207 protein-coding genes, 1 tRNA gene and 1 pseudogene (2 of these 209 cut by a window edge) are annotated in these 224,963 nt (G+C 67.1%); 116 read left to right on the plus strand and 93 right to left on the minus strand.

Annotated features, from left to right (window positions below; translation table 11 throughout):
• Positions 1-821, minus strand: partial view of a tripartite tricarboxylate transporter substrate binding protein gene (locus tag ACAM58_RS09545; RefSeq protein ID WP_012747000.1) — the 5' portion only. The gene continues 163 nt to the left of window position 1, outside the view; the window shows 821 of its 984 coding nt (coding positions 1-821); the start codon lies at positions 819-821; its stop codon lies beyond the left edge, outside the window.
• Between the two features lie 157 nt (positions 822-978).
• Positions 979-1,635, minus strand: coding sequence for a TetR/AcrR family transcriptional regulator (locus ACAM58_RS09550; protein WP_012747001.1), 657 nt, complete (start codon positions 1,633-1,635; stop codon positions 979-981).
• Between the two features lie 93 nt (positions 1,636-1,728).
• Here ACAM58_RS09550 and ACAM58_RS09555 point away from each other — a divergent pair, with 93 nt between their 5' ends.
• Positions 1,729-3,447, plus strand: a complete 1,719-nt coding sequence (locus ACAM58_RS09555; RefSeq protein WP_012747002.1) for a thiamine pyrophosphate-binding protein — start codon at positions 1,729-1,731, stop codon at positions 3,445-3,447.
• 88 nt (positions 3,448-3,535) lie between these two features.
• Here the strand turns inward: ACAM58_RS09555 and ACAM58_RS09560 are convergent, their stop codons facing one another.
• Positions 3,536-3,979 carry an SWIB/MDM2 domain-containing protein gene (locus ACAM58_RS09560; RefSeq protein ID WP_012747003.1) on the minus strand — a complete coding sequence of 148 codons (444 nt, stop codon included), beginning with the start codon at positions 3,977-3,979 and terminating at the stop codon, positions 3,536-3,538.
• Positions 3,980-4,134: 155 nt separating this feature from the next.
• A complete protein-coding gene (locus ACAM58_RS09565) occupies positions 4,135-5,061 on the minus strand; it encodes a DMT family transporter (protein WP_012747004.1) in 927 nt (308 codons plus the stop codon).
• Between the two features lie 36 nt (positions 5,062-5,097).
• Between ACAM58_RS09565 and ACAM58_RS09570 the strand changes: the two genes are divergently transcribed.
• The 11 genes from ACAM58_RS09570 to ACAM58_RS09620 all read left to right on the plus strand — a co-directional run bounded on the left by ACAM58_RS09570 (position 5,098) and on the right by ACAM58_RS09620 (position 15,481).
• The gene (locus tag ACAM58_RS09570; protein ID WP_259347632.1) at positions 5,098-5,529 is read left to right on the plus strand and encodes a gamma-glutamylcyclotransferase; all 432 of its coding nucleotides are present in this window, start codon (positions 5,098-5,100) and stop codon (positions 5,527-5,529) included.
• Positions 5,530-5,776: 247 nt separating this feature from the next.
• Positions 5,777-7,096, plus strand: a complete 1,320-nt coding sequence (gene aceA, locus ACAM58_RS09575; RefSeq protein WP_012747006.1) for an isocitrate lyase — start codon at positions 5,777-5,779, stop codon at positions 7,094-7,096.
• A gap of 295 nt (positions 7,097-7,391) precedes the next feature.
• Entirely contained in the window at positions 7,392-9,299 is a 1,908-nt protein-coding gene (thrS, locus tag ACAM58_RS09580; RefSeq protein ID WP_012747007.1) for a threonine--tRNA ligase, read from the plus strand.
• Positions 9,300-9,403: 104 nt separating this feature from the next.
• Positions 9,404-10,024 (plus strand): translation initiation factor IF-3, encoded by a 621-nt coding sequence (gene infC, locus ACAM58_RS09585; RefSeq protein ID WP_080515731.1) that lies wholly within the window; start codon positions 9,404-9,406, stop codon positions 10,022-10,024.
• A gap of 170 nt (positions 10,025-10,194) precedes the next feature.
• Complete coding sequence (rpmI, locus tag ACAM58_RS09590; protein WP_007832497.1) at positions 10,195-10,398, plus strand: 50S ribosomal protein L35; 204 nt, start codon at positions 10,195-10,197, stop codon at positions 10,396-10,398.
• 24 nt (positions 10,399-10,422) lie between these two features.
• Positions 10,423-10,782 carry a 50S ribosomal protein L20 gene (gene rplT, locus ACAM58_RS09595; protein WP_012747009.1) on the plus strand — a complete coding sequence of 120 codons (360 nt, stop codon included), beginning with the start codon at positions 10,423-10,425 and terminating at the stop codon, positions 10,780-10,782.
• A 113-nt stretch (positions 10,783-10,895) separates the two neighbouring features.
• The gene (gene pheS / locus ACAM58_RS09600; protein WP_062362120.1) at positions 10,896-11,972 is read left to right on the plus strand and encodes a phenylalanine--tRNA ligase subunit alpha; all 1,077 of its coding nucleotides are present in this window, start codon (positions 10,896-10,898) and stop codon (positions 11,970-11,972) included.
• Positions 11,973-12,014: 42 nt separating this feature from the next.
• The gene (gene pheT, locus ACAM58_RS09605; RefSeq protein WP_369664357.1) at positions 12,015-14,456 is read left to right on the plus strand and encodes a phenylalanine--tRNA ligase subunit beta; all 2,442 of its coding nucleotides are present in this window, start codon (positions 12,015-12,017) and stop codon (positions 14,454-14,456) included.
• 5 nt (positions 14,457-14,461) lie between these two features.
• Positions 14,462-14,833 (plus strand): integration host factor subunit alpha, encoded by a 372-nt coding sequence (locus tag ACAM58_RS09610; protein WP_012747012.1) that lies wholly within the window; start codon positions 14,462-14,464, stop codon positions 14,831-14,833.
• Positions 14,834-14,898: 65 nt separating this feature from the next.
• Positions 14,899-15,378 carry a MerR family transcriptional regulator gene (locus ACAM58_RS09615; RefSeq protein WP_018902978.1) on the plus strand — a complete coding sequence of 160 codons (480 nt, stop codon included), beginning with the start codon at positions 14,899-14,901 and terminating at the stop codon, positions 15,376-15,378.
• Positions 15,379-15,404: 26 nt separating this feature from the next.
• Positions 15,405-15,481 (plus strand) — tRNA-Pro (locus ACAM58_RS09620).
• A 304-nt stretch (positions 15,482-15,785) separates the two neighbouring features.
• On the opposite strand, the gene ACAM58_RS09625 is transcribed toward ACAM58_RS09620, so the two are convergent.
• Positions 15,786-16,049, minus strand: coding sequence for a helix-turn-helix domain-containing protein (locus ACAM58_RS09625; protein ID WP_369664358.1), 264 nt, complete (start codon positions 16,047-16,049; stop codon positions 15,786-15,788).
• 243 nt (positions 16,050-16,292) lie between these two features.
• Here ACAM58_RS09625 and ACAM58_RS09630 point away from each other — a divergent pair, with 243 nt between their 5' ends.
• Both ACAM58_RS09630 and ACAM58_RS09635 read left to right on the plus strand, forming a co-directional pair.
• Positions 16,293-16,841: an XRE family transcriptional regulator gene (locus ACAM58_RS09630; RefSeq protein ID WP_012747015.1), complete on the plus strand. Its 549-nt coding sequence runs from the start codon at positions 16,293-16,295 to the stop codon at positions 16,839-16,841.
• 187 nt (positions 16,842-17,028) lie between these two features.
• Positions 17,029-17,430 carry a hypothetical protein gene (locus ACAM58_RS09635; protein ID WP_150106756.1) on the plus strand — a complete coding sequence of 134 codons (402 nt, stop codon included), beginning with the start codon at positions 17,029-17,031 and terminating at the stop codon, positions 17,428-17,430.
• Between the two features lie 29 nt (positions 17,431-17,459).
• Here ACAM58_RS09635 and ACAM58_RS09640 read toward each other — a convergent pair whose 3' ends face one another.
• Positions 17,460-18,428, minus strand: coding sequence for a tripartite tricarboxylate transporter substrate binding protein (locus ACAM58_RS09640; RefSeq protein ID WP_012747017.1), 969 nt, complete (start codon positions 18,426-18,428; stop codon positions 17,460-17,462).
• 186 nt (positions 18,429-18,614) lie between these two features.
• Between ACAM58_RS09640 and ACAM58_RS09645 the strand changes: the two genes are divergently transcribed.
• A complete protein-coding gene (locus ACAM58_RS09645; RefSeq protein WP_369664359.1) occupies positions 18,615-20,834 on the plus strand; it encodes a rhodanese-like domain-containing protein in 2,220 nt (739 codons plus the stop codon).
• Between the two features lie 17 nt (positions 20,835-20,851).
• Here the strand turns inward: ACAM58_RS09645 and ACAM58_RS09650 are convergent, their stop codons facing one another.
• From ACAM58_RS09650 to ACAM58_RS09680, 7 genes are all read right to left on the minus strand, one after another.
• Positions 20,852-21,799 (minus strand): TRAP transporter substrate-binding protein, encoded by a 948-nt coding sequence (locus tag ACAM58_RS09650; RefSeq protein ID WP_018902975.1) that lies wholly within the window; start codon positions 21,797-21,799, stop codon positions 20,852-20,854.
• Positions 21,800-21,922: 123 nt separating this feature from the next.
• On the minus strand, positions 21,923-23,128 hold the full coding sequence (gene metC / locus ACAM58_RS09655) for a cystathionine beta-lyase (protein ID WP_369664360.1): 1,206 nt from the start codon (positions 23,126-23,128) through the stop codon (positions 21,923-21,925).
• Positions 23,125-23,763, minus strand: a complete 639-nt coding sequence (locus ACAM58_RS09660) for a cysteine dioxygenase (RefSeq protein ID WP_369664361.1) — start codon at positions 23,761-23,763, stop codon at positions 23,125-23,127. The genes metC and ACAM58_RS09660 overlap by 4 nt, the downstream gene beginning before the upstream one ends.
• A gap of 21 nt (positions 23,764-23,784) precedes the next feature.
• Positions 23,785-24,645 (minus strand): amino acid ABC transporter ATP-binding protein, encoded by an 861-nt coding sequence (locus ACAM58_RS09665; RefSeq protein WP_012747022.1) that lies wholly within the window; start codon positions 24,643-24,645, stop codon positions 23,785-23,787.
• Positions 24,632-25,453, minus strand: a complete 822-nt coding sequence (locus ACAM58_RS09670) for an amino acid ABC transporter permease (RefSeq protein ID WP_369664362.1) — start codon at positions 25,451-25,453, stop codon at positions 24,632-24,634. The genes ACAM58_RS09665 and ACAM58_RS09670 overlap by 14 nt, the downstream gene beginning before the upstream one ends.
• The gene (locus ACAM58_RS09675; RefSeq protein ID WP_369664363.1) at positions 25,443-26,186 is read right to left on the minus strand and encodes an amino acid ABC transporter permease; all 744 of its coding nucleotides are present in this window, start codon (positions 26,184-26,186) and stop codon (positions 25,443-25,445) included. Before ACAM58_RS09675 ends, ACAM58_RS09670 begins: the two co-directional genes overlap by 11 nt.
• 10 nt (positions 26,187-26,196) lie before the next feature.
• Positions 26,197-27,003 (minus strand): transporter substrate-binding domain-containing protein, encoded by an 807-nt coding sequence (locus ACAM58_RS09680; protein WP_012747024.1) that lies wholly within the window; start codon positions 27,001-27,003, stop codon positions 26,197-26,199.
• 296 nt (positions 27,004-27,299) lie between these two features.
• On the opposite strand from ACAM58_RS09680, the gene ACAM58_RS09685 reads away from it, so the two are divergent.
• The 8 genes from ACAM58_RS09685 to ACAM58_RS09720 all read left to right on the plus strand — a co-directional run bounded on the left by ACAM58_RS09685 (position 27,300) and on the right by ACAM58_RS09720 (position 35,055).
• A complete protein-coding gene (locus tag ACAM58_RS09685; protein WP_369664364.1) occupies positions 27,300-27,785 on the plus strand; it encodes a rhodanese-like domain-containing protein in 486 nt (161 codons plus the stop codon).
• Between the two features lie 40 nt (positions 27,786-27,825).
• On the plus strand, positions 27,826-28,740 hold the full coding sequence (gene epsC, locus ACAM58_RS09690) for a serine O-acetyltransferase EpsC (protein WP_369664365.1): 915 nt from the start codon (positions 27,826-27,828) through the stop codon (positions 28,738-28,740).
• Positions 28,737-29,006: a helix-turn-helix domain-containing protein gene (locus tag ACAM58_RS09695; RefSeq protein ID WP_012747027.1), complete on the plus strand. Its 270-nt coding sequence runs from the start codon at positions 28,737-28,739 to the stop codon at positions 29,004-29,006. Before epsC ends, ACAM58_RS09695 begins: the two co-directional genes overlap by 4 nt.
• 59 nt (positions 29,007-29,065) lie before the next feature.
• Positions 29,066-29,998 (plus strand): family 2A encapsulin nanocompartment shell protein, encoded by a 933-nt coding sequence (locus ACAM58_RS09700; protein ID WP_018902966.1) that lies wholly within the window; start codon positions 29,066-29,068, stop codon positions 29,996-29,998.
• A 6-nt stretch (positions 29,999-30,004) separates the two neighbouring features.
• On the plus strand, positions 30,005-31,969 hold the full coding sequence (locus ACAM58_RS09705) for a family 2A encapsulin nanocompartment cargo protein cysteine desulfurase (RefSeq protein WP_369664366.1): 1,965 nt from the start codon (positions 30,005-30,007) through the stop codon (positions 31,967-31,969).
• A gap of 127 nt (positions 31,970-32,096) precedes the next feature.
• Positions 32,097-33,719 carry an FAD-dependent oxidoreductase gene (locus ACAM58_RS09710; protein WP_369664367.1) on the plus strand — a complete coding sequence of 541 codons (1,623 nt, stop codon included), beginning with the start codon at positions 32,097-32,099 and terminating at the stop codon, positions 33,717-33,719.
• On the plus strand, positions 33,716-34,045 hold the full coding sequence (locus ACAM58_RS09715; protein WP_027729420.1) for a ferredoxin family protein: 330 nt from the start codon (positions 33,716-33,718) through the stop codon (positions 34,043-34,045). Before ACAM58_RS09710 ends, ACAM58_RS09715 begins: the two co-directional genes overlap by 4 nt.
• A gap of 38 nt (positions 34,046-34,083) precedes the next feature.
• Positions 34,084-35,055 (plus strand): ABC transporter substrate-binding protein, encoded by a 972-nt coding sequence (locus ACAM58_RS09720; protein WP_369664368.1) that lies wholly within the window; start codon positions 34,084-34,086, stop codon positions 35,053-35,055.
• A gap of 12 nt (positions 35,056-35,067) precedes the next feature.
• Here the strand turns inward: ACAM58_RS09720 and ACAM58_RS09725 are convergent, their stop codons facing one another.
• The 4 genes from ACAM58_RS09725 to ACAM58_RS09740 are packed head-to-tail and all read right to left on the minus strand — an operon-like array spanning position 35,068 to position 38,641.
• The gene (locus ACAM58_RS09725; RefSeq protein WP_369664369.1) at positions 35,068-35,940 is read right to left on the minus strand and encodes a substrate-binding periplasmic protein; all 873 of its coding nucleotides are present in this window, start codon (positions 35,938-35,940) and stop codon (positions 35,068-35,070) included.
• Entirely contained in the window at positions 35,933-36,760 is an 828-nt protein-coding gene (locus ACAM58_RS09730; RefSeq protein ID WP_369664370.1) for an ABC transporter permease, read from the minus strand. The genes ACAM58_RS09725 and ACAM58_RS09730 overlap by 8 nt, the downstream gene beginning before the upstream one ends.
• The gene (locus ACAM58_RS09735) at positions 36,757-37,566 is read right to left on the minus strand and encodes an ABC transporter ATP-binding protein (protein ID WP_369664371.1); all 810 of its coding nucleotides are present in this window, start codon (positions 37,564-37,566) and stop codon (positions 36,757-36,759) included. Before ACAM58_RS09735 ends, ACAM58_RS09730 begins: the two co-directional genes overlap by 4 nt.
• Positions 37,567-37,579: 13 nt before the next feature.
• On the minus strand, positions 37,580-38,641 hold the full coding sequence (locus ACAM58_RS09740; RefSeq protein WP_049805735.1) for an ABC transporter substrate-binding protein: 1,062 nt from the start codon (positions 38,639-38,641) through the stop codon (positions 37,580-37,582).
• 188 nt (positions 38,642-38,829) lie between these two features.
• Here ACAM58_RS09740 and msuE point away from each other — a divergent pair, with 188 nt between their 5' ends.
• Genes msuE through ACAM58_RS09765 form a run of 5 tightly spaced genes read left to right on the plus strand, consistent with a single transcriptional unit; the run spans position 38,830 to position 44,242 of the window.
• On the plus strand, positions 38,830-39,408 hold the full coding sequence (gene msuE / locus ACAM58_RS09745) for an FMN reductase (protein ID WP_369664372.1): 579 nt from the start codon (positions 38,830-38,832) through the stop codon (positions 39,406-39,408).
• An 11-nt stretch (positions 39,409-39,419) separates the two neighbouring features.
• Positions 39,420-40,673 (plus strand): SfnB family sulfur acquisition oxidoreductase, encoded by a 1,254-nt coding sequence (locus tag ACAM58_RS09750; protein ID WP_369664373.1) that lies wholly within the window; start codon positions 39,420-39,422, stop codon positions 40,671-40,673.
• Positions 40,674-40,676: 3 nt separating this feature from the next.
• The gene (locus ACAM58_RS09755; protein WP_018902956.1) at positions 40,677-41,960 is read left to right on the plus strand and encodes an SfnB family sulfur acquisition oxidoreductase; all 1,284 of its coding nucleotides are present in this window, start codon (positions 40,677-40,679) and stop codon (positions 41,958-41,960) included.
• Between the two features lie 46 nt (positions 41,961-42,006).
• On the plus strand, positions 42,007-42,867 hold the full coding sequence (locus tag ACAM58_RS09760) for a MetQ/NlpA family ABC transporter substrate-binding protein (protein WP_012747039.1): 861 nt from the start codon (positions 42,007-42,009) through the stop codon (positions 42,865-42,867).
• A gap of 1 nt (position 42,868) precedes the next feature.
• On the plus strand, positions 42,869-44,242 hold the full coding sequence (locus ACAM58_RS09765) for an LLM class flavin-dependent oxidoreductase (protein WP_018902955.1): 1,374 nt from the start codon (positions 42,869-42,871) through the stop codon (positions 44,240-44,242).
• On the opposite strand, the gene ACAM58_RS09770 is transcribed toward ACAM58_RS09765, so the two are convergent.
• From ACAM58_RS09770 to ACAM58_RS09810, 9 genes are all read right to left on the minus strand, one after another.
• The gene (locus ACAM58_RS09770; RefSeq protein ID WP_049805738.1) at positions 44,243-45,463 is read right to left on the minus strand and encodes an acyl-CoA dehydrogenase family protein; all 1,221 of its coding nucleotides are present in this window, start codon (positions 45,461-45,463) and stop codon (positions 44,243-44,245) included.
• A gap of 35 nt (positions 45,464-45,498) precedes the next feature.
• Complete coding sequence (locus tag ACAM58_RS09775; RefSeq protein ID WP_369664374.1) at positions 45,499-46,863, minus strand: LLM class flavin-dependent oxidoreductase; 1,365 nt, start codon at positions 46,861-46,863, stop codon at positions 45,499-45,501.
• Between the two features lie 41 nt (positions 46,864-46,904).
• Positions 46,905-47,765 carry an ABC transporter ATP-binding protein gene (locus ACAM58_RS09780; protein WP_278881438.1) on the minus strand — a complete coding sequence of 287 codons (861 nt, stop codon included), beginning with the start codon at positions 47,763-47,765 and terminating at the stop codon, positions 46,905-46,907.
• Positions 47,766-47,794: 29 nt separating this feature from the next.
• Entirely contained in the window at positions 47,795-48,607 is an 813-nt protein-coding gene (locus ACAM58_RS09785; protein ID WP_307594192.1) for an ABC transporter permease, read from the minus strand.
• Positions 48,604-49,470: an ABC transporter permease gene (locus tag ACAM58_RS09790; protein ID WP_369664375.1), complete on the minus strand. Its 867-nt coding sequence runs from the start codon at positions 49,468-49,470 to the stop codon at positions 48,604-48,606. Before ACAM58_RS09790 ends, ACAM58_RS09785 begins: the two co-directional genes overlap by 4 nt.
• Positions 49,471-49,606: 136 nt before the next feature.
• On the minus strand, positions 49,607-50,665 hold the full coding sequence (locus ACAM58_RS09795; RefSeq protein WP_369664480.1) for an ABC transporter substrate-binding protein: 1,059 nt from the start codon (positions 50,663-50,665) through the stop codon (positions 49,607-49,609).
• A 50-nt stretch (positions 50,666-50,715) separates the two neighbouring features.
• Entirely contained in the window at positions 50,716-52,233 is a 1,518-nt protein-coding gene (locus ACAM58_RS09800; RefSeq protein WP_062362031.1) for an amidohydrolase family protein, read from the minus strand.
• 164 nt (positions 52,234-52,397) lie between these two features.
• Positions 52,398-53,951 carry a PAS domain-containing protein gene (locus ACAM58_RS09805; RefSeq protein ID WP_369664376.1) on the minus strand — a complete coding sequence of 518 codons (1,554 nt, stop codon included), beginning with the start codon at positions 53,949-53,951 and terminating at the stop codon, positions 52,398-52,400.
• A gap of 77 nt (positions 53,952-54,028) precedes the next feature.
• Positions 54,029-54,925 (minus strand): LysR family transcriptional regulator, encoded by an 897-nt coding sequence (locus ACAM58_RS09810; protein WP_018902948.1) that lies wholly within the window; start codon positions 54,923-54,925, stop codon positions 54,029-54,031.
• A gap of 127 nt (positions 54,926-55,052) precedes the next feature.
• Here ACAM58_RS09810 and ACAM58_RS09815 point away from each other — a divergent pair, with 127 nt between their 5' ends.
• Positions 55,053-55,706 (plus strand): hydrolase, encoded by a 654-nt coding sequence (locus ACAM58_RS09815; protein WP_369664377.1) that lies wholly within the window; start codon positions 55,053-55,055, stop codon positions 55,704-55,706.
• A gap of 80 nt (positions 55,707-55,786) precedes the next feature.
• On the opposite strand, the gene ACAM58_RS09820 is transcribed toward ACAM58_RS09815, so the two are convergent.
• Positions 55,787-56,383 (minus strand): DUF6088 family protein, encoded by a 597-nt coding sequence (locus tag ACAM58_RS09820; RefSeq protein ID WP_369664378.1) that lies wholly within the window; start codon positions 56,381-56,383, stop codon positions 55,787-55,789.
• A gap of 220 nt (positions 56,384-56,603) precedes the next feature.
• On the opposite strand from ACAM58_RS09820, the gene ACAM58_RS09825 reads away from it, so the two are divergent.
• Together ACAM58_RS09825 and ACAM58_RS09830 are read left to right on the plus strand one after the other, a co-directional pair.
• Positions 56,604-56,882 carry a type II toxin-antitoxin system RelE/ParE family toxin gene (locus ACAM58_RS09825; protein ID WP_018902946.1) on the plus strand — a complete coding sequence of 93 codons (279 nt, stop codon included), beginning with the start codon at positions 56,604-56,606 and terminating at the stop codon, positions 56,880-56,882.
• A gap of 11 nt (positions 56,883-56,893) precedes the next feature.
• The gene (locus ACAM58_RS09830; RefSeq protein ID WP_018902945.1) at positions 56,894-57,235 is read left to right on the plus strand and encodes a HigA family addiction module antitoxin; all 342 of its coding nucleotides are present in this window, start codon (positions 56,894-56,896) and stop codon (positions 57,233-57,235) included.
• A 16-nt stretch (positions 57,236-57,251) separates the two neighbouring features.
• On the opposite strand, the gene ACAM58_RS09835 is transcribed toward ACAM58_RS09830, so the two are convergent.
• The 6 genes from ACAM58_RS09835 to ACAM58_RS09860 form a co-directional block, all read right to left on the minus strand.
• The gene (locus ACAM58_RS09835) at positions 57,252-57,719 is read right to left on the minus strand and encodes a hypothetical protein (protein ID WP_369664379.1); all 468 of its coding nucleotides are present in this window, start codon (positions 57,717-57,719) and stop codon (positions 57,252-57,254) included.
• Between the two features lie 133 nt (positions 57,720-57,852).
• Complete coding sequence (locus tag ACAM58_RS09840; protein WP_062362023.1) at positions 57,853-58,881, minus strand: spore coat U domain-containing protein; 1,029 nt, start codon at positions 58,879-58,881, stop codon at positions 57,853-57,855.
• Positions 58,878-61,205, minus strand: coding sequence for a fimbria/pilus outer membrane usher protein (locus ACAM58_RS09845; protein ID WP_369664380.1), 2,328 nt, complete (start codon positions 61,203-61,205; stop codon positions 58,878-58,880). The genes ACAM58_RS09840 and ACAM58_RS09845 overlap by 4 nt, the downstream gene beginning before the upstream one ends.
• Before the next feature lie 34 nt (positions 61,206-61,239).
• On the minus strand, positions 61,240-61,968 hold the full coding sequence (locus tag ACAM58_RS09850; RefSeq protein ID WP_369664381.1) for a molecular chaperone: 729 nt from the start codon (positions 61,966-61,968) through the stop codon (positions 61,240-61,242).
• Positions 61,969-61,993: 25 nt separating this feature from the next.
• Entirely contained in the window at positions 61,994-62,500 is a 507-nt protein-coding gene (locus ACAM58_RS09855; RefSeq protein WP_369664382.1) for a spore coat U domain-containing protein, read from the minus strand.
• 604 nt (positions 62,501-63,104) lie between these two features.
• Positions 63,105-63,149, minus strand: coding sequence for a hypothetical protein (locus ACAM58_RS09860; protein WP_369664481.1), 45 nt, complete (start codon positions 63,147-63,149; stop codon positions 63,105-63,107).
• Between ACAM58_RS09860 and ACAM58_RS09865 the strand changes: the two genes are divergently transcribed.
• From ACAM58_RS09865 to ACAM58_RS09925, 13 genes are all read left to right on the plus strand, one after another.
• A complete protein-coding gene (locus ACAM58_RS09865; protein WP_259347633.1) occupies positions 63,139-63,267 on the plus strand; it encodes a hypothetical protein in 129 nt (42 codons plus the stop codon). The two genes, ACAM58_RS09860 and ACAM58_RS09865, sit on opposite strands and share 11 nt — an antisense overlap.
• Positions 63,268-63,654: 387 nt before the next feature.
• Positions 63,655-64,773: a polysaccharide biosynthesis/export family protein gene (locus tag ACAM58_RS09870; RefSeq protein WP_369664482.1), complete on the plus strand. Its 1,119-nt coding sequence runs from the start codon at positions 63,655-63,657 to the stop codon at positions 64,771-64,773.
• Positions 64,739-65,740: a polysaccharide pyruvyl transferase family protein gene (locus ACAM58_RS09875; protein ID WP_369664383.1), complete on the plus strand. Its 1,002-nt coding sequence runs from the start codon at positions 64,739-64,741 to the stop codon at positions 65,738-65,740. The genes ACAM58_RS09870 and ACAM58_RS09875 overlap by 35 nt, the downstream gene beginning before the upstream one ends.
• Entirely contained in the window at positions 65,737-66,993 is a 1,257-nt protein-coding gene (locus ACAM58_RS09880) for a lipopolysaccharide biosynthesis protein (RefSeq protein ID WP_369664384.1), read from the plus strand. The genes ACAM58_RS09875 and ACAM58_RS09880 overlap by 4 nt, the downstream gene beginning before the upstream one ends.
• A complete protein-coding gene (locus tag ACAM58_RS09885; protein WP_369664385.1) occupies positions 66,994-67,893 on the plus strand; it encodes a hypothetical protein in 900 nt (299 codons plus the stop codon).
• Between the two features lie 127 nt (positions 67,894-68,020).
• The gene (locus tag ACAM58_RS09890; protein ID WP_369664386.1) at positions 68,021-69,205 is read left to right on the plus strand and encodes a hypothetical protein; all 1,185 of its coding nucleotides are present in this window, start codon (positions 68,021-68,023) and stop codon (positions 69,203-69,205) included.
• Positions 69,202-70,356, plus strand: a complete 1,155-nt coding sequence (locus tag ACAM58_RS09895) for a glycosyltransferase family 4 protein (protein ID WP_369664387.1) — start codon at positions 69,202-69,204, stop codon at positions 70,354-70,356. The genes ACAM58_RS09890 and ACAM58_RS09895 overlap by 4 nt, the downstream gene beginning before the upstream one ends.
• Entirely contained in the window at positions 70,353-71,396 is a 1,044-nt protein-coding gene (gene galE / locus ACAM58_RS09900) for a UDP-glucose 4-epimerase GalE (protein ID WP_369664388.1), read from the plus strand. The genes ACAM58_RS09895 and galE overlap by 4 nt, the downstream gene beginning before the upstream one ends.
• A complete protein-coding gene (locus ACAM58_RS09905; RefSeq protein WP_369664389.1) occupies positions 71,393-72,010 on the plus strand; it encodes a sugar transferase in 618 nt (205 codons plus the stop codon). Before galE ends, ACAM58_RS09905 begins: the two co-directional genes overlap by 4 nt.
• A complete protein-coding gene (locus tag ACAM58_RS09910; RefSeq protein ID WP_369664390.1) occupies positions 72,007-72,669 on the plus strand; it encodes an acetyltransferase in 663 nt (220 codons plus the stop codon). The genes ACAM58_RS09905 and ACAM58_RS09910 overlap by 4 nt, the downstream gene beginning before the upstream one ends.
• A gap of 2 nt (positions 72,670-72,671) precedes the next feature.
• A complete protein-coding gene (locus tag ACAM58_RS09915; protein ID WP_369664391.1) occupies positions 72,672-73,850 on the plus strand; it encodes a DegT/DnrJ/EryC1/StrS family aminotransferase in 1,179 nt (392 codons plus the stop codon).
• Complete coding sequence (locus ACAM58_RS09920) at positions 73,847-74,251, plus strand: VanZ family protein (protein ID WP_244883347.1); 405 nt, start codon at positions 73,847-73,849, stop codon at positions 74,249-74,251. The genes ACAM58_RS09915 and ACAM58_RS09920 overlap by 4 nt, the downstream gene beginning before the upstream one ends.
• Positions 74,248-76,242, plus strand: a complete 1,995-nt coding sequence (locus ACAM58_RS09925; protein ID WP_369664392.1) for a polysaccharide biosynthesis protein — start codon at positions 74,248-74,250, stop codon at positions 76,240-76,242. The genes ACAM58_RS09920 and ACAM58_RS09925 overlap by 4 nt, the downstream gene beginning before the upstream one ends.
• A 56-nt stretch (positions 76,243-76,298) precedes the next feature.
• On the opposite strand, the gene ACAM58_RS09930 is transcribed toward ACAM58_RS09925, so the two are convergent.
• From ACAM58_RS09930 to ACAM58_RS09970, 9 genes are all read right to left on the minus strand, one after another.
• Positions 76,299-78,554: a polysaccharide biosynthesis tyrosine autokinase gene (locus tag ACAM58_RS09930; RefSeq protein ID WP_369664393.1), complete on the minus strand. Its 2,256-nt coding sequence runs from the start codon at positions 78,552-78,554 to the stop codon at positions 76,299-76,301.
• Positions 78,551-78,985 (minus strand): low molecular weight protein-tyrosine-phosphatase, encoded by a 435-nt coding sequence (locus ACAM58_RS09935; RefSeq protein WP_062361985.1) that lies wholly within the window; start codon positions 78,983-78,985, stop codon positions 78,551-78,553. Before ACAM58_RS09935 ends, ACAM58_RS09930 begins: the two co-directional genes overlap by 4 nt.
• Positions 78,986-79,016: 31 nt before the next feature.
• Entirely contained in the window at positions 79,017-81,989 is a 2,973-nt protein-coding gene (locus ACAM58_RS09940) for a YjbH domain-containing protein (RefSeq protein ID WP_369664394.1), read from the minus strand.
• Positions 81,986-82,624: a YjbF family lipoprotein gene (locus tag ACAM58_RS09945; protein WP_369664395.1), complete on the minus strand. Its 639-nt coding sequence runs from the start codon at positions 82,622-82,624 to the stop codon at positions 81,986-81,988. The genes ACAM58_RS09940 and ACAM58_RS09945 overlap by 4 nt, the downstream gene beginning before the upstream one ends.
• Before the next feature lie 708 nt (positions 82,625-83,332).
• Entirely contained in the window at positions 83,333-84,697 is a 1,365-nt protein-coding gene (locus tag ACAM58_RS09950; RefSeq protein ID WP_369664396.1) for a four-carbon acid sugar kinase family protein, read from the minus strand.
• Positions 84,697-85,968: a ribulose-bisphosphate carboxylase large subunit family protein gene (locus ACAM58_RS09955; protein WP_369664397.1), complete on the minus strand. Its 1,272-nt coding sequence runs from the start codon at positions 85,966-85,968 to the stop codon at positions 84,697-84,699. The genes ACAM58_RS09950 and ACAM58_RS09955 overlap by 1 nt, the downstream gene beginning before the upstream one ends.
• Positions 85,965-86,504, minus strand: a complete 540-nt coding sequence (locus ACAM58_RS09960) for a VOC family protein (protein WP_018902920.1) — start codon at positions 86,502-86,504, stop codon at positions 85,965-85,967. Before ACAM58_RS09960 ends, ACAM58_RS09955 begins: the two co-directional genes overlap by 4 nt.
• A 37-nt stretch (positions 86,505-86,541) precedes the next feature.
• Positions 86,542-88,449: a TRAP transporter large permease subunit gene (locus ACAM58_RS09965; RefSeq protein WP_369664398.1), complete on the minus strand. Its 1,908-nt coding sequence runs from the start codon at positions 88,447-88,449 to the stop codon at positions 86,542-86,544.
• 6 nt (positions 88,450-88,455) lie between these two features.
• Positions 88,456-89,484 carry a TRAP transporter substrate-binding protein gene (locus ACAM58_RS09970; protein ID WP_369664399.1) on the minus strand — a complete coding sequence of 343 codons (1,029 nt, stop codon included), beginning with the start codon at positions 89,482-89,484 and terminating at the stop codon, positions 88,456-88,458.
• A gap of 125 nt (positions 89,485-89,609) precedes the next feature.
• Between ACAM58_RS09970 and ACAM58_RS09975 the strand changes: the two genes are divergently transcribed.
• Positions 89,610-90,665, plus strand: a complete 1,056-nt coding sequence (locus ACAM58_RS09975) for a LacI family DNA-binding transcriptional regulator (RefSeq protein ID WP_369664400.1) — start codon at positions 89,610-89,612, stop codon at positions 90,663-90,665.
• Between the two features lie 27 nt (positions 90,666-90,692).
• On the opposite strand, the gene hpaI is transcribed toward ACAM58_RS09975, so the two are convergent.
• The 4 genes from hpaI to ACAM58_RS09995 are packed head-to-tail and all read right to left on the minus strand — an operon-like array spanning position 90,693 to position 95,540.
• A complete protein-coding gene (hpaI, locus tag ACAM58_RS09980) occupies positions 90,693-91,496 on the minus strand; it encodes a 4-hydroxy-2-oxoheptanedioate aldolase (RefSeq protein ID WP_018902917.1) in 804 nt (267 codons plus the stop codon).
• A gap of 33 nt (positions 91,497-91,529) precedes the next feature.
• Positions 91,530-92,999, minus strand: coding sequence for an NAD-dependent succinate-semialdehyde dehydrogenase (locus ACAM58_RS09985; RefSeq protein ID WP_369664401.1), 1,470 nt, complete (start codon positions 92,997-92,999; stop codon positions 91,530-91,532).
• Between the two features lie 22 nt (positions 93,000-93,021).
• Positions 93,022-94,545: a UxaA family hydrolase gene (locus tag ACAM58_RS09990; protein ID WP_369664402.1), complete on the minus strand. Its 1,524-nt coding sequence runs from the start codon at positions 94,543-94,545 to the stop codon at positions 93,022-93,024.
• Positions 94,545-95,540 carry a tripartite tricarboxylate transporter substrate binding protein gene (locus ACAM58_RS09995; protein ID WP_369664403.1) on the minus strand — a complete coding sequence of 332 codons (996 nt, stop codon included), beginning with the start codon at positions 95,538-95,540 and terminating at the stop codon, positions 94,545-94,547. Before ACAM58_RS09995 ends, ACAM58_RS09990 begins: the two co-directional genes overlap by 1 nt.
• A 134-nt stretch (positions 95,541-95,674) precedes the next feature.
• Between ACAM58_RS09995 and ACAM58_RS10000 the strand changes: the two genes are divergently transcribed.
• Entirely contained in the window at positions 95,675-96,616 is a 942-nt protein-coding gene (locus ACAM58_RS10000; RefSeq protein ID WP_307597035.1) for a LysR substrate-binding domain-containing protein, read from the plus strand.
• 79 nt (positions 96,617-96,695) lie between these two features.
• Positions 96,696-97,115, plus strand: coding sequence for a Crp/Fnr family transcriptional regulator (locus ACAM58_RS10005; protein WP_062361951.1), 420 nt, complete (start codon positions 96,696-96,698; stop codon positions 97,113-97,115).
• Positions 97,116-97,141: 26 nt separating this feature from the next.
• On the opposite strand, the gene ACAM58_RS10010 is transcribed toward ACAM58_RS10005, so the two are convergent.
• The 5 genes from ACAM58_RS10010 to arsC form a co-directional block, all read right to left on the minus strand.
• Complete coding sequence (locus ACAM58_RS10010; RefSeq protein WP_307597033.1) at positions 97,142-97,354, minus strand: hypothetical protein; 213 nt, start codon at positions 97,352-97,354, stop codon at positions 97,142-97,144.
• Positions 97,355-97,400: 46 nt separating this feature from the next.
• Positions 97,401-97,661, minus strand: a complete 261-nt coding sequence (locus tag ACAM58_RS10015) for a hypothetical protein (protein ID WP_012747090.1) — start codon at positions 97,659-97,661, stop codon at positions 97,401-97,403.
• Between the two features lie 329 nt (positions 97,662-97,990).
• Positions 97,991-99,271: an NUDIX domain-containing protein gene (locus ACAM58_RS10020; protein ID WP_369664404.1), complete on the minus strand. Its 1,281-nt coding sequence runs from the start codon at positions 99,269-99,271 to the stop codon at positions 97,991-97,993.
• A 92-nt stretch (positions 99,272-99,363) separates the two neighbouring features.
• Positions 99,364-100,101 carry an arsenical resistance protein ArsH gene (gene arsH, locus ACAM58_RS10025; RefSeq protein ID WP_369664405.1) on the minus strand — a complete coding sequence of 246 codons (738 nt, stop codon included), beginning with the start codon at positions 100,099-100,101 and terminating at the stop codon, positions 99,364-99,366.
• Entirely contained in the window at positions 100,067-100,513 is a 447-nt protein-coding gene (gene arsC, locus ACAM58_RS10030) for an arsenate reductase (glutaredoxin) (protein ID WP_369664406.1), read from the minus strand. The genes arsH and arsC overlap by 35 nt, the downstream gene beginning before the upstream one ends.
• Positions 100,514-100,542: 29 nt before the next feature.
• On the opposite strand from arsC, the gene ACAM58_RS10035 reads away from it, so the two are divergent.
• The 4 genes from ACAM58_RS10035 (at position 100,543) to ACAM58_RS10050 (ending at position 103,623) form a co-directional block, all read left to right on the plus strand.
• The gene (locus tag ACAM58_RS10035) at positions 100,543-100,860 is read left to right on the plus strand and encodes an ArsR/SmtB family transcription factor (protein WP_369664407.1); all 318 of its coding nucleotides are present in this window, start codon (positions 100,543-100,545) and stop codon (positions 100,858-100,860) included.
• On the plus strand, positions 100,857-101,939 hold the full coding sequence (gene arsB, locus ACAM58_RS10040; RefSeq protein ID WP_369664483.1) for an ACR3 family arsenite efflux transporter: 1,083 nt from the start codon (positions 100,857-100,859) through the stop codon (positions 101,937-101,939). The genes ACAM58_RS10035 and arsB overlap by 4 nt, the downstream gene beginning before the upstream one ends.
• A gap of 62 nt (positions 101,940-102,001) precedes the next feature.
• Positions 102,002-102,784 (plus strand): exodeoxyribonuclease III, encoded by a 783-nt coding sequence (locus tag ACAM58_RS10045; protein WP_369664408.1) that lies wholly within the window; start codon positions 102,002-102,004, stop codon positions 102,782-102,784.
• 92 nt (positions 102,785-102,876) lie between these two features.
• Complete coding sequence (locus ACAM58_RS10050; RefSeq protein WP_012747097.1) at positions 102,877-103,623, plus strand: EAL domain-containing protein; 747 nt, start codon at positions 102,877-102,879, stop codon at positions 103,621-103,623.
• Between the two features lie 12 nt (positions 103,624-103,635).
• Here the strand turns inward: ACAM58_RS10050 and ACAM58_RS10055 are convergent, their stop codons facing one another.
• The 3 genes from ACAM58_RS10055 to ACAM58_RS10065 form a co-directional block, all read right to left on the minus strand.
• The gene (locus ACAM58_RS10055) at positions 103,636-105,570 is read right to left on the minus strand and encodes a GspE/PulE family protein (protein ID WP_369664409.1); all 1,935 of its coding nucleotides are present in this window, start codon (positions 105,568-105,570) and stop codon (positions 103,636-103,638) included.
• 109 nt (positions 105,571-105,679) lie between these two features.
• Positions 105,680-108,766, minus strand: a complete 3,087-nt coding sequence (locus tag ACAM58_RS10060; protein WP_369664410.1) for a PAS domain-containing protein — start codon at positions 108,764-108,766, stop codon at positions 105,680-105,682.
• Between the two features lie 121 nt (positions 108,767-108,887).
• Positions 108,888-110,552, minus strand: a complete 1,665-nt coding sequence (locus ACAM58_RS10065) for an alpha-amylase family protein (protein WP_012747100.1) — start codon at positions 110,550-110,552, stop codon at positions 108,888-108,890.
• A 60-nt stretch (positions 110,553-110,612) separates the two neighbouring features.
• Between ACAM58_RS10065 and ACAM58_RS10070 the strand changes: the two genes are divergently transcribed.
• Entirely contained in the window at positions 110,613-112,223 is a 1,611-nt protein-coding gene (locus ACAM58_RS10070) for an alpha-amylase family glycosyl hydrolase (protein WP_018902902.1), read from the plus strand.
• A gap of 35 nt (positions 112,224-112,258) precedes the next feature.
• On the opposite strand, the gene ACAM58_RS10075 is transcribed toward ACAM58_RS10070, so the two are convergent.
• The 5 genes from ACAM58_RS10075 to ACAM58_RS10095 form a co-directional block, all read right to left on the minus strand.
• Positions 112,259-113,605 carry an erythromycin esterase family protein gene (locus ACAM58_RS10075; protein WP_369664411.1) on the minus strand — a complete coding sequence of 449 codons (1,347 nt, stop codon included), beginning with the start codon at positions 113,603-113,605 and terminating at the stop codon, positions 112,259-112,261.
• 12 nt (positions 113,606-113,617) lie between these two features.
• Positions 113,618-114,283, minus strand: coding sequence for a phosphoribosyltransferase (locus ACAM58_RS10080; RefSeq protein WP_369664412.1), 666 nt, complete (start codon positions 114,281-114,283; stop codon positions 113,618-113,620).
• Between the two features lie 143 nt (positions 114,284-114,426).
• Positions 114,427-114,801 carry a hypothetical protein gene (locus tag ACAM58_RS10085; RefSeq protein WP_369664413.1) on the minus strand — a complete coding sequence of 125 codons (375 nt, stop codon included), beginning with the start codon at positions 114,799-114,801 and terminating at the stop codon, positions 114,427-114,429.
• 14 nt (positions 114,802-114,815) lie between these two features.
• Positions 114,816-115,235, minus strand: coding sequence for an Hsp20/alpha crystallin family protein (locus tag ACAM58_RS10090; protein ID WP_012747105.1), 420 nt, complete (start codon positions 115,233-115,235; stop codon positions 114,816-114,818).
• A 42-nt stretch (positions 115,236-115,277) separates the two neighbouring features.
• Positions 115,278-115,715 carry an Hsp20/alpha crystallin family protein gene (locus tag ACAM58_RS10095; protein WP_018902897.1) on the minus strand — a complete coding sequence of 146 codons (438 nt, stop codon included), beginning with the start codon at positions 115,713-115,715 and terminating at the stop codon, positions 115,278-115,280.
• Between the two features lie 275 nt (positions 115,716-115,990).
• Here ACAM58_RS10095 and ACAM58_RS10100 point away from each other — a divergent pair, with 275 nt between their 5' ends.
• The 9 genes from ACAM58_RS10100 (at position 115,991) to ACAM58_RS10140 (ending at position 134,127) form a co-directional block, all read left to right on the plus strand.
• The gene (locus ACAM58_RS10100) at positions 115,991-116,350 is read left to right on the plus strand and encodes a hypothetical protein (protein WP_369664414.1); all 360 of its coding nucleotides are present in this window, start codon (positions 115,991-115,993) and stop codon (positions 116,348-116,350) included.
• A gap of 105 nt (positions 116,351-116,455) precedes the next feature.
• Positions 116,456-116,776 carry a hypothetical protein gene (locus tag ACAM58_RS10105; protein ID WP_012747109.1) on the plus strand — a complete coding sequence of 107 codons (321 nt, stop codon included), beginning with the start codon at positions 116,456-116,458 and terminating at the stop codon, positions 116,774-116,776.
• 194 nt (positions 116,777-116,970) lie between these two features.
• Positions 116,971-118,869: a 1,4-alpha-glucan branching protein GlgB gene (gene glgB, locus ACAM58_RS10110; protein WP_369664415.1), complete on the plus strand. Its 1,899-nt coding sequence runs from the start codon at positions 116,971-116,973 to the stop codon at positions 118,867-118,869.
• A complete protein-coding gene (locus tag ACAM58_RS10115) occupies positions 118,866-120,920 on the plus strand; it encodes an alpha-1,4-glucan--maltose-1-phosphate maltosyltransferase (protein ID WP_369664416.1) in 2,055 nt (684 codons plus the stop codon). The genes glgB and ACAM58_RS10115 overlap by 4 nt, the downstream gene beginning before the upstream one ends.
• A gap of 10 nt (positions 120,921-120,930) precedes the next feature.
• Positions 120,931-124,260, plus strand: a complete 3,330-nt coding sequence (treS, locus tag ACAM58_RS10120; RefSeq protein WP_012747112.1) for a maltose alpha-D-glucosyltransferase — start codon at positions 120,931-120,933, stop codon at positions 124,258-124,260.
• A 58-nt stretch (positions 124,261-124,318) separates the two neighbouring features.
• Positions 124,319-125,059, plus strand: a complete 741-nt coding sequence (locus ACAM58_RS10125) for a hypothetical protein (RefSeq protein WP_012747113.1) — start codon at positions 124,319-124,321, stop codon at positions 125,057-125,059.
• A gap of 26 nt (positions 125,060-125,085) precedes the next feature.
• Complete coding sequence (gene glgX / locus ACAM58_RS10130; protein WP_012747114.1) at positions 125,086-127,251, plus strand: glycogen debranching protein GlgX; 2,166 nt, start codon at positions 125,086-125,088, stop codon at positions 127,249-127,251.
• Positions 127,248-129,083, plus strand: coding sequence for a malto-oligosyltrehalose trehalohydrolase (treZ, locus tag ACAM58_RS10135; RefSeq protein ID WP_012747115.1), 1,836 nt, complete (start codon positions 127,248-127,250; stop codon positions 129,081-129,083). The genes glgX and treZ overlap by 4 nt, the downstream gene beginning before the upstream one ends.
• Before the next feature lie 22 nt (positions 129,084-129,105).
• Positions 129,106-134,127, plus strand: a complete 5,022-nt coding sequence (locus ACAM58_RS10140; RefSeq protein WP_062361900.1) for a malto-oligosyltrehalose synthase — start codon at positions 129,106-129,108, stop codon at positions 134,125-134,127.
• 734 nt (positions 134,128-134,861) lie between these two features.
• Here the strand turns inward: ACAM58_RS10140 and ACAM58_RS10145 are convergent.
• Positions 134,862-135,434 carry a helix-turn-helix domain-containing protein gene (locus ACAM58_RS10145; RefSeq protein WP_012747117.1) on the minus strand — a complete coding sequence of 191 codons (573 nt, stop codon included), beginning with the start codon at positions 135,432-135,434 and terminating at the stop codon, positions 134,862-134,864.
• Positions 135,435-135,738: 304 nt separating this feature from the next.
• On the opposite strand from ACAM58_RS10145, the gene ACAM58_RS10150 reads away from it, so the two are divergent.
• Positions 135,739-136,002 carry a helix-turn-helix domain-containing protein gene (locus tag ACAM58_RS10150; RefSeq protein ID WP_307597013.1) on the plus strand — a complete coding sequence of 88 codons (264 nt, stop codon included), beginning with the start codon at positions 135,739-135,741 and terminating at the stop codon, positions 136,000-136,002.
• Positions 136,003-136,459: 457 nt separating this feature from the next.
• Here the strand turns inward: ACAM58_RS10150 and ACAM58_RS10155 are convergent, their stop codons facing one another.
• Positions 136,460-136,780, minus strand: coding sequence for a helix-turn-helix domain-containing protein (locus tag ACAM58_RS10155; RefSeq protein ID WP_018902889.1), 321 nt, complete (start codon positions 136,778-136,780; stop codon positions 136,460-136,462).
• A gap of 225 nt (positions 136,781-137,005) precedes the next feature.
• On the opposite strand from ACAM58_RS10155, the gene ACAM58_RS10160 reads away from it, so the two are divergent.
• Complete coding sequence (locus tag ACAM58_RS10160) at positions 137,006-137,569, plus strand: helix-turn-helix domain-containing protein (protein ID WP_174545069.1); 564 nt, start codon at positions 137,006-137,008, stop codon at positions 137,567-137,569.
• A gap of 401 nt (positions 137,570-137,970) precedes the next feature.
• Here ACAM58_RS10160 and ACAM58_RS10165 read toward each other — a convergent pair whose 3' ends face one another.
• The gene (locus tag ACAM58_RS10165) at positions 137,971-138,102 is read right to left on the minus strand and encodes a hypothetical protein (RefSeq protein WP_018902887.1); all 132 of its coding nucleotides are present in this window, start codon (positions 138,100-138,102) and stop codon (positions 137,971-137,973) included.
• 49 nt (positions 138,103-138,151) lie between these two features.
• On the opposite strand from ACAM58_RS10165, the gene ACAM58_RS10170 reads away from it, so the two are divergent.
• The gene (locus tag ACAM58_RS10170; RefSeq protein WP_020610550.1) at positions 138,152-138,334 is read left to right on the plus strand and encodes a hypothetical protein; all 183 of its coding nucleotides are present in this window, start codon (positions 138,152-138,154) and stop codon (positions 138,332-138,334) included.
• A gap of 64 nt (positions 138,335-138,398) precedes the next feature.
• On the opposite strand, the gene ACAM58_RS10175 is transcribed toward ACAM58_RS10170, so the two are convergent.
• Together ACAM58_RS10175 and ACAM58_RS10180 are read right to left on the minus strand one after the other, a co-directional pair.
• Positions 138,399-138,737, minus strand: coding sequence for a PRC-barrel domain-containing protein (locus ACAM58_RS10175; RefSeq protein ID WP_012747121.1), 339 nt, complete (start codon positions 138,735-138,737; stop codon positions 138,399-138,401).
• A 155-nt stretch (positions 138,738-138,892) separates the two neighbouring features.
• Positions 138,893-139,336 carry a helix-turn-helix domain-containing protein gene (locus ACAM58_RS10180; RefSeq protein ID WP_012747122.1) on the minus strand — a complete coding sequence of 148 codons (444 nt, stop codon included), beginning with the start codon at positions 139,334-139,336 and terminating at the stop codon, positions 138,893-138,895.
• 74 nt (positions 139,337-139,410) lie between these two features.
• Here ACAM58_RS10180 and ACAM58_RS10185 point away from each other — a divergent pair, with 74 nt between their 5' ends.
• On the plus strand, positions 139,411-140,262 hold the full coding sequence (locus tag ACAM58_RS10185; RefSeq protein ID WP_012747123.1) for a class I SAM-dependent methyltransferase: 852 nt from the start codon (positions 139,411-139,413) through the stop codon (positions 140,260-140,262).
• Between the two features lie 6 nt (positions 140,263-140,268).
• Here ACAM58_RS10185 and ACAM58_RS10190 read toward each other — a convergent pair whose 3' ends face one another.
• Genes ACAM58_RS10190 through ACAM58_RS10200 form a run of 3 tightly spaced genes read right to left on the minus strand, consistent with a single transcriptional unit; the run spans position 140,269 to position 144,139 of the window.
• Positions 140,269-142,803, minus strand: a complete 2,535-nt coding sequence (locus ACAM58_RS10190; RefSeq protein WP_012747124.1) for a cytochrome c oxidase subunit I — start codon at positions 142,801-142,803, stop codon at positions 140,269-140,271.
• Positions 142,800-143,744: a c-type cytochrome gene (locus ACAM58_RS10195; protein WP_369664417.1), complete on the minus strand. Its 945-nt coding sequence runs from the start codon at positions 143,742-143,744 to the stop codon at positions 142,800-142,802. Before ACAM58_RS10195 ends, ACAM58_RS10190 begins: the two co-directional genes overlap by 4 nt.
• Positions 143,741-144,139, minus strand: a complete 399-nt coding sequence (locus tag ACAM58_RS10200) for a cytochrome c family protein (protein ID WP_012747126.1) — start codon at positions 144,137-144,139, stop codon at positions 143,741-143,743. The genes ACAM58_RS10195 and ACAM58_RS10200 overlap by 4 nt, the downstream gene beginning before the upstream one ends.
• Before the next feature lie 87 nt (positions 144,140-144,226).
• On the opposite strand from ACAM58_RS10200, the gene ACAM58_RS10205 reads away from it, so the two are divergent.
• Positions 144,227-145,099: a c-type cytochrome gene (locus tag ACAM58_RS10205; RefSeq protein ID WP_244883339.1), complete on the plus strand. Its 873-nt coding sequence runs from the start codon at positions 144,227-144,229 to the stop codon at positions 145,097-145,099.
• Between the two features lie 9 nt (positions 145,100-145,108).
• Here ACAM58_RS10205 and ACAM58_RS10210 read toward each other — a convergent pair whose 3' ends face one another.
• The gene (locus ACAM58_RS10210; RefSeq protein ID WP_012747128.1) at positions 145,109-145,372 is read right to left on the minus strand and encodes a hypothetical protein; all 264 of its coding nucleotides are present in this window, start codon (positions 145,370-145,372) and stop codon (positions 145,109-145,111) included.
• 39 nt (positions 145,373-145,411) lie between these two features.
• Positions 145,412-145,843 carry a hypothetical protein gene (locus ACAM58_RS10215; protein WP_012747129.1) on the minus strand — a complete coding sequence of 144 codons (432 nt, stop codon included), beginning with the start codon at positions 145,841-145,843 and terminating at the stop codon, positions 145,412-145,414.
• A gap of 257 nt (positions 145,844-146,100) precedes the next feature.
• On the opposite strand from ACAM58_RS10215, the gene ACAM58_RS10220 reads away from it, so the two are divergent.
• Positions 146,101-146,535, plus strand: coding sequence for a hypothetical protein (locus ACAM58_RS10220; RefSeq protein WP_012747130.1), 435 nt, complete (start codon positions 146,101-146,103; stop codon positions 146,533-146,535).
• An 18-nt stretch (positions 146,536-146,553) separates the two neighbouring features.
• Here ACAM58_RS10220 and ACAM58_RS10225 read toward each other — a convergent pair whose 3' ends face one another.
• Positions 146,554-148,335: a thiamine pyrophosphate-requiring protein gene (locus ACAM58_RS10225; RefSeq protein ID WP_012747131.1), complete on the minus strand. Its 1,782-nt coding sequence runs from the start codon at positions 148,333-148,335 to the stop codon at positions 146,554-146,556.
• Between the two features lie 195 nt (positions 148,336-148,530).
• Here ACAM58_RS10225 and ACAM58_RS10230 point away from each other — a divergent pair, with 195 nt between their 5' ends.
• Positions 148,531-148,845: a hypothetical protein gene (locus ACAM58_RS10230; RefSeq protein ID WP_012747132.1), complete on the plus strand. Its 315-nt coding sequence runs from the start codon at positions 148,531-148,533 to the stop codon at positions 148,843-148,845.
• 20 nt (positions 148,846-148,865) lie between these two features.
• Entirely contained in the window at positions 148,866-149,339 is a 474-nt protein-coding gene (locus ACAM58_RS10235) for a CBS domain-containing protein (RefSeq protein WP_012747133.1), read from the plus strand.
• Positions 149,340-149,390: 51 nt separating this feature from the next.
• Here the strand turns inward: ACAM58_RS10235 and ACAM58_RS10240 are convergent, their stop codons facing one another.
• Entirely contained in the window at positions 149,391-149,999 is a 609-nt protein-coding gene (locus ACAM58_RS10240; RefSeq protein WP_012747134.1) for an isochorismatase family cysteine hydrolase, read from the minus strand.
• A 109-nt stretch (positions 150,000-150,108) separates the two neighbouring features.
• A complete protein-coding gene (locus ACAM58_RS10245; protein WP_012747135.1) occupies positions 150,109-150,309 on the minus strand; it encodes a hypothetical protein in 201 nt (66 codons plus the stop codon).
• A 420-nt stretch (positions 150,310-150,729) separates the two neighbouring features.
• Between ACAM58_RS10245 and ACAM58_RS10250 the strand changes: the two genes are divergently transcribed.
• The 7 genes from ACAM58_RS10250 (at position 150,730) to ACAM58_RS10280 (ending at position 157,185) form a co-directional block, all read left to right on the plus strand.
• Positions 150,730-151,869 (plus strand): DUF3182 family protein, encoded by a 1,140-nt coding sequence (locus ACAM58_RS10250; protein WP_230537698.1) that lies wholly within the window; start codon positions 150,730-150,732, stop codon positions 151,867-151,869.
• Positions 151,850-152,629 carry a S9 family peptidase gene (locus tag ACAM58_RS10255; RefSeq protein ID WP_012747137.1) on the plus strand — a complete coding sequence of 260 codons (780 nt, stop codon included), beginning with the start codon at positions 151,850-151,852 and terminating at the stop codon, positions 152,627-152,629. The genes ACAM58_RS10250 and ACAM58_RS10255 overlap by 20 nt, the downstream gene beginning before the upstream one ends.
• 15 nt (positions 152,630-152,644) lie before the next feature.
• Entirely contained in the window at positions 152,645-153,148 is a 504-nt protein-coding gene (locus ACAM58_RS10260; protein WP_012747138.1) for a hypothetical protein, read from the plus strand.
• A 123-nt stretch (positions 153,149-153,271) separates the two neighbouring features.
• Positions 153,272-153,766 (plus strand): hemerythrin domain-containing protein, encoded by a 495-nt coding sequence (locus tag ACAM58_RS10265; protein WP_012747139.1) that lies wholly within the window; start codon positions 153,272-153,274, stop codon positions 153,764-153,766.
• 136 nt (positions 153,767-153,902) lie between these two features.
• Positions 153,903-154,511: a hemerythrin domain-containing protein gene (locus ACAM58_RS10270; RefSeq protein WP_012747140.1), complete on the plus strand. Its 609-nt coding sequence runs from the start codon at positions 153,903-153,905 to the stop codon at positions 154,509-154,511.
• Between the two features lie 21 nt (positions 154,512-154,532).
• Entirely contained in the window at positions 154,533-154,724 is a 192-nt protein-coding gene (locus ACAM58_RS10275) for a hypothetical protein (RefSeq protein WP_018902877.1), read from the plus strand.
• Between the two features lie 34 nt (positions 154,725-154,758).
• On the plus strand, positions 154,759-157,185 hold the full coding sequence (locus ACAM58_RS10280; RefSeq protein WP_012747141.1) for a catalase: 2,427 nt from the start codon (positions 154,759-154,761) through the stop codon (positions 157,183-157,185).
• On the opposite strand, the gene ACAM58_RS10285 is transcribed toward ACAM58_RS10280, so the two are convergent.
• Both ACAM58_RS10285 and ACAM58_RS10290 read right to left on the minus strand, forming a co-directional pair.
• Positions 157,182-158,495 carry an FAD-binding oxidoreductase gene (locus tag ACAM58_RS10285; protein ID WP_012747142.1) on the minus strand — a complete coding sequence of 438 codons (1,314 nt, stop codon included), beginning with the start codon at positions 158,493-158,495 and terminating at the stop codon, positions 157,182-157,184. The two genes, ACAM58_RS10280 and ACAM58_RS10285, sit on opposite strands and share 4 nt — an antisense overlap.
• A complete protein-coding gene (locus ACAM58_RS10290) occupies positions 158,496-159,920 on the minus strand; it encodes a homospermidine synthase (protein ID WP_018902875.1) in 1,425 nt (474 codons plus the stop codon).
• Positions 159,921-160,116: 196 nt separating this feature from the next.
• Between ACAM58_RS10290 and ACAM58_RS10295 the strand changes: the two genes are divergently transcribed.
• On the plus strand, positions 160,117-161,772 hold the full coding sequence (locus tag ACAM58_RS10295; protein WP_018902874.1) for a phospholipase D family protein: 1,656 nt from the start codon (positions 160,117-160,119) through the stop codon (positions 161,770-161,772).
• A gap of 16 nt (positions 161,773-161,788) precedes the next feature.
• On the opposite strand, the gene ACAM58_RS10300 is transcribed toward ACAM58_RS10295, so the two are convergent.
• The 4 genes from ACAM58_RS10300 to ACAM58_RS10315 all read right to left on the minus strand — a co-directional run bounded on the left by ACAM58_RS10300 (position 161,789) and on the right by ACAM58_RS10315 (position 164,179).
• Positions 161,789-162,292, minus strand: coding sequence for a murein hydrolase activator EnvC (locus ACAM58_RS10300; RefSeq protein ID WP_012747146.1), 504 nt, complete (start codon positions 162,290-162,292; stop codon positions 161,789-161,791).
• 96 nt (positions 162,293-162,388) lie between these two features.
• Complete coding sequence (locus ACAM58_RS10305; RefSeq protein ID WP_012747147.1) at positions 162,389-162,895, minus strand: CreA family protein; 507 nt, start codon at positions 162,893-162,895, stop codon at positions 162,389-162,391.
• An 11-nt stretch (positions 162,896-162,906) separates the two neighbouring features.
• Complete coding sequence (locus tag ACAM58_RS10310; RefSeq protein ID WP_018902873.1) at positions 162,907-163,458, minus strand: NUDIX hydrolase; 552 nt, start codon at positions 163,456-163,458, stop codon at positions 162,907-162,909.
• A gap of 19 nt (positions 163,459-163,477) precedes the next feature.
• Positions 163,478-164,179, minus strand: a complete 702-nt coding sequence (locus tag ACAM58_RS10315; protein ID WP_018902872.1) for a fumarylacetoacetate hydrolase family protein — start codon at positions 164,177-164,179, stop codon at positions 163,478-163,480.
• Between the two features lie 91 nt (positions 164,180-164,270).
• Between ACAM58_RS10315 and maiA the strand changes: the two genes are divergently transcribed.
• Both maiA and pgeF read left to right on the plus strand, forming a co-directional pair.
• Positions 164,271-164,909 (plus strand): maleylacetoacetate isomerase, encoded by a 639-nt coding sequence (gene maiA / locus ACAM58_RS10320; protein ID WP_026283796.1) that lies wholly within the window; start codon positions 164,271-164,273, stop codon positions 164,907-164,909.
• A gap of 14 nt (positions 164,910-164,923) precedes the next feature.
• Positions 164,924-165,691 carry a peptidoglycan editing factor PgeF gene (pgeF, locus tag ACAM58_RS10325; protein ID WP_062361899.1) on the plus strand — a complete coding sequence of 256 codons (768 nt, stop codon included), beginning with the start codon at positions 164,924-164,926 and terminating at the stop codon, positions 165,689-165,691.
• Here the strand turns inward: pgeF and ACAM58_RS10330 are convergent.
• On the minus strand, positions 165,623-165,946 hold the full coding sequence (locus tag ACAM58_RS10330; protein ID WP_018902871.1) for a hypothetical protein: 324 nt from the start codon (positions 165,944-165,946) through the stop codon (positions 165,623-165,625). The two genes, pgeF and ACAM58_RS10330, sit on opposite strands and share 69 nt — an antisense overlap.
• Before the next feature lie 113 nt (positions 165,947-166,059).
• Here ACAM58_RS10330 and phaC point away from each other — a divergent pair, with 113 nt between their 5' ends.
• Complete coding sequence (phaC, locus tag ACAM58_RS10335; protein WP_062361897.1) at positions 166,060-167,811, plus strand: class I poly(R)-hydroxyalkanoic acid synthase; 1,752 nt, start codon at positions 166,060-166,062, stop codon at positions 167,809-167,811.
• A 65-nt stretch (positions 167,812-167,876) separates the two neighbouring features.
• Positions 167,877-169,055, plus strand: a complete 1,179-nt coding sequence (locus ACAM58_RS10340) for an acetyl-CoA C-acetyltransferase (RefSeq protein ID WP_018902869.1) — start codon at positions 167,877-167,879, stop codon at positions 169,053-169,055.
• Between the two features lie 525 nt (positions 169,056-169,580).
• Here ACAM58_RS10340 and ACAM58_RS10345 read toward each other — a convergent pair.
• Positions 169,581-170,492: a LysR family transcriptional regulator gene (locus ACAM58_RS10345; RefSeq protein WP_018902868.1), complete on the minus strand. Its 912-nt coding sequence runs from the start codon at positions 170,490-170,492 to the stop codon at positions 169,581-169,583.
• 110 nt (positions 170,493-170,602) lie between these two features.
• Here ACAM58_RS10345 and ACAM58_RS10350 point away from each other — a divergent pair, with 110 nt between their 5' ends.
• Genes ACAM58_RS10350 through ACAM58_RS10370 form a run of 5 tightly spaced genes read left to right on the plus strand, consistent with a single transcriptional unit; the run spans position 170,603 to position 175,581 of the window.
• Positions 170,603-171,577, plus strand: a complete 975-nt coding sequence (locus ACAM58_RS10350) for a tripartite tricarboxylate transporter substrate binding protein (RefSeq protein ID WP_062361896.1) — start codon at positions 170,603-170,605, stop codon at positions 171,575-171,577.
• A gap of 8 nt (positions 171,578-171,585) precedes the next feature.
• The gene (locus tag ACAM58_RS10355) at positions 171,586-172,494 is read left to right on the plus strand and encodes a MaoC family dehydratase N-terminal domain-containing protein (protein ID WP_155736544.1); all 909 of its coding nucleotides are present in this window, start codon (positions 171,586-171,588) and stop codon (positions 172,492-172,494) included.
• Between the two features lie 20 nt (positions 172,495-172,514).
• Positions 172,515-173,696, plus strand: a complete 1,182-nt coding sequence (locus ACAM58_RS10360; RefSeq protein WP_062364387.1) for a CaiB/BaiF CoA-transferase family protein — start codon at positions 172,515-172,517, stop codon at positions 173,694-173,696.
• Positions 173,693-174,580: a CoA ester lyase gene (locus tag ACAM58_RS10365; protein WP_062361894.1), complete on the plus strand. Its 888-nt coding sequence runs from the start codon at positions 173,693-173,695 to the stop codon at positions 174,578-174,580. Before ACAM58_RS10360 ends, ACAM58_RS10365 begins: the two co-directional genes overlap by 4 nt.
• On the plus strand, positions 174,577-175,581 hold the full coding sequence (locus tag ACAM58_RS10370) for a tripartite tricarboxylate transporter substrate binding protein BugD (RefSeq protein ID WP_062361892.1): 1,005 nt from the start codon (positions 174,577-174,579) through the stop codon (positions 175,579-175,581). Before ACAM58_RS10365 ends, ACAM58_RS10370 begins: the two co-directional genes overlap by 4 nt.
• On the opposite strand, the gene ACAM58_RS10375 is transcribed toward ACAM58_RS10370, so the two are convergent.
• The gene (locus ACAM58_RS10375; protein WP_062361889.1) at positions 175,578-176,102 is read right to left on the minus strand and encodes a CinA family protein; all 525 of its coding nucleotides are present in this window, start codon (positions 176,100-176,102) and stop codon (positions 175,578-175,580) included. The two genes, ACAM58_RS10370 and ACAM58_RS10375, sit on opposite strands and share 4 nt — an antisense overlap.
• Positions 176,103-176,325: 223 nt before the next feature.
• On the opposite strand from ACAM58_RS10375, the gene phbB reads away from it, so the two are divergent.
• The 3 genes from phbB (at position 176,326) to ybaL (ending at position 180,279) form a co-directional block, all read left to right on the plus strand.
• The gene (gene phbB / locus ACAM58_RS10380) at positions 176,326-177,063 is read left to right on the plus strand and encodes an acetoacetyl-CoA reductase (RefSeq protein WP_012747162.1); all 738 of its coding nucleotides are present in this window, start codon (positions 176,326-176,328) and stop codon (positions 177,061-177,063) included.
• Positions 177,064-177,190: 127 nt separating this feature from the next.
• Positions 177,191-178,534: a dicarboxylate/amino acid:cation symporter gene (locus ACAM58_RS10385; RefSeq protein ID WP_012747163.1), complete on the plus strand. Its 1,344-nt coding sequence runs from the start codon at positions 177,191-177,193 to the stop codon at positions 178,532-178,534.
• A 47-nt stretch (positions 178,535-178,581) separates the two neighbouring features.
• Positions 178,582-180,279 (plus strand): YbaL family putative K(+) efflux transporter, encoded by a 1,698-nt coding sequence (ybaL, locus tag ACAM58_RS10390; protein ID WP_369664418.1) that lies wholly within the window; start codon positions 178,582-178,584, stop codon positions 180,277-180,279.
• 34 nt (positions 180,280-180,313) lie between these two features.
• Here ybaL and ACAM58_RS10395 read toward each other — a convergent pair whose 3' ends face one another.
• On the minus strand, positions 180,314-180,718 hold the full coding sequence (locus ACAM58_RS10395) for a hypothetical protein (protein WP_018902859.1): 405 nt from the start codon (positions 180,716-180,718) through the stop codon (positions 180,314-180,316).
• A 392-nt stretch (positions 180,719-181,110) separates the two neighbouring features.
• On the opposite strand from ACAM58_RS10395, the gene ACAM58_RS10400 reads away from it, so the two are divergent.
• Both ACAM58_RS10400 and ACAM58_RS10405 read left to right on the plus strand, forming a co-directional pair.
• A complete protein-coding gene (locus tag ACAM58_RS10400; RefSeq protein WP_018902858.1) occupies positions 181,111-182,469 on the plus strand; it encodes a homoserine dehydrogenase in 1,359 nt (452 codons plus the stop codon).
• Positions 182,470-182,522: 53 nt separating this feature from the next.
• A complete protein-coding gene (locus tag ACAM58_RS10405) occupies positions 182,523-182,909 on the plus strand; it encodes a DUF1090 family protein (RefSeq protein WP_018902857.1) in 387 nt (128 codons plus the stop codon).
• 18 nt (positions 182,910-182,927) lie between these two features.
• Here ACAM58_RS10405 and ACAM58_RS10410 read toward each other — a convergent pair whose 3' ends face one another.
• A complete protein-coding gene (locus ACAM58_RS10410; RefSeq protein WP_018902856.1) occupies positions 182,928-183,779 on the minus strand; it encodes a PA4780 family RIO1-like protein kinase in 852 nt (283 codons plus the stop codon).
• Positions 183,776-184,870, minus strand: a complete 1,095-nt coding sequence (locus tag ACAM58_RS10415) for a GNAT family N-acetyltransferase (RefSeq protein ID WP_018902855.1) — start codon at positions 184,868-184,870, stop codon at positions 183,776-183,778. The genes ACAM58_RS10410 and ACAM58_RS10415 overlap by 4 nt, the downstream gene beginning before the upstream one ends.
• A 480-nt stretch (positions 184,871-185,350) precedes the next feature.
• On the opposite strand from ACAM58_RS10415, the gene ACAM58_RS10420 reads away from it, so the two are divergent.
• The 6 genes from ACAM58_RS10420 (at position 185,351) to ACAM58_RS10445 (ending at position 191,837) form a co-directional block, all read left to right on the plus strand.
• Complete coding sequence (locus ACAM58_RS10420; RefSeq protein ID WP_018902853.1) at positions 185,351-185,737, plus strand: hypothetical protein; 387 nt, start codon at positions 185,351-185,353, stop codon at positions 185,735-185,737.
• Positions 185,738-185,853: 116 nt separating this feature from the next.
• Positions 185,854-186,822, plus strand: a complete 969-nt coding sequence (locus tag ACAM58_RS10425; protein WP_018902852.1) for a tripartite tricarboxylate transporter substrate binding protein — start codon at positions 185,854-185,856, stop codon at positions 186,820-186,822.
• Positions 186,823-186,908: 86 nt separating this feature from the next.
• Positions 186,909-188,300: an acyclic terpene utilization AtuA family protein gene (locus ACAM58_RS10430; RefSeq protein ID WP_026283792.1), complete on the plus strand. Its 1,392-nt coding sequence runs from the start codon at positions 186,909-186,911 to the stop codon at positions 188,298-188,300.
• Entirely contained in the window at positions 188,297-188,665 is a 369-nt protein-coding gene (locus ACAM58_RS10435) for a hypothetical protein (RefSeq protein WP_018902850.1), read from the plus strand. Before ACAM58_RS10430 ends, ACAM58_RS10435 begins: the two co-directional genes overlap by 4 nt.
• 47 nt (positions 188,666-188,712) lie before the next feature.
• Complete coding sequence (locus ACAM58_RS10440; protein ID WP_018902849.1) at positions 188,713-189,684, plus strand: tripartite tricarboxylate transporter substrate binding protein; 972 nt, start codon at positions 188,713-188,715, stop codon at positions 189,682-189,684.
• 62 nt (positions 189,685-189,746) lie between these two features.
• Positions 189,747-191,837, plus strand: coding sequence for an alpha/beta hydrolase domain-containing protein (locus ACAM58_RS10445; RefSeq protein WP_018902848.1), 2,091 nt, complete (start codon positions 189,747-189,749; stop codon positions 191,835-191,837).
• Here ACAM58_RS10445 and ACAM58_RS10450 read toward each other — a convergent pair.
• Positions 191,834-192,631 carry an NAD(P)H-dependent oxidoreductase gene (locus ACAM58_RS10450; protein WP_018902847.1) on the minus strand — a complete coding sequence of 266 codons (798 nt, stop codon included), beginning with the start codon at positions 192,629-192,631 and terminating at the stop codon, positions 191,834-191,836. The two genes, ACAM58_RS10445 and ACAM58_RS10450, sit on opposite strands and share 4 nt — an antisense overlap.
• Positions 192,632-192,720: 89 nt before the next feature.
• Here ACAM58_RS10450 and ACAM58_RS10455 point away from each other — a divergent pair, with 89 nt between their 5' ends.
• Entirely contained in the window at positions 192,721-193,614 is an 894-nt protein-coding gene (locus ACAM58_RS10455; protein ID WP_018902846.1) for a LysR family transcriptional regulator, read from the plus strand.
• 8 nt (positions 193,615-193,622) lie between these two features.
• Here ACAM58_RS10455 and ACAM58_RS10460 read toward each other — a convergent pair whose 3' ends face one another.
• A complete protein-coding gene (locus ACAM58_RS10460) occupies positions 193,623-194,366 on the minus strand; it encodes a response regulator transcription factor (RefSeq protein ID WP_018902845.1) in 744 nt (247 codons plus the stop codon).
• 581 nt (positions 194,367-194,947) lie between these two features.
• Here ACAM58_RS10460 and ACAM58_RS10465 point away from each other — a divergent pair.
• From ACAM58_RS10465 to ACAM58_RS10485, 5 genes are read left to right on the plus strand one after another with little or no spacing between them, the layout of a single operon-like run.
• Complete coding sequence (locus tag ACAM58_RS10465; protein ID WP_244883338.1) at positions 194,948-198,628, plus strand: DUF5801 repeats-in-toxin domain-containing protein; 3,681 nt, start codon at positions 194,948-194,950, stop codon at positions 198,626-198,628.
• Positions 198,629-198,657: 29 nt separating this feature from the next.
• The gene (locus tag ACAM58_RS10470) at positions 198,658-200,418 is read left to right on the plus strand and encodes a type I secretion system permease/ATPase (protein ID WP_038106472.1); all 1,761 of its coding nucleotides are present in this window, start codon (positions 198,658-198,660) and stop codon (positions 200,416-200,418) included.
• Positions 200,415-202,139: a type I secretion system permease/ATPase gene (locus ACAM58_RS10475; RefSeq protein ID WP_018902842.1), complete on the plus strand. Its 1,725-nt coding sequence runs from the start codon at positions 200,415-200,417 to the stop codon at positions 202,137-202,139. Before ACAM58_RS10470 ends, ACAM58_RS10475 begins: the two co-directional genes overlap by 4 nt.
• A 45-nt stretch (positions 202,140-202,184) precedes the next feature.
• Positions 202,185-203,555, plus strand: coding sequence for an HlyD family type I secretion periplasmic adaptor subunit (locus ACAM58_RS10480; RefSeq protein ID WP_018902841.1), 1,371 nt, complete (start codon positions 202,185-202,187; stop codon positions 203,553-203,555).
• Positions 203,552-203,695, plus strand: a complete 144-nt coding sequence (locus ACAM58_RS10485; protein WP_018902840.1) for a hypothetical protein — start codon at positions 203,552-203,554, stop codon at positions 203,693-203,695. Before ACAM58_RS10480 ends, ACAM58_RS10485 begins: the two co-directional genes overlap by 4 nt.
• On the opposite strand, the gene ACAM58_RS10490 is transcribed toward ACAM58_RS10485, so the two are convergent.
• On the minus strand, positions 203,667-204,161 hold the full coding sequence (locus tag ACAM58_RS10490; protein WP_196230422.1) for an Lrp/AsnC family transcriptional regulator: 495 nt from the start codon (positions 204,159-204,161) through the stop codon (positions 203,667-203,669). The two genes, ACAM58_RS10485 and ACAM58_RS10490, sit on opposite strands and share 29 nt — an antisense overlap.
• Positions 204,162-204,226: 65 nt before the next feature.
• Between ACAM58_RS10490 and ilvB the strand changes: the two genes are divergently transcribed.
• Positions 204,227-206,017, plus strand: a complete 1,791-nt coding sequence (gene ilvB / locus ACAM58_RS10495; protein WP_062361886.1) for a biosynthetic-type acetolactate synthase large subunit — start codon at positions 204,227-204,229, stop codon at positions 206,015-206,017.
• On the opposite strand, the gene ACAM58_RS10500 is transcribed toward ilvB, so the two are convergent.
• On the minus strand, positions 206,014-207,573 hold the full coding sequence (locus tag ACAM58_RS10500) for a sodium:proton antiporter (protein WP_018902838.1): 1,560 nt from the start codon (positions 207,571-207,573) through the stop codon (positions 206,014-206,016). The genes ilvB and ACAM58_RS10500 overlap by 4 nt on opposite strands.
• Positions 207,574-207,890: 317 nt before the next feature.
• On the opposite strand from ACAM58_RS10500, the gene ACAM58_RS10505 reads away from it, so the two are divergent.
• Complete coding sequence (locus tag ACAM58_RS10505; protein WP_018902837.1) at positions 207,891-208,406, plus strand: DUF305 domain-containing protein; 516 nt, start codon at positions 207,891-207,893, stop codon at positions 208,404-208,406.
• Between the two features lie 25 nt (positions 208,407-208,431).
• On the opposite strand, the gene senC is transcribed toward ACAM58_RS10505, so the two are convergent.
• Positions 208,432-209,505, minus strand: coding sequence for a selenophosphate synthetase SenC (gene senC, locus ACAM58_RS10510; RefSeq protein WP_012747182.1), 1,074 nt, complete (start codon positions 209,503-209,505; stop codon positions 208,432-208,434).
• Positions 209,502-210,497, minus strand: a complete 996-nt coding sequence (gene senB, locus ACAM58_RS10515) for a selenosugar synthase SenB (RefSeq protein WP_080642484.1) — start codon at positions 210,495-210,497, stop codon at positions 209,502-209,504. The genes senC and senB overlap by 4 nt, the downstream gene beginning before the upstream one ends.
• Between senB and senA the strand changes: the two genes are divergently transcribed.
• Genes senA through dusA form a run of 6 tightly spaced genes read left to right on the plus strand, consistent with a single transcriptional unit; the run spans position 210,485 to position 216,237 of the window.
• Positions 210,485-211,735, plus strand: coding sequence for a selenoneine synthase SenA (gene senA, locus ACAM58_RS10520; protein ID WP_062361878.1), 1,251 nt, complete (start codon positions 210,485-210,487; stop codon positions 211,733-211,735). The genes senB and senA overlap by 13 nt on opposite strands.
• A 52-nt stretch (positions 211,736-211,787) precedes the next feature.
• Positions 211,788-212,645, plus strand: a complete 858-nt coding sequence (locus ACAM58_RS10525; protein ID WP_012747185.1) for a putative selenate ABC transporter substrate-binding protein — start codon at positions 211,788-211,790, stop codon at positions 212,643-212,645.
• A 25-nt stretch (positions 212,646-212,670) separates the two neighbouring features.
• Positions 212,671-213,489 carry a phosphonate ABC transporter ATP-binding protein gene (locus tag ACAM58_RS10530; protein ID WP_018902834.1) on the plus strand — a complete coding sequence of 273 codons (819 nt, stop codon included), beginning with the start codon at positions 212,671-212,673 and terminating at the stop codon, positions 213,487-213,489.
• A gap of 2 nt (positions 213,490-213,491) precedes the next feature.
• Positions 213,492-214,331: an ABC transporter permease gene (locus ACAM58_RS10535; protein WP_012747187.1), complete on the plus strand. Its 840-nt coding sequence runs from the start codon at positions 213,492-213,494 to the stop codon at positions 214,329-214,331.
• A 13-nt stretch (positions 214,332-214,344) separates the two neighbouring features.
• Positions 214,345-215,184: a phosphonate ABC transporter, permease protein PhnE gene (gene phnE, locus ACAM58_RS10540; RefSeq protein WP_018902833.1), complete on the plus strand. Its 840-nt coding sequence runs from the start codon at positions 214,345-214,347 to the stop codon at positions 215,182-215,184.
• Positions 215,185-215,235: 51 nt separating this feature from the next.
• Positions 215,236-216,237, plus strand: a complete 1,002-nt coding sequence (dusA, locus tag ACAM58_RS10545; RefSeq protein WP_018902832.1) for a tRNA dihydrouridine(20/20a) synthase DusA — start codon at positions 215,236-215,238, stop codon at positions 216,235-216,237.
• A gap of 12 nt (positions 216,238-216,249) precedes the next feature.
• Here dusA and ACAM58_RS10550 read toward each other — a convergent pair whose 3' ends face one another.
• Both ACAM58_RS10550 and ACAM58_RS10555 read right to left on the minus strand, forming a co-directional pair.
• Positions 216,250-217,131 carry a TauD/TfdA family dioxygenase gene (locus ACAM58_RS10550; RefSeq protein ID WP_018902831.1) on the minus strand — a complete coding sequence of 294 codons (882 nt, stop codon included), beginning with the start codon at positions 217,129-217,131 and terminating at the stop codon, positions 216,250-216,252.
• 34 nt (positions 217,132-217,165) lie between these two features.
• A pseudogene (locus ACAM58_RS10555) lies at positions 217,166-218,211 on the minus strand (tripartite tricarboxylate transporter substrate binding protein).
• A gap of 89 nt (positions 218,212-218,300) precedes the next feature.
• Here ACAM58_RS10555 and ACAM58_RS10560 point away from each other — a divergent pair.
• On the plus strand, positions 218,301-219,086 hold the full coding sequence (locus ACAM58_RS10560; protein WP_018902829.1) for an IclR family transcriptional regulator: 786 nt from the start codon (positions 218,301-218,303) through the stop codon (positions 219,084-219,086).
• 123 nt (positions 219,087-219,209) lie between these two features.
• Here the strand turns inward: ACAM58_RS10560 and ACAM58_RS10565 are convergent, their stop codons facing one another.
• The gene (locus ACAM58_RS10565; protein WP_012747247.1) at positions 219,210-219,857 is read right to left on the minus strand and encodes a GntR family transcriptional regulator; all 648 of its coding nucleotides are present in this window, start codon (positions 219,855-219,857) and stop codon (positions 219,210-219,212) included.
• Between the two features lie 127 nt (positions 219,858-219,984).
• On the opposite strand from ACAM58_RS10565, the gene scpA reads away from it, so the two are divergent.
• The 4 genes in view from scpA to ACAM58_RS10585 are tightly spaced (at most 40 nt apart) and all read left to right on the plus strand, a layout consistent with a single transcriptional unit that may run on beyond the window.
• Complete coding sequence (gene scpA, locus ACAM58_RS10570) at positions 219,985-222,147, plus strand: methylmalonyl-CoA mutase (protein ID WP_018902828.1); 2,163 nt, start codon at positions 219,985-219,987, stop codon at positions 222,145-222,147.
• A gap of 10 nt (positions 222,148-222,157) precedes the next feature.
• Complete coding sequence (locus ACAM58_RS10575; RefSeq protein ID WP_018902827.1) at positions 222,158-222,634, plus strand: GNAT family N-acetyltransferase; 477 nt, start codon at positions 222,158-222,160, stop codon at positions 222,632-222,634.
• Positions 222,628-223,680 carry a methylmalonyl Co-A mutase-associated GTPase MeaB gene (meaB, locus tag ACAM58_RS10580; RefSeq protein WP_018902826.1) on the plus strand — a complete coding sequence of 351 codons (1,053 nt, stop codon included), beginning with the start codon at positions 222,628-222,630 and terminating at the stop codon, positions 223,678-223,680. Before ACAM58_RS10575 ends, meaB begins: the two co-directional genes overlap by 7 nt.
• Positions 223,681-223,720: 40 nt before the next feature.
• Positions 223,721-224,963, plus strand: partial view of an acyl-CoA carboxylase subunit beta gene (locus tag ACAM58_RS10585; RefSeq protein WP_007828159.1) — the 5' portion only. 302 nt of this gene lie beyond the right edge of the window; only the first 1,243 of its 1,545 coding nucleotides appear in the window; the start codon lies at positions 223,721-223,723; its stop codon lies beyond the right edge, outside the window.

Here is a 224,963-nt window from a genome sequence, read left to right on the forward strand (position 1 = left end):
TCGTCGTGCAGGCGGTGGACGATGTCGCGCGGCGTCTTGGCCGGCGCCATCATCCCGATCCAGAAATTGAACTCCGAGCCGGGCACGCCGGCCTCGCTGGTGGTGGGCACGTCGGGCAGGGCGGCGGCGCGCTTGGGCGAGCCGACGGCGAGCGCGAGCAGCTGGCCCTCCTTGATCTGGCCGATCACCGGCGCGATGGGCGAGAAGTAGTAGTCGACGCGGCCCGAGAGCACCTCGGTGACGGCCTCGCCCGATCCCTTGAAGGGAATGTTGGTTGCGTCTATCTTCGCGGCCATCTTGAACTTCTCGGCGTTCAGGTGCGTGGCGCTGCCCTGGCCGGCCGATGCGAAGTTCATGCTCCCGGGCTTGGCGCGTGCGGCGGCCAGAAGCTGCGGCAGCGTCTTGATGTTCTTCGCCGGCGAGATCACCAGCGCGTTGGGCAGCGACGAGATCGGCGTGATGCCGGCGAAGTCGCCCACCGTGTCGAACGGCAGCTTGGCGAAGGTGGAGGGGCTCACCGTGTGCGACGACGAGTGGATCATGACCGTGTAGCCGTCCGGCGCGGCCGTGGCCACTGCCTGCTGGCCGATGGTGCCGCTCGCGCCGCCGCGGTTGTCGATGACCAGCGTCTGGCCCATGCTCTGGCTCATCTTGTCGGCAATGGCGCGGGCAATGATGTCGGTGGTGCTGCCGGCCGCAAACGGCACGATCACGCGGATCGGCTTGCTGGGATAGCCGTTCTGCGCGGATGCGAGGCCGGGCAGCAGTGCGCCCAGGCAGGTGAGCGCCGCAAGGGCGGTGGTGCGTGCGAGTTGCTTCATGGTCGGTTGTCTCCGCGCGGTGGGGCCGCTGTCTTGAATCGATCAATTCACCAATAAGTGAATTAGCGATTTTAGGAAGGGCTGCGCCGCAGCGTCAACCGCCGCTGCCTAGTGAATACCCGAAGGAGGTCTGGAGAGGCCGCAGGGGCCCGCGGGCTCAGTGCAGCACGTAGCCCAGCACGAGGTCGGTCATGTGCGACAGGCGCTGGGCCATGGCCTTGGGCGCGCGCAGGTCACGGCCGAAGATCGCCGAGAGCGTGTGGTTGTTCGAGAGATAGAAGTAGCACAGCGACGCGATCGAGATGTACAGCTGCACCGGGTCCACGCCGGCGCGGAACAGCTTGTCGCGCCGGCCGCGCTCGAGCACCGTGTCCAGCAGCTGCACCAGCGGCGAGTTCATCTCCTGGATGCGTTCGGAGCGCTTGAGGTGCGCCGCGCAATGCAGGTTCTCGCTGTTCAGCAGCGTGATGAACTCGGGGTGCTCCAGGTAGTAGTGCCAGGTGAAGGAGACCAGCTGGCGGATCGCCTCGACCGGGTCGATCTCGTCCAGGTGCAGCCGCTGCTCGGCCTCGCGGATGTCGGCGTAGGTGCGCTCGAGCACCGCCAGGAACAGGTCGTCCTTGCTGCCGAAGTAGTAGTAGATGAGGCGCTTGTTCAGGCCTGCGCGCTCGGCGATGCTGTCCATGCGTGCGCCGGCGAGTCCCCGCTGGGCAAACTCGTCGCGCGCCGACGCAAGGATGGCGAGTTGCGAGCGGTCGGCATCGCGCGAACGCGGCTCGGCCGTTTCGGGCGAGGAATCCTTGGGGGCCTTCATGGCGCGAATTTAACCAATTGGTGAATTAACGCAAGGCATTGGAGGCGGGCGCACATAATTGCCGGAGACATTGCAGCTGAGGTTCGACTTCCCATGAGTACATCACAACCCGCCGGCCACCTGATCGTCGAATGCCTGGTCGAGCAGGACATGGAGATCGCGTTCGGCGTACCCGGCGAGAGCTTCCTGGCGGTGCTGGACGGCTTTCATGCCTACCGCGAGCGGGCCCGCTTCATCGTCAACCGGCAGGAGGGCGGCGCGGCCTTCATGGCCGAGGCGCACGGCAAGCTCACGGGGCGCCCGGGCGTGTGCTTCGTGACGCGCGGGCCGGGCGCCACCAACGCATCGATCGGCGTGCACACAGCGTTCCAGGATTCGACGCCGATGGTGCTGTTCGTCGGCGACGTCGGCAGCGACTTCCGCGACCGCGAGGCTTTCCAGGAGGTCGACTACGGCAGCTTCTTCGGACCCTGCACCAAGGGCTTTGCCAAGCGCGTGGAGCGCATCGACGACGCCGACCGCATTCCCGAATACGTGGCGCGCGCCTTCGCCACCGCGATGAACGGCCGTCCGGGGCCGGTGGTGCTGGTGCTGCCCGAGGACATGCTGCGCACACAGACCACCGCGCGGCCGCTCAGGCGCGTGGAGGCGGTGCAGCCCTGGAGCGACCCGGGCGCGCTGCGCACGCTGCGCGAGCTGCTGCTGAAGTCCGAGCGGCCGCTGGTGATTGCGGGCGGCGGCGGCTGGACGGCGCAGGCCGCGCAGGCGCTGCAGCGCTTTGCCGAGAACTGGCGGCTGCCGGTGGCCAATGCCTTCCGCTTCCAGGACACTTTCGACAACCACCATCCGCTGTATGCGGGCGACGTCGGCATCGCCATCAATCCGAAGCTCGCACAGCGCGTGAAGGACGCGGACCTGATCCTCGCCATCGGCCCGCGCCTTGGCGAGATGACCACCGGCGGCTACACGCTGCTCGAGGCGCCGAAGGCCCAACAAAAGCTGGTGCACATCCACGCCAGTGCCGAGGAACTCAACCGCGTCTACCAGGCCGACCTGGCCATCAACGCCGGCATGAGCGCCGCCGCGCGCAGCCTCGAGGTGCTGAGCGCACCGCCCACGCTGCCGTGGGAAGAATGGACGTTGCAGGCCCATGCGGACTACGAGGCGAACCTCGAGCCGCAGCCGCTCGCCGGCATGCCGGCCGAAACGCCGCGCGGCCCCATCGACATGGCCGCAGTGGTCGCGCTGTTGCAAAAGCACCTGCCGCCGGACGCGGCCATCACCAACGGCGCCGGCAACTTCGCGAGCTGGGTGCACCGCTACTTCCGCTACCACGGCCTCGCAAAGGGCCACAAGACGCAGCTGGCACCCACCAGCGGCGCGATGGGCTACGGCGTGCCGGCGGGCATTGCGGCCAACCTGACAACGGGGCGCGTGGCCTTCACGATCGCGGGCGACGGCGATTTCCTGATGACCGGGCAAGAGCTCGCGAGCGCTGCGCAGCACGGAGGCAAGAGCATCATCGTGCTGCTGAACAACGGCATGTTCGGCACCATCCGCATGCACCAGGAGCGCGAGTACCCCGAGCGCGAAAGCGGCACCGCGCTGCGCAACCCCGACTTCTGCGGCCTCGCGCGGGCCTACGGCTACGCGGCCGAGCGCGTGACCGAAACCGCGCAGTTCGAGGCCGCGCTGCTGCGCGCGCTGGCGGCCGATACGGGCACGCTGATCGAGATCCCGCTGGACCCGGAGGTGATCACCACGCGCGGCACGCTCGCGTCGATCACTCGGGCGGCGCAGGCGCGGGGCTGAAGAGAGCCGCGGCGCGCGCTTGCCACAGGCGAAAAAAAAGCCGGCATGAGCCGGCTTTCTGATGCGGGAGCGCGGGGCCCCCGGGTGCTTACTTGACGTGCTTGCCGATCAGCGCGGCCAGTTCGAACATCGACACTTGCGGCTTGCCGAAGATTTCCTTCAGCTTGGCGTCGGCGTTGATGTTGCGCTTGTTGGCCTTGTCCTGCAGGTTGTTCTTCTTGATGTAGTCCCACAGCTTGCTCACGACTGCGGTGCGTGGCAGAGGCGTCGAGCCCACAACGGCGGCGAGTGCCGGGCTGGGGGTCAGGGCCTTCATGAACGCAGCGTTGGGCGTGCGCTTCTTGGCGGGAGCGGCCTTCTTTGCAGGAGCCTTCTTCGCGGGTGCAGCCTTCTTCGCAGGAGCAGCAGCCTTCTTTGCGGGAGCCGCCTTCTTGGCCGGTGCGGCCTTCTTCGCAGGAGCCGCAGCCTTCTTTGCGGGAGCGGCCTTCTTTGCCGGAGCTTTCTTGGCCGGAGCCTTCTTTGCAGTTGCCATGGTTGATTTCCTTTTTTGGTTAAACAGTCACCAATGAAAAACTTGCGTCTCCAGTGGCATTGCGGATGCTAAAGGAGAAAAAACGCGTTTCCAAGGGAAAAAGCGGTTTTTTCATTGGGAGTTGTTGTTTTTTCAGAGGGGAGAACCCGTGGTTTTCAGCTTCGGCGCGCGGGCCAGGTCGCCAGCACCACGCCAACGAGTGCAAGAGCGAACGCAAGCAGCTGCGCCGCGGAGAGGCTTTCGCCGAGCACCAGCACGCCCACGAGGGCCGCGCTCACGGGCAGCATCACGGCAAACACGCCCGCTTGCGCAGCGGGCACATGGCGCAATCCGGTCATCCAGAGCCACACGGTCCAGATGCTCGCGGCCAGCGCATAGACCACGAGCAGTGCCCAGGTTCCGAGGCGCACCGCCGTGAAGTCGAACTGCAGCGCAAACCAGATGCCGAAGGGCATCGACAGCACGAAGCCCCAGAGGTTGATGAGCGAGGAGATCCGCTTGGGGCCGAGCCGGCCGGTGAGCGACTTGCCGATCACCGCATAGGCGGTTTCGCACAGCACCGCGCAGAACACGAGCAGATTGCCGAGCCAAGGCATCGAAGGCGCGGCGGCGCCGTTGTCGCCCGCTGCCGGTGCATGCGCGGGCGTCAGGGCCAGCAGGCCGATGCCGATCGCAGCGCAGCCTATGGCCAGGCCGATGCGCACCGTGATGCGCTCGCGCAGGAAGAGCCAGCTCGCCACCGCCACGGCCGCCGGGATCGAAGCCATGATCACGCCGGCGGACACCGCGCTGGTCAGGCTCACGCCGAACAGCATGCAGATCGAGAACAGGAAGTTGCCGAGGAACGATTCGAGAAAGACCAGCCCGCGCGTGCGTGCACTCATCGGCGGTTCGCCCGGAGCGCGCCGCAGCCAGTGCGGCATGGCGAGCGCCGCGATGCCGAAGCGCAGCCAGGCGAGCAACAGCACCGGGAAGGCCGCCACCAGCGGCTTGGAGAGGGCGACGTAGCCGCCGACGAGCGACATGCTCAGGGCCAGGCAACCATAGGCCAGCAGGCGGCTGGCGGGAGCAGCGGTGTTCAATAGACTGGACGGCTTGTTGTTGGAACGATGGATTCGATGATGCCCCAATCTCCCGGGCCCGATGTCGCGCCGGACGCAGGCGCGCAGCGCCACGTCTTCGTCTACGGCACCCTGCGCCGCGGCGGGCGCAACGACATCGCGCGCTATCGGCCCGTGCCGGTCCACGTGGCCGACGCAAGCATTGCCGCCACGCTGTACGACCTCGGCGCCTACCCCGGCGCGGTGCTCGGCGGGCAGCGGCGCGTCTTCGGCGAGATCTACCGCGTCGCGCCCCAGGTGGAGGCCGAGCTCGACCGGCTCGAGGGCGTCGCCGACGACGGCTCCGGCGAATACATCCGCCGCCACCTGATCGTGGCAGCAGGTGCGCAGCGTTTCGAATGCCTGGTCTACGAGATCCATCCATCGCGCATCGAGGGGCGCGCGGTGATCGACAGCGGCGACTGGATGGCCCATGCCGCTGCCAGCTGAGGCGTGCGCGGCGCTTCGTTTTCACGCCTGAAAGGTCGATTGCACATTGCGAAAAGAGCGGCTGCTGCGGCGCAATATTTTTTCTCAATATGAGAAAAATAATTTTGCATGGAGAAATGTCTTTGTAAGTGATTGATTTTGCTGGACTAAAAATATGTCTTCTATAAGACATAAGAGTCTGGCTTCGGTTTAGAGTAGCTCCACGGCCGCAGCGCCCGATCCTTTCAACCAACCTCACGGAGTGACCATGCCCCAGACCCTCACCGAACAATTGAGCCGCGAACAGCAAATTGCCGCCCTCGAGAAAGAATGGGCCACCAATCCCCGCTGGAAGGGCATCAAGCGCGGCTACAGCGCCGCCGACGTGGTTCGCCTTCGCGGCTCCTTCCCCATCGAGCACACGCTTGCGCGCCGCGGCGCCGAGAAGCTCTGGGAGCTGGTGAACAACGAGCCCTACGTCAATTGCCTCGGCGCGCTCACGGGCGGCCAGGCCATGCAGCAGGTGAAGGCCGGCGTGAAGGCCATCTACCTGTCGGGCTGGCAGGTTGCCGCGGACGCCAACACCTACTCGTCGATGTACCCCGACCAGTCGCTGTACCCGGTGGACTCGGTGCCGACCGTGGTGGAGCGCATCAACAACACCTTCCGCCGCGCGGACGAAATCCAGTGGTCCAAGAACGTGAACCCGGGCGACAAGGGCTATGTCGACTACTTCGCGCCCATCGTCGCTGACGCCGAAGCCGGCTTTGGCGGCGTGCTGAACGGCTTCGAGCTGATGAAGGCCATGATCAAGGCCGGCGCCGGCGGCGTGCACTTCGAAGACCAGCTCGCCTCGGTCAAGAAGTGCGGCCACATGGGCGGCAAGGTGCTCGTGCCCACCACCGAGGCCGTGCAGAAGCTCATCGCCGCGCGCATGGCCGCCGACGTCTGCGGCACGCCGACGCTCGTGATTGCCCGCACCGACGCCGAAGCCGCCGACCTCATCACCAGCGACTACGACGAGAACGACAAGCCCTTCCTCACCGGCGAACGCACCGCCGAAGGCTTCTACAAGACCAAGAAGGGCATTGACCAGGCCATCAGCCGCGCCATTGCCTACGCCCACTACGCTGACCTGGTGTGGTGCGAAACCGGCACGCCCGACCTCGAGTTTGCCAAGCGGTTTGCCGACGCGGTCCACAAGGTGCACCCCGGCAAGATGCTGGCCTACAACTGCTCGCCGTCCTTCAACTGGAAGAAGAACCTCGACGACGCCACCATTGCCAAGTTCCAGAAGGAGCTCGGCGCCATGGGCTACAAGTACCAGTTCATCACGCTGGCCGGCATCCACTCGATGTGGTTCAACATGTTCGATCTGGCGCAAGACTACGTGCAGCGCGGCATGTCGGCCTACGTCGAGAAGGTGCAGGAGCCCGAATTCGCGGCGCGCGATCGCGGTTACACCTTCGTGTCGCACCAGCAGGAAGTCGGCACCGGCTACTTCGACGAGGTGACCACGGTCATCCAGGGCGGCAAGTCCAGCGTCACGGCGCTGACCGGCTCGACCGAGGAAGAGCAGTTCCACTGATCCGCTGAATCCGCCAGCACAACGATTTCGCTGTCACCTTCGAGCCCGGCCGAGCGCCGGGCTTTTTTTTTGGGCTCGGCGGCCAGCGGATAGAATTGCGCCCTCTGCACCCAACAAGAGCGAGAAAGGCACCTTGGTTATGACACCGCGAACTACTCCGCAAGGATTCAGCGGCTTTTTCTTCGTCTCCGAAGAAAAGGGCCGGTAGCCCGCGCTCGCTGGTTTCTGCCAGCTCTCATCCCAAGCAAAGCGCGGCCAGTCACCGCGCTTTTTGTTTTTTCGCCCGAGGTTTTCCATGATCCAGATCACGCTTCCCGACAACTCGCGCCGCGAGTTCCCCGGCCCGGTTTCAGTGGCCGAAGTTGCCCAGTCCATCGGACCCGGGCTCGCCAAGATGACGGTGGCCGGCAAGGTCGACGGCAAGCTCGTCGATGCCAGCGACGTCATCGACCATGACGCCAGGCTCCAGATCATCACGCCCAGGGACGACGAGGGCCTGGAGATCATCCGCCACTCGACGGCCCACCTGGTCGGCCACGCCGTGAAGCAGCTCTACCCGACGGCCAAGATGGTCATCGGCCCGGTGATCGAGGAGGGCTTCTACTACGACATCTCCTACGAGCGCCCCTTCACGCCCGAGGACATGGCCGCCATCGAGGCGCGCATGCGCGAGCTCATTGCGCAGGACTACGACGTGGTCAAGAAGATGACGCCGCGCGCCGAGGTCATCGAGGTCTTCAAGTCGCGCGGCGAGGACTACAAGCTGCGCCTGGTCGAGGACATGCCCGACGAGCAGGCCATGGGCCTGTACTACCACCAGGAATACGTCGACATGTGCCGCGGCCCGCACGTGCCGAACACGCGCTTCCTGAAGGTCTTCAAGCTCACGAAGCTCGCCGGCGCCTACTGGCGCGGCGACGCCAAGAACGAGCAGCTGCAGCGCATCTACGGCACGGCCTGGGCCGACAAGAAGCAGCTCGACCAGTACATCCAGCGCATCGAGGAAGCCGAGAAGCGCGACCACCGCAAGCTGGGCAAGGAGCTGGACCTGTTCCACATCGACGAAGTGGCGCCCGGCGTGGTGTTCTGGCACCCCAAGGGCTGGGCCCTGTGGCAGGCGGTGGAGCAGTACATGCGCGGCATCTACCGCGACACAGGCTACTGGGAAGTGAAGGGCCCGCAGATCCTCGACAAGAGCCTGTGGGAGAAAACGGGCCACTGGCAGAACTACCGCGACAACATGTTCACGACGGAGTCGGAAAAGCGCGAATACGCGCTCAAGCCGATGAACTGCCCGGGCCACGTGCTCATCTTCAAGAGCGACCTGCGCAGCTACCGCGACCTGCCGCTGCGCTACGGCGAGTTCGGCCAGTGCCACCGCAACGAGCCCAGCGGCGCGCTGCACGGCATCATGCGCGTGCGCGGCTTCACGCAGGACGACGGCCACATCTTCTGCACGGAGGACCAGATCCTCGAAGAATGCGTGGCCTACACGGCGCAGCTGCAGAAGGTCTACGCCGACTTCGGCTTCACGGAAATCCTCTACAAGGTGGCCACGCGCCCCGACAACCGCGTGGGCTCCGACGAGCTCTGGGACAAGGCCGAGCACGCGGTGATGGAGGCGCTGCGCCGTTCGGGCGTCGACTTCATCATCTCGCCCGGCGACGGTGCCTTCTACGGCCCCAAGATCGAATACACGCTGAAGGACGCGCTGGGCCGCCAGTGGCAGTGCGGCACGATGCAGGTCGACTTCAACACGGCCGAGCGCCTGGGCGGCGAGTACGTCACGGAAACGAGCGGCCGCGCGCACCCCGTCATGCTGCACCGCGCCATCGTCGGCAGCCTGGAGCGCTTCATCGGCATGCTGATCGAACACCATGCCGGCGCGCTGCCCGCATGGCTCGCTCCGGTGCAGGTGGCGGTGCTCAACATCAGCGAAGGCCAGGCCGACTACGCCGCTTCAGTGGCGAAAACGCTGCAGAATCAAGGGCTTAGGGTCCAGCTGGATCTGCACAACGAGAAGATTACGTATAAAATACGCAAGCATTCGTTGCAAAAGCTTCCCTACATCCTTGTCGTAGGCGACAAAGAGAGAGAAGCTGGTGCCGTCGCAGTGCGCGCCCGGGGCAATCAAGACCTCGGTGCAATGTCCCTCGAATCGTTCGTGCAACGGCTCGTCCAGGATGTTGCTGACAAGCGTTGATTTGTCCCGGAAGCACCCTCATATGTGCTTCTCGTCCAAATCATGCCGCTTGTCCGCGAGGACTGACCGGCGTCCGCTACAGATTTTGTAGCAATTTTTGAAGGATTCTGACCATCGCTACTGCATTTCGCGACCGCCGCCACCGCGAGGAACGCCAACACCGCCTGAACCGGGAAATCATGGCCCCGGAAGTCCGCCTTGTAGGCCCGGAAAACGAGCCATTGGGTGTTATGAGTCTCTCCGAGGCCTTGCGCCTCGCCGGTGAGGCTGACGTGGATCTGGTAGAGGTCGTTGCCGCGGCCAATCCGCCCGTGTGCCGTCTGATCGAGTACGGCAAGTTCAAGTACCACGAGCAGAAGAAGGCGGCCGAGGCCAAGTCGAAGCAGAAGGTCATCGAGGTCAAGGAAATCAAGTTCCGCCCCGGTACCGACGACGGCGACTACAACATCAAGATGCGCAACATCAAGCGCTTTCTTGAAGAGGGCGACAAATGCAAGATCACGCTGCGCTTCCGTGGCCGCGAGATCACGCACCAGGAACTCGGCCTGGCGCTGCTGCAGCGGATCCGCGATGAGCTGGGCGACCTGATCGTCGTGGAGCAGTTTCCGAAGCTCGAAGGCCGGCAGATGATCATGATGATCGCGCCGGGCCGCAAGAAGCCGGGCGGCGGCGGTGGTGCCGCAAAACCGGCTTCTTCGGAAGCTTCGGCGCCCGCGGCGGCCTGAAAAGGCTGCCACGGCAGCGGGTAGAGATAGCAGGGTTTGATGAAGAATTTCGCCGCTGCCGGCGCTTCGCAAGAAGGGCAGGCAGCGGCGGGATAAAGAAGTGTCTCGGGGCCAACAAGTCCGTGGAGTATCCGCGGCGCCTCACGAGCACAAACTAAAGGAGCATTCACATGCCCAAAATGAAGACCAAGAGCAGCGCGAAAAAACGTTTCCGCGTTCGTCCCGGTGGCACCGTCAAGCGCGGTCAAGCCTTCAAGCGTCACATCTTGACGAAGAAGACCACCAAGAACAAGCGTCACCTGCGTGGTGCAGTCGCAGTGCATGAAACCAACATGGTTTCTGTCGCCGCCATGCTGCCCGGCCGTGGCATTTAACTCAGACGAACAAGGAGTACACACATGCCTCGCGTCAAACGTGGTGTAACGGCTCGCGCCCGCCACAAGAAAGTTCTCGCACTCGCCAAGGGTTTCCGCGGTCGCCGCGGCAATGTCTTCCGCATCGCCAAACAGGCGGTGATGAAGGCTGGGCAATACGCCTACCGTGACCGCCGCACCAAGAAGCGCGTTTTCCGTCAACTGTGGATCGCGCGTATCAACGCCGCCTCGCGTGAACTGGGCCTGACCTACAGCCAGTTCGCAAACGGCATCCGCAAGGCCGGGATCGAGATCGACCGCAAGATGCTTGCGGACATCGCAGTGCACGACAAGGCCGCTTTTGCCGGCATCGTGGAGCAGGTCAAGGCCAAGCTGGCTGCTTGATTCTGCACAGCAGGAGTGCCGCCTTCGGGCGGCTTCCTGCGCCCACGGCACAAGGGCTGGCGCTTGAAAAGGCTCCAGCTCTTTTTTTATTTCCCCGCCTAATTTTTGTTGCTATGAACGAGTTGGACTCCCTTGTCGCCACCGCCCGCGCCGCCTTCGCCGAAGCGAAAACGCCCGCCGAGCTCGAAAACGCCAAGGCCCAGTTCCTCGGCAAGTCGGGCCGCATCACCGAGCTGATGAAGGGCATGGCGGCGCTCAGCGTCGACGAGAAGAAGTCGCGCGGCGCCGCCATCAACGTGGCCAAGCAGGCGATCGAAGCCGCGCTGACCGACCGCCGCCAGCAGCTCGCCGACGAAGAGCTTTCGCTGCAGCTGCGCGCCGAGGCGCTCGACGTGAGCCTGCCCGGACGCCGCCGCATTCCGGGCGGCCTGCATCCCGTGAGCCGCACGCTGGAGCGCATCGAGGAGATCTTCTCGAGCATGGGCTTCGACGTGGCCGACGGCCCCGAGATCGAGAGCGACTGGCACAGCTTCACCTCGCTCAACAACCCGCCGAACCATCCGGCGCGCTCGATGCAGGACACCTTCTACGTCGACCTCAACGGCGACGACGGCATTCCCTACAACCTGCGTCCGCACACCAGCCCGATGCAGGTGCGCTATGCGCATCAGCACATCAAGAAGTACGCCGCCGAATTCGCGGCGGCCGCGGCCGACGCCACCGGCACCGTCAAGGCGCCCGAGATCCGCGTGATTGCGCCGGGCCGCACCTACCGCGTCGACAGCGACGCCACGCACTCGCCGATGTTCCACCAGTGCGAAGGCCTGTGGCTCGGCGAGAACGTGAGCTTCAAGGATCTGAAGGTCGTGTTCACCGACTTCTGCCGCACCTTCTTCGAGAGCGACGACCTCGTGCTGCGTTTCCGCCCGAGCTTCTTCCCGTTCACCGAGCCCAGCGCCGAGATCGACATCCAGTTTGCGAGCGGCCCGCTGGCCGGCCGCTGGCTCGAAGTGGCGGGTTCGGGCCAGGTGCATCCGAACGTGGTGCGCAACATGGGGCTGGACCCCGAGCGCTACATCGGCTTTGCCTTTGGCATGGGCCCCGACCGGCTCACCATGCTGCGCTACGGCGTGAACGACCTGCGGCTGTTCTTCGACGGCGACTTGCGCTTTCTCTCGCAGTTCCAGTAAGCACCCGTCCATAGAAACAAAACCGAATACGAGATCGAAGAGATGCAATTCCCGGAATCCTGGCTGCGCGAGTTCTGCAATCCGTCCCTTGGCAGCGCCGAGCTGGCCGAAACGCTCACCATGGGCGGCTTCGAGGTCGAAGAGCGCCGCCCCGTGGCGCCGCCCTTCAGCCGCATCGTGGTCGGCGAAATCAAGGAAGCCGTGCAGCACCCCAACGCCGATCGCCTGCGCGTGTGCCAGGTCGACGCGGGGCAGGGTGCCTTGCTCAATATCGTGTGCGGTGCGCCCAATGCGCGCGTCGGCATCAAGGTGCCCTGCGCACTGGTCGGCGCCGAACTGCCGCCCGGTGAAGACGGCAAGCCCTTTCTCATCAAGCTCGGCAAGCTGCGCGGCGTCGAGAGCCAGGGCATGCTGTGCTCGGCGCGCGAGCTCAAGCTCAGCGAAGACCACGGCGGCCTGCTCGAGCTCGATGCCGACGCACCCATTGGCGCCGATGTGCGCGACGTGCTCAAGCTCGACGACGCGCTGCTCACGCTCAAGCTCACGCCCAACCTCGCGCACGGCCTGAGCGTGTACGGCGTGGCGCGCGAGCTCTCGGCACTCACCGGTGCGCCGCTCAAGACGCCCGCCATTGCGCCGGTGGCTGCGTCGTTTGCCGACGTGCTGCCGGTGAAGGTGGAAGCGCCCGAGCTCTGCGGCCGTTTTTCGGGCCGCATCGTGCGCGGCGTGAACACCCAGGTGGCCACGCCGGCCTGGATGGTCGATCGCCTGGCGCGCTGCGGCCAGCGCAGCGTGACGCCGCTGGTCGACATCTCGAACTACGTCATGTTCGAGTACGGCCAGCCCAGCCACATCTTCGACCTCGACAAGATCCACGGCAGCCTCACGGTGCGCTGGGGCAAGGCGGGCGAGCAGCTCAAGCTGCTGAACGGCAACACGATCAGCGTGGACGACAAGGTCGGCGTGATCGCCGACGACCAGGCGGTCGAATCGCTCGCCGGCATCATGGGCGGCGATGCCACCTCGGTGTCCGACGACACGCGCAACATCTACGTGGAGGCCGCGTTCTGGTGGCCCGAAGCGGTCCAGGGCCGCTCGCGCCGCTTCAACTTCTCGACCGATGCGGGGCACCGCTACGAGCGCGGCGTCGATCCGAGCCGCACGGTGGAAATCATCGAGCGCATCACGCAGCTCATCATCGAGATCTGCGGCGGCCAGGCCGGCGCCATGGACGACAAGATCCTGAACGTGCCCGAGGCCCTGCCCGTCACGCTGCGCGTGGCGCGTGCCGCACGTGTCATCGGCATGCCGCTCACGCAGGCGCAATGCGCCGATGCGCTGCGCCGCCTCGGCTTTGCGCTGCGCGAAGGCGAGGGCACCTTGACCGTCACGCCGCCGCCGCACCGCTTCGACCTCTTGATCGAGGAAGACCTGATCGAAGAGGTTGCGCGCCTGATCGGCTTCAACAACCTGCCGACCAACGCGCCGCTCGCGCCCATCACCGCGCGCGTGCGGCCCGAGTCCCGGCGCAGCCGCTTCGCGGTGCGCCGCAGCCTGGCTGCGCTCGGCTACCAGGAAACCATCAACTTCAGTTTTGTCGAGGCGCACTGGGAGCAGGACCTGGCCGGCAATGCCAATCCGGTGAGGCTCCTCAACCCCATTGCCAGCCAGATGAGCGTGATGCGCTCGTCCCTGCTGGGCTCGCTGCTGCAGGTGCTCAAGTTCAACCTCGACCGCAAGGCGCCGCGCGTGCGCGTGTTCGAAGTGGGCCGCGTGTTCATGCGCGACGACAGCGTGGCCACCACCGACAGCACCGTGCGTGGCGTCGACCAGCCCATGCGCGTGGCCGGCCTGGCCTGGGGCGATGCGGAAGAAGCGCGCTGGGACGGCAAGCCGCAGCGCGTCGACTTCTACGATGCCAAGGGCGACGTCGAAGCGCTGCTCGCACCGCGGGTGGCCAGCTTCGAGCCGGCCGAGCATCCGGCCCTGCACCCCGGCCGCTCGGCGCGCGTGCTGGTCGATGGCAAGGCCATCGGCTTCATCGGCGAACTGCATCCGCGCTGGCGCCAGAAGTGGGACTTCGCGCTGGCGCCGGTGCTGTTCGAGCTCGACCTCGACGCCGTCGCCGCGCGCCCCGTGCCCGTGGCGCGGCCGGTGCCCAGGCACCAGGCCGTGGAGCGCGACATTGCGGTGGTGGTGGCCGAAGCCGTCACGCACAATGCGTTGATGCAGGCCATCCAATCGGCGGCAGCGGGGCAGGGGCTGCTGCGCGACGCCACGCTGTTCGACATCTACCGTCCGCAACCCGCGCGCGACGGCGCGGCGCCGGCATCCGGCGGCCTGGCGCAAGGGGAAAAAAGCATGGCGGTGCGCCTGAGCTTCCAGGACGACAGCGCCACGCTGACCGACGAGCAGGTGGAACCCGCCGTGCGCGCCATCGTCGAACAACTGAGCGCCAGACTCGGCGCACGCCTGAGAGGTTGATGAGAATGAACGCCGCGGAATTCACGCTCGAAGCCCTCGAAACGCCCGCACTCACCAAGGCGCACCTGGCCGACCTGCTGTTCGAGCAGATCGGCCTCAACAAGCGCGAATCCAAGGACATGGTCGAGGCGTTTTTCGACCTCATCGCCAACAGCCTGATCGAGGGCACCGACGTCAAGATCTCGGGCTTCGGCAACTTCCAGATCCGCGTGAAGGCACCGCGGCCGGGCCGCAACCCGCGCACCGGCGAGGCCATTCCCATCGGCGAGCGCCGCGTCGCCACCTTCCATGCGAGCGCCAAGCTCAAGGAACAAATCCACGGAAGCATCGAGCAGAGCGGCACTTCCGAGGTCGAGTGGAGCCTGGGCGCCGAATAAGTGCTTGGTGCCCGGCGCGTGCGTAGAGTAATCTCTAAGGTTTCCCGCGCACGGTCTTGATTTCAATGGAGAAAACGCTCCCGCCCATTCCCGTCAAACGCTACTTCACCATTGGTGAGGTGGGCGAGCTTTGCGGCGTCAAGCCGCACGTGCTGCGCTATTGGGAGCAGGAGTTCACGCAACTGCGGCCCATGAAGCGGCGCGGCAACCGGCGCTACTACCAGCATCACGAGGTGCTCATGATCCGCCGCATCCGCGACCTGCTCTACGACCAGGGCTTCACCATCAGCGGCGCGCGCAACAAACTGCAAGAACTCGTGCAGGGCGAACGCGACCGGCGCAAGGCCGGCGTGGTGCCGCTCGAGGGCATGGAGGCCGTCGAGATCGACCAGGAAGAATTCGATGCGGCCATCCACCAGGAAGAAGACAAGACCGGCCCCGAGGCCGAGCCCAAGGCCGCGCCTCGCACGGTCGATCCGTCGCAGTTGCTGCACCTGCGCCGCGAGCTTTTTGAAATTCGTGAGCTGCTGACCGTCGGACGGTGATTTCAGCCGGCTATAATTGAGAGCTTCGGTGTGTGGCGCAGCCTGGTAGCGCACTTGCATGGGGTGCAAGGGGTCGAAGGTTCGAATCCTTTCACACCGACCAATATTGACAGGGGTTAGCAGCGTTGAAGTTGCTAACCCCTTCGTCATTTTTCCGCGTCCGCCTGCTTGCCGCCTACTGCCTGATGCGGTGGATCCGCGCAGCTAGAGTGGCGTTGGCCGATCGGCTAATGCCACCTCATGCCGAAGTCTGTGGCCCGCTACTCTGTTGTGGCGACCCATCGGTCCCCGGGGCCCAATCCCTCGACGCGCATGCGGCCGACCGTTTGCAGGTGAGACAGCCACCCTCGAGAGCTGCTCGCTGCAGCCTATGCGCGTACATCGGGGCGCGGCGGACGCATTGGAAACTACAGTCCTCTGAACAACTCCTCGACGCGGATTCCCAAAGCGCCTGCCAGGGTCTCGATCACCGCGAGGGAGGGGTTTCGCACGCCGCGTTCCATTCCACTGACGTAGGTACGGTCAAGGCCGCAGTGAGCCGCGAATTCTTCTTGCGAAAGATCGCGTTCTTTGCGGAGCTCCCGCAGACGTTTCCCGAATCGAACGGACAGTGAAATCACGGCCGCGATTGGGCTTCTTTGTAGACCAATTGACCACGGACTTATCGTCACATATCATGTAGACTAATCATCACTTTTGGACGATTCGAGGGCTGAATCCATGCCGCAGACAGTCGCCAATTTCCCTCTGAATGCGCGGACGAGTTGTCCTGCCCGCCGGGTGCGTTGGCTATCGTGAGGAAGATAGCTCCAGCCTCGCCATTCCCAACGGCAGGGAAGCCGCACGTCCCGGTCGCGCTGTCGCGCCCGCGCCGCCGTCCTTCCGTTCCTCCGCGGAGCGAGTCCACGGCGCAATTGGGGCTTCAGATAAAAGCGCTTCGGATGGCCGCCGGGATCTCCGGCAACGAGCTGGCCCACCGTTGCGGCGTCTCCGGTTCGCTGCTTTCCCGCGTCGAGCGTGGTCTCGTGTCTCCTTCCGTGGAGACACTCAACCGCATCGCTGTCGGCCTGAACGTTCCGCTGTCGCGATTCTTCTGCGACCACGCACGCCGTACGGACTGGTCATTCGTGCCGGCCGGTCGCGGAATCGTCGTCGGCCGTATTGGCGCGGTGAAGGACTACCGCTATGAGTTGCTTGGCCATTTGCTGTCGGGCAACTTGTTCGTTGAGCCCTATCTGGTGACGCTCCTGCCGCAGGCTGAGCCCTATAGCAGTTTTCAGCACCCGGGGATCAAGTTCCTGTACGTGATCTCGGGACGCGCGCAGTACAGGTACGGCGGCAAGATCGTGAACGTCGGGCAGGGCGACTCGCTTCTTTTCGAGGCCAGCGTGCCTCATGGTGTGGAAGCGATCCTTGAAACGCCGCTCTCATACCTCTCGGTCGTATTCACATTGCGTGGCTGAACCTGCTGAGCCAATTTCCCTGACCGTCAACTGATAGGGCGCATGCAATGCGCGCGCCGATAGGCTTCGCCGCCGACCGTCATCTCGTCTGGTTTCGCACGTGGGATGCGATGGGCCGGCCGAGTCGACGTAGTCGATGCTGCCGCCCCAGAAAATGGGGGGCGACGCGCCGGCAGACCGGACGCAGGTGGACGCCCAGCTCGCGGAAATGGAAGCCAGTGGGACTATGACCACGGCCGAGTTGCAGACCGTGCAGGATGACAACGCGGCCGAGCGGCGTGCCGCAGTTGACCGTCGCCAGGAACTCACCGCGCGGGCGGCAGAACTAGATATCACTCTGGAACGCTTCGCCAAGCTGCAGGCGGTCTACAGCTCCGATTTGGACCGGGAGCATTCCATAAGCCAGTGCTCATGCGGGCTGCAAGGCATCTTCGATCGGTTTCACACGCGTCGGGAATCATCCTCCGGACGCTCTTTTTCATTGGGGAAGTTGGCGAATCGCGACCAGGGGCATGCACTGAAATCCGGCGACTGCCGGCGCCAGGTGGGGGGGACAAAGCCTCCTGTCCGCCTGACCGCAAGCAGGTAGGCTGGTTGCCAAGGCCAACGCCGGTGTTGTCAGCGCAGCGTGATGCCCGCCGTCTGGATGGTCTTCGCGTAGCGCAATCGTTCGGCCGACAGCGTGCGCGCCATGTCGGAAGGCGTGCCGCCTGCGACCTTGAAGCCCATGTCCTCCAGCTTCGCCTGGGTTTCCGGCGCGGAGATCACGGCCTGGATGTCGCGGTTGATCTTTGCCACCACTGCGGCGGGCGTGCCGGCCGGTGCGAAGTAGCCCTGCCAGCTCTCCACGGCAAAGCCGGGCAGGCCGGCTTCACTCATGGTCGGCACGTCGGGCAGGGCGCTCGAGCGGTAGCCGGTGGTCACGGCCAGCGCGCGCAGCTTGCCGGCGCGCACATGGTCGGTCACCGCGGCCAGCGTGATCAGGGTGGCGTCCACATGCCCCGCGAGCACGTCGAGGGTCGCGGGGCCGCCGCCGGAGTAGGGGATGTAGTTCACCTGCGCGCCGGTGTCCTGCGCGATCATTTCGTGCGCCACGTGCGCGATGCCGCCGTTGCCCGGCAGGCCGAGGCTGATCGACTGCGGCTGCGCCTTGGCGCGGGCCAGGTAGCTGCGGAAGTCGTTGATGCCGGTCTTCGGGTTGACCACGAGGATCTGCGGATTGACCACCGCCTTGATCACCGGCGTGAAGGCCTTCTGTCCGTCGTAGGGCAGGCGCTCGAAAAGAATGGCGTTGAGCGTCAGGCCCTCGCCCTGCTGCAGCAGCGTGTGGCCGTCGGCCGTGGCCTTGGCCACGCGCGCGGCGCCGATGGTGCCGCTGGCGCCCGCGACGTTCTCGACCACCACGTTCTGGCCCCAGCGTTCGGTCAGGCGTTCGGCGATGAGGCGCGTGAGCTTGTCGGCGCTGCCGCCTGCGGCCACGGGCACCACGATGTGTACCGGTTTCGAAGGGAATCCGGCCGCCTCGTCGGCGGCGGCGGCGGTGAACGGGTGAAGAAGGGCTGCAAATGCGAGCGCGCTCAGCAGCATGGCGCGACGTGGGACGCGGGGTAGGAAGAATATTTGCATCAGGTGGCGCAATCTAGAGGCGCGCCCGGCGCCGGCCAACGAAGCAATCCGGATATGCGTAGAAGAAAAACTTCGTTGGGAGCGCGCGGCCTGCTGCGTAGGCTGTCCGCAGCCCTGTTGTCTTCTCTTGCCTGAAAGCCGCCCCCCATGAGCCTGAGCGAACTGTCTGTCGAAACCGCGGGAAACGATGTTGCCAGTGAACGCGCGCGCGCCGTCGAAGCCTTCCTCGCGCAGGTCCGAAGCCTGCTGCTTCCCGGCGCAGCCGCCTCCCACGACACGCTGCAGCCCGTGGCCGATGCGCTGGTCCGGCTGGGGCAGCGCCGCGCACTGTTTCCGGCCGCTCACTTCCCGGTCGATGCCGAGCACCCCGCGCAGGTCTACCGGCTGGCCGAGGACACCGACGGCGGCTTCGCGCTGTACCTGTCGGCCGGCGTGGCAGGCAAGGCCCAGCCGCCGCACGACCACACGACCTGGGCGGTGATCGCCGGCGTGGAGGGCAGCGAACGCAACGAGCTCTATCGCCGCGAGAAGACGGGCGATCCCGCACGCGATGCGCTGGTACACCAGCGCACCGTCGACGTCGCTGCCGGAAGCGTCGTCGTGCTGCTGCCCGACGATGTGCACACCATCGAGCTGGTCGGCGGCCAGGACGGGCGCCACCTGCACTTCTACGGCCGCGCGCTCGAGCTGCTCGACAAGCGCGTGGTGTTCGAAGGCGCGGCGGGCGGCAGCTATCGCCAATTCGCGGCGCCGAAGAACATCCGCCATCCGGCGATCACGCCGCAGGCACTGAAGGCCGCGCTGGCCGATGGCGAGGAGATCGCGCTGCTCGACGTGCGCGAGGCCGGCGTCTTCGTGCGCAGCCACATCCTGCTTGCGGCCTCGGCGCCGCTGTGGCGGCTGGAAGTGCTGATCGACCGCCTCGTGCCGCGCCGCAGCACCCGCATCGTGCTGGCCGATGCCGACGAATCGCTCGCGCACCAGGCCGCCGCCAAGCTCGTGCGCCTGGGCTGGCGCAACGTGTCGGTGCTGGCCGGCGGCACGCAAGGGTGGGCCGCCGCGGGCTATGAACTCTTCAGCGGCAGCAACGTGCCGAGCAAGGCCTTCGGCGAAGTCATCGAGCACCGGAAGCACACGCCGTGGATCTCGGTCGACGAACTGCACGAGCGCGTGGAGCGCGGCGACGACATCGTGGTGGTCGACAGCCGCACGCCCGAGGAGTTTGCCGACTTCAGCCTGCCGTTCGCCCACAGCCTGCCGGGTGCCGAGCTGGTCTACCGCATCCAGGCGCTCGCGCCCCGGCCCGAGACGCTGGTGGTGGTCAACTGCGCCGGCCGCACGCGCAGCATCGTGGGCGCGCAGACGCTCATCGACGCGGGCATTCCCAACCCGGTGGTCTCGCTCAAGGACGGCACCATGGCCTGGCTGCTGGCGGGCCGCAAGCTCAGCCATGGCCGCGCGGCGCCGCTGCCCGAGCCGGACGCGCACGCGCGGCAGCAGGCCCGCGCCCGAGCCGAGAGCGTGGCGGCGCGCGCAGGCGTGCGCCGCATCGACACAGCCACCTTGGCGCGCTTCGAAGCCGAGGCCGGCGAGCGCTCGCTCTACCGCTTCGACGTGCGCACGCGCCAGGAATACGAGGCCGGCCATCTCGAAGGCTGGCGCTGGGCGCCCGGCGGCCAGCTGGTGCAGGCCACCGACGAATACGTGGGCACCCGCGGCGCACGCATCGTGCTGGCCGACTGGGACGGCGTGCGCGCGCTGACCACCGGCGCATGGCTCGCGCAATTGGGCGGCCACGAGGTGTTCGTGCTTTCACCGCCGGCCTTGCCGGTGCTGGTGCTCGGCCCCGAAGCCGTGCGCGTGCTGCAGCTGCGCACGGGCACACCGCAGATCGCGCCGCGCGAAGCCGCTGCCGCGCTCGAGGCCGGCACGGCGGTGGTGTTCGACGTGGAGCGCCGCTCGGCCTACGAGCGCCGGCATGTCGCAGGCGCGCGCTTCGCGGTACCCGACCGGCTGCAGGAGTTCATCGCCGACCTGCCTGCATCGCAGCAAATCGTGCTCACCTCGTCGGACGGCGTGCTCGCGCGCATCGTGGCCGCGGAGTTGGGTGCGCGCATCGGCCGCGAGGTCCACGCGCTCGCGGGCGGCACGCAGGCCTGGGCCGCCGCGCGGCTGCCCACGGGCAGCGGGCCCGAGGGCGTGCTGACGGGCGACGACGACCATGGGCACAGCCCCTACGCACACGCCGACCTTGCCAGGCGCGACGCCGGCTTCAAGCAGTACCTGGATTGGGAGGTGGGCCTGGTGGCGCAGCTCGAGCGCGAGGGCGACGTGGGCATCCGCCTTGTCGAGCCGGCCTCGGCCTGAACGGGGCCGGGCAGCGCTTACTGGTTCCCGACGATGGCGAACAATTCGGCTCGGGTGGCCGGGTCGGTCATGTACTTGGTATAGAGCGGCGACATCTTCCGGATGTAGGGAGAAAAGTCCTGCACGTTGGCAAACTGGACGCCGTCCTTGGCTACCGCGGCACGCGCCGCGATGCTTCGTTTCTCCCACAGCTCGCGCATCAGGACCGCCGATTTTTTACCGGCCTTCTGGAACACGGTGCGCTCCTCGGCGCTGAGCCGGTTCCACAGCTTGCTGGAGACAACCAGTGCCTCGGGAGAAATCATGTGGCTGTCCAGCAGCATGTACTTGGCCACCTTGTAGTGCCCGGTGGCTTCGTACGAGGCCATGTTGCCTTCGGCGCAGTCGATCGTTCCCTTCTGGAATCCATCGAGCACTTCCTTGTAGGGCACGACCACCGGGGTGGCACCCAGCAGCTTGACCATCTCGATGTACACCTCCGATTGCTGCACCCGGATTCTTTGCCCCACCAGATCCTCGCGCTTCGTCACCGGCTTGTTGGCGCAGTAGAACGAACGCGCACCGCCGTCGTACCAGCCCAGCACCACGTAGCCCGAAGCCTTCAGCGTCTCCGCCAGGCGCGTGCCCATCTCGCCATCCAGATACCGGAACATGTGCGCAGAGTCGTGGAACAGGAACGGGAGATTGAATGCCTTGAGCCCCGGCGCGGCCTCGGACAGCGGCGCCGAATTGAACTCGGCCACGTCGATCTCGCCGGCCTTGAGCATGGCGACGGCCTTGCCCTGGTCGCCCAGCACGGCGTTGGAGAAAAGCTCGATCTTGTATTTGCCCTTGGTTGCCGCGTCCACTTCCTGGATGAAGCTTTTCATGGCCTCCGTGACCGGGTAGCCGTCGGGGTGGGTGTTCCAGGCGCGCAATGGTGTTTGAGCTTCGGCAGCAAGGTTTCCCAAGCAGAGGATGGTCAATGCAAAACTCCAGGATCCAGCGCGCATGAATACTTTCGCTAACAAATATGTTGCGCAGAATAACAGCGGGAGGCCTGGAAAACCTGAACATCCAGTCAGGTTGAAACTACTTTTTGCCTGTGTTCAAAGTGCCGGCGCAGCGTCAGCGAAGGCTTGCGCCAGGTCGGCGATCAGGTCCCGCGGATCCTCGAGCCCGATGTGCAGCCGCACCACGGGCGCATCGCCGGTCCACTGCCTGTGCTCGCGCAGCCTTTCGGGCTGGGCGGCCAACGCCAGGCTTTCGTAGCCGCCCCACGAGGCACCGATGCCGAACAGTCTGAGCGCATCGACGAAGGCATTGGCAGCGGCCGGCGTGGCATGGCGGAATTCGAAGGAGACCAGGCCGCTCGCGCCGTTGAAATCGCGCTTCCACAGTGCATGGCCGGGGTCGGTGGGCAGCGCCGGGTAGAAGACGCGCGACACCTGCGGCTGCTGCTGCAGGAACTCGGCCACGGCGGTGGCATTGCGCTGGTGCTGTGCCAGCCGAACCGGCAGCGTGCGCAGGCCGCGCAGGGCGAGGTAGGCATCGTCGGCGCCGATGGTGAGGCCGAGCGCCTCGTAGGCGGTCGAGAGTTTGGCGGCCAGCGCAGGACTGTCGACCACCACGATGCCCTGCATCAGGTCGGAATGGCCAGAGATGTACTTGGTGGCCGCCTGGATCGAGATGTTGGCGCCCAGCGCCAGCGGCTGATGGAACCAGCCGCCGCTCCAGGTGTTGTCGGTGGCCACGGTCACGCCGCGGTCGCGTGCGACGGCGCTCAGCGCGGGCACGTCCAGCACCTCGTAGAGCAGCGAGCTCGGCGACTCGAGGTACAGCAGGCGCGTGTTCGGCCGCAGCCGGCTGGCGAGGTCGTCGTGCGTGGGCGAGAAATACTCGACCGTGATGCCCAGGCGCTGCAGCAGCGTGCTGTCGACCCGGCGCAGCGGTGCATACACGCCATCGGCCACCAGCGCGTGGTCGCCGGGCGAAAGCAGTGCGAGCAGCACCAGCGTGATCGCCGACAGCCCCGAGGGCGTGAGGAAGGCGCGGTGCCCGCCCTCGAGGCCGACCACCGCGTCTTCGAGCGCGCGGTGGGTGTCCAGGCCATGGCGGCCATAGGAGGCCACGCGTTCGCCCGCCGTGCGGCGGTGGTGATGGTCGGCCTGGGCGGCCGTGTTCTCGAAGCGCACGGTGCTGGTTCGCACCACGGGCACGTTGACCGGCCCCGCGCCGTCGCGCAGCGCGGGGGCGCCCGCATGCAGCAGCCGGGTGGCGGAATGCAGGCGCTTTCGGGGAGGTGCCGCGGTCATGCCACCGCCTTGCCCGGCTTGAGCTGCGTGGCGTTGTAGTTGACGATCGCGCCAGTCTCCAGGTTCACGCCGATGCGCTGCGAGAGCGTTTCGAGCGGACGGCCATACAGGTGGAAGTGCAGCGTGGGCTCGTTGCCGATCACGTGGATGCTGTGCAGGTCGTCGGGCAGGAAGGCGATCGGCGTGCCGGGCTGAACCGTCACTTCGCGGTCGAGCTCCAGCCGGGCCACGGCCGGGTCGCGGCCATCGTCGGTGCGGCGGTAGATGCGGTTCTCCTCCTGCCCTTCGACGGCCACGATGGCCGCCCAGGTCGTGTGGTTGTGCGGGATCGAGGTCTTGCCCGGGTTGATGGAGTTCAGGTAGAGCGCGATGTCGTCGTCGCCGTCCTCGGGGTTCAGGCGGTAGCGCGTGGAGGCGCCCACGCCTTCCGTGGCGGCCGGCGGCGGAAAGTCGGTGCGGGTGAAAAGCTCGGTCTGCTGCGCGAGCTTTTCGAGGCGCGCCGTGATGCGCGCAAGAACGGTGCGGTCGAAGGGCTGCGTGCTCGCGATGCCGCGGATATCGGTCAGTGCCTGGTCGACGGCGACGCGGCGCCGGGCGGCCAATGCAGTGCCGGAGAGGCTGTGGGTGGTGGTCATGGCTTGAGGGCAGTGGTGGGTTCAGAGCGCAAAGCGCAGCCGCTCGAAGGGCAGCGCTTCAGGAAGGGGAGCGGGCCGTGCAGGCGCCGTGCGCGCGCCTTCGCCGAGCGCGCGGCGCAGGAAGGCGCGGGTGCGCTCGCTTTCGGGCTGGCCGAAGATGCGCGGCGCAGGACCGTGCTCGACGATGACCCCGGCCTCGGTGAAATACACCTGGTCGCTGATCTCCTCGGCAAAGCGCATCTCGTGCGTCACCAGCACGCAGGTCAGGCCTTCCTGCACCAGGTCGCGGATCACGGTCAGCACCTCGCCGACGGTCTCGGGGTCGAGGGCCGAGGTCACCTCGTCGAACAGCATCAGCTCGGGCCGCATCGCCAGTGCCCGCGCAATGGCAACGCGCTGCTGCTGCCCGCCGGAAAGCTCACCGGGATAGGCGGCCTCCTTGTGCGACAGCCTCACCTTGTCGAGCAGCGCACGCGCTTCGCGCTGTGCCGCGGCGCGGTCGCGGCCCGCCACGCGCGTGGGCGCGATCACCAGGTTTTCCAGCACGGTGAGGTGCGGGAACAGGTTGTACTGCTGGAACACGAAGCCCACGCGCTTGCGCAGCGCGATCAGCTCGGCCTCGGAGCGCAGCGCGTCCACCTGCGTGTCGCCCACGCGGATCGCGCCGCGCTGCGGCCGCAGCAGGCCGGTGATGCAGCGCAGGATGGTCGACTTGCCCGATCCCGAGGGGCCGATGATGGACACGGCCTCGCCGCGCCGCACCTCCAGGTCGATGCCCTTGAGCACCTCGTTGGCGCCGAAGCGCAGGTGCACATCGCCGAGCGTTACGAGCGGGGCTTCTTGCGCAGCAGACGTGGAGCCGGTTGTATCAGTGGCGGTCATGGCGACGCTCCAGCGCGCGGGTGGCGCGCGCGATCGGATAGCAGCAGGCGAAGAACAAGCCCAGCAGCGTGAAATAGACAAGGATGGTGAAGTCGGTGCGCGCCACCGTGTTGCTCGCGATCTGTGCCGTGTCGACCACGTCGTGCACGCCCACCAGCGAGGCCAGCGCCGTGCTCATGGTGATGCTGGCATAGAGGTTCATCCACGGCGGCAGCATGCGGCGCAGGCACTGCGGCAGCACGATCAGGCGAAAGATCTCGCTGCGCCTGAAGGCCAGCGATTGCGCGGCCTCCCACTGCGCGCTCGGGATCGACTGGATCGCACCGCGGAAAATCTCCGCCACGTTCGCGCTGGCCGGCAGTGCCAGGCCCAGCACCACCTTGATCCAGTCGGGGAAAGGGAGAGTCCACGACACCAGGTGCAGCTCGAACGGGAACACATAGGTCGTGAAATAGACCAGCACCAGCACGGGCGCATTGCGAAAGACCTGCACATACCAGCGCGCGGCGACGCGCAGCACCCGCAGCGGCGAGAGCGACACGGCCCCGACCAGCAGCCCGGCCAGCGTGCCCAGCGCCATCGCGAGCACGCTGATCTCGATGTTCGCCAGAAGGCCGCGCAGCAGTGCGGGCAGCCATGTCCAGAGATGGACGAAGGCCGTGGGCGTGGTGCCGGTGGCGGCCCAGAAAGCCACGAGCGCCAAGGCGGCCCACGCGGCCAGGGCCCACGGCCTGCGCCACGCGGGCGTACCGGCGTCCGCGGCGATGGCAGGGGCGCTGCCTTGAGGAAGCGCGATCTCACTGGCCATAGCCGGGCATCCTCAGTCGTTCCTCGAGCCAGCGGCCCGCCAGGCTCACGAGCCAGGTCAAGAGGCCGAAGAAGACCAGGATCAGCAACAGCAGTTCGAGCACGTTGTCGCGCTGCGTCCAGATCATGATCGATTCATAGGTCACGTCGCCCACCGCAATGGCCGAGGCCACCGCGGTCATCTTGACCAGGTCGACCAGGTTGTTCACCAGCGAGGGCAGTGCGAAGCGCAGCGCAAGCGGCAGCTCCACGCGCCACAGCAGCTGGCGCTGCGAGAAGCCGAGCGAACGCGCCGCCTCCAGCGTGACGCGCGGCACGGCCTCGATGCCCGCGCGCAGCGCCTCGGCATGGAACACGCCCTTGTGCAGCGACACCACGATCACCACCCACACGAAGGGCGTGAGCGGATTGCCGCCGGGCAGCTTCACGTGCTGCGTGATCAGCATGTTGAGCACGAGGAACGCGCAGTACAGCTGCACCAGCGTGGGCGTGTTGCGCGTGAGCTCGACGAAGGCGCGCGCCGGCTGCACCAGCCAGGCACGGCCCGACGTCAGCGCCGATGCGATCAGCACGCCGGCCGCAAGGCTTGCGGGAATGGTCAGCAGGCAGAGCTGCAGCGTGACGCCGAGTCCGCGCAGGAAGGCGCTGCGCTCGCCCAGGTCGAGCACGAAGGCGTAGTTCAGCCCCACCGTCTTGAGGGCGGCCACGGCCTGCGCGAGCAGTGCTTCGCTCATCCGACGCTCATCAGGGCGCCTTGAACCTGGCCTGCAGTTCGGTCAGCAGCGGCTGCGGCGGCTCGATGCCGTTGCGCTTTTCGGTGGCAATCAGCCAGCCGCTGCGGTGCCATTGCTGCACGACCTTGTCGACGGCGGCGATGGTGTCGGCCTCGCCCTTGCGGGTCCACACCACCGAGGGCGCGGGCAATATCTCGTCGCGGATCGGCGCCGCGTAGGCGGCCCATTCGGCGTTGTTGCGCAGGAGCGGCTGGATCAGCGTGGCGTCGTGCACGGCCGCCACGCAGTTGCCGCCGCGCAGCGCGAGCAGCGATTCCGCAGAGGTCTTGAAGCCGCGCACCTGCGCGCCGTATTGTTCCTGCAGCGGCTTCACGTAGCTGCTGCCCTGGGAGGCGCAGACCACCTTGCCGCGCAGGTCTTCCCACTTGGCGATGCCGCTGGTCTTGAGTACCGCGGCGGTGCCGCCCACGCGGTAGAAGGGCGTGGGCGCATGGCCCAGGATTTCGCCGCGGTCGGCGTTGTATTCCATCGAGGCGATCAGCAGGTCGACCTTGCCCGACTGCAGGAACTGCACGCGGTTCGAAGGCTGCACCTGCACCAGCTCGGCCTCGGCGCCGAGCTGCTTTGCAAGATCACGCGCCAGGTCGGGGTTCCAGCCCACCAACTGCTGCGTGGCCGGATCGATCGAGCCGAAGGGACCGCCGCCCACCACCACACCGATGGCCACCTTGCCGCGCTGCTTGATGCGATCGAGCGTGGCGTCGGCGTGCGCCGCAGCTGCGCCCAGGCCCAGAACCGCGGCCAGTGCGATGGCCATGCGGGAAGAGAAGAGGGGGGTGGGTCGGAGGCGGGAGGTCATCGAATGGGAAGAGCGAAGGAATCGGGCGGAGAGAGAGCCGGCGATCTTGCGAGGCCGCGTCCGCCGCCGCAACGAATGCCTTCGACTATCGATATGCGTTTTTTCGTGCGAAGACGGATCGGGCCGTTAGACCATTTGGTTGTTTGGAATCGACTTTTCGGTTGTTTGAACTTCATCGCCCCGCTCCTAGAGTGATGGCCATCGCCACCAAGCCGGATGGCGAATGAAGAAGCAACGCACAGGAGCCCAAGCGCATGTCAGTGGAAGTTGAAGAAGACCTCGCCCTCTTGCCACCCTCCCTGGAGGAAGCGCGCATTCGTGCGGCCGATGCGGGATGGCCCTATGCCGGCGGCGTGACGCCGCCCGTCGCGTGGGCGCTGGTGCAGGGCGGCCGGGCCGTGCTGGTGGATGTGCGCTCGGGCGAAGAGCGCAAGTTCGTGGGCCATGTGCCCGAGAGCCTGCACGTGGCCTGGGCGACCGGCACGGCGCTCACGCGCAATCCGCGCTTCGTGCGCGAGCTCGAGGCCAGGCTGGCGAAGCACGGCGGCAAGGACGCGGTGGCGCTGCTGCTGTGCCGCAGCGGCAAGCGCTCGGCACTCGCGGCGGAAGCGGCCGCCAAGGCCGGCTTCACGCACGTGTTCAACGTGCTCGAAGGCTTCGAGGGCGAGATCGACGCACGCCAGCACCGCGGCGCCTCGGACGGCTGGCGCTTCCACGGCCTGCCGTGGGTGCAGGATTGACGGCAGCGTTCCAGCATTCCTTTCCAGGGAGAACAACCACATGGCTCATTTCGAGGTGGGCGGCATCGTGCGCGCGCTGCATGGCGTGCGCGACGAATGGCGCGATTCACAGCGGCGCTCGCGCGAGCCCGGCGCACGCGAGTTTCCGTCGCGCGATGCGCTCGCGCAGATCATCGAATCGCTCAAGGGCGCGCTGTTTCCGATGCGGCTCGGCCCGCCCGACCTGCGCCACGAGAGCGAAGACTTCTACGTCGGCCACTCGCTCGATTCCGCTTTGCAGGCCCTGCTGACACAAGCACGCCTCGAGCTCGAATTCAACGCCCGCCACGAGCCGCGTTCTCCGGGCGAGATCGACGATGCTGCGACCGATGCGGTGCGCCGTTTCGCGGGTGCACTGCCGCAGCTGCGCCGCCTGCTCGACACCGACGTGCTCGCGGCCTACCAGGGCGACCCGGCCGCGCGCAGCGTGGACGAGGTGCTGCTGTGCTACCCCGGCGTGCTCGCGATGATCCACCACCGGCTGGCGCACGAGCTCTACAAGCTTGAATTGCCGCTGCTGGCGCGCATCGTGGCCGAGCTCGCGCATGCGCAGACCGGCATCGACATCCACCCCGGCGCGCAGATCGATGCGGGCTTCTTCATCGATCACGGCACGGGCGTCGTCATCGGCGAGACGGCGGTCATCGGCAAGCGCGTGCGCCTGTACCAGGCCGTGACGCTGGGGGCCAAGCGCTTTCCGACCGATGCCGAGGGCAACCTGCAGAAGGGCCTGCCGCGCCACCCGGTGGTGGAGGACGACGTGGTGATCTATGCCGGCGCCACCATCCTCGGGCGCGTGACGCTGGGCAAGGGCGCGGTCATCGGCGGCAATGTGTGGATCACGGACGATGTGCCCGCGGGCGCGAGCGTCACGCAGGCCAGCCTGCAGAACGCGCCGCAGGGAGCGGGCGCATGAAGGATTTCGTCGAAGACTTCGGCGTGACCATCCGCCAGCTGCGCGAAGGCAAGGGCTGGTCGCAGGAGGCGCTGGCCGAGCGCGCCGACCTGAACCGCTCCTATGTCGGCGAGGTGGAGCGCGGACGCGTCATCCCGTCGATCGTCACGGCGCACAAGCTGGCCGCGGCGCTGGACATCAACATGGTGGGCCTGCTGCTGCGCTGCGAGCAGCTGGAGCAATCGCGTCTTGTGCGCAGGATCAACTTGGCGGCTATAGCCTGTTGAGGGAAAACCCCAGGCCGCCTGACACTTGCGGCCACCTTCCCAATACGGAGCCTTGATTCATGAGCGCAACAGTCGGTGGTATCACCGCCCTTGGCGACAACGCCGCCCGCCAGCTGGCCAACGCCACCAAGACAGTCCCGCAGCTGGAGACCATCAGCCCGCGCTGGCTGACGCACCTCCTGCAATGGGTGCCGGTGGAGGCGGGCATCTACCGCGTCAACAAGGTCAGGAACCCCGAATCGATCAAGGTCACCTGCACCTCGCGCGAAGAAGAGAACCAGCTGCCGCGCACCTTCGTCGACTACGAGGAGAACCCGCGCGAGCACTACCTCAATGCCGTGAGCACCGTGCTCGACGTGCACACGCGCATCTCCGACCTCTACAGCAGTCCGCACGACCAGATCAAGGAGCAGTTGCGCCTCACGATCGAAACGATCAAGGAGAACCAGGAGAGCGAGCTCATCAACAACCCCGACTACGGCCTGCTGGCCCAGGTGAGCGAAGAGCAGCGCATCTTCCCGCTGACCGGCGCGCCCACGCCCGACGATCTCGACGAGCTGCTGACCAAGGTGTGGAAGGAGCCCGCCTTCTTCCTCACGCACCCGCTGGCCATTGCCGCCTTCGGCCGCGAGGCCACGCGCCGCGGCACGCCGCCGCCGACGGTGAGCCTGTTCGGTTCGCAGTTCATCACCTGGCGCGGCATTCCGCTGATTCCGTCGAACAAGGTGCCCGTGGCCGACGGCAAGAGCAAGATCCTGCTGCTGCGCGTGGGCGACAAGCGCCAGGGCGTGGTGGGGCTGTTCCAGCCGGGGCTGTCGGGCGAGCAGGGGCCGGGCCTGTCGGTGCGGTTCATGGGCATCAACAACCATGCGATCGCGTCGTACCTGATCTCGCTGTACTGCTCGCTGGCGGTGCTGACCACCGACGCGCTGGCCGTGCTCGACGACGTCGAGATCGGCAAGTACCACGACTATCCCGACACCTACAAGTAAGCCGCGGTGAGCAGCACACCCTCGATTCCAGGCGAGGCGCCGTTCGATCCGGCCGTTCTCGCACGCATGGCGAGCGCCATGTTCTCCGCACCGCCGGGCGCGCAGTTTCCTGCCAACATCGCGCCCCCGGGGTCGCCGCTGGCGAGCCCCGCGGGCTTCGGGCCCAGCGTGCCCGGCACGCCGATTCCGCAGGGGCAGATTCCGGGCGCCAACCTGCTGCCGGCATCGCCCACGCAGCTGCCTTCGCTCGCGAATCGCGCGCCGGCGCTGGCGCCGCACGCGGTGGCGGGCAATGGCGTGCCCGACACGGTGCTGTCGGTGGCGCCGGCCTTCGAGCCGCGTTCGGGCGGCGTGGTGCAGGGCGTGCCGCAGCAAATCGGTGCGCCCGTGGCGCCGCAGGCCGCGGCCTCGCCGTTCTACTTCTTGAGCGACGGTTACGGCCATCCATCCGGTGGCACGATCCCCGCCATCTCGCCCCCTGGGCAGGTCTTGCCCCCTCTCCCGCTTGCGGGAGAGGGCTGGGGTGAGGGCGGGAGCGTTCAACCACTTGCTGGCGTTCCATCGCCGCAGCCCCTCACCCCCACCCTCTCCCCGGAGGGGCGAGGGAGCCAATCCCGGATGCAAGGGAGTGAGAAGCCGCAGTTCTACTTCGTCGACGCGGTGCGCCTGCCCAATGGCTTCGTCACGCCGGCCAAGCCCGATCCGCGCGGGCCCGATGCGGTGCCGCTCGCGGGCAGCGGCCGGCATCCGCCGTTCGACATCCATGCCGTACGGCGCGACTTCCCGATCCTGCAGGAGCGCGTGAACGGCCGGCAGCTCGTGTGGTTCGACAACGCAGCCACCACGCACAAGCCGCAATCGGTCATCGACCGCATCGCGTACTTCTACGAACACGAGAACTCCAACATCCACCGCGCGGCGCATGAACTGGCCGCGCGCGCCACCGATGCCTACGAAGGCGCACGCGAGCGCGTGCGAAAGTTCATCAACGCACCCGGGGTCGAAGAAGTGATCTTCGTGCGCGGCACCACCGAGGCCATCAACCTCGTGGCCAAGAGCTGGGGCGGGCAGCATGTGGGCGAGGGCGACGAGATCATCGTCTCCAATCTCGAGCACCACGCCAACATCGTGCCGTGGCAGCAGCTCGCCGCCGCCAAGGGCGCGAAGCTGCGCGTGATCCCGGTGGACGATTCGGGCCAGGTGCTGCTCGATGAATACCGCAAGCTGCTGAACGACCGCACGAAGATCGTCGCCGTCACGCAGGTCTCGAACGCGCTGGGCACCGTGGTGCCGGTGAAGGAGATCGTCGAGCTGGCGCACCGCGCGGGCGCCAAGGCGCTGGTCGACGGCGCGCAATCGGTCTCGCACATGCGGGTCGATGTGCAGGACATCGGCGCCGACTTCTTCGTGTTCTCCGGCCACAAGGTGTTCGGCCCGACCGGCATCGGCGTGGTGTGGGGCAGGCGCGAAGTGCTCGAGGACATGCCGCCCTGGCAGGGCGGCGGCAACATGATTGCCGACGTCACTTTCGAGAAGACCGTGTTCCAGCCGATCCCGAACAAGTTCGAGGCCGGCACCGGCAACATTGCCGATGCCGTGGGGCTGGGCGCGGCCATCGACTACGTGAACAAGGTAGGCATCGAGAACATCGCGCGCTACGAGCACGACCTGCTCGTGTACGGCATGGCGCAGCTCGGCGCGATTCCGGGTGTGCGGCTGATCGGCACGGCGGCCGACAAGGCCAGCGTGATGTCCTTCGTGCTCGACGGCTACACCACCGAGGAGGTGGGCCATGCGCTCAACGACGAAGGCATTGCCGTGCGCACGGGCCACCATTGCGCACAGCCGATCCTGCGTCGCTTCGGCGTCGAGACCACCGTGCGGCCGTCGCTGGCCTTCTACAACACCTTCGACGAGATCGACCGGCTGGTGTCGGTGGTGCGGCGGTTGGCAGGGCAGCGGCGCGGCTGAACGCCGGGGTGCCGGGCCGGCTCGGCGGCTTCGTGCACCGGGCGCATATCGATCCCTGCTTTTCTTCGTTGTGCACGCAGGCGGCCGTTGATACGGTCGCCTTCTTTGCATTGCGAGGCAACCAACCATGGGCGCGACAGATTTCGAGCGGCAGCTTCTTTCGGGGAGCGACGGCTCCGACAGGCATCAGGCCGATGTCCTGGTGATCGGCGGCGGCCCGGCGGGCGCATGGGCCGCGGTGAGCGCGGCCGCGCAGGGCGCGCGCGTGCTGCTGGCCGACAAGGGCTTCTGCGGCACCTCGGGCGCCACCGCGCCCTCGGGCACCGGCCTGTGGCATGTGCCACCGGACGGCTCGGCGCGCGAAGAGGCCAAGGCCAGCCGGCTTGCCATGGGCGGCCATCTCGCCGAGCATGCCTGGATGGACCGGGTGCTCGAGCAGACCTGGGCCAACGTCGAGCGGCTCAAGGACTGGGGCTATCCGTTCCCCGCCGACGACCAGGGCGCGCTGCGCTGCACTTCGCTGCAAGGGCCCGAATACATGCGGCTGATGCGCAAGCGGGTGAAGGAAGCGGGCGCGCGCATCCTCGACCACAGCCCGGCGCTGGAATTGCTGGTGGACGAGCACGGCACTGTCTGCGGCGCCACCGGCGTGAACCGCCAAAGCGGCAGCACCTGGGTGGTGCGTGCCGGCGCGGTCGTCATCGCCACCGGCGGTTGTGCCTTCCTGAGCCGGGCGCTCGGCTGCAATGTGCTCACCGGCGACGGCCAGCTGATGGCGGCCGAGGTCGGCGCGGCGCTGTCGGGCATGGAGTTCTCGAACGCCTACGGACTGGGGCCGGCCTTCTCGTCGGTCACCAAGTCGCTGTTCTACAACTGGGCGACTTTCTACACGGCCGACGGCACGGCCATCGAAGGTGCGGGCTCCTCCAAAGGGCGCGGCGTCATCGCGCAGACGCTGCAATCGCAACCGGTGTTCGCCTGCCTCGACCGCGCCGACGCGCAGATCCGCGCATGGATGCGCACGGCGCAGCCCAACTTCTTCGTCTCCTTCGACCGCCAGGGCATCGATCCGTTCACGCAGCACTTTCCGGTGACGCTGCGGCTCGAAGGCACGGTGCGCGGCACGGGCGGCCTGCACCTGGTGGACGACAGCTGCGCCACCTCCGTGCCCGGCCTCTACGCCGCGGGGGATGCGGCAACGCGCGAGCTGATCTGCGGCGGCTTCACGGGCGGCGGCAGCCACAACGCGGCCTGGGCCCTGTCCTCCGGCTTCTGGGCCGGCGCAGGCGCGGCGGCCTTCGGACGCGACGCGCGCGCCGTGGGTTCCAGCCGCACGGCCTTGCGCGCCGGCGGCGTGGCGCTTTCCACGCGCGGCGCCGCGGCCTTCGACAGCCAGGAAGTGATTCGCGCCGTCCAGGCGGAAGTCTTCCCTTACGAGCGCAACTGGTTCCGCGAAGGCGATGCGCTGCGCGATTCACTCGCACGGCTCGATGCCCTCTGGACCCGCCTGCGCACCAGCGCGCCGGCTGCCACGGCGACAGAGGCTGTTCGCGCACGCGAAGCCGCCGCCATGCTGGCCACCTCGCGCTGGATGTATCGCAGCGCCTTGCAGCGCACCGAAACGCGCGGCATGCACCGCCGGCGCGAACACGGTGCGGCCGACCCGGCGCAGCGCCACCGGCTGCTCAGCGGCGGGCTCGACGAGGTCTGGGTGCAGCGCCATGCCGTGCAGGACGAGGTGGCCGCATGATCGAAGTCATCAGCGCCGAGCGCTGCACCGGCTGCAACATCTGCGTGAACGCCTGCCCGACCAACGTGTTCGAGGCGGTGCCGGGCGGCCCGCCGCGCATCGCCCGGCAGGACGACTGCCAGACCTGCTTCATGTGCGAGCTGTACTGCCCCGAGGATGCGCTCTACGTCGCGCCCATTGCCGACCGCAGTGCCACCGCCGAGGAGCGCGATGCCGCGGCCGCGGCCCTGATGGGCAGCTACCGCAGTGCCATCGGCTGGGGCCGCGGCCGGCAGTCGACCGCTTCGGCCGATGCGAGCTTCGAGCTCCTGCGGCGGGCGCACTGAGCCCTTTTTTTTCTTCCTTCCTGCTGCGAGTCCTCCCGATGTCCGATCTCTCCAGCCGCCGCCGGTTGCTGCGCGGCGCCGTTGCCGCAACCGCCGCGAGCGCATTGCCCCGTTTCTCCTTTGCGCAGGGCAGCGGCCAGGCGCTGCGTCTCGGCTACATCGGCCCCGGCAAGAAGCCCGCGGCCGCCACCGGCTGGGCGCTGCGCCAGGGCCACCTGTTGCGCGAGCTGGCCCCGCTCGGTTTCAAGGAAGTGACGACGCGCAATTTTCCGAACGGACCCGATCTCAACGAGGCTTTTCTTTCGGGCGCGCTCGATGTCGGCATCTACGGCGACACGCCCGCCGTGGTGGCCCGCTCGCGCGGCCTCGAAGGCCAGCTCATCGGTTTCGACGCGGTGGGCATGAACGTCTGGCTGCTCACGCCGCGCGACGGCGTGCGCAGCGTGAAGGCGCTCGAAGGCCAGTCCATCGGCGTGGCGCGCGGCTCCTACATGCACCGCTACGTGCTGGGCCTGCTCAAGGAGAACGGGCTGCAGAAATCCGTCAAGGTGATCCACATGTTCCCGCGCGACGGCGAGGCGGCGCTCGACCAGGGCTCGATCGCGGCCTTCGCGGCGCAGGTCGACGTGGGGCCGCTGCTTGCTTCGCGCGGCTATCCGGTCATCGACGAGGCCGAGAAGCACCCGACGCTGCGCGGCACCTCGGTGATCGTTGCGTCGAGCAAGCTGCTGGCGGCCGCGCCCGGACTGCCTGCGGCCTGGACGCGCGCACGCCGCACGGCGCTGCAGGAGATCCGGCGCAACAGCGCGGACTATTACGCCTTTCACTCGGAGGTGAGCGGCTTTCCGCTCGAGATCGTGAAGATCTCGCACCCGCTCTCCCACTTCCCCGAGGCCGCGTATCCGCCCGAAGGCCTGGCGCTGCTGGACGAGGTCAAGAAGTTCCTGCTCGCCGAGAACCTCGTGAGCCGCGACTTCGCGCTCGCGCAATGGCGCGCCCAGGAAGACTGATGCGCACCGTGCTCAGGAATGGCAGACGAAGCCGTCCTTGAGCAGCGTGATCTCGAACTGCAGGTTGCCCGCACGCGCGCCGCGCGCCTTGTCCAGCGTACCGTCGGCACGCCATTGGCGCAGTGCGGCGGCCAGGTAGTCGCGCGACATGGCGTCGCCTTCGGGCAGGCGGATGGCGGCATCCGAGGGTGGACGCAGGTCGCCGGCCAGGGGTTTGTAGAAGCGCCATTCCTCGCTCCGCATGAGCCGTTCCAGCACCTCGGCATCCTCGGCGAGCGCCGCGCATTCGCCGGCCATGAAGGCCGACGCCGCATGTACCGAAGAGGGATAGCTGCGCGGCTGCGCGCCATAGCGCTGCGACACCGCGGCGGCGTAGCCCGAACCTTCGCCTACGCAGATCGATGCGCCGCGCAGCGCAGATGGCTCCTGAACCTTGCCGCGCCTGAGCGAGACCACCAGGCCGTGGCCGGTGTCGTAGCTGCCGGGGGCGGCGGCGATACCGTGTGTCGATCGGGCGGGCACACCCGCCACCAGCAGGTCGACGCGGCCTTCGCGCAGCGCGGCCTCTTGCGCCGCAGGGTCGAGGCCGACCAGCTCCAGCGGCACGCCGAGCGAAGCCGCCAGTTGCCGTGCGAGCGTGGCGTCGAAACCGTCGGGTTCCGGCGGCGTTGGCGCCTCGGGCGGGGCAGGGCGCGGATAGCGGCGCACGCCGACGACCAGCTTGCCGCGCTCGATCGCATGGGCGAGCACCGGTCCCTTGGGCAGGCCCGACAGCGGCGGCGTCGTGAAAGCCCGGGCGCCGCCGAGGCCCGCGACCGCCATGGCCAGCACGAGCGCCGTGCCGGCCAGTGCCAGCCCGCGCTTGGGCAACCTGTGCTCAGTCATCGAGGCTCAGCCCCTTGCGCCAGCGCAGCAGCCGGCGCTCCAGCAAGGCCAGCAGGTAGTTGAGCAGCAGGCCGAGCACGGCCAGCAGCAGGATGCCGGCGTACATCGTCGGGATCTGGAAGGTCTCCTGCGAATTGAGCGTGAGAAAGCCCAGGCCCGAATGCGCGCCGATCATCTCGGCCGCCACCAGCGCCGTGATGCTGTAGGCCCCCGCCAGCCGCACGCCGGTGAAGATCGACGGCAGCGACGCCGGCAGCACCACCTTGAAGAAGACGAAGCGCTGCGAGGCGCCCATCGACAGCGCCGAGTTGACGAGCAGCCGGTCGACCTGCTTCACGCCGCTCACCGTGCTCAGCAGCACGGGCCAGAACGAGGCCCAGAAGATGATCGCCACCTTCGACAGCTCGCCGATGCCCAGGAACAGGATGAACACCGGGAACAGCGCGAAGGCCGAGGTCTGGCGAAACAGCTGCAGCACCGGATCGACGATGGCCGCCAGCCGCTTCGAGCTACCGATCAGGAGACCCAGCACCACGCCCGAGAAACTCGCGAGCAGCAGGCCCCCCAGCGAGCGCTGCAGGCTTGCCGCCACATGCTTCCAGAGCTGGCCGGTGTCGACGAGCTGGGCGATGCTCGCGAGCACGGCGGACGGTGGGCTCAGGTAGGCATCGCTCACGACGCCCAGGCGCGGCAGCGCCTCCCACAGCGCCAGGAAGATCACGATGCCGATGCCGCGTTCGGCTACGCGGACAAAGCTGCGCGCGAACCTGAAGAATCGACCGGGCGGGCGGGCCGCCGGCGCATCGAGCACCGCGCTCATGACACCACTCCCTCGAGCGACCGCGGCTTCAGCCCGAGCTGCACTTCATCCTTCAGCACCTCCCACGCGCGCTGGCGCAGCGCCGCGAACTCGGCCGTATGGCGCACCTGCGCCAAGCGCGGGCGCGCGAGCGGAATGTCGATGATGTCCTTGATGCGCCCGGGCCGCTGCGTCATCACCGCCACGCGGTCGGAGAGGTACACCGCTTCCTCCAGGCTGTGCGTGATGAAGACGATGGTCTTGCGGTACTGCTCCCAGATGCGCAGCAGCTCGCCCTGCAGGATCTCGCGCGTCTGCGCATCGAGCGCCGCAAAGGGCTCGTCCATCAGCAGCACGTCGGGCCTGTAGGCGAGCGAGCGCGCAATGGCCACGCGCTGCTTCATGCCGCCCGAGATCTCGTGCGGATAGCGGTCTGCAAAGCCATGCAGGCCCACCAGTTCGAGGTATTCGTGCGCGGTGCGGCGGCGCTCGGCCTTGCCAATGCCGCGAATCTCCAACCCCACGGCGATGTTGTCGAGCACCGAGAGCCACGGAAACAGCGCATAGCCCTGGAACACCACGCCCTGGTTGCGGTTGATGCCCGCAAGCGGCTGGCCGTTGATGGCAATGCGCCCGCCGGTGCGCTCCGTCAGCCCGGCCAGGATGCCGAGGAAGGTCGACTTGCCGCAGCCCGAGGGGCCGAGCACCGAGAGGAATTCGCCGTCGCGCACATCCAGGTCGAAGCCTTCGAGCACGCGCACGCGCTCGCTCGCACCGCGCGCCGCATAGTCCATCCGCAGGTCGCGGGCCGAGATCTTGAAGCTCATGGCGGGCGTGGGGTCAGGACTTCGCGGCCTGCTGCTGCGCGAAGGGATTGAACTCGTTCGTGTAGACGTCCTTCACCGCCACCTTGCCGGCCGCGAGCTTGCCCTCGGACTGCAGGATGTCGATGTAGTACTGGATCGGCGGCTCGGTCACCACCAGGTCGTCGACATAGGCGTAGCGGTCGACGTTCTTCAGGTCCATGTTGATGCGCTTGGCCACCAGCTTGCGCGCTTCCTCGGTGTTGGCGTTGACCCAGTTGCCGGCCTTGGCGAGCGCCGCCACCACATCGCGCACCGCCTCGGGGTGCTGGCGGATGAACTGGCCATGCGCGCTGTACGGCGCCATGCCGCCCAGGCCGCCGTCCAGGTCGTAGTCGCTCCACAGCCGCACCAGGGGCTCGGCGTTGTCGGCCCGGCCCGAGAAGGGCGCGTGGATGATCGCGAGGTCGGTGTTGCCGGTCACCAGCGTCTGCTCGGCCTGCTCGTCGGGCACCACGACGAAGTTGATCTTCGCCACGTCCACGCCGTGCTGGCGCAGGTACTTCTTGGTCACGAACTCGGCGCAGGCGCCGAAGCTGTTGAAGCCGATGGTCTTGCCCTCCAGGTCCTTCGGGTTGCGGATGCCCGAGTCCTTGCGAACGAAGTACTTCATGTGCGGCGCCTCCTGCAGCGTCTTGCCGCCCGCGGCCACCACCTTGAGGTCCGCGCCCGACGCAATGGCCGAGATCACCAGCGGCACCATGCGGCTGCCGAAGTCGATCTCGCCCGTGCCCACCAGCGGAATGATCTGCGGCGCGGCGATCTTGCCGACGTACTCGGGGCGGGTGTTGGTGCCGTCGAAGTAGCCGAGCTCGTCGGCCAGGTAGATCAGGTCGAACGACGGGTTGTTCGGGTACTTGAACGCCACCTTGTCGCCGGTCTTCTTCACCACGGCCGGGCCACCGGCCTCGCGCGAGCAGCCCGAAAGCCCGAGGCTGCCGATGGCCGCCACGGAGGCGAGCGAAGCGAAGGTCTTGAGCGCCAGGCGCCTCGAAGGCGGGGCGCTGGCATGGGAAGAGGAGGGCGTCTCGATGGGCATGGCGGCGCGCTCCGGCGCGGGAGCGGTCTGGCTGGTTGCGAAGCGCCGATCCTAGGAAGCCACGCCTGCTTCCTCAACGAAGAAAACCGCGCATCCATAGCTGAAATGCTTCTAGCAGCCATGCGCCAAAAGCGCCGCGCGGCCGGCACATTCATGGCCTGGCCTTTTTCTTCTTCTGCTCTTCCACCATGACTCACAAATTCAAGATCGTCGCTGTCTCCGGCGGCCTGCAACGCCCCTCGCGCACGCTCGCGCTGGTCGAGGAACTGCTGGAGGGCCTGACCGACGCCTGGCCCGCCGAGACGCGCCTCGTCGAACTGGGCCAGTTGGTGCCGAAGTTCGGCGGCGTGCTGCAGCGCGGCCAGCTTCCAGCCGAGGTCGAGCAGTCGCTCAAGGACGTGGAATCCGCCGACCTGCTGCTGGTGGCGAGCCCGATCTATCGCGGTTCGTACACCGGGCTTTTCAAGCACTTCTTCGACTTCATTCATCACGAAGCATTGATCGACGTGCCGGTGCTGCTTGCGGCCACCGGCGGCAGCGACCGCCACGCACTGGCCATCGACCACCAGCTGCGCCCGCTGTTCAGCTTCTTCCAGGCCCACACGCTGCCAGTCGGCGTCTATGCGACCGACAAGGAATTCGACAACTACCGCGTGAGCGGCGATGCACTGCGCGCACGCATCGCATTGGCCGTCGAGCGCGCATTGCCCGTGCTGCGCCAGCGCGCGGGCAGGCCGCTCGAAGTGCCTTCGCTGGCGCTGGCCTGAGCGATTCGCCGATGTCCTCCCCGCTTGAACTTCTTCCCGACGGATTCGCCGTGCCGCGCAAACCGCGCGACCCCGATCCCGCGCGCGTGCGGCGCATCCGCAGCGACGGCGAAGCGCTGGAGGCCGCCCACCGCCTTGCCGCGCTGTTCGCCCCCGGTGCTTCTGCGCGCGACCGCGAGCGGCGCCTGCCGTGGGATGAGCTCGACCGCTGGTCCGAGAGCGGGCTCGGCGGCATCACCGTGCCGCGCGCGCATGGCGGTGCCGACGTGTCCTACGCCACGCTGGCCGAGGTCTTCGTGATCCTGTCGGCCGCCGACGCCTCGCTCGGGCAGATCCCGCAGAACCACTTCGGCGTGCTGGGCGTGCTTCGCGAGATCGGCACCGAGCCGCAGAAGACCCGCTTCTACGCCGAGGTGCTCGCGGGTCGGCGCCTGGGCAATGCGGGGCCGGAGCGGCGATCGAAGACCATCGCGGAGGGCGCGACACGGCTGCGCCGCACGCCCCAGGGACTGCGCCTGGACGGCGAGCGCTTCTATTCGACCGGTGCGCTGTTCGCCCACCGCGTGCCGGCACGCGCGCTCGACGACCAGGGCCGCGCCGTGCAGGTGTGGTTGCCGCGCGATGCGCCCGGGCTCACGGTGGTCGACGACTGGTCCTCCTTCGGCCAGCGCACCACGGCCAGCGGCACGGTGCGCTTCGAGGCCGTGCCGGTCGACGAGGCGGACGTGCTGCCGCTGTGGCAGCTGGCCGACCGTCCGGGCCTGTTCGGCCCCGGCTCGCAGCTCCTGCAGGCAGCCATCGACCAGGGCATTGCGCAAGCCGCGCTCGCCGAAGCGATCGCCTTCGTGCGCGAGCATGCGCGGCCCTGGACCGATGCCGGCGTGGCCCGCGCGGCGGACGACCCCTACATCGTCCAGGACGTGGGCCGCCTCGAGGTGGACTTGCATGCCGCGCACGAGGTGCTGCTGGAAAGCGGCCGCACGCTCGATGCCGTGGCGGCCCGGCCCGTCACCGCCGAATCCAGCGCGCGCGCCTCGGTTGCCGTGGCCGAGGCCAAGGTGCTGACGACGCGCATCGCGCTCGATGCCAGCGAGAAACTGTTCGAGCTCGCCGGCTCCTCGGCCACGCGCGAAGCCCACAACCTCGGCCGCCACTGGCGCAACGCCCGCACCCACACCCTGCACGACCCGGTGCGCTGGAAGGCGCACCTGATCGGCAACTACCTGCTCAACCACGTGCCACCGCCGCGGCATTCCTGGAACTGATCGATGACGCTCACCGCTCTTCTTCCCGATCTCACATCCGAGGCGCCCGCGGCGCGAGCTCCCGCCCGCGCCGATGCACAGCCCGCACCCGTCCCTGGGCAGAGGCCGCTGCGCATCCGCGACGATGCCCAGGCGCTGCAGATCGCGCGCGAGCTCGCCGCCGACTTCGCCCGCGATGCCGCGGTGCGCGACCGCGAGCGGCGCCTGCCCTGGGACGAGCTGGAGCGCTTCACCGCCAGCGGCCTCTGGGCCATCACGGTGCCGCGCGAGCATGGCGGCGCCGGCGTGTCGGCACGCACGCTGGCGGAGGTGATCGCCATCATCTCGGCCGCCGACGGCTCGCTCGGGCAGATTCCGCAGAACCACTACTACGCGCTGGAGGTGCTGCGCGTCGGCGGCACCGAGGCCCAGAAAAGCTTTTTCTACCGCCGCGTGCTCGAAGGCGAGCGCTTCGGCAATGCGCTCGCGGAGATCGGCCACAAGGACTTCAAGCGCCGAACGCGCCTGCACGAGGAGGGCGGCAGCCTGCAGGTCGACGGGCAGAAGTTCTACTGCACCGGCGCACTGTTCGCGCACTGGATTCCCACGCTGGTCGTGGCACAGGAGGGCGAACGCGAAGTGACCAAGCTCGCCTTCGTGCCGCGCCGCGCCGAGGGCGTGAGCATCGTGGACGACTGGGACGGCTTCGGCCAGCGCGTGACCGGCAGCGGCTCGGTGCGCTTCGAGGGGGTGCAGATCGACCCGGCCTGGGTCGTTCCCTTCCTGGCCTCCTTCGAGCGGCCCACGACCATCGGCCCGTTCGCGCAGCTGCTGCATGCCGCCATCGACCTTGGCATCGGGCGCGGCGCCTTCGAGGCCACGCTGCCCTTCATGCGGGAGCGCGCCCGGCCATGGATCGATGCCGGCGTGGAACGCGCGAGCGAGGACCCGCTCGCGATCCAGCTGACCGGCGAGGTGGCGGTGCGCCTGCGCGCGGCCGAGGCCCTGCTGCGCCGCGCCGCGCGCTTCGTCGAGGCGGCCCAGCGCGCGCCGGACGATCACAGCGTGGCCGCAGCCTCGATCGCAGTGGCCGAGGCCCGCGTGCTGAGCACCACCGCTTCGCTCGACGCCGGCAATCGCCTGTTCGAGCTGGCCGGCACCGGCGCCACGCTCGACGGCCTGGGGCTGGACCGCTTCTGGCGCAACGCGCGCACCCACACGCTGCACGACCCGGTGCGCTGGAAGTACCACCACATCGGCAACTACCACCTCAACGATCGGCTGCCGCCGCGGCACGGCGCGCTGTGAGCGCCGAGTCCTTTTCTTCTTTTCCCGTTCTTCTTCGGAGTCTTGCTTGAGCCGCTTCCCATCGCTTTCCGCCGCGCTGTCGCGCCGCCGCCTGCTGCAATTCGCCTCGGCCGCCGCCACCGCCGGCGCGGGCCTACCCGCCTTCGCGGCCCTCAAGGAGCCGCCCGGCACCACCAAGGTCCTGAAGGTAGGCGTCACGACCGGGCCGCACGAGCAGACCTTCGAGGTCGCCAAGCGCGTGGCCGAGCGCGACTACGGCCTGAAGATCCAGATCGTGCCCTTCACCGACTACAGCCGGCCCAACGCCGCGCTCGATGCCGGCGACCTGGACGCCAACAGCTTCCAGCACCGGCCCTTCCTCGCGGCGCAGGTGCGTTCGCGCGGCTACAGGATCGTCGGCTTCGGCCGCACCTGGATCGGCCCCATCGCGATCTATTCGCGCAAGTTCAAATCGTTCAAGGACCTGCCCGAGGGCGCCAGCATCGCCATTCCCAACGACCCGTCGAACGAAAGCCGGGTGCTGTTGCTGCTGCAGAAGGCCGGCGCCATCAAGCTCAAGAGCGGCATCGACCCGATCGCGGGCATCAACGCCACGCCGCGCGACATCACCGAGAACCCGCGGAAGTTCCGCTTCGTCGAGATCGAGGCCGCGCAGCTGCCGCGCACGCTCGATGACACCGACGCCTCGGCCGTCAACGCCGACTATGCCAACAAGGCCGGCCTCAATCCGGCGCGCGACGGCATCCTGGTCGAGGACAAGGAAGGCCCCTATGCCTGCCTGATCGCGGTGCGCGAACAGGACAAGGAACAGCCCTGGGTGCAGCAGCTGGTCAAGGCCTACCAGACCGACGAGGTGCGCGACTTCATCGTCAAGACCTTCGCGGGCGGCGTGCTGCCGGCGTTCTGACATGGCGCAGAAGAAGAAAGAGATCCTGCTCAACGCGTTCAACATGAACTGCGTCGGCCACATCAACCACGGCCTGTGGACCCATCCGCGCGACCGCTCGCTCGAATACAACACGCTCGAATACTGGACCAGCATCGCGCGCACCTTGGAGCGCGGCCTGTTCGACGGCCTGTTCATTGCCGACATCGTGGGCGTCTACGACGTCTACCAGCACAACGTAGACGTGACGCTGCGCGAGTCGATCCAGCTGCCGGTGAACGACCCGCTGATGCTGGTGCCGGCCATGGCGGCGGCGACCCGGCACCTGGGCTTCGGCGTCACGGTCAATCTGACCTACGAGCAGCCCTACCTGCTGGCGCGGCGCTTCTCGACGCTGGACCATCTCACGCGCGGACGCATCGGCTGGAACATCGTCACCGGCTACCTCGACAGCGCCGCGCGCGCGATGGGCCTGGCCGAGCAGATCGCGCACGACGAGCGCTACGAGCGGGCCGACGAGTACCTGGAGGTGCTCTACAAGCTGTGGGAAGGGAGCTGGGAAGACGCAGCCGTGCGGCGCGACAAGGCCGCGCGCGTCTTCGCGGACCCGGCCAGGGTGCACAAGGTGCGGCACGAGGGCCGCTACCACCAGGTCGAGGGCTACCACCTGGCCGAGCCCTCGCCGCAGCGCACGCCGGTACTGTTCCAGGCCGGCAGCTCCGGCCGCGGCCAGCGCTTTGCCGCACGGCACGCGGAGTGCGTCTTCATCTCGCCGCCCAGCAAGGAAGCAGCGCGCCAGACCGTGCAGGCACTGCGCGAACAGCTGGTGCAGGCCGGCCGGCGTCCCGACGACGTCAAGGTGTTCGTCGGCGCCGCGGTGGTGCCCGGCGCGAGCACGAAAGAGGCGCAGGAAAAGTACGCGGACTACCGGGACTACGCGAGCCGCGAGGCGGGCCTGGCGCACTTCTCGGCCAGCACGGGCATCGACTACGCGCGCTACGGCCTGGACGAGCCGATCGACTACGGAAAGACCAACGCCATCGAATCGGCCACCCGCACCGCCGAGCAGCAGGGCTGGACGCGCCGCAAGCTGCTGGACCTGTTCGAGCTCGGCGGGCGCTACCCGGCCATCGTCGGCGATGCCTCGCAGGTGGCGGACGAACTGCAGTCGTGGATCGACGAGACCGGCGCGGACGGCTTCAACCTGAGCCGCACCGTGGTGCCCGAGAGCTACGAGGATTTTGTCGACCTGGTCGTGCCCGAGCTGCAGAACCGCGGCATCTACAAGACCGCCTATGCCGAAGGCAGCCTGCGCCGCAAGCTGTTCGACGCCGGCGACCGGCTGCCTGCGCGCCATGCGGCAGCGCAGTTCCGCCATCGCGCCGGCGAGGCCTGATCAACTTTCGGCCCGGCTTCCCACCGCCCAATAGAAGGTCGGCCGGGTTCCGTTGATCGCGTGGTCGCCGACCGCGCGCGCCTTGTAGATCACCGGGTTGTGCGAGGCCAGCGTGCGCGCGTTGCGCCAGTGGCGATCCAGCCGCCGGTCTTCCTGCAGCGCCGAGGCGCCGCCGACATCGAACAGGCGCGTCGCGGCGTTCAGCACGGTGTCGACGATGCCGACCTGCGCCTTGGCGGTGCGCAGCTCCACGTCGACGAGCAGGCTTTCGGGAACGGGCTCGCCGCGCTGGTGCATGCGGTCGATGTCGCCCAGCCCGCGGGCCACTGCAGCCACCGTTGCGGCGGCCGTGAAGGCCGCGCTGGAAAGCTGCCCCACCACCTGCTGGACCAACGGATCTTCCCGCGGCGTGGTGCCGCTGCCGTGGCTGTATACGCGCTTGCGCGGCTGCACGAAGGCGACCGCGTCGCGCTCGATCGCGCGCGCGATGCCGGCCAGCGTGGCCAGGTGGGTGAGCTGGAAATGGGCCGTGAGCGGCGTCGGCCGGTCGCGGTCGTAGGTCAGCACATTGCCGGCCTCGACAGCGACACGGCGAAAGCGCGTGGTGCCCGACCCGGTCAGGCGTTGGCCAAAGCCGCGCCAGTCGTCGATGCGTTCCACGCCGCTCGCTTCCGCGGGCACAAGCACCAGCACCCGGCCTTGCTTGCTCGGATCGTCCGCGCGCTGGGCGGTCACGGGAATCCAGTCGGCATAGAGCGTGCCTGTGCTGTAGTACTTGTCGCCATCGAGCAGCCAGCCCTTGCCGTCGCGTGTGAGCGTGGTCTGCAGCGTGCCCAGCTCGGCCTCGCCCAACTCGGTGGTGGCATTGCCGAAGATCGCGCCGTCGGCCGCGCGCCGCAGCCAGGGGGCATGCAGCTCGGGGTCGATCTCGGCATAGAGCCGTTCGATGAAGCCGAAGTGCGCGCGCAGGATCTGCGGCAGGTTCGAATCGGCGGCGCCAAGCTCGATGAGCAGGTCGAACAGTTGCTCGACCGAAGCGCCAAGGCCACCGTGGACCCGCGGCACGCGCAGCGCGCCGAAGTTCGCTTCGCGCAGCCAGGTGACGGCGTCGTAGGCCAGTGCGCGCTCGTTCTCGCGTTGGGCGGCATGTTCGGCGATGCGGGCGAAGACGGGGCGGAAGCGCTCGGCGAGCTGCTCGTAGGCAGGGGGTGGTGGGGGCATGAACGATGAGGTACCAGGAAAGGTGGAGAAGGCGGTCACGCGATGGCGGCCGGATGCGCTTCGCGCGCCGAATGCGCCGGATGCGCGGGCCGCCGCAGCCCGAGGTGCTCGCGCAGCGTGCGGCCTTCGTACTCGGTGCGGAACAGGCCGCGCCGCCGCAGCTCGGGCAGCACCAGTTCGATGAAGTCGTCCAGGCCGCCCGGGAACCACGGCGCCATGATGTTGAAGCCGTCCGCGCCGCTTTCCTCGAACCACTGCTGCAGCTGGTCGGCAATGCGGGCGGGCGTGCCCACCACCTGCTGGTGGCCGCGCGCACCGGCAATGCGCAGGTAGAGATCGCGGATGCTGAGGTTTTCGCGCCGCGCCAGGTCCAGCAGCAGCCGCTGGCGGCTCTTGGGGCCGTTGGTTTCCGGCAGTTCGGGCAGCGGGCCGTCGACCGGCAGCCTGGAGAAATCGAAGCCTCCGATCACGTTCGACAGCAGCGACACGCCGACCACCGGGTGCACCAGTTGCTGCAGCTGCTCGAACTTCTCCTCGGCCTCTGCCTGCGTGCGGCCGACCACGGGGAAGATGCCGGGCATGATCTTCACGTCGTCGGGGTGGCGGCCATGGCCCGGCAGCCGGCCCTTGATGTCGGCGTAGAAGGCCTTCGCCTCGTCGAAGGTCTGGTGCGCGACGAAGATCACTTCGGCCGTGCGCGCGGCAAGGTCGCGGCCTGCTTCAGAGGCGCCGGCCTGCACCACCACCGGCCGCCCCTGCGGCGAGCGCGCCACGTTGAGCGGGCCGCGTACCGAGAAGTGCGTGCCCTTGTGGCCCAGCACGTGCAGCTTGTGCTCGTCGAAGTACAGGCCGCTCGCCTTGTCGCGCACGAAGCTGTCGTCCTCCCAGCTGTCCCACAGGCCCGTGACCACGTCGTGGAACTCGGCCGCGCGCTCGTAGCGCAGCGCGTGCGCGAAATGCTCCTCGCGGTTGAAGTTCTGCGCCTCGCCGGTGCCGCTGGAGGTCACCAGGTTCCAGCCCGAGCGTCCGCCGCTGATCTGGTCGAGCGAGGCAAACTTGCGCGCCACGTTGAAGGGCTCGTTGAAGCTCGTCGACACCGTGGCGATGAGCCCGATGCGCTCGGTCAGCGCCGCGATGGCGGCAAGCAGCGTGAGCGGCTCGAAGTGGTCGGCGCGCGCCGTGCGCGAGAGCGAGGGCAGGTCGCTGTTGCGCACGCCGACCGAATCGGCCAGGAAGATGGCGTCGAACTTGGCCGCTTCCGCCTTCTGCGCAAGTTCGACGTAGTGGCGGAAGTTGCTCCCGGCATCGGCCTGCGCGCCCGGATGGCGCCAGGCCGCGATATGGTGGCCGGTCTGCATGAGGAAGGCGCCGAGCTTGAACTGGCGCGTCGATGAAGCCATGGGTCGAATGCCTTGGAAATGAAGGAAAGGGGTTGCGGCGCTCACCACGCCAGCTGCAGGCGCTGCGGCAGCCCGGTTGCGACCGCTTCAGGTTGCGGTGCTGCGATCGGTGTGCGGTCGGTATCGGCATCGAGGAAGTCGCTGAGCACGTCGTCGCGCAAGGCAATGAATGCCGGGTCGCTGCGGTTGCGCGGGTGCGGCAGGTCGACCTCGACGGTGCGCCGGATGCGGCCGGGCGAGGGCTGCATCACCACCACACGATCGCCCAGGAAGACGGCTTCCTCGACATCGTGGGTCACCAGCAGCATGGTGATGCGCTCTTTCTGCCAGATGCGCTGAAGCTCGTTCTGCAGCCGCGAGCGCGTCAGCGCATCGAGCGCGCCGAAGGGCTCGTCGAGCAGCAGCACGCGCGGCCGGTTCACCAGGCCGCGCGCAATCGCCACGCGCTGCGCCATGCCGCCGGAGATCTGGTGCGGCCACGATTTTTCGAAGCCCTCGAGCCCGACCAGCGCGACATGCTCGGCCACCAGGTCGCGCTTTTCCTTGGCGCTGAAGGGTGCGTTGCGCAGGCCCACCGCGATGTTCTGCTCCACCGTGAGCCAGGGAAAGAGGCGGTGGTCCTGGAACACGATGCCGCGCTCGCGGCCGGGGCCCGAGATCGGTTCACCGTCGAGCAGGATCCGGCCCTCGTACTGCGCGTCCAAGCCGAGGATGAGCCGCAGCAGCGTGGACTTGCCGCAGCCGCTGGTGCCGACGATGCTCACGAAGCGGCCGGCCGGAATGTGCAGGTCGATGCCTTCGAGCACCTGCAGTTCGCCGCCGCTGGCCTGCGTGCTGGCATAGCGCTTGCCGAGGCCGCGGATGTCGAGTTCGTTGGAGGGGTTCGCAAGGAGGGAGGTCATGGAAGGTGAGTTCTTTCTGCGTGCGTGGTTCATGCGCGCCCGGTCCAGCGCGCCAGCCGGCGCTCCAGCGCGCGGGCCGAGGCGTTCATGAGCCAGCCGACGAGGCCGATCACGAACATGCCGAAGATGACCAGGTCCATCTGGAAATGCTCGCTGCCCTCGATCAGCGTGTTGCCGATGCCGCGGCCGGCCACCAGCAGGTACTCGGCGCCGATGGTCGCAAGCCAGGAATAGATGAGCGCCAGGTAGACGCCCGTGAAGATCGAGGGCAGGGCGGCCGGCAGCACCACCTGCGTGACGGTCTGCCAGCGCGTGTAGCCATAGACGCGCGCCACCTCGAGCAGGCCCGCGGGCGCGGTGCGGATGCCGTCGCAGGTGTTGACCACCACCGGCACCAGCGCAGCCAGCGAGAGGAACACCACCTTGGCAACGTCGCCAAGGCCGAACCACACCGAGATCAGCGGAATCCACGCGAACAGCGAGATCTGCTTGAAGGTGTTGAAGCTCGGACCGGCGATGCGGTTGAAGAGCGGCGACAGCCCCAGCAGCGCGCCGAGCACGAGGCCAGACGCGGTGCCGATCGCAAAGCCCGTCGCTTCGCGCGCCAGGCTCGCGCCGAGCGCACGCCAGAGGCGTCCGCTTGCCACCTGGTCGATCACGGTATCGAGCACCTTGGCCGGCGAGACCAGCAGCGCCGAGTTCACGACGTCGAGCGACGACAGCAGCCACCACAGCAAGACAGCCGCCACGGGCAGCACGAAGCCGCGCCAGCGGCTGCGCTGCTCAGGCTGCAGCGGTTGCACGGCAGCCAGTTCGGCGGCTTCCCGCGTGACAGTGTTCATGGCGCGGCTCCGCCCGGCTGGCGCCGGCGCATCGAGGTTTCGAGCCGATCGAGCAAGCGGTCGATGGCATAGCCGATCGCACCCACCACGATCACGGCCGCCATCACCAGGTCGAGCTGGAACAGCTGCCGGCCATAGACGATGAGGTAGCCCAGCCCTTCGCTCGACGCCACCAACTCCACCACTACCAGCGAGAGCCAGGCCTTGGTGAAGCCCAGCCGCACGCCGGTGAAGAGCGTGGGCACGGCATGCGGCAGCACGATTTCCAGCACATGCTGGCGCCGCGTGTAGCCATAGACCTGGCCGACCTCGCGCAGCGCATGCGGAGTCTGCCGGAAGCCCTGCAGCGTGTTGAGCGCCACCGGCACCAGTGCCGCCTTGGCGATGAGGATGTACTTCAGCGGCTCGCCGATGCCCACGATCAGCAGCACGAACGGCAGCCAGGCCAGCACCGGGATCTGCACCAGCGCATTGAAGCTGGGCAGCACATAGGCCTCGAAGCTACGCGACAGGCCCATGGCCGAGCCCAGCGCGAGGCCGAGCAGGGTGCCCACTGCAAAGCCGACACCCACGCGCGTGAAACTGGTGCTCACGTGTAGCCAGAGATCACCGCTCATGGCCAGGTCGCGCAATGTTTCCCACACGAACTGCGGCGGCGGCAGCACCTGCGGCGAGATCCAGCCCTGCTCGGCGCCCGTGAACCAGAGCGCGAGCAGCGCGATGGGCAGGAGCCAGGGCAGGGCGCGGTCGCCCATGCGGCGCCAGGGCATCCGCGCCAGCAACGGCGCGATCGTTCGCGCCGCGGACGCGGGCGCGTCGTCGCGAGGCCGCAGGACGGCTGCCAATTCGACTTCGGCGCTCATGTGTGTTGCCCCCTCTCCCTCTGGGAGAGGGTTGGGGTGAGGGCCAGCGGCGCTTGCAGATGCGGTGCCCGTGCGAAGGCCGATGCCCTCACCCTAGCCCTCTCCCGCAAGCGGGAGAGGGGATAAGACAACGCGCTCATCGCGAAGCGACCGACGGACCCGCCTTCGGCTGTCCCTTGGTGTCGTAGGCCGTCCAGTAGTTCTCCAGCCCCTGCTTCTTCAGCGCGTTCTTCAGGTAGCGCGTGTCGAACCAGTCGTCGACCGACACCTCGCGGCGGATCAGCTTGAGCTTGAGCGCGTCGGCCACCACGGCCTTGTAGCGCCCGATGATGAAGTCGTCGGCGAGCGGCGAGTTGCGCACCGCGAGCTGCTGCTGGTCGAACTCCGCCGCCCACGAAGCCACCGGCGTGCCGCTTCGCGCCCAGATGCGGAAGAGCTCATCGCGGTTCTTCTCGTCCGATGACCAGCGCGCCGCCCGCACGAACACGTCGACCACGCGCTGCACCTCGGCCGGGTTGGCCTGCTCGAAATCCGCGCGCACCAGCAGCGAGGCCTGGCGCGTGAAGGCCGGGTCCTGCCCCTGCGTGGAATACACCACCTTGGCAAGGCCCTGGTCGCGCACCTTGAACCACTCGTAGCCGCCGAAGGCCGCATCCACGCCGCTCGACACCAGCGCGGCCTGCGCACTGCCGGTGTCGAGGTTCACGCCCTTGATGTCGCGCTCGGCCAGGCCGTTGGCTGCCAGCACGTTGATGGCCACGAGGTGGCCGTTGGTACCGCGGAAGATCGAGACCGTGCGGTCCTTCAGGTCCTTGATCGAGCGGATGTCCGACTTGGGCGGCGCCACCAGGTACAGGTTGTTGCGCGCGCCGCTCGCCAGCAGCAGCTTGGTCTTCAGGCCGTTGGAGCGCCCGACGATCGACGGCAGGTCGCCCTGGTAGGCGAAATCGATCTGCCTGTTCGACAGCGCCTCGTTCACCGCCGGTCCGGCACCCTTGAAGAACAGCCATTCGACCTTGATGCCCGTGGCCTTGAACTCCTCCTCCAGCCAGTTGTTGACGCGCGCAACGCCGCCGGGCGAACCGCCCCAGGTAACGGGATCGCCGCCGCCCGCGGTGGCCACGCCGATGCGGATGGTGTCGGGCGCCGCCTGCGCGGGCAGCGCGGCCACGGCCACCAGCGCAAGCGTGCCCAGTGGCGCGGCCCAACGGCGCAGGCGGGTGAACAGGGAGCGTGCCGCGCCGTTCACTTCGCGCCTTTCAGGCCGAGCTTGCGCCCGACCTCGGTGCCTTCGAAGAAGCGCGGATTGGCCTCGGTGTAGAAGCGGTGCGGGTTGTCGAAGACAAAGGCCTTGAAGTCCGCGGCCGAGATCACGCCTTGCTGCACCAGGTCCCAGGTTTCGGCCAGCGGCTCGGTGAACTCGGGCACGTCCCAGTGGCCCACGTCGGACGACCAGATCGCGTTGATCCTGGTGCCCAGCGGATTGACCTTGGTGTTGAACGCCGCGGCCACCGTGCGGTCGTCGGCCTCGGAGCCGAAGTAGAAGTTGTTCACCCAGCGGTCGCGGATGTCCTCCACCTTCTCGATGCCGGCGAGCGCGAAATCGTCGATCTCCGATTCGTTCGGCTCTCGGCTGTGCGGCAGCGCCGAGAGGCCGAGGCTGTCGCGCAGCAGCGTCGACTTGTCGATCGTACGGCCCTTGAGCAGGTCGCCGCCGTAGCGCTCGAACAGCGAGGCAAGCAGTTCGACGTCGGCCTCTGCGGGGTCGTAGTTGCGCACGGCGTTCCTGTTGCGCTTTTCCCAGCGGTCCACCAGGTGCGTGTAGACATGCGAGCCCCAGTCGGCACCGCCTTCGAGCAAGCCCACGCGCAGGCCGGGAAAGCGCCGCGTCACGCCGCCGAAGAACAGTGCCTTGGCAAAGGCTTGCGAGCCATCGGCAAAGTGGCCGATGTGGTTGTTCATGTAGTTGCTGATCGACTGCCGGCCGGTCCAACCCTGGCTGCCGTAGTGCGTGGTGACGGGCACGCCCAGTTCCACCACCTTGGCCCAGAAGGGGTCGTAGTCGTGCTCGCTGTCGATGCCGTAGAAGTCGATGTACCCGGTCTGCTTCGCAATCTCCGGGTGTTCCTTCGCCGGATATTTTTCGGCGATGGCGCGGATCGGCCGGCGCACCCCGCCTGCGATGTTGATCACCTTCAGGCCGAGCGTCTTGACCGCGAACTCCAGCTCTTCGATGCCTTCCTGCGGCGTGTGCAGCGGAATGCCCGCCACCGGCGTCAGGCGGTCGGCATACGGCCGGTACTGGTCGGCGTGGAAGTGGTTGATGGCGCGATGCAGCGGCTGGCGGTATTCGCTGCCGGCCGCGGCGGGCGAGAGCACGTCGTTGGGGAACAGGATCGAATAGTCCGAGCCCTGCTCGCCCAGGCGCTCGTAGAGCAGCGCGGGCAGCGTGTAGGTGGCCAGGTCGTAGGTGTTGCGCGTCACGCGGGCCCACCAGGGCGCGCGCAGCGTGCGGTGGAACTGGCGCTCCTCGGCCGTCTGCTGGTACCAGTCCTTGCCGCCGCCATTGCGCGTGACGAAGCGTCCGCCCAGCGCCTTGCGCAGCGCGTCGACCAGCTTGCTGCCGCCGTACTGCGCCACGTAATCCTCGAGTACGGGCGCGTAGTCGTTGACGTGGACATCCGTGTCGATCACGGGATGGTCGAGGCCGGCCTTCACGGCGGCGGAGCGCGAGGCATGCACGCGGTTCAAACGATCGTTCATCTGCGGGTTCCTTGGAAGGGAAAGGAACGCCGCAGGCTACGCGCGGCTCACGCGCTTGCCAAAGAAGGCTTTCGGTATTGCTTAGCCGGTGCGTGCATAAGGAGCACAGCTCGGCGCGGATGTTGCGGGGCGGTACTTCGGTTTCGGGCGGCGCATCGAGGTACTCATGTTTCCACCGGAAGCTCCAGCGTGAACGCCGCGCCGGTGCCCGGCCCGTCGCTGTGGGCCGTGAGGGTTCCGCCCATTTCATGCGCGGCGATCACGGCGCTGTGCAGGCCGAATCCATGGCCGGTCTTTTTCGTGGTGAACCCGTGCACGAACACCTGGGACAGGGCCTGCGTCGCAATGCCCACGCCGTTGTCCGCCACGCAGATGCGCAGCCGCCGGCCCGCCACCAGCTCCACGCGCACCGTGAGCCGGGGCTCGCGGTCGGTCACGCCGTCCATGGCCTGCTCGGCGTTGCTGATCAGGTTCACCAGGATCTGCAAGATCCGCCCCTGGTCCAGCAGCAGTTCGGGAAGAGGCGCAATCTCTTTTTCCACCACCATCCGGCGCTGCGCCAGCGCCTCGGCGTTGATGCGCAATGCATCGTCCACCAGTTCGCGGACCTGCACCTTTTCCAGCAGCCTCGATGCGCCGGCGTAGGCCTGCTGCGCGGCAATGATCTCCTTGATGTGTTCCACGTTCTTGCCCAGTGCCGCCAGCTCCTTGATGGCGTCGTTCTGCTCTGCCACCAGCGCCGAGGCCAGCTGGCGCAGATAGCCCGGAAGCACCTTGCCCTTGGGGTCCGAAGCGAGGAACGCGCCCAGGTCGTCCGCGTGCTCTTCCATCAGCTGGACGGCCCGCGCAAGCCCCGGGGCCTTGGAGGCGCGAACGCGCGAAAGAATGAGCGCCGCGGACACGTTCACGCTGTTGAGCACATTGCCGACGTTGTGCAGCACGTTGGTGGCGATGCGGGCCATGCCGGCCAGGTGCGAGGCCTCGACCAGCTGCTTGTTCACCTCGGCAACCTGGCGCTCCGCCTCCTTCAGGTCGGAGATGTTCTTGGTGATGCCGAAGGTTCCGACGATCCGGCCCGCACGGTTTCGCAGGGGCATCTTCGTCGTCAAGGCCCAGGTGTCGGGCCGCCCGTCGATCCAGGTTTCCTTTTCGATCTTGCCGATCATCGGCACACCCGTGCGGATGATCTCCTGCTCGTCCTCGAACGCCGGACGCGCATGCTCTTCGGAAAAGACATCGAAGTCCGACTTTCCCACCAGCCCTTCGGGTGTGGCCATTCCAAACTCCAGCGCCTGCGCCGTGCTGGTCTTGATGAAGCGGGACTGCGCGTCCTTGAAGTAGATGTGGTCCGGAGAGTTGTCCAGCAGCGCGCGAAGCAGCTCGCGCTCGTTGGCCAGCATGGCGTCGTCCTCTTCCTGGTTGCGCGGGGCCGCGTCGAGCAAGACTCCCTGGCTGCCGATGGCCGTGCCGTCAGGCCCCCGCACCGCAGACTCGATCACCTGCCAGGAAGCCGCCTCGTCGGAGTCGATCTCCGCAGGCGTGCGGCCCAGGATGCGTTCTGCAGGCATGCCCTTGAGTTCGCAGAACCTGGCATTGACGAAGGTGAAGCGCCCCTCGGTGTCCTTGCGAAAAATGCCGACCGGCAACTGCTCGACGATCGGTACCGTGCTGTCCTCCAGGAGGGTTGCGCTTGCTGCGGAGGCGGGTTGGCTTTGCATGGCGATGTGCTGCAGGTTCCCAAAAGTGCTTTATAGCCCCCTGCCGAGGGCAAGCACTGTTCGGCCAATGCACCCCATCAAACCGCGGCGGCTCCCACAGGATGCGCAGGCCGGTCGCAATACTCGATCAGCAGTTCGGTGAGGACCCGGATCTTCCGTGCGGGATGCTGGCCGGGCGGCCGGACGACATAGGCACCTGCCGGCGGTGGCGGATGACGCGTCATGACCGGCACCAGCGCCCCGGAGGCCACGTGTTCATGGGTGAGCCAATCGGGCAGGTAGGCGATGCCCAGTCCTGCCGTGGCAGCGGCGACCAGCGCCGTGCCGTTGTCGGCCTTGAAGCGCCCTTGCGGGCGAACCGTGATGGTCTTATCGCCATCCGTGAGGTGCCAGGCTTCGGTTCCCTGCATGAGGGCCTGATGGGCGAGGAGCTCCTCCGGTGTCTCGGGCGATCCATGCGCCTTGACATAGGCCGGACTCGCAACGAGCTTTCCATGCACCGGGCCGATGCGTCTTGCAATCAGGTTGGAGTCCGGGAGATAGCCGACCCGTATCGCACAGTCGTAGCCCTCCGCGATGAGATCGACGAAGCGGTCGCTGTAGCAGGTCTGGATGTGAAGCCCGGGGTGCCGTCGTGCCATCTCCGCAAGGATGGGCGCGAAGTGGGTCGGGCCCAGAGAAAACGGCGCAGCAATGCGCAAGCGCCCACGAAGGTCGCCGGCGGGCAGGATCGCTTCCCTGGCCACGTCGATCTCGGCGCAGACCCTGGCTGCATGGTCCCGGAACGTGGCCCCGGCTTCGGTGAGGGCAGCGCCGCGGGTGGACCGCGCAAGCAGCTGCACGCCAAGCTCCTCTTCAAGCCTGAAGAGGCGGCGGCTGACGATCGACTTGGACACCCCAAGCCGCAGCGCAGCAGACGAAACCCCGCCGGCATCGGCAACTTCCACGAAGGTCCGCAGCTCTTCGATGTCCAATTTGGTGTTCCTCATTGCGCGACACAGCTCGCCGCGAAATGGTACTACCGCATCAAAAAGAGGAACAACAGAATCCTGCTTCGGGGCAAGCAATGTCCCGCTCACAACCGAAACAAAGGATTCATCAATGACTTTTCGCAACGGCCTGGCTTCGCTTCTTCGCCCCGAAGACTCGGTACTCGTTCTCATCGACCACCAGCCCTACCAGCTCTCCAACCTGAACAGCCATGACCCGCAGGCCGTGGTGAACAACACGACCGCGCTGGCGAAGCTGGCAAAAGCCTTCAATGTTCCGACCATTCTCACCAGCGTGATCGCGGCGCGCGGTGGACTTCTCTTCAAGCAGGTCACCGACGTATTTCCAGACCAGGAAGTCATCGATCGCACCTGGGTGAACACCTGGCAGGACGAGAACGTGGTGAGCGTCGTCAAGGCGACTGGCCGCAAGCAGCTGATCATCGCTGGCCTGTGGACCGAGGTCTGCGTCGCAATGCCTGTCATCCAGGCCGCCGGCGAAGGCTGGGACGTGACCGTGATCACCGACGCATCGGGCGGCATTTCGAAGGAGTCTCACGAAGTTGCCATCCAGCGAATGATCGCGGCCGGCGCGAACGTGATGACCGTGATGGCGCTCTGTGGCGAATGGCAACGCGATTGGGCGCGCACCGAGCACGTCGAGGAACTGACCGAGATTCTCATCCAGCACTTCGCCGGCAGCGGCATCGCGTATCTTTGGGAGCAGCAGTTGCTCAACACGCCTGTGCCGCGCAAGGCAGGATGATGATCTGAGGGGGGGCCGTCGCGGCTGCTGTCGGCTCAGCGGGGTTATCCATCGCCCCGTTGGCGGAGAGCTCGAAGAACTCAGCCATGCGGCACCAGCGCACTGACCTTCTGGGCCATCCACGTTGGAAGACGCGCACGTGCCGACGCCACCTCTTTCAACTCGGCTGGCGGCAGTTTGGCGCGCAGCGCACGCAACGCCTTGCCGGCCTTCTCGGGCCCAAGCCACGCCAGCGCCCGCACCACATCGCCCGCCGCGCGGCCTGGAAGGATCAACTGCCACACCGGCGCATGCCGCAACTCCACCGTTTGTGCTCCCAGCTTCAAGCGACGGCTTGGCCCCGACGTCAGATAAACCGCCCGCACAGGCACCTGCGTGGTGAGACCAAGCGCGTTGGCGGCAGACGCACCATGCGGCACGATGGTTTCTCCGCGGTGGCTCGCCAATGCCTCGACCATCTTGGCAGCCGAGGGCGCCCGGGAGCCGAAGCGGCTTTCGACTGGCAGGACATAGATTCCGCGGCCCGCGCGCAGCAGCGCGCCGCGCTGTGCGAGGCGGGACAGAACCTGGTCCACGGCGGCTCGATTCCCCAGGTGCAGCAACTCCTTCGCGACCAAGGGCGTGCCTTCCGGCAACCCGGCGGCGTGCTCCATAACTTGTTTGGCGAGGGTCTGCATTGCGGTAGATCCTGAGTGGCAGAAGCATGGTGGAACTTCTGACAGTTTTCAAGTCGCCCTCAGGATGGTTCAGACGCGGCGCTGCAGGATTGAGCGACGTCGCCAAAGATCCTCGTAGAGGCTGGAGAGGACCGTCTACTCTCTGAGTTCGGAGCCGTCGAGCAAGCACTGACTTGGATTGGCAATTTGATGCGTGTAGCGTTACGCGCTACAATGGCGCATGATAAAAACGTGGCGCCACAAGGGGCTTCAGGAATTTTTTCTGACGGGCAAGAAGAGTGGCATTCAGCCTCATCACGCGCCCAAGCTGCTGCGGCTTATGGCTGTTCTACATGCCGCTTCAAACCCGGAGGCCATGAACCTTCCGGGTTTTGGCTGGCATCCGTTGAACGGCGATCTTGCGGGGCATTGGGCAGTCTCCGTGAATGGAAATTGGCGCCTGACCTACACGTTTGAGGGTGGGGATGCCATCCTGGTCGATTATCAGGATTACCACTGAAAGGATCCGATATGGTGAACATGTACAACCCTCCGCACCCTGGATCGATCCTCCGAGAAGACGTGCTTCCGGCCATGGGAATCACGGTAACGGAAGCTGCTGAGCAGCTGAAGGTGTCTCGCACCGCGCTGTCGCGTGTCCTCAACGGACGCGCTGCGATCAGTGCAGAAATGGCCATACGGCTCGCCGAGTGGCTGTCTGGAGAGCCCGGGACGTGGCTACGCATGCAGGCGGAGCACGACTTGTGGCAGGCGCGCAAGCTTCACAAGGTGAAGATCAAGCGGGCCAAGTTCGTCGAGCAGAGCCAAGCCGAAAAGACGAGGAACGATGAGCGCTATGCGCTCGCCGCCTGATCCAACCAGTCATCCCTCAGTAAATCACCGTCACCCTCATCGAATTGCTCCCGTCGCCATCCGCAGCAGCAGCCTTCGGCGCGGCGCGGGCCGTGATGGCAGCCATGGCGCCGATGGCGCTGCGCCAGGTGGGGTCGAGGGTGTCGAGGCCGTCGGCGGTGGTGCCGGCTACCGTGAAGCTCGTCTCGCCGATCTTGTCGAACTGGTATTCGCGGCCCTTGATGAGCACCGACTTCATGTTGGTCCAGACGCGGTATTCGTGCCCGCCACTGACCGGCGTGACCTGGAGCACCTTGAAGGTCGGCAGGACGATCATCGTCACGTTGAACCGCGCCGCGGCGCTGTGCGGGCTGTGCGTCGGCTCCGCGGAGCCGAGCCGCAGCGGCAACAGCAGCATCATGCCGACGGCAGCCGCCGTGCGGGCCGCACGCGGTGGAAGCGGCGGGCCGGCCGAACCCGCACGGGACAACATGTTTCCGGACATGGGACCTCCTCTCCTCGCAACCTCGGTGGAGGGCATCGCATCGATGCCCCAACTTGGGTTATCGGCAGAGTAGCCGGAAAATTAAGGCCGCCCGTGCTTTTTTTGGAAGGGCTTTCCCGCTGGCCTTGGCCGTTCAGTAGGTCACGGTGACCGTCACGGTGTCCAGGTAGCTGTCCGGCCGCACGTTCACGTTGCTGCCAAGGACGCGGCCGTACACGGTCAGTGACTGGGCTGCACCCGTGCCCGTGCCTGCGACGGTGTTGGTGCCTATGACGCTGCCCCATGAGACCGAGCGGCCCGCATTGCTGTAGAGACGGTAGGGCACCGCGTCCGTGTTGCCGGGCACACCGCCTGTCGGCGTCATCGACCCCGCGCCGGTCGTCGAATTGTTGGAGGGCGTCAGCGCCACCGTGTAGCTGGTGGGCGTGGTGCAGGTGACGTTGATCGTGCTGAACCGGTCCCGGTCGGCCATGCCCGGCAGGCCGTCGATGGTGCCGAAATTCAGTGGGTCGGCCGTGACCAGGCAGCTTTTGGCGACGTTGGCGGTCACCACGAACGGAAAGTTGTCTGCCGCCGTGCCGCCGCACGCTGCCGGCGTGGCGCCCGTGCTCGACGAGAACGTGATCGAGGTGTGAACGGTACCGAAGTTGTCCTGGTAGGCGCCCGGAGGTACGGCGCCCTGGAGGGCGATCAGATCCCCTCGCATGGTCGTGCTTCCCGAGAAGACCCCCGGAATGGTGCCCGAAGTCCGGCGAGGAACGGTGAACGTGGTGACGAAGGGGTTCGGCACCGTCCCGTTGCCGCTCGAACCCCAGATGACGTTGCTCGTTCCCTGGTAGAGCTGGAACTTCAAGCTGTTCGTACCGCTCTTCATGACGCGCGGGTTGAAGTTGGTCAGGCCTTCGTCGCCGTCGCCAATGTTGAAGCAGATCCTGACCTGTTCGGCGGTGGTGCTGTTGTTGGTGCAGTTGTAGCTCAGCGTGGCGGTGGGAGAGGAGGGGGTGCTCCCGTCGACCAGGTCGACCGAACCGAAGGCCAGGTTCGTCATGTCTGCCGTGCAAGTGATCGTGGCCTGCGCACTCCCCGCACCCACCCACCAAAGCAACGCACAAAACAGCGGCAAACGCAGCGCCCGCAAGGTGCGGCTCAAAGAAAAGCTCATGGCGTCTTCCCCTCCCTGATGCAGCGCAGCGGCCCGATCTGCGGAATGCCTGCGCCTTCCTTGCGATAGTCGAAGCTCACGCGGCAGCGGCCGCCGCCCGGCGTCTGCACCTCGAGCGTGTTGCGCGCCTGCAGCGACTCCAGGTACACCGCGCCGTCAAAGCCCACCAGCGCGGGCTCGCCGGTGCCGCCATTCACGCGCACCCGGCTGCCCAGCGGCAGCGGCTTGCCCGCCTCGTCCGCCAGCAGCAGCGCCGCCGCATTCACGGGCGTGATGCCAAAGCGCACCAAGGTGCCGGCGCGGTCGCTTGGCGTGGCCACCGTCTTCACGCGCTCGATGCGCACGTCGGCCGGCAGCTGCATCGGGTCGATCGACAGCTGGTTGTTCTGATAGGCGCGCAGCGGTGCCACCAGCAACATGCCGTGGCTGTCCGTGGTGCCGATGTCGCGGTTCTCCAGCCTCACCGGCACGCCTGCGATGCCGTCGGTGGAAACCACCGCAAAGGCGTCGTCGATGCGCCGCGCCGCAAAGGGCTGGCCGCCCATGAAAGCGATCGAGCCGGTGGCACCCGCGTAGGCATAGCGGCTGTCGCCCAGCACGCTGATGCCGGCCATTGCGCGGCCGTAGCGGCCCAGGTAGTCGACTTCGGCCTGGCCGCCGTTCTGGCCGCCGCCCTGGCGCAGGCCCGCGCGCCAGCCGATGCCGCCTTCGCCCGGAATCGAGCTTTGCGCGTCGGCCGAGAAGGTGGTGCGGTCGCCATCGCGCTGCACGCCCGTGCTGGCCGTGATCTTGCCGTCCAGCGCCCAGGTAAAGCCCACGTACAGGCTGCGCTCGCGCCGGTTGTCCAGGTTCTGGTTGAGGCTCACGTTCACCGAGGCGCTGCGGCCAATCGCGCTGAACCAGTAGACGCTGGCCAGCCGCGTTGCCGCCTGTGCGGGATAGCGCAGGTACAGGTAGCTCAGGCCAAAGCTGCCAAAGCTCCCCGTGGTGTAGCCGACCGATGCGCGGCCCGATCCGCGCGGCGGCGCGCTGCCGTACAGCGACGCCACGTCGCGGTACTCGCCGTAGGTGCGCGTGCCCTCGACCGCAAAGTTGAAGTGGTTGTCGCGCCAGCTGTAGCCCAGGTTGACCAGCGAGCCTTGCTCCGAGCGGTAGCTGCTGTGCGCCACTGCGCCCGCCAGCACGCCGCTCTGGCCGAGCAGCCAGGCGCCGCCCACGCCGGCCTTCACCAGCCCCTTGGTGGCTTCGCCGTGCGCTTCCATCGTGAAGCTGTTGTTCACGCCATAGCGCCAGGTGCCGCTGGCCGCCGGATCGCTGCCGTATTGGAACGAGCGCAGGCCGTAGTCCTTGCGCACCATGCCCAGGTCCACCGACCAGTCCGACAGGCCCGCTTCCAGCAGCCGCTGCGTGTCGTACAAGGAAAAGTCGAGCGTCGTCGCGCGCCCGAAGGCATCGGTCAACACCACCTGCGCATTGCCCGCGCCGTTGATGCTCGGCACCGTCTTCAGCTGGAACGGCCCCGCGGGCACCTGGCCCGTGTACTGCCGCATCCCGTTGATGTACAGCTCCACCTGCGAAGGCAGCGCAGCCGCTCCCAGGAAGGCTGGCAGCGGCGTGGTCGTGCGATAGGGCTGCAGCGCAAAGTTGCGCGACAGCTGGACGCCGCCGATGCGGGTGGAGCGCGACCATGGCAGCGAGGCCGTGGTCGTGTCGCCCACGCGCAGCGTCAGCATGTCTTCAGGGAACGAGGTGCTCAGCGTGGTGTCCAGCCGCACCGAATCGTGCGTCCAGCCTTCGCCCGGAAGGCGTGACGAGCGCGACATCATCGTGTTGCTGAGCACCGTGCTTCCGGTGAACGCGCGCAGCTCGGTCAGCGCGTTCAGGCTCGACGTGTTGCCGCGTCCCTGCGTGCCATACAGGTCATAGTTGAGCAGCAGGCCGGGCGAAGCACTGGCCTTGGGCACGATGGTGGTCGATGTGTCCACCACCGTGGTGGGCAGGCGCAGCACCTCGGCCGAGGCATTGATTTCAACGCTCTGGGTTGCGGCGTCGTACTTGATCTGCAGCCCCGGAAGGCTCTTGAGCCGCACCGGGTCTGACACCCCCGCCGGCAGCACAAAGCCCAGCTGCCGCAGCGTGGCCGCGCTGGCCCACAGCTCCTGCCCGCGCAGGCCAAAGTGCACCAGCCCCTGCGGGTTGCCGTTGAGGCTCAGGTCCAGATAAAGGTCGCTGCCGGTGGGGCCGGCCAGTTCGCCCTCCGCGGGCGCGACCAAAGATGCGCTCGAGCCGGCTGCGGCATTCTCAGCCTGGGCGGCAAAAGACATCAGGCCGGAAAGAAGCAGCAGTGGCAGCAGGCGCTCAGCGGGCGCGTGGGAGCGGCGGGATTTTTTCCTGCGTCGCGTTGCCATTGATCTTCGTTTCCAGGATGCCGCCGAGGGCAAAAGCCTCCGCGGAAGTCTTCAGTGGCCAACGCATGCGCGCACCCGGCAAAACGTAGCCCAGCAGGCCCGCGTGCACCGGCGTGCGGCGGCCCACCGTGTCGAGAAATTCCACATCGGCAAGCTGCGCATGCATGCCCCCGGTGTTGGCCACTTCGAGCACGGCCTGGCCTTCTTCGCGGCGCAGCGACCATGCGAGCTGCGGCTCGGACGACTGCGCGCCTGCCGCTGCAATGAAGATCGGAACCGAATAGCGCAGCACCAGCTGCAGGCCCTTCTTTTCCTTCATCTCCACCGGCAGCTCGTCAATCACCACCCGGTACGCGCCTTCGACCGTGCCGGCCGGAACGCCCGTGCGAATCACGCGGATCAGCTGCCGGTCGGAGGCGGCCAGCTGCACCATCGGCGGACTGACCAGCAGTTCGCGCGAGGGCGTCAGCTTTTCGGTGCCGTTTTCCTGCGCCCAGTGGTAGACGCGCACCTGCGCATGCACCACCGTGTCGCCCGTGTTGCTGAGCCAAAGGCCTTCGGCGTTTTGCGTGGCCTGCAGCGTCAGCGTGACCGGCGACACCTGCAGCCCGCTGGCCGATGCGACCGCCTGCACCAAGGCAAGCGCGAGAACAGCGGTATGGCGGAGCAGGCGGCGCATGGGCGGCAATCGATCGATCAATCGATCAGTAGTTGACCTGGACCGTCACCGTGTCCGAGTAGTCGCCAGGCGTCACGTTGGCGCTGGCGACCGTGGCGTACACGGGAATCGTCTGTGCCGCGCCGGTGCCGGTGCCGGCCACGCCGTTGCCCACGGCGGTGGACGTTGCCGTGCTGCCCCAGACCGAGCCCGTAGCGCTCACCGAACGGAGCTGGTAGGCCACCGTGTCCGAACCGCTTGCGGGGCTCATCACGCCGGCGCCGGTGGTGTTGTTGTTCGAAGGCAGCAGGCCGATGTTGTAAGGCGTGGTCTTGGAGCAGGTCACGCTGATGTTGCTGTTGCCGCTCAGGTTGGTGGCCGACGAATCGACCGTGCCGAAGTCGATCTTCGAGCCGGCGCCCGCCACGACCGAGCAGGCCTTGGCGACAGTGATCAGGACCTGGAACGTGGCCGTGGCCGGGCTCGTGGCTGCCAAGACAGCGCTGGTGGTGACTGCAAGGGTGGCTGCAACGATGAGGGAGAGTTTTTTCATGGTGAACGCCGACTGGTTAAAAAAAGAGTTGTGAAGACGGGGTTGAGGACCACGGGGCTTGCTGTAGCAAAGTAACCTTATAGTTCTCAATGTGAGATTATTGGAACTTTAGTTTCAAAAAGTCAACAGACGCGCTCCAAGTCGTCGCGCGGTGTTGACACGCTCTGAGGTTTCCCGTGGGTACCCAATCTGCCGGGGCAGGGGGTACCCCGCCGCCTGGCAAATGGATGTTTTTGGCTCGAAGGCGCCCCTGTACGGGGGCAAGAGCTCCGGTACGTGCCGGATTCCTTCTGGCTGTACAAACCCGCCAAAAGGCGGGGTGTGCAGAAGCAATCGGCACGGCAAGCGCGGCAGTCGTTTTTCGAGTGCCGATGCCCGTTTTGCTGCGACCTAAGTCACTTCTGACTTACAAAATGTAGCTTGAAGTACCAGTTGTCACAGGAGCGTGCTCACATTTTAAAAGCGATTTTGCCAACTCCATCACGGATTTCCGTGGCGGGCAGGGGTGTGTAGGGCGCCTGAACCGGCCTCGCCAGGGCTTCAGCCGGTGATGCGTGGCAACAACAGTTAACTGACCCCGGCCCGATCCGGAGCCGGAGTGGTTTCAGTCGTCCGACCGCGAGGCGAAGAGCAGGCACATGAGCACCACGCCCAGAAAGGCGCCAGCTACAAAGATTCCGGTGTCGATTGCGAAGGTGTGCATGGTGTTTGGCGGCAAATTCCCTCCCAAAGGCTTCTTTTTGAAGCATTGGACCGAGCGCACCTGACCATCTGCTGAGTGCAATAGGAATGCAGCAGCGGCGCTGAATAAAAGCGCCGGCCTCCCCAATACGTGGGATGACAACTTGTTCGTTTCTCCCTACTACCTCGTGCATCCCACGGTTAACGGTTATCAACTTTGCCCAGCAAGGGCATCCATCACATTTTGATAGACTAATGGGTAGCAAAACGTAAAAGCCGTTAGCTTTTCGTGGAAAAGTGATCCGCATCACTTTCTTAATACAAACGTTTAGCTACAAAAGATAAAATATAGGTACAGGGAGGAGCATTCAGCAACAGCTGATCCCTGTTTGGGCCGTGGTCGGCCTCGCTGCAACAACCAGGGGACTGTTTTGAGACGAGAAGTGAACGCGGCGGCATGGATTGCCGCTGCAATGTTGGGCGTGGCCGTGCTTCAGGGCTGCGCCGTGGCTCCGGGCATGGGTACCGTCGAGCCGTACCAGGTCGCTGAAGACCTGCCCCCCAAGTTCCAGTACCTGCCCGACGCCGCACCCGAAGACCGGATCACCCCCATCACCCCGGCCCTTGTGCGCACGCTGGCCAAAACCTCGCCCAAGGGCGTGCCGCCTGAAGTGCAGGCCCTGTTCGGCAAGCCGCAGCGCTACACCATCGGCCCCGGAGACGTGGTTGGCGTCATCGTGTATGACCACCCCGAGCTGCTGCCCAATGCCGGCGCTGTCATCTCGCAGCAGGTTGACCCCACCGGCGTGAGCGCGGCGCCGGGCTTCATCGTCGATTCGGTGGGCGAAATCGCCTTTCCGTATGTCGGCCGCGTCAGGGTGGCGGGGCTGACTGAGGCCGAGGCCGGCGACCTGATCTCCAAGCTCATCGTCACCCAGGTGCGCGAGCCCGAAGTGACCGTGCGCATCCAGTCCTTCCGCAGCCGCCGTGCTTATATAGAAGGCGAAGTGCGTGTACCCGGCTCGCAGATCTTCACTGACGTGCCCATGACGCTGAGCGAGGCCATCAACCGCGCCGGCGGCATCACCGCCAATGGCAACCGCTCGGCCGTCACCCTGGTGCGCGGCGGCAAGTCCATCGACATCGACCTCACGCGTCTGCGCGAAGCCGGCCGCGATGGAAATGACATTCCCCTGAAAAACGGCGACACCATCAACGTGGCAAGCCGCGAAGACGCCAAGGTGTACGTGATGGGCGAAATCCTGCGCCCCTCGGCACTTACGGTGCGCAGCAATGGCCGCCTCAACCTGAACGAGGCGCTGGGCGAAGCGGGTGGCCCGGTGCTCACCACCGCCAACCCCGGTCAGATCTATGTGATCCGCCAGGGTGCCACCGGCTTGCCCGCGATCTTCCACCTGGACGCCAAGAACCCCGCCGCCATGGTGCTGGCCAGGCAGTTCAGCCTGGAGCCGCAAGACGTGGTCTACATCGACCCGGTGCCGCTGGTGAAGTGGAACCGCGTCGTCAGCCTGATCTTGCCCGCAGCCCAAGTGGTCAATGTGGGCAGCGCAGTGGCAGATCGGCACCAGTAATAACAGTTCTAAATTTCGTTGTAGCTATTCGCTGCATTTAAGTTCTGATTATTACCGTTTCCGGATTTCACGCTACCGGGTAGTCGCAAAAAAATTTCCGATTATGAATGTCACTGAAAAAATTTTAAGAGAGATCGCGAACAATAAAACGGGCGCGGTTTTCTATTATGCCAACGGCGGGAATGGCGGCGACGCACTAATAAATGTTGGGTTTTATTTCCTGGCGGAGAACATCGGACTCACCTACGAAGCAATAAATCTCGAGGGATTGAGCGGGCTTGAGCCAGGAGATACCGTTATTGTGGCGGGCGGAGGCACGATCGTTCCAGAGTGGCAGGCAACTTCAAGATTTCTGAGTAGCCTCTCAAAACATAGAGACATTAATCTGTTAATCCTCCCGCAGTCTATTCGGGAGGTCGACGCTGTACTTAAAAATCTTCCAGAAAATACAAGAATAATCTGCCGAGAAAAATATTCGTATCAGTATTGTTTATCGCTTCTTCCTCCTCATAAGGTGTTGCTCGGAGATGACGTTGCCTTCTATGTTGACGTTGCAAGGTTGAACAAATTGCCAACGACGTGGGGGCGGTTGGATTGGAAAAACATCACGCGTCATCTGATTTATTTTTATCACAAACTGAAATCCAAGTTTGTGAGAAAAATAAACGCCTTTAGATGTGATGCTGAAGCATCTTCAAATTTGAAGGTGAAAAGGAAGATATACGACGATATATCGGTGGTGGCGGCGTTGGGTTCCAACACTCAAGAGGATTCGATACGGAGTGCACAGCGAATCTTAAGCTTGGTGAATCTCTACGACGAATTGCATACGGATAGGCTGCATGTAGGAATCGCAGCATGCCTTCTCGGAAAGAAAGTCACGTTGCATGAGAATAGCTACTACAAAATAAAAGGGGTGTATGAATTGAGTATGAGTAACTTTTCTCATGCGAAGCTGGTTAAGTGAATCAAAAAATTCAACTTGCGATTGTGTTTGCGGCCAAAGGCATTGGTGCTGCCCTTTCTGTATTAACGGTCGCCCTGATTAGTCGATTCTACGGTTTAGAAGTATTAGGGCTTTATAGTCTTGCGCTCACCATCGCAAATGTCGGCGCGCTTGTCTCGTCGTGGGGGCTGGGGACGTCGTATTTGATGGACTATCAAGTGGGCCCAAACGGAGATTCGGGTCGCCCGCTGGCGATGATTGTCATTAGTTTGCTCTCGTGCCTTGCTGTTTTCCCGTTGATGTTGGTGGTAGCCAAGAGATTTAATCTCGAAGAAATTTCGCCCGTCGTTGCGCTGTTCGCTGTTCTCTCGATCTTTTCGGTCAAAACATCCTTCTTGCTTGCAAAAAAAAAGCAGATACTAAATTCGCTGCTGGATGAGATTGTTAGGCCGGCGGTTCCGTTGATATGCGTCATCGTTGGTTATCTTTTTCTTAGTGCGACTGATAAAGAAAATAACTTATCTGTATCGTTGTTAGCTTCATATTTGTTGCTTGCAGTTGCCGTGGGGCTCGCTCTCAAATTTAGCTTGCTGTCGAATGCTTGGAGTATTTCAAATTCCATCCTGTATGTGAGGGATCGGTGGAGATTTTTGGTCAAAAATGGTGCTGCTGTGACCGGCTCTCTGGTTCTAGTCCTTCTTGTGGCGCAAGTAGATCGATTTCTAGTGCGCGACCTAGCAGGCGCAGAAATCTTGGGGCTCTATGCAATCGCGCAGACGGCGACGAATATATTGACATACGTGGGGCAGTCGATAATTTTGGTCGCGACGCCAGAGATTGTCCGGTGCGTAAAACTTGGAAGATTCGAAGAAATCGGGGAGATTTGCAAAAAATACTCTCTCTTTCTATTGATTGTCTCCGGGGGGGGGATATTCGGTGCGCTGTTGCTTGGGAAGTACTATTTCTCCCTATTTGGGGTAAAGCCTGAGTTTATGGAACAAGGTGTATTGGCGCTGGTTATTCTTATGGTGGGCCAAGGATTGGCCGCCTTTTTCGGGTTTGGAATTACTGTTTCCACCTATGTCGCGCGACGGAAGTTTCTGCTTGGCTCGCAAATATTGGCGGTAGTCGTCGTGATTGTTTTGTGCGTTGCTCTTGTGCCGCAATGGGGAGTCGTGGGAGCAGCTGTCGCTACAAGTATCGGGTCCGTTCTAGTGAAGGCCTTGCTTTGGTATAGGCATCGATGTAACGGATTGCGGGTCGGAATTGTCTAAATGATTAAAGTCGGTATCCTGCATCCCGGAAGTGCCTTCTATCCGGAAATTGTTGCTTACAAAAGCTATCTGTCGAGCAGCGGCGGAATTGAAGTGGCAGACTTTACAGATGTTCGATTGGCATGCGCATATGCTGACGTGCTATTTGTTCTTTGTGGATTCTTTCCGTTTTGGAGAATTCCGAGATCGAACGTTATTGTGGAATACCATTCGCTTTCGACCGGTCGATTCTCGGTCTGGAAGAACTTAATTAAGCGGGTTTTCAATGTCCGCGGCGAGCACTATGTTTTTCTTAGCGAAAAGGTAAGGAAAAACCTTTTCTTTCTGAAAAGTGTTTCGCATAGCACCAGAGGGATGGGGTTCGACCAGAATCTTGTTGATAAGTACAAAAAATCCGATAAGGATTTTGATCTTGTTTATTCTGGATCGACGGGGAGGCCGGGGGTGTATGACGCGATTGGGAAAATCGCGAAACTTGGGCTTTCTATTGCCGTGGTTGGAAATAGCGATAAAGACGCTTGCGAATTTTCGTCACTATCGAATGGTCAAATCAGTTTTTTTGGTCGAGTTTCCCTTGAAGAGTCTTACAAAATAATGGCAAGGGCTAGATTCGGGTTGAACTTTACACCTAATGTGTACCCATTCAATATTCAGGATAGCACGAAGGTAATTGAATATTGTGCCCTTGGATTGGGCGTGGTCACAAATAAATATGAGTGGGTGACGTGCTTTGAAAAATCGATTTCCGCAAAATTTATGAATCTCGAAGATGTCTCTTCTAGGGAGCAATTTGAGGGCTTTCAATTTTCTTGCGGAGCTATCGATGGTTACTCGTGGGACAAGGTGATCGAAAGATCTGGCATTGAGAGAAGAATAAGAAATCTTGCGAACTTTGGCTAATGTTGCTTGCATCATGGCGCCAGATTTCCAATTTCTAATTTCTGTCTTGGACTACGGGTGTCCGGCAAACTCGCCCCGCCGAAGTGCGATCCCATAAATATTAGAGCTGTCTACGATCGATGTCGCTATGAAATTAGTTGAAACGCCTTGGCACATCTTTGGCGCGACACTCGTCATCATTATGGGATTGGTGATGGCCGTTTGGGTCGGCAGAAAATTTGAACTGCGACGCAGTCGTGCTGTGTTTCTGTATTTTTGGCACACCGCATTCTGTTTTTTTTATGTGTTTTATGTGCTCGAAAACGGTGGCGATGCATTAGGGTACTACCAAGATGCGTTGCTATTTCGTGAATGGGAGTTGGGGACTGCGGCTGTCTCAGTTATCGCAACACCTTTCATACATTTGTTCGGCCTTTCCTTTTTGGGCGTAAATCTCGTTTTCAATTGCTTCGGTGTGATCGGCTTGCTTGCCTTTCACGGCAGTCTCCGTTCAGGGTTGATAGGCAAGCCCCGATGGGTTCGGCGCTTGGGCTACTTAGTCGTACTACTGCCTTCTGTGAGCTTTTGGTCCAGCGCTTTGGGTAAGGATTCCTTGGCGTTTATGGCCACTGGTTTGGCGCTTTGGTCTGCACTGGATCTTCGTCGCCGCGCTGTATTAATGTGTACGGCGATTGGAGTAATGCTCGTCGTCCGACCGCATATGGCAGGCATACTTTTATTGGCTGTTGGAGCATCGCTCGCCTTCGGATCCGGAGTCAACACTCGTCGTAGGCTGATTTTTGCGCTCTTGGTCCTCTTGGCGTCGGCGGTGATGGTGCCTTTTGCTCTCAACTATGCGGGGCTGCGAAATACGGATAGTTTGGCTGAAATTAATGACTACATAGAGCAGCGACAGGGATACAACCGAGAAGGTGGCGGAAGCATCGACATTTCTTCAATGGATCCTGTGACGCGGGCATTTACCTATGTGTTCCGCCCGTTGCCGTTCGAGGCGCATAGCGCCTTCGCATTGGCGGCGTCATTGGACAACGTGTTGCTGTTGCTGCTGGCGGGGCTTGGCGCTTGGGGATTTTTAAACCGCAGAAAAGGCCTACAAGGTCCGGATCGGATTTTTATGTCGTGGTACGTGATCGCGTGCCTTGGCATTCTCTCGATGACGACAGCCAATTTAGGTATATCTGTTCGTCAAAAATGGATGTTTCTTCCGATGCTGGTTTTTCTGTTGCTTTCTGCGACTGGTAGGTCACGTCGACAAATACCGTTGGATAACGAAGTAGCGATACCTGCGGTGAATAAGGCTGGTTTTTCGTGAAATTGCTGATTATTGCGAGCTTCCCTAGTTCTCTTTCTTCCTTCCGCGGTCCGTTGATCGATGCGGTCGCACGGATGGGGGTCGAGGTGCACGCCGCAGCACCGGAAATTGATTCAGTTCCGGGATTACGGGACGAGCTGGTGAGGAAAAACGTAGAGGCACATGAAATTCCGATGCAACGCGCTGGAATGAATCCCTTAAGAGACGTGCAGACGCTGTATTCTTTGTATCGTGTAATGCGCCGGGAGCGTCCCGATATTGTGCTTGTGTATACGATCAAACCTGTGATCTACGGGACTTTGGCCGCGTGGCTCGCGGGAGTGCCCCGACGCATCGCAATGATTGAAGGGTTGGGTTTCGTTTTTACTCCTAATGGGGATACGCCTTCGATCAGCCGACGATTGCTGCGACTGGGTGTTCGTTCGTTATACAAGCTCGCCCTATCTAAAGCGCACAGAGCAATTTTCCTAAACCCAGACGATCGAGCCGAATTTGTTGATCAAGGGCTACTGCCTCGTATTAAATCCTACTTATTAGGAGGAATTGGTGTCGACCTAGCGAAATGGAAGCCCATGCCTTTTTTGAAGCAGCCAGTCACTTTTATGTTGATTGCGCGTCTGCTTCGCGAGAAAGGCGTACTTGAATTTGTGGAGGCGGCTCGAATCGTTAAACGGAGGCATCCTGAGACGCGCTTCGTCCTGTTAGGGGACGTGGATCCCAATCCCGGTAGCTTGCCGAGACAGCTAGCCGATGCTTGGGTGAATGAAGGCGTGTTGGAGTGGCCTGGCCATGTGCCCGTTATTCCTTGGCTTGCGCAGAGTAGCGTTTACGTACTTCCCTCCTATCGCGAAGGTGTGCCCATGAGTACACAAGAAGCGATGGCTATGGGCCGTGCAATCATTACTACGGATGTCCCAGGATGTCGTGAAACTGTGGTTGAAGGGGTCAATGGTTTTTTGGTACCCGTGCGTGATGCCCAAGCTTTAGCTGCTTCCATGGCGAAGTTTATTAACGACCCAGAGTTGATTGGCCGGATGGGCCGCGAGAGCCGTCGCCTAGCTGAAGAGCGGTTTGATGTTCATAAGGTCAATCGCCGATTGATTGAATTGATGCTGAATTACCAAGGTGATTCACAAGGAATCGGGCGATGAAAGATCAGATTTTAGTCACTGGCGGCGCTGGATATATCGGTTCGCACGCAGTCCTAGCGTTGTTAGAAGCGGGCCATGACGTATGTGTGCTTGACAACTTAAGCAATAGCTCACCTGAAGCTTTGCGACGCGTGGCGCAAATTGCTGGACGTGCGCCACATTGGGTCCAAGGCGATGTCCGCGACAGGGATTTGTTGACACACATGTTCGCCGAGAGGTCCATCCAAGCCGTGCTGCATTTTGCAGGGCTTAAGGCCGTAGGTGAAAGCGTGCGCGAGCCACTCGACTATTACGCCAACAATGTGACGGGTACGCTTGAGTTGTGTCAGGCCATGGCTCATGCAGGCGTACACCGTCTGGTCTTCAGTTCTTCGGCGACGATATACGGTGACCCCGCCGTCATTCCTGTGGCCGAATCGTGCCCCGTCAGCGTGCCGACCAATCCGTATGGCCGCTCGAAATTGATGGTTGAGCAGTTGCTGCAAGACTTAGCTCGGTCCGATGAGCGCTGGCGTATTGCCGTGTTGCGTTACTTCAACCCGATTGGGGCTCATGCAAGTGGGCTAATCGGCGAGGATCCAAGCGGAATTCCCAACAACCTACTGCCATATGTGAGTCAAGTGGCGATAGGGCGAATGAGGGCCGTACAGGTTTTCGGCAATGACTACCCGACGCCCGATGGTACTGGGGTGCGCGACTACATCCATGTTGTTGATCTGGCAATGGGGCACCTTTGTGCCCTGCGGGTGTTGGAGCGACAAGCGGGTCTAGGCATTTGGAATTTGGGCACTGGGCGTGGCTATTCAGTGCTGGAGGTTATTCAAGCCTTCGAGCGTGCAAGTGGGCGCGCCACTGCCTACGAAATAGCACCGCGGCGGGAAGGGGATGTGGCGCAATGCTGGGCCGATCCGAGCAAGGCATTGCGCGACTTGGGCTGGAAGGCCGAGCGTGGCTTGGCGGAGATGGTGGCGGACGCGTGGCGGTGGCAGCAAAACAACCCTTCTGGTTATCGCTTGGCACCTGAAGGGAGCGCGCTATGAAGCGGGTCGTGGATGTGCTGGTATCCCTTACCGCCCTCTGCGTACTGGTTGTTCCGTTGTTGCTGCTTGCTTGCCTGGTCTACCGCAAGCTCGGTAGTCCAGCGCTCTTTCGCCAAGTTCGGCCGGGGCTGCATGGCGAGCCTTTTCAGGTAATCAAGTTCCGTTCAATGACGGATACGCGAGGGCTCAATGGGCAATTGTTGCCGGATGTGCAGAGGCTCACTCGCTTTGGCCGGTTTTTGCGAGCTAGTAGCTTGGATGAACTGCCCGAACTTTGGAACGTACTCAAAGGCGAGATGAGCCTAGTGGGGCCGCGTCCATTGTTGGTGGAGTACCTGCCGTTGTACTCGACCGAGCAAGCGCGTCGCCATGAAGTGCGCCCGGGCATCACTGGCTGGGCGCAGGTCAACGGCCGTAATGCACTTAGCTGGGAAGAAAAATTCAAGCTCGACGTCTGGTACGTCGACAACCGCACGCTGTGGCTCGACATCAAGATCTTGTGGCTCACGGTGCGTAAGGTGCTGGTACGCGACGGGATCTCTGCGGCGGGCGAGGCGACCATGCCGCGTTTCACCGGCTCTTCTGCCGCTACCTCGCGCGGAGGTGGGTCATGACGCAACCCTTGTTTGCGGTCTACGGTGCCAGCGGCTGCGGCCGTGGCGTGATGCCGCTGGCGCGTGCGCAACTGGCAGGGCAATGCATTGCTGGTACGCGGCTTGTTTTCATAGATGACCAACCCGCTGAACCTGTGGTCAATGGTCAGCGGGTGCTGCGCTATGCGGAATTCCTGCAGCAAGAAGCGAGCGAGCGCCATGTCGTTCTGGCCATTGCCAACAGCAAGGTGCGCGAACAATTGGCTGAGCGCTGCAAGGCGGATGGCGTGCGCGCCTGGACGGTGAGCGCGAGCAACGTCGTGCGCATGGACGACGTGGAACTTGGGGAGGGCGCGGCCCTGAGCCCCTTCGTCACGCTCACCTCCAACATCCGCATCGGCCGGCATTTCCACGCCAACCTTTACAGCTACGTCGAGCATGACTGCGTGATTGGCGACTTTGTCACCTTTGCGCCGGGCGCCAAGTGCAACGGCAATGTGGTCATCGAAGACCACGCATACATCGGTTCGGGTGCGGTCATCAAGCAGGGCCGTCCGGGCAAGCCATTGGTCATCGGGCGCGGTGCCGTGGTGGGCATGGGCGCCGTGGTCACGCGTGATGTGCCGGCCGGCGCCACCGTGGTGGGCAACCCCGCCCGTCCCTTTTCTCCCAAAGGTTGATTGTGCTGAATACCTCGTTCTCTCCCTGGCCCAGTTTCACCGCCGAAGAGGCTGAAGCCGTGCAGCGCGTGCTGCTCTCCAACAAGGTCAACTACTGGACCGGTCAGGAATGCCGCGAGTTCGAAAAGGAGTTTGCCTTGTGGACAGGCACGACGCATGCGGTGGCGCTGGCCAATGGCACGTTGGCACTGGATGTTGCGCTGAAGGCACTGGGCCTTGGTCCAGGCGACGAAGTGGTGGTGACGCCGCGCACCTTCGTGGCAAGCGTTTCTTGCGTGGTCAACGCGGGTGCTACGCCGGTATTCGCGGATGTCGAGGCCGACAGCGGCAATCTCTCAGCGGCCACCATTGCGCGGGTGCTCACGCCGCGCACCCGCGCAGTGATCTGCGTGCACCTGGGCGGTTGGCCTTGCGACATGGATCCGATCATGGCGCTGGCCGAACAGCATGGGTTCAAGGTCATCGAAGACTGCGCACAGGCACATGGCTCGCGCTACAAGGGTCGGGCGGTCGGCTCCATCGGACATGTGGGCGCCTGGTCTTTCTGCCAGGACAAGATCATGACCACGGGCGGAGAGGGCGGCATGGTCACCACCAATGACGAATCGCTCTGGCGCGCCATGTGGGAATTCAAGGACCACGGCAAGAGCCACGATGCGGTGTTCAAGCGCGAGCATCCGCCCGGCTTCCGTTGGCTGCATGAAAGCTTCGGCACCAACTGGCGCATGCTGGAGATGCAGGCCGTGATCGGCCGCATTCAGTTGCGCCGCATGGCCGACTGGACCGCGCTGCGCACGCGCCATGCAGAAGCGCTGTGGGCGGCCTGCCGCCCGCACGCGGCGGTGCGCGTGCCGACTCTGCCCGAAGGCAGCGTGCATGCGCACTACAAGTGCTATGCCTACGTTGAGCCCGAGCGGCTGGCGCCCGGCTGGAACCGTGACCGTATCGTGAATGCTGTCCAGGCGCTGGGCGTGCCCTGCTATCAGGGATCCTGCTCGGAGGTGTACCTGGAGAAGGCTTTCGATGGCACCGGCTGGCGGCCGGCGGAGCGCTTGCCGGTGGCGCGTGCGCTGGGTGAAACCAGCGTCATGTTCCTGGTGCATCCAACGCTCACAGCAGCGGAAATGGACGCGAGCTGCGCGGCCATTGGGCAAGTGCTGAAAGAAGCGAGCGCCACATGAACTTCCATGCGGCACCCAGTTGGTGGCCGCGGCCCGGTGCCGCGGTGTGGAGCTGGCTGCTGGCTCTGGCAATGCTCGCGCTGCTGGTGTTGAGCCTGGCCCCGTCCTCGGTAGCTTCTGCCTTGCCTTCGACTGGCTGGGACAAAAGCAATCACGCCTTGGGCTTTGCGGTGCTGGGGCTGCTGGGCCAGTTGGCTTGGCCCGGGCGCACGGCCATCGTCTTGACCACATTGCTGGCCTATGGCGGGCTCATCGAACTGCTGCAATCGTTGACGCCTGATCGCGTTGCCGAGGCTACCGATCTGCTGGCGGATTGGGTGGGGCTGCTGCTGGGCGCGGGCTTGGCGTTCTTGCTGGAGCGCCGGCGTAGCGATAAGAACTTGTCGAGGGAATCCACATGATCGATCGTCTGGCCCAGCCTGTGTTGGCAATGCCACGACCCTTGAAGCGGGTGTTGGCTTTGTCGGTGGACGCCGGCCTGTGTGTGCTGTGCGTGTGGATGGCACTCAGCCTGCGTTACGACAGGTGGGTAGAACTGGCGGGCGTGCACTGGCTGGCGGTAGCGGGCGCGATCATGTTGGCGCTGCCGCTGTTCGTGATCACGGGCCTTTACCGAGCAATTTTCCGGTACGCCGGCAGTGCGGCGTTGATGGCGGTCGGGCGCGCCTGCTCCTTGTTCAGCGTGGGCTACGTCATGATGTTCACCTTGGTCGGCGTGGAGGGCATTCCGCGCACGGTGGGCGTGTTGGTGCCTGCGCTGCTGCTGTTCACCGTGGGCGCTTCGCGGCTGGCTGCACGCTACTGGCTGGGCGGCTTGTATTCGCAGCTGTTGCGTAGCAAGACGCTGCCGCAGGTGGTGATCTACGGTGCCGGCAAGGCCGGGCGCCAGTTGGCTGCGGCGCTGGCGCACAGCCCTGAGATGGTGGTGCATAGCTTTGTCGACGACTCGCCGCATCTGCAGGGCCGCACCCTCAATGGGCTGCCCATTTACGCGGCATCCTGGCTCAAGGCCAACGCCGTCACGCAGGGCATTACAGATGTGCTGCTGGCGTTGCCGTCGGTCTCGCAAGGGCGCCGGGCACAAATTCTGAACGAGCTGTTGTCGCTGCACCTGCACGTGCGCACACTCCCCGGCATGGCTGACCTGGCGCAGGGCCGGGTACAGGTCAAGGACCTGATGGAGGTCGATATCGAAGACCTGCTGGGCCGCGACCCGGTGGCGCCGGTCGAAGACCTGCTGCATCGCCATGTGCGCGGCAAGGTGGTGCTGGTGACCGGTGCAGGGGGCTCCATTGGCAGCGAGCTGTGCCGCCAGATTGCACAGCTGAAGCCCTCGGTGCTGCTGCTGGTGGAATGGAGCGAATACGCGCTGTATGCCATTCACCGTGAGCTGGATCAAAAGGCGCCTGCGCTGAACGTGGTGCCGCTGCTGGCCTCTGTGTGCGATGGGGCGCGCATGCGCCAGATCATGGGCGTGTGGCGGCCCCACACGGTCTACCACGCGGCGGCCTACAAGCATGTGCCGCTGGTGGAGCACAACCCGGTGGAAGGCTTGATCAACAACACGCTGGGCACGCTCACCGCGGCCTTGGCGGCGCGTGACCATGGCGTGGGCCAGTTTGTGCTGGTGAGCACCGACAAGGCGGTGCGGCCGACCAACATCATGGGCGCCAGCAAACGCCTGGCCGAAATGACGCTGCAGGGCCTGGCGCAGCAGAACCCGAGCACCTGCTTCTCGATGGTGCGCTTTGGCAATGTGCTGGGCTCCAGCGGCTCGGTAGTGCCGCTGTTCCGCCAGCAGATCGAAGCGGGTGGGCCGATCACGCTCACGCACGAAGACATCACACGCTACTTCATGACCATTCCTGAAGCGGCACAACTGGTGATCCAGGCCGGTGCCATGGCCGAGGGCGGAGACGTGTTTGTGCTGGAGATGGGCGAGCCCGTGCGCATCATCGACCTGGCGCGCCGCCTGGTGGAACTGTCAGGCCGCACGGTGTGCGATGCGCAAAACCCCGAAGGCGACATCGAGCTGCTGATCACCGGGCTGCGGCCCGGTGAAAAGCTTTATGAAGAGCTGCTGATTGGCGACAACGCGATGCCCACCGCCCATCCGCGCGTGATGAAGGCGCACGAGGCATGCCCGCCTTGGCAAGAGCTGACCCGGCAGATCGATGAGCTGGGTGCGCTGCTGGAGCTCAACGACGTGCCTGCAATCAAGTGCAAGCTGCAGCAGCTTTTGGGTGGCTACCGCCCGCACGCAGAGGTGGTCGACTGGGTGTATATGGAGCTTGAACGCCAGAATGACCTGCTGCCCGCCCCGGTATCGGTTGCACCTGATTCCGTCGCCTCCGGCGTTGCGGTGCCCCCGCCGGTGCTCGCTTCCGTCTGATCTCTTGTTGCGGCGCCGGGGCATGCCCCAGCGCCGCGCCCGCCCGAAGCGCGGGCCTATTCGTTGTACTTGTACGTGGTGTACCTGTAGCCACCGTAGCGGTAGCCATGGCTGCCGTAGTGGCGCCGCGTCAGGTCGATGCCGTTGAAGATCACGCCGCTGACCGCTTTGCCCGCATGTGCGAGGCGCTTGGCGCTTTCGTTGAGTTCGCCAAGTTGGGTTTGATCGGCCCGGGCTACCAGCAACACTGCGCCCATGTAGGGTGCCACTGCGGCGGTGTCGGCAGCCACCAGCACTGGCGGCGTATCGATGATCACCAGTTCGTACTGAGCGGACAGCACGTCCAGCATTCGCACAAAACTTTCCGACATCAGCATGTCGGCCGGATTGGTAGGCAGTTTGCCGGTGGTCAGCACGTCGAGGTTGGGCAGCACCTGCGCGCGGATGGCTTGCTGTGCCGAAAGCTCGCCAGCCAGCAGCTCTGAAAGGCCGCCATCACGCGGCAGGCCAAACTGCTTGTTCAGGTGGCCCTTGCGCATATCGGCGTCGATCAGCAACACGCGCTTGCCGGCATGCGCCATGATGGCCGCGAAGTTGCCTGAAACAAAACTCTTGCCAATGCCTGGCGTTGCACCCGTGATGAGCACCCGGTTGTTGCCGGCTTCGAGCGTGGCGAACTGCAGCGCGATGCGCAGGCTGCGCAGCGCCTCAACGGGTGGGCTGTCAGGGTGGGTTACTGCCAACAATTGGATACCCTTGGCGCCGGCTGCGACGCTTTGGTCGAGCGTGATTTGTTCGGCGGTGAAGGGAACAACTGAATAAACGGCTAGGCCGGTGTGCGCTTCGATTTCTTGCGGATCTCGGATACCGGAAAAGAATTGACTCCGCGCAATAGCCACAACCGCCCCGGCCAGAAGTCCGAACACCAGTGCCAGCGCGAGGATCAAAGGCTTCTGCGGCTTGACTGGCTGTTTGGGTTTGACTGCTTTGTCGAGCAAACGCACGTTGCCGGTTTTGCCTTCCTTCACCAGCCGCAATTGCAGTGCATTGTTCTGCAGCGACTGGTACAGCCCACTGTTGACTCGCACATCGCGCTCCAAGCGCAGAGCATCTTGCTGCATCGTGGGCATGCGGCTCACGCGAGCATTCAGTCCGCCGATCTCCTTTTCGATGGCCGCTATCTGCCCATCAATGGTTTTTACGCGCGTGTTGCTGTCGGTAAAGCGTGCGGCGAGTTCTCGACGCTTCTGCTGGGTTTCAAGAAGCTTGGTCTGCAGCTCGATGGTCTGAGCCAGCACGCCCTTAGCTTCTTCGTCAAACGCTACGGTGCCGTTCTTGTTGCGAAAGCGCGTGTAGGCATCTTCGGAAGCCTCTAGTTGTCGCTTGAACTCAGGCAATTGTTCGTCGAGGAACTGCAATGTTTTTTGTGCTTCGGCCGCTTTGCGTTCCACGTTCTGTTGTACGTACTGCTCGCCAATGGCATTGAGAATGCGAGAAAGCCGGTCGCGGTCGCTGTCTTCCAGCGCCGCGCTGATGACGTTCGATTGCCGACCTTGCTCGCTGAGTTGCAGACGCTTCTGCAGATCTTCGATGGTGCGCAACTGAGAGGCACGCCAAACGACGAATTGCGCACCGGGCTTCCCATCGAGCTTGTCGATCAGCAGATCGATGGTGCCATCTTCGAGCACATGGTGCAGCGGCTGCCCGACGGTCCCGCTCAGCTGTTGGTCCAGCGCTTCATGCGTCAACGTGTATTTGCCTTCGCCCTGTGCAGTGACCAGGAAGGGCGCCTCGTCTTCAAATTCCGGTGGCACGTCGAAGCGTGCGACTCCAATGTTTTCCTTGCCGTTGACATAGCCGCCGAACCCAAGGAAGCCGGGCTCCGACAGCCCAGCGGCCCGTCGCGCTAACCAAGGGCCAATTATTGGTAGGTAGCGCGGCTTAGCGTCGATGTAGACGCGTGTCTGATTCACTGCCGCACCTAGCACCATCCGCGAGCGGATGACCTCGATTTCGCCAGTAGCAGGCGTCTTCACGTCGAAGAGACTGGAGGTTTCACCGAGGAACCCCTTCGCATCGGGTGCGGCGTCCTCGACTTGGACCAGCAGGTTGGACTGGTAAACCGGGGTGGAGAGCAGCGCATAAGCCGCGCCGAGCACCAGTGCAAGCGCGGTGACAGCCGCAACCAGCCATTTGCGGTCGATCAATATGTCGATCCACTCGGACAGGGGAATCTCGCCGTCGTCGTCTGCGCTTGTGGTTGGCTGACCCACGCGCGCAGCATTGGAAGTAGTCACAGCAGGAGTGTTCATTTGAATTGCCGAATCCGTTCGGCCCATGTCTTGACGCCGGCGTCGATGAGTTGAAGTGCGTGCTCGAAGGCTTCCTGGCCCATGCGGTAGGGATCGGGGATGTTCAGCTTGGCCGTTTCGGCCAGCCGAAAGACCCTGCCGCGCGTGAGCGGGTAGTTGTTTTCGATGTGGCGGCGCTGCCCGTCGTCCATGGTGAGGATCAGGTCGGCCTGCACGCACATGGGCTGGGTGATCTGGCGCGCGCGGTGGGCGCTCAGGTCAAGGCCGCGCGCGGCCATCAGCTCTTGGGCGATAGGGTCTGCGGGGTGGCCTATCAACGCACCCGTGCCGGCTGACGAAACGGTGATTTCTGGCAGCGCATCGGCCAGAAGGACATGCGCCATCGGGCTTCGGCAGATGTTGCCGATGCAAACGACAAGAACGGATTTCAACGGGTCCGCCTTTCTTTGAAGGAAAAAGCGCTCATGGGCTGCGATCGAAATTCAAGAGGTTGTCTCCGGCACGCGGCTTGTTGTCTGGCGGGGCCGCAAAGTTGAATGCGCCCTGGTCGCGCACGGAGGTCAGTTCATAAAGGGTGTTGCTGCGGGCCAGGCGCGCGCCGCCGTCGCGCGTGAGCGGCGACCATGCAAAGCCCAGTGCAAACTTGCTGGACCGCGGCAGCAGCGCGTCGAGCGGAATCGAAAGATAGATGCCCTTGTCGAAGTCGCCTTCGCCAAACTGCCTTGACGAGACATTGGTCTTGGTGGCGTAGGCTCCCAGCACAAAGCCGTTCTCGAAGCGGCGGATGACTTCGAGCGTCACGCCGCGGTCGCCCGCAAGGTACTGGCCCGCGCTGATCTTGGCCATGACGCCGTTCCAGCCGGTGTCCCAGTAAAGGGTGGCGTGGCCGGTGGTCACTTTGTAGTCGCGCAGGCCAAAGTCCTGGTTGAAGTCGCGCTGGCGCACGCGGTTGATGTCCACGCCAAAGGCCACCGGCGAGCGCGCGGGCCGGTACAGCCATTCGGCGCCCACGCCGGCAAACATGGATTCGAGCAGGCCGCCATACATGCTGTAGTAGTGGTTGCTCGACAGTTGCCCCACATGCGTGAGCTGCAGCGACGGAATGGTGAAGCGGCTGGAGGTGACGTACTCGCGCTGGTAGGTGCGCACGCGCGGCAGGTTGCTGGGCGCGGTGTAGGTGAACTTGTCGTAGTTGTCGGCCAGCCGCAGGTTGACCGCGCCGCTGAGCCAGGTGCGCTGGGTAAAGCGGTATTCGGCAGTGGCCTGGATGCCAAGCTGGTAGAGCAGGAAGGCGTCGGGCCCGCCGACGATCTGGCCATAGCTGGGCGCAATGCCAAAGGTGAACTTGTCGCGCGGGCGCACCCAGGGGGCGTTTGTTTCAGAGGCGGCGGCCTCGATGGCGGCGGTGTTCTGAGCGGGGCTGCTGCGCGTGTCGTCGGGGCGGGCCAGCTCGGGTTCGTAGTCGCGCTTGGAAACGGCGCGTGCGGCATGCGGCGGCAGGGCCTGGATGCGCGCAGCCACCCATTCGGCGCGTTCGACGGCTTGCGCATGCACGGCAAGGCCGCGCTCGGCGTAGTGAAAGACAAAGCTCTTGATGGCGTCGGGCGCATCGTGGTGAAGCACCGCAATGGCTTTTTCGACGCGCGCGGTGCGGTAGACGGTGTTGCTGTCGGTCACCCACACATGCAGCACGTCGTCCTTGGGTGCAATGCGCTCGACGGTCCATTCGGTCTGCGCCTCGATCTCGGCCGCGGTGGTGGCCCAGCCGGGGGAGCGCGGGGCCGCCTCTGGCCTGAATTCCGGCAGCGGTCGGTCGAGCGGCTTGGGCGACTGCGACGCGGCCAGGTTGCTCGACAGCGTGAGGCCAATCATGAACTTGTCCCCGCGCTCGAAGCCGGCAGACAGCGTGACCTTGGGTGACACCTGGTAAGCCAGGCCGATGTTGATGGGCGAGCGCTGGCGCTGGTTGTTGTTCTGCGGCTCGCTTTGGTAGTCGTTGCCTTCGTATTCGAGCTTGAGCGTGAGCGGGTCCCACGGCGTGCGCCACTGCACGCCGCCAAAGAGGGCGGCCGGGCCACGAAAGTAGGAGCCGAACCTGCCTGGGCTGGTGCTCGAGTTGCCGCGGGTGTCGAAGCGGCTGCCCAGCAGCTTGAAGGGGTTGCTGATGTTGCCGCTCGCGCCCAGGTAGCCCCAGCCGATGCCAAGGCTGAAGTCGAGGTCGTACCAGCGCTTGCTTGCCACCAGGTACTCGCCGGAGAACAGGCCGGTACCGCCCAGGTCGCGAAAGCCCAGTGCAAGCTCGGGCACGAAGGCGGTTTCCTTGAGCAGCCGCAGCTTGATGTCGATGCTCTTGTCCTTGTTCGACTGGCCGGTGGTGCTGACTCCGTAGGTGCGATTGGAAATGGAGGTGTAGCGAAAGCCCCCCTCCATCCAGTCGAGGGGCTGGAACATCACGTTCAGCCGCGTATAGGGCCAGATCGACGTGAGCGATGCGCGCGTGTCGCCGGCCACGCCCATGCGGGCCGATGGCGTTTGCAGCAGGCCGGTTTCGCCCCAGTCGTTGCCGCTGATGTCGAGCGGGCGCGGCTGCGAGGCCACGGCCTCGGGCAGCGTGGCGGCGACGGTGGGCGCGGCGAACACGGGCGCGTTGGCGGTCGGGGGAGCGGTGGTGGTGGGTTCCTGCGGCGACGGGCCTTGCACGGCAAGGAACTTGATGAGGCCTTCCGACAGGTCCGCCAGGGCGGCCATGCGGCGCGGCGGGGCCCAGATCCAGGCGCCGGGCGCGGGTTCGTCGGCGGGCTCGGCATTCCAGGCGCCAATGCCTGCGCGCGCGGTGCGGCCGTCGGGCTGCGCGATCCAGGCCCAGTCGGCGCCGCTGCCCAGGCCGCAGGCGCCCAGGTAGTCGAGCACCGAGCGGCCGCCTTCGTGCGCCACCTGGCAAAAGCTGCCGTCGGGCTGCACCACGGTCACCGAGCGCAGCGGGGCGGGCGGCACCGCGAGCCGCTGGCCTTCGCGCAGCACCGGGTCTTGCCCGGGATTCGCCTGCAGCCAGCGCGGATCGACAATGCCCAGCGCCACGCGGCCGGTGGCCGGCAGGCTCTGCAGCACGGACAAGAGCTGCTCGCGCGAAGCCCGTTCTTCAGGCGAGGCCGATCGAACGGCCGCTTCCACCCGCACCAGCAGCGACTCTTTCAGATACTGCTGCGCGAGCAGTTCCTGCGGCACCTGCCATGCAAGGCCGGGGCCGGCCGCATCCTCGGGTTGGCGCAAGAGCCAGTCGCTGAGCCGCTCGCCCGGGCGCACTTGCGCAGCGTCGCCAACAGGGCGGTCGGTGGCTGCGGCATGGGCGGAGGGAGTCATCAACACGATCGCTGCGGCCAGTAGGCTGAGGCGGAAGGGGTTGGTGATGGGGCCGGGCGGGGGCGGGGGGCTCATGAACCAGCTGCGCTTGTCGAGGCAACGTTGGCTGGCACAGAGGGATTCCACCGCTCGAAGCTCAAGCACAGATCACGGGAAAGGCACTGCTCGGAATACACCGCCTCGAGCTTGTCGCCCACTTGGGCAAGGCCGAAGCGGGCCGGCGGCAGCGATGCGGAGGCCGGGCGCGTGCTGCTGCGCTCCTCGATCCAGCGCAGCGAGCTCGCGGGCCGGCCGGCGAGCATGCTGTCGGTGGGCGGCGCGATTTGCCGCTGCTCGATGTCGTCGCGTATGCCGGAGCGGTAGCCGGGCATCATGTCGCGCTCGCGCTGGAAGCGTGTTGTTGCTGTCGTCGTGCTTTCGGCGGCGGTGGCAGAGGGCCAGGCGGGCGCATTCACAAGGCGCACGGCGCGCCAGTCGGTCGTGAGGCCGGCGGTGGCCACCAGGCGCCCGTGGCGCAGGCGCACCGTTTCACCCGAGGCGCTGTACCAGACCTCTGTAGGACCTTCGGGATGGGGGTCGACGTATCCGAGCACAAGAAACACGGTGCGGCCTTCGAAGGTGGCACGCAAATAGCTGAATTCCGGACGGAATGTGTGGGAGTCCGACGGCGAGGCGTTGTTGTTATAGAGGTGCCGGGCCGTGGCAAGCATTGCCGAGGAGCCCGAGGAGCATCCGCCCAAAAAAAAGGATGATGCGAGTACGCAACATCCTAGTTTTCGCACCGCGCTGGCGGTGCTTTGGAATCTCGCTGGGAACCCCCCCTTGCGGAGGGCTCCGATCATTACCTGGTGCCGGTGGTACCGGTGGTGCCAGTGCCGCCAGGGCCACCGGGGATGATGAAGCCGCCACCACCGCCGCCGCCACCACCGCCGAGAGCCGCTGCCAACAGCACGCCGCCACCAGCTGCCGCACCGATTTGCTGGGTGGTCAGGCCGCCACCGCCGGCTGCGCGCACGGCATCAGCGGCGGTTGTCGGGGGCACAGGCAGTTGTTGTGCAAGGGCCGGCGCAGAGGCCAGGGCTGCAAGAGCCATGGCTGCGATCAGGTGACTATGTTTCATTGAGTTTTTCCCCGTTCGGATGAAGCTTGGAAGTGAGCGACAGCGTCGACAACCGATAGTAACCGGCGATTGCGCATTGTTACCCTAGTCAACGGGCCGATCTTACCACTGCACAGAGGGAAACAGGTACCTAAAACAGGGGAGGCGGGGCAGGCGGCGGGCAGCTGTACCGAGGCTGTTTTGGCGTGACAGGCAGAAACTTAGCCCGGAATTAGAACTTTTGCTCTGCAATTTCAAAATGTTTGACAATTGCAACTTGGTTGCTGTAAATCGGTTATTACCATTGAATTGTTTTGTTTCAAGAATTGCGTGACGAGACGGCGCTGCCCGCATCGCCATGCACCAGCCGCTCGAACACATCCTCCGAGCCCATCTGGCCGCCCTTGAGCATGATCTCCATGCCGTCGAGCGCGACATCGTCGCTGTGCACGCGGCACAGCGACGCGCCGGCGCCCATGTCGGCCACGTAAGAGAGGCCCCAGGCGTCGAGCGCCTGCACGGCGTGGCTCGAGGTGTCGCCGCCGGCAATGCCGACGCGTTGCAGCGGCGCCATGGCCAGCACCCTGGCGAGCAGGTCGCCGCCGGCGCGCGAGAGCGCCTGGGCATCGACCTCGTTGTCGGCCTCGGGGGGCGCCTCTTCGGCGGGCCGGGTGCAGGCCAGCACGTTGCGGCCGCGGGCGAGGCCCTGCGCGATCTCGCGCGCATGCCGCTCCAGCGTGGCCGCGTCGCGCTGCGCAAGGCGCGGCGCGTCGAGCCACACGGTGTCGAATGAGCGTGCGGCCGCCACCTGGCGCGCGGTGACGGGCGAGAGGCTGCCGGCAAGCACCAGCACGGGGCCGCGCGCTGGGCCCGTACGGCGTGGGTCCGCTTGCGCATCGGCTCGCGTGCCAAGTACGCCGGCCAGCGCATCGACCACGCTGCTCGGGCCCACGGCCAGCAGCGTGGCGCGCCGGGCTTCGGCCCACAGCACCTGGCCGATGGCGGCGAGCTGCGGCGCATCGGCCACATCGAACAGCACGGCTTCGGTGGTGTTGCCGGCGTCCGTGCGCAGCGCGCGTTGGAGTGCCTCGCCGAGCGCCACCGGTCCCTGCGACGCGGCCGTGAAAGGAATGGAGCGCACGCCGGCCAGGCCCTGCTTGGCCAGGTGCAGCCTCAGGTCCGCCTCATGCATCGGCGTGACCGGATGCCGGCTCATCGTCGGGTGGCGGTCGATGCGGAACACCTCGCCGCCCGCGCCGGCCGCGGCGAACAGGTTGCCGAACAGGCAGTGCCGGCCGATGTTGGGCTGGCCGCCGACGATCGCGGTCCAGGGCTGTTCGACGGCGCCGCGCAGCGCACGCATGGCCGCGCCGATGGAGCCGATGTGCGGCGCGCTGTCGAAGGTGGAGCAGGTCTTGTAGTGCAGCACGCGCGCGCCCAGCGAGCCGAACAGTGCGGCGACCGGGGCCAGCTCGGCCTGCATGGCTTCGGGCGCCATGGCGCGCGCGGCGCCCGCGATGCCCAGCACGTCGAGTGGCCCGGCCTGCGCGAGCCGCGCCGCGTCGGGCGTCTTCAGGAAGAGCAGGGCACGCAGGCCCGCGCGCGCGGCGGTGCCGAGGGTATCGGTGGCGCCGGTGAAGTCGTCGCCGTAGTAGACGATGGCCGGCGCTTGCGTGGCCGGCATCACGGCTTGCCGAAGAAGGCCAGCGCGCGCGCCAGCTCGGGCGCGCTGCGGGCGGCTTCCTGCAGCGCGGTGCCGGCGCGCGCGGCCGACCAGGCCTGGCGGATGCTGGTGACGCCGGCCGCCGCGCCATCGGGATGCGCGAGGATGCCACCGCCGGCCATGAAGAGCAGGTCGTCGCTGCCGATGGCGGCCCAGGTGGCGGGCACGGTGCCGGCCCACTGGCCGGACGAGAAGGCCGGCATCACGCGATCGTCCGCGGCATCGGTCAGCGGCGTGAAGCAATCGCGCGCCGATTCGATGACTTCGCTTTCGGGCTGCGAGAACTTGCCCTGCAGGCCGTGCACGTGCATGTGGTCGACGCCCGCGAGCCGCCAGAGCGTTTGGTAGGCCTGGAACGAAATGCCCAGGAGCGGATGGCGTGACAGCGCGCCATAGCCGTTGCGGTGGCCGTGCAGCGCCAGGCCGGTGTGGCGGCGCAGCGTCTGCATGCCCGAATGGCCGCACCAGTTGAGGCTGGCCATGACGCACGATCCGCCTTCGCGCTCGACGAGGTCGGCGTGGCGCTTCATCGCATCGGTTTCGTCGGTGATGTTGAAGGCCACCATCACGTGCTTGCCGGTGCGCTGCTGGTGGGCGCGCACCACGGCCATCACGGCGGGCACGCGCTCGGCGAGCGGGGCGTGCGCGGGGTTGGCGCAGACCTCGTCGTCCTTGATGAAGTCGACGCCGGCGGCGCAGAGCCTGGCGACCAGCTCGGCGGTCTCGCCGGCGGACAGGCCCACGTTGGGCTTGATGATGGTGCCGACCAGCGCGCCGCTTGCCACGCCGGTGATGCGCCGCGTGCCCGAGATGCCGGCGCGCGGCATTTCGAACTGCGCGCGGTACGCGGCCGGCAGCTGCAGCGATTCGAGCCGCAGGCCCGTGACTTCGCCCAGGTCGTAGAGGTTGCCCGACACGGTGGCCGCGAGCGTCGGCAGGTTGGCGCCGATGTTCGCCACGGGAAACGAGATGTCGATGTGCGCACGGCGCCACGGGCCGCGCGTGCCTTTGCGCTCCAGCAGTGCGTTGGGCAGGCTCGGCGCCTCGGCCGGCGCAAGCTCGGTGATCGCCTCGACCGTGGCGCGCGCACGTTCGCGCAGTGCGTCGGTCTCGCCCTCCACGCGCGTGAAGGTGCCGCACGATTGTTCGCCGGCCATCACCTCGGCCACGGCGGCCGGGTCGAGCGGCGTCTCGATGAGGTAGCGCGCGCGGATGCGTTCGGCCACGGTCACAGCTTGCTCAGGTCAGGAAAGGGCCGCACCGGCTCGCTGCCGTCCCAGCCTTCGGAGGCGCTGCGGATCAGGTCGAACATCTTGCCCTTGGGCCCCGCCACTTCGGACAGCTCGATCACCGTGCCCGGGTGGTACTCGGTGTCGAAGTAGATGAAGCGGCCGCGCTCGCCCACCTCGCCGCTCATCACGGGCTTGAAGCCCTGCGCGGTGAGGCGCGCGAGGTCGGCGTCGTAGTCGGCCGTCCAGTAGGCGACGTGCTGCAGCCCGGTGCGGCCGGCCTGGAGGAAGTCGCGGTACATCGAGGGCACGTCGTTGCGCGTCTGGATCAGCTCGACCTGCACGTAGCCCGAATTGGCCAGCGCCACCGAGTTGTGGGGCTCGTGCGCCTGGCCGTTGTAGCGGTAGTTCTTGATCGGCACCTTGGGGTTGTAGAACCACGGGCCCACGCCCAGCGTGGTGCTCCAGTAGTCCATGGCGGCCTCGATGTCGTGCACGACATAGCCCAGCTGGCGAATCTCGCCGAGGAATCGACTCATTGCGGTTGGCTCCGTTGATGTGAGTGTGTTGTTGTGGTCAGAACTTGAGAAAACCGGTCGAGAACCACGGGAACGCGGCCACGATCGCGAGGCCCACCAGCATCGCGGCGATGTAGCCCCAGATGTGCTTGATGCCTTCGTCGGGGCTGACCTTGCTGACGGCGCAGGCGCCGTAGTAGCCCACGCCGAAGGGCGGCGCGAACAGGCCGATGCCCATCGCGAAGATCACGACCATGGCGTAGTGCACCTCGTGCACGCCCGCGGCCTTGGCAATGGGAAAGAGCAGCGGCCCGAACAGCACGATGGCCGGAATGCCCTCGAGCACGCTGCCCAGCACGATGAAGGCGACGATCGACACGGCCAGGAAGCCGTAGGCACCGCCCGGCAGCGCGCCCATGACGCGCGCCAGGTCCTGCGAGAAGCCCGACTGCGTGAGGCCCCAGGCCATGGCCGTGGCGCAGCCGACAATGAAGATGATCGCGCCCGAGAGCGAGGCCGTGTCGACCAGCATCGGCTTGAGCCGCTTCCAGTCGAACTGCCGGTACACGAAGAGGCCGACGATGGCCGAGTAGACGATGCCGATGGTCGACACCTCGGTGGCCGTGGCCACGCCCTCGACCACGGCGGCGCGGATCACGAAGGGCAGCAGCACGGCAGGCAGCGCGACCATCAGCAGCTTGCCGATCTCGCGCTTGCTGTGGCGTTGCACGCCGCTCAGGTCTTCGCGCCGGTAGCGCCACCACACCACCACGCACAGCGCGGCGCCCAACACCACGGCCGGCAGCAGCCCGCCCGTGAACAGCGCGGCAATCGAAATGCCCGTGACCGAGCCGATGGTGATGAGCACGATCGATGGCGGAATGGTCTCGGTCTGCGCGCCGGTGGCCGACAGCAGCGCCACCAGGTCGCCGGGCTTGGCGCCGCGCTTGACCATCTCGGGGAACAGCACGGGCGCAATGGCCGCCATGTCGGCGATCTTGGAGCCCGAGATGCCCGACACCAGGTACATCGCGCCAATCAGCACATACGAGAGGCCGCCGCGCACATGGCCCAGCAGGCTCGCAAGAAACTGGATCATGGCGCGCGCCATGCCCGTCATCTCGATCAGCGCGCCCAGGAAGATGAAGAGCGGCACCGCGAGCAGGATCAGGTGCGACATGCCTTCGTCGAGGCGGCCCACCATCACCAGGAGCGGCGTGCGCGTGGTGAGCGCCAGGTAGCCGAAGGTGGCCAGCGCAAAAGAGAACGCGATGGGCACGCCCGAGAGCACCGTGGCCGCCACCACCACCACGAAGAAGATCACGAGGTTGAACTTGCCGAGCGTGGCAAAGAGCGGCGCCGCCAGCCAGAAGGCCGCCACCAGCGCTGCCATGCCGAGCACCGCGACTGCTATCTGCCGGCCCGTGCACACGCGCACGAGGCGCAGCAGCGCCGTCACCAGCATGATGCCGATGCCAGCCGGAATGGCGGCCGCGCGCCAGGCGTTGCTGATCTCCAGCGCGGGCGTGACGATGAACGACTCCTCGTGCGCATAGTCGATCGAGGGCCAGATGATGAGCACGAGAAACGCGACCGACGCCGCGATGGCGAACGCATCGAGCATGGCGCGCGTCGAAGGCGTCACCTTCTGCAGCAGCGCCGTCATGCGCATGTGCTCGCCGCGCCGAAGCGCCACCACCGCGCCCAGCATCGAGAGCCACAGGAAGAGGATGGACGCAAGCTCGTCCGACCACACCAGCGGCGCATGGAACACATAGCGCGACACCACGCCCGCGAACAGCACGCAGATCTCGGCCAGCACCAGCAGCGCGGCAACGGCCTCGACCAGGCCGCCCAGCACGCGGTCGGCGCGCCCGGCCATGCCGCTCAGCGCGTTGGCGGACGGCCCGGCGCCCACGTCCCCGTGCAGGAGGGGCGCCGCCTCGAAAGTGGATTCATGCACCATGGCCGCTCAGGCCAGCTTGCCGACGGCGCCTTCGAGCAGCGCCCACGCCTCGGGGCCGAAGCGACCCTTCCACTCGCCATAGAAGCCCGATTCGCGCAGCTTGGCGCGAAAGCTCTCGGCCACCGGGCGGTTGATGCTGAGGCCCTTGGCCTGCAGGTCGCCCACCACCGACTCGTTGAGCTTCTTGATGTCTTCACGCTGCTGCATGCCGGCGTCGTTGATGGCGCGCGCGACGATGGTCTTGAGGTCGTCCGGCAGTGCTTCCCAGGCGCGGCCGTTGGCAATGAACCAGTAGCCGTCCCAGATGTGGTTGGTGAGCGAGCAGAACTTCTGCACCTCGAACAGCTTGGCCACCTGGATGATGGGGAGCGGGTTTTCCTGCGCATCGACGATCTTGGTCTGCAGCGCCGAGTACACCTCGCTGAACTGCAGGCTCGCGGGCGCGGCGCCCAGGCCCTTGAACATCGAAATCGACAGCGGGCTCACGGGCACGCGGATCTTCAGGCCGTCCATGTCCTTCGCATTGGTGACCGGTGCCTTGCTGCTGGTGGTCTGGCGAAAGCCGTTGTCCCACATCTTCTCGAAGGCGTAGAGGCGCGACTTGGCAATGGCGCCGCGCACATGCGCGCCGAGCTTGCCGTCCATGGCGCCCCACACCTGGCCGTAGTCGTTGAACGCAAAGCCCACCGCGTTGATGGCGGCCACCGGCACCAGCGTGGCAATCACCAGCGCCGAGGGCGTGAAGAACTCGATGCCGCCCGAGCGCACCTGCGCCAGCATGTCGGTGTCGCCGCCGAGCTGGTTGTTGGGGAAGATCTTGATCTCGACCCGGCCCTTGCTTTCCTTGGCGATGCGGTCGGCCGCCTCTTGCGCGCGGATGTTCAGCGGATGGCTGAGCGGCAGGTTGTTGCCGTACTTGTACGAGAACTCCGCGGCGCGCGCGATGCGCGGCACGGCCGACACGATGCCGGCGGCGGGGAGGGCGGAAAGCGTGCGCAAGGCACCGCGGCGGTTCAGGCGAGTGAGCGAGGTCATGTCTTTTGTCTCCAGGATCTTCGGAATGCGGTTGATGCAATCTGATGCACCATTGGATTCGAGCCACAGCGAAGATAAAAGCATGCATGATCCGGGTCAAACTCGATCTTGATGGTTTTTGATGTATGCGGGATAACCCTTCACCTCCTGCCGATGCGCGGCGTGCGCGCGTGGTCGACATTGCGCGGGCCGCGCAGGTGTCGACCGCCACAGTCGACCGCGTGCTCAACCGCCGCCCCGGCGTGCGCGACGCCACGGTGCAGCGCGTGCTCAAGGCCGCGGGCGAGCTCGACTACCTGCCGGGCCCCGAGCTCTATGCCGCGCTCGCGCCGCCGCCGCTCAGGCTGGTGTTCCTGCTGCCGGCCGGCACCAACCGCTTCATCCGCATGCTGGGCGACATGGTGGGCTATTCGCAGGAGCACTGGGCGCCGTTCAACGTGCAGTGCCGCACGGTGTTCATCGAGAGCTTCAATCCGCACGAGCTGGCGGACGCGTTGCGCAAGCATGGCCAGCGTTGCGATGGCATCGCGATGATGGCGCTGGAGCACCCCGCGGTGCGCGAGGCGGTGGCGGCGCTGGCGGCGCGCGGACTGCCGGTGGTCACGCTGATCTCGGACCTGTCCAACTCCGAGCGCGCCGCGTTCGTGGGGCTGGACAACCGCGCGGCCGGCCGCACCGCGGGCTACCTCATCGGCCGCTTCATCGGCGCGCGTGCGGCAAAGGTGGCGCTCATCGCGGGCAGCCTGAGCTACAAGGCGCATGAAGAGCGCGAGGCCGGCTTCCTGCACGTGATCGACGAGATGTTTCCGCGGCTCGAGGTGGTGGGCCTGCGCGAAGGGCAGGACGACGCCGGCAAGAACTACCGGCAGACCCGCGCGCTGCTGGAGCAGTACCCCGACATGGGCGGCATCTACAACATCGGCGGTGCGTCCGACGGCGTGGCGCGCGCGCTGAAGGAGGCGGGGCGCGAGCAGAAAGTGGTGTTCATCGGGCACGGGCTCACGCCCGACACGCGCACGCTGCTGATCGACGGCAGCATGGACGCGGTGATCACGCAGAGCCCGCACACCACGCTGATGAGCTGCGTGCGCATCTTTGCCAACCTGCGCGACGGGCGCGAGGCGCTCAGCGGCGTGGAAACCACCCGCAGCCAGGTGATCTTCCGCGAGAACCTGCCCTAGGATTTTCTCTCGCGCCGAAGCCTTCGATCAGTAGGCCGCGCGCGGCGCGGGCTCTTCGGCCGGCGGCGCGCCGCTGAAGTCGGCCGCGAGCTTGCGGGCCGCGCCTGCGAACAGCAGCACGTCGACACCCACCGCAACGAAGCTGCAGCCCAGCTCCAGGTAGCGCCGCGCCAGCTTCGGGTCGGAGGTCAGCGTGCCCGCGGCCTTGCCCGAGGCCACGATGGTGCGCATGGCGGCCTCGATGGCGGCCTGCACCTCCGGATGGCCGGGGCGGCCGCGGTGGCCCATCGACGCGGCCAGGTCGGCCGGGCCGATGAAGACGCCGTCGATGCCGTCCACGGCGCAGATCTGCGGCAGGTTGGCAAGCGCCGCCACGGTTTCGGCCTGCACCAGCAGGCAGACCTCCGCATCGGCGATGTCGAGGTAGTCGGTGCGTGCACTCCACTGCGAGGCGCGGCCCACGGCGCTGCCGACGCCGCGGATGCCCAGCGGCGGATAGCGCGTGGCCGACACCAGCGCGCGGGCCTGTTCGGCCGTGTCGACCATGGGCACCAGCAGGTTCTTGGCGCCGATGTCGAGCAGTTGCTTGATGAGCGCCGTGTCGCCCTGCACCGCGCGCACCACGGGCTGGGCGCGGTGGGGCGCCACGGCCTGCAATGCGGCCAGCGTCGAGCGCAGGTCGTTGGGCGCGTGCTCGCCGTCGATCAGCAGCCAGTCGAAGCCGGCGGTGGCGCTCACCTCGGCCATGTAGGGGTCGGCCATCGAGAGCCAGAGGCCGATCTGCGGCTGTTTGGCGGCCAGGGCTGTCTTGAAGGCGTTGAGGGCGGGCATGTTTTTTCTTTTCCGTTGGATGTGTGGGGTGGGTCAGTCCAGCTGGCCTTGGCAGACGTATTTGGTGTGCAGGTAGTCGTCCAAGCCGTGCACCGAGCCTTCGCGGCCATAGCCCGAATCCTTCACGCCGCCGAAGGGCGCGGCCTCTGCGGCCAGTGCGCCTTCGTTGATGCCGACGATGCCGGCTTCGAGCGCATCCGCCACGCGCCAGATGCGGCGCACGTCGCGCGAGTAGAAGTAGGCGGCCAGGCCGAAGGGCGTGTCGTTGGCCTGGGCCACGACCTCGGCTTCATCCGCGAAGCGCGTCAGCGGAACGACGGGGCCGAAGGTTTCTTCGCAGGCGCAGGCCATGGTGGCGTCGGCGTTGACCAGCACGGTGGGCGCGAAGTAGTTCGGCCCGAGCGCGGGCAGCCGCGCGCCGCCTGCGAGCACGCGCGCGCCGCGCGAAACGGCGTCCTGCACATGGCGCTCGATCTTCTCGATGGCGCGTGCATTGATCATCGGGCCGATCTGCGAAGCGGGGTCGCTGGCCGGGCCGACGCGCAGCGATGCAACGCGCGCCGCGAGCAGCTCGGCAAATTCGTCATGCACGGCCTCGTGCACGAACACGCGGTTCGGGCACACGCAGGTCTGGCCGCCGTTGCGGAACTTGGCGGCCATCAGGCCGTCGACCGCGGCGTGCAGGTCGGCATCCTCGAACACGATGAAGGGCGCATTGCCGCCCAGTTCGAGCGACAGCTTCTTGAGCGTGTCGGCCGAGCGGCGCGCCAGGTGCTTGCCGACCGGCGTCGACCCGGTGAAGGTGATCTTGCGCACGCGGGCGTCGCCCAGCCACGCGTCGACCACCTCGGGCGTGCGCTCGCGCGAGGCCGTCACGATGTTGAGCACGCCCGCGGGCACGCCGGCCTGCGCGGCCAGCGCCACCAGCGCGAGCGAGGTGAGCGGCGTGTCCTCGGCCGGCTTGCACACCACGGTGCAGCCCGCAGCCAGCGCCGGCGCGATCTTGCGCGCGATCATCGCGGCCGGAAAATTCCACGGCGTGATCGCGGCGACCACACCGACCGGCTCCTTGATGGCGAACATGCGCCGGCCCGGAACAGGCGCGGGAATCACGTCGCCGTTGGCGCGCGTGGCCTCTTCGGCAAACCATTCGATGTAGCTGGCGGCGTAGGCGACCTCGCCGATGCCTTCGGCCAGCGGCTTGCCCTGTTCGCGCGAGATCAGGCGGCCGAGGTCTTCCTGATGCGCGAGCACCAGGTCGTTCCAGCGCTTGAGGATCTGCGCACGCTGCTTGGCCGGCGTGCGGCGCCAGGCGGGGAAGGCGGCGTGCGCGGCATCGGCGGCGGCGCGGGCGGCATCGGCGCCGGAGTCGGGCACCTGCGCGATGAGCGCGCCGGTGGCGGGGTCGGTCACGTCGAGCGTGCGGCCGGCGGCGGCGCACCATTCGCCGCCGATGAAGTTGGCGGTGCGCTGCAGGTTGGGGCGGGTGAGGGTCAGGGGCATGTTCGTCGGTATCAAAAGAAAGTCAACTGACGATGCCGAGGTGCCACGGCACGAATTCATGGTCGCCCAGGCCCAGCGCTTCGCTGCGTGTCCGCTCGCCGGAGGCATGGCGCAGGATCTGCTCGAAGATCCGCTGGCCGAGCTCGGGCACCGAGAGTTCGCCGTCGAGCACCACGCCGCAGTTGATGTCCATGTCCTCCTCGAGGCGCTTGAACATCGGCGTGTTGCTGGCCAGCTTGATGGTGGGCGCAGGCTTGCTGCCGAACATCGAGCCGCGTCCGGTCGTGAAGCAGATCAGCTGCGCGCCGCTCGCGATCTGCCCGGTCACGGCCACCGGGTCATAGCCCGGCGAATCCATGAAGACGAAGCCGGCCTGGTCGATCGGCTCGGCGTATTCGTACACGGCCTGCAGCGGCGTGGTGCCGCCCTTCATGGCCGAGCCGAGCGATTTCTCGAAGATGTTCGCCAGCCCGCCGGCCTGGTTGCCGTGGCCCACCACGCCGTTGAACTGCGCGTTCTGGCCGGCCGTGTAGCGCTCCCACCAGGCCAGCCGGTCGAGCAGCTTCTGGCCGACCTCGGGCGTGGCGGCGCGCCGCGTGAGCATGAATTCGACGCCGTGGATCTCGGGTGTTTCCGAAAGAATGGCGGTGCCGCCGTGGCGCACCAGCACGTCCATGGCCGCGCCCAATGCCGGGTTGGCCGTGATGCCCGAGAAGCCGTCGGAGCCGCCGCACTCCAGGCCGATCTTCAGGTGGTTGGCGCCCACGCGGGTGCGCTCGGCCGCGTTGGCCTCGGGCAGCATTTCTTCCACGGCGCGGATGCCGGCCTCGATGGTCTGGCGCGTGCCGCCCACCTCCTGCATGACCATCGTGCGCATCAGGCGGCCCTGCTGCAGGCCCTGCGAGTCGACCAGCGCATCGACCTGGTTGCGCTCGCAGCCCAGGCCCACGATCAGCACGCCGGCCAGGTTGGGATGGCGCGCATAGCCGGCCAAGGTGCGGCGCAGCACGTCGAAGTGCTCGCTCGGCGACGACATGCCGCAGCCGCTGGTCTGCGCGAAGGCGGCCACGCCGTCCACGTTGGGAAAGGCCGCCAGGCGCTCGGGCGTGAAGTGCGCGGCGATGCGCTTGATGACAGTGGCCGAGCAGTTGACCGACGACAAGATGCCGATGAAGTTGCGCGTGCCCACGCGGCCGTCGGCCCGCACAAATCCCATGAAGGTGGCGCGCTCGGCCTCGGGCACGTAGGCCACCGGCCGCAGGTCCTGGCAGAAGGCCGGGTCGCGGTAGGAGTCGACCAGCGTGAGGTTGTGGCTGTGCACGTAGTCCCCCGCCTCCAGATCGCGCGAGGCCACGCCAATGACCGTGTCGTACTTCTTCACCTGCTCGCCGGCCGCAATGGCGCGCGACGCGATCTTGTGCCCCGCGGGAATCTGCGCGCGCGCCCGCACGCCGAACTCGGCAATCGTTTCGCCGAGGGCGATGGGCGTCTTGGCAACCAGCACGTTGTCGTGCGGGTGCAGGCGAAGCAGGGGGCTGTCGGCCATCAACCTTTCTCCATCAGTTCCTTGAGATTGAGCTTGCGGATCAGCTCGGTCTCCTGGCGGTAGACGGCTTCGACGTACTTGCGGTACTCGGGGCCGTCCTGGTACATGACCGGCGCATCGATGCTGTCGGCCACCTTCTTGAATTCCTCGCTGGCAACGGCCACACGGAACGCATCGCGCAGCTTCTTTTCCACCGCGGGCGGCAGGCCGCGCGGCGCGCCGATGCCGTTGGGTGCTTCCACCACCACGTCGTAGCCCAGTTCCTTGAGCGTGGGCGTGTCCTTGAAGCGCGGCGTGCGCGACTCGCCCCAGGTCGCGAGCAGCCGCAGCTTGCCGCTTTCGACATGCGGCGCCCAGGAGCTGCTGTCGGCCAGCATGTCGACCTGTTCGCCCAGCACATCCTGCAGCGCGGCCGAGCCGCCCTTGTAGGCAATGGCGTTGAACTTGACGCCGGCCGCCTGCGCGAACTGCTCCATGCCCACGTGGGTGGCGCCGCCCACGCCCGCGTGCGCGTAGCTGACGACGCCCGGCTTGGCCTTGGCCTGCGCCACCATGTCGCGCAGCGACTTGAAGGGCGAGCTGGCCGGCACCGCGATGCCGAAGGTCTGGCCCGAGGTGCGTGCGAGGTAGCTCAGGTCCTTGAGCGGATCGATCTGCACGGTGCCGATCTGCGCGAAGCGCGTCACCGAGATGGGGATCTGGCCGATGGTGTAGCCGTCCGGCCGGGCCGAGGCCAGCGCCTTGGTGCCGATCATTCCCGAAGCACCCGCGCGGTTCTCCAGCGCAATGGGCTGGCCGAGCTCGCGCGCGGCGATCTGGCAGATGGCGCGCATCGAGCGGTCGGCGGTGCCGCCGGCGGGCCACGGGCAGATGAAGGTGATGGGGCGTTCCGGGTACTCGGCCGCGAAGGCGCGGCCGGTGGCGGTGGCGAGCGCGGCGGCGCCAAGGCCGCCCAGCACCAGTTGGCGCCGCTGCAGGGTGCGATGCAAGGTCATGCGTATGTCTCCGACGATTGTTGTTCGAGAAAGCTGGGCGCATTCTTCAGTAGACAATCATTGCAATCCAATGAAATAGCGGACTCGCTTCATAGCCCGGAGGTTATGAAGAGGAAAACGCCGCACCCACCACGATGAGCCAGATCGACCGCGTCCTGCGTTCCAACCTCAAGTTGCGCCACCTGCAGATGCTGGTGGCGCTCGACCAGTTCCGCCACCTGGGCCGCGCGGCCGAGTTCCTGTCGGTCACGCAGCCGGCGGTGTCCAAGTCGCTGGTGGAAATCGAGCGCATGTTCGGCCTGGCGCTGTTCGAGCGCTCCACGCGCGGCACCGAGCCCACGCCCTATGGCGAGAGCGTGGTGCGCTTTGCGCGCTCGGTGCTGGCCGACTACGACCGCACGCGCGACGAGATCGCCGCCGTGGCCAGCGGCGCCGCCGGCCGCACCAGCGTGGGCGCCATGGTGGTGGCCATGCCGGTGCTGCTGGCGCGCGCGGTCGAGATGCTCAAGGCCAACTCCTCGCAGACCACGGTGCTGGTGGAGGAGGGCGACCTCACGCGCCTCCTGCCCAAGCTGCGCCTGGGCGAGCTCGACCTGTTCGTCGGGCGGCTGGAGCCCGGCTACGCCGCGCCCGACCTCGAAACCGAGGCGCTGCTTGCCGAGCCCATGCAGGCGGTGGTGCGCCCGGGGCACCCTCTGGCCGCAAAGCGCCGCCTGGGCTGGGCCGACCTGGCGAAGGAGCGCTGCGTGATGCCGCCGCCCTGGGCCTCGTTGCGCGTGAAGCTCGACCAGATGTTCTTTCGCGACGGCGTGCATCCGCCGGCGGACATCATCGAGTCGGCCTCGTTCCTCGCGCAGATCAGCTTCTTGCAGCAGCGCGATGCGGTGGCCTTCATGGCGCGCTCGGTGGCGCGGCATTTCCAGCAGCAGGGCATGCTCAAGGTGCTGGCGCTGAAGGTGCCGATCGAGCTGCCGCCGGTGGGCCTCATCACCATGCGCGGGCGCCGGCGCACGCCCAGCACGCAGCAGCTGATCGAATGCCTGCGGCGCGCGGCCAGGGTGAAGTCCGCGGCTTGAGGCGGCGCCGTGGCTTTCCTGCACCGGATACCCAATTCATGGGAATGCACTCTGCAGTGCCTTCGGCGACCATTCGGGCATGTATTTGCATACCCTGGTCGCCGATCTGCCGCATGCGGACCGCACGGCATTGGACGAGGCCAGCGAACTGCGCGCCTACCAGTGCGATGAAACCGTTCTTGCCTCTGGCGAGTGGACCGACCGGGTCTATTGCGTGGCGAGCGGGCTGCTCCAGGTGGTGAGCCACGGACGCGCGAGCGGCGCCGACGTCGTCACCGACCTGATCTGCCAGCACGACTTCTTCCTTGGCCCTTCGCTCGGCGAAAACCGCTACCAGGCAAAGCACACGCTGGTGGCGGCCGAGGCTTCGTCGGTCTACCTGATTCCCGTGGCGGCCATGCGCGGGCTTTGCGAGCAGCACCCGCAGGTGGCGCTGAAGCTGCTGGGCATGGCCATCGAGCGCACGAGGGCCATGCGCGGGCAGCTCGGGCTCGGGTAGGCACCGGGCCGGCCGCGGCCGATGCGCTATTTGCCCGGCGGCGGGTTGGCCGGCGCCGTCTGCGGCGCGCTTTGGGTCTGCGTCGGCGTCGACGGCTTGACCGGCCCTTCCTCGCGCGTCTGCGTCAGGAAGTTGTAGGCCAGCGCCAGGATGAACACGAATATGGCCGCGCCGATGCCCCAGCGGAACAGCCGCGCATTGTCACGCTCGTCGGTCTTGAGTTGTCGAGAAGACTTCATTCTTGCGATTTCCCTTCAGTGCAGAAGGCGGGGGCCAGGCGCCCGGTCAGGCCGTGGCCTTCGCGCGTTCGATGATGCCGCGCACTGCAAACGACAGGGTGCAGAGATAGCGGGCGTCGGCCGAAAGCGACCGGCTCATGGCGTGGATGAGTTCGTCGAAATCCTCGTCCGCGGGGCCGCTGCCGAGATCGCGGTTGCGGCGGGACAACGAGTCGCGGATCCGGCTCTGGACCTGCACGTAGTCGGCGCGCAGCAGTACGCTGCGCGCGAGCAGTACATCCAGGTTCAGCAGGTCCAAGGCGTTCATGGATGTTCCTTCCAGCGCGGTGTCGACATCAAAGATTCGGATCGCGATCGAAGGTGCCGCGTAGGAACCTTTCGCATGTGAGGTGGCAGCGCAGACTACATCCAGCGGCCGCGGCAAGATGCTGCTTACGGGATTACACGAGCGGTGGCTGGAACTGCTCGAGGCGGCGGCGCCCGGCCACGCGCGAGTTGCCTTCGATCGCGATGTCCGGCTTCGGCCGCCGCGCCGATGCACGCCGGGCGCTGGAGGCCGGCTTCAACGCGCATCTGCCGAAACCCGCTTCGCTCGAGGAACTCAAGGCCGCCATCGGCCGGCTGTGAGAGCTTGCGCTAGCGCTGCGCGCGGAAGATGAAGCCGCTGGCCGGAGCGATCCATTCGGCCTCGCCGGTCGCATGCGCTGCGGGCGCCGCGGCGCAGCCGGTGAACAGCATGCGTTCTTCGGCCAGCAGGAACTGGCGCGCGGGGACGCCCCGATCGGCCGCTTGACTGACGTGCAGCATTGCGCCCGCAAGGCGCAGGGTGTCCCCGGGCTGCGGCCACAGCACGGCAGCATCGGGCCATGCGGATCGAAGCGCATCGAGCGTCGCGGCCGAGGGCTGCGTACCCGCCGCGGTCCAGAGCAGCCACTTCACCTGGCCCGGCGCTGCGTTCTGCGCAAGGCCGTGCGGCAGGGGATCGATCAATGCCCAGTGGCCGCCTTCGCCGCCGACGAAATAGCCGTGATGCGAATCCGCTGCGCCCGCCACGCGCACGACGCGCGCCGACAGCCGCGTGACCAGGCCCGGCTCGAGCGCATAGTGCGCATGGCCCTTGCCGTCGGGGTCGAGGTGGCCGATCTCCTCGTAGGCGGCTTCGTCGATGTTCACCGCGCGGCGGCCCGCAGGCCCGTCGGCCAGCCGCGGCATGTTCAGCACGATCCGCGTCAGCGCCCGCGCATGCGCCATGCAGTCGGCGGCGCTGCCGAAGCCTGCCAGCTCTTCGAGCGTGCGCCGTGTCACGTTCATCAGCTTGAGGCCGCGGCGCGGGTCTGCTGCCTCCGCGGGCTTGAGCCACATGTGCGCCACGGTCTCGCGGCCGTCGGGCTTCACGGCCTGTGCCGGCGGCATCTGCGCAATGAAGAAGCGGGTGTCGAAGCGGCGCGGCATGCCGGGCGGCGTGAGCCAGTGGCTGAAATAGGCCAGCCGGTCCATCGCAAGGCGCCAGCCCTGCGCCTCGCACATGGCCAGCAGCGCATCGGTGCCTTGCTCGGCGGCATGCCGCATCGATTCGAGCCGGCTCGGCGGCAGGCCGTCGAGTTCGACCAGGCGGTCTTCGGCATCGCTTGCAAACAGGACGCCCGCTTCCTCGAAGCATTCGCGCACCGCGGCGGCGTAGTAGTCGAGGCCGCCGTCGGGCAGGCCCAGGCGCGCGCTGGCCGCGGCGTCGTCCAGGCCCTTGCACATCAGGTGCAGGCGGCGGTCGTGCGCGTCGACCACGCCGCCCGGAAAGACGCTGGCGCCGCTGTTCTGGTCGTTGGCCTTCTCGGCGCGGCGCAGCAGCAGCACTTCCATGCCGTCGGCGCCGTCGCGCAGGAGGATCAGGGAGGCCGCGACGCGGATGGGGCGCGGCATGGACGGCGCTGGACCCGGCGGGGTCGTTGTCGTCGAAGGCTTGGCGTTCATGGGCGCCGATTGTCGGGCCAACGACGGCCTCGGGCACCGCGTCAGATCGCGCGCTGGTTCACCCGCCTGGAGAGCTGCTCGGCGCTTTCCTTGCGTTCGCTGTAGCGGTCGACAAGGTAGGCGGCCGCATCGCGCGTGAGCAGGGTGAACTTCACCAGCTCTTCCATCACGTCGACCACTCGCTCGTAGTAGGCGGAGGGCTTCATCCGCCCCGCGTCGTCGAACTCCAGGAAGGCCTTGGCGACCGACGACTGGTTGGGGATGGTCAGCATGCGCATCCAGCGCCCGAGCACGCGCAGCTGGTTCACCGCGTTGAACGACTGCGATCCGCCCGACACCTGCATGACGGCCAGCGTCTTGCCCTGCGTGGGCCGCACGGCGCCCATGCTGAGCGGAATCCAGTCGATCTGCGCCTTCATGATGCCGGTCATGGCGCCGTGGCGCTCGGGCGAGCACCACACCATGCCTTCGGCCCATTGCGCGAGCTCGCGCAGCTCCTGCACCTTGGGATGGTCGTCGGGCGCGCTGTCGGGCAGCGGCAGGCCGGCCGGATCGAAGATGCGCGTTTCGCCGCCCATGGCCCGCAGCAGCCGCGCGGCCTCTTCGGTCAGCAGCCGGCTGTAGGAGCGCTCGCGCAGCGAGCCGTACAGCAGCAGGAAGCGCGGTGCGTGGCGTGCCGGTGCCGCATGGGAGAAGCGTTCGGGCGAAGGCCGGTCGAACAGCCCGGCGTCGATGTTCGGAAGCTCAGGCAGCGCGTTCGACACGGCGGCCCTCCGCATCGATGACCAGCTCGCCGTCTTCCTTGGTGAACGGGCCTTTTTGCGGCGAGGGCAGGATGTCGAGCACCGCTTCCGAAGGCCGGCACAGGCGCGTGCCGATCGGCGTGACCACGATGGGGCGGTTGATGAGGATCGGATGCGCGAGCATGAAGTCGAGCAGCTGTTCGTCCGACCATTTTGGATCGTCGAGCCCGAGTTCGTCGTACGGCGTGCCCTTGCGGCGCAGCAGCGCGCGCGGGGCCATGGCCATGGCGGCGAGCAGTTCGCGCAGCGTTTCCCGGCTGGGCGGGGTCTTCAGGTATTCGATGACGCGGGGCTCTTCGCCGCTGTTGCGGATCATCGCCAGCGTGTTGCGCGAAGTGCCGCACGCGGGGTTGTGAAAGATGGTGATGGAGGGGCGGGTCGATTGCATTCTTGCAATTATGCAACTATTATTGAAATATGGAAGAACAAGACATCGTGAGATCCCTGGCCGCGCTGGCCCAACCGGTGCGCCTGCAGGTGTTCCGCGCGCTGGTGGTGGCGGGCCCCGCGGGGCTCACGCCCGGCACGCTGGTCGAGGCGCTCGACGTGCCGGCCACCAGCCTCTCGTTCCACCTGAAGGAGCTGGCCCATTCGGGGCTGGTGACGCAGGAGCGCAGCGGCCGCAACCTGATCTACCGCGCGGCCTTCGGGCAGATGAACGCACTCATCGGCTATCTCACCGAAAACTGCTGCCAGGGCGAGGCTTGCCTGCCGCAGGCTTGCGCGTCGTGCTGAATCCCGCCGCCACCGCCACTGCTGCACCGCCCGCAGCGCCGCCCGCCATCGGCTTCTTCGAGCGCTACCTCACGGTGTGGGTCGCGCTGTGCATCGTGGCGGGCATTGCGCTGGGCCAGTGGCTGCCGGGCGTGTTCCGCGGCATTGCGTCGCTCGAGGTGGCCAAGGTCAACGTGCCGGTGGGCGTGCTGATCTGGGTGATGATCATCCCGATGCTGCTGAAGATCGACTTCGCGGCGCTCGGGCAGGTGAAGGCGCACTGGCGCGGCATCGGCGTCACGCTCTTCATCAACTGGGCCGTGAAGCCGTTCTCGATGGCGCTGCTGGGCTGGATCTTCATCCGCCACGTGTTCGCGCCGCTGCTTGCGCCCACGCAACTCGACAGCTACATCGCGGGCCTGATCCTGCTGGCGGCGGCGCCCTGCACGGCGATGGTGTTTGTGTGGAGCCAGCTGTGCAGGGGCGACCCGTACTTCACGCTGTCGCAGGTGGCGCTCAACGACGCGATCATGGTGGTGGCCTTCGCGCCGGTGGTTGCGCTCTTGCTCGGGCTGTCGTCGATCACGGTGCCCTGGGACACGCTCTTGACCTCGGTGGGCCTGTACATCGTGGTGCCGGTGGTCATTGCGCAGCTGCTGCGCAAGCACTTGCTCAAGAAGGGCACGGCCCGCTTCCAGGCGGTGGCGGCGCGGCTCGGGCCGTGGTCGATCTCGGCGCTGCTGCTCACGCTGGTGCTGCTGTTCGCCTTCCAGGGCGAAGCCATCATCCGGCAGCCGCTGGTGATTGCGCTGCTCGCGGTGCCGATCCTGATCCAGGTGTTCCTGAACTCGGGGCTGGCCTACGTGCTCAACCGCAGGCTGGGCGTGGCGCACTGCGTGGCCGGCCCGTCGGCGCTGATCGGCGCGAGCAATTTCTTCGAGCTCGCGGTGGCCACGGCGATCAGCCTGTTCGGCTTCCAGTCGGGCGCCGCGCTGGCCACGGTGGTGGGCGTGCTGATCGAGGTGCCGGTGATGCTGCTGGTGGTTTCGGTGGTCAACCGGTCGCAGGGCTGGTACGAAAAAGGCGTGCGGGCCGCCTGACCGTCCGCAGGGCGTGTTCTCCGACATGGGCCGGTGGGCTTTGGGGCCATGATCGGCCACGCATGAAGATCGCGACCTACAACGTCAATGGCATCAACAGCCGGCTTGCGCTTGTGCTGTCCTGGCTGGCCGAAGCCCGCCCGGACGTGGCCTGCCTGCAGGAGCTGAAATCCCCGGACGAGAATTTTCCGGCCGCGGCCATCCGCGAAGCGGGCTACGGCGTGCTGTTCCATGGCCAGCGCGCATGGAACGGCGTGGCCATTCTTGCGCGAGGCAGGGACCCGATCGAAACCGGCCGCGGGCTCGACGGCAACTCCGAGGACAGCCAGAGCCGCTATCTCGAAGCGGTGGTGAACGGCGTGATCGTCGGCTGCCTGTACCTGCCCAACGGCAATCCGCAGCCCGGCCCCAAGTTCGACTACAAGCTCGAATGGTTCGAGCGGCTCAACGCCCATGCGCGCCTTCTCTACGGCTGCGGCATGCCGGCGGTGCTGGCCGGCGACTTCAACGTGGTGCCCACCGATGCGGACATCTACAACCCGGCTTCATGGCAGGACGATGCGCTGCTGCAGCCGGAAAGCCGCGCGGCCTTCGCCCGCCTGCTGAAGCAGGGATGGACCGACGCGATCCGCACGCGCCACCCCCGCGAGGCGATCTACACCTACTGGGATTACTGGCGCAACCGCTGGCCGCGCAATGCGGGCCTGCGCATCGACCACCTGCTGCTCAACCGCGAGCTCGCACCCTTTCTGGCCGATGCGAACGTGGACCGCGAGGTGCGCGGGCGCCCTGGAGCGAGCGACCACGCGCCGGCCTGGGCCCTGCTCGACCTGCCCGCCGGTTGATCAAAGGAGGCGGTTGTGAACAAAGGGGTTACATTTACGTACTTATCAAGCCGCCTGAACGACGCGTCCCCTTTCCCGCGAGATCCACTCCAGTGACCATCGGAACAACGGCGGATGCCTGCTTTCCCGGCTTCGACAGCGGGTTCGTCATGGCTTTCCAGCCGATCGTGGATTTCCAGCGGCGCGAAGTGTTCGCGCACGAAGCCCTGGTGCGCGGTACCTCGGGAGAGGGCGCCTTCGAGGTGCTCTCGCGCGTGAACCCGCGGCTGCGCTTCGCCTTCCACGAGGCCTGCCGCGTGAAGGCCATCGAAACCGCTTCGGCGCTGGGCATGGAGTCGCGGCTGAGCCTCAACATCCTGCCCAACGACGTGGCGGGGCATCAGGACGAGTGCTTCCACACCGCCATGCTGGCCGCGCAGCGCTGCAACTTTCCGGTGGACCACCTGATGTTCGAGATCACCGAGGGCGAACGCGTGGCGGACCTGCCCGCGCTGGCGTCGGTGTTCCGCACCTACAAGGACTACGGCTTCACCTCCGCCATCGACGACTTCGGCGCCGCCTATGCGGGCTTCGAGCTGCTGGCCGGCTTCCAGCCCGACGTGGTGAAGATCGACATGGGCCTGGTGCGCAACATCCACAACGACGCGGTCCGGCTCAGCATCGTGAAGGGCTTCGTGGGCACCTGCGGCGAACTCGGCATCCGCGTGGTGGCCGAAGGCGTCGAGGCCTCGGAAGAGGTCCATGCGCTGCGCGCGCTGGGCGTGGACCTGTTCCAGGGCTTCCTGTTTGCGAGGCCCGGCATCGCCATGCTGCCGGCCGTGGCGTGGGACGCGGCCTGAGACTGCAGCAGCTCAGGCGTTGCTGGTTGCGCGGACTTCCTCGATGGTGGTCTGCCCCGACAGGACCTTGCCGATGCCGTCCTGGCGCAGCGTGCGCATGCCCTCGCGCAGGGCGGCTTCCTGCAGTTCCTCGGCGCGCGCGCCGCTTTGCACCAGGCGCCGCAGCGTCCTGGAGATCACCATCAGCTCGTGGATGCCGACGCGGCCGCTGAAGCCGGTGTTGTCGCAATGCGTGCATCCGGGGCTCGAAAAGGCCTGCAGCCGGCCGTCGCGGCCGTACTGGCCGAGCCAGCCGCTGCGCACGGCCTCGCGTTCGGCCGGCGTCTCCTGACCCGCGAACGCGTGCATGTAGTCGGCCAGCAGCTCCTCGATTTCCTCCGGGCGCATGGGGCGGCTCTGCAGGCAGTGGCTGCACAGGCGGCGCACCAGGCGCTGCGCCAGCACCGCGAGCAGCGAGTCCGCGAAGTTGAAGGGGTCCATGCCCATGTCCAGCAGCCGCGTCACGGTTTCGGGCGCGCTGTTGGTGTGCAGCGTGGAAAGCACCAGGTGGCCCGTGAGCGAGGCCTCGATCGCCGTCTTGGCCGTTTCCTCGTCGCGGATCTCGCCGACCATGATCACGTCGGGATCGGCGCGCACGAAGGCCCGCAGCGCCTTGGCAAAGGTCCAGTCGATGCGCGGATTCACCTGCACCTGGCGCAGGCCGGGCTGGGTGATCTCGATCGGGTCTTCGGCGGTCCAGATCTTTCGCTCCGGCGTGTTGATGTGCATCAGGGCCGAATGCAGCGTGGTGGTCTTGCCCGAGCCCGTCGGCCCGACGCACAGCACCATGCCGTAGGGGCGCTCCACCGCCTTGGTGAGCTCCGAGAGATTGCGCGGCGAGAGCCCGAGCTTGTCCAGCGCAATCGGCTTGGCCGAGGCCAGGATGCGCATCACCACGTCTTCGAGCCCGTTGGCCGTGGGGATGGTGGCCACGCGCAGCTCGATGCGGTGCTGCGGCGAGTACTTGGCGAAGTTGATCTTGCCGTCCTGGGGCTTGCGCTTTTCGCTGATGTCCAGGTCGCACATGATCTTCACGCGCGCGACCACCGCGTTGCGGTAGCTGGCCGGCAGCTCCAGGTGGGTGTGCAGCCGCCCGTCGCGGCGAAACCGGATGCGAGTCTTTTCCTTGCCCGGATAGCTCTCGATGTGGATGTCCGACACGCCTTCGCGGTGCGCGTCCACGATCATGCTGTTGATCATCCGCACCAGCGAGTTGTCCGACTGCTCGATGGCCGTTTCCTCGATGGTTGGTGCGGGACGCTCCTTCTCGAGCGTGACCAGCAGGTCGCTGGTGCCCAGGCTGGTGCCGGTGCCCGGGCCGGGGCTGCTGCCGGGGCCCGCGCCGCCCATGTCGAAGTCCAGCGGCCGCGAGGGGTCGTGCACGACGGTCGGGTCGGCCGATTCGGTGCCGATCTTGCCGTAGGCCTTGTAGAGCACGGTGTCCAGCACCAGGCATTCGCCGATCACCGGCACCACCTTCCTCTGGGAGATGAACTCCACTTCGTCGATGGCCGCATGGCGGCTGGCCGGATCGTCGAGCGCAAGGATGAGGCGCCCATCGTGGATCATGAGCGGCATCACCTGCAGGCGGCGGGCCACGGCATGGCTGATGGTGCGCAGCGCGTCCACGGCCACCGGGAACTCGTGCAGGTTCACGAGCGGATAGCCCATCTTGCGCACCAGTGCCGCCTGCAGCTGGGCCCGCGTCACCACGCCCATGCGAACCAGCGTCTCGCCCAGCGGCACGCTGCGGTCCAGCTGCTGCTGCTCGAGGCCGGCGCGCAGCTGCTCTTCCGTGAGCATGCCCAGCGCCATCAGGGCCTGGCCGATGCGCAGGATGGGCATGCGGCTCTGGACTTCCAGTGCGTGCAGCAATTGCTCGGGCGTGACGACTTCGGTGGGGGACATGAAATGATTTCTCCTGTGAAGGGGATTCTGAGGCCGCCAGGGCGGGCTTGTCAGCAGGAATGCGCGCCCCGCCACCTGCAATGGCAATGGGCAACCACTACCAAAGTTCTCAATCGGAGAAGCCGAAGGTGTTGCGCCCCGCAGCCTTGGCGCGATAGAGCGCGGCGTCGGCGCGTGCCAGCAGGTCGGCGGCACCGGCCGAGGCGTCCGCGGCCTTGTGGAAGGCAATGCCGATGCTGGTCGTGACGTTCAGGCTGCGGCCGTCCAGCTCGAAGGGGACGGTGCCCACCCGCTCGACGATCTTTCGCGCGACGGCCACGGCGGCTTCCCGCGTGTGCACGTTCTCCAGCACGACCACGAACTCGTCGCCCGCCAGCCGCGCCACGGTGTCGGTGCTTCGCACGCTGGCCAGCAGGCGCTGCGCATATTCCACCAGCACGCCGTCGCCTGTCGCGTGGCCGAGCGTGTCGTTGATGGTCTTGAAGTAGTCGATGTCGAGGAACAGCACCGCCAGCGCGTTGCCCGAACGCTGCGCGCGCGCGATGGCGCCGGGCAGGAACTCGTTGAAGGCGAGCCGGTTCGCGAGGCCGGTGAGCGTGTCGATGCGCGCCAGGTCGATCAGCTTGCGCTCCACCGCCTTCAGGGCGCTGATGTCCAGGCTCAGCGAGAAGATGCCACGCGTGCTGCCGTCGGGGCCGATGTCGGGCACGTAGCTCACGCGGGTGGTGCGGTCGGCGCCCTGGGTCCTGGTCTGCGCCTCGAACTCCACGCGCTCGCCCGCCAGCGCGCGCGCGATCATGGCCTTGCGCGAGAGATACAGCTCGGGGCCCGCGACATCGCCGACATGGCGGCCCAGGATCTCGGCCGGCTCCACGCCGAGCCATTCGCGGTAGGTGGCATTGGCAAAGGTGATGTTCTCGTCACGGTCGATGTAGGTGATGAGTGCCGGCAGGTTGTCGGTGATGGTGCGCAGGCGCCTTTCGCTTTCGGCTTGCCGCAGCTCCGCGCGCTTGAGCGCGGTGATGTTGAAGGTCATGAGATAGAAACCCACGAGCCCGCCCTGCGGGGCCATGTCGGCAACCAGGTTCACCTGGAAGAAGCCATCCTTTCCATGCAGCGGCGCATGCACCGGAAAGCGCACCGACTTGCCCTCGCGCACCAGCGGAAGATAGGGCCGGATCTGACGGTGCACTGCCTTGCCCAGCGCCGAGCGCAGCGTGACGTTCTCCAGCGGGCCGCTGCCCAGGCCCGCCATCTGCCGCGCGCGGCTGTTGGCGAAGAGGCAGTTCTCGTTGCTGTCGAAATAGCCCACCAGCGCCGGGATGCTGTCGGTCACGTCGCGCAGCCGCTTCTCCTGCTCGGTCAGGGCCTTGCGTATGTTCACCTCGTCGGTGATGTCGAAGGTCATGGCGAACACGCCCTGCACCACGCCGTTCGCGTCGCGGTCGGGAATGTAGTGGGCCTTGAAGGTGCGCTCGCCGATGCCCAGCGCCGGATCGCCGGACTTCTCGACCACCACCGTCTCGCCGGCCAGCGCGCGCTCGTAGGCCGGCGCCACGATGGCAAAGTCCGACGGGCCGCGAACCTCCGGCATCAATTGCCCCACCATCGCCCGGTCCTTGTGCAGCGCCTTCACCTGGGCATTGACGAAGGTGTATCTCAGCGAGGAATCGACGTGCGAGACCAGCGCCGGGATGTTGTCCGCAATGACGCGAACCTGCGCTTCGCTGTGGGCCAGGCTGAATTCGATGCGCTTGCGCTCGGTCACGTCGGAGGTCATGGCGTAGTAGCCGCGGACCTGCCCGGCCTGGTCGCGGTCGGGAATGAGCTCGGTCTGGAAGTAGCGGTCTTCCTCGCCGCGCTTCGCTTCGCCGCGGCTTTCGAAGCTCACGGCCTCGCCGGCCAGCACGCGCCGCACGGCGGCGTCCACCGTCTCGTCCTCGCCGATGTTCTGCGCCGTGCGCCCGATCAGCTGGGCTGCGCCGCGGTCGAGCTTCCTGCACAGCGGGGCGTTCACGAAGGTGTAGCGGCCCTGCGCATCCACGTGCGACACCAGCGCGGGCAGGTTGTCGGTGATGTCGCGCAGGAACTTCTCGCTCGACTTGCGCTGCTGCATCAGCGTGTCGAAGGTGCGCGCGAGATCGCCGATCTCGTCGTGCCGGTAGATGCGCGGCACGGCCGTCTGCAGGGCCGGGTTGTCCACGTCCAGCATGTGCCGGTGCAGGTGCCGAAGCGGCGTGAGCTGCTGGCGCACGAAGCCCAGCACCGCAGCACCCGCGAGCATGGCGAGCACCACCGTGCCGATCCATGCCGAGCGCTCGATGGCGTCGACCCGGGCGAAGGCTTCCGTGCTCGGGTACATGGACCCCAGCACCCAGTTGGTCTGCGGGATGCGCTTGAAGGCGTAGAGGCCGTGCACGCCCGCATGGTTGAAGCCTTCGGTCGCGCCTTCGTAGCCCTCGATCGGGCGCTCGATCTCGGGATTGCCGACCCCCTTCAGGCCCGTCTGGTTGATGATGCGCTCGGTGCGCGGATGGTCGATCACCACGCCTTCCGTGCTGGTGATGAACAGGTAGCCCGTCTCGCCGAATTTCAGGTCGGCGAGCTCGCCCAGGATGTTCCGGTCCTTCAGGTTGATGGCGCCAGAGATCACGTACCGCACGTTGCCGGCGGCGTCCAGCACCGGCTCGGTCATGGCGATCTGCGCCAGGCCGGTGAGCCGGTTGAGGTAGGGCTCGGAGATCACGCCGGCGCGGGCCGCGAGCGTTTGCTGGAAGTACGCACGGTCCTTGATGTTGACCTTGCCGGGCTGCTGCGCGCCGCTCAGGCTCGCGACCAGGTCGCCCTCGGCCGTGAAGAAGGCGACGTTGCTGAAAGCCTTGCGCAGCGATGGGTGCTTTTCGAGAAAAGCCTGCAGCGCCGGCGTGTCGGGAAACTCGTTGAGCGCCGTGCTGTCGGCGAAGGTCTCCAGCAGCGTGCGGCGGCTGACGAACTTCTGGTCGATGGTGTTCGCAATGGCCGACAGGCGGGCGAAGGCTTCGCTTCCGATGGAGGCCTTCATGCTGGTCTTGACCAGCTGCAGGGCGACCGTCGCAATGGCCAGGGTGGCCGCCAGGACGACCGCGGCGATGCCCAGGCCGAGGCGTGTGTTCAGGCTGATGCGGATGTTCCGAAGACCGGGCAATTTCATTGGCATGGACGTGCACCGCGACGAGATCCGCGCTGCGCCTGCACGTAGTGTGTCACGTAGTGTGTCAGAAGCGGGGAACGGGCCGCTTCGCGCAATCCCGCATGCGCCGCCAGCCCATGGCGCACCCTCACATCTCCTCGCGCTTGAGAAGATAGTCGAGCGGGCCGACGCGGAACCACCGGTAGCCGTAGGGCTCCAGCAGCATGCAGTGCTTTCCCTTCGAGTTGGCGCGGCTGTGCGCGTTGGAGAGCAGGTTGATCAGCTGCCCGCCGTGCCTGCCGAGCGCCTTGGCGCCGAGCTTTATTTCCAGCGGGCTGTCGCCCAGGTTGTGCACGAAGACCGCCGCGTTGCCGCGCCATTCGTAGCGCATGACGAGCACCGCGCGCTCCTCGTTGGGAACCACCTCGAAGTCGCCCCAGCCGATCTCGGGCACTTCCTTTCGCATGCGGAACACGCGCTCCATCCAGTTGAGCAGCGACTCGGGGTCGCGCCGCTGCGCCGCCACGTTCACATGCTCGAAGCCGTAGGCACCACCCGTGATCACCGGCAGCACCGGCTTGGAAGAGGTGGTGAACCCGCCCTGGCGCTCGGTGGACCACTGCATCGGCGTGCGCGCGCAGTTGCGCTCCGGCAGGCTCAGGTCGTCGCCCATGCCGATCTCGTCGCCGTAGCGGACCACCGGCGTGCCGGGCAGGGTGAGCATCAGGCTGTAGGCCAGCTCGAGGCGCCGCCGGTTGCCGCCGAGCATCGGTGCCAGCCTGCGGCGTATGCCGCGGTCGTACAGCTGCATGTCCTTTTCGGGGCCGAAGGCGGCGAACACGCGCTGGCGCTGTGCGGGCCGCAGGCGGCCCAGGTCGAGCTCGTCGTGGTTGCGCAGGAAGATGCCCCACTGCGAGGTCGCGGGGCGCGCCCGGGTCGCCTCCAGCGCCTTGGCCAGCGGCCGCGCGTCGGCCACGGCCATCGCATAGAAGAGGTGCTGGTTGACCTGGAAGTTGAACATCATGTGCAGCCGCTCGCCCTCGTCGCCGAAGTAGGCCATGTTGGTGCTGGGCAGCACGTTGGCCTCGGCAAGGATGATCGCGTCGCCCCGGCGCCACTGGAGCAGTTCGCGGAACTGCCGCAGCATGTCGAACTTCTCGGTCGGGCGCACCACCCTCGGGCCCTTGGCGCCGATCACGAAGGGCACGGCGTCCATGCGGAAACCCGAGACGCCCATCTGGGTCCAGAAGCCCATGATCTTCAGGATCTCCGCCTGCACGTCGGGGTTGGCGGTGTTCAGGTCGGGCTGGAATTCGTAGAAGCGGTGGAAGTACCAGCGCCTTGCGAGCTTGTCGAAGGTCCAGGTCGATTTCTGCACGCCCGGGAAGACCACACCATCGGTGTAGCGGGCCGGCTTCCTGTCGGACCACACATACCAGTTGTGATACTTTGACTTGCGGTCCCTGCGTGCCTGCTGGAACCACGGGTGCTGGTCCGAGGTGTGGTTCACCACCAGGTCCATCAGCACGCGCATGCCAAGGCGCGAAGCCGAGTGCGTGAATTCGACGAAATCGCCGAGCGTGCCGAAGCGGGGATCGACGTTGTAAAAGTCCGAAACATCGTAGCCGTCGTCCTGCCTCGGCGATGGATGGAAGGGCATCAGCCACAGGGTCGTGACACCCAGGCCGTGAAGGTACTCCAGCCGCCGTGTCAGCCCCTCGAAGTCGCCGCAGCCGTCGCCGTTGGAGTCCATGAAGGTTCCCACGGAGAGGCAATACACCACGGCGTTTTTGTACCAAAGGTCGTTGATCATGCCGGGGAACCTCCTGAAGATCGGAGCCTCGCAAACACGGAACACACGAAAGGAAACCCGATGTCGGCCGATGCTTGGTGGAAGAACGGAATCGTCTATCAGATCTATCCGCGTTCATTCCAGGACAGCGACGGAGACGGCATCGGCGACCTGCGTGGCATCCGCAAGCGGCTCGATTATCTGGTCGAGCTTGGCGTGGATGCCGTCTGGATATCGCCGATCTACCCCTCACCAATGGCCGACTTCGGGTACGACATATCCGACTACTGCAACATCCATCCGCGCTTCGGAACGCTCGAGGACTTCGACGCGCTCGCGGCGGAGTGCAAGGCGCGCGGCCTGAAGCTGGTGCTGGACTTCGTGCCCAACCACACCTCCGACCAGCACCCGTGGTTCGTGCAGAGCCGCGCCTCGCGCACCAGCCCCAGGCGCGACTGGTACCTGTGGCGCGACCCGGCACCCGGCGGCGGCCCGCCCAACAACTGGCTCAGCAATTTCGGCGGTCCCGCGTGGACCTTCGACGAAGCCAGCGGCCAGTACTACTGCCACTCCTTCCTGAAGGAGCAGCCCGACCTCAACTGGCGCAACCGGGAGGTGCGCGAGGCAATGTACGAGGTGCTGCGCTTCTGGCTGCGGCGCGGCGTGGACGGTTTCCGCATCGACGTGCTCTACCACCTCATCAAGGACGACCAGTTCCGCGACAACCCGCCCAACCCGTCGTTCCAGCCGGGGCAGGATCCTTCGCACCGGCTGCTGGCGCTCTACACGACGGACCGGCCGGAGATGCAGGACATCGTGTTCGAGATGCGCCGCGTGGTCGATGCGTTCAGCAGCGAGGCTTCGGCGCGCGTGCTGATCGGCGAGCTTTATCTTCCGCTCGAGCGGCTCATGGCCTACTACGGGCTCACGTCGGAAGGCCTGCTGCAGGGCGTGCAGCTGCCGTTCAATTTCCAGCTCATCGCGGCGCCGTGGCATGCGGCCGAGATCGACCGCATCGTGCGCAGCTACGAAGCGGCGCTGCCGCACGGCGCGGCGCCCAACTGGGTGCTCGGCAACCACGACAAGCCGCGCATCGCGAGCCGCGTGGGGCAGGAGCGGGCGCGGCTCGCGGCCATGCTGCTGCTCACGCTGCGCGGCACGCCCACGCTCTACTACGGCGACGAGATCGGCCTGACCGACGTTCCCATTCCGCCCGATGAGGTGCAGGACCCGTTCGAGAAAAACGAGCCGGGCAAGGGCCTGGGGCGCGATCCGCAGCGCACGCCCATGCAATGGAGCCGGGCCCACATGGCCGGCTTCACCGACGGCACGCCGTGGCTGCGCCTGGGCGGCGACTGGGGCATGCGCAACGTCGAAGCGCAACTGGCCGATCCGGCCTCGATGCTGCAGCTCTACAGGAAGCTCATCGCGCTGCGCCGCAAGGAACCCGCGCTGCACGAAGGAACCCACGAACAGCTCCACGCCGGCGACGACGTGCTGGCCTATGCAAGAGCATCGGGAACGCGGCGGCTGATCGTGCTGCTGAACTTCTCGACCTCCGACACCCGGATCGCGGCCGAGCTGCTGCCGCGCGAAGTGGTCGTGCTGGCCTCGACGCATCCTGAGCGCACCGGAACGGTGGCGGGCGAGCTGGTGCTGCAGCCGCTGGAGGGCGTGATCGTCGCGCAGTGATCGGTGCGTGAAAGCGGCGCGTGAACGCGACGCGGCTACTGGCCCGAGGGATAGGTCTCGGGCACCTCCGCGTCCGTTGCGGCCGCATCGCGCTCCAGCGGCTCGACCGCGCGGCTCTGGTCGAAGTGCAGCAGCGCATCGAACTGCACCGGCAGCCGCGCGAAGAAATAGTGGCTCTGCCGTTCGGTCTCGGGCCGGTAGATGACGCCAATGGCGCGTTCGAGCCGCGGCTCCCGCAGCGCGAAGAAGTGGCTTCCTTCGCCGCGCAGCGGCAGCATGAAGCGCTCGAGCCCGGTCTCGTGCATGAGGCCCTCGTAGCTGTCCTCGCGCGAGGGAAGCACCTGCTTGCGTTCGGCGGCCGCGCCCCAGTCGGAGGCCGCCATCACGCTGCCGGTGTGCGTGGTGAAGCCCACCAGCACCGCATCGCGGCCCTGGCGTTCGCGCACCAGCTGGCCCACGTTGAGTTCGCCGCGGCGCTCGCCCATCTCGGTGGCGCGCGCATCGCCCAGGTGCGAGTTGTGCGCCCACACCACGATCTTCGGACGATCGCTCGCGCGCCACAGGTGGCGCTCGATCTCGCCCAGCGTCTCCACCATGTGCCGGTCGCGCTGGTTCCAGGAGGACACGTCGCTCAGGTACATCGAGCGGTAGTAGGCTTCGGCGTTCTTGACGAGGCGCGCGTTCTGCTCGGCGTTGAAGGCGTCTTCCTCATTGGCCGCGCTGCCGCTGCGCCATGCTTCGCCGGCGGCGCGGCGCATCTCGACCAGCATCTCGACCACCTCGCGCTGGCAGGAGGGCGTGTTGCCGAGGCCGGCCATCAGGCCGTAGACCTGTCCGCCGTCGCCGAAGCGGTCGAAGCATGCGTATCGCTCGCGGGCGCTGCGCGCCGCCACGGGATCGGTGCGGTCGAAGTAGCCGAGCACGGCTTCGATGGAGGCGTGCAGGCTGTAGAGGTCCAGGCCGTAGAAGCCGGTCTTGCCCTGCGGCGGGCCCGCGTCGTTGAAGGCGCGCTGCCATTCGATGAAGCTCGCGACGTCCTCGTTGCGCCACATCCAGGTCGGAAAGCGCCGGAAGCCCGCGAGCGCTTCGCGCGCATTGGCGTCGCTGCCGGCGCCCCGCACGTAGCGGTTCGCGCGATAGGCATCGGGCCAGTCGCCTTCGATGGCCACCGCGTGGAAGCCTTTCTCGGCCAAGAGGCGCCGCGTGATGTCGGCGCGTGCCGCATAGAACTCGTGCGTGCCATGCGAAGCCTCGCCGAGCAGCACATAGTGCGCATCGCCGATCAGCTCGAGCAGCGCGTCATGGTCGCTGGAAGATCCGTCCATCGGATGCGCCACGGCACGCAGCGCCTCCGCTTCGTTTGAAATGCGTGAGGGATTCATCGTCCACGGTCCTCATGCGGGAAGCGTGCCATGAGGGTTGGCGTCTTCGATCAGGTGGCAGACCTCCTCGTCGCTGGTCTGCGAGAAGTCCAGGTACCAGCGCCCCACGCCGAGGAAGGGCTCCGGCGTCTCGGCGCAGACCACGTCGTCGGCCTCGCCGAGCAGCAGCGCGCAGGCTTCGCGCGATGCCACGGGCGCCGCAACCACCACGCGGGCCGGCGCCTGCCGGCGCACCGCGCGCACGGCCACGCGCATGGTCGCGCCAGTGGCCAGGCCGTCGTCCACCAGGATGGCGGTGCGGCCATGCAGGTCGGGCGCGGGCCGGTCGCCGCGGTAGGCGCGTTCGCGCCGCTCGAGTTCGTCCTGCTCGTTGCGCACGACCTCGTCGACTTCCTTCGCGCCGATGCCGAGTTCGCGCACGAGGTCTTCATCGAGCACCCGCTCGCCGCCGCCCGCGATGGCACCCATCGCGTATTCCTCGTGTCCCGGCACGCCGAGCTTGCGCACCACGAGCAGGTCGAGCGGCGCATGCAATGCCTTGGCCACTTCGTAGGCCACCGGCGTGCCGCCGCGCGGCAGGGCCAGCACGACGACATCCGGCTTGTGCGCATAGGCGGCGAGCCTTTGAGCGAGCACGCGGCCCGCCTGCTGCCGGTTCCTGAAAAACTCGAAAGCCATTTCTCGGGTGTCCTTGCGGCCACCTTATTTTTCCTGGCACAGCGGTGCTGTAGGGGGATGCGCACATTGGCGTAGGCGTGCACTGCCATGGGGCGGCGCGCCGTGCCCCCCGTCTCGCAGCGGCAGCTATGGGTGCTGCTGGATCAGGCGCCAGCCTGGCGCAGCCCACCCCGCCCGCGCCGCGCCCCCTCCCGCCACGCATTCACGATCAGCTCGCGCGCCTTCGGGTGCTCGGGGTCGCTGACCACCCATTCGGGATACGCGTGCGGAAGGCTGGCCGCGGTGGCGCGGATCGCGTCGAACTCGATGGGGGAGAGCGGCGCGGCCGCGCCGGCGCGGTGGGCCAGGGTCTTGCGCAGGCCCGCCTTCCATGCGTCCGGCAAGTGGTCGACGGCAGGCAGGAGCGCCAGCGCGATGTGCGCGGCGCGCGGGCTCAGGGCCGCGGCGTCGGCGCGCAGCCGCGCCAGGCACTCGGTGCCGCTCATCTTTCTTCTTCCATCGCCTTGGTCGCACGGCATGCTGCGCCCCTCGCTCAGGCCGCCTGGATCTCGATGCGCCGCGGCTGCGCGTGCTGGGCCTTGGGAATGCGCAGCTTCAGCACGCCCTGCGAAAGCTCGGCCGAGATGGCGTTGGTGTCGAGCTCCTTGCTGAGCGTGAAGACGCGGCGGAAGCGGCCCAGGCCCACCTCCGTGTGGCTCGACTCGAGCCCCTCGGGTATCGAGAGCCCCGACTCGGCCTCGATGGTCAGCGTGTCGGACGCGACCTGCAGGCTGAGCTTGTCGCGCGAGACGCCCGGCAGGTCGGCAAAGAGCGTGATGCCGCCGCTGTCCTCGACCACGTCGACCGGCGGCGTCAGCGCCGCGTCGCTGTAGCGCGTGCTGTCGTCCTTGCGCGCGAGCTCCTTCGACCCGGCCGCGCGGGTCGAAGTGCTGGGGGTGTTGCTGCTGTCCATGATCGTCTCTCCTTTCTTCATTTCAGGGTTGCGTCATCGTCATCACTGAACGGTGATGCGCCGCGGCTGCGACGAAGCCTGGCGCTGCACGCTGATGTGCAGCACGCCGTCGCGGTACTTGGCGGTCACGGCGTCGGGGTCGGCATCGTCGGGCAGGGTGAGCACGCGGCGGAACGAGCCCTCGAAGCGCTCGTTGATGTGCACGGCTGCCTTGGCGTCGGACTCGGGCAGCTTGTTGGCGCGCTGGCCGGCGATGGTGAGCAGGCCGCGCTCCAGGTTCACCTCGAGGCTGGACGGGTCGACACCGGGCGCGAACGCGTAGATCTCCACGGTCTGCGGCGTGCCGCCGATGTTCAGGGCCGGAAAGCCGTTGCGGCCGAAGCCCCGGATGGTCGGAGACAGATCGAAGGCCTGCTGCATCTCGCGCTGCAGGCGATCCATCTCTGCAAACATGTCGCGCGGAAACAGGGATCGGTACATGGCGAAAACCTCCATTCAAAGAAAGAACAACAGGTTGAACGGTGCGCTCGAGGCGTGCGCCTCCAGCGCTTCCGATCAGCGAAATAGGCGCTGGCGGCAGGTTTTCAAGAGGGGATGTCCGGGGGGCGGTAGCCCCGATTGCGCGAGTGCTATGAAGGCCGATGCCGCAATTGAAAAAAACTCGACACGGGGCCTCTTGAAGGGGCGCGGCGCGGACCTAAATCGATCCTCGTCGAAATCGTCAATCGTCATTCCAAACCTGAAGGAGATTTGCCATGCCGATGGACCTGCTCAAGCAGATAGCCGCATCCCGCCTGCCCGTGTCTTTCCGCACGCCCAAGGAGATCGACGAGGTCAGGATCCTGCGCCAGGCGGGGCTCGTGATTGCACTGATTCCGGCGCCAGCCGACCCCCTGAAGCTCGCGGGCAGCGAGCCCGCGGCGCAGGTGCTGGCCATCACCGAGAAAGGACGCGAGGAGCTCGCGCGGATCCGCTACCCGGGTGAGTTGCCGCAGCAGTCGAAACGCCGCCATGCGGGCCTGAAAGGCTGGCTTGGCGAGAAGCGCTTCGGACATGCATTGCAGCAAGTCTTACCCGCCCGAAGCCGCGATTCGCACCCGTCGCAGGGTTTGTAGGCCGCATCCTTCCTGAACATGCGCGCAAATCCATGCCGCCGGATGCGTGCTTCCGCGCTGAATCCGATTCGCTCATGCAAGCGAAAAATTCATCAGGAGACAGACATGGACTTCGAAGGCATCTATTGCTTTGACACGGCGGCCGTCCGCTTCGCGATCTACCCGGACGGCCACGATGGCGCGCGGATCATCGGGCAGATTTCGGAGGAGACCCTGCACGACGTGTTCGGCACCAGGGACCTGGGCGACCGCCTGCTGGAAACCTGCAAGGCGCACTTCGATGCCATTGGCGCCGCGGCGCTCAAGCGCTACCGCACCGACCCGAACCAGCCGATCGTGCTGACCGTGGACGATTTTTCCCAGCGCCTTTCGCCCCGCTCCGGCGGCTCGCAAACCGCACCGCAGGCCACGCCGCTGGCTGCCTGAAAATGCCGCGCCCGGTGCGCGGCCGGTTTTCGCCCCTGGTCGCGTGATGGGCAACTCTCCGACACGGCAAGGAGGTTTCAGCCTTACCCGCTGCGCCCGGATTCTTTGCAAATTGTGTGCTCAGGCCTTGTAGATGCCGAAAGCGTGTCCGTTGGACACCCGGTCGCTGGCCTTCATGCAAGCAAGGAACACCGGTGCCAGTGACCCAACTGCTTTCAGAGCCTGAGGCGCAAGACGCCTACCTGTTCCGCGAAGGAACGCATTCCCGCCTGTACGACCTGCTGGGCTGCCACCTGCTGAAGGAGGGCGGCGCGCGCTTCGCGGTGTGGGCGCCCAACGCGGAATCGGTGACGGTGGTCGGCGACTGGAACCACTGGTCCGGCGATGCCGATCCGCTGGCGCCGTCCGCGGACGGCACCGGCATCTGGCTGGGCCGCGCGCCCCATGCCGCGCCGGGGCAGGCCTACAAGTACCGCATCCGCTCGCGCTTTGGCGGCTACACGGTCGACAAGGCCGACCCTTTCGCGTTCTGCGCCGAGCTGGCGCCCGCCACGGCCTCGCGCATCTGCGAACTTTCTTATGAATGGAAGGACGCCCAATGGATGGCCACGCGGGGCGCGCGCAATGCGCTCGATGCGCCGATGTCCGTCTACGAGGTGCACCTGGGTTCGTGGCGCCGCCGCGAAGGCCGGTTCCTGGGCTACCGCGAGATCGCGCATGAACTCGCGGCCTACGTGAAGGGGATGGGCTTCACGCACGTGGAGCTCATGCCCGTGACGGAGCATCCTTTCTACGGCTCCTGGGGCTACCAGACCACCGGCTACTTCGCGCCCACGGCGCGCTACGGCTCGCCGCAGGACTTCATGTACCTGGTCGATCACCTGCACCAGAACGGCATCGGCGTGCTGCTGGACTGGGTGCCTTCGCACTTTCCGACCGACGAGCACGGCCTCGCGTTCTTCGACGGCACGCACCTCTACGAGCATGCCGATCCGCGCCAGGGCTTCCACCCGGAGTGGAACTCCAGCATCTTCAACTACGGCCGCGCGGAGGTGCGCAGCTTCCTGGTGTCGTCGGGCCTGTTCTGGCTCGACAGGTACCACGTCGATGGGCTGCGGGTCGATGCGGTCGCCTCCATGCTCTACCTGGACTACGCGCGGCAGCACGGCGAATGGATTCCCAACCGCCACGGCGGCCGCGAGAACCTGGAGGCCATCGATTTCCTGCGCACCCTGAACCGCGCCGTCTACCGCGAGCACCCCGACGCGATCACCGTGGCCGAGGAATCCACGGCCTGGCCGCGCGTCTCGCGGCCGACCGACATGGACGGGCTGGGCTTTGGCGAGAAATGGAACATGGGCTGGATGCACGACGTGCTCGCCTACATGAAGGAAGAGCCGATCCATCGCAAGTACCACCACCACAAGATGACCTTCTCGCTGGTCTATGCCTTCCACGAGAACTTCGTGCTGCCGCTGTCGCACGACGAGGTGGTCCACGGCAAGGGCTCGCTGCTCGGCAAGATGCCGGGCGACCACTGGCAGCAGTTCGCCAACCTGCGCGCGCTGTTCGGATTCATGTGGGCGCATCCCGGCAAGAAGCTGCTCTTCATGGGAGGCGAGTTCGGCCAGCGGCGCGAGTGGACGCACGACGGCGAACTCGAATGGTGGGTCTGCGAACTCGAGGGGCACGGCGGCCTGCAGCGGCTGGTGGCGCAGCTCAACCGCGTGTACCGCGATGCGCCCGCGCTCTACCAGCAGGATTTCTCGGCCTCGGGCTTCGAATGGGTTGCGGCCGACGATGCCGACGCCAGCGTGTTCGCCTTCCTGCGCAAGCCGCGCGACGGCCACGCGCCGCTGCTGGTGGTCAGCAACATGACGCCGGTGCCGCGCACCAACTACGTGCTGGGCGTGCCGCTGCCCGGCTTCTGGAGCGAGCTCATCAACACCGACGCCGTCGAGTTCGGCGGCTCCGGGTGGGGCAACCTTGGCGGCGTCGAGGCCGCACCCGTGCGTTCGCATGGCCGCATGCACTCGGTGTGCATGACCCTGCCGCCGCTGTCCACGCTGATTCTCGAGCACCGGCCATCATGAAAAAACTGTTCGCAAATCCGCAGGCCCCCGCGGCTTCCTCCGTGGCGCCCGAGGTGCAGGACGGCAACCGGCGCGCGGTCGTCGATGCCGTGCTGCCATCGGTGGACAACGGCCGCTTTGCCGTGAAATGCATCGTCGGCGAAAGGATGCAGGTGAAGGCGCACTGCTTCACCGACGGCCACGATGTGCTGCGCGTGCAGCTGTGCTGGCGTCCGCAGGGCAAGGCCGAGTTCCGCGAAGTGCCGATGAAGCCGCTCGTCAACGACGTGTGGGAGGCATCCTTTGCGCCGCCCGCGCTCGGGCGCTACTTCTACACCGTGGTGGCCTGGGTCGACCCGTTCGAATCGTGGCGCCATGAAATGACGCGCCGCGTGGACCCCGACGACGTGCGCATCGCATCGCAGGTGGGCGCACTGGAGGTGGCCGGCGCAGCCGAGCGGGCCGAGGGCGCGGACCGGCAGGCGCTGGCCAACTGGGCCACCGAGCTCGATGCCGTGGCGGCCGACCCCGGCGCGGACGTGTCGGCGCTCAAGGCGCTGGCGCTGGACGAGGAGCTCGCCATGCTGGCGCGCCGCCACCCCGACCGCCGGCACGAGGTGCGCTTTTCGCTCGAGCTGCCGCTGGAGGCCGAGCGCGAGCGTGCGCGCTTCAGCACCTGGTACGAGCTGTTCCCGCGTTCGGCCGGCACCACGCCCGGCGTGCACGGCACCTTCAAGGACGTGGAGGCGCGGCTGCCCGCCATTGCCGCCATGGGCTTCGACGTGCTGTACTTTCCGCCGATCCACCCGATCGGCCGGCTGCAGCGCAAGGGCCCCAACAACGCGCTGGCCAGCGGCGCGGACGACGTCGGCAGCCCCTGGGCCATTGGCGCGGCCGAGGGCGGCCACAAGGCCATTCTTCCGGCGCTGGGCACGGCGGAAGACTTTCGCCACCTCTGCGCAGAGGCGGCCTCGCACGGGCTGGAGATCGCGCTGGACATCGCCTTCCAGTGCGCGCCTGACCATCCCTACGTGAAGGCGCACCCCGACTGGTTTCGCTGGCGCCCCGACGGCAGCGTGCAGTATGCGGAGAACCCGCCCAAGAAGTACCAGGACATCTACCCCTTCAACTTCGAGAGCGAGGACTGGCGCGGCCTTTGGGCCGAGCTGCGCAGCGTGATCGAGCACTGGATAGGCGAGGGCGTGCGCATCTTCCGCGTCGACAACCCGCACACCAAGGCCTTCGCGTTCTGGGAATGGGTGATCGGCGAGATCCGGCGCCAGCACCCCGAGGTGATCTTCCTGGCCGAGGCCTTCACGCGGCCCAAGGTGATGCACCGGCTCGCGAAGCTGGGCTTCTCGCAGTCCTACACCTACTTCACCTGGCGCAACACCAAGCAGGAGCTGGTCGAATACTTCACCGAGCTTTCCACGCCACCGGGCGTGGACTACTTCAGGCCCAACGTGTGGCCCAACACGCCCGACATCCTGCACGAGCAGCTGCAGGGCGGAGAGGCCTCGGTCTACATGGCGCGGCTGGTGCTGGCCGCCACGCTCGCGGCCAACTACGGCATCTACGGGCCGGCCTACGAGCTGCGCGAGCACCGGCCGCGCTCGTCCGGCAGCGAGGAATACCTCGACTCCGAAAAATACCAGCTGCGCCACTGGAACCACGACGACCCGGGCAGCCTGGCGCCGTTCATCACGCGCGTGAACCGCATCCGCCGCGAGAACCCGGCGCTGCACTGGGACCGCGGCCTGCGCTTCCTGCGCATCGACAACGACCAGCTGCTGGCCTATGCCAAGGTGTCGGAGGCCGGCGACAACGTGGTCGTGACCGTGGTCAACCTCGATCCGCACAACGTGCAGTCGGGCTGGCTCGAGCTCGACCCCGAAAGCGTGAACGTCGAGCGTTCGCGCCCGTTCCAGATGCACGACCTGCTGAGCGGGCAGCGCTTCATCTGGCAGGGCGGCTGGCACTACGTCAAGCTCGATCCGCACAGCGTGCCCGCGCACATCTTCGTGGTGCGGCGGCGCCACGGCGACGAGCGCGACTTCGACTACTTCCTGTGAGGCCGCAACGATGAACGCCCCTGTCTCCCACATTGCGCTCGAAACGGTAGAGATCGACATCAGCGACGACCCGCTGTGGTACCGCGATGCGGTGATCTACCAGCTCAACGTCAAGGCGTTCTTCGACTCCAACAACGACGGCATCGGCGACTTCAAGGGCGTCACGGCCAAGCTCGACTACGTGAAGGAACTGGGCGTCAACACCATCTGGCTGATGCCCTTCTATCCATCGCCGCTGCGCGACGACGGCTACGACATCTCGGCCTACGAGGACGTGAACCCGCAGTACGGCACGCTGGACGACTTCCGCGAGATGCTCGACGCCGCCCACGAGCGCGGGCTGCGGGTGATCACCGAGCTGGTCATCAACCACACCTCGAGCGACCACCCCTGGTTCCAGGCCGCGCGGCGCGCGCCGGCGGGCTCGCCCGAGCGCGACTTCTACGTGTGGAGCGACACCGACCAGATCTACCAGGGCACGCGCATCATCTTCACCGACACCGAGACCTCCAACTGGGCCTGGGACCCGGTGGCCAAGGCCTACTACTGGCACCGCTTCTTCAGCCACCAGCCGGACCTCAACTTCGACAACCCCGCGGTGCTCGAAGCCATCTTCAAGGTGATGCGCTTCTGGCTCGACATGGGCGTGGACGGCTTCCGGCTCGACGCCATTCCCTACCTGGTGGAGCGTGACGGCACCAGCAACGAGAACCTGCCCGAGACCCACGCGGTGATCAAGCAGCTGCGCGCGGCGATCGATGCGCAGTACAAGAACCGCTTCCTGCTGGCCGAGGCCAACATGTGGCCGGAAGACGTGCGCGAGTATTTCGGCGATGGCGACGAGTGCCACATGGCGTACCACTTTCCGCTGATGCCGCGCATGTACATGGCCATTGCGCAGGAAGACCGGCACCCCATCGTCGAGATCATGCAGCAGACGCCCGACATTCCCGAGGGCTGCCAGTGGGCCATCTTCCTGCGCAACCACGACGAGCTCACGCTCGAGATGGTCACCAGCAAGGAGCGCGACTACATGTACACCATGTACGCGGCCGACCTGCGCGCGCGCATCAACCTGGGCATCCGCCGGCGCCTGGCGCCGCTGATGGAAAACGACATCGACCGCGTGAAGCTCATGAACGGCATGCTGCTGTCGATGCCCGGCTCGCCGATCATCTACTACGGCGACGAGATCGGCATGGGCGACAACGTGTTCGTGGGCGACCGCAACGGCGTGCGCACGCCCATGCAGTGGAGCCCCGACCGCAACGCCGGCTTCTCGCGCGCCGATCCGCAGCGGCTGTACCTGCAGCCCATCATGGACCCGATGTTCGGCTACGAGGCGCTCAACGTGGAGGCACAGGCGCGCGACAGCAGCTCGCTGCTCAACTGGACCAAGCGCATGCTGGCCGTGCGCAAGACCAGCCACGCCTTCGGCCGCGGCAAGCGGCGCTTCCTGAAGCCGGGCAACCGCAAGATCCTGGCCTACCTGAGCGAGTACGACGAGGACATCATCCTCACGGTGTTCAACCTGTCTCGCGCCGCGCAGCCGGTGGAGCTGGATCTCTCGGCCTTCAAGGGCCGCGTGCCCATCGAGATGCTGGGCCGCGCGCCGTTTCCGCCCATCGGCGAGCTGCCCTACCTGCTCACGCTGGCCTCGTACGGCTTCTACTGGTTCAGGCTCACTTCCGATGCCGAGATGCCGAGCTGGCACCAGGAAGGCGTGGCGCTGCAGGAGTGGCCCACGCTGGTGCTGTTCGACGGCTGGACCAGCTTCTTCCGCGACCGCGTGATGCCCTGGCGCATCGGCATGTCGGAGCGCATGCGCAACCAGTTCGAGCTGGAGACGCTGCCGCGCCACATCGAGATCCAGCGCTGGTATGCATCCAAGGGCACCCCCATCGAGCGCGCGCGCCTGGCGGACCACGTCATCTGGGAGGCAGGCCCGCTCAGCTGGATGCTGCCCTTGCTCGAACTCGATGGGCCGCCCGGCGGCGCCACCTACTTCATGCCGCTGGCACTGGCCTGGGAAGAGCGCGACGAGGAGCGCATGGCCGGCGTCGCGCAGGCCGCGCTCGCCAAGGTGCGGCAACAGGCGCAGGTGGGGCTGATGGGCGATGCGTTCTATGACGAAGCCTTCTGCCGCGAATTGGTGCTGGCCATCCGCAGCGGCATGGAACTGGAAACCGCCCAGGGGCGGCTGCGCTTTCGCGCGACGGCGGCCTTTGCCGAAGTGGAGGCCGACATCGCCAGTCTGCCGATCGGCCGGCCGAGCGGCGTGAGCAGCAACACCGTGGTCACGCTCGACGAAACCCTGTTCCTCAAGGGCTACCGCCACCTGCGCGAAGGCCTGAACCCCGAGCTGGAGATGGGCCGCTTCCTGACCGAGGTGGCCAAATATCCGCACTGCGTCCCGGTGCTGGGCGCGCTCGAATACACCGGCAACGACGGGCGCACCATGACCCTGGCCATGGTGCAGTCCTATGTGTCGAACCAGGGCGATGGCTGGGACCACACGCTGGGCTACCTGGAGCGCTTCCTGCGCGACTTCGCCACCACCAACGGCGCGCTGCCGGACCCGATGGCCGTGCACGGCGGCTTTCTCGCGCTCATGGCCACGCTGGGCCGGCGCACCGCCGAGCTGCACCAGGCGCTTGCGCTGCGCACCGGCGCGGCGGCCTTCGATCCCGAGCCGCTGCTGGACAGCGACATCGCCCGCTATGCGGAGCAGGCCCGCGCCGACGCCACCGCCACGCTGGCGCTGCTGCGCGAAAGGCTGGCCCAGCTGCCGGCGCCGGCGCAGCCCGATGCCCAGGCCCTTCTGGCCATGGAGGACGCGCTGCAGGGCTCCATCGCGGCGCGCAGGCCGCAGGCGCAAGGCGGCATCAAGAGCCGCTACCACGGCGACCTGCACCTGGGGCAGGTGCTGCTGCGGGACAACGACTTCGTGATCATCGACTTCGAAGGCGAGCCCGCGCGCAGCTTCGACGAGCGCCGCGCCAAGGGCTCGCCGCTGCGCGACGTGGCCGGCATGCTGCGTTCGTTCAACTATGCGCGCTGGTCCGCGCTGCGCCGCGTTGCGCAGAGCGTGGAGGAGGCCGCCTACCTGGGGCCGCCCGCCGCGGCCTGGGAGCAGTCGGCACGCCAGGCCTTCCTGGACGGCTACATGGAGGCCGGCGCGGGCGAGGAGGCCACCCGCATCGACGCCGACCTGCTCGCGCTGTTCGAGACCGAGAAGGCGCTGTACGAGCTGCGCTACGAGCTCAACAACCGCATCGACTGGGCGCAGGTGCCGCTGAACGGCGTGCTCGCGCTGCTGCAGGTGGAGCGGCCCGGTTGATGCTTGCACCGCATCCACCGCCTTCGTCCGCAACCGCAACCACGCACCGGAGAGAAACATGGACCGATTTGGCATTCACCTGGAGCCGCTGAACGCAATGCTCTACCAGGTCGGGGCCTTCGTGCCCCGCCTGGCGATTGCATTGGTGGTGGTGCTTGCCGGCTGGCTCATTGCCAAGGCCGCGCGCTTTGCGGTGACCAAGGCGCTGCGCGCGATCAACTTCAACGTGCTGACCGAGCGCGCGGGCCTGGACAACTTCCTGCGCCAGGGCGGCTGGCCGGGCGACACCTGCAGCCTGTTCGGCGTGCTGGCCTATTGGCTGGTGATCTTTGCGGCACTGCTGCTGGCGTTCAACGGCATGGGCCTGAGCTACATCGCCGACCTGCTCGGGCGCGTCGTGTGGTTCGTGCCCAATCTCTTCGTGGCCCTTTTGGTGCTGGCCTTCGGTTCCTACTTTGCCCGCTTCGTGGGAGAGGCGGTGTCGAGCTACTTCCGGGGCGCGCAGCTGCGCGACGCCATGCTGCTGGGCCAGATCGCGCGCTACGCGGTCATGGCCTTCGTCATCCTGATTGCGCTGGACCAGGTCAAGGTGGGCGGCGACATCGTGCGCGAAAGCTTCCTGGTGATCCTGGCGGGCGTGGTGTTCGCGCTGGCGCTGGCCTTCGGCCTGGCGGGCAAGGATTGGGCGGCCGAGCAGATCGAACGCTGGTGGCCGCGCCTGCCGAAGGACGGCAGCGACAGCAGCAGCGGCACGGCCAGGCCCAAGCCGAACCCGTTCGACGAGCGCCCGCCGCGCTGAAATTTCTTTCTCCCACATCCAACTTGATGACACGCAGCAGCCAACGCAATCCGATCTCGGCCGTCTGGCCGGGGCGCCCCTATCCGCGGGGCGCCAACTGGGACGGGGAGGGCGTGAACTTCGCGCTTTTTTCCCAGCACGCACAAGGGGTGGACCTGTGCCTCTTCGACGACAAGGGCCGCCACGAAATCCAGCGCATCCCGATCCGGGAGCGCACCGACGGCGTATGGCACTGCTACCTGCCCGAAGCCCGCCCGGGCCAGGCCTACGGCTACCGCGTGCACGGCCCCTACAAGCCCGAGGAGGGCCACCGCTTCAACCCGCACAAGCTGCTGGTCGATCCCTACGCAAAAGACCTGGTGGGCGAACTGCGCTGGGGCGATGCGCTCTACGGCTACACGGTCGGCAGCAAGCGCGAAGACCTCTCGTTCGACCGCCGCGACAGCGCGCCGCTGGTGCCCAAGGGCCGCGTGCTGGAGCCGGCCTTCACCTGGGGCGACGACCGCCGGCCCTCGGTGCCCTGGCAGGACATGGTGATCTACGAGCTGCACGTGCGCGGCTTCACCATGCGCCACCCCGACGTGCCGCCCGAGCTGCGCGGCACCTACGGCGGCCTGTGCTGCGCGCCCGTGGTCGACTACCTCAAGCGCCTGGGCGTGACCACCATCGAGCTGCTGCCGGTGCACAGCTTCCTCAACGACCGGCACCTGGCGGAGAAGGGCCTGCAGAACTACTGGGGCTACAACTCGCTGGCCTACTTCGCCCCCGAGACGCGCTACAGCGCCTCGGGCAAGGTGAAGGAGTTCAAGACCATGGTGAAGACGCTGCACTCGGCCGGCATCGAGGTGATCCTGGACGTGGTCTACAACCACACCTGCGAAGGCAACCAGCTCGGGCCCACCCTCTCGATGCGCGGCGTGGACAACGCCTCCTACTACATCGTCAACGCCGACAACCGGCGCTACTACGACGACTTCACCGGCTGCGGCAACACCGTCAACCTGGAGCATCCGCATGCGCTGCAGCTGGTGATGGATTCGCTGCGCTACTGGGCCGAGGAAATGCACGTGGACGGCTTCCGCTTCGACCTGGCCTCGGCGCTCGCGCGCGAGGCCGGCAAGGTCGAGAACCTGGGCGGCTTCTTCGACGCCATCCGCCAGGACCCGACGCTCAACCGCGTCAAGCTCATCGCCGAGCCCTGGGACCTGGGCCACGGCGGCTACCAGGTGGGCAACTTCCCGCTCGGCTGGGCCGAATGGAACGACCGCTACCGCGACGGCATGCGCGGTTTCTGGAAGGGCGACCCGGGCGTGATCGGCGAGGTCGGCAAGCGGCTCACCGGCTCGGAAGACCTGTACGGCTGGTCGGGCAAGCGGCCCAACGCGAGCATCAACTTCATCACCGCGCACGACGGCTTCACGCTCGACGACCTGGTCTCCTACAACGACAAGCACAACGAGGCCAACGGCGAGGACAACCGCGACGGCAGCAACCACAACATCTCCTGGAACTGCGGCGCCGAAGGGCCGACGGAGGACCCCGAGATCGCCGCGCTGCGCGAGCGCCAGAAGCGCAACCTGCTGGCCACGCTGCTGCTGTCGCAAGGCGTGCCGATGCTGCTGGCCGGCGACGAGCGCGGCCACACGCAGAACGGCAACAACAACGCCTACTGCCAGGACAACGACATCAGCTGGCTCGACTGGACGCCCACGCCCGAGCGGCAGGCGCTGATCACCTTCGTGGAGCGCACCATCGCGCTCAGGCGCGCCCACCCCTCGTTCCGGCGCCGCAGCTTCTTTGCCGGCAAGCCCTCGGAGGCCGAGAGCGTGACCGACGTGGTCTGGCTGCGGCCCGACGGCGCCGAGATGCGCCCCGAGGACTGGAGCGACGCCAACGCGCGCTGCCTGGCGATGTACATGTCCGGCGGCGGCATTGCCGACCGCGGGCCGCGCGGCGAGGCGCTGCACGACGATGATTTTCTGGTGCTGTTCAACGCGCACCACGACGAGATCCCGTTCACCCTGCCGCCCGCTCCCTATGGCGCGTGGCGGCTGCTGCTCGACACCGCCAGCGGCACCCCGCCGCCCGCCACCGAGGACGTGGCCGCGCTCGCGCCCGCCTGGTCCGAGCCCGCCTATCCGCTGCAGTGCCGCTCGCTAGTGGTGCTGAGCCGGCCGGACGTGCGGCCATGAAGCGTTTCCACCGCATGCCGTTCGGCGCCACGGTGCGCGGCGATGGCGGCGTGGACTTTGCACTGTGGGCGCCGTCCATGCATGGCGTCACGCTCGTGCACACACCGGCGGGCGGGAAGGAGGCCTCGCACGCCATGGCGCAGGACACGGACGGCTGGCACCGCCTCACGCTCGCCGATGCGCGCGCTGGCGACCTCTATGCCTACCGGCTCGCCGACGGCACCACCATGCCCGACCCGGCCTCGCGCTTCAATCCGCAGGACGTGCACGGTCCGAGCCAGGTGGTCGATCCGGCCCTCTACGAATGGGCCGACACCGCTTGGCGCGGCAGGCCCTGGCACGAGGCCGTGGTCTACGAACTGCACGTTGGCACCTTCACCGCGGAAGGCACCTTCCGGGCCGCGCGCGAGCGGCTCGGCGAGCTGGCGGAACTGGGCATTACCGCGGTCGAGCTCATGCCGCTCGCGGATTTTCCCGGTGCGCGCAACTGGGGCTACGACGGCGTGCTGCAGTTCGCGCCCGACGCCAGCTACGGCACGCCCGACGAGCTCAAGGCCCTCGTCGACAGCGCGCATGCGCTGGGGCTGATGGTGCTGCTCGACGTGGTCTACAACCACTTCGGGCCGGAGGGCAACTACCTGCACGCCTGCTGCCCCGAATTCTTCGACGCGGCCCAGCACACGCCATGGGGCGCGGCCATCAACTTCGACGGGCCGGGCTCGCGCACCGTGCGCGACTTCTTCGTCCACAACGCGCTGTACTGGGTGAAAGAATTCCACTTCGACGGCCTGCGCATGGATGCGATCCATGCCATTCGCGATGCCTCGCCCAGGCACATCGTGCAGGAGATCCGCGAGGCGCTGAACGCCGGGCCGGCGCGCGAGCGGCAGGTGCACCTGGTGCTGGAGAACGACGCCAACCAGGCCTCGCTGCTGGCGCGCGACGGCAACGGCCTGCCGGTGGCGGGCACCGCGCAATGGAACGACGACCTGCACCACGCCGCCCATGTGCTGGCCACCGGCGAGCGCGACGGCTACTACGCCGACTATGCCGACGACGCCGCGGCCCGCTTTGCGCGTGCGCTGGCCGAAGGCTTCATCTACCAGGGGCAGCCCTCGGCCTTTCGCGGCGGGGAGCCGCGCGGCGAACCCAGCACGCAGCTGCCGCCGACCGCTTTCGTGTCCTACCTGCAGACCCACGACCAGGTCGGCAACCGCGCGTTCGGCGAGCGCATCCATGCGCTCGGCGATCCGGTGCTGGTGCGCGCCGCGCTGGCCTGCGTGCTGCTGTCGCCACACGTGCCCATGTTCTTCATGGGCGACGAGTTCGCGGCTTCCTCGCCGTTCCTGTACTTCTGCGACTTCGGCCCCGAACTGGCCTCGGCCGTGGCCGAAGGGCGCCGCGCAGAGTTCGGCCGCTTCGCCGCCTTTGCCGACGAAGCCGCGCGTGCGCGCATTCCCGATCCCAATGCGGACCAGACCTTCCAAGCCTCGAAGCTGCGCTGGCGCGAGCGCGGCACGCGGGCGCATTTCGCGCAGCTGTGCGAGGTGCAGCAATTGCTCGACGCGCGCCATCGGCTGCTGGTGCCGCACCTGGCCGGCGTGCGCGGCGCGGGAAGCCATGGCTGCGAAGACGGGATGATCCGGGTTCAGTGGAAGCTCTCGGACAAGCGCCTTCATCTGCTTGCGAATCTTGGTGCGCAGCCTGCGGTGGAAGCAGCCGCGCCTGCGGGCACGGTGCTCTACAGCAGGGGCGCCGTGGCCGCGGCGGCGGGCCTGCAGCTCGAGCGGGGCGCCGTGCATGCGACGCTGGAGGACATCGCCGGTGGCTGATCCGGGTCATTGGAGCGACGATGTGCTGGAGCGCCTGTGCCGGCACTACGGCATCTCGCCGGCCTACCACGACGCCTTCGGAACGCTGCGCCATGCATCGCCCGAGAACCTGGCCGCGCTGCTGGCCGAGTTCGGCGTGCAGGCGGGTGCCGCAACTGGCGCAGAGGCCGATGCGCCCGCCATGCCACCGGTGCAGGTGGTGCAGGCGCATGCACCGCACTGGTCGCTGCAGCTGCCGCAGCGCTCAGGCAGCCTGCGCTGGCGGCTGCGCGACGAGCAGGGGCTCGTGCGCGAGGGCGAAGCCGACGCGCAGCCCTGGCCGCATGGCAGCTGCACGCTGCAGCTGGCCGAGCCGCTCGCGCCCGGCTATCACTGGCTGCAGATCGACGGCCTGGCCGGCGAGACCCTGCTCGTCGCTTCGCCCGGCCGCTGCTACCGCCCGCCCGCCGTGCAGGACGGTGGCCGCGTCTGGGGGCCGGCGCTGCAGCTGTATGCGCTGCGTTCGGCGCGCAACTGGGGCATCGGCGATTTCGGCGACCTCGAAGCGCTCGTCGACCGCATGGCCGGGCAGGGCACCGACCTGATCGGCCTGAACCCGCTGCATGCGCTGTTCCCGACCGATCCGCCGCGCGCCAGCCCCTACAGCCCGTCGTCGCGGCAATGGATCAACGTGCTGTACATCGACGTCGAGGCGGTCGACGACTTCGCCGCCTGCGAGGCCGCGCGCCGGCACGTCGAATCGCCGGGGTTCCAGGGCCGGCTCGCGGCGCTGCGGGCCGCGCCGCTGGTCGACCATGCCGGCGTGGCCACCGCCAAGTTCGAAGTGCTGGAGCTGCTGTTCGAGCACTTTCGCGCGCGGCATCTTTCGCCGGCCGGCGCTCCCGATGCACGCGGCGAGGCCTTCCTGGCCTTTGTCTCGGCGCAGGGCGAGCCGCTGCGCCAGCACGCCTTGTTCGAGGCGCTGCAGGCCCACTTTGCCGCGGCCGATCCGCAGTGCTGGGGCTGGCTCGCCTGGCCCGAAGCCTATCGGGAGGCGGATTCGCCCGAGGTGCAGGCCTTTGCGGCCGAGCATGCCGAGCGGCTGCAATACCACCAGTACCTGCAATGGGTGGCCGAGCACCAGCTTGCGCGCGCGGGCGAACGCTGCAAGGCGCTGGGCATGGGCATCGGGCTCTACCTGGACCTGGCCGTGTCGGTGGACCGCGGCGGCTCCGACGCCTGGGCCGCGCGCCACTGCTTCGCGGTCGGCGCGAGCATCGGTGCGCCGCCCGACGAGTTCAACCCGGCCGGGCAGAACTGGGGCCTGCCGCCGCTGCGCCCCGACCACCTGCGCACGCACCACTACCAGCCCTTCGTGCAGATGCTGCGCGCCAACATGCGGCATGCCGGCGCGCTGCGCATCGACCATGTGATGGGGCTGATGCGTCTGTTCTGGATTCCGCCGGGCCGCTCGCCGCACGACGGCGCCTACGTGCGCTACGCGGTCGAGGAGATGCTGGCCATCGTGGCGGTCGAAAGCCATCGGCATGGCTGCATGGTGGTGGGCGAAGACCTGGGCACGGTGGAAGACGCGATGCGCGAAGCGCTCGCGCGCGCCGATGTGCTCTCCTACCGGCTGCTCTACTTCGAGAAGCAGCAGGGCGGCGGCTTCACGCTGCCTGCGGCCTACCCGGCAGCCGCGCTGGTGGCCATCAGCACGCACGACCTCGCCACGCTCGCGGGTTGGTGGTCGGGCCACGACCTGCGGCTGCGGTTGGCGCTCGGGCTTTTTCCCGATCCGCGGCTGTTCGATGCGCAGCTGCTGGACCGCGCGCAGGAACGCATCCGGCTGACGCTGGCCGTGCGCGAGGCGGGCCTGCTGTCCGCCGACGAGGCGGCGCAGGCGCTGTCGCTCGCAGTGCCTTCGCCGCGCATCATGCAGGCGGTCCACGCGTTCCTGGCCGCGGCGCCGTCGGCGCTGATGGTGTTCCAGCTCGAGGACGTGGCCGGCGAGGTGGAGCAGGCCAACATGCCCGGCACCACCGACACCCATCCCAACTGGCGGCGCAAGCTGCTGCCCAGCGTGCAGGAGCTGGCGGCGGGCGATGCGATGCAGGGGCTCACGGAACACCTGCGCGCGATTCGCCCGCGCCGCAGCCTGCGCGCGGAAGCGGCGCCGTCCACGCTGCTGCAGGCGCGCGTGCCGAGGGCCACCTACCGCCTGCAGTTCCACCAGGGCTTCGGCTTCGACGATGCGATCCGCGTGCTGCCCTATCTCGCGCAGCTCGGCGTGAGCCATGTGTATTGCTCGCCCATCCAGCGCGCCCGCGCGGGCAGCACGCACGGCTACGACGTGGTGGCCCATGCCGAGGTCAATCCCGAGCTCGGCGGCGCCGAGGGCTTTGCGCGCTTCGTCGCGGCGCTGCAGGCGCACGGCCTCGGGCAGCTGCTCGACATGGTGCCCAACCACATGGGCGTGCTCGGCGCCGACAACGCCTGGTGGATGGACGTGCTGGAGAACGGCCCGGCCTCGCTCTTCGCGCATCACTTCGACATCGACTGGCAGCCGCTCAACAAGGAGCTGGCCGGCAAGGTGCTGCTGCCGGTGCTTGGCGGGCACTATGGCGAGGTGCTCGCGAGCGGGGAGCTGGCGCTGCACTTCGAAGCGGCGCACGGCAGCTTCGCGCTGCGCTACTTCGACCACCGGTTTCCGCTGGCGCCCGAAAGCTATCCCGTGGTTCTTGCATGCGCATTGCCGCACCTGAAGGACCCGATGCTCGCAGCGCAGCTCGCCAGCCTCTCGGCCGCCTTCGGCCACCTGCCCAGCCGCCGTGCGCAGACGCCCGCCGAATGCACCGAGCGCGTGCGCGACAAGGAACTGTTCAAGGCCCGCCTCGCGCATCTGGCAGAGGCGCATCCGTCGCTCGCGCGCGCCGTGCTGGCCGCGGTGGCGGAGTTCAACCTGGCGTCGGAAGAGGCGCGCGACCAGCTGCACCGGCTCATCGACCTGCAGGCCTTCCGGCTCGCCTACTGGCGCGTGGCGGCCGACGAAATCAACTACCGGCGCTTCTTCGACATCAACGACCTGGCGGCGGTGCGCATGGAACGCGACGAGGTGTTCGAGGCCACCCAGTCCTTCGCGCTCGACCTTGCCGCGGCCGGCGTGGTGGACGGCCTGCGCATCGACCATCCCGATGGCCTGTACGACCCTGCGCGCTACTTCCGGCAGCTGCAGGAAGGCTATGCGCGCCGCGCGGGCATCGTGCTGCCGGCTACCGGCCCCGATGGACGGCCGGCGCGCCCGCTGTACGTGGTGGCCGAGAAGATCGCCGCCTCGGAAGAAGAGGTGCCCGCCGAATGGCATGTGCACGGCACCACCGGCTACCGCTTTGCCAACGTGGCCAACGGCGTGCTCGTGGACACCGCCGCGGCCGACGCCCTGCGGCAGGCCTGGCATGGCTTCACGGGCGAGGCGCAGGACTTCGGCTCGGTCGCAAGGGCCGGCAAGCGCGAGGTCATGCGCAGCGCGCTGTCGTCGGAGCTCAACGTGCTCTCCTCCGAACTGCTCAGGATTGCGCGGGCCGACCGCGGCACACGCGACTACACGCTCAACGCGCTGCGCCGCGCGCTCGCCGAAGTGGCGGCCTGCATGCCGGTCTACCGCACCTACATCGTCGACGCACCCTCCGCGCAGGACGCGCATTTCATCGACGCCGCCACCGAGGCGGCCGAGCGCCAGAGTGTCGATGCCGACCGCTCCGTCTTCGCCTTCGTGCGCCGCTCGCTGCGCGGCGAGGCCGCGGCCGCGCATGCGCCACCGGCGCTGGCCGGGCGCGTGCGCCGGTTCGCGATGCGCTTCCAGCAGTTCAGCGCGCCGGTCGCGGCCAAGGGCGTGGAGGACACCTCGTTCTACCGCTACTTTCCGCTCAGTTCGCTCAATGAGGTCGGCGGCGAGCCGGACCAGTTCGGTTTCGACGTGCCCGAGTTCCATGCATTGAGCGCCGACCGCGCGCGGCACTGGCCGCACACCATGCTCGCGACCTCCACGCACGACAACAAGCGATCGGAAGAGGTGCGCAACCGCATCGACGTGCTCTCCGAAATGCCCAGCGAGTGGCGCGACGCGCTCGCGCGCTGGCACGCGCTGTGCCGCGGCGGCGAGCAGGCGGAGGCAGCGCCTTCGCGCGCCGACGAATACCTGCTCTACCAGACCCTGCTCGGCACCTTGCCCTTCGGCGGCCTCGATGCTGCCGACGTGCCGGCCTATGCCGCGCGTGTGTGGCAGTACATGCAGAAGGCCGCGCGCGAAGCCAAGCTCCACACGCGCTGGACCCAGCCCGATGCACCGTACGAAGCGGCGCTCGAAGGCCTGGTGCAGCGGATCCTCTCGGACCTGTCGAAGGACGGCTGCCTTGCGGACATCCAGCGCCTGGCCGATCGCTTGTCATGGTTCGGTGCGTGGAACGGCTTGACGCTCACGCTGCTGAAGTACGGCTCGCCGGGCGTGCCGGATCTCTATCAAGGAAGCGAGCTGATCGACCTGAGCCTGGTCGATCCCGACAACCGGCGGCCGGTGGACTATGAACTGCGCAGCCGTCGGCTCGATGAGCTCCAGGCGATGGCAGGCGGGCACGACCTTGCTGCGCGCGTGCAGGCGCTGGCCGGGTCGCCGCACGATGGCCGCGCGAAGCTCTGGTTCATCTGGCGGCTGCTGTCGATGCGGCGCTCGCATGCGGAACTATTCCGCGAAGGCAGCTACGAAGGGCTCGCGGTCGAAGGGCCGCTGGCGCGGCATGTGGTGGCCTTTGCGCGCAGGCACGAAGGGCGGACGCTGGTGGTGATGGCGGGGCGGTTGTTTGCGGGGATTGCGTGCGCCGGGGCGGATGGTGTGCCGGTGCTTCCCGATGCGGAGGCGTGGAGGGGGACGAGGGTGGTGTTGCCTGAGGATCTCGGAGGCGCAACGCTGGTGAACGTGCTCACCGGCGAATCGCTGGCTGCCGAGGATCGCGTCGTCTCGCTGAAAGATGCGTTCTGCCGCATGCCTTGGGCTATCTTCCAAAAATAGGAGCTTGATTCATCGAATCGTTTGCAGAGTAGCGGAGTGCGGCCGACTGGACGTAGTTCAGAGATCCGCCGCTGTCGGAGACTTGGCTGAGCGAGGTCGAGAACTACTTGAGCGAAGTCGACTCATGGTTGAGCAGCGGGACGCCGAAGCAGAGGTGTGTTGGACGTCGTCGGAAATGATCGGCACTCATGATGTTGGCGCCGCAATAAACTTCAAACTGTTCGGGACCTGAGAATCTCGACAGCGCCGACGCAACGTCGGTGCACCGCCAGCCGGCCAAGCCGCCGGCGCCCGAGTTGCGCCAAGCGCCACGGGGGATCACTTCAACGTGAAATCTTATGACGCACAGAACCAACCTCTGCGCGCTCCGCGAGAGCGCTTTCTGGGCTCAAGGCCACCTTTGTTTTTGCTGTCTGCACCCGATGTAGCGCGCAGACGCGAAAGCGTTCGCAGTGGCGCATGGCATCTCGCCCGACCGGGCGCGAATGGTTCGGCTGACGGCCGAGCACCTGACCCGCGAAGATCGATGGCGGGCGCACCATTGCTTCCAACATCGTGGCCGCTTGCTGTGACTGGAACCGCTGCCGCCATGCGCTGTTCCGGGCGCCGCCCCCCACCCCGAAGCTTATTCATTCTTTGTGCTGCTGAGTGTTGCCGCCGGAGTTTGGCTTGCGAAGGCGCCGACGATTGAGGATCCGTGTCGCCCCGCAGCGCGGCAGTGCCGCCAGAACAGCCTACTCTCGCAGCGTGAACACTACGGACAGGTAAGAGACCGGCTGAGTGTGAATGGCCTCGATCCCATGCAGTGCGGTCGCTTCGAACAGCAGCGAGTCCCCAGCCCTCACCCCGACTGACTTGCCGCCATAGCGGTAGGTGACCCCCCCGGAGAGGAAGTACAGGAACTTCAAGCCGGGGTGCTGGAAGGTCACGTAGGGATCGGCGCCGGGCAGCAATGTGACCAGGTAGGGCTCGACGAACAGGTTACCCGACAGCAGGTGGCCCAGCAGCTCGTAGCGGTAGTCCGCCACCGCGCCGATGCGATCGACCAAGACACCATGTCCTGCACGCACATGGCAAAAGTCAGTGCGCCGCGCCTGGTCACTGAAGAAGCGTGAGGTCGGCACGTGCAGCCCCTGCGCCAGGCGCTCCAGTGTCTCCACCGAAGGCGAGACCAGCCCGCGCTCGATGCGAGAAAGCATCGACGCAGAAATCCCCGAGGTCTTGGCCAGTTCGCCGCCAGACACCTCGGCCGCCATGCGCAGCGCCCGCACCTGCGCGCCGATGCGGGCTGCGGAGAGGCTGCGCACAACAGGTGCGGGTTGCCGTGGCCGGACACGCGTCACCGACGCTGGCAAGCGCAACGGGTGAGCCGTTGGCAGAGGCGAAGCGAGCTGTCGACGCGCCATTTGAATCTCACTCCGCTCCAGATAGTTGAGTTGTCGAAGGAAGAAACTTGATCGAAACAAAACACACTTTGCGTTTTATTTTCAGCTAGTTTGCCAGAATCCGCCTCCTAACCAAACTGATAGTTTGTGTACTCTTAGTGTTGGAGATTGAAAACTTGGGCGCATGCCCCGAGTAGTTGCAAACAAGCCCCAGCCACTGGACTCTGTGTCCAGCAAAGAGCTGGAGCGTCTGCAACAAGCATTTGGCGAGCATCTGCGCGCCTTACGGCACGACCGCCTCATCACGATCGAGCAACTTGCGGAGTTGGCCGGCTTGCACCCCAATTACGTTGGTTCTGTTGAACGAGGCGAGCGCAACTTGTCGCTCTTCAACATTTGGAGGCTGGCCGGCGGCCTGGAGGTCTCGGTCTCGCAACTTGTGGAAACGCTGCCCGCGCGGGTGGTCAAGCGTGGCCGCCGAGCCAGCTAACAGCCCCCGTCACACTCAGGCAAAGTACGTCGCCGAGCCGAGTAATCCTCCGACGATCGACAGGCAGTGCAGGCATCTATTCGACAAGGTGCCCCGCAGGGAGCCCGTCGCCGGCGTGGGCGGGAGTTCGTCGGACTATGCCCGCCGACCTCCCGCCCATGCCATCCTTCTCATCTTGTTTGACGCGCTCTTCTCATCCTGATTGTTGCGCCGCAACCAAACGCACGCGGTCTACAACTGGGGGCGCAAGATCCGGCACCAGCTTCCGAAGCTGCGCACAATCAAGGGGCGGCGCGAAGAGAACGGGCCCTCCCTAAACGAAAAGGCCTCCAGCTCCGACCGCTCGGTCGCATGGCTCTGCCACAAGGAAAAAGGCCGAAACCCGCATGGATGCTAGGTTTCGACCGTTCTTGGTGTTGGTGGTGGCCCTGAGTAACTCGACCACTCGACCCACGGACTAAGCGTCCGTTGCTTGCGACTGCTGCCCGGCATTTTGCTGCTCGGTCAAAACGGACTCGGTTTCGAGCAGCAGTTCGCCAGCAGTACGACCGAGAGCGTTCGCGATGCGCAGGATCATGGCGAGTGTTGGCATGTGTTCACCGCGCTCGATTTTTCCCATGTGCGACCGTTCGATGCCTGCTTGGTGGGCCAATGCTTCCTGTCCGACACCATCCGCCGTTCGCAGCGCTCTCACGACGGCGCCAAATGCAAGGGCCGGCTCGACCTCAAATGTGGTTGCCCCAAGTGGCCTTCCTCTCCGCGTGACTTGCTTCTGCATGGACAGAAGGCTCGGATTTGGAGACAATTAAAACCACGTTATCTTTAACTCATAACTTCTTCTCTGGTGCAGATCTCTTAGTTTGCAATCCGCATCGCGGCTTGCCAGCGAATTCCAATGACGCGTCGACAGCTTGCCTCGCCTCTTCCAACGGCACGACCGTTGCGGCTTCCGCGCTCGGTGACGCATTTTCTGCCGCGGCAGTCAACGCCGGTCGTGCGCAGCATGTCTGCGGCGCGCATCGGCGCGCAGGTGAGGGCGCTTCGCATGGCGGCTGAGATGTCGGCTGGTTCGCTGGCAAAGGCCTCGGGGGTCTCTGCTTCGATGCTTTCGCGCATCGAGCGTGGTCTGGTGTCACCGTCGGTGGAGACCTTGGAGCGCGTTGCGCAGGGGTTGCATGTGCCGGTGTCGCGCTTCTTCGGAGATCAGGCGCGCCGCACGGACTTCTCTCATGTGCGTGCGGGGAAGGGCGTTGTTGTCGATCGGGTCGGCGCGGTCGCGGACTACCGCTACGAACTGCTGGGGCACCTCCTTTCGGGCAACCTGTTTGTTGAGCCCTATCTGGTCACGCTGTTGCCCGGTGCCGATCCCTACGTGACCTTCCAACACCCGGGCCTCAAGTTCCTGTACTTCCTGTCCGGGGAAGTGACCTACCGCTACGGTGCCAAGACAGCTGCGGTGAGGGCGGGGGACTCGCTGCTGTTCGATGCGACCGCGCTGCACGGCATCGAGGTGATAGAGGTCCAGCCGGTGTCCTACCTGTCAGTGGTGTTCACACTGCGCGAGTGAGGAGGGAGCAGGCGAGTCTTCCCGAGGGCGATCTTCGGTGTGTCTTGTGTGCAAGAGCCCGAGGAGCTCTCGCGCGGAATAAGTGAAGATGTGTTCGGGATGTCCGGCCGTAGGTCGTATGCACTTCCCGCTCGCGATGACTCGTGGCCGGGCGGCCTTGGCATCTTCCGACGACAGTTACCGAGACCTCGACGGCCAGCACTTGGTCGATTTGAACATGCATCCGGCTCGGCGGTTCTCGAGGGTCGAGGGGCTTTTTGGGGCCGTTCCTTTCGTCAGGGATTCCGCGTGTTGGCTCGCGCTCGCTGCCGTTGCCTCTGCGTCCGTTCGCCCGGTGCTATCGCGCCCGAGCGAGGATGGATTGTTCGCAGACTCGATTCGCGTGGTATCGCTCTTCTCCTTCACTCCTCGATGTTCGGCATGCCGAACATCGAGGAGTCGCGCGTGGAAAGGCGTGCTTGCCTGCTTACGTGATGGTGGCCTTGGCTGTTGAATTCCGCCGACTTTGACTGGGTCACTTCGATGGCAATCAAGGGGCTGTCCGCGCGGCGTGTTGATCCCTGCTTTGAACTATCGCCCTAATTGACGAATGTCAACCAAGCGATCGACACTCCCGGAAAGGGCCAAACCCGCGAGGAGACCAAGATGCTGTCGAACTTGAGCCAACTGTGCCGCCGCGGCCTGTTGCGGCAGAAGGATACGCTCCTCCTGATGACCACCTTGACGGCGCTGTCGTCCTGGCTCGTGTTCTGGTTCGGCGACTGACCGCCGCCCGGCGGCGATGGCAGCAGCCGCCGTATCCGGTGAGGCTACGGACGGCCGTGGGCTTTCAAAGCCCGTAGTACTTGTCCACCGTCCCGCTGTACGTATCGTCGTACTCGGGCACGCGGTCGCTCGCATACTTGGGCGCACCTTCGATCTGCGCCTTGGTCAACGGCACCACATAGCCGTCCTGCGAGGTGTCGTACTTCAGCATGGACCAGGGGAGCGGATAGCGGTCCGTGCCCATGCCCAGGAAGCCGCCGAACTCCAACACGGCATAGCGGACCTGGCCCGAGATCTTGTCGATCATGAGTTCATCGATGCTGCCGAGCTTGTCTCCCGACGTGTTGTAGACGGATGTCCCCTCGACACGATCCGACGAAATAACTGGATTGGCGCTCACCATGGAAAAGTCTCCGGCCGGCATTTCTGGGGGATGACGGCATAGATTGCAGTGCCCAGGGTTGCAACTTTCGATCCAGAAAATCCGCGCCGCATCGGCCAAGAGACCGTCGTGTTGTAGGAGGCTGTCTGGCAGCCGGGTGCAGCACGAGGCAGCACCTAATTCGGCAACTTCGGCGCCTTCTTTTTTTCGCGTGCGCCAATGGCGCCGGAGGCCGCGGCGCGGACGATGCGCCTGAAGGTCGGGCACTCCATGTGGCTGGGCGCGGGGCAGGCCGCCGCGTGCCGCAGGCCGTCGCGCATGGCGCTCAGTTTGCGGATGGTGCGGTCGAGCTCTTCGGCCTTGGCGGCGAGCATTTGCCGGTCGATGCGCGGTGCGCCCTCGGGCGCGAACATGCGCGCGATCTCGTCGAGCGAGAAGCCCGCGGCGCGTCCCACCGCGATGAGCGCGAGGCGTTCCAGCACGCCGGCACCGAACAGGCGGCGCAGGCCGTGCCGGCCGGTGGAGGCGATGAGCCCCTTTTCCTCGTAGAAGCGCAGCGTCGATGCGGGGACGCCGGATTGCTGTGCCACTTGGGCGATGTCCAGATGTTGTGCCGCCACCTCTTGACCTCAAGTCGACTTGAAGTTGCACAGTCTAGCTTTCGCCCAAACAGACACGCCAAGGACAAACCATCATGGACATCACGGACCAGCAACACAACGAACAAGCCGCCCTCTGGAACGGCCGCGGCGGCCGCGCCTGGGTCGATGCGCAGGAGTCGCTCGACCAGCTGTTCGCGCCGTTCGAGAACTTGCTGGTGGACGAGGCGCGCGCCGCCTCCGCGCAGCGGGTGCTCGACGTGGGCTGCGGCACCGGTGCCACCACGCTGGCCATCGCAGGGGTGCTCGGCGCGGCGGGGCATTGCGTCGGCGCCGACATCTCCGAGCCGATGATTGCCGCCGCCCGCGTGCGCGCCGAACGGGCGGGAATACCGGCAAGCTTCATCTGCGGCGACGTGCAGCGGCACGCCTTCGAGCCCGCGAGCTTCGACCTGGTCGTTTCGCGCTTCGGCGTGATGTTCTTCGACAGCCCGGTGCAGGCCTTTGCGAACCTGCGGCATGCCGCGAAGGATGGCGCCGCGCTTCGGGCCATCGCATGGCGCAGCGCCGCAGAGAACCCATTCATGACGACGGCCGAGCGCGCCGCCGCGCCGCTGCTGCCGAACCTGCCGGCGCGCAGGCCGGGTGCGCCGGGACAGTTCTCCTTCGCGGACCGCGATCGGGTGGTGTCCATCCTGGAAGAGAGCGGCTGGGCCGGCATCGACATCCGGCCGATCGATGTGGAATGCACATTGCCCGAGAAGGCGCTGCATGGCTATCTCACGCGGCTCGGCCCCGTCGGGCTCGTTCTCCAGGATGCGGACGAGCGAACGCGCACACGGGTCACCGAGGGCATGCGCGCGGCGTTCGAGCCCTATGTGCACGGCAGCGAAGTCCGCTTCACCGCCGCCTGCTGGACGATCGGCGCGCGGGCGCCGGCCGCGTAGCGGCGCTCAGCCCAGGAGCCGCGGCACGCCCTGCACCGCAAGCGCTCCGATGATTCCCTGCGCTGTCACGCAGTGCCACATCAGCGCGGTGTTGTCGATGGTCGCGCGGGCCGCGGGCTGCAGCCTGCCCGACCACGAACGCACGAGCACATAGCCACCCATCAGCATCAGCACTGCGATGTGGAAGGCCTGGTAGCCCAGCAGCATGCCAACCGATGCGCTCCAGCCTTGGGCGCGCGGATCGAGCCCGGCGAGCTGGTGGCCGCCGATGTCGAGCGCCGCCGCACCGGCCGCGCAGGCCATGGCCAGTGCCGCAAGCATGCGCAGCCTGCGCTGGCGGCGCGGATCTGCTGCATGCAGCCTGCGCGCGGCCAGCGCCATCGCGGCCGAGCCGGCCGCGAGCAGCAGCGCCGCGCCCAGCGGCCAGCGCAGGGGCGGCAGCGCGGCACCGGGCGGCGGGCACACGTCGCTGGCCATCGACAGGTGCACATGGGTGTACAGCAGCGACACGAAGATCGTCATGTCCACCGCAATCAGCACGACCATGGCCCACCACGAGTGCGATGCCCGCCCCCGCGCGCCGACCGGCAGCTGCACGCCATGGCCGACGTCGACCGTGGCCACCGGCGGCGGACGGTCGGAGTCCCACAGCCAGCGCAGGATGCATGCCACCGCGATCACGCCGCAGGCCAGCGCAGGCAGCGTCTGCGACACCGTGAGAAGCAGGAAGAAACCCGCGGTGCCGGCGGCTGCCGCCAGCGGCCACCAGCTGTCGGTCGGCAGGCGCAGCAGGTGCATCGGCCGCGCATCGCGCGGGCTGGTCACCAGCGTTTCGCGGCCGCCGAAGACGGTGCCCGGCAGCCAGTGCCGACCGGCCTCCACCTCCTGCGGCAGCGCGAGCCGCCGCCACAGCGGATAGCGCGAATCCACCTGCGGAATGCTGCGCACGCCGTATTCGCGCGGCGGCAGCCATTCGAGCGTGCCGGCGCGCCAGGGATTGCCATGGTCCTGCCCGGGCCGGCGCAGCGTGCGCGCCGCGTCCACCGTGAAGAGCAGCACACCGGCCGCCAGCGTGTAGGCGCCAAGGGTGGACAGCATGTTGAGCGCGTTCCAGCCCAGGTCGGCGCTGTAGGTGTACACGCGCCGCGGCATGCCGAGCATGCCCGCGATGTGCATCGGAAAGAAGGCGAGGTTGAAGCCGCCGAACATGAGCCCGAACACCCAGCGGCCCCAGCGCTCGGAAAGCCGGTGGCCGTTGAAGACCGGCGCCCAGTAGTAGAAGCCCGCGAACACCGGAAACACCATGCCGCCGATGAGCACGTAGTGCAGGTGCGCGACGATGAAGTAGCTGTCGTGCGCCTGCCAGTCGAAGGGCAGCACTGCCACCATCACGCCCGTGAGGCCGCCCAGCACGAAGATGAAGTGAAAGCCCAGGAGGAACAGCGTGGGCGCATCGAGCGCGACGCGGCCGCGCCAGAAGGTGGCGATCCACGCGAACACCTGCACGCCGCTCGGTATGGCGACGATGAAGCTCGCGGCCGACACCACCAGCAGCGAGAGATTGCCCAGGCCCGCGGTGAACATGTGGTGCACCCACAGCGCAAAGCTCACCACGCCCACGCCGATGAGCGCCAGCACCACCGCCCGGTGGCCCACCAGCGGCGTGCCCGCGAGCGTGGCGACCATCATCGACACCATGCCGGCCGCGGGCAGGAAGATGATGTAGACCTCCGGGTGGCCGAAGAACCAGAACAGGTGCTGCCACAGCAGCGGATCGCCGCCGCGCGCGGGAATGAAGAAGGGCCAGTCGAGCGCGCGCTCCAGCTCCAGCAGCATGGTCGCCGCGATCACCGCGGGAAACGCGAAGACGATCATCAGCGCGGTGACCAGCATGGCCCAGGCGAAGATCGGCATGCGCATCAGCGTCATGCCGGGCGCGCGCGTGAACAGCACGCCCACGATCAGCTCGATGGCGCCCGCAATGGCCGAGATCTCGATGAACCCGATGCCCAGCAGCCACCAGTCGGCGCCGCGCCCGGGCGAGAACTCCTTGCCGGTGAGCGGCGGATACATGAACCAGCCGCCATCGGGTGACACGCCGAAGAACAGCGTGCAGAAGAAGGCGATGCCGCCGATGGCATAGGCCCAGAACGCATAGGCCGAGAGCAGCGGAAAGGGCAGGTCGCGCGCGCCCAGCATGCCCGGCAGCAGGTAGATGGCCACGGCCTCGACGATGGGCACCGCAAACAGGAACATCATCACGGTGCCGTGCATCGTGAAGAGCTGGTTGTAGGTGCCCGCGTCGATCAGGTGGTTGTCCGGCACCGCGAGCTGCGTGCGCATCATCAGCGCCAGGATGCCGGCCAGCACGAAGAAGAGCATGGCGGTGGCGATGTAGAACACGCCGATGCGCGTGTTGTTCACCGCCGAGAAGAGCCGCCAGCCGGTGGGCGGGCGCCACGCGCGCTCGAGGGCCTCGCGCTCGCCTGCGGGGCGCGGCGGCAGATTCGAAGGATCTTCCTTGGGAGCCTGCGTCGTCATTTCAGTTGCGCGAGCCAGGCCGCGATGGATTGCAGGTCGGCCTCGCCGATGCGCTCGCCGGAGGAGGGCATGCGCGCGCCCGGCTTCAGCTGCTGCGTGTGGGCCACCCAGGCGGCGAGCTGCGCGGCATCGTTGGGCGCGGTGCCGGCGCCCAGGTGCAGCCGGCTGCCCACGTGCGTGAGGTCGGGCCCGAGGCGGCTCTGCTCGCTGACGCCGCGCACGGTGTGGCAGGCGTTGCAGCGGTGCGCGAGGAAGGCCTCGCGGCCGCGTTCGAGCTCGCGCGAAGCCGCGGCCGCCGGCCGTGCCTGCCCCGCAAGCCATGCATCGAAAGCCGCGGGCTCTTCGGCCACCACGTGCAGCGCCATGCGCGCATGCTGCTCGCCGCAGTATTCGGCGCACTGCCCGCGCCAGGTGCCGGGCCGGCCGGCCTGCAGCAGCAGGTGCTGCACGCGGCCGGGCAGCATGTCCATCTTGCCGCCGAGCGAGGGCACCCAGAAACTGTGGATCACGTCGGCGCTGCCAAGGCCGAAATAGACCGGCCGGCCGACCGGAATGCGGATCTCGTTCGCCGTGACCACCTCGGCGCCGCTGGCGGGGTCGCGGTAGCGCACCTCCCACCACCACATGTGGCCCGTGACGCCGACGATCAGCGCGCCGGGCGGTGGAATGGGCCGCCACGGCGGCCGGTGGAATTCGCTGTGGGCGAAGAGCGCCGAGAGCACCACCGTCGGAAAAGCAAGGCCGCCGCCGAGCAGCCACCAGCGCGTGTTCACCCGGCCGCCACCGCGGTGGCGAACGGCCAGTGCGAGCAGCAGCATCACGCCGGCGAAGATCACCGCGCCGCCCACCGCCAGCACGCCGCTCACTTCGAGCAGCGATTGCGCGACGGGGCCGGCGGCCCGCACGGCGGATTGGGGTGCGCCCTCGCTCGCCGCGTTCATTTCTCGAGCGCGAGCAGGTAGGCCGCCATGTCGCGCGCGTCCTGGGGCGACACACCCATTGCAGGCATGGTGGTGCCCGGCACCACGGCGGCCGGCGCCACGATCCAGCGCACCAGGGCGTCGGGGCCGTTCGGCACCTGGCCGGCAATGTAGCTGCGCTTGCCGAAGGCGGCGAGCGTGGGGCCGGTGCGGCCGCGCGCGGCCTGCACGTCGGGGATGGTGTGGCAGCTTCCGCACTGGTATTGCGCCAGCAGCTGCCTTCCGCGCTCGCGCTGCGCGGGCGGCGCGCGCTCGAAGATGGGGCTGCTCTCTCCCGGCGTGCATCCGGCCGCGAGCGCCACCAGCACCAGCAGGGCGAGCGGGCACACGGCAGGGCATGACGGGGCGGCCACCATGCCGCGATTCTGCGGATTGGAATGCGGCTTGCGCCGACATGGCGGCGCCGGTGCGCGTCGGACAATGCCGCCAATTGAATGCTGCCGATGGGTGCACCCAAGACCGCTCTACTCACCGTCGCCGCGCTGGGCATCGCGGGCGTGGCGGCGGGCGCGCTGGTGGTGTATGGCGGCCTCTACGACGTGGCGGCCACGCAGCAGCATTTCCAGCCGGTCTATTCGATGCTGGAAACCGCCATGCGCCAGTCGGTGAAGATGCGCGCGCGCAACATCGAGCCGCCGCGGCTCGACGACGAGCGGCTGGTGATGCGCGGCGCGGCCTGTTTTCGCGACAAGTGCGTGCAATGCCATGGTGCGCCGGGCGTCGCACAGGGCGACATCGGAAAGAGCATGCAGCCGCTGCCGGGGCCGCTGGTGGATGCGCGGCACCACTGGAAGCCGCGCGAACTGTACTGGCTGACCAAGCACGGCATCCGCATGAGCGGCATGCCGGCCTGGGAGTTCAGGTTGTCCGAGGAAGACCTGTGGTCGGTGGTGGCGTTCATGGCGCGCCTGCCCGAGCTCACGCCGCAGCAGTATGCCGAAGCCACGCGCGTGGAGCCCACCGGCGCACAGGGCGCACAGGGCGCACCGGCGCGGCCGGCATGCGGGCCGGCAGATGGCGCCGCGCCGCTGCGGGCGGCCGATGCGCAGCGCGGCGCGCGGGCGCTGCCCCAGTACGCATGCAGCGCCTGCCACACGATCCCCGGCATCACGAGCTCGTCGCCCAACGTGGGGCCGCCGCTTGCGGGCATGGGCGGCCGTTCGCTGATTGCGGGAAAGCTCGCCAACACGCCGGACAACATGGTGCGCTGGCTGCGCCACACGCACGAGGTCGATCCGCTCACGGCCATGCCGCAGATGAGCGTGTCCGAGCAGGACGCGCGGGATATCGCCGCCTATCTGGCGGCGCTGCGCTGACCAGCCTTTCTAGAATTTGGCCGCGTTGCGTTCGTCGTCGACCGTGGCAATGCGCAGCCGGGCCCGCTCGTGCTTGATGACGAGCTGCGCGCACCGCTCCCGCATGGAAGGGTCCGTGGGCTGCTGCTCGCTGCAATCCACGAGAAGCTGCGACTCGTCGAAGTCGAGCCCGTGAAGAACCTCCTGGCCATGCGAATTGATGGCCAGGAGGTTGTCGGCCGACAACTGGGCGCGCAGGGCCTCGGAGATGGCGAGCGTCTGCAAGGGCTTCACCGCTTCTCGGGTCCTGTGGCGGGGGCTGTGCGCCACTGCCTACTTCTTCATCGCCTTGATGTCGGCCTTGCCCTTGGCCTCGGTGGCCTTGGCTTCCTTCACGCAAGCGCTCTTGGCGTCGCCCTTCTGGTCGTCGCACTTTTCCTTGGCGATCGCATAGGCCGCTTCCACCTTGGCTTCGGCCACCTTGCGTGCGTTGCTGTCGCTGGGCTTCTGCTTCTGCTCGAGTTCGGCCTTGGCAATCTTTTCCTTGCCCTTGGCTTCTTCGATGCAGACGTCCTTGGCGTTGTCCTTCATGGCATCGCAAGCCGCCTTGTCGGCCTTGTAGTCGGCCGAGATCTTGTCGCGCGCAGCCTTGTATTCGGCCATGGCCGGATCGGTGGCCGCCGCGGGAGGCGTGTTCACTTGCGCATGCACCTGGCCCACTGCCATGCAGGAGGCTGCGGCACACATCAATAACAGTTTCTTCATGGTTGAGCTCCTTGACGCCGGTGGTTTTTCTTGCAGGGGAGGATCCGGCGTCCGAAATCAATATAGAAGTCGGCAGCGCCGGGGCGGTAGGACGCCTTGCGAAGCGGCCGTAAGCACATGCTGACGCTTCCTGCGCAAGGGGCATGAATGGGCGGCGGGGCGTCGGCGGTGCCCCCCGGCCGGCTTGGGCGCACGTCCTACCGGCGCGGACGATGCGGCGCCCACACTGCGGCAAGAGCGACTGACAGGAGATCGCCATGCAAAAGCTACACGCGTTGTTCGCCGCCGCGCTGCTATGGGCGGGGGCGATCGTTCCGGCGGGTGCGCAAACCTCGCCGCCGCATCCGGCGGAGATCGACCCGGCCATCGTCGAATACGGCGCGGCGCGGGAACGGATCGGCGCCAACCTGAAGGCCGCGCTGGAACAGTGCGAAAAGCAGGTCGAGCCCGCCAGGGCAGTCTGCGTCAAGGAAGCGCAGGGCCGCCAGAAGATTGCACTGGCCGAGCTCGACCACCAGCGTAGCCCCAGCGACGCCAATGCCCGCAGGCTCGCTGAAACGCGGGTGGCGGTGAACTACGAGGTGGCCAGGGAGAAGTGCAACGAGCGGCAGGGCGGCGACAGGGCCGCGTGCCTGTCGCGCGCGAGCGAGGAAGAATCAAAAGCCAGGGCGGACATCAAGACCGGGCAGTAGCGGGAGAGACAAGGCTCATCACGCCGTCGCGCTGGCCCAGTATTCCCGCATGGTGGCCTTGATGGTCCGCATGGCTTCGGGGTCGCCCTGCCAGAGGGCCAGCAGGTAGGCCTTGGCCTGGGCGAGCGAAACATCGGGCGGCAGCGGCGGCACGGCGGAGTCGGTGACCATTTCCAGCAGCATCGGGCGGTCGGCCGCAAAGGCGGCGTCCCATGCCGGGCCGATGGCTTCTGGCGTATCGACGCGCAGGGCCGCAAGGCCGAGCATCTGCGCGAAGCGCGCGTAGGGAAAGTCGGGCAGCTCCTGCGAAGCGTTGAACTTCGGATCTCCGCCGAGCACGCGCTGCTCCCAGCTCACGAGGTTGAGGTCGCGGTTGTTGAGCACCATGACGACCAGGCGCGGATCGGCCCAGTCGCGCCACATGCGCGCCAGGGTGATGAGCGCATTGAGGCCGTTCATCTGCATGGCGCCGTCGCCCAGCATCGCGACCACGGGCCGGTCGGGATGCACCAGCTTGGCCGCAATCGCGTAGGGGAGGGCCGGGCCCATGGTGGCGAGGCCGCCGGACAGGCTGGCCTTCATGCCGCGGCGCAGCTTGACGTCGCGCGCGTACCAGTTGGCGGCGGTGCCGCTGTCGCAGGTGAGCACCGTTTCTTCGGGCAGGCGCGGCGACAGCTCCCAGAACACGCGCTGCGGATTGACCGGCGAGGCCTCCACATGCGCGCGCGCCTCGAGCACGCGCCACCAGCGCGCCACGTCGGCCTCGATGCCTTGGCGCCAGGCACCGTGTTCCTTGTGGTCGAGCAGCGGCAGCAGCGCCGCGAGCGTGGCGCGGCTGTCGCCGACCAGGCCCAGCTCCGTGGGGTAGCGCAGCCCGATGGCGCGCGGGTCGGTGTCGATCTGCACGCAGCGGGCCTGCCCTTCGGGCGGCAGGAATTCCGCGTACGGGAACGACGAGCCCACCATCAGCAAGGTGTCGCAGTCTTCCATCATGCGCGAGCTGGGCCGCGTGCCGAGCACGCCGATGGCGCCGGTCACGAAGGGCAGATCGTCGGGCACCGCCGCCTTGCCGAGCAGCGCCTTGGCAATGCCGGCGCCGAGCCGCTCGGCCGCATGGATCAGCTCATCGGTGGCATGCAGGGCGCCCGCGCCCGCCAGGATGGCCACCTTGCTGCCCGCGTTGATGATGTCCGCCGCCTGCCCCAGCGCCGCGGCGTTCGGCACCGCGGCGCTGGCCGTGCTGCCGATGCCGCTGTGCACGGTGCCGTGCTTGCGCGGCGGCACCGGCACCGCCGGCAGCTCCTGCACGTCGTTGGGGACGATCACGCAGGTGACGGCGCGGCGGTCGCGCGCGATGCGCATCGCGCGGTCGACCAGGTGGCGAACCTGCTCCGCGCTGGTGGCCATCTGCACGAACTCGTGCGCCACGTCCTTGAACAGCGAAACCAGATCCACCTCCTGCTGGTAGTCGCCGCCGAGCGCGCTGCGCTGCTGCTGGCCGACGATGGCGACCACCGGCTGGCGGTCGAGCTTCGCGTCGTACAGGCCGTTCAGCAGGTGGATCGCGCCCGGTCCCGAGGTGGCCAGGCAGACGCCCACCTCGCCCGAGAACTTGGCATGCGCACAGGCCATGAAGGCGGCCAGTTCCTCATGGCGGCTCTGGATGAACTCGATGGCGCCGTCCGCCCGGTCGAGTGCGCCCATGAGGCCGTTGATGCCGTCGCCGGGGTAGCCGTAGACGCGCCGCACGCCCCAGTCGTGCAGGCGCTGGACCACGAAATCGCTGACTGTCTTTTTCATCGCACGGATACTCCGCGCCTCGCGCGCGGCGGGCTGTCGTGCAATCGGCCCCAGGCACCGTCGGTGCAATCCCACAAGGGCCGCGTGCACTGCGCCGCCGACAGACTGCTCCCACGCGCAAGGCCTGCGTCTTCCGACCCGCAATGAAGACCAGGGGCGCAGCATGAAGGCTTCTTCATCCTCCAGGAGAGTTCAATGCCAAGAGGTGACAAGTCGTCCTATACGGACAAGCAGAAACGCAAGGCCGAGCACATCGAGGAAGGCTACGAGCATCGCGGCGTGGGCAAGGGCGAAGCCGAAAGGCGTGCCTGGGCCACCGTCAATGCCGAGACCGGCGGCGGCAAGAAGAGCGGCAGCGGCCGCGGCAAGGCGGAGAACCACGCGCCCTCGCGCACCGGCGGCCACAAGGGCGGCGCCGCGGCGGCGTCCCGTACGGCCGCCGAACGCTCGGCCTCGGCCAAGAAGGCTGCGGCCACGCGCAAGCGCAACGCCGAGCGGCGCAGCGGCTGACCCCCGAACGAAGGCAGGCAATGACACGCGTATCCGAACTGATGACCCGCGGCGTGCGGACCCTGTCGCCGTCCGACACGGTGGCGCTGGCCGCCCAGGCCATGGACGAGCTGGACATCGGCGCCATTCCCGTGTGCGACGGCCAGCGGCTGCTGGGCATGGTGACCGACCGCGACATCGTGCTTCGCGTGGTCGCGCAGACGCGCCCGCTGGACACCGCGCTGTCCGAGGTGATGTCGAAGGACGTCAAGTGGTGCAGCGAGAACGACAACGTCGAAACCGTGATGGACGAGATGGCCGGCTACCAGGTGCGGCGCATGCCGGTGGTGGACCGCGGCCGCAGGCTGGTGGGCATGCTGTCGCTGGGCGACACCGCCGCCAAGGGCGACATCGGCAAGGCCGGCGACACGCTCAACATCATCTCCCAGCCGGCCGAGCCCGACCGCTCGGGGCAGTCCGCGGCCAGCGGACCCACCGGCGGGGGCTCCTCGTAGGTCCGGCGCGGCGCGGGTTCTCTGTTTGTCTGCCAACGGCGTGTGCACGCATCAGCGCTTCGCAGGCAGGCGGATGCGCGCCCCGGGCGTGGTGGAGACGCGCAGCGCCTCTTGCGCCTGGCGCAGGAAGCGCTCATTGCGTGCGCTCGTCTGCGAGGCGACGCAATCGCGCGGAACGACGGCCTCGAGGTCGCGCATGCCCGCGTCGGCCACGGTGGCCCAGATGCACTGGTCGCTGGCCACGCCGGTCACGATCAGCCGCGTGGCCTTGAGATAGGCGAGCAGCAGCTCGAGCGGCGTCGCGAAGAAAGCGGACTGCTTGGGCTTGAGCACGAAGTAGTCCGTTTCCTCGGGCAGCAGCGTCGAGGTGATCTCGGCACCGGCGCCTCCAGAGGCCAGCGACAGTTCCACCAGCTTGGGAAAGTCCGAGCGCCAGCGCCCGCGGTTGTCGTTGACGTAGATGGCGGGCACCCCGGCGCGCGTGCAGCGCGCCTTCAGCGCTGCGATGCGCCCCGCAATGAAATGCGCGCCGGGCAACAGCTTTTCGGCATCGGGAAAGTCCCAGCAACTGATCATGTCGATGATCAGGAGGGCCGTGTGGCCCGCGGCGGGAGCCGGTGCGAGGGCGGGGGGCTGCGAGTGCGAGCGGGGAGGCGCCATGGCGCCCCACCATTCCAAATGGGCGGCGCCGCAGCCGTAGGAAAGGCCCGCATGGCTGCGAAAGTCGCCACCACGCGCGCCGGTCAGGGCCGGCCGGGGTCGCCGCCGCTCAACGGCCTTGCGGCACGCCGAACGCCGCGCGCACTTCGTCGAGCCGTGCTTGCGCGACCTCGAAGCACTCGGCCAATTGCTCCGGCGTGGCCGGCGGATAGCCGGCCGGCGGCTGCAGCGCATTGCCCAGCCGTTCCCAGGCGGCCTCCCAGGCCAGCTTGGCAAGCGCACGGGACTCCGGGTTGGAAGGAGCGGGCATGTTCGTCCTCGGTTGTGGCGAATGGGAGTATGCGCCCGAGGAAAGAAGGGCGGTTTGGCAGAGGCCGCGTAGGAGGCCTCTTTCACAACGACGCGCGTTATCCCGCCCCGCCGGGCCGAAACCTGTCCGACCATCGGCGCGAGGACGACGCCCGCCCTGGGCCTGCTGCAAAGAAGCCACAAGCTAGGCCCGTGCAGGAGAGCCTTCTGTAGGAACCGGCCTCATCGAGATGCACGGATTGCCCCCATGCACCCAGCCAACCGTTCACAAGGAGTTTTCCCGATGAACAGATCCGCTTTCACCCGGCCTCTTGCCCTTGTTGCCCTTGTCACCGGCGCTTCCTCCGGCATCTGCCCGGAGGCGCACCGCTAAGCCCGGGCCCATGCCATGGACACCCTTTTCAGCTCCGGAGTCGCCCTCGTGGACACGGTCCTCAAGAGCACCGGCGGCAGCGTCGTGGTCTGGAGCGCGGACCCGCAGGCCTACGGCAGCGATCACGAACGGGCCACGCGCAGCAATTTCGCGCAGCGGCTCGCAGCGCTGAAGCAGTTCCGCTACGCGGGCGAATACGACGCCTCGCGCGCCCACGAGAGCACGCCGCTGTACTTCGTGCCGAGCGACACCATCGCCAGCACGCAGCTTGCGCGCTCGCTCGGCATCTCGACGCTGCACGACCTGTTCGGCGGCGTGGTTCCGCACCCCTTCGTTGCCACCAAGGCGATCACGCACCCGCTGGTGGGCAGGGCGGCGGCCTGTCCCGAGGGATGGGAGCCGGCCTTCGCCCCCGCCGTGTCGCAGGCGGTGCTCGGCGGCTTTTCGGCGTTCTCGGTCGAGGACGCGCGATGGGCCGGGCGCCACCTGCTGGAAAGCGGCGCGGTGCGCATCAAGCCGGTGTGCGCCACCGGCGGGCGCGGCCAGGCGATGGCCGCCGATGCCGAAGCCCTGGACCGCTGCCTCGCGGCCATGGACGAGAGCGAGATCGCGCTGCACGGCGTGGTGCTCGAAGAGAACCTCGCCAAGCCGGAAACCTACAGCGTCGGGCAGGTGCTGGTCGACCAGATGATCGTGAGCTACTTCGGCCGCCAGCGGATGACGCTCGACAACACCGGCCAGAACGTCTACGGCGGCTCCGACCTGACGCTCGTGCGCGGCAACTTCGATGCGCTGCTGGCCATCACCAGCCCGCCGCCGGCGCTTTGCCTGGCGATCGAGCAGGCGCGGCGCTACCACCATGCGGTGATCGAGTGCTACCCGGGCTTCTTTGCGTCGCGCGTGAACTACGACGTGGCGCAGGGCCTGGGCGCGGACGGCGCCTGGCGCTCGGGCGTGCTCGAGCAGTCGTGGCGCGTGGGCGGCGCCACCGGGGCCGAAATGGTCGCGCTCGAATGCTTCTGGCGCGACCCGGCGCTCGAGCGCGTGCGCATCTCCTGCTTCGAGGCGTATGGTGAGGCGCCGGCGATCCCGGCGGGCGCAACGGTGCACTACCGCGGCGTCGACTCGCAGATCGGGCCGCTCGCCAAATACGCATTGTTCCAGCCATATGACAGCGACACGACATAACTTCATAGACATATCCGTAGACGGCCAGCACATTGCCGGAACGCTGGTTGCCGCCTCCACGATGGTGCCCGGCGTTCTCCTGGTCCATGGCTGGGATGGCAGCCAGGAGCAGTACATCGCGCGCGCGCACGAGATTGCCGCGCTCGGCTGCGTCTGCCTCACCTTCGACCTGCGCGGCCATGCGCGCCATGCCTCGCTGCGCCAGGAGGTCACGCGCGAGGACAACCTGCGCGACGTGCTCGCGGCCTACGACACGCTCATCAGCCACCCCACCGTCGACCCGCAGGCCATTGCCATCGTCGGCAGCAGCTACGGCGGCTACCTGGCGGCGCTGGTCAGCACCATGCGGCCGGTGCGCTGGCTCGCGCTGCGGGCGCCGGCGCTCTACCGCGACCGCGAGTGGCTCGCGCCCAAGGGCCAGCTGAGCCGGCCCGACCTCGTGGCCTACCGCCGCACCCTGGTGGGCCCGCGCGACAACCGGGCGCTCGCGGCCTGCGAGGCCTTCACGGGCGACGTGCTGATCGTGGAATCGGAGCACGACCAGATCGTGCCGCACCCGGTCATCGAGAACTACCTGGGTGCCTTCAAGCGCGTGCGCTCCGCGACCTACCGCGTCATTTCGGGGGCCGACCATGCGCTGTCGAAGCAGGCGCACCGCCAAGCCTATGGACAACTCCTCGTCTCCTGGATGACGGAGATGACGCTGGGCGCCCGGGCGACCGGCACCATGACGCGGCCCGTCTCCGCGAGTCCCGCATAGAAAGACAGGTTTCCTATGCAAACCCCCGCCCTGACCCTGAGCGAAAGGCAACGCTCGACGCTGCGGACCGGCCTCGTCGCGGGAACCCTTGCAAGCTTCGCCTCCACCGCCGCGCTGATGCTGTGCGGCCGCCGCGAGGCCGGCAGCCTGGTGGCGCCGACCAATGCCACCAGCCACTGGCTCTGGGGCGACCGGGCCTTCGATGTGCGCGGCCCCACGCTGAAGCACACCGCGCTCGGCTATGCCACGCACCATGCGAGCGCCATCTTCTGGGCGCTGATCTATGGCTGGCTGCATGCCAGCCGGCATCCCGCGCAGTCGGCTCCCGCGGCGCTCGCGAGCGCCGGCGCCGCCACCGCGCTGGCCTGCGCGGTGGACTACACGATCACGCCGCACCGGCTCAGGCCGGGCTTCGAGCACCACCTTTCGAAGCGCTCCCTGGGGGCGGTCTACGGCCTCTTTGCCCTGGGGCTGGCGGCCGGCTGCCTGCTGGCCCAGCGCGGCAACGCGCACGAGTAGTGCGCCTTGCTACGCGCAGCACGAGTAGTGCGCCTTGCTACGCGCACTCAGGGAGCTTTCCTACGCCGCGGCGCCGGCAGCCCTTTCATCGTTCGGCTTCCATCAACCCAACCGGAGCCCACGATGCCCAACTCCACCAAGCGCGCAGCACCCGATGCATGCAGCCTTCTCGATACCGACCACCGCAACGTCAAGAAGATGTTCAAGGCGTACGAGGAACTGACCCATTCGCGCGCCGCCGACGTGCAGCAGAAGAAGCGCGAACTCGCCAACCAGATCTGCACCGAGCTGACCGTCCATGCCCAGATCGAGGAAGAGATCTTCTACCCGGCCGTGCGCGAGGCGATCAGCGAAACCGATCTTCTGGACGAAGCCGAGGTCGAGCACACCAGCGCCAAGGAGCTGATCGCGCAGATCGAAGCCGCGACCGAGGTGGACGACAAGTTCGATGCCAAGGTCATCGTGCTCGGCGAATACATCGACCACCACGTGAAGGAAGAGCGCAACGAGATCTTCGTCAAGGCACGCGCCGCCAGGGGGCTCGACCTGGTGGCCATGCGCGAGCAGCTCGCCGCGCGCAAGGAAGAGCTCATGGAAGAGCTCACCGCCGCCGCCTGACCGGGCGCCGCACACAACACCCGACGACCCAGTCCAGCGCACCCGTGGAACCGGCTCCGCCGGGCCACCGGGTGCGTCCCCCAGTGGGGGGAGGCGCCGCAGGCGCTTCGGGGGGCGTCCTACCCTGGAGTTCCACATGACCAACATCGTCTCCCGGCTCTTTCCCACGGCGACCAACATGATTCGCCTGGACCACACGCACGTGCTCTCCACCTTCCACCAGTACAAGGCCGGCGCGCCGGAACGGGTGAAGAAAGGGCTGGTCAACACCATCTGCACCGCGCTCGAGATCCATGCGCAGCTCGAGGAAGAAATCTTCTATCCCGAGATGCGCAAGGTCTGCGAGGACGACGAACGCATCACCAAGGCGCTCGAGGAGCATTCCGAGATGCGCCGCCTCATCGGCCTGCTTCGCGCCATGGAGCCCGAAGCGCGCGACTATGACGAAACCCTCTCGGCGCTGATGCGCGACGTGATGCACCACGTGGCCGACGAGGAAACCATCCTGCTGCCGACCGCCGAGAAGCTGCTGCCCGACCGGCTCGGCGAGCTGGGCGCGCAGATGACCAAGCGCCGGCTGCAGCTTGCCGGGCCGCGCACCGGCGAGATCGCGCTCGACATGGGCCGTGCGGCATCCGGCAACACGGCCGCCATTGCGATGGTCGGGCTGGCTGCGGCCGGGCTGCTGCTCGCGCGGCGTTCCGGCCATCTGCGCTGGCCCCACGCGCACCACGCGCGCACCTGAGGCACCAGCAGAGGCCGTCCCATGCCCGAAGACAGCAACATTCCCGTGCCTGCCGCGCCCGAGTCACCGCGCGCCGCATTCCAGGCCCTGGCCGAGCGCGTGGGCGTTCTCGCGCCGGGCGCGCCGCTCTCGGACGAACTCATGAAGTTTGCCGAGGGCGTGCTGCAGCTCGCGGCCGAGGGCAAGGTGCCGCGCGAGCGCGCGCCCCGCTGAACCCTGCCCCGCCATCCCATCGAACGGAGTTTCAATGCCGCCTTCCAGAACACCTTCTCCTCCCGAATCCGGCAGCGCCGCCACCAGCGCAGCGGCGGCCGCCCGCAACACCGACAGCGGCGCCGCGCACCTGCCGGGGGGGCCGCCGCCCGATCCGCCCTCGCAAAAAGCCGCGCATGCGCAGGCGCTGGCCGCAGGCATGCCTTTCAATGCGAACAAGCCGTTGGAGCACGGCATGGACAACGCGCTGCGCCCGCCCGCCGGCCAGACCGTGCAGCCGCTGTCGTCCGCGGCAACGGCCAGCACCTTGTCCGAAGAGATCAACTCGGAGAAGGCCGGCGGCATGGCCATGCCGGGCCTGAATGCCACCATCGAATCGCTGGACCGGGTGCGCGTCGACTCTGGCGGCCAGCGGCTCACCACCAACCAGGGCGTGCCCATCGCGGACAACCAGAATTCGCTCAAGGCCGGCCTGCGCGGCCCCGCGCTGCTCGAAGACTTCATCCTGCGCGAGAAGATCACCCACTTCGACCACGAGCGCATTCCCGAGCGCATCGTGCATGCGCGCGGTTCGGGCGCCCACGGCTACTTCGAATGCTACGAAGGCATCCCGCAGTTCACCAAGGCGGCGCCGCTGCGCGAAGGCGGAAAGATCACGCCGGTGTTCGTGCGCTTTTCCACCGTGGCCGGCGAGCGCGGCTCCAAGGACACGGCGCGCGACGTGCGCGGCTTTGCCGTCAAGTTCTACACGGACGAAGGCAACTGGGACCTGGTGGGCAACAACATGCCCGTGTTCTTCATCCAGGACGCCATGAAGTTTCCCGACCTGGTCCACGCCGTGAAGCCGGAGCCGCATCACCAGATGCCGCAGGCCGCGAGCGCGCACGACACCTTCTGGGACTTCGTCTCGCTCATGCCCGAGTCGACCCACATGCTGATGTGGCACATGTCCGATCGCGCCATTCCGCGCAGCTACCGCATGATGCAGGGCTTTGGCGTGCACACCTTCCGGCTCGTGAACGAGGCCGGCGATTCGGTGTTCTGCAAGTTCCACTGGTCGCCGGTGCTCGGAACGCATTCACTGATGTGGGACGAGGCCGTGAAGATCTCGGGCGCCGACCCCGACTTCCACCGCCGCGACCTGTGGGAAGCCATCGAGGCCGGGGAGTTTCCGGAATGGGAACTCGGCCTGCAGATCTTCACCGAGGAAGAGGCCGAGGCCTTCAGCTTCGACGTGCTCGACGCCACCAAGATCGTGCCCGAGGAACTGGTGCCGCTCACGCCCGTGGGGCGCCTGGTGCTCAACCGCAATCCCGACAATTTTTTTGCCGAGACCGAGCAGGTGGCCTTCTGCGCCGCGCACGTGGTGCCGGGCATCGACTTCACCAACGACCCGCTGCTGGCCGGGCGCATCCACTCCTACGTCGACACGCAGATCACGCGCCTGGGCGGGCCGAACTTCCATGAGCTGCCGATCAACGCGCCGATGGCGCAGGTGCACAACAACCAGCGCGACGGCATGCACCGCCAGGCCATCCACCGCGGCCGTGCGGCCTACGAGCCCAACTCGCTGGGCGGCGGCTGTCCGTTCCAGGCCGGGGCTTCGGCCGGCTTCATGACTTTTCCGCAGCGCGCGGAGCAGGACAAGGTGCGCGGCAAGCCCGAGAAGTTTGCCGACCACTACACGCAGGCCACGCTCTTCTTCGAAAGCCAGACGCCCACCGAGCAGGCCCACATCGCGGCGGCGTTCCGCTTCGAGCTCTCCAAGTGCACCGTGCCTGCCGTGCGCGAGCGCATGGTGGCGAGCCTCGTCAATGCATCGCCGCTGCTCGCGCAGCAGGTGGCCGACGGGCTCGGCATTCCGGTGCCGCCTGCGCTGCCTCGCGCACTTGCGCAGCCTGTAAATCCGGAGGTCACGCATTCGCACGCACTGTCGCTCACGGCGCGGCCCGGCGATGGGTCCGTGCGCACGCGCAAGGTGGCGCTGCTGGTGGCGGACGGCGTGCAGGGCGAGCAGATCGCCGCCATCCAGGCGGCGCTGCTGGCCGAAGGCGCCGTCGGCCGCCTGGTGGGACCGCGTATCGGACCGTTCCGCACGGCCGAGGGCGAGACGATGGAAGCCGACGCTTCGATGGAAAACGAACCCGGCTTCCTGTTCGATGCGCTGGTGCTGCCCGATGGCGCCGAAGGCGTGGAGCTTCTCTCCGCCCATGCCTATACCGAGCAGTTCATCAAGGACCAGTACCAGCACGGCAAGACCATTCTCGCGCTCGGAGCCTCGGCCACGCTGCTGGCCGAGGCGAAGATTCCGGAGACCCTGCCGTCGGGCGACGCGGACCCGGGCGTGCTGCGCGGCACGGCGGAGAATTTCGAATCCACCATCGAGGCCTTCGTCGCGGCTCTCGCCAGGCACCGGCATCCGGCGCGCGAGATCGGGGCGCTGGTGGTGGACGCCGGCTAGAGAAAGTCCCGCAGCCGGTAGTACATCATCCCCAGCACCAGCGCTGGCGTGCGCAGCAGGGTGCCGCCCGGAAAGGCGTGGTGCCCGATGCGCGCGAACAGGTCGAAGCGCTCCGCCTGGCCCGCGATGGCCTCGGCCGCCAGCTTGCCCGCCATGCCCGTGAGCGCCAGGCCGTGGCCCGAGAAGCCCTGCAGGTAGTAGATGTTGGTGCCGATGCGCCCGAAGTCGGGCGCCTTGTTCATCGTGATGTCGACGAAGCCGCCCCATGCGTGGTCGATGCCCAGGTCCGCCAGCTGCGGAAACACCGCGAGCATGCTCTTGCGGATCTTCTCGATGAGGTTGCGCGGCGTCCGCGCACTGTAGCTGTCGCCCGAGCCGAACAGCAGGCGATGGTCGGCGCTCAGCCGGAAGTAGTCGAGCACGAAGTTGGTGTCCGACGCGGCCGGCCTGCCGCGCATGAGCGCATCGGCGCGCGCCGGCTCCATCGGCTCGGTCGCGATCATGTAGGTGCCCACCGGCATGATGCGCGACGAGACCTCGGGCGCCACGTCGTCGCCGTACTCGGCCAGGTAGACGTTGCCCGCCAGCACCACGAAGCTGCAGCGCACCTCGCCCTGCGCGGTCTTGACGACGGGCCGCGCGCCGCGCTCGATCACCTGCGCGGCCGAGTTCTCGTGCAGCTGCGCGCCGGCCGCGCGCGCCGCGGACGCCAGGCCCAGCGAATACTTCAGCGGATGCAGATGGCCCGAGCGCACATCGAAGGTGCCGCCGTCGAAGCGCTTGCTGTCCACGCACTGCGCGACCTCGCCGGGCCCGAGCCATTGGAGCGGATAGCCGTGGACGCGGCCCACGTGGTCCATCCATTCACGCAGCGCGCGCGACTTCGCGGGCTTGACCGACAGGTTCAGGTAGCCGGCCTGCCAGTCGCAGTCGATCGCATGGCTCGCGATGCGGTCCTGCAGCAGATCCAGGCCCTCGACCGATATGTCCCAGGCGCGCCGCGCATCCTCGGGCGTGAACTGCTTTTCGATGGCCTCTTCGCCGTCGGCGCCGAAGCCCACGATCACCTGGCCGCCGTTGCGGCCCGAGGCACCCCAGCCCACGCGCTGCGCCTCCAGCAGCACCACCGCGTAGCCGCGCATGGCAAGCTCGAGCGCGGCCGACAGCCCCGCGAGCCCGCCGCCCACCACGCAGACGTCGGCGGTGGCAATGCCTTCGAGCGGGCGCGCGGGTTCGAAGCGCGCCGCCCGTTGCACGCTGGCTTCGTAGTAGGAGTTCTCGACGACGCCGAGTTCTTTGCGCAGCAGCAATCAGGCCACCCGGAAGTTGATGAACTGCCAGGGGTCGTCTTCGTCCTTCTCCTCGTCGAAGAGCGGGCTGCGTTCCTTCAGCGGCGTCCAGTCGCCATACACGCCCGCCACTTCTCCGAGGTAGGGCATGGCGGCTTCCAGCACCACGCGGTGGTCCAGGTCGTCCGGCTCCACAAGGCCCGCGTCGGGATGGCGCAGCGCCCACGACATGCCGCCCAGGATGCCGGCCACCACCTGCAGGCTGGTGGCGCTGTTGGCGGGCGCCAGTTCGCGCGCCTGCTCGATGGTGAGCCGCGAGCCGTACCAGTAGGCCCCCTTGGGGTTGCCCATCAGCAGCACGCCTAGCTCGTCCATGCCTTCGGCGATCTCGTCGCGCACGATCCGCTGGCGGTGCTGCAGCTGCCAGTTCTTTCCCGCCATCTCGTGCAGCGAGAGCACGGCGTCGTCGCACGGGTGATAGGCGTAGTGCACCGTGGGGCGGTACACCACCTGGCCGTCCTTGCGCAGCGTCAGGTGGTCGGCAATGGAAATCGATTCGGCATGCGTCACCAGGAAGCCGTGGTAGGGGCCTTCCAGCGGCGTCCAGCTGCGCACCCGCGTGCCGATGCCGGGGCGTTTCAGGTAGATGGCCGCATCGCTGCCGAAGCCGTGCCGCGCGGCATCGGCCGGCCAGTGCCGCTCGTGCGTTCCCCAGCCCAGCTCGGCGGGCTGCAGGCCCTCGTCGGCGAAGCCCTGCACCGACCAGGTGTTGACGAACTCGCCGCGCTGCTTGCGCTCCTTCGCAACCTGGGTGTCGCGCTCGGCGATGTGCACCACCTTGATGCCCAGCTGCTGCGCGAGCGCTGCCCAGTCCTCGTAGCTCGACGGCATGGCTTCGAGCTCGGCATGCGTGTCGGCCGCGATGTTCAGCAGTGCCTGCTTGAGCAGCGCCGAGACCAGCCCCGGGTTCGCGCCCTGCGTGATCACTGCCGTGGGCCCGCTGCGCTTGTCCAGGCGCCAGGCCAGCACCTCTTCGCGCAGGCTGTAGTTCGAGCGGCGCGAAGGCGGAAGCGCGGGATCGTCGTAGCGGCCGCCCCAGGGCTCGTTGCAGGTGTCCAGGTAGAGCGCGCCGCGTTCGCGGCAGAGCTTGATGAGCGCCAGGCTCGACACGTCGACCGAGAGGTTGACCAGGAAGTCGCCCTTGTCCACCAGCGGCTCCAGCACGGCGGCAAAGTTGCCTTCCTCGAGCCGCACCGGAATGACCTCCACGCCCAGCTGCTTTGCCAGGCCGCTGCGGTCTTCGCCCGGCTTCACGATCCTGATGTCCGCCGCCTTGAGTCCGAAATGGCGCAACAGCAAAGGCAGCAGCGCCTGGCCGATGGAGCCGAAGCCGATCATCGTGAGCTTGCCGTCCAGGCGAGCCAGCGCTTCGTTCTTCTTCGTCATCCCATCACCTCGCTGAGTGGCGCCGGACCGGCCGGCCTTGTCCTTCGTTTCCTCGAACGAATGTGGAACGCGCCGGCCGGCGAATGCGTCAGCTTGCCTTTGCCGATGGTGTAGGAGGACTCCATGAGCGCATGCTCCGCCCGCGGCCATGGTAGAAACCGGCCACCATGCGCACGTTGCGCATGGCACCCCACCGATGGCCGAAGACTTCCCCTTCAATCCACGACGTTCCGCCCCGCCAACCGGCTGGCTTGGCCTGCGCCTGGCGCGCGCGCCCTGGCTGTTGCTGCTCGGCTTGGCCCTGCTGCTCCTGGGCGGCTGCGCGGGGCTGCCGGCTGGGGTGGAGCGCAAGCCTTCGGTGGCCATCACCGATGGCGCCGACACCATGCTGGGGCGCCTGGTGGCAGCGGCCTCGCCGCCGGGGCAGGGGCTGAGCGGCTTCCGGCTGCTGCCGATGCCGCAGTATTCGCTGCATGCGCGCATCGAGCTCGCGCGCCGCGCCCAGCGCTCGATCGACGTGCAGTACTACCTGGTGCAGAACGACGAAACCGGCCGCTACCTGCTGCGCACGCTGCGCGACGCGGCCGACCGCGGCGTGCGCGTGCGCCTGCTGGTGGACGATCTCTACACCGCGGGCGCCGATCCGCTGTTCGCGGGCTTCGCGGCGCATCCGAACGTGGAGGTGCGCTTCTTCAATCCCTTCCCGGCCGGCCGCGGCCTGCTGGGCACGCGCTGGGCGGCGTCGCTGCTCGACTTCGACCGGGTGCACCGGCGCATGCACAACAAGCTGTTCGTGGTGGACAACACGATGGCGGTCATGGGCGGGCGCAACATCGCCAACGAATACTTCCTGCGCGATGGCGGCTCCAACTTCATCGACATCGACACGCTGGTGGCCGGCACGGTCGTGCCGCGGCTGTCGTCGCTGTTCGACATGTACTGGAACAGCCCGTACGTCTACCCGATCGAGTCGCTGGTCTCCAATGGCGGGGCCACGCCGCAGCAGCTGCGCGAACGCTTCGAGCAGATGACTGCCGGGCCGGACACGCTGCATCCCGAGCCGCTGACTTCCACCGACCTGCTGGGCAACAACGCGCTCGCCAAGGACCTGGGCGAGGGTGCGCTGTCGCTGGTCTGGGCGCGCGCCGAAGCCTATGCCGATGCGCCCGCCAAGGCACTCGGGCCGCCCGAAGCCCGCGGACTGCCGGCCGACGAATCGACCGACAGCGTGCTCTACAACGTGCGGCGCTACCTGCGCGGAGCCCAGCAGGAGATCCTGCAGACCACGCCCTACCTGATTCCGGGGCGCGGCGGCATGGAGACGATCCGCCTCGTGCGGCAGCGCGGCGTGAGCTACACCATCGTGACCAATTCGCTGGCCGCCACGGACGAATCGCTGGTGCACATCGGCTATCGCCACTACCGGCCCGAAATGCTCGCCCTGGGCGTGGAGCTCTACGAGCTGAGCCCCAAGCGCGTGGAGCAGACCAAGCGCTTCGGCATCTACGGTTCGGCCAGTGGCCGGCTGCACGGCAAGTCGGCCGTGGTCGACCGCAGCATGGTGTTCATCGGCTCGATGAACTTCGATCCGCGCTCGATGCTGCACAACACCGAGATCGGCCTGTTCATCTTCAGCCCGCAGATTGCCCAGCAGCTCACCAGCCTGATCGGTTTCATCCGGCTGGACGGCGCCTACCAGCTGCAGCTGGGGCCGCGCGGCGGCATCGAGTGGGTGAGCCCGGCCTCGGGCGATGGCGCCGACACCATCCTGCACGTGGAGCCGGAAACGGATTTCTGGGCGCGCTGGAAGCTGGAGCTGTTCGCCCCGCTGGTGCCCGAGAGCCTGCTGTAGCGCGGGCCGGCAGGTGCTACTGCTGCAGGCGGCCGTTCAGGTAGGGCTCGGGATCGACGGCGGTGCCGTTCTTGCGGATCTCGAAATGCAGCTTCACGCGGTCGGTTTCGCTCTTGCCCATTTCGGCGATCTTCTGGCCTTGCCGCACCACCGCGTTTTCCTTCACGAGGATGGTCTGCGCATGGGCGTAGGCGGTGAGAAAGGTCTCGTTGTGCTTGATGATGACCATGTTGCCGTAGCTGCGCAGCTCGCCGCCCACGTACACCACGCGGCCATCGGCCGAGGCCACGATGGGATCGCCCAGGTTGCCTGCAATGTCGAGCCCCTTGTTGCGCACGCCGTCGAAGCGGGCAATGGTGGTGCCGGCGGCGGGCCGGATGAACATGGCCAGGGGCTGCTGCACGGGCGGCGGAATGACGACGCCGGGCCGCGCGGGCGGCTGCGGCGTGGTGCAGGCGGCCAGGCCGGCAGCCACCAGGAGCGCGGCGCCGGTACGAAGGGCAAAAGTCTGAAGGTGCATGGCTCTGTTGGAACGAATTCGTTGCTGAGGGTTCCCGCGGTCGGCGCGCCGGGCGAGCCACCTCGTCCATGCTAGCAAACTCCGCCGGGGCCGGGTCTACTTGAGCGGAATGGGCGTGCCGCGGTCGATCGGCACCGCCGTCACGCTGTTCTTCGGCGAGCCTTCGATCAGCAGGTCGGAGTAGGTGAGATAGACCAGCGTGTTGCGCCTGGCGTCGACCATGCGCACCACGCGCAGCCGCTTGAACAGGATCGACAGCCGCTCGCTGTAGACCTCTTCGCGCTTTGGAAGCGGCTGCACGATGCTGACCGGCCCGACCTGGCGGCAGGCAATGGAGGCTTCCGACTTGTCCTCCGCCACGCCGAAGGCGCCCGCCAGCCCGCCGGTCTTGGCGCGCGAGACATAGCAGGTCACGCCGTTCACCTTGGGGTCGTCGTAGGCCTCCACCACGATCTTGTGATCGGGGCCGATGAGCTTGAAGGCGGTGTCCACGTCGCCCACCGTTTCCGCATGCGCGGCGAAGGCCAGCGCCAGGCCCGCCAGCGCCAGGCCGCATGCGAAGGCGCCGCGAAGGAGGAGGGGAGCGCGGGAGGCCTGGGTCATGGGGTGGTGTTTCAAACGATGCTGAGTTCGTGCACGCGGTCGAAGCTGCCGCGCCGCCGGTCTTCGAAGAAGTGTTCGAGCGCCTCGCGCACGGTGCGAAAGGCGATCTCTTCCCAGGGAATTTCTTCCTCGGTGAAGAGCCGGGCCTCGATGGTCTCGTGGCCCGGGTCGAAGCGGTCGTCGAGCAGGCGGGCGCGGTAGAACAGGTGCACCTGGCCCACGCGCACCACGCTGATCACCGCGAACAGGCCCTGCATCTCGTAATGGGCGCCGGCCTCTTCGTCGGTCTCGCGGGCCGCGCCCTGGGCCGCGGTTTCGCCCAGCTCCATGAAGCCCGCCGGCAGCGTCCACTTGCCCCAGCGCGGCTCGATGTTGCGCTTGCACAGCAGCACCTTGTCGCCGAGCACGGGAATGGTGCCCACCACGTTCAGCGGGTTCTCGTAGTGGACGGTGCTGCAGGCCGGGCAGACCGCGCGCTCCTTGGTGTCGCCGTCGTCGGGGACGCGGTAGACCACGGCGGTGCCGCAGTTCTTGCAGTGCTTGATGGGTACGCGCAGGATCATGGAGCGGGGAGCCGCGGCGTCAGACGATCTTGACCGCCAACTTGGGCAAGCCGGCTACTTCGCCCACCAGCGTGTCGCCCGCCACCACCGCCGCCACGCCTTCGGGCGTGCCGCTGTAGATCAGGTCGCCGGGCTGCAGCTCCCACGCGGCCGACAGGTGCTCGATGGTTTCGGCCACGTTCCAGATCAGCTTGCTCACGGTGCTGCGCTGGCGGTCGGTGCCGTTGACCTGCAGCGAGATCTCGGCGTTCTCGGCATCGCCGGCCTCGGCCACCGGCACGATCGGGCCGATGGGCGCGCTCTGCTCGAAGCCCTTGCCGATGTCCCAGGGGCGGCCCTGCTTCTTCATGTCGTTCTGCAGGTCGCGCCGCGTCATGTCCAGGCCCACGGCATAGCCGTAGATGTGCTTGTGCGCATCGGCCGCCGCAATGTTCTTGCCGCCGGTGCCGATCGCCACCACGAGCTCGATCTCGTGGTGCAGGTTCTTCGTGAGCGTGGGGTAGGCCATGGTGCCGGTCTGGCCCGCATCGACCACCACCAGCGCGTCGGCCGGCTTCATGAAGAAGAAGGGCGGCTCGCGCCCGGTGAAACCCATTTCCTTGGCGTGGTCCTCGTAGTTGCGGCCCACGCAGTAGATGCGGTGCACCGGAAAACGGGCCGGCTGGCCGACCACGGGGATCGAAACGGTCGCGGGCGGGGCGAAAACAAACTCGGAAGCCATTGCGTCTGTCCTTTTCAGCGGAACGGAGAAAAAACGGCAGTGTGCCAGAGGCAGGCACGGGCTGCCGGTGCGGCGCTATGCTTGCGGGATGATGAAGCTGCACAACTACTTCCGATCGTCCTCGTCGTTCCGCGTGCGCATCGCGCTCCACCTGAAGGGCCTGGAGTTCGACTACATCCCGGTGCACATCGCCCGCGGCGAGCACCGCACGGGGCCGTTCTCGGCCATTTCGGCCGACATGCTGGTGCCGCTGCTCGAGGACGAGGGCGAGCGCTTTTCGCAATCGATGGCCATCATCGAATACCTGGACGAAACCCACCCCGAGCCGGCGCTGCTGCCGCACGATCCGGTGGGCCGCGCCCATGTGCGCGCGCTGGCGGAATCCATCGCCTGCGAGATCCATCCGCTCAACAACCTGCGCGTGCTCAAGTACCTGGTGAAGGAGCTCAAGCTCGACGACGAGGCCAAGAACGCCTGGTACCGCCATTGGGTGCGCGACGGCATGCTGGCCTTCGAGCGCCAGCTCGCGCAGCATCCGGGCGGCCGGTTCTGCTATGGCGACACGCCCACGCTGGCCGACTGCTGCCTGGTGCCGCAGATCTTCAACGGCCGCCGCTTCGACTGCGACTTCAGCGGATTGCCGCGCACCATGGCCGCCTTCGAGGCCTGCATGGAGCTCGACGCCTTCCAGCGCGCCCAGCCTTCGCAGTGCCCCGACGCGGAAGCCTGAACGCGCCCGCCGCCATGGACGACGCGCACTGGCTCGTGCCCGACTGGCCGGCGCCGCCCAACGTGCGGGCCGTGTGCACCACGCGCGAGGGCGGTGTCTCGCAGGGCCGCTACCAGAGCCTCAACCTGGGCGACCACGTGGGCGACCTGGCCGCCCACGTCGCCGAAAACCGCCATCGCCTGGCGCAGGCCATCGGCGGCGCGCGGCCGGTCTTTCTTCAGCAGGTGCACGGCACCGGCTTGGTGGCGCTCGATGCCGAGGCGGGCGGGGCGGGCGACGGCACGCCGGCCGATGCCTGCACCGCCACGGCCACCGGCGTGGCCTGCACCATCATGGTGGCCGACTGCCTGCCCGTGCTCTTCACCGACGAATCGGGCCAGCGGGTGGCGGCCGCGCATGCCGGCTGGCGCGGCCTGGCCGGCGGCGTGCTCGAGGCGGCGGCCCGGTGCTTCGAGCCCGCGCAGGGCGGCGGCAGGGTCATGGCCTGGCTCGGCCCGTGCATCGGGCCCCGTGCCTTTGAGGTCGGGCCCGAGGTCAAGGCTGCGTTCGAGGCGCATGCGCCCGAGGCTGCGCGCTGCTTCCTGCCCGCGGCGGCGCCCGGCAAGTGGCTGGCCGACCTGCCCGCGCTCGCGCGCCAGCGCCTCTGTGCAGCCGGCGTGGAATCGGTGCATGGCAACGACGGCAGCGACGCGTGGTGCACCGTCGCCAACCCGTCACGGTTCTTTTCGCACCGGCGGGACGGCGTCAGCGGGCGTTTCGCCGCGCTGGTCTGGAAGGCCTGAGTCCGCGCCTGCCGCTGCGGCCGCCTCGCTCGCGGCGCGGCGCGCTTCTTCCTGTGCCTTTTCCTCGCGCTCCCTGATCGCGCGGCGCCGCCCCGGCGTCCCCATCAGGTAAACCACCAGTGCGACAGGCGCCAATCCGTACAAAAGAAATGTGAAGATGGCACCCAGCACGGTGCCGGTGGTGTTGGTGGCTTCGGCCACGGCCATCATCAGGGCGACGTAGAGCCAGCCAATCACGATCAGGTGGATGAACACAAGAAGTTTCAGTCGGTAAGTGAGCGGGGAGCGTTGTGGGCGCCTTGCGAAATGCAGGATACTCAAAATACGCAAGCCATCCGTATCGATTCAGGTGAGGACCAGGAGACATGATGAAGCAACAAGCAACGGGGGCCGACGCGTTCGCGCCCTTCCAGCAGGCTCTTTCGGAGGGATGGACCAAGGCGCTGGAATCGCTCCAGCAGTCCGCCGTACAGGGGGCCTCGGCCTTCAACGGCGGCGGCACGCCGCTGTGGCAATTGCCTCCGGGGGCAACGCTGCCTGAATTGCCGAAAGTCTCCATCGCGCCCGAGAAGCTGCAATCGATCCAGCAGCAATACATGGCCGAGGCCACCGAACTCTGGCGCCGCGGCTTCGACGCCAGGCCCGAGGGCGACAGGCGCTTTGCCGGCGAAGCCTGGGGCAGCAACCCGCTCGCGGCCTTCTCGGCGGCGGTCTACCTGCTCAATGGCCGCACCCTGCTCAGCATGGCCGAGGCCATCGACGCCGACGAAAAGACCAAGGCGCGCATGCGCTTTGCGGTCGAGCAATGGATGGCGGCCGCATCGCCCAGCAACTCGCTCGCCTTCAACGCAGAGGCGCAGAAGAAAGCCATCGACACGCAGGGCGAGAGCATTGCCAAGGGCATCCAGAACCTGCTGCACGACGTGAAGCAGGGCCACCTCAGCATGACCGACGAAAGCGCCTTCGAAGTGGGGCGCAACGTGGCCACCACCGAGGGCGCCGTGGTGTTCGAGAACGAGTATTTCCAACTGCTCGAATACAAACCGCTCACGGCCAAGGTCTATGAGCGGCCGTTCCTGCTGGTGCCGCCGTGCATCAACAAGTTCTACATCCTCGACCTGCAGCCCGAGAACTCCCTGATCCGCTATGCCAACGAGCAGGGCCACCGCGTGTTCGTGGTGAGCTGGCGCAACCCCGACGAGTCGCTGGCCCACGCCACCTGGGACGACTACATCGAGAATGCCGCCATCAAGGCGATCCACCTCGTGCAGGAGATCGGCGGGAGCAAGCAGATCAACGCGCTGGGCTTCTGCGTGGGCGGCACCATCCTGAGCACAGCGCTGGCCGTGCTCGCGGCGCGCGGCGAAAAGCCGGCCGCCTCGGTCACGCTGCTCACCACCTTTCTCGACTTCAGCGACACCGGCATCCTCGACATCTTCGTGGACGAGGCGATGGTGGCGTACCGCGAAATGCAGCTGGGCAAGGGCGGCCTGCTGCCGGGCATGGACCTGGCCTCGACCTTCAGCTTCCTGCGGCCCAACGACCTGGTCTGGAACTACGTGGTCGGCAACTACCTGAAGGGCGAGACCCCGCCGCCCTTCGACCTGCTCTACTGGAACAGCGACGCCACCAACCTGCCGGGCCCGTTCTACACCTGGTACCTGCGCAACACGTACCACGAGAACAAGCTCGCCAAGCCCAATGCGCTCACGGTCTGCGGCGAGAAGATCGACCTCGGCAGGATCGACATCCCGGCCTATATCTACGGCTCGCGCGAAGACCACATCGTGCCGATCGGCGGCGCCTATGCGTCCACGCAGCTGCTGCCCGGCAAGAAGCGCTTCGTCATGGGCGCCTCGGGCCACATCGCGGGCGTGATCAATCCGCCCGCCAAGAAAAAGCGCAGCCACTGGACGCGCGAGGACGGCAAGTTCCCCAAGACCCAGGCCGAATGGCTGGCCGGCGCCACCGAGCATCCCGGCAGCTGGTGGACCGACTGGGCCCAATGGCTCAAGGACCATGCGGGCAAGCAGGTCCCGGCACCCAAGGCCTACGGCAACGGCAAGGCCTACAAGGCCATCGAGCCGGCGCCGGGACGCTACGTCAAGGCCAGGGCCTGATCCCGGACACACACGCACGAGTTACCCGCACCGCTTCAATTCAAATCACTTCAACGGAGAACCTCATGGAAGACATCGTCATCGTTTCGGCCGCACGCACGGCGGTCGGCAAGTTCGGCGGCTCGCTTGCCGGCATTGCAGCCACCGAGCTGGGCGCCCTCGTGATCAAGGAAGTGATCGCGCGCGCCAATCTCACGGCCGACCAGGTCGGCGAAGCCATCATGGGCCAGGTGCTGGCCGCCGGTGCGGGCCAGAACCCCGCGCGCCAGGCATGGCTCAAGAGCGGCGGCGCCAAGGAAACGCCGGCGCTCACCATCAACGCCGTGTGCGGTTCGGGCCTGAAGGCCGTGATGCTCGCGGCGCAGGCCGTGGCCACGGGCGACAGCGAGATCGTGATTGCCGGCGGCCAGGAGAACATGAGCGCCGCGCCGCACGTGCTGCCCAATTCGCGCAACGGCCAGCGCATGGGCGACTGGAAGCTGGTCGACACCATGATCGTGGACGGCCTGTGGGACGTCTACAACCAGTACCACATGGGCATCACGGCCGAGAACGTGGCCAAGAAGTACGGCATCGACCGCTCCGCGCAGGACGAGCTCGCGCTCGGCAGCCAGACCAAGGCCGCGGCCGCGCAGGACGCCGGCAAGTTCAAGGACGAGATCGTGCCCGTGAGCATTGCGCAGAAGAAGGGCGATCCGATCGTCTTCGACAAGGACGAGTTCATCAACCGCAAGACCAGCGCCGAAGGCCTGGCGGGCCTGCGCCCCGCGTTCGACAAGGCTGGCGGCGTGACCGCGGGCAATGCCTCGGGCCTGAACGACGGCGCTGCCGCCGTGATGGTGATGACGGCCAAGAAGGCGGCCGCGCTCGGCCTCAAGCCGCTGGGCCGCATCGCAAGCTACGCCACGGCCGGCCTCGACCCGGCGATCATGGGCATGGGCCCGGTGCCCGCGTCGACCAAGGCGCTGCAGCGCGCCGGCTGGAAGGCTGCCGACCTTGATCTGCTCGAGATCAACGAGGCTTTCGCGGCGCAGGCCTGCGCGGTGAACAGGGAAATGGGCTGGGACGTGAACAAGGTCAACGTGAACGGCGGCGCCATTGCCATCGGCCACCCGATCGGCGCGTCGGGCTGCCGCATCCTGGTGACGCTGCTGCACGAGATGCAGCGCCAGAACGCGAAGAAGGGCATTGCGTCGCTGTGCATCGGCGGCGGCATGGGCGTGGCGCTGACGATCGAGCGATAGGTCTTTGCGCTCCCGGGTCGCGCACCTCTCTTTCGGGGGCGCGGCCATTCAGGGCGCGCTCCCGCCGACGGGGTACCTTGCTCCGCGAATGTCCTCCGGCCTTCGGCCTCCCCCTTGATTTCGCTGCGCAAGGCACCCCATCAGCGGGAGCGTTGGACAGAGCGGCCGTTGATCGGCTGTGTTCGCAGAGCGTGCCCAGGTGCACAGGGCATCGGGTGCTCCCCGCAGCGAAATCAAGGAGGAGGGGGCGCAGCCCCCGGGGGACATTCGCGGAGGGGAGTACCCGGTGGCCTGTGCACGCGCCCCGAACACGACAACAGCAACAGCTCACTGCCGGACCCGGCAGGCCGCAGATCACTTTGTTCACCGCCCAATTTTTGAGCAAACTGATTATTCCCCTTGTAAAACAACAAGTTAGATCGCCTTTACAAGGAAGAACATCAGTTATCCCCAAAGTTGTCCACGGAAAATGGGGATGGCATCGGCTTCTTCAGAATTCGCCCGCAAGTCCTTGATTTGTGGCACTCAGCCGGCAGCGGCCTGCTCCACGGCGTAGTGCTGGCACAGCGTCTCGACCAGCGCCTGCGCATAGATCGGCAGTGCCGCCCGGTCGCGCACCAGCAGGTAGCGCTCCCGCACGCACCATGCGTCGCTGAGATCGATCAGCGCGAGCTGCATGCTTTCCTGATTGCGCCGCGCCGCCGACTCCGGCACCACGCCAATGCCCACGCCGCTGCCGATCATCCGGCACATGGCGTCGAAGCTGCCGAGCTGGATGCGCAGCTTCTGCCGCTTGCCGAGGTTGTCGGTGATCTGCGCCAGAAAGGTCTGCAAGGTGCTGCCTTGCTGCATGCCGATTGCGTCTTCATCCAGCGTTTCCGCGAATGAAATCCTGCGGCGCTTCGCGAAGCGGTGCTTGCGCGAGGTGGCGAGCACCAGCCGATCGGTGCTGAAGTGGATCGCTTCGAGGCCCAGCGTGTCGACGCGGCCCGCCACGATGCCGATGTCGGCGCGGCCGTCGAGCACGCCGCGCGGGATCTGAGCATTCGGTTTTTCCTGAAGGTCGACGTTGATGCGCGGATTGCGCGCAAGAAAGCCCGGCAAGATTTCAGGCAGGAAATCGGTCACCGCCGTGGTGTTGGCGAACACGCGCAGGTGGCCGCGCAGGCCGCCGCCGTATTCGAGCAGGTCGGCGCGCAGCTGCTCGGTCTGGTGCAGCACGAGGCGCGCGTGGTGCAGGAAGGCTTCCCCCGGCGGCAGCAGGCGCACGCCGCGCGCTTCGCGCTGCAGCAGCTGCAGCCCGGCCTGGTTTTCGAGCGCCTTGATGCGCGCGCTGGCCGCCGCAAGCGACAGGTGCTGCCGCTCGGCCGCGCGCGTGAGATTGCCGAGCTCGGCCGTGGCAACGAAGAGGCGCAGGTCGGTCAGGTCGAAAAGCATGGCGCCATCGTAAAGCCCGAGCCTTCGGTATTTCAGAAGCCTGGGTTTCGAAATCGCAGATTGCGCACGCTGCCACGGCAGAACACCATGCGGCCATGGAGACAAAGACAATGACATTCCGCGCACTGGCGCTTCTTTCCCTTGCCGCGGCAGCGCTCTGCACTGCGGTTCCGGCTGCCGCGCAGCCCTACCCCTCGCGCCCCGTCACGCTCGTCGTGCCGCAGGCTGCGGGCGGCACCAACGACATCGTGGGCCGCCTCGTGGGCCAGAAGATCGGCGAGCTGATGAACGCGAGCGTGGTGGTCGACAACCGGCCGGGCGCGGGCGGCAACATCGGCACGCAACTGGTCGCCAAGGGCCCGAAGGACGGCTACATGCTGCTCATGACCATCAGCAGCAGCCAGGCCATCAACCCGGCGCTCTACAGGAACCCGGGCTTCGATCCGGTGAAGGATTTCAAGCCCGTGGGCCTGATCGGCGCGGTGCCCAACGTGCTGCTGGTCAACCCCTCGTTTCCCGCGAAGGATTTCAACGAGTTCCTGAAGCTCGCGCGGCAGAAGGGCGCCAACTACCAGTACGCCTCGGCCGGCAACGGCACGCTCAACCACCTGCTGGGCGAAATGCTCAACAGCATGGCCGGCATCTCGCTGCAGCACGTGCCGTACAAGGGCGTGGCGCCCGCGCTCAACGACGTGCTCGGCGGGCAGCTGCCGATCGTGTTCGCGAGCCTGCCTTCGGCGCTCTCGCACATCAAGGCCGGCAAGCTGCGCGCGCTGGCCGTGAGCGGCGACAAGCGCTCGCCGGTGCTGCCCCATGTGCCCGCCATCGCCGAGGCCGTGCCGGGCTACAACGGCACGCTCTGGATCGGCCTGTTCGCGCCAGCGGGCGTGCCGCCCGAGGTGCTCGCCACGCTGCAGGACGCGACGCGCAAGGCGCTGGCCGCGAAGGACCTGCGCGACAAGCTCGAACAGCAGGGCGTGGAGATCGCGCCGCCCACCACGCCCGATCAATTCTCGAAACTGCTGCAGGACGACCTCGCCAAGTGGGCACGCATCGTCAAGGCCTCCGGCGCAGCGGTCGACTGAAGGAACCCATGATCAATTCCGTCCAAGAAAAGTCCCCCGGCGCGATCGACGCCGGCACGCTCGCGAAGCTCCAGGCCTGGCAAGGCCGCAGCGAAACGCTGGCCGACGACATCACCGCCGCTCCCGTGCGTGCGCTCTCGGCCACGCTCGACCGCGACGACGCACCGCCCGCCGCCGGCACGCGCCTGCCCGAACTCTGGCATTGGCTCTACTTCCTGCCGCACCATCGCCAGTCCGAGATCGGCGAGGACGGCCATGCGAAGCGCGGCGGCTTCCTGCCGCCCGTGCCGCTGCCGCGCCGCATGTGGGCCGGCGGGCGGCTGGCGTGGGAGCCGGGCAACCCGCTGCAGGTGGGTGACAGGGCCGAGCGCACCTCGACCATCGCCTCGGTCACCCACAAGGTCGGCCGCACGGGCGAGCTGATGTTCGTGCTGGTGCGCCATGAAGTGCGCAACGAACGCGGCCTTGCGCTGACCGAGGAGCACGACATCGTCTACCGCGCCGCGGCCGCGCCCGGCGAGAAGGCGCCGCCGCCCACGCCGGCGCCGAAGGACGCCGCCTTCAGCCGCGAGATCGTGCCCGACGACGTGCTGCTGTTCCGCTATTCGGCGCTCACCTTCAACGGCCACCGCATCCACTACGACCGCCGCTACGTGACGCAGGTCGAGGGTTATCCGGGCCTGATCGTGCACGGCCCGCTGATCGCGACGCTGCTGGTGGACCTGCTGCGCCGCCATGTGCCGGGCGCGCAGCTCGCGCGCTTCGAGTTCCGCGCCGTGCGGCCGACCTTCGACATTGCGCCGTTCCGCGTGCACGGCAGGCCGGCCGAAGGCAGCACGGACGGCAAGACCTTCAGCCTCTGGGGCGAAGACGCCGATGGCTGGCTCACGATGCAGGCCACGGCCGTGCTCGCATGAAAAAAATGGAAAACACGTCCATGACAAGACCTCTCGACGGCATCACCGTGGTTTCGCTCGAGCACGCGATCGCCGCGCCTTTCTGCACCCGGCAGCTGGCCGACCTCGGCGCCCGCGTCATCAAGGTGGAGCGCCCCGGCGCCGGCGACTTCGCGCGCGCCTACGACGCACGCGTGGGCGGCGAGGCCTCGCACTTCGTGTGGGTGAACCGCTCCAAGGAAAGCCTCACGCTCGACCTCAAGCAGCCTGCCGCGCTCGCGGTGCTGCAGGCGCTGGTGGCCGAGGCCGACGTGCTGGTGCAGAACCTCGCGCCCGGCGCGGCCGCGCGCATGGGCCTGGGCGCCGAGGCGCTGCAGGCCCTGCATCCGCGGCTCATCGTCTGCGACATCTCGGGCTATGGCGACGACGGCCCGTACCGCGACAAGAAGGCCTACGACCTGCTGATCCAGAGCGAGGCGGGTTTTCTCTCGGTCACCGGCACGCCGGACGATCCCTGCAAGTCGGGCAATTCCATCGCCGACATCGCGGCGGGCATGTATGCCTACACCGGCATCCTCGCGGCGCTGCTGCAGCGCGGCAAGACCGGCAAGGGCTCGCACATCGACGTGTCGATGCTCGAATCGCTCGCCGAGTGGATGGGCTACCCGATGTACTACGCCTACGAAGGCGCGCCGCCGCCGCCGCGCAGCGCGGCCTCGCACGCCACCATCTATCCCTACGGTCCCTTTCCCGCGGGCGACGGCGGCACGGTGATGCTGGGCCTGCAGAACGAGCGCGAATGGCGTGTGTTCTGCGAGAAGGTGCTGCTGCAGGCGGGGCTTGCCACCGACGCGCGCTTCGACAGCAATGCGCGGCGCAACGAGAACCGCGACGCGCTGCGCGCGATCATCGTCGAGACCTTCGCCGCGCTCGGCACCGCGCAGGTGGTCGAGCGCCTCGATGCGGCGCAGATCGCCAATGCGCGCATGAACGACATGGCCGGGCTGTGGGCGCATCCGCAATTGCAGGCGCGCGAGCGCTGGCGGCAGGTGGGCTCGCCGGCCGGCGACATTCCGGCGCTGCTGCCGGCCGGCCGCCAGAGCGCCTTCGACTACCGCATGGACGCGATACCGGCCGTGGGCCAGCACACCGACGCCATCCTGCGCAGCCTGGGCCGCAGCGAGGCGGACATCGCGGCGCTGCGCGAGGCGGGGGCGGTGTGAGCACGGCAGCGCTCGCGCTGGCGCGCGCCTTTCTCTTCGTGCCGGCCGACCGGCCCGAGCGCCACGCGCGCGCGCTGGCCACCGGCGCGGGCGCGGTGATCGTCGACCTGGAGGATGCGGTGGCACCCGAGCGCAAGGCCGCGGCGCGCGAAGGCCTCGCGGCGTCGTTCGCCGCGCTGCCCGCGGCCGGCCGGCAGCGCCTGCTGGTGCGCATCAATGCCGCAGGCACGCCCTGGCACGAGGACGACTGCGTGGCCGTGGCCGGGCTGGTCTTGCAGGGGCTGATTGCGGGCGTGGTGCTGCCCAAGGCGGAGCGGGCCGGCGACCTGCGGCTGCTGGCCGAAGCCATCGGTCCTCGAGGGGTGCTCGTGCCGCTCGTCGAATCGGCGGCCGGCCTCGCGGCGGTCGACGAGCTCGCGGCGGCGCCACAGGTGCTGCGGCTCGCCTTCGGCAACCTCGATTTCCAGGCCGATGTCGGGCTGGCCTGCGATGCGGACGAAGCCGAGCTGGTGCCGGTGCGCCTGGCGCTGCTGCTGGCCTCGCGCCGCACCGGGCTGCCCGCGCCGATCGACGGCGTGACGGCCGACTGGCGCGATGCGCAGCGCCTGGCCGCCGACACCGCACGCGCGCGGCGCGGCGGCTTCGGCGCCAAGCTGTGCATCCACCCCGACCAGGTCGCGCCGGTGCAGGCCGCGCTCGGCCCGAGCGACGGCGAGCTCGCATGGGCGCGCCGCGTGATCGAGGCCGTGCGGTCGGCTGGCGGCGGCGTCGCCAGCCTCGACGGCCGCATGGTCGACGCGCCGGTGGTTCGCCTGGCCGAACGGCTGCAGGCGCTCGCTGCGGAACAAGACAGGCATCCAACAACCAAGGAGACAAGCAAGTGAATCTGAAGAAGAACTGGAAGGGCCGCACCCTGCTGGCCGCGGCATGGGGCGCAGGCCTGCTGGCCGCGCAAGCGCCGGCCGCCGCGCAGGCGCCCTGGCCCGAGAAGCCCATCACCATGGTCGTGCCGTACTCGGCCGGCGGCCCCACCGACGTGGTCGCGCGCATGCTCGCGATTCCCATGGGCAAGTCGCTCGGGCAGACCGTGATCGTCGAGAACACCGTGGGCGCGGGCGGCACCATCGCGCCCGCGCGCGTGGCCAAGGCGGCGCCCAACGGCTACACCATCCTGATCCACCACATGGGCATGGCCACCGCGCCCGCGCTCTACAAGAAGCTCAACTACGACCCGCTGAAGGATTTCGAATACGTGGGCCAGGTGATGGACGTGCCCATGACCCTGCTCTCGCGCAAGGACTTTCCGGCCAGCAACTTCCAGGAACTGCTGGCCTACGTGAAGACCCACAAGGACAAGGTCACGCTTGCCAACGCCGGCATCGGCGCGGTCTCGCAGCTGTGCGGCATGCTGCTGGCGCACCAGATCGGGGTGCAGCTCACCACCGTGCCCTACAAGGGCGCCGGCCCGGCGCTCAACGACCTGATGGGCGGACAGGTCGACCTGCTGTGCGACCAGACCACGCAGACCGCGCCGGTCATCAAGGACGGCAACCGCGTCAAGGTGTTCGGCGTGACCACGCCGAAGCGCCTGTCCAGCATGCCCAGCATTCCCACGCTCGACGAGCAGGGCCTCAAGGGTTTCGACGTGAAGGTGTGGCACGGCATCTACGCGCCCAAGGGCACGCCGCCGGCCGTGATGGAAAAGCTCAACACGGCCCTGCGCGCCGCGCTGCAGGACGACATGGTCAAGCACCGCTTCGCCGAGCTGAGCACCGAGGCCGTGCCGATGGACAAGGTGACGCCCGAAGCACTGCGCACCCACCTGGCGGCCGAGACCGAGAAGTGGGGGAAGGTGATCAAGGCGGCGGGGGTGCAGGCGGACTAGGAGCCTGGCGCTCGGCGATCCTGCGCCAGCAGCGTCTGGTGGAACAGCAGGAGCAGTTGCCGCGCAAAGACATCCATGTTCGACGCGCGGTCCGCATCGGCGGTTTCGATCGTCCGGCTGGCCGCAGCCTCTCCGGCGACGGCCACGCACACATGCCCCGGCGCGTCGCCATACGGACTGCCGGACGGGCCGGCCGCGCCGCTTTCGGCAATGCCCCAGGTGGCGCGGTGGCTGCCCCGGATCCTGCCTGCAATGAAGCTGGCATAGGGTTCGGTTTCCGCGCGCATGCCGGCCATGTCTTCGGCCGTCAGCCCTAGCAGCGCTTTTCCGGCCCGGCGCGAGTAGACGACCGCGCCGCCGAGGAAGAAAGCCGAGGCACCCGGAATGGCGAGCAGGGCGGCTGACACCAGGCCGCCGGCCGAGGATTCGGCCACCGCCACGGTCTGGCGCCGCTCGCGCAGGATGGCGCCGACACGGCCGGCGAGGATGGAAAGCGGCTCGAGGCCGGCGATGTCAGGCATGGGGGCGTTGCCCGGCGTTTTCGAAATTCATACTTTCGAACTCCTTGGAAGCAAAGGGGTGTGCGGGACGGCGGCGGACTTATGCAATATGGTTGCACATGCGGCCGCGCCGTGACAGCTGGTTGCAAGCTCGGCTCAGTGTTTTCCTCAGAGTTCGACGGCTTGAAACTCGCTAGAGTGAAGGCGGCCGTTCAGGCTTTTCGCACACATCAAGGAAAAAATCATGAGCAAGAAAGTTGCATATGTCACCGGGGGCATGGGTGGCATCGGAACAGCCATCTGCCAACGCCTTCACAAGGACGGCTTCACTGTCGTCGCAGGCTGCGGCCCCACGCGCGATCATGCCAAATGGCTGGCCGAGCAGAAGGCCTTGGGCTTCGAGTTCCATGCGTCGGTCGGCAATGTCGGCGACTGGCAGTCCACCGTCGAGGCCTTTTCGGCCGCCAAGGCAGCGCACGGTCCCATCGACGTGCTGGTCAACAACGCCGGCATCACGCGGGACCGCATGTTCCTGAAAATGACGCCCGAGGACTGGAGCGCGGTCATCGAGACCAACCTCAACAGCATGTTCAACGTCACCAAGCAGGTGGTGGGCGACATGGTCGAGAAGGGCTGGGGCCGCATCATCAACATCAGCTCGGTCAATGGCGCCAAGGGCCAGGCGGGGCAGACCAACTATTCGGCGGCCAAGGCCGGCATGCACGGCTTCACGATGGCGCTGGCGCAGGAGCTGGCGAGCAAGGGCGTCACGGTCAACACCGTGAGCCCGGGCTACATCGGCACCGACATGGTCAAGGCCATCCGCCAGGAAGTGCTCGACAAGATCGTGGCCACCATTCCGGTCAAGCGCCTGGGCGAGCCGAGCGAAATTGCTTCCATCATCGCGTGGCTTGCCACCGACGAGGGCGGCTACAGCACGGGCGCCGACTTCTCGGTCAACGGCGGCCTGCACATGCACTGATCATGCTGACGAGAAGCTGATCGAAAAGACCCGCCGAGGCGGGTTTTTTCATTTCTGCGATGTGGCTTCTACGTATCAGAGAAGCGGTCGATTCGGTTCTACAGTTTCCAACCCCTCCGGAGGCAACATGGCAGACACAACAATCACACCCACCAGAAAGCTCCCGCTCTATCGTTCGCTCTACGTGCAGGTGATCACGGCGGTGATCATCGGCGTGCTGCTCGGCCACTTCCAGCCGGCGCTGGGCGAGGCCATGAAGCCGCTGGGCGATGGCTTCATCAAGCTCATCAAGATGATCATCGCGCCGATCATCTTCTGCACCGTGGTGGTGGGCATCGCGGGCATGGAAGACATGAAGAAGGTCGGCAAGACCGGCGGGCTGGCGCTCCTGTACTTCGAAATCGTGAGCTCCATCGCACTGGTGGTGGGCCTCGTGCTGGTCAACCTGCTCAAGCCCGGCGCGGGCATGAACATCGACCCGTCCACGCTCGACACCAAGGCGCTCGCGTCCTATACCGGCCCGGGCAAGATGACGGGCACGGTCGACTTCCTGCTCAACGTCATTCCCAGCACGCTGGTCGACGCCTTCGCCAAGGGCGAGATCCTGCAGGTGCTGCTGATCGCGGTGCTGTTCGGCTTTGCGCTGCACCGCTTCGGCGGGCGCGGCACGCTGGTGTTCGACGTGATCGAGAAGGGCTCGCACGTGCTCTTCGTGATCGTGGGCTACATCATGAAGCTGGCGCCCATCGGCGCCTTCGGCGCGATGGCCTTCACCATCGGCAAGTACGGCCTGGGCAGCCTGTTCTCGCTCGGCAAGCTGATGGGCACCTTCTACCTGACCTGCCTCTTGTTCATCTTCGTGGTGCTCGGGCTCATTGCGCGCTTCCACGGCTTCAGCATCTGGAAGTTCATCAAGTACATCAAGGAAGAGCTGCTGATCGTGCTGGGCACCTCGTCCTCCGAGTCGGTGCTGCCGCGCATGATGGAGAAGATGGAAAACCTGGGCGCCAACAAGACCTGCGTGGGCCTGGTGATTCCCACTGGCTACTCCTTCAACCTCGACGGCACCTCCATCTACCTCACGATGGCGGCCGTGTTCATTGCGCAGGCCACCAACACGCCGATGACGCTGATGCAGGAGATCACGCTGCTGGCCGTGCTGCTGCTCACCTCCAAGGGCGCGGCGGGCGTCACGGGCAGCGGCTTCATCGTGCTGGCGGCCACGCTGTCGGCCGTGGGCCATGTGCCGGTGGCGGGCCTGGCGCTGATCCTGGGCATCGACCGCTTCATGTCGGAGGCGCGTGCGCTGACCAACCTGATCGGCAACGGCGTGGCCACCATCGTGGTGGCCAAGTGGACCAACGAGCTCGACACCGAGCGGCTGCACGCCGGGCTCAACAACGAGAGCTGGGTCGAGTCGCAGGAGCCCGAAGTGCTCGAAGGCGCACGCATCGCAAAGATGGCCGATTGATGCCCGTGTGAAGCCAGAGGGGCGCATCGTTCCTGCAAAATGGAGCAATGCCCCACAGCGTTTCCCTGATCAACACGATTGCCGCCGGCCTGGGGCTGGCGCTCGTGCTGGGTTTCCTGGCGCTGCGGCTGCGGCTGCCGGCGCTGGTGGGCTACCTGCTCGCGGGCGTGATCATCGGGCCGTTCACGCCGGGCTTCGTGGCCGATGCGGGCATTGCGGCGCAGCTGGCCGAGATCGGCGTGATGCTGCTGATGTTCGGCGTGGGCCTGCATTTTTCGCTCGACGACCTGCTGGCGGTGCGCAAGATCGCGCTGCCGGGCGCACTCGCGCAGATCGCGGTGGCCACGGTGCTGGGCGGTGCACTGGCGCTCTGGTGGGACTGGTCGTGGGGCGAGGCGCTGGTCTTCGGCCTGGCGCTGTCGGTGGCAAGCACGGTCGTGCTGCTGCGCGCGCTCGAGAGCCTGGGCATTCTCGATTCGTTCACCGGGCGCATCGCGGTCGGCTGGCTGGTGGTCGAGGACCTCGCCATGGTGCTGGTCCTGGTGCTGATGCCGCCGCTCGCGGGGGCGCTGGGCGGCCAGGCGGGCGATTCGGCCAACGCCGATCCGCTGTGGCAGACGCTCGGCGTCACGCTGCTGCAGGTGGGCGGGTTCGTGGCGCTGATGCTGGTGGTGGGGCGGCGCGCGTTTCCTTGGATTCTCTGGCAGGTCACGCGCACCGGCTCGCGCGAGCTGTTCACGCTGTGCGTGATCGCGGCGGCGGTCAGCATCGCCTTTGCGTCGGCGGCGCTGTTCGGCGTGTCGTTTGCGCTGGGCGCTTTCTTCGCGGGCATGGTGATGCGCGAATCCGAATTCAGCCACCGCGCGGCGCAGGAGTCGCTGCCGCTGCGCGATGCCTTCGCGGTGCTGTTCTTCGTGTCGGTGGGCATGCTCTTCGATCCCTCGGTGCTCGTCGAGCGGCCGCTGCAGGTGCTGGCGGTGGTGGGCGTGATCGTGCTGGGCAAGTCGCTGGCCGCCTGCGCGCTGGTGCTGGCGTTCCGCTATCCGCTGGGCACGGCGCTCACCGTGAGCGCGAGCCTTGCGCAGATCGGGGAGTTCTCGTTCATTCTTGCGGGGCTCGGCGTCTCGCTCGGCCTGCTGCCGGTGGAGGGGCAGAGCCTGATCCTGGCCGGCGCACTGATTTCCATTGCCACCAATCCGCTGTGGTTCAGCCTGGTCGCACCGATCGAGAAATGGCTGCACGGCCGCTTCCCGGCGGCGCGCAGCCTCGAATCGCACGACCATCCGCTGGCCGAACTGCCGACCACCACCGAAGCCCGTTACCTGTCCAGGCAGGTGGTGCTGGTGGGCTATGGCCGCGTCGGGCGCCGCATCGCGTCCGAACTGGAGGCGCACGACATTCCCTACGTGGTGGCGGAGCAGAACCGCGAGCTGGTGGAGAAGCTGCGCGAGGCCGGCGTGGCGGCCGTCTGGGGCGACGCGGCCGATCCGGCCGTGCTGATCCAGGCGCACATCGCGCGTGCCCGCGTGCTGGTGGTGGCCATCCCGGACGCCATGAACGTGCGGCAGATGATGGAAACCGCCCGCACCCTCAATCCGGCCATCGAAACCGTGATCCGCAGCCACAACGAGGAAGAAGCCGGGCTGCTGACGCGCGAGATGGCCGCCACGGTCTTCCTGGGCGAACAGGAACTCGCGCAGGCCATGGCGCGCGACGTGGTGCGGCGCGCAGCGGCGGCCGCCTGAGCCGCCGGCGGATCGATCGAGCAGAGGGTTTGGGTCAAAGGTCTTCGATGACCAGCGTGCGATAGCGCTGCGCGATCGAATAGGGCACGGTGCGCACCAGTTCCATCAGGCGGTTGGCGTCCTCTTCGTGCTTCGTTCTGACCAGGAGGCCGGCATGGCCTTCGCGCGCCAGCTTGGTGTAGGCACGCACGGTGGCCGCGTCGGTGCCGGCCGACGGCAGCGGCTCGTCGGCTTCCCTCACGGTGGGCGAGATCTCCTCCAGGATCGTGGCCGCGGGAAGCAGGTAGATCTCGTCGCCGCTCACGCCGTTCTCGATCAGCTTGTGGCCGATGCGGTTGGCGTCCTCCGTGCTCGGGAACATCACCATCGAGTAGCCTGTGGGGTAGAAAGCGCCGCCGATGCTCGAGCGCATGCGGGGCTCCAGAACGAAATTCTTCATGATGCTGCCTCCTGGATGATGCAGTTCTTTGCCCAGCACACTAGGCCTGCGGCCGCACGCCTGCTGTAGGCCTGCTCCCCGAAATTCCGCAGGCTGGGCGCGCCAGCCGTCGAAGCGGGTCCGGCCCGCTCCTGTACACTGGCGGCTTCATGCCGTGCCAATCCTTCCCCTCCACCGTCTGCGCAGCCTCCATGGCCCGCATGATGCCGCCTGCCTTCGCGCGGGCGGAGGGGTCATTGGTTGCACGAATGATTACCACCATTACCACCGCGGCCACCTGAGCACGCGCAGGTGGCCGTTTCGGCAGCCACCTGGTGTATCGCTCTTCTTCCCCGAATGAATGAAACCCAGCTCTGGCAGCTGGGTTTCTTGTTTTTCATCCGGAGATGTCCATGTACCGCGATCCAGTCCAGTCCCTCGAACCCCTGCCCAGCCGCCCCGCGGCCATCCGTGCGCTGCGCGTGGGGATGATCGGCATCGGCACCGTCGGCTCGGGCACATTCCGGGTGCTGGCGCGCAACCAGGCCGAGATCGCGGGCCGGGCGGGCCGGCCCATCGAGCTGGTGATGGTGGCCGCGCGCAACCTGGTGCGCGCCGCCGCCATCGTGGGCGCGGATGTTCCGCTCACGGACGACCCGCTGCGCGTGGCCACCCATCCCGATGTCGACGTGGTGGTGGAAGTGGCCGGCGGCACCGGCCCGGCGCGCGAATGGGTGCTGGCCGCCATCGCGCACGGCAAGCACGTGGTCACGGCCAACAAGGCCCTGCTGGCGGTGCATGGCGCCGAGATCTTTGCCGCGGCCCGGCGGCATGGGGTGGCCGTGGCCTACGAGGGCGCGGTGGCGGTGAGCATTCCCATTGTCAAGGCGCTGCGCGAGGGCCTCGCGGCCAACCGCATCGAGTGGGTGGCGGGCATCATCAACGGCACCACCAACTTCATCCTGAGCAAGATGAGGGATGAAGGCCTGGACTTCGCAGCCGCGCTCGCGCAGGCCCAGGCGCTCGGCTATGCGGAGGCCGATCCGGCCTTCGACATCGAAGGCATCGACGCCGCGCACAAGCTCACGCTGCTGGCCGCCAATGCCTTCGGCACCACCGTGCGGCTTGCCGATGTGCAGGTGCAAGGCATCACGGCACTCGAGCGGGTGGACGTGGCCTCTGCCGAGCAGCTGGGCTACCGCATCAAGCTGCTGGGTGTGGCGCGGCGCCGGGAGGAGGGCGTGGAGCTGCGCGTGCAGCCCGCGCTGGTGCCCGCATCGCACCTGATGGCGCATGTGAGCGGGTCGATGAATGCCGTGATGGTCAAGGGCGATGCGTCCGGCGTGACGATGTACTACGGCGCGGGCGCCGGCTCCGAACAGACCGCATCGGCGGTGATTGCCGACCTGGTCGATGTGGCGCGGCTGGACGGCACCCATGCCGCACAGCGCGTGCCGCACCTGGGCTTTCATGCGCACGCGATGAGCGCGTTGCCGGCGCTGCCCCGCGCCGAGGCATGCGGCGCGCACTACCTGCGCATCCCCGTGCAAGCCGCCAGCCAGATCGAGGCGGTGTCGGGCTGGCTGGCGGGGCAGCAGGTGCCGGTGCAGCAGGTGGCGCTGGCGGCTGCGCAGCCCGGCATGGGCGCACAGCTGCTGGTGCTCACGCAGCCGGTGCGGCAGGGCACGATGGACCTGGCGCTGCATGCGCTTCAGGCGCATCCCTCGGTCGCAGGAAAGGTCACGGCGCTGTGCGTGGAGGCGCTGGCCTGAGACAGAATGCGCCACGGCATGCATTGGCAGGCCGATGGAACGGAGTGGGTGCAATGGATTTCGCCTGGCATGGTGGCCTTCTTCGATGGATGCGGCGCGAACTGCGCATGGAGCGCTGGTTCCTGGGCATGGCGCTGGCGCTGGCCGCACCCGCATTCGCCCAGGCCGCGGAGCCGGCGGAGGGCGCCGCTTCATCCTGCGAAGCGGAAGAGGCCGCGCTGGAGCACGACATGGACCTGGCCCGCTCCAGGGGCCAGATGCTGCGCCGCCGGCAGCTCGCCGAGAACCTGGACGCGCTGCGGGCGCGCTGCCGGGCATCGGAGCCGCCGCAAAGCCGCGCGGCGCGCATCGACAAGCTGGAGCACGACGTCCGCGCGCTGCGGGCCGAGCTCGAACATGCCGAGGCGCAGCTGCGCGAGCTCAAGAACGAACGGCCCTGACGGCCGCGCCGGTCCGCGTCAGAGCCTGGGCAGCTGCATGCGCAGGCGCCGCGCCGCTTCTTCCTGGCGCGCGTCGTCCACCTCGCGCAGCACGTTGCCCAGGTCGACGGGGCCGGTGTCGCGCGCATGCGTGCCGCTCAGCACCGACTCGACGCGCAGCAGGCCGCGCTCGTACAGGTGCCAGATCTCGTCGCCGTAGTGCGTGCCCAGGAGCTCCGGCGCGAACTGGCCGAAGAAGTTGCGCAGGTTCTCCACGTCGCGCAGCAGCATGCGCTTCGCGTGGTTGTTGCCCGCCGCATCCACCGCCTGCGGCAGGTCGATCACCACCGGGCCGTCGGCCGCGAGCAGCACGTTGAATTCCGACAGGTCGCCGTGCACCACGCCCGCGCACAGCATGCGCACCACCTCCTTCAGCAGGCTGGCGTGGTGCTGCACGGCTTCCTCGCGCGTGAAGGCCACGTCGTTCAGGCGCGGGGCCGCATCGCCGTTGGCATCGGTCACCAGCTCCATCAGCAGCACGCCTTCCAGGAAGTTGTAGGGAACGGGCACGCGCACGCCGGCCGCCGCCAGGCGGTAGAGCGCATCGACCTCGGCGCTTTGCCAGATGGCCTCGGTCACCTGGCGGCCGAAGCGCGTGCCCTTGGCCATGGCGCGCGTTTCGCGCGAATTGCGCACGCGGCGGTTCTCGGTGTAGTCGACGGCCTGGCGGAAGCTGCGCTTGTCGGCTTCCTTGTAGACCTTGGCGCAGCGCGTCTCCTCGCCGCAGCGCACCACGTAGACCATGGCTTCCTTGCCGCTCATCAGCTGGCGGACCACCGTGTCGATCAGGCCTTCGTCGACCAGCGACTGCAGTCGTGGTGGTGCTTTCATTGGTACCGCTCCATCGGATCCAGCGGGCGGGTCGAGAGGAAGGCCCTCAGGCTTTCCGGGCCGATCTGGTAGACCGCATCATGCCTGTGCGGCGCGAAGCCCAACCGGTGGTTGATGGAGAGCATCGGCGCGTTGACCTCGGCGTTGCTGGTGATGACGGTGGCGACCTCCGGGTGGCGCTCGCGTACCAGCGCCAGCATGGAGGCCTTCACGCCCTTGGCCAGGCCCTTGCCGCGCCAGCGCGGCGCCACGGCCGTCAGCTGCTGGTACATGCGGTCCGGAAAGCGCTGGTCCCAGCTGGCGTCGCACATGGCGGCCACCTCGTCGCCGTCGAGCAGCAGCACCAGAAAGTGCTCTCCGCCGCGCTGCGACATGTCGGCATACCAGGTGCGGTAGTTCTCGAGCTCGTAGCGCATGCGCGGCATGTCCAGCGCATTGGTGGGCGCGTCGTTGATGAGCGCCGAGAAGGGCGCGATCAGGCTGGCCAGGCGCTCGAAGGGCACGCGGCCGGCGTGGATTTCGGCGCGCAAGCCCCCGCCGGCGGCGAATGCCTGCGATTGCCAGCGGGCGAGTTCGTCCCACGGCAGTGCATCGAAGGCGGCCCGGTTCTCGACGGCGCGGTGCTTCTCGATCGCGCCGATGGCTGCGAGAAACGCATGCCCTTCGGGCAAGTGGGCCTTGATGCTGGCCGTGGTCTTGCCTTGCGCTTCCATGAAGCCGAGCAGCACGCGCAGCAGTGCGCTGGCCACGCCGCGCCGCCGGTGCGGCCGCAGTACACCGCCCCAGGCATCGAGATAGGGCGCGAAGGCGGCATGGTCCGGCGAGCCTTCGCGGCGAAAGCTCAGCGTGAGGCTGCCGATGAACTCGCCTTCGCAACTCGCGAGGACCCGGTGGAAGGCCAGCAGCGGCAGGTGCTCACGCAGCGCGCGCTCGGTGTCGGCGCTGGGGATGCGGCGCTCGCCGGGGTGGTCTTCCTCGGTGCGAAGCTGCCAATAGCGATGGAACTTCTCCCAGCTTTCGGTGGACGCCTGATGGGGATCGAAAACGGATATCGAAAACGGCCGCGGATGCGCGGCGCGGGTTTCAAGCATGGTGAGCCTTGAGGATTCTGGAAACGGACAGATCGCGGCCGGCAACTGCTTGCCGGCGGCGGCGTTTGAATCTCGGGCGGTTTGCGGTTGCGGCCAGGAAGCGCCGCAAGGGTCGAATTGGCTGTATCAGCAACTCTTCGAAGAACCGACAAACCGGCCGATCGTGGAGCAATGAATAGCTGTGTCTTCCATCGCGCACCTCCGATCCGGGTTGTTTGTCGAGGCGTCGAATGTAGCGGCCTTGCCGCGGCCTGTGAAGTGCCGCGTGGCATGGGCGCCTCTGCGCGACCCGATCGCTATCAGCTTTCGCGCATCGCTTCAAAGGGCGGCCGGCTGTTTCCACGTCGCGATTGCCGGGATTGCGTGCGCCATGAGGTTGTACCTGGATGCCATCGCAAAATCGATTTCACGGACCAGCCCAAAAAGCAAGAACGGTTCGCAGCCTCCCTCCATCCAATCATTGAATCGAAGGAAATCCGAATGACCATCTCCAACGCCAAGCGTCTTTCTGCCATCGCACTGGCCCTCGCTGCCGCCGCCGGCGCCGCCCATGCCGAAACCTATGAAGGCGTCCATCCCCTGACCACCGCCGAGAGCCGCGCCAACGTGGCTGCCGGGGCCGTGGTGGCCGCACGCATTGGCAATCCCTATGCCACGGGTGTCGATGCCGGCCCGATGCATCCGCCGGTCGCCATGAACAACCGCGACACCGTGCGTGCCGAAGCGGTGGCCGCCGCACGCGCACCGGACCCGTACGCCGAAGCGGCCTCCTCGGGCACCACGCCGATCGTCGCCGGTGCGGTGGACCGCGCAACGGTGCGGGCCGAAGCCTATGCCGCCGCACGCGGCAATGCGCTGCCGCTGTAGTTGCAGAAAGGCAAGAAGGCCGGGCCTGCGAAAGCGGGCCCGGCTTTTTTGCGTGGAGCGCCGGCCGGCGCCGCACCTGGCCGATGTAAGGTGGCGGGCCCAAGCAGAGATTCGAAATGAACAAGAGCAAGCTCGCCGCATTCCTCCTTGCCTGCGCATCGGCAATGGCCGCCTCCGCCCAGGAGTGGCCGACCAAGCCCGTACGCCTGATCGTTCCCGCGCCCGCCGGCAGTTCGCTCGACCTGATCGCGCGCACGCTGGCCGACCGGCTACGCCCCCTGTGGAAGCAGCCCATCGTGATCGAGACCAAGGCCGGTGCGGGCGGCCTGATCGGCATGGACGCCGTGGCCAAGGCGCCGGGCGATGGCCATACGCTGGGCATCGGCTTCAACGGGCCGATCGCCTTCGGCCCCTACATGTACAGCCGCATGCCGTATGCGCCCGCACGCGACCTGGTGCCGATCGTGCTCACCACCTCGCAGCCCAACGTGCTGGCGGTGCAGGCCGGCAACCCTGCCAACACGCTGCCGGAATTCGTCGCGTGGGCGAAGAAGCAGGGCCACCCGTTCAGCTATGCGTCGGTGGGCGCGGGGAGTTCATCGCACCTGACGATGGAGCTGTTTCGCAGCGTGGCCGGCATCGAGGCGGTGCACGTGCCCTATGCCGGATCGCCGCCGGCGGGCCTTTCGGTGGCGGCCGGCGACACGCAGGCGCTGTTCACCGTGGCACCGGCGCTGCTGCCGCTCGTGCAGGGCAAGCGCATCAAGCTGCTCGCGGTCACGAGCGCGAAGCGCTCCGAGCTCATGAAGGACCTGCCCACCGTGGCGGAGTCGGGCTATCCGGGCTTCGAGTCGCTGGCGTGGAACGGCCTCTTCACCGCGAGCGGCACGCCGCCCGAGGTGGTTCGCCGCATCAATGCCGATGTGAACACGGTGCTGCAGGAGCCCGCCGTGCGTGAACTGCTGGCCAACCAGGGCCTGGTGGCGGGCGGCGGCTCCGCCGAGGAGTTCGGCTCGTTCATCGACAGCGAGGGCCGCAAATGGGGCGCGATCATCGCCAGGCGTGGCATCCGGCTCGACCAGTGAGATTTTTCGGGCGATCTGGAATTCAGATCAATTGATCCGAATTTTCGATTTTACGGATGACGGCGGGCTGCCTAAAGTCCGCCTCGATGAATGCCAATGCACCGCCCCCACTGCTGATCGGCTGCGCGGCCGGCTTTTCCGGCGACCGCACCGATGCGGCGGGGCAGGTGGTCGACACGCTGATCGCGCGGCTCGCCGGCGGCCCGGCCGGCCAGCGTGCCTTCCTGATCTTCGAGACGCTGGCCGAACGCACGCTCGCGCTCGCCCAACTGCGCCGCCGCGACAACCCCGACGCCGGCTACGAGCCCTTGCTCGACGCCATGCTGCGGCCCGTGCTGGCGCGCAGCCTCGCGCACGGCATCCGCATCGTGAGCAACTTCGGCGCGGCCAACCCCCGCGCCGCGGCCCGCCACATCGCCCGCATGGCGCGCGAACTGGGCGCCGATGCGCCGCGCATCGCGGTGGTGGAAGGCGACGATCTTTCGGGCCCTTCGCACCGCGCGCTCTTGCATGAAACGCTGGGCGCGCAGATGGAGGGCCTGCGCATCGTCAGCGCCAATGCCTACATCGGCGCCGAGCCGATTGCCGCCGCGCTCGACGCCGGCGCGCAGATCGTGGTGTGCGGCCGCGTGGCCGACCCTTCGCTTGCGGTTGGCCCCGCCATGTCGCACTTCGGCTGGCGCGCCGACGACTGGCACCGGCTGGGCCGCGCCACCATGGCAGGCCACCTGCTCGAATGCGGCGCGCAGGTGTGCGGCGGCTATTTCGCCGACCCGGGCTACAAGGACGTGCCGGGGCTCGACAACGTGGGTTTCCCGATTGCGGAGATCGATGCCGACGGCCAATGCACCATCGGCAAGGCTGACGGCACCGGCGGCCTCGTGAGCGAAGCCACCGTGAAGGAACAGCTGCTCTACGAAGTGCACGACCCGAGCGCCTACCTCACGCCCGACGTGGTGGCCGACATCGCAGAAGCCGAAGTGCGCGCGCTGCCCGGCGAGGACCGCGTCGAACTCTCCGGCGTGCGCGGCCACGCGCGGCCGAGCCATTACAAGGTCAATGTCTGCCATGAAGGCGGCTGGCTCGCCGAGGGCGAAATTTCCTACGCGGGGCCGCGTGCCGAGGCGCGCGCCCGGCTCGCGGCCGAGGTGCTGCGCAAGCGGCTCGACGGGCTGGCGCTGCGCGTGGACCTGATCGGCGCGCTGAGCATCCTGGGCGACGACGCCGGCCGCATGCTCGCGGACACGCCCGACACGGGCCTGCGCGACGTGCGCCTGCGCGTGGCGGCCACGCATGCGGAGCGCGCGCAGGCCGAGCGCCTGGCGCGCGAGGTCATGGCGCTCTACACCTGCGGACCCGCGGGCGGCGGCGGCGTGCGCACCGCGCTCACGCCGCGGCTCAACACCCTGTCGTGCCTGCTGCCGCGCGAAGCGGTGCCGGTGCGCTTCGAACTGCTCGGCGCGGAGGCCCTGGCATGAACACACCGACCGACGAGATGATCGAAGTGCCGCTCTACCGCGCGGCCCACGGCCGCACCGGCGACAAGGGCGACCGCTCCAACATCAGCGTGATCGCCTGGCATCCCGATCTGTATGCCTTGCTGGCCGAGCAGCTCACGCCCGAGCGCGTGTCGATGCAGTTCCGCCACCGCGCACCGGCGCGGGTGCAGCGCTTCCTGCTGCCCCGGCTGCATGCGATGAACTTCGTGCTCGACGCGGTGCTCGACGGCGGCGTCAACGATGCGCTGAACCTCGATGCGCACGGCAAGGCGCTGTCTTTCCTGCTGCTCGACATGCCCATCCGCGTGCCGCGCGCGCTCGTGCCGCTGCTGGCGGGGCCGTAGCGGCAGCCATCCATTTTTTTACCAGCCATCCATCCGGAGACAAAACAATGAAACGACGTTCCCTCACCCTTTCGGCCGCCGCGCTGGCCCTGGTGCCGCTGCTGGGCCACGCACAGCAGCAGGCCTTCCCGGAAAAGCCCATCACCTTCGTCGTGCCCTTTGCGGCCGGCACCGCCACCGACCAGATCGCGCGTGCGCTGGGCAACAGCATCACGGCCGAAACGAAGCAGCCCGTGGTGATCGACAACAAGGCCGGCGCCAGCGGCTTCATCGCCTCGCAGCAGGTGGCCAAGGCCGCGGCCGATGGCTACACCGTGCTGATCACCACCAACACCACGCATGCCGCCAACGAGCACCTGTTCAAGAAGCTGCCGTACGACCCGGTGAAAGACTTCGCGCCCGTCACCGCGCTCGGCAAGGGCGGGCAGATCATGGTGGTGAACCCATCGTTCCCTGCCAAGAGCGTGGCCGAGTTCGTGGCGCTCGCGAAGAAGGAGCCGGGCAAGTACAGCTTCGGCAGCGGCAGTTCGTCCAGCCGCATGGCGGGCGAGCTGCTGCAGCAGATGGCCGACATCAAGCTGCTGCACGTGCCCTACAAGAGCAACACGCTCGCCGTCACCGACCTGCTGGGCGGCCAGATCCACATGATGATCACCGACGCGGCCACCGGCCTGCCGCAGGTCAAGGCCGGCAAGCTGCGCGCATTGGGCGTTTCGAGCGCCGCGCGTTCGCTGCTTGCACCCGACGTGCCCACCATCTCGGAAGCCGGCGTGAAGGGCTACGAGATGGGCTACTGGTTCGCGGCCTACGCGCCCGCGAAGACGCCGCCGGCCGTGGTCAAGCGGCTCAACGAACTGCTGGTGAAGGCCGCGAAGAGCGCGTCCGCGAAGACGGCTTTCTACGAGCCCACCGGCACCGAGGTGTTCACCACCTCGCCCGAAGAGCTCGCCAGGTTCCAGACGGCCGAGTCGCAGAAGTGGGGCCGCATCGTGAAGGCCGCCGGCATCGAAGCCGAGTAGGGCGCGCACCGGCCGCAGCGGAGATCGGCACCGCGCAGACACCCCAACGAAGGAGACAAACCATGAAACGCTGGAGCCTGTTGGCTGCCACGGTGGCTTCGGCCGCCCTTTTCCTGAGCGCATGCGGCGGAAGCGGCGGTGGAGGGGGCGGTGGCTTCGTGCTGCCGCCGCCGGCCGCAACCACGCCGCCGCCGGCAACTGCCGAAGCGCCCAAGTTCAAGCTCGCGATCTCGAAGACCGAGGACGTGGCCGGCACCTTCGGCAGCGTCGGCGCCTACGAGAAGATCACCGGCACCTTCACGGGCGAGGTCGATCCGAAGGATGCGCGCAACGCCATCATCCAGGACCTGTCGCTCGCGCCGCTCAATGCCAACGGCAAGGTCGAGTACAGCTCCGACTTCGTGCTCTTCAAGCCCAAGGACATGGGCAAGGCCAGCGGCGTGCTGCGCTACGACGCGCCGAACCGCGGCAACATCGTCAACCTCGATCCGTACTTTGCATCGCGCGGCTACGTGTTCCTCACGGCGGCCTGGCAGGGCGATGTGCCGGCCGCGGCGGGCAAGCTCACGCTCAAGGTGCCCGTGGCCCGCAATGCAGACGGCAGCAGCATCACCGGCACCTACCGCGCCGAGCTGCTGCCCACGGCGGCAAGCAACGATTCGCTGCCGCTGCCCGGCGGGCCGTTCAACGCGGCCATGCAGGCCTATGCGACCGCGAGCCTGGACAACACGCAACCCGGCTACGTGCTCACGCGGCGCATCAACGAAGCCGATGCGCGCCAGCTCATTCCCGCGAGCGACTGGAAGTTTGCCAAGTGCAGCGCCGCCGCACCGTTCCCCGGCACGCCCGACGAGACGAACGTGTGCCTGCGCGACAAATGGGATCCGGCCTACATGTACGAGCTGGTCTACGTCGCGAAGGACCCGAAGGTCATGGGCCTGGGCCTTGCCGCGGTGCGCGACATGATCGCCTTCTTCCACCGCGAGGCGAGCGATGCCGCGGGCACCGCCAACCCGGTGGCGGCCGCCATCAGGAACACCATTGCCTCGGGCGTGTCGCAGTGCGGCAACTTCATGAAGACCTTCGTGCACCTGGGCTTCAACCAGGACCTCGCGGGGCGCAAGGTGTTCGACGGCGTGTTCGCGCAGATCGCGGCGCGGCAGACCAACATCAACATGCGCTTCGCGATCCCGGGCGGCGGCGGAGGCGTGCGCACCGACCACACGGCCTTCGGCCAGGCCGGCACGCGCGGCCTCTCGAAGGACTACGTGGACGACGTGGCGCAGCGCCGCGGCGGCATCCTGTCGCGCTGCGAGGCGAGCGGCACCTGCCCCAAGCTCTTCATCGGCATCAGCGGCACGGAGTTCTATGTGCTGCAGGGCTCGCCGCTTTTGACCGACGCCTGGGGCACGGCCGACCTCGTGCAGCCGGACAACGCGCGCATCTACTACTACGCGAGCACGCACCACCTGCTGGGCCTGCCCTCGCTGCCGGGCGCGAGCGCCGGGGCGCTCTATACCACCAATGCGAACGCCGGCGTGGTGCCGGTGGTGCGCGCGCTCTACCAGAACCTGGAAGACTGGGTCGTCAAGGGCGCCACGCCGCCCGACAGCCAGGTGCCCAAGCTGGCCGACGCCACGCTGGTGCGCCCGCAGCAGCTGAAGTTTCCGGCCATTCCGGGCGCGAACTACACGGGCCTGGTCAACACCTATTCGCTGCTCGACTGGGGGCCGAACTACCGGCCGCAAGACGAGAGCGGCATTGCCACGCAGGTGCCGCCTGCATACCTCGGCCGCGACTACGCCATCCTCGTGCCGCAGGTGGATGCCGACGGCAACGACATCGCGGGCATCCGCAGCCTCGACGTGGCGGTGCCGGTGGGCACCAACACCGGCTGGAACTACACCAGCAAGCCGGGCACCATCGACCTGGCAGGCTTGTTCGGCGCGTACTTTCCGTTTGCGAAGACGGCGGTCGAGCGTTCGGGCAGCGGCGATCCGCGGCCCTCGCTGCAGGAGCGCTACACCGACCAGGCCGGCTACCTCGCGGCCCTGACTGCCGCCGCCAACGACCTCGTCGCCAGGCGCTTCATGCTGCGCGCCGATGCGGATGCGGCCATTGCCAACGCGGCGGCGAATCCGGTGCTGCCTTAGCCCGAGTTCCTGCCGGCCGGCGCGGCGTGCACCGCGAAGCCCGCCTCGCCCGGTGCGATGTCGCCCCGCAGTGTGAGCGCGGGAATCTCGTAGTCGCCGGCGTTCTGCGGGCGGAACGGGATCGGCTCGGTGGTTGCGAGCGTATCGAGCCGGCGGCCCAGTTCTTCGGTGATGCGCGCGTAGGCCGCGGCATCGACCTTGCCGGTGCGGTACACCACGTAGGGCGGCAGCACCTCGAAGCCGGGGTAGTAGAGAATGCCGTGGTGGATCGGGAACAGCAGGTCGTCCATCGGCCCGTTGATGCCGCGCGCGCTGTAGTGCGAGGCCCAGCCGCCGGTCGTGACCACCAGCATGGCGCGCTTGCCGGCCATCACGCCCTGGCCGAAGCGGTCGCCCCAGTGCCTGTCGGAATGCTCGCCCACGCCGTAGGCAAAGCCGTAGGCGTAGACGCGGTCGACCCAGCCCTTGAGGATGGCCGGCATCGTGTACCACCACAGCGGAAACTGGAAGATCACGGTGTCAGCCCAGAGCAGCTTGGCCTGCTCGGCGGCGACTTCCTCGCGCTGGGTGCCGGCCTCGAAGGCGCGCTGGGAATCGGCGATGGGGTCGAAGGGTGCGCCGGGCTCGAGATGCGCGAAGTCGTCGGCGGCCAAGGTCGCCTTCCATTGCATGGCGTACAGGTCGGACACCTGCACCTCGTGCCCGGCCTGCACGAGACGTTCGCGCATGAACTGTTTGAGCGAGCCGTTGAGTGAACGGGCTTCGGGATGGGCATGGACAAGAAGGATTTTCATGGCTGCATGGTTCGTCGGATGAAGATGCAGGCAGGTTAGGCCTCGTCGAGCTATATTGGAAATGAATATTCAGAATTCCAGGAATAGCGATGGACAATTTCAAGCGGCTCGACCTCAACCTGCTGCTCACGCTCGACGTGCTGCTGGCCGAACGCAGCGTGACCCGTGCCGCCGAGCGCCTGAACCTCTCGCAGCCCTCGGTGAGTGTGCAGCTCGCCCGGCTGCGCGAGGTGTTCAGCGATCCGCTTCTGGTGCCCGCGCAGCGCGGCATGCGGCCCACCGCGCGCGCCGACGAATTGCGCGAGCCGCTGCGCGAAGCGCTCGAATCATTGGGCCGCGCGGTGGCGCCCACCAAACCCTTCGACCCCGCCGAGGCGACCACCACCTGGCGCGTGGCCGCGGCCGACTATGCCGAGTCGGCGATCCTGCTGCCGGCGCTCGCCGGTCTGCGCGCGGCCGCGCCCCACACGCGGCTGGCCGTGGTGGAGGCGGTGCCCTCGCGCATGGCGCGGCAGCTGGAGCAGGGCGAGATCGACCTGTTCTTCCACACCAGCGTGGGCGCGCCGTCCGGGCTGCACCGGCGCGTGCTGTTCAACGAGCGCTATGTGCTCGCCGGGCGCACCGGCCATCCGCGCCTGAAGCGCCGGCCCACGCTTGCGCAGTTCTGCGCGCTGGAGCATGTGGTGGTGTCGCTCGGCGGCGGCGGCTTTGCCGGGCCCACGGACGATGCGCTGGCGCAGCAGGGGCTCGCGCGGCGCGTGGCGCTCTCGGTGCCGCATTTCCTTTTCATGATGTCGGTGCTGGCGAGCACCGACATGGTTGCGATGCTGCCAGAGCGGCTGGCGCGCGGCGCGCCGGGGCTGCGCGTGGTGGAGGCGCCGCTGGAAGTGCCGGGCTACGAGATGGCGATGCTGTGGCACGAGCGGCGCCATCGCGACCCGGGGCATCGCTGGCTGCGGGAGCGGATTGCGGCGAGCCTGTAGGCGCCGGGCTACTTGGCCTGAGCCCTGAGGACATCGGACTGCCCGGCAGGGCAGGCAAGGGGCGAAGCGCCTGCGCCCTCGAGGCGATAGGCAATCCGAGCCAACTGGCCAGGCCTGTCGGCCGGGTATGGCGGGGCTGCCGGTTCGCGCTGCGGGATGAACCTCTCCAGAACCGGCTCGGCGAGCCCGGGCCGGGCGAGATGCCAGCGGCGGCTGTGCTGGCCCTGCTTCGCGAACACATGGGCGAGGTGCTTCTTGACCGTGTTGACGCTGATCCCGAGTTGCTCGGCGATTTGCTTGTTGGACAAGTCCCGGTGCATCAGCGACAGCACCTCGTCCTCCCGCGCTGTCAGCCGGATTGCAGGCGGCGTCGAACCCGATGCCGGACGCCCGCCCGCCACAGTCCATCGCAGCACGGAAAGATAGAGTGCCTGCAATACCGGCCCCGGAAAGCCCAGGATCCCTGCCAGCACGGCATCGAGCGATTGCGCGAACTGCTCCGCGCTCGCTTCCCATTCGACGCAGCCGCGCGCCTGGATCCGGATCGCCGCATCCAGGCCCTTCGCCGAGGGCTGCTCCCAGCCAAGAAGCCAGTCGGTGGCTGGGAAGTGGCGGCGCAGATCGCCCAGCTTGCCGATCCCTTCCGGGGAAAGAAGCGCGATGTCCACCAGCAGCAGGCGAGGCGCCTGCTGGCGGCAACAGGCTTCCAGGTCGCAGATGCTGTTCATCTGCGCATGTTCGACGCTGTACATCCGCTCGGGACGGTGCCTCGACGCCAACAGGTCCAGTCCCAGCAGCGTTGATGCGCAGCTCGGACAACATGCAATCAGAACCGGAACGCGGGTTGCGAACGCATGCGGCGAAAGAGATGGGCTCTCCACGCGAACGGGATGAAAGCATTTCGATGTCCGCGGTGCGCTCGGCGCGAATGGCGGCAGCGGGCGAGGGTCTGGCGTCGAGGGCCGCGGATCCGCGTTCCAGGCGGAGCCAAGCCCCGCAGACGAGCGTGGGACATGTTCCATGTTTTCCCCCGGGATGCCTGTTCGTTGCACCCTTAAATTAATGATAAAGGGTTACACGATTGTTCGGAATGATTCCTGGGCGTTGCAAGGTATCGAGATGTATGCGGCGGTCCAGGCCGCGATGGCGGCGCGGCGCGTCACCCTATGGGTGACAACTTTCGAACTATGGACAGTGCGCGGGCCCGCGGTTCAGCATCGTCTCCCCTTTGCTGATAAGTGAACCTGCTCCATTGCCAGCAAGCGCGGCCCGTTTCGAGTTGCGCGGTTCTCCGTCGGCCGTATTTTTCCTAACTCGAGGAGCGTTTATGTCTGTGCTGATCACGACGGCCATCTCGACCGTCACCCTGGATGAATCCGCCGGGCTGCAGAACTCTGTCGCTACCCCCGCACCTGCGCAAGACGCTAACGACAATGACATCCTCGCAAGCTCGCTGCCGACCGCTTTCAGCAGCCGCCTGAGCACCCTGGGTGCGGCGGCTCCAACCAAAGCCGCCTTGAGCGGCTATGCGGGGGGGAGCAGCACCGGCGCCAACGCATTCACGTTCACCGCAACCGGCACGGTCACCGATCTTTCGTTCACCGGCTCGACGGGCGCTCCGCTCAATGGCCTGGACAGCGGTCTCAACACCGCCGATGGCGAAGACATCTTCCTGTTCACCGATACGGCCAACAACAACATCGTCCTGGGAAAGACCAGCGCCGGTGTCATCGTGTTTGCCGCCTACCTGGAGGAAACGGGAACCCCGGTGTCGGGCGCCAAGATCTGGATGGTCCAGTATGAAGCGATATCGAACCCCGATCCGGCCAACGCCGACGATTCAGTCAACCTGCTGAACAAGGTCTTCGTGAGCGTCAGCCAGGATGCGGAGTTCAATCTCGAAGGTGCGCCATCCGGCCAGAACCTGTTCCTGATGTTCACGAAGGAGAACCCGACCATCGTCAACGGCCGCATTTCCGACGTGACGATCATCGCGACCGGAAAGGACCCGGCCAATCAGTCCGGGGCCGATGCAGCCGACACCCATGACGACATCAACATCAGCACCGGAGACACGATCAACACCAGCAAGGCCGGCGGACCGACCACGTTCGGCACCAACAGCCAGATGATCACCGAGCAGGAAGGCATCCGCTTCACGTTCGTGACCGGCGCCAAGGCCGATGTCACCATCCCGAACCTGGACCAGAACGAAGCCGATCTGGAGTCGAACATCGACTTCACCGGCATGTTCGGTGCGAGGACCGCCGACTTTGACGTTGTGCAGTTGCAAAGCGGAAAGAGTGCCCAGGTCAAGATCAGCGCGTACAGCACGGCGGTCGAGTCCGGCACCAGCTTCGTCGATGGCTATGCGGGCGACACGGTGATCTCGATCACGAGCGTGCGCGTACTCGACTCCGTGACCGGGGCGGTCTACGAAACCTTCGCGAACGGCGCCGAGGGCGGAGTGAGTTCGGCCATCGGCATCAGCATTACCGGCGGCGTTGCGACGATCACCGGCGTCAAGGCCGGCCAATCCATCGAGTACACGACGTCGGCCGACCACAACCGCGTACTCATCGAAAACGGGGCGGCCCTCAATGCATCGGGCAACACCCACGCCGACTTCGACATCGGGGGGTTCAGGCTGCTGCAGGTCTCCTCCGCAACGGCAGAGGTCGGCTCGACGATGAATTTCGAGGACGACGGGCCGTCCATCGTGCTGGCGACGCCCACCGACACCGCGCTGGTCAACACGCAGGACGCCGACACCATCGGAGCCAACACCGACTCCGCCAACACGAACTTCGCGACCGCCTTCGGCACGGCGTCGAGCAGCTATGGCGCCGATGGAGCGGGCTCCACCGACGCGGCCTTCGCGCTCGGCGTGAAAACGCAAGGTGGGGACTCAGGCCTCAAGAGCGATGGCGCGACCATCTACCTGTATCTGGTGAGCGGCAAGGTCATTGGCTCGACCTCCGGCACCGAAGCCGGCATTCTTGCGACCAACACTATTTTCGACCTGGCCGTGAGCGCAAGCGGTTCGGTGACGCTGCAGCAGTTCTCGGAAATCGACCACGCGCTTCCGGGGTCCTCGTCGAACTACGCGGCCCAGCAGGCCACGATGGCCGACGACCTTGTCACGCTCAGCGATACGGTGACGATCACCGACCAGGACGGCGATACCGCGAGCGATTCCAAGGCGCTCAACATCGGCGGCAACATCAAGTTCGATGACCACGGCCCCTCGGTCGTGCTGGCAACGCCCACCGACACCATCCTGCTCAACACGCAGGACGCCCAGACCATCGGCGCAGCCACCGACTCCGACACGCAGAACTTCGCGACGGCCTTCGGCGTCACATCGAGCAGCTACGGCGCCGACGGGCCGGGCACCACCGGTTCGGCCTTTGCGCTCGGCCTGTCCGCGCCGGGCGGAGCATCCGGACTCACGAGCGACGCCGTCTCCATCAAGCTGTACCTGGTGGGCGGGAATGTCATCGGTTCGACGGCCGCCGCCGCGGGCGCCATCACGGCGGACAACACCATCTTCGACCTGGCGGTGAGCGCGACTGGTTCGGTGACCTTGCGGCAGTTTGCGGAAATCGACCACGCGCTGCCGGGCGCGGGTTCCAACTACGCGGCCCAGCAGGCCACGCTGGCCGACACGCTGGTCACCTTGACCAACACGGTGACGGTCACCGACGGGGACGGCGACACCGCCAGCGATTCGAAGGTGCTCAACATCGGCGCCAACATCAAGTTCGACGACCACGGCCCGACGGTGACCGCCATCTCGGACCTCACCGGAGCGAACGACGCCCAGCCCATTGCCGGCACCTACAACTTCTCCGTGGGCGCGGACGACGTGGACAACGCGTCGATCGACGGCATCGTGCTCAACAGCCTCACGGGAACGACCGCCGGCGGGCGCCCCATCACCGATGCGGCCGTCGCGCACTTTGCCGAAGACGCCACGACGGTCACCTACAACTTCAGCTTCAACTACTACCCCGGGCCGACGTCGACGACGACGCAGGCGGCAACCGGCACGGTCATCTTCAACAAGACGGACGGCACTTTCACCTTCGACCTGGACCAGGTCTTCGGTGGACAGACGACGTTCTCCACGAGTGCGCCGCTGACCTCCTTCAACTACGACACGGAAGGCAACAACTCGCCGGAGATCGTGGTCCAGCAGTACAGCAGCGACTTCTTCGGCGTGCTGTCCGCCAGGGCTGCCACGCCTCCAAGCGACACCAGCGACCTGGTGTCAGGCACCGATCACGCATATACGGCGGGCGAAACCTTCAACAGCGTGAGCGCCGGCTTTGTCAATGTCGCGACCAACACGCTTGGTGTGAACTCCGACACCGTCCAGGCCGGCGAGTTGCTGAACTTCGACTTCTACAGGTCGAATCCGGTGAGCGATCCCAACCTGACGAGTCCGCCGCAGCGGCCCAACGCCACCGTCGTCGGCACGGACAAGGCCTACGCAGACGGATTGAACATCACGATCGATCAGATCACGGACGGCGAAGACGTGGCCGTCATGCTGAAGCTGGTCAGCAAGACGGACAGCAGCGTCTCGATGACCACGCTGCTCGTTGCCAACGCTGCGACGGACTACCAGTCCGCCGCAGGAGGCATGAAGATCGTCAGCATCGGCACGGACGACTACGACAGCGCCCACTACAAGATCGCGGGCGTGCAGGTCATGAGCAGCACCGAAGACATCACCGGCACGGGCATCAGCCTGAGTACCCACGGCTCGGTGAACCTGACGGCGACCGGGATGAACTATGCAGATACGTCGGACAACGACGTGTTCAAGATCATCAAGATCGACGTGATCACATCGGCGACCATCAATTCGGACGTGGACCTGAACTTTACCGGCCAGGTGATCGACGGCGATGCCGACTACGCGAACTTCGACTTTGGTGTCCACCTGGAGATCGATGGCGTGGCCAACCTGATCGGCACACCCACCCAGCAGACGGAGGCCGTCTAGGGTATCGATTGTCGAATCTGCGAGGTGCCATGAAACCTCAGGAAAAGTCTGGCGAACTGCGCGGGGCGGTGACAGCGCTCAACGCCTGCTTCGTGCGGGCGGCCTGGTTCAGCGTGTGCTCGGGCCTTCTCCTGCTGGCGCCTAGCGCGTACATGCTCGAGGTGTACGGGCGGGTCGTGAACAGCCGCAGCACGCTCACGCTGGCCATGCTGACGCTGCTGGTCCTGGCCGCCTACGGCCTGATGGAAGTGCTCGACTGGGCGCGCGCCGAGGTGATGTACCGGGCTGGGCAGAAGCTCGATCAGAGGCTGCGCAATCGCGTCTTCGCCGCCATCTTCGAAGCCGGCCTCAAGCGCTTGCCGGGCGGCACCGTGCAGCCGCTCAACGACCTTCGCACCTTGCGCGAATTCCTGTATTCACCGCCGCTGCTGGCGCTGATGGAAGCGCCGGTGGCTCTGGTCTTCATGGGGCTGATGTTCGCCATCAGCCCCGTGCTGGGCTGGTCGGCCGTGGTGGGCTCGCTGCTGCAGGTGTTCGTCGGCTGGCTCAACGACCGGAACACGCGTCCGCCGCTGGTGGCGGCCAATCGATGCGCGATCGAGGCGCAGCAGTATGCGGATGCGGCGCTGCGAAATTCGCAGGTGATCGAGTCGATGGGCATGCTGCGGGACGTGCATCGCCGCTGGATGGGCAAGCGGCGCGATTTCCTGCAGCGCGAAGCCCTGGCCTCGGACAACGCCGGGGCCTGCCAGGCCGTCGGCAAGTTCATGCAGGTCGCCATGGGTTCCCTGTTGCTCGGCCTCGGGGCCTGGCTGCTGCTGAAGAACCAGCTCAACGGCGATGCCGGGATGATCATTGTCGGCTCGATCCTGGGCGGCCGGGCCCTGGCACCGCTGGTGCAGCTGGTGGCGCAATGGCGCATGGTGGTCCACGCGGGCGATGCATGGCTGCGCCTGGGCAGCCTGTTGAGCGCCATCGCGCCGCGGCCGCAGACGATGGCCCTGCCGCCGCCCAGAGGCGCGCTGCAGGTCGAAAGCCTTGTCGCGGGCGCTCCGGGCGGCGGCCCGGCCATCTTGAAGAACGTGGCTTTCAGCCTGCTGCCTGGCGAGGTGCTTGCAGTTGTCGGCCCCTCCGCCGCGGGGAAGACGACCCTGGCGCGCCTCATCGTGGGCCTTTGGCCGGCCGCGAGCGGCAAGGTGCGGCTGGACGGCGCGGACGTGTTCGCGTGGGACAAGGCCGAACTCGGCCCGCACATCGGCTATCTGCCCCAGGACGTGGAGTTGCTCGAAGGCACCTTGGCCGAGAACATTGCGCGCTTTGGAGAGGTGCGGCCTTCGAAGGTCAAGGAGGCTGCGCTGGCCGTCGACCTGCATGCCGGCATCACGAGCCTTCCGCTGGGCTATGACAGCCCGGTCGGGCGCGAAGGCACGGCACTGTCGGGCGGCCAGCGGCAGCGGGTTGCACTGGCGCGCGCTCTTTACGGCGAGCCCGCGCTGGTGGTGCTCGACGAACCGAACTCGAGCCTCGACGATGCCGGTGACGCCGCATTGACGGCCGCCATCCTGAAACTCAAGGCGCGCGGCACCACGTTCGTCGTCATGACGCACCGCACCAGCGTGCTGGCCGTGGCCGACAAGATGCTGGTGCTGAGCGACGGCGCGATGCAGGGGTTCGGCCCACGCGACGAAGTGCTGGCCGCGCTGCGGCGAGCCGGCGAGCAGGCGATGGAGCGCGTGCGCAAGGCGGCCAACGCCGCGAGCGTCGCGCCAGAAGCGGGCGCGCAGCCATGAACAAGCCTTCGTTCTTCAGCCGCAGCGAACTGGCACGCGCGCTCTGGGGGTTCCGCAGGGAGTTCCTGCTGGTCGGGTCGCTGAGCTTTCTGGCCAACCTGCTCATGCTCGCGCCGACCCTCTACATGCTGCAGGTATTCGACCGCGTGCTGTCCAGTCAAAGCGAGCTGACATTGCTCGCGGTGTCCTTGATCACGCTGCTCCTGTTCATGGCGCTGGCCTTGTCGGAATGGCTGCGATCGCGCCTGCTGGTCCGGGCCAGCCTGCGCTTCGACCGGCAACTGAGCACGCGGGTGTTCAACGGAAGCTTCCTGGCTTATCTGGCCCAGTCGGCGTCCAGCCAGTCCAGGCCGTTCGCAGACCTCAACCAGATCCGCCAGTTTCTCACCGGCTCCGGCGTCTTTGCGCTCTTCGATGCGCCCTGGACGCCGATCTACATTGCGGTGATCTCCTTTCTTCATCCCTGGCTCGGCATCCTGGCGCTGGGGTTCGCGCTGGTCCAGGCCGCACTGGCCTGGTTCGGACAGCGGCAGACCGTCGCGCCGTCGGAAGAGGTCCTGAAAGCCGCGGGAGAGACGGCGGGCGACTTGCAGGACAAGCTCCGGAACATCGAGGTGCTCGAATCGATGGGCATGGTCGCCAATCTGCAAAGGCGCTGGAATCGCCAGCATGCGGCCACCATGGACAAGGGTGCGCTCGCGCAGGGCCTCATCAACCGCGTTGCCGGCTGGAGCAAGTTCATACGCTACAGCCAGCAGTCGCTCGCATTGGGGGCCGGCGCGCTGCTGGTGATCGATGGCCAGTTGTCGCCAAGCGCCATGATTGCGGCGAACGTGCTGATGAGCCGTGCGCTCGTGCCGATCGACCAGTTGGTCGGCACATGGCGCGGCTTCTTCTCCTGCCGCAGCGCGTTCCAGCGTCTCGAAAGGCTGCTGGACGAATTTCCCGAACGCGGCCACCCCCCTTCCCGGGGCCGGCCGACCGGCACCATCAGCCTGGAGGCTGTCTCTGCAGGGGCCGCCGGCCGCGCGGCGCCGATCCTCCAGGGTATTTCTTTTGCGGTTCCCGCAGGAACCGTGGTTGCGGTGCTGGGCCCTTCGGGCTCGGGCAAGTCGACGCTCGCGAAGGTGGTGGTGGGCATCTGGAGCCCGTCTTCCGGCGCGGTGCTGCTCGACGGGGAGCCGATCGGCGGCTGGAACCGCCTGGAACTGGGGCCGCATATCGGCTATTTGCCGCAGGACGTGGAGTTGTTCGGCGGCACCATCGCCGAAAACATCGCGCGGCTCGGGGAGATCGACTCGCGCAAGGTCATCGAGGCCGCAAGCAGCGCGGGCATGCACGAGACGATCCTGCGTTTTCCCAAAGGCTACGACACCCCCATCGGCGATGCAGGCAGTCTGCTGTCTGGCGGGCAGAGGCAGCGCATCGGACTCGCGCGTGCGATCTATGGCGACCCGTCGCTCATCGTCCTGGATGAGCCGAATGCCAACCTCGACGACGCCGGGGAGGCCGCATTGGTGTGCGCCATACGGCAGTTGAAGGCCAAGGGAAAGACGGTGTTCCTGGTGACGCACCGCCAAGGCGCGGTTTCGATTGCCGACCGCCTCATGGTCTTGCGGGACGGCGTGCTGGCCGCGGACGGGCCGCGCGATGCCATGCTCGCATCCCTTCGTCGCCCGCAGCCGCCGGTGCGAACGGCGGTCCTGGTGCAGTCGGCTTGAGCCGGCGCTTTCCTCCTGTCATCGATTCATCTCCGGGAGCTTCAAATGGCCAGACCGAATCTGCGGGACGTCGCTTCCAACCCCCTGCCGGCCGAGGACAACGGTCTGTCGCAGGACGATGCCAACGGCCTCGGAAACGAGTTCGGCCGTGCAGGGCGCATCGGTGCGTGGGCGCTGGCTGCCGGATTCGGCGGCTTTCTGCTGTGGGCTGCCTTTGCTCCGCTGGACGAGGGCGTGCCGAGCCAGGGGCAGGTGGCCATCGACACCAAGCGCAAGGCTGTCCAGCACCAGATCGGCGGCATTCTCAAGGAGGTGCGGGTGGGCGAGGGCGACCAGGTCCAGGAAGGCCAGTTGCTGTTCAAGCTCGACGACGCCGCGGCCAGGGCGAGCTTCGAAACCGTGCGGCAGCGCTATCTGGGCTTTCGTGCCATACAGAGCCGGCTGCTGGCCGAACAGGCGGGCCAGGACACCATCGACTTTCATCCGGACCTGCAGGCGGCGGCCTCGGACCCGCTGATCCGCCAGCAGATGTTCAACCAGGAGCACCTGCTCAGGTCGCGCCGCGCCGCCTTGCGCGCCGACCTGCAATCGATCGAAGAGAACATCCAGGGCCAGCAGGAGCTGTCCCAAGCCTATTCAAGCATGTTGGGCAGCCGCCGGACCCAGCTGTCGCTCCTCGACGAAGAACTGGGCCAGATGCGCAAGATGGTCGGCGAAGGCTTTGCCCCGCGCAATCGCCAGCTGGAGATGGAGCGGCAAGTGGCGGAATCGAACACCTCCATCGCAGAACTCATCGGCAACATGGGCCGGGCGCGGCGATCGGTCGCGGAGCTTCGCCAGCGCGCCATCGTTCGGCAGCAGGAGTACCACAAGGAGGTGGAAACCCAGCAGGCCGAAGTCAGCCGCGAGGTGCTTGGAGATTTCGAGAAGTTCGTTGCCTTGCGCGATGAACTGGGCCGCACCGAAATCCGCTCGCCCGCTTCGGGCCAGGTGGTGGCGCTGGTGGCGCAGACCGTTGGCGGCGTGGTCGCGCCAGGGCAGAAACTGATGGACGTGGTTCCTGCCAACGAGCCCTTGCTGCTCGAGACCAGGGTGCCGCCCCACCTGATCGACCGCGTCCGCGCCGGCATACCGGTGGATGTGCGCTTCTCGAATTTTGCCCATTCTCCGCAGCTCGTGGTGCAGGGCAGGCTGGTCTCGGTCTCCGGCGACCTGCTGGTCGATTCGCAGACCAACGCGAGCTACTACCTTGCGCGGGTGGCCGTGACGCAAGAGGGCCTGAAGAAGCTCGGAAAGCGCTCGCTGCAGCCGGGCATGCCGGTCGAGGTGGTCTTCAAGACGGGAGAGCGCTCGCTGCTCGTCTACCTCTTGCATCCGCTCACCAAGCGCATCGCCGCCTCGATGACGGAAGAATGAAGGTGAAGCAAGACCTGCTGCCGCGGATACGGCTGCAGGCGCTTGCGGGCGGTCCCAAGGCCGATGCGATCGACGAGATCGACGGCTGGCTCGTGTGCCGGCCCAGCCCCCTCAGATCACCGGCACGCTGGTTTCCTTGAGCACGCGCAGCACGAAATGCGACTTGCTGTGGCGGATGCCCGGGATCTTGTAGAGCTTTTCGCGCAGCAGCCGTTCGTAGTCGCGCGTGTCGCGCACCGCAATGCGGATGTAGTAGTCGTAGTCGCCCGACACAAGATAGGCCTCCTGGATCTCCGGAATGGTCGCGAGCACGCGGCCGAAGTCGTAGAGCGTTTCGTCGGTGTGGCTTTCGAGCGTGACCTGCACGATCACGGAATCGTGGTAGCCGAGCTTGGCCGGATCCACGTCGATGGTGTAGCGCTTGATGACGCCATGGGCTTCGAGCTTCTTGATGCGCGTCCAGCAGCTGGTGGGCGACAGGCCGACCTCGTTGCCGATCTCCTGCAGGGTCTTGCGCGAATCGAGCAGCAGCACCCGCAGGATCGCCATGTCGATCTTGTCGAAAGATCCTTCTTCAATGGAGGCTGTTTTCCGAAGAGTTTTCATGAATTGGACCGAAAGAGCCAAAAGAAAGAAGCAAATTCTGCATCAGAAGCGGAAAAATAGACGGCATGCGACTGCTCGACCTTCCCCTCACGCCTTCCCCGTCCCTCCACCCCGAAGTCCCCGGCGCCGCCTTCCGCGTGCGCAACGGCGCCGAGGCCCTGCTCGACACGCTGGTCGAGTGCGGCGTCGACACCATCTTCGGCTACCCGGGCGGCGCCGCGCTGCCGCTGTACGACGCGCTGCATGGCGAGCCGCGGCTGCGCCACGTGCTGGTGCGCCATGAGCAGGCCGCGGTGCATGCGGCCGAGGGCTATGCGCGCAGCACGGGGCGCGTGGGCGTGGTGCTGGTCACCTCGGGGCCGGGCGTGGGCAACACCATCACGGGGCTGCTCGATGCCATGAGCGATTCAGTGCCGGTGCTCTGCATCAGCGGGCAGGTCGCGACCGCGGTGATCGGCACGCAGGCCTTCCAGGAGAGCGATGCGCTGGGCATGTCGCGCCCCGTCACCAAGTGGAACCAGCAGGTGCGCACGGCGGACGATGTGCCTTCGCTGGTGCGCCGCGCGCTGGAGATCGCCGCCTCGGGCCGGCCGGGGCCGGTGCTGCTCGACGTGCCGAAGGATGTCCAGCTCGCGCGCCTCGCGCATGGCACTGCGCCAAAGCCGCTGCGCGCGCTCCGCACGGGCAGGGCGGCGCTGCCGCCGAAGGCCATGCTGCAGCGCGCGGCCGACCTGCTCTCGACCGCGCGCCGGCCCGTGCTCTACGGCGGCGGCGGGCTGATCAACTCGGGGCTGGCCGCCTGCGAGGCCTTCGCGCAGCTGGTGCAGCGCCTGCATGCGCCGTGCACGCTCACGCTGATGGGGCTCGGCGCCTTCCCCGCGTCCGACCCCAAATTCATCGGCATGCTGGGCATGCACGGCATGCTCGAAGCCAACCTTGCGATGCACGAGGCCGACCTGGTGGTGTGCGTCGGTGCGCGCTTCGACGACCGCGTGACCGGCAAGCTCGACGAGTTCTGTCCGCATGGGCGCAAGATCCACATCGACATTGATCCGGGCAGCATCAACAAGGTGGTGAAGGTCGATGTGCCCATGGTGGGCGACTGCGCCGCGATCCTCGACGCCGTGCTTGCGCTGCTGCCGGCCGAAGGCCTTGCGCCCGAACGGCTCGCGCCTTGGTGGGAGCGCATCGAGCGCTGGCGTGCCGAGGCGTGCCTGCGCTTCGCGCAGCGTGGCGACGCCATCCTGCCGCAGCAGCTGATGTCGTCGCTGCAGCGCGCCATCGCGGGCCGCGACGCGATCGTCTCCACCGACGTGGGCCAGCACCAGATGTGGGCCGCGCAATACCTGCGCTTCGACCGCCCGCGCCGCTGGCTCACCTCGGGCGGCGCCGGCACCATGGGCTACGGGCTGCCCGCGGCCATCGGCGCGCAGATCGGCCACCCCGATGCGCTGACGGTCTGCGTGAGCGGCGACGCCTCGGTGCTCATGAACATCCAGGAGCTGTCGACGGCGGTGCAGCACCGCGCGCCTGTGAAGCTGGTGCTGTGCAACAACGGCTACATGGGCATGGTGCGGCAGTGGCAGGAGCTCAACCACGGCAACCGGCTGAGCCACAGCTGGAACGAGGCGCTGCCCGATTTCGTGGCGCTGGCCAAGGCCTTCGGCTGGGGCGCACGCCGCGTGTCGGACCCGGCCGAACTCGAAGCCGCGCTGGCCGAATGCCTGGCCAGCGAAGGCCCGTTCTTCCTCGACGTGCAGGTCGCCGCGCAGGAAAACTGCTTTCCGATGATGCCGGCCGGGCAGGGGCACCACCGCGTGATGCTGGCGAAGGACCGCTGGTACGAAGAAGCCTAGACGCTCTGCAGGCGCACGTCGGCGGCCGGGATCGCATTGAGCTCGGCCCAGTCCATCTCCTCCTCGAGCCGGTGGTAGGTGTCGTCCTCGATCCGGCCACTCGCGCGCAGGCCGTCGAGCGCCTGCCGCTGCGCGCGGATGGCCGTGGCGCGCAGGCGGTCGTGCGCCGTCTTCGCCTGCGGCTCGGCCGTGTCCGACGCCAGCACGCGCGCTGCGCGGTACTCGTCGCGCACGGCCTCGGCCTCGGTGCCGTTCTCGGCTTCGAGCGCAGACAGCGCCGCATCCATCATGGCGGTGCGCGCGAGCGAGATCTCTTCTTCGAGCGATGCATCGGGCGCGATCCTCAAGGCCCTGATCAGCGGCCCGATCGTGAAGCCCTGGATCACCAGCGTGCCGAGCACGACCGCGAACGCGCTCAGCACGATCAGGTCGCGTCCCGGAAAGTCGGGCGGCAGCGCGAAGGCCGTGGCCATGGTGACCAGCCCACGCATGCCCGACCATCCCACCAGCAGCCCGATGCGCTTCGACGGAATCGCGATGCGCCGGGGCTTGAAGCCCAGCCGGTGCTTGGCCGCGCGCATCACCGCACCGTAGAACAGCACCCAGCCCACACGCACGGCGATGACCAGCGCCAGCACGATGCCCGCGAATTGCAGCGCGTGCGCAAGCGCGGGCCCCGAAAGCCGGTCGACGATGCCGCGTGCCTGCAGGCCCATCAGGAAGAACGCGAGCACGTTGAGCGTGAACACCACCGCGCCCCACACCGCGTAGGAATGCACGCGGTCGCGCGGTGCGTTGCGGCCCGGCGCGTATTGGCCCAGCGTCATGCCGAACGCGACCACCGAGATGATCGGCGACAGGTGCAGCCGCTCGGCCACGATCCATGCGCCGAAGGTCATGACAAACTGGAAGATGATGGCCGAGCGCGTGCCGGCAAAGAGCGGTGCGCCCACGTGCAGGTTGAGCTTGGCAAACGCGATGCCGACCAGCGCGCCGCCCGGCACTGCAACCAGCAGCATCGGCAGCGAGCTGGTGATCGGCAGGTGCGCCGAGCCTGCGGCCGACACCGCCACGCCGAACACCAGCAGTGCGACGGCGTCATTGAGCAGGCTTTCGCCGTTGATGACCGACAGCGTGCGCCGCGGAATGCGGAACTGCTGCATCACCGCCGCGGCGGCCACCGCATCGGGCGGTGCGACGATGGCGCCGAGCGTGATGGCCGCGGCCAGCGGCAGGCCGGCGAATGCCCAGCCGGCCCATGCCACCGCAGCGGTGGTCAGCAGCACGGCCACCAGCACCAGCGAAACCAGCGGCAGCCAGTTGCGGCGCAGCTCGCGCGGCGCGGTGTCGAAGGCCGAGTCGAGCAGTGCAGGCGCGATGAAAAGCGCGAGCGCCAGGTGCGGATCGAGGCTGATGTGCGGCACCCAGGGCATCGCGCCCAGCGCCACGCCGGCCAGCGCCAGCATCGACGGGTAGGGCAGCGCAAGGCGCCGCGAAAGCTGCAGCAGCAGGCAGGCCGCGACCAGCATGAGCAGCACGTTTTCGAAGATGTCCACCGGGGCCCCTCAGTTCTTCATGTCGTTCCCAGAATACTAGGAGAGGCTCGGCCGTTTTTTGCGGGATGCCGTCGGTGCGCGCCGCTCAGGCGAAGATTTCTTCGGGAAGGGACTGTGCTTCGGGCGATGCGAGCGAGGCCAGCGGCCGCGGCGTGGCCTCCAGCAATGCCCGCGTTTAGCCATGGCGCGGCGCATCGAACACCGCGCCGCCGCTTGCAGCTTCCCACGAGGCGATGCGCTTTTTTCCTACGCGAGCACAGCTTTACAAAAAAGGAGCATCGGGTTTCGTTTGTTGCGCAGGGTACGGCAACGGGCCCATGCTCGTCTTTGCAGAGAGAGAGAACACGATGGAACCTCACGAACATGCCCCGCAGCACCAAGGCGGGCACCCCTACGGGATGTTTGCAGTGAACATGCTGCTCAGCCTCGCCGTCATGTACCTGGTCATGTTTTCGATGATCGACGGCTGGGGCGACTTCCGGAACAACCTCAACATGTTCTACATGGCGCTCACCATGGTCGCGCCGATGGGAATCATCATGCTCGCCACCATGCGAGGCATGTACCGCAGCAAGGCGCTCAATGCGGCGCTCCATGCGGGGCTCGCGATCCTGTTTGTCGCCGCCCTGGCCGGGACTCGGCAGCAGGGCCTGATCGGCGACAGGCAGTTCATCGCCTCGATGGTGCCGCACCACTCGGGCGCCATCCTCATGTGCCGCGAGGCCGAGCTCAAGGACCCGGAACTGGTCAGGCTGTGCGGGCAGATCTCGAGCTCGCAGCGCAAGGAGATCGATGAGATGAACGCAATCCAGAAGCGACTGGGTGCGAGGTAGCCCGAGCCGCGGTCCCGGCAGCCCGTCAGCGGATCACCAGCCGCGGCGCGCTCCCTTGCGCGCTGGCAGTGCCAATCACCGCGGCGTCGTCGAAGCCATGCCGGCGGAAGATGGCCAGCACCTCGTCGAGCGCCTCGGGCGCGCACGAAACCAGCAGTCCGCCGCTGGTCTGCGGGTCGGTGAGCAGGGCGCGCTCTTCCTCGGCAAAGTTCTGCGGCAGCGCCACATCGGAGCCGTAGCCGGCCCAGTTGCGGCCGGATGCGCCGGTGACGTGTCCCGACTGCACCAGGCCGCGCACGCCTTCCAGCACGGGCACCTGCTGCCAGTCGATCTCCAGCGACAGCTTTGCGCCGCGTGCCAGTTCCAGCGCATGGCCGGCCAAGCCGAAGCCCGTCACGTCGGTCAGCGCATGCACGCCGTCGAGCGCCGCGAGCTCGGGGCCGGGCGTGTTCAGCCGCGTCGTGGTGGCGATCATGCGTTGGTAGCCGGCCGCGTCGAGTGCCTCCTTCTTGAGCGCCGCCGACAGGATGCCCACGCCCAGCGGCTTGCCCAGCACCAGCAGGTCGCCGGCCTTGGCGCCGGCATTGCGCTTGACGCGCTTCGGGTGGACCAGGCCGAGCGCGACCAGCCCGTAGATGGCCTCGACCGAATCGATGGTGTGGCCGCCCGCGATCGGAATGCCCGCCGCCCGGCACACCGATTCGCCGCCTTCGAGGATGCGCCCGATGGTCGCCGTGCTGAGCACGTTGATCGGCATGCCGACCAGCGCGAGCGCCAGGATCGGCTTGCCGCCCATCGCATACACGTCGGAGATCGCGTTGGTGGCCGCGATGCGGCCGAAGTCGAACGGATCGTCGACGATCGGCATGAAGAAGTCGGTGGTGGCGATCAGCGCCTGCTCGTCGTTGAGCTGGTAGACGGCCGCGTCGTCGGCCGTCTCGATGCCGACCAGCAGCTCGGGCGGCATCGGCATGCGCGCCGTGCCCTTGAGGATTTCCGACAGCACGCCGGGCGCGATCTTGCAGCCGCAGCCGCCGCCGTGCGACAGCGAGGTGAGGCGGGGCTCGGCGGCGGGGGCTTGCGGGAGGGCAGCGTTCATGGTGGTGGTGGCTGGAGTTCGTTCAGGAGTTGGAACAGTGCGGCCTGCTCGGCCCTGGGGTCGAACAGCGGCGCGCGCAACGCGCATTGTGTGCGCAAGCTGTCGAGCAGACCGGCCGCGCGGTCTTTGGAGCCCTGGCCCGCGCGGCAGGCCTCGAGCAGCGCCGCCAGTGCGGCGGCATCCCCGTGCGGAAAGTAGCCCGCGTAGTCGTTGCCGAGCATGCCGACATTGCCCGGCACGCGCGACGCCAGCACCGGCGTGCCGCTGCGCACCGCTTCCATGATCACGTGGGCCCCGCCTTCCAGCGCGCTGGTGTGCACCAGCACGTGGGCGCGCTGGATGCGCTGGCGGGTCTGCGCATGGGGCAGGGCGCCGAGCCAGCGGTAGCCCGGGCAGTCGCTTGCCAATGCGCGCGCAAGCTCGCCCAGCCCGGCATCGCCCGCGTCGCCGATGTGGTCGATGCGGATGTCCTCGCGCCCGCACAGCAGGCGCGCCGCGTCGAACAGCGTCTGCGGCGACTTGACCTGCCGCAGGTGGCCGACCATCACCGCGCGCAGTTGGCGTGCGGACTTGGGCAGCTCGGCGCGCGCGGATGTCGACTGGTACACCACGCGCGCCTTGGCCCGGCACTCCGGCGGCAGGGCCTCGGCGCCCAGCGCCTGCAGCACGACCAGGCGCTGCGCCAGCTGCAGCGAGCGCTGCGCCTGCGGGTCGCTGCCGATGTCCTGGTACAGGTCGGTGCCGGTCAGCACCACGCCCAGGCCGCGGCCGGGGTGGGCGTGGGCCCAGTGCGCGATCGATTCCGCGGAGCGCCGCGCGTGCAGCGCCAGCATCACGGTGTCGGCCGATGCGTCTGCATCGGGCCATTGCTGCACCACGCGCGCGCTGCAGACGGGCGACAGCAGGGCCTTCCAGCGCTGGGCGGTGCGCCAGTTGCCATTGTTGGCGCCGGGCAAGGCCGGGCTTACGATGACAAGCGATGGATTCGACATTGCCTGTTTATAGCGTGGCCGGTGCGCCCGAGGCACTCGCGCTGCGCGCGGGGCCGCCGGCATCGGTGCGCGCGGCGCTGCTGGCTGCACGGCGGCGCACGCTCGACCTCGCGGACGATTTCCGGGCCGCGCTGGGGGATGCCTATCCCGGCATCGGCTACGCGCCCGAACTCAATCCGCCGCTCTGGGAGCTGGGCCACGTGGCCTGGTTCCAGGAATGGTGGATCGGCCGCAACCGGCAGCGCGCACGCGGCGTGGCCTGCGAGCCGGACCACGCGCGCGAGCCTTCGCTGCTGCCGCAGGCCGATGCCTGGTACGACTCCGGCCGCGTGGCGCACCGCACCCGCTGGGCGCTCCCGCTGCCCGATGCCGAGGCCACGCGCGACTACCTCGAACGCACGCTCGCGCAAACGCTGGCCCTGCTGGACGAGCTCCCGCCCGATGCGCACGACGATGCGCTCTACTTCTTCCGCCTGGTCGCCCTGCACGAGGCCATGCATGCGGAAGCGGCGGCCTACATGGCCGAGGGCCTGGGCATCGCGCTGCGCGAGGGCGGGGTTGCGCCGCAGCTTGCAGAGGATGCCGAACTGGAACTGCCGGCGCAGCGCTTGCGCATGGGTTCCGATGCAGGCACCGGCTTTGCGTTCGACAACGAGCTCCTGTCCCACGACGTGAGCATCGAGCCGCTGCGCATCGATGCGCAGGCCGTGAGCTGGGCGCGCTTCCTGCCGTTCGTGGAAGCCGGCGGCTACGAGCACCCGGCGTGGTGGTCCGACGCGGGCCGCGACTGGCTCGCGCGCCAGCTGCTGCGCCACCCTGCCCATCTGCGTGCGGCGGGCACCGGCTGGCAGCAGCGGCGCGGCGGCCGCTGGCTGCCGCTCGACCCGCAGGGCGCAGCGGTCCACCTGAACGCGCACGAAGCCGAGGCCTGGTGCCGCTGGGCCGGGCGGCGGCTGCCGACCGAAGCCGAATGGGAGTGCGCGGCGCTCACGCTGCCGGGCTTCGCCTGGGGCCGGGTCTGGGAATGGACCTCGAGCCCGTTCGAGCCTTACCCAGGCTTCGCGCCCCATCCCTACCGCGACTACTCGGCGCCGTGGTTCGGCACCCGGCGGGTGCTGCGCGGCGCCTGCCACGCCACGTCGGCGGCGCTCGCGCATGCGCGCTACCGCAACTTCTTCGAGCCGCACCGCCGCGACATCTTCGCCGGCTTCCGCAGCTGCCGGGCCCCCGGCGGGTGATTGGGGTCTTGCGGTCTAATCCCCGCCTTGTTCTTCGCTTTTCGGGAGTCTCATGAAATTCGCTGTCTTGCCGCGCTTCGTGCTGGCGCTGGCCCTGCTGGCCGGTGCCATCGCCGCGCAGGCCCAACAAACCTTCCGCATCACCGCGATCCCCGACGAATCGCCGACCGAGCTCGCGCGCAAGTCGGCGCCGCTGGCCGCCTACCTGGAGCGCAAGCTGGGCGTGAAGGTCGAATTCACGCCGGTCACCGACTACGCCGCCGCCGTCGAGGCCCTGGCCAACAAGCAGGTCGACCTGGCCTGGCTCGGCGGCTTCACCTTCGTGCAGGCCAGCCATCGTTCGGGCGGCAAGGTGGTGCCGCTGGTGCAGCGCGAGGAAGACGAGAAATTCCGCTCGGTGTTCATCACGACGAATCCGGACATCCGCTCGCTCGCCGACCTCAAGGGCCGCAACCTGAGCTTCGGCTCGCAGTCCAGCACCTCGGGCCACCTGATGCCGCGCAGCTTCCTGCTGGCGGCCGGCATCGACCCCGACCGCGACCTCAAGCGCGTGGCCTATTCCGGCGCGCACGATGCCACGGTGGCCGCGGTCGCATCCGGCAAGGTGGACGCGGGGGCGCTCAACATCTCGGTGTGGGACAAGCTCGTGGCCGACAAGAAGGTCGATCCGGCGAAGGTGCGGGTGTTCTACACCACGCCCGCCTACTACGACTACAACTGGACCGTGCATGCCGACATGCCGGCCGCCCGGCGCGAGCAGCTGGTGCGCGCGTTCATCGAGCTGAGCCCGGCCACGCCTGAGGGCAAGGACATCCTCGCGCTGCAGCGTGCCACGCGCTTCGTGCCGACGCGCGCCGAGAACTACAAGGGCATCGAGGCCGCGGCGCGCAACGCCGGGCTGCTGAACTGACCGGCGCAATGCAGGAGCGAAGCTGGTGAACATCGAGCTGCGGTCGGCCTCCGGCCGGCACCCGGCGGCCCCCGCCGCGGCGCCGCCGGCGCTGCGGGCGCTGGACCTGCACGTGGCGGCGGGCGAGCAGGCTGCGGTGATCGGCCCTTCGGGCGCCGGCAAGACGACGCTGCTGCACCTGATGGCCTGCGCGCTGGCGCCCGCGGCCGGCAGCATCGAGCTCGACGGCCGCGATCCCTGGCGGCTGCCCCGGCGCGAACTGCAGCGCCTGCGCGGCCGGCTGTTCCTGGCGCCCCAGGTGCCGCCGCTGCCGCCGCGCCAGCGCGTGGTGACCGCGGTGCTGGCGGGCCGGCTGCCGCGCATCGGGCTGTGGCAGGCGCTGCGCAGCCTGTTCTATCCGACCGGCATCGCGCAGGCCGACGCCGCGCTCGCGCGCTTCGACATGGCGGACAAGCTCTTCGCGCGCGTGGACCGGCTGTCCGGCGGCGAGCGGCAGCGCGTGGGGCTGGCGCGCGGCCTGCTGTCCGAGGCGCAGCTGGTGCTGGTCGACGAGCCCTTGTCGGCGCTGGACCCGGCCCGCGCCGGGCAGGCGCTGGACACCCTCACGCAATGGGCGCGCGACAGCGGGGCCACGCTGGTGGCCACCCTGCACGACGTGCCGCTCGCGCTGCAGCACTTTCCGCGCATCATCGGCCTGCGCGACGGATTGCTGGCCTTCGACCTGCCGACCGCGCAGGTGACGCCGGCCTTGCTGCGCGAACTCTATGCGCAGGAGCCGGCGCAGGCCGGCGTCCTCGACGAGGGTCCGGTCGCAGCGGCTCCTGTCGTGATGCACTGCCGCTGAGCATGGCCGCCGTCCCGTCACGCACAACACCGGCCGAGCGCGACCCCGCCTGGGCGCACCGCGTGTTCTGGCTGCTGGCCGCGGCCGTGGTGCTGTGGCCCATGCTCGTGCTGACCGAATTCAAGCCCTGGCTGCTGCTGGCGCCTGGCGGCATGGAGCCGGCGCTGCAATTTCTGGCCGGCTTCGTGCCGCCGCGCATGGACGCGGAGTTCCTGGCGCTGGTGGCGCGGGAAACCTGGCGCACGGTGGCCATTGCCACGGCCGGGCTCACGCTGGCCATGGTGCTGGCGGTTCCGCTCACGCTGCTGTCGGTGCGCTCGCTCTCCATCTCCGGCCTGGCCGGCCGCATGGCGGCGCTGCCGGCGGTGCTGCGCTTTTCGGTGCGCGGCCTGCTCATCGTGCTGCGCAGCGTGCCGGAACTCATCTGGGCGCTGGTGTTCGTGCGCGTGGTCGGGCTGGGCGTCACGGCCGGCGTGCTGGCCATCGCGCTCACCTATGCCGGCATGCTGGGCAAGGTCTACGGCGAGATTTTGGAAAGCGGCGATGCCCATCCGACCGAGACGCTGCTGCGCAACGGCGCCGGCCGCATCCAGGCCTTTTTCTACGGCCTGCTGCCGCAGAACGCGGCCGAGCTCACCAGCTACACCGTCTATCGTTGGGAGTGCGCCATCCGCTCGTCCGCGGTGCTCGGCTTCGTGGGCGCGGGCGGGCTCGGCCAGCAGATGGATGCGTCGATGAAGATGTTCAACGGCGCCGAGGTCAGCACCATGCTGCTGGTGTTCGTGCTGCTGGTCGCGGCCACCGACCGGCTGAGCGCCTGGCTGCGGCGCGCCCTGGCCTGAGAGCCTCCTCGCCATGCCCAAGACCGAACCGCAACCATCCGCCGCCAACGAGGTCTACCGGCTGCCGCCGCCGCTGTTCGATGCGCGCTGCCGCGCCTGCTGGATGGTCGCTGCCTTGGCGGCGCTGGTGGTCGCGAGCTTCTGGTCGCTCGACCTGCAGTGGGCGCGCTTCTTCTCGATCGATTCGCTGGCCCGCATGGGCCGCTTCGCCGGCGAGCTCGCCAAGCCGGCCCTTGGTGCGGCCTTCCTGCAGAAGCTGCTGCCGGCCGCGCTCGAGACGCTGGCGATGTCGGTGGTCGGCACCTTGCTGGCCGTGGTGGCCGGCCTGCTGCTCGCGCTGCCCGCGAGCAAGCTGCACGCCGGCGACCCGGCGCGCTGGCGCGGCCCCACGCGGCTGCTGCTCAACGCCCTGCGCAGCGTGCCGGAACTGATGTGGGCCGCGCTGCTGCTGATAGCGGCCGGCCTCGGGCCTTTCGCGGGCACGCTGGCGCTGGCGGTGCACACCTCCGGCGTGCTGGGCCGCCTGTTCGCCGAAAGCATCGAGAACGCGGCCCAGGGCCCCGCCTTTGCGCTGCGCGTGCGCGGCGTGCCGGAAGGGCGGGTGTTCCTCTATGCGACGCTGCCGCAGGTGCTGCCGCAACTGATGAGCTATGCGCTCTACCGGTGGGAGAACAACATCCGCGCCGCGGCCGTGCTGGGCGTGGTCGGCGCCGGCGGACTGGGCCAGATGCTGGCCTTCCACCTGGGCCTGTTCCAGATGCGCGAGACCAGCGCGGTGCTGCTGGCCATGATCGTGCTGGTCGCGCTGGTGGATGCCGCGAGCTACATCGCGCGGCGGCTGATGGGGCGGTGAACCGCGCTCGGGCGGCCGCTGCATGAGAAACTACAGCTGAAGGCCATCTGTATGAACGAAAGCGCCAAGCTGTTGAATTTGAAAGAAAAAGTCGTTTCCGTCGCTCCCATGATGGATTGGACGGACCGCCATTGCCGTTACTTCCATCGCCTGATGTCGCGCCACGCGCTGCTCTATACGGAGATGGTCACGACCGGCGCGCTGGTGCATGGCGACGTCCCGCGGCACCTGCGCTTCAACGAGGAAGAGCATCCCGTGGCCCTGCAACTGGGCGGCAGCGAGCCGGCCGATCTCGCGCATTGCGCCAGGCTCGGCGAGGAGTGGGGCTACGACGAGATCAACCTCAACTGCGGCTGTCCCAGCGAGCGGGTGCAGCGCGGCGCCTTCGGTGCCTGCCTGATGGCCGAGCCGGCGCTGGTGGCCGATTGCGTGAAGGCCATGGTCGACGCCACCCGCCTGCCGGTCACGGTCAAGCACCGCATCGGCATCGACAAGATCGAGAGCTACGAGTTCGTGCGCGACTTTGTCGGTGCGGTGAGCGAGGCCGGCTGCCGGGGCTTCATCGTGCATGCGCGCAACGCCTGGCTGCAGGGCCTGAGCCCGAAGCAGAACCGCGAGATTCCGCCGCTGCGCTACGAGCTCGTGCACCGCCTGAAGCACGAATTTCCGGAGCTGGATTTCTCGATCAATGGCGGCATCTCGGCCAACGCGCAGGTGCACGAGCACCTGCGGCTGCTCGACGGCGTGATGGTCGGCCGCGAGGCCTATCACAACCCCTGGTGGCTGGCCGAGTGGGACGCGGAGTTCTACGGCGCCGCGCCGCAGCCGCTCACGCGCGAGGACGTCGAGGCGCTGATGTGCGACTACATGGTCCGCGAGGCGGCCGAACATGGCACGCAGTGGTCGTCGATTGCGCGCCACATGCTGGGCCTGCGCAACGGCCTGCCCGGCGCGCGCCGCTGGCGCCAGGTCTGGAGCGACCATCGCCTCAAGGCGCGTCCGCCGCACGAGGTGATGGCGCTGGCGCACGAACCCGCGGCGCAAGAGGCCTGAAGCCGCGCGGCCTCAGGCTGCCATCAGCGTGGCCTCGGGCACGTCCTCGATGGTGGTGCGGCGCAGCTCGCGGCGCTCGCCGATGTCGTAGCGCCGGCCGCGGTGCAGGGTGCTGCGGTTGTCCCACATCACGAGGTCGCCCACCTGCCATTCGTGCGTGTAGACGAATTCGCGGCGCGTTGCATGCTCGAGCAGATCGGACAGGAACATGCGGCCCTCGGCGACCGGCCAGCCGATGATCTCGCGTGCATGCACGCCCACGAACAGCAGCTTGCGCCCCGAGCCCGGGTGCGTCTGCGCCAGCGGCCACACGGCGGGTGGAATGGCTTTCTTCTGGTCGTCGGTATAGGCCTCGTCGCCCAGCAGGATGCGGGTGTGCAGCGCATAGTGCTCGGCGCACAGGCCTTCGATCTCCGAGCGGGTGCGCTCGGGCAGGGCGTCATAGGCGGCGCGAAGATCCGCGAACTCGGTGTTGCCGCCCCAGCTCGGCAGCACCAGTGCATGCAGCATCGAATAGGCGGCGCGCGGGTTCTGGAAGGAGCTGTCGCTGTGCCAGAGCTGGTTGGCAAAATTCGACAGGTTCTTGGGCGAATCGCGGCGCGCCACCTTGCCTTCTGCATCGACGTTGGAGATGTCGATGAGCCGTTCGTCCTCCAGCCGCTCGGGGCGCTTGAAGACCTTCTTCAGGCCCAGGTCGAGCGGGCCGAACGACTTCGCGAAATCGATCTGCTGCTGGCCCGTGAGCGGCTGTCCGCGCCACACCAGCACGGCATAGCGGTTCATGGCCGCGTTGATCTGCTTCACCTCGGAAGGCGAGAGCGGCTGCGTGATGTCGATGCCGCGCGCCTCGGCGGCGAAGAGCGGGTGCAGGGGGGTGAGTTCGAGGGAGGACATGGGTCTTGCCAATGAGGATGGAAAATGGCGATGCCTATTCGGCCTGGATGCCGGCTTCGGCGATCACGCGCGACCAGCGCTTCATCTCGCTCTGGACGAAGGCGTCGAACTGCGCGGGGGTGGAAGCCACCACGTCCATGCCCTGTTCCTCGACGCGGCGGCGCATCTCGGGGTCGTGCAGCACTTTGGCGGTGTCGGCCTGGATCTTCGCGACCACCGCAGGCGGCGTGGCGCGCGGCGCGACGAAGCCGAGCAGGGCGCTCACGTGGAATCCCGGCAGGGTCTCGGCCACGGTCGGATAGCCGTAGCCCGGAATCCGCTTCTCGCCGAGCGTGGCGATCATCTTCATCCGGCCCGCCTTGACGTATGGCAGCACCGAAAGAAAAGGGTCGAACACGAGGTCGAGCCGCCCACCCAGCAGTTCGGTGTGCGCCGGCGCGCTGCCCTTGAAGGCGCGTGCAGCATGTCGAAGCCCGCCTCGCGCTTGAGCAGCTCGGCGCCCAGGTGCGTGGTGCTGCCGGCGCCGGGCGTGCCGTAGCTGAGCTTGCCCGGGTTCTTCTTCGCGTAGGCGATGAGCTCGGCCAGCGTGCCGAAGGGCGCATCGGGCCGCGCGACGATCGCGAGCTGCAGGTTGGCGATCTGCGTGATGCCCGCGAGGTCTTTCACCGTGTCGTACGGAAGGCTCTTGCGCAGCGACGGATTGACCGCAAAGGACGAATTCACCATGCCGAAGGTCAGCCCGTCGGCCGGCGCCTTGGCGACGAAGTCGACGCCAATGGCCGTGCCGGCCCCCGGCTTGTAGTCGACGAGCACCGGCTGGCCCCACATCTCCTGCAGCTTGAGCGAGATCAGGCGCGCCACTGTGTCGGTCGGCCCGCCGGGCGCAAAGGGGACGATGAGCTTGACGGGCCCCTTGGGGTAGCCGCCCGCGTCGCCCGCGGTCGCCGCCGGGGCGGCGGCCGCAAAGCCGGACAGCGCCAAGCCGCTTCCCGCCAACAGCAGCAGGCGCCGGTCTCGCGAGGGAAGAAGGGCGGTTGAGCCGCCAGCGGAATGTCTCGAATTTCTGTATAAATGGAACATTGTTTCGAAATAATGATTCCCGAGCGCCGTCACGTCAACCGCTTTTTGCTGAAGAATGAACGAACATCTAAAAAAAAGGGTTTGGATACATGAATGACGCGATTGGCGGCAAAGAAGAAGTCAGCGCGCTTGCCAGGGGGCTGGCCTTGCTCAAGGTCATCGGAATGGCAGCCGCACCCATCAGCAATCGCGACCTGGCCGAAACCACCGGCATCCCCAAGGCCACCGTGTCCCGCCTCACGGCCACGCTGGTGGCCGCGGGCTACCTGAAGCAGTCGCAGGACAGCGACCGCTTCAGCCTCGGGCCCGCGCTGCTCGACATGAGCAGCCGCTACCTGCGCCACTTCGACCTGCGGACGGTGGCCCGGCCGCATCTTTCAGAGCTGTCCGAATTTGCCGGCGCCAGTGTCCACATGGGCGTGCGCGACGAGCTCGACATGCTCATCATCGATTCGCTGCGCCCCCGCTCCGCGCTGATCAGTTCGCGCATCGAAGTGGGCTCGCGCATGACCATTGCCACCTCGGCCGCGGGCCGCGCCTACCTGGGCGCGCTACCCGCCGCCGAGCGGGCCGAAGTGCTGGAGCAGATCCGCCTGGAGAGCGGCGAGAACTGGCCCTCGATCGAACCGCGCCTGATGGCCGGGCTCGATGAATACGCGCGCCTGGGCTATTGCAGCTCGTTCGGCGAGTGGCATCCGCACATCCATGCCCTGGGCTTTGCGCTCAAGGGCCCGCGCGGCGAGCGCTACGGCGTGAGCTGCGGCGGCCCCGCCTACCTGCTGCCCAAGGACGTCATGCTCGGCCGCGTCGCCCCCAGGCTCCTCGAAACCGCCCAGCGGATCTCCCAGGAAGCCGGCACCGTCAGCACCGACTGATCCCCGCCGCTGCCACGGCTCCCTTCGTGAAACACCGGGGATCCGGCTTTGCCGGTCCTCTGGTGTTGCCCCCGGAAGGGGGTTGGCGGAGCGACACGAAGTGCGCGAAGACTGGGGGAGAACTCAGTTCGCGGCTTCCAGGCCGTTCGTGAAATGCTCGCGCATCCGCGCCATCGCCGCCGCGGCATCCCGTGCCTCGATGGCCGCCATCACCGACCGGTGCTCCGCGAGCGATTCCGCGATGCGCCCCGCCTTCAGCAGCGAGTTGTGCCGGTTGAGCTTCATCACCTTGCGCAGGTCGGCCACCATCTGGTCGCGCCACTTGTTGTTCGCAATGGCCAGAAGGCACATGTGGAAGCGCTCGTTGACCGCGAAGAAATGCTCGCGGTCTTCCTTGCCGGGGGCGCCTGCCGCTTCGAGTTCGGCATGCAGCGCCTTGAGCTCCGCGCGCTGGGCCTCGCTCGCGCGCTCGGCCACCACGCCGGCCGCATCGCTTTCCAGCAGCGAGAGCAGGTGGTAGACGTCCGCCAGGTCCTGCTCGGACACCTCGGTGACGTAGGCGCCGCGCCGCACCTTCATGGTCACCAGGCCTTCGGCGGCCAGCACCTTCAGGGCTTCGCGCAGCGGCGTGCGGCTGATGCCGTATTCCTCGGCCAGCTTGAGTTCGTCGATCCAGCTGCCCGGCTCGAGCTCGCGGCGGAAGATCCGCTGGCGCAGCAGTTCGGCCACCTCTTCATAGAGGGCGCGCGGGGTGAGGGTGAGGGCGGACATGGGGCGGACTGTACCGCAAAAACGGGTTTGAATTAATAATTACGGATCGGTTAGACTCGCGGCCGGCTTGCAAATCCCTTGCAGGCGAATTTGCGACTACCCTGCAAGACACTGCGAAAAGCCCCTCATGAGCAGCAAACCCGAACCCACCTTCAAGCCGGCCAACCTCGACGACTGGGCCAAGGCCGCCGCCAAGTCGGCACCGGGCGGCGACCTGGGCGCGCTCAACTGGCTCACGCCGGACGGCATCACCGTGAAGCCGCTCTATACCGCGGCCGACCTGCAGGGCCTCAAGTACACCGACACGCTGCCCGGCTTCGAGCCCTACCTGCGCGGCCCGCAGGCCACCATGTACGCGGTGCGCCCCTGGACCATCCGCCAGTACGCGGGCTTCTCGACCGCCGAGGAATCGAACGCTTTCTACCGCAAGGCGCTGGCCGCCGGCGGGCAGGGCGTGAGCGTGGCCTTCGACCTGGCCACCCACCGCGGCTACGACAGCGACCATCCGCGCGTGACCGGCGACGTCGGCAAGGCCGGCGTGGCCATCGATTCGGTCGAGGACATGAAGATCCTGTTCGACCAGATCCCGCTCGACAAGGTGAGCGTGTCCATGACCATGAACGGCGCCGTGCTGCCGGTGCTCGCGGGCTACGTGGTCGCGGCCGAAGAGCAGGGCGTGAGCCAGGACCAGTTGAGCGGAACCATCCAGAACGACATCCTCAAGGAGTTCATGGTCCGCAACACCTACATCTTCCCGCCCGCGCCGAGCATGCGGATCATCGGCGACATCATCGAGTACACGGCGCAGAAGATGCCCAAGTTCAACTCGATCTCGATCAGCGGCTACCACATGCAGGAAGCCGGCGCCAACCAGGCGCTGGAGCTGGCCTTCACGCTGGCCGACGGCAAGGAGTACGTGAAGACCGCGCTGGCCAAGGGGCTCGATGTCGACGGCTTTGCCGGGCGCCTGAGCTTCTTCTGGGCCATTGGCATGAACTTCTATCTCGAAGTGGCCAAGATGCGCGCCGCGCGCCTCTTGTGGTGCCGCATCATGAAGGAGTTCAACCCCAAGAACCCCAAGAGCCTGATGCTGCGCACGCACTGCCAGACCTCGGGCTGGAGCCTGACCGAGCAGGACCCGTACAACAACATCGTGCGCACCACCATCGAGGCCATGGCCGCGGTGTTCGGCGGCACGCAGAGCCTGCACACCAACGCGCTCGACGAAGCGATTGCGCTGCCTACCGAGTTCAGCGCCCGCATCGCGCGCAACACGCAGCTCATCATCCAGGAAGAGACGCACATCACGAATGTGGTCGACCCCTGGGCTGGCAGCTACATGATGGAGAAGCTCACGCAGGACATGGCCGACGCGGCCTGGGCCATCATCGAGGAGGTCGAGGCGATGGGCGGCATGACCAAGGCCGTGGACAGCGGTTGGGCCAAGCTCAAGATCGAGGCCGCCGCCGCCGAGAAGCAGGCGCGCATCGATTCGGGCAAGGACGTGATCGTCGGCGTCAACAAGTACAAGCTCAAGAACGAAGACGCGATCGACAGCCTCTCCATCGACAACGTGATGGTGCGCGACCAGCAGGTGGCGCGGCTGCAGAAGATCCGCGCCTCGCGCGACACTGCGAAGGTGCAGGCGGCGCTCGATGCGCTCACCGAGGCTGCCGAAAACGGCACCGGCAACCTGCTGGCGCTGAGCATCGACGCGGTGCGCGCGCGCGCCACGGTCGGCGAGATTTCCGACGCCCTCGAAAAATCATTCGGCCGCCATCGGGCCGACACGCAAAAGGTGACCGGTGTGTACGCAGCTGCCTATGACTCGGCCGAAGGCTGGGAAACCCTCAAGACCGAAATCAACGCCTTCGCCGAGGAACAGGGCCGCCGCCCGCGCGTGATGATCTCCAAGCTGGGCCAGGACGGGCACGACCGTGGCGCCAAGGTGGTGGCCACCGCGTTCGCCGACCTGGGCTTCGACGTGGACATGGGGCCGCTGTTCCAGACGCCCGAGGAATGCGCGCGGCAGGCCATCGAGAACGACGTGCATGCCGTCGGCGTGAGCACGCTCGCGGCCGGCCACAAGACGCTTGTGCCCGCCATCATCAACGAGCTCAAGAAGCAGGGCGCCGACGACATCATCGTGTTCGTCGGCGGCGTGATTCCGCGGCAGGACTACGACTTTCTCTACGAAGCCGGCGTCAAGGGCATCTACGGTCCGGGCACGCCCATCCCGGCCAGCGCCAAGGACGTGCTGGAGCAGATCCGCGCGGCGGTTTCGGCCTGAGAAGCAGAGCGTGGGCGATCTCTTGTCGCGGCTGTCGCTGCAGCCGGTTGAATCCAGCGATTTCGAGGCCATGCTGGCCCTGCGCGTCGATGCGATGCGCCCCAGCCTGGAGCGCGTGGGGCGCTTCGACCCGGCGCGCTCGCGCGAGCGGCTGCAGGCCGGTTTCGTCGTGCCCTTCATGCACCACATCGTGCTCGACAGCGAGCTGCGCATCGGCTTCGTCACGCTCAAGCCCGAGGGCGCGGATGCGCTGCGGCTCGACCACCTCTACCTGCGCACCGGCTTCCAGGGCCTGGGCATCGGCGAGTGGGTGCTCGAGTGGGCCAAGTCGCAGGCGCGCGAACAGCGGATGGACATCAAGCTCACCGCGCTCGTGCAGAGCGATGCCAACCGCTTCTACCTGCGGCACGGCTTCGTGCTCGAAGGCGAAGAGGGCGTCGACCTGCACTACCGCTGGCGCGTGTCGTCCCCGGAGGACGCGTGCTGAACAAGCCGGCGGCTGCACTGGAGCGCGCGATTGCCGAATCAGGCGGCATGGCGCAGCGCCGCGCGATTGCCAAGGCCATCACGCTGCTCGAATCGACCCGCGCCGACCACCGCGCGCAGGCCGACGAACTGCTCACCGCGCTGCTGCCGCGCACCGGCCATTCGTTTCGCCTCGGCATCTCCGGCGTGCCGGGCGTCGGCAAGTCGACTTTCATCGAGGCGCTGGGCCTGCTGCTGATCGGCAAGGGCCACCGCGTGGCGGTGCTCACCATCGATCCTTCCTCCACTGTCTCGGGCGGCTCCATCCTCGGCGACAAGACGCGCATGGAGCGGCTCTCGGTGCACGAGCGCGCCTACATCCGCCCCAGCCCCTCGAGCGGCACGCTCGGCGGCGTGGCCGAGAAGACGCGCGAGGCCATGCTGGTGTGCGAGGCCGCAGGCTACGACATCGTGATCGTCGAGACCGTGGGCGTGGGCCAGAGCGAAACCGCCGTGGCCGGCATGACCGACATGTTCGTGCTGATGCAGCTGCCCAATGCGGGCGACGACCTGCAGGCCATCAAGAAGGGCGTGATGGAACTGGCCGACCTCGTCGTCATCAACAAGGCCGACATCGACAAGGATGCCGCGACGCGCGCGCAGGCCCAGATCACCTCGGCGCTGCGCCTTTTCGGCCACCAGGGCAACCCGGACCATGCGCATGCCGTGCACGACGCGCACAGCGGCGCAGAGGTGCGCTTCTGGCTGCCCCAGGTGCTGCAGCTGAGCGCATTGGCCGGCACGGGCGTCGACGCCTTCTGGGATGCCGTCACGCAGTTCAGGCAGCTGCAGAGCGCCAACGGCAAGCTCGCCAGGCGCCGCGAAAAGCAGGCCACCGCGTGGATGTGGGAGCGCATCGACGCCGGGCTCAAGCAGGCTTTCAGGCAGCACGCGCAGGTGCGCGAATTGCTGCCGCAGCTCACGCGCCAGGTGGCGGAGGGCGCGCTGCCCGCATCGACGGCGGCGCGCCAGCTGCTTGCGGCGGCCGCCATCACCGCCAGGCCATGACCCCACACCAAATTCAGGACCACAGCTTCGGAAGCACACCATGCAAGAACTGATCGAACAACTCGAAAAGCGCCGCGCCCAGGCGCGCCTGGGCGGCGGGCAGAAGCGCATCGACGCGCAGCACGCCAAGGGCAAGCTCACGGCGCGCGAGCGCATCGAGCTGCTGCTCGACGACGGCACTTTTGAAGAATGGGACATGTTCGTCGAGCACCGCTCGGTCGATTTCGGCATGGCCGAGCAGAAGATCCCGGGCGACGGCGTGGTCACGGGCTACGGGATGATCAACGGCCGCCTCGTGTTCGTGTTCAGCCAGGACTTCACGGTCTTTGGCGGTGCGCTCAGCGAAGCGCATGCCGAAAAAATCTGCAAGGTGATGGACCAGGCCATGAAGGTCGGCGCGCCGGTCATCGGCCTCAACGATTCGGGCGGCGCGCGCATCCAGGAAGGCGTGGCGTCGCTCGGCGGCTATGCCGACGTGTTCCAGCGCAACGTGATGGCCTCCGGCGTGGTGCCGCAGATCAGCATGATCATGGGCCCCTGCGCGGGCGGCGCGGTGTACTCGCCCGCCATGACCGACTTCATCTTCATGGTGAAGGACAGCAGCTACATGTTCGTCACCGGCCCCGAGGTGGTGAAGACCGTGACGCACGAGAGCGTCACGGCCGAAGAGCTCGGCGGCGCCGTCACCCACACCACGCGCAGCGGCGTGGCCGACATGGCGTTCGAGAACGACGTCGAGGCGCTCATGATGCTGCGCCGCCTCTACAACTACCTGCCGCTCAACAACCGCGAGAAGCCGCCGGTGCGCCTGGGCAACAACGGCCAGGGCGATCCGGCCGACCGGCCCGACTACTCGCTCGACACGCTGGTGCCAGACAATCCCAACAAGCCCTACGACATCAAGGAGCTGATCCTCAAGGTGGTGGACGATGGCGACTTCTTCGAGCTGCAGCCCGACTACGCCAAGAACATCGTGATCGGCTTCGCGCGCATGGAAGGCCAGACCATCGGCATCGTGGCCAACCAGCCGCTGGTGCTCGCGGGCTGCCTGGACATCAAGAGCAGCATCAAGGCCGCGCGCTTCGTGCGCTTTTGCGACGCCTTCAACATTCCGGTGGTCACTTTTGTCGACGTGCCCGGCTTCATGCCCGGCACGGGGCAGGAGTACGGCGGCATCATCAAGCACGGCGCCAAGCTGCTCTACGCCTATGCGGAGTGCACGGTGCCCAAGATCACCGTCATCACGCGCAAGGCCTACGGCGGCGCCTACGACGTGATGGCCT

This window comes from Variovorax sp. V116 (assembly GCF_041154435.1).
Classification (GTDB): domain Bacteria; phylum Pseudomonadota; class Gammaproteobacteria; order Burkholderiales; family Burkholderiaceae_C; genus Variovorax; species Variovorax paradoxus.

Excerpts from the sequence above, each read along its gene's own strand:
- ACAM58_RS10160 (WP_174545069.1), top strand. The coding sequence starts at position 137,006 with ATGTCTGCGGCGCGCATCGGCGCGCAGGTGAGGGCGCTTCGCATGGCG.
- ACAM58_RS09765 (WP_018902955.1), top strand. The coding sequence starts at position 42,869 with ATGGCGCAGAAGAAGAAAGAGATCCTGCTCAACGCGTTCAACATGAAC.
- ACAM58_RS10440 (WP_018902849.1), top strand. The coding sequence starts at position 188,713 with ATGAAACGACGTTCCCTCACCCTTTCGGCCGCCGCGCTGGCCCTGGTG.
- ACAM58_RS09840 (WP_062362023.1), bottom strand. The coding sequence starts at position 58,881 with ATGAGCTTTTCTTTGAGCCGCACCTTGCGGGCGCTGCGTTTGCCGCTG.
- ACAM58_RS10070 (WP_018902902.1), top strand. The coding sequence starts at position 110,613 with ATGTCGGCCGATGCTTGGTGGAAGAACGGAATCGTCTATCAGATCTAT.
- ACAM58_RS10295 (WP_018902874.1), top strand. The coding sequence starts at position 160,117 with ATGGCCGAAGACTTCCCCTTCAATCCACGACGTTCCGCCCCGCCAACC.
- ACAM58_RS09945 (WP_369664395.1), bottom strand. The coding sequence starts at position 82,624 with ATGCTTGCCACGGCCCGGCACCTCTATAACAACAACGCCTCGCCGTCG.
- ACAM58_RS10035 (WP_369664407.1), top strand. The coding sequence starts at position 100,543 with ATGGAAGAACAAGACATCGTGAGATCCCTGGCCGCGCTGGCCCAACCG.
- ACAM58_RS09805 (WP_369664376.1), bottom strand. The coding sequence starts at position 53,951 with ATGCAAAGCCAACCCGCCTCCGCAGCAAGCGCAACCCTCCTGGAGGAC.
- ACAM58_RS10065 (WP_012747100.1), bottom strand. The coding sequence starts at position 110,552 with ATGATCAACGACCTTTGGTACAAAAACGCCGTGGTGTATTGCCTCTCC.
- msuE (WP_369664372.1), top strand. The coding sequence starts at position 38,830 with ATGACTCACAAATTCAAGATCGTCGCTGTCTCCGGCGGCCTGCAACGC.
- ACAM58_RS09885 (WP_369664385.1), top strand. The coding sequence starts at position 66,994 with ATGATTAAAGTCGGTATCCTGCATCCCGGAAGTGCCTTCTATCCGGAA.
- ACAM58_RS09985 (WP_369664401.1), bottom strand. The coding sequence starts at position 92,999 with ATGCCCCTGACCCTCACCCGCCCCAACCTGCAGCGCACCGCCAACTTC.
- ACAM58_RS09555 (WP_012747002.1), top strand. The coding sequence starts at position 1,729 with ATGAGTACATCACAACCCGCCGGCCACCTGATCGTCGAATGCCTGGTC.
- ACAM58_RS09775 (WP_369664374.1), bottom strand. The coding sequence starts at position 46,863 with ATGGCTTCATCGACGCGCCAGTTCAAGCTCGGCGCCTTCCTCATGCAG.
- pgeF (WP_062361899.1), top strand. The coding sequence starts at position 164,924 with ATGGACGACGCGCACTGGCTCGTGCCCGACTGGCCGGCGCCGCCCAAC.
- ACAM58_RS10125 (WP_012747113.1), top strand. The coding sequence starts at position 124,319 with ATGGACCGATTTGGCATTCACCTGGAGCCGCTGAACGCAATGCTCTAC.
- ACAM58_RS09665 (WP_012747022.1), bottom strand. The coding sequence starts at position 24,645 with ATGACCGCCACTGATACAACCGGCTCCACGTCTGCTGCGCAAGAAGCC.
- ACAM58_RS09960 (WP_018902920.1), bottom strand. The coding sequence starts at position 86,504 with ATGAGTCGATTCCTCGGCGAGATTCGCCAGCTGGGCTATGTCGTGCAC.
- ACAM58_RS10395 (WP_018902859.1), bottom strand. The coding sequence starts at position 180,718 with ATGAAGAATTTCGTTCTGGAGCCCCGCATGCGCTCGAGCATCGGCGGC.
- glgX (WP_012747114.1), top strand. The coding sequence starts at position 125,086 with ATGACACGCAGCAGCCAACGCAATCCGATCTCGGCCGTCTGGCCGGGG.
- ACAM58_RS09680 (WP_012747024.1), bottom strand. The coding sequence starts at position 27,003 with ATGGCCATCGCACTGGCCGCGGTTCTGGGCCTGGGCGCAGCTGCGGCG.
- aceA (WP_012747006.1), top strand. The coding sequence starts at position 5,777 with ATGCCCCAGACCCTCACCGAACAATTGAGCCGCGAACAGCAAATTGCC.
- ACAM58_RS10205 (WP_244883339.1), top strand. The coding sequence starts at position 144,227 with ATGGGTGCACCCAAGACCGCTCTACTCACCGTCGCCGCGCTGGGCATC.
- arsC (WP_369664406.1), bottom strand. The coding sequence starts at position 100,513 with ATGCAATCGACCCGCCCCTCCATCACCATCTTTCACAACCCCGCGTGC.
- metC (WP_369664360.1), bottom strand. The coding sequence starts at position 23,128 with ATGACCGCGGCACCTCCCCGAAAGCGCCTGCATTCCGCCACCCGGCTG.
- ACAM58_RS10375 (WP_062361889.1), bottom strand. The coding sequence starts at position 176,102 with ATGCCTGACATCGCCGGCCTCGAGCCGCTTTCCATCCTCGCCGGCCGT.
- ACAM58_RS10085 (WP_369664413.1), bottom strand. The coding sequence starts at position 114,801 with ATGCCGTGCGACCAAGGCGATGGAAGAAGAAAGATGAGCGGCACCGAG.
- ACAM58_RS10240 (WP_012747134.1), bottom strand. The coding sequence starts at position 149,999 with ATGGCGCCTCCCCGCTCGCACTCGCAGCCCCCCGCCCTCGCACCGGCT.
- phbB (WP_012747162.1), top strand. The coding sequence starts at position 176,326 with ATGAGCAAGAAAGTTGCATATGTCACCGGGGGCATGGGTGGCATCGGA.
- treZ (WP_012747115.1), top strand. The coding sequence starts at position 127,248 with ATGAAGCGTTTCCACCGCATGCCGTTCGGCGCCACGGTGCGCGGCGAT.
- ACAM58_RS10230 (WP_012747132.1), top strand. The coding sequence starts at position 148,531 with ATGCCAAGAGGTGACAAGTCGTCCTATACGGACAAGCAGAAACGCAAG.
- ACAM58_RS10080 (WP_369664412.1), bottom strand. The coding sequence starts at position 114,283 with ATGGCTTTCGAGTTTTTCAGGAACCGGCAGCAGGCGGGCCGCGTGCTC.
- ACAM58_RS09790 (WP_369664375.1), bottom strand. The coding sequence starts at position 49,470 with ATGAGCGCCGAAGTCGAATTGGCAGCCGTCCTGCGGCCTCGCGACGAC.
- ACAM58_RS09855 (WP_369664382.1), bottom strand. The coding sequence starts at position 62,500 with ATGAAAAAACTCTCCCTCATCGTTGCAGCCACCCTTGCAGTCACCACC.
- scpA (WP_018902828.1), top strand. The coding sequence starts at position 219,985 with ATGAGCAGCAAACCCGAACCCACCTTCAAGCCGGCCAACCTCGACGAC.
- ilvB (WP_062361886.1), top strand. The coding sequence starts at position 204,227 with ATGCGACTGCTCGACCTTCCCCTCACGCCTTCCCCGTCCCTCCACCCC.
- ACAM58_RS09925 (WP_369664392.1), top strand. The coding sequence starts at position 74,248 with ATGATCGATCGTCTGGCCCAGCCTGTGTTGGCAATGCCACGACCCTTG.
- ACAM58_RS10095 (WP_018902897.1), bottom strand. The coding sequence starts at position 115,715 with ATGTACCGATCCCTGTTTCCGCGCGACATGTTTGCAGAGATGGATCGC.
- ACAM58_RS10060 (WP_369664410.1), bottom strand. The coding sequence starts at position 108,766 with ATGCCAATGAAATTGCCCGGTCTTCGGAACATCCGCATCAGCCTGAAC.
- ACAM58_RS10360 (WP_062364387.1), top strand. The coding sequence starts at position 172,515 with ATGACAAGACCTCTCGACGGCATCACCGTGGTTTCGCTCGAGCACGCG.
- rplT (WP_012747009.1), top strand. The coding sequence starts at position 10,423 with ATGCCTCGCGTCAAACGTGGTGTAACGGCTCGCGCCCGCCACAAGAAA.
- ACAM58_RS10455 (WP_018902846.1), top strand. The coding sequence starts at position 192,721 with ATGGACAATTTCAAGCGGCTCGACCTCAACCTGCTGCTCACGCTCGAC.
- epsC (WP_369664365.1), top strand. The coding sequence starts at position 27,826 with ATGGCTCATTTCGAGGTGGGCGGCATCGTGCGCGCGCTGCATGGCGTG.
- ACAM58_RS10405 (WP_018902857.1), top strand. The coding sequence starts at position 182,523 with ATGGATTTCGCCTGGCATGGTGGCCTTCTTCGATGGATGCGGCGCGAA.
- ACAM58_RS09940 (WP_369664394.1), bottom strand. The coding sequence starts at position 81,989 with ATGAGCCCCCCGCCCCCGCCCGGCCCCATCACCAACCCCTTCCGCCTC.
- senC (WP_012747182.1), bottom strand. The coding sequence starts at position 209,505 with ATGAACGCTGCCCTCCCGCAAGCCCCCGCCGCCGAGCCCCGCCTCACC.
- ACAM58_RS10005 (WP_062361951.1), top strand. The coding sequence starts at position 96,696 with ATGTATTTGCATACCCTGGTCGCCGATCTGCCGCATGCGGACCGCACG.
- ACAM58_RS09820 (WP_369664378.1), bottom strand. The coding sequence starts at position 56,383 with ATGCAGACCCTCGCCAAACAAGTTATGGAGCACGCCGCCGGGTTGCCG.
- ACAM58_RS10300 (WP_012747146.1), bottom strand. The coding sequence starts at position 162,292 with ATGCACCTTCAGACTTTTGCCCTTCGTACCGGCGCCGCGCTCCTGGTG.
- ACAM58_RS10560 (WP_018902829.1), top strand. The coding sequence starts at position 218,301 with ATGAATGACGCGATTGGCGGCAAAGAAGAAGTCAGCGCGCTTGCCAGG.
- ACAM58_RS10535 (WP_012747187.1), top strand. The coding sequence starts at position 213,492 with ATGGCCGCCGTCCCGTCACGCACAACACCGGCCGAGCGCGACCCCGCC.
- ACAM58_RS09560 (WP_012747003.1), bottom strand. The coding sequence starts at position 3,979 with ATGGCAACTGCAAAGAAGGCTCCGGCCAAGAAAGCTCCGGCAAAGAAG.
- ACAM58_RS09725 (WP_369664369.1), bottom strand. The coding sequence starts at position 35,940 with ATGACTGAGCACAGGTTGCCCAAGCGCGGGCTGGCACTGGCCGGCACG.
- ACAM58_RS09835 (WP_369664379.1), bottom strand. The coding sequence starts at position 57,719 with ATGTCCGGAAACATGTTGTCCCGTGCGGGTTCGGCCGGCCCGCCGCTT.
- senA (WP_062361878.1), top strand. The coding sequence starts at position 210,485 with ATGGATTCGACATTGCCTGTTTATAGCGTGGCCGGTGCGCCCGAGGCA.
- ACAM58_RS10260 (WP_012747138.1), top strand. The coding sequence starts at position 152,645 with ATGCAAACCCCCGCCCTGACCCTGAGCGAAAGGCAACGCTCGACGCTG.
- ACAM58_RS10505 (WP_018902837.1), top strand. The coding sequence starts at position 207,891 with ATGCTCGTCTTTGCAGAGAGAGAGAACACGATGGAACCTCACGAACAT.
- ACAM58_RS10020 (WP_369664404.1), bottom strand. The coding sequence starts at position 99,271 with ATGCCGCGCCCCATCCGCGTCGCGGCCTCCCTGATCCTCCTGCGCGAC.
- ACAM58_RS09640 (WP_012747017.1), bottom strand. The coding sequence starts at position 18,428 with ATGCTGCTGAGCGCGCTCGCATTTGCAGCCCTTCTTCACCCGTTCACC.
- ACAM58_RS10400 (WP_018902858.1), top strand. The coding sequence starts at position 181,111 with ATGTACCGCGATCCAGTCCAGTCCCTCGAACCCCTGCCCAGCCGCCCC.
- ACAM58_RS10190 (WP_012747124.1), bottom strand. The coding sequence starts at position 142,803 with ATGACGACGCAGGCTCCCAAGGAAGATCCTTCGAATCTGCCGCCGCGC.
- ACAM58_RS10425 (WP_018902852.1), top strand. The coding sequence starts at position 185,854 with ATGAACAAGAGCAAGCTCGCCGCATTCCTCCTTGCCTGCGCATCGGCA.
- ACAM58_RS10275 (WP_018902877.1), top strand. The coding sequence starts at position 154,533 with ATGCCCGAAGACAGCAACATTCCCGTGCCTGCCGCGCCCGAGTCACCG.
- ACAM58_RS09850 (WP_369664381.1), bottom strand. The coding sequence starts at position 61,968 with ATGCGCCGCCTGCTCCGCCATACCGCTGTTCTCGCGCTTGCCTTGGTG.
- pheS (WP_062362120.1), top strand. The coding sequence starts at position 10,896 with ATGAACGAGTTGGACTCCCTTGTCGCCACCGCCCGCGCCGCCTTCGCC.
- ACAM58_RS09780 (WP_278881438.1), bottom strand. The coding sequence starts at position 47,765 with ATGACCTCCCTCCTTGCGAACCCCTCCAACGAACTCGACATCCGCGGC.
- senB (WP_080642484.1), bottom strand. The coding sequence starts at position 210,497 with ATGTCGAATCCATCGCTTGTCATCGTAAGCCCGGCCTTGCCCGGCGCC.
- ACAM58_RS09800 (WP_062362031.1), bottom strand. The coding sequence starts at position 52,233 with ATGAACGATCGTTTGAACCGCGTGCATGCCTCGCGCTCCGCCGCCGTG.
- ACAM58_RS09570 (WP_259347632.1), top strand. The coding sequence starts at position 5,098 with ATGATGCCCCAATCTCCCGGGCCCGATGTCGCGCCGGACGCAGGCGCG.
- ACAM58_RS10000 (WP_307597035.1), top strand. The coding sequence starts at position 95,675 with ATGAGCCAGATCGACCGCGTCCTGCGTTCCAACCTCAAGTTGCGCCAC.
- ACAM58_RS10010 (WP_307597033.1), bottom strand. The coding sequence starts at position 97,354 with ATGAAGTCTTCTCGACAACTCAAGACCGACGAGCGTGACAATGCGCGG.
- ACAM58_RS10355 (WP_155736544.1), top strand. The coding sequence starts at position 171,586 with ATGATCAATTCCGTCCAAGAAAAGTCCCCCGGCGCGATCGACGCCGGC.
- ACAM58_RS10200 (WP_012747126.1), bottom strand. The coding sequence starts at position 144,139 with ATGGTGGCCGCCCCGTCATGCCCTGCCGTGTGCCCGCTCGCCCTGCTG.
- ACAM58_RS09750 (WP_369664373.1), top strand. The coding sequence starts at position 39,420 with ATGTCCTCCCCGCTTGAACTTCTTCCCGACGGATTCGCCGTGCCGCGC.
- ACAM58_RS10470 (WP_038106472.1), top strand. The coding sequence starts at position 198,658 with ATGAAACCTCAGGAAAAGTCTGGCGAACTGCGCGGGGCGGTGACAGCG.
- ACAM58_RS09715 (WP_027729420.1), top strand. The coding sequence starts at position 33,716 with ATGATCGAAGTCATCAGCGCCGAGCGCTGCACCGGCTGCAACATCTGC.
- ACAM58_RS09615 (WP_018902978.1), top strand. The coding sequence starts at position 14,899 with ATGGAGAAAACGCTCCCGCCCATTCCCGTCAAACGCTACTTCACCATT.
- ACAM58_RS10435 (WP_018902850.1), top strand. The coding sequence starts at position 188,297 with ATGAACACACCGACCGACGAGATGATCGAAGTGCCGCTCTACCGCGCG.
- ACAM58_RS09965 (WP_369664398.1), bottom strand. The coding sequence starts at position 88,449 with ATGGTGCATGAATCCACTTTCGAGGCGGCGCCCCTCCTGCACGGGGAC.
- ACAM58_RS09670 (WP_369664362.1), bottom strand. The coding sequence starts at position 25,453 with ATGGCCAGTGAGATCGCGCTTCCTCAAGGCAGCGCCCCTGCCATCGCC.
- ACAM58_RS09905 (WP_369664389.1), top strand. The coding sequence starts at position 71,393 with ATGAAGCGGGTCGTGGATGTGCTGGTATCCCTTACCGCCCTCTGCGTA.
- ACAM58_RS09815 (WP_369664377.1), top strand. The coding sequence starts at position 55,053 with ATGACTTTTCGCAACGGCCTGGCTTCGCTTCTTCGCCCCGAAGACTCG.
- dusA (WP_018902832.1), top strand. The coding sequence starts at position 215,236 with ATGAACGAAAGCGCCAAGCTGTTGAATTTGAAAGAAAAAGTCGTTTCC.
- ACAM58_RS10305 (WP_012747147.1), bottom strand. The coding sequence starts at position 162,895 with ATGACCCAGGCCTCCCGCGCTCCCCTCCTCCTTCGCGGCGCCTTCGCA.
- ACAM58_RS10100 (WP_369664414.1), top strand. The coding sequence starts at position 115,991 with ATGCCGATGGACCTGCTCAAGCAGATAGCCGCATCCCGCCTGCCCGTG.
- ACAM58_RS10565 (WP_012747247.1), bottom strand. The coding sequence starts at position 219,857 with ATGTCCGCCCTCACCCTCACCCCGCGCGCCCTCTATGAAGAGGTGGCC.
- ACAM58_RS10220 (WP_012747130.1), top strand. The coding sequence starts at position 146,101 with ATGCAAAAGCTACACGCGTTGTTCGCCGCCGCGCTGCTATGGGCGGGG.
- ACAM58_RS09875 (WP_369664383.1), top strand. The coding sequence starts at position 64,739 with ATGTGGGCAGCGCAGTGGCAGATCGGCACCAGTAATAACAGTTCTAAA.
- ACAM58_RS09610 (WP_012747012.1), top strand. The coding sequence starts at position 14,462 with ATGAACGCCGCGGAATTCACGCTCGAAGCCCTCGAAACGCCCGCACTC.
- ACAM58_RS10410 (WP_018902856.1), bottom strand. The coding sequence starts at position 183,779 with ATGAAAGCACCACCACGACTGCAGTCGCTGGTCGACGAAGGCCTGATC.
- ACAM58_RS10280 (WP_012747141.1), top strand. The coding sequence starts at position 154,759 with ATGCCGCCTTCCAGAACACCTTCTCCTCCCGAATCCGGCAGCGCCGCC.
- ACAM58_RS09930 (WP_369664393.1), bottom strand. The coding sequence starts at position 78,554 with ATGAACACTCCTGCTGTGACTACTTCCAATGCTGCGCGCGTGGGTCAG.
- ACAM58_RS10475 (WP_018902842.1), top strand. The coding sequence starts at position 200,415 with ATGAACAAGCCTTCGTTCTTCAGCCGCAGCGAACTGGCACGCGCGCTC.
- ACAM58_RS09720 (WP_369664368.1), top strand. The coding sequence starts at position 34,084 with ATGTCCGATCTCTCCAGCCGCCGCCGGTTGCTGCGCGGCGCCGTTGCC.
- ACAM58_RS09830 (WP_018902945.1), top strand. The coding sequence starts at position 56,894 with ATGGTGAACATGTACAACCCTCCGCACCCTGGATCGATCCTCCGAGAA.
- ACAM58_RS10215 (WP_012747129.1), bottom strand. The coding sequence starts at position 145,843 with ATGAAGAAACTGTTATTGATGTGTGCCGCAGCCTCCTGCATGGCAGTG.
- ACAM58_RS10015 (WP_012747090.1), bottom strand. The coding sequence starts at position 97,661 with ATGAACGCCTTGGACCTGCTGAACCTGGATGTACTGCTCGCGCGCAGC.
- ACAM58_RS10155 (WP_018902889.1), bottom strand. The coding sequence starts at position 136,780 with ATGCAGAAGCAAGTCACGCGGAGAGGAAGGCCACTTGGGGCAACCACA.
- ACAM58_RS10340 (WP_018902869.1), top strand. The coding sequence starts at position 167,877 with ATGGAAGACATCGTCATCGTTTCGGCCGCACGCACGGCGGTCGGCAAG.
- ACAM58_RS10245 (WP_012747135.1), bottom strand. The coding sequence starts at position 150,309 with ATGCCCGCTCCTTCCAACCCGGAGTCCCGTGCGCTTGCCAAGCTGGCC.
- ACAM58_RS10550 (WP_018902831.1), bottom strand. The coding sequence starts at position 217,131 with ATGTCCTCCCTCGAACTCACCCCCCTGCACCCGCTCTTCGCCGCCGAG.
- ACAM58_RS09770 (WP_049805738.1), bottom strand. The coding sequence starts at position 45,463 with ATGCCCCCACCACCCCCTGCCTACGAGCAGCTCGCCGAGCGCTTCCGC.
- phnE (WP_018902833.1), top strand. The coding sequence starts at position 214,345 with ATGCCCAAGACCGAACCGCAACCATCCGCCGCCAACGAGGTCTACCGG.
- ACAM58_RS10115 (WP_369664416.1), top strand. The coding sequence starts at position 118,866 with ATGAAAAAACTGTTCGCAAATCCGCAGGCCCCCGCGGCTTCCTCCGTG.
- ACAM58_RS10225 (WP_012747131.1), bottom strand. The coding sequence starts at position 148,335 with ATGAAAAAGACAGTCAGCGATTTCGTGGTCCAGCGCCTGCACGACTGG.
- ACAM58_RS09675 (WP_369664363.1), bottom strand. The coding sequence starts at position 26,186 with ATGAGCGAAGCACTGCTCGCGCAGGCCGTGGCCGCCCTCAAGACGGTG.
- ACAM58_RS09550 (WP_012747001.1), bottom strand. The coding sequence starts at position 1,635 with ATGAAGGCCCCCAAGGATTCCTCGCCCGAAACGGCCGAGCCGCGTTCG.
- ACAM58_RS09755 (WP_018902956.1), top strand. The coding sequence starts at position 40,677 with ATGACGCTCACCGCTCTTCTTCCCGATCTCACATCCGAGGCGCCCGCG.
- ACAM58_RS10075 (WP_369664411.1), bottom strand. The coding sequence starts at position 113,605 with ATGAATCCCTCACGCATTTCAAACGAAGCGGAGGCGCTGCGTGCCGTG.
- rpmI (WP_007832497.1), top strand. The coding sequence starts at position 10,195 with ATGCCCAAAATGAAGACCAAGAGCAGCGCGAAAAAACGTTTCCGCGTT.
- ACAM58_RS10195 (WP_369664417.1), bottom strand. The coding sequence starts at position 143,744 with ATGAACGCGGCGAGCGAGGGCGCACCCCAATCCGCCGTGCGGGCCGCC.
- ACAM58_RS09785 (WP_307594192.1), bottom strand. The coding sequence starts at position 48,607 with ATGAACACTGTCACGCGGGAAGCCGCCGAACTGGCTGCCGTGCAACCG.
- ACAM58_RS10430 (WP_026283792.1), top strand. The coding sequence starts at position 186,909 with ATGAATGCCAATGCACCGCCCCCACTGCTGATCGGCTGCGCGGCCGGC.
- ACAM58_RS09645 (WP_369664359.1), top strand. The coding sequence starts at position 18,615 with ATGAGCCTGAGCGAACTGTCTGTCGAAACCGCGGGAAACGATGTTGCC.
- ACAM58_RS09890 (WP_369664386.1), top strand. The coding sequence starts at position 68,021 with ATGAAATTAGTTGAAACGCCTTGGCACATCTTTGGCGCGACACTCGTC.
- ACAM58_RS10265 (WP_012747139.1), top strand. The coding sequence starts at position 153,272 with ATGCCCAACTCCACCAAGCGCGCAGCACCCGATGCATGCAGCCTTCTC.
- ACAM58_RS10235 (WP_012747133.1), top strand. The coding sequence starts at position 148,866 with ATGACACGCGTATCCGAACTGATGACCCGCGGCGTGCGGACCCTGTCG.
- ACAM58_RS09730 (WP_369664370.1), bottom strand. The coding sequence starts at position 36,760 with ATGAGCGCGGTGCTCGATGCGCCGGCGGCCCGCCCGCCCGGTCGATTC.
- ACAM58_RS09870 (WP_369664482.1), top strand. The coding sequence starts at position 63,655 with ATGTTGGGCGTGGCCGTGCTTCAGGGCTGCGCCGTGGCTCCGGGCATG.
- ACAM58_RS09695 (WP_012747027.1), top strand. The coding sequence starts at position 28,737 with ATGAAGGATTTCGTCGAAGACTTCGGCGTGACCATCCGCCAGCTGCGC.
- ACAM58_RS10310 (WP_018902873.1), bottom strand. The coding sequence starts at position 163,458 with ATGATCCTGCGCGTACCCATCAAGCACTGCAAGAACTGCGGCACCGCC.
- ACAM58_RS10055 (WP_369664409.1), bottom strand. The coding sequence starts at position 105,570 with ATGTCCCCCACCGAAGTCGTCACGCCCGAGCAATTGCTGCACGCACTG.
- ACAM58_RS09735 (WP_369664371.1), bottom strand. The coding sequence starts at position 37,566 with ATGAGCTTCAAGATCTCGGCCCGCGACCTGCGGATGGACTATGCGGCG.
- pheT (WP_369664357.1), top strand. The coding sequence starts at position 12,015 with ATGCAATTCCCGGAATCCTGGCTGCGCGAGTTCTGCAATCCGTCCCTT.
- ACAM58_RS09995 (WP_369664403.1), bottom strand. The coding sequence starts at position 95,540 with ATGACCTTGCATCGCACCCTGCAGCGGCGCCAACTGGTGCTGGGCGGC.
- ACAM58_RS10175 (WP_012747121.1), bottom strand. The coding sequence starts at position 138,737 with ATGGTGAGCGCCAATCCAGTTATTTCGTCGGATCGTGTCGAGGGGACA.
- phaC (WP_062361897.1), top strand. The coding sequence starts at position 166,060 with ATGAAGCAACAAGCAACGGGGGCCGACGCGTTCGCGCCCTTCCAGCAG.
- ACAM58_RS09685 (WP_369664364.1), top strand. The coding sequence starts at position 27,300 with ATGTCAGTGGAAGTTGAAGAAGACCTCGCCCTCTTGCCACCCTCCCTG.
- ACAM58_RS10450 (WP_018902847.1), bottom strand. The coding sequence starts at position 192,631 with ATGAAAATCCTTCTTGTCCATGCCCATCCCGAAGCCCGTTCACTCAAC.
- ACAM58_RS10185 (WP_012747123.1), top strand. The coding sequence starts at position 139,411 with ATGGACATCACGGACCAGCAACACAACGAACAAGCCGCCCTCTGGAAC.
- thrS (WP_012747007.1), top strand. The coding sequence starts at position 7,392 with ATGATCCAGATCACGCTTCCCGACAACTCGCGCCGCGAGTTCCCCGGC.
- ACAM58_RS10385 (WP_012747163.1), top strand. The coding sequence starts at position 177,191 with ATGGCAGACACAACAATCACACCCACCAGAAAGCTCCCGCTCTATCGT.
- ACAM58_RS10090 (WP_012747105.1), bottom strand. The coding sequence starts at position 115,235 with ATGGACAGCAGCAACACCCCCAGCACTTCGACCCGCGCGGCCGGGTCG.
- ACAM58_RS09975 (WP_369664400.1), top strand. The coding sequence starts at position 89,610 with ATGCGGGATAACCCTTCACCTCCTGCCGATGCGCGGCGTGCGCGCGTG.
- ACAM58_RS10490 (WP_196230422.1), bottom strand. The coding sequence starts at position 204,161 with ATGAAAACTCTTCGGAAAACAGCCTCCATTGAAGAAGGATCTTTCGAC.
- ACAM58_RS10460 (WP_018902845.1), bottom strand. The coding sequence starts at position 194,366 with ATGTACAGCGTCGAACATGCGCAGATGAACAGCATCTGCGACCTGGAA.
- ACAM58_RS10525 (WP_012747185.1), top strand. The coding sequence starts at position 211,788 with ATGAAATTCGCTGTCTTGCCGCGCTTCGTGCTGGCGCTGGCCCTGCTG.
- ACAM58_RS09970 (WP_369664399.1), bottom strand. The coding sequence starts at position 89,484 with ATGACCTCGCTCACTCGCCTGAACCGCCGCGGTGCCTTGCGCACGCTT.
- galE (WP_369664388.1), top strand. The coding sequence starts at position 70,353 with ATGAAAGATCAGATTTTAGTCACTGGCGGCGCTGGATATATCGGTTCG.
- ACAM58_RS10290 (WP_018902875.1), bottom strand. The coding sequence starts at position 159,920 with ATGACGAAGAAGAACGAAGCGCTGGCTCGCCTGGACGGCAAGCTCACG.
- ACAM58_RS09990 (WP_369664402.1), bottom strand. The coding sequence starts at position 94,545 with ATGGCCGACAGCCCCCTGCTTCGCCTGCACCCGCACGACAACGTGCTG.
- ACAM58_RS09920 (WP_244883347.1), top strand. The coding sequence starts at position 73,847 with ATGAACTTCCATGCGGCACCCAGTTGGTGGCCGCGGCCCGGTGCCGCG.
- ACAM58_RS10270 (WP_012747140.1), top strand. The coding sequence starts at position 153,903 with ATGACCAACATCGTCTCCCGGCTCTTTCCCACGGCGACCAACATGATT.
- ACAM58_RS10045 (WP_369664408.1), top strand. The coding sequence starts at position 102,002 with ATGAAGATCGCGACCTACAACGTCAATGGCATCAACAGCCGGCTTGCG.
- hpaI (WP_018902917.1), bottom strand. The coding sequence starts at position 91,496 with ATGCCCGCCCTCAACGCCTTCAAGACAGCCCTGGCCGCCAAACAGCCG.
- ACAM58_RS09700 (WP_018902966.1), top strand. The coding sequence starts at position 29,066 with ATGAGCGCAACAGTCGGTGGTATCACCGCCCTTGGCGACAACGCCGCC.
- ACAM58_RS10350 (WP_062361896.1), top strand. The coding sequence starts at position 170,603 with ATGACATTCCGCGCACTGGCGCTTCTTTCCCTTGCCGCGGCAGCGCTC.
- ACAM58_RS10485 (WP_018902840.1), top strand. The coding sequence starts at position 203,552 with ATGAAGGTGAAGCAAGACCTGCTGCCGCGGATACGGCTGCAGGCGCTT.
- treS (WP_012747112.1), top strand. The coding sequence starts at position 120,931 with ATGAACGCCCCTGTCTCCCACATTGCGCTCGAAACGGTAGAGATCGAC.
- ACAM58_RS10420 (WP_018902853.1), top strand. The coding sequence starts at position 185,351 with ATGACCATCTCCAACGCCAAGCGTCTTTCTGCCATCGCACTGGCCCTC.
- ACAM58_RS10105 (WP_012747109.1), top strand. The coding sequence starts at position 116,456 with ATGGACTTCGAAGGCATCTATTGCTTTGACACGGCGGCCGTCCGCTTC.
- maiA (WP_026283796.1), top strand. The coding sequence starts at position 164,271 with ATGAAGCTGCACAACTACTTCCGATCGTCCTCGTCGTTCCGCGTGCGC.
- arsH (WP_369664405.1), bottom strand. The coding sequence starts at position 100,101 with ATGCGGAGGGCCGCCGTGTCGAACGCGCTGCCTGAGCTTCCGAACATC.
- ACAM58_RS09825 (WP_018902946.1), top strand. The coding sequence starts at position 56,604 with ATGATAAAAACGTGGCGCCACAAGGGGCTTCAGGAATTTTTTCTGACG.
- ACAM58_RS10345 (WP_018902868.1), bottom strand. The coding sequence starts at position 170,492 with ATGCTTTTCGACCTGACCGACCTGCGCCTCTTCGTTGCCACGGCCGAG.
- ybaL (WP_369664418.1), top strand. The coding sequence starts at position 178,582 with ATGCCCCACAGCGTTTCCCTGATCAACACGATTGCCGCCGGCCTGGGG.
- ACAM58_RS09660 (WP_369664361.1), bottom strand. The coding sequence starts at position 23,763 with ATGACCACCACCCACAGCCTCTCCGGCACTGCATTGGCCGCCCGGCGC.
- ACAM58_RS10255 (WP_012747137.1), top strand. The coding sequence starts at position 151,850 with ATGACAGCGACACGACATAACTTCATAGACATATCCGTAGACGGCCAG.
- ACAM58_RS09950 (WP_369664396.1), bottom strand. The coding sequence starts at position 84,697 with ATGCCGGCCACGCAAGCGCCGGCCATCGTCTACTACGGCGACGACTTC.
- ACAM58_RS09865 (WP_259347633.1), top strand. The coding sequence starts at position 63,139 with ATGAGCACCACGCCCAGAAAGGCGCCAGCTACAAAGATTCCGGTGTCG.
- ACAM58_RS09845 (WP_369664380.1), bottom strand. The coding sequence starts at position 61,205 with ATGTCTTTTGCCGCCCAGGCTGAGAATGCCGCAGCCGGCTCGAGCGCA.
- ACAM58_RS09910 (WP_369664390.1), top strand. The coding sequence starts at position 72,007 with ATGACGCAACCCTTGTTTGCGGTCTACGGTGCCAGCGGCTGCGGCCGT.
- ACAM58_RS09740 (WP_049805735.1), bottom strand. The coding sequence starts at position 38,641 with ATGCCCATCGAGACGCCCTCCTCTTCCCATGCCAGCGCCCCGCCTTCG.
- ACAM58_RS10445 (WP_018902848.1), top strand. The coding sequence starts at position 189,747 with ATGAAACGCTGGAGCCTGTTGGCTGCCACGGTGGCTTCGGCCGCCCTT.
- ACAM58_RS09710 (WP_369664367.1), top strand. The coding sequence starts at position 32,097 with ATGGGCGCGACAGATTTCGAGCGGCAGCTTCTTTCGGGGAGCGACGGC.
- ACAM58_RS10415 (WP_018902855.1), bottom strand. The coding sequence starts at position 184,870 with ATGCTTGAAACCCGCGCCGCGCATCCGCGGCCGTTTTCGATATCCGTT.
- ACAM58_RS10480 (WP_018902841.1), top strand. The coding sequence starts at position 202,185 with ATGGCCAGACCGAATCTGCGGGACGTCGCTTCCAACCCCCTGCCGGCC.
- ACAM58_RS10315 (WP_018902872.1), bottom strand. The coding sequence starts at position 164,179 with ATGGCTTCCGAGTTTGTTTTCGCCCCGCCCGCGACCGTTTCGATCCCC.